This window comes from Rhizobium sp. 01N424, assembly GCF_056399485.1.
Map to the genome: position 1 here is coordinate 1 of NZ_JBFTRK010000008.1, position 225422 is coordinate 225422.

Consider the following 225422-nt stretch of genomic DNA (forward strand, 5'->3'; position numbering starts at 1 on the left):
CATAAATGGCCTCGACCACGATGCACGTCGCTTGTCTTGCTTCCCAATGCTGACGTTCAGCTAGCATCCCAAGAAGCGACGACTGTCGCATCTCTAACTAGCCTATATGTCGCATCTCTAAAATGCCGCTACACACGAAGATCGCATAAGATGGATTATGGAACTAAAATGGATGCCGTGATTACCGAAAACCCTTGAAATACAAGGCTCTGTCTATCCTCGGGCCGTTTCCAGATCGTCAATCTCGACGTCGAATGTCATCTGGTCGTAAGCCGGTTCGACATGATCCGGCGTCTCGCCCATCACCGTGTCGTAATCCAGCGGCGTATGCATATGCGTCAGGATCGCACGCTTCGGCTTCAGCCTTGAAATCCAGTCCAGCGACTGCTCCAGCGACAGATGGCTCGGATGATAGCGATACTGGAGCGCGTCGATAACGAGCACGTCGAGATTTTCAAGCTTCGCTGCAGTTTCCGGCGGAAAGTCGCTGATATCGCTGCAGTAAGCGACATCGCCGATGCGGAAGCCGAGCGAGATGATATCGCCGTGCTGCTGCTCGTGCGGCCGAAACGAAATCGTGCCGCCGGCGCCTGAGATGCGCACCGGTTCCTCGAGCGTCTCGATCAGCCTCGGCTCGACGATCGGCGGGTAATTGCTGCCTGGAGGCGTTTCGATGCAATAGCCGAAGCCCTGGCGGATGCGGTCCATGGTGAAGGCGTTTGCATGGATCGGCACGCGCTGATGACCATTGTGAAAATAGCCGCGCAGGTCGTCGATGCCGTGGATGTGGTCGGCATGCGGATGCGTGTAGAGCACGGCGTCGATATGCTCGACCCTGGCGGCGATCATCTGCTCGCGAAAATCCGATCCGGTGTCGATGACGACGGTCGTCACGCCGCCATTATCGTCGAACTGCTGCACCATGAAGGACGCGCGTGTCCGGCGGTTCTTGGGATTATAGGGATTGCAGGCGCCCCAATCTCCGGTGATGCGCGGCACGCCTGGCGACGATGCGCAGCCCAGAATGGTGAAACGCTGCCGGTAACCCACGAGGCTAGATCCTCGGCATCTTTGTGAACAGCCGGAAGGCATTCTCGGTCGTGATCGCCGCCATGTCGGCATAGCTGAGCCCGAGCGTCTCGGCCAGCACTTCGGCGGTGTTCACGACGTAAGCAGGCTCGTTGCGCTTTCCGCGCCAGCGCTTCGGCGCCAGATATGGCGCGTCGGTTTCGACCAGCAGCCGGTCATGCGGGATCGTCTTGGCGATCGCGCGCAGCTCTTCCGACTTGGGAAAGGTCAGGATGCCCGAAAACGAGATGTAGCCGCCGAGTTCGACGCCGGTCTTGGCAAGTTCCGGCCCAGCCGAGAAGCAGTGCAGGATGAAAGGGAAGGCCCCCTTCCCTGTTTCCTCGGTCAGGATCGCCGCCATGTCCTCGTCGGCGCTGCGGCTGTGAATGACCAGCGGCAGCTGCGTTTCGCGCGCCGCGGCAATGTGGCGGCGAAAGCCGGTCTGCTGATCTTCAGGCGTCTGCGTGTCGTAGAAATAGTCGAGACCGGCTTCACCGATGGCGACGATCTTTTCATGCGCATTGGCCAGCCGCACGAGATCCTCGGTCTGGATATCCAGCTCTTCATTGGCGCTGTTCGGATGCGTGCCGACAGAACAGAAGACCGACGGATAGCGTTCGGTAATGGCAAGCAGGCCATCGAGCTTGCGCACCCGCGTCGAGATCGTCACCATCTGCTTGACGCCCGAGAGATGCGCGCGCGCGACGATTTCGTCACGCTCGGCATCGAAATCGGCAAAGTCCAGATGGCAATGCGTATCGATCAGCATCTGCAGTCCTTACGCCTCAGGCGCCACATAGCGCGGGAAGACAGGCGTCGGCGCTTCCAGCTCGGTGCCGGGGACCAGGCGGCCCGCTTCGCCGAGCGCTGCGAAATCGCGCTTGTCCGCAGGCGCGGCAACGAGATCGAGCAGCTTTTCGGCCGATTGCGGCACGATCGGCTGCAGCAGGATAGCGAGCTGACGCACGACCTCTGCCGTCACGTAGAGGACGGTTGCCATCCGGTCCGGATCGGTCTTCTTCAGCGCCCACGGCGCCTGGCCGGCGAAATAGCGGTCGGTTTCCGAGACGACGGCGATGATCGAGGCAACGGCCTTGTGGATCAGCTGCTTGCCCATATCCTCGCGGGTGGAGGCCAGAAGCGCATCGGCAGCCGCCAGCATCGCCTTGTCTTCATCCGTCAGCGGGCCGGGTTCCGGGATCTTGCCATCGCAGTTCTTGACGATCATCGACAGAGAACGGCTGGCGAGATTGCCGATACCATTGGCGAGGTCAGCGTTGATGCGCTGGCCGATCGCTTCCTCGCTGTAGCTGCCGTCCTGGCCGAAGGAGACTTCGCGCAGGAAGAAGTAACGCACCTGGTCGAGACCAAAGTGATTGACGAGGTTGACAGGGTCGACGACGTTGCCGAGCGACTTCGACATCTTCTCGCCCTTGTTGAGCAGGAAGCCGTGAGCAAAGACGCGCTTCGGCAGCGGCAGACCAGCCGACATCAGGAATGCCGGCCAGTAGACGGCGTGGAAGCGGATGATGTCCTTGCCGATGATATGAACGTCGGCAGGCCAGTATTTCGCGCGCGGGCCGTTCCGGTCCTCGATATAGCCTGTGGCCGTGATGTAGTTGGTCAGCGCGTCGACCCAGACATACATGACGTGCTCGGGGTCGTTGGGAACCTTGATCCCCCAGTCGAAAGTCGTGCGCGAAACCGAGAGATCCTTGAGGCCTGATTTCACGAAGGAGATGACCTCGTTGCGGCGCTCCGATGGGCCGATGAAATCGGGGTTCTCTTCGTAATGCTTTAGCAGCTTGTCCTGGTATTCGGACAGCTTGAAGAAATAGCTGGCTTCCTCGACCCATTCGACAGGCGTGCCCTGCGGGCCGTAGCGGACGCCGTCGGCGCGCACTTCGGTCTCGTCTTCCTGATAATAGGCCTCATCGCGCACCGAGTACCAGCCGGCGTAGGAATCCTTGTAGATGTCGCCGTTGTCGGCCATCAGGTTCCAGATGTTGCGCGAGGTCTCGTGGTGGCGCTCTTGCGTCGTGCGGATGAAGTCGTCGTTCGACGCGTTCAGCAGCTTCGCCATCGCCTGGAATTCGCCGGAATTGCGGTCGGCCAGTTCCTGCGCCGTGATGCCTTCGGCACGCGCCGTCTGCTGCATCTTCTGGCCGTGCTCGTCGGTGCCGGTCAGGAAGAAGACATCACGGCCGTCGAGGCGCTGGAAGCGCGCCATGGCGTCCGTTGCGATCAGCTCGTAGGCATGGCCGATATGCGGCTTGCCGTTCGGATAGGAAATCGCAGTGGTGATGTAGAAGGGCTTCTTGTCGGTCATGGCGGACATCCGGCTTACTCTATAAAAATTGTCAGCCGCTCTTAGCGCATGTGATGGCGAAGAGAAACACTAAGTTTCGAAAGCGGCAGCGTTTTGACCGCCTCGGGGGCCCGCTGCGCTTGACGGGATTTCACAGGCATTCTACGCCTTGGCGACAATTCCGGGCGAGGCATAATGACCGTCAAATATGAGCTGATCAGCGCAGGCGCCTCAAGGTCTGCCCCGTGAGTCTGCCACAAGCGTTCCAGCCTCTCTATTCGCTTTCCGGCTTTCTCGTCGGCATGCTGGTTGGTATCACCGGCGTCGGCGGCGGCTCGTTGATGACGCCGATCCTCGTGCTGTTGTTCGGCGTTCATCCGGCGACAGCCGTAGGCACTGATCTGCTCTATGCGGCGATTACCAAGTCGGCAGGCACCGCCGTTCACGGCATGCATGGCAGGGTGAACTGGCGCATCGTCGGCTCGCTCGCCGCCGGAAGCGTGCCGGCCGCCCTCCTCATGCTTTGGCTCATGGCCGGCGTTGATCGCAAGAGCGTCGAAGTCGCGCATACGATCACCATCGCGCTCGGCTGGCTGCTTGTCATCACTGCCTTCATGCTGATCTTCCGCACCCAGGTTTTGTCCTTTGCGCGCGGCGCCATCGGCGAGCGGACGCCACCAAAGCCGGCAACGATCGCCATTTTCACCGTCATCCTCGGTCTGGCGCTCGGTGTCCTGGTCACGCTGACGTCGGTCGGCGCGGGCGCACTCGGCGTCACCATCCTGCTGATCCTTTACCCGAATCTTGACGTTCGCGAGATCGTAGGATCCGACATTGTTCACGCCGTGCCGCTGACGCTGATCGGCGGCATGGGCTACTGGTTCATCGGCGAAATCGACTGGCTGATGCTTCTGACACTGCTTGTGGGATCGATACCCGGCATCGTCGCCGGAAGCCTGCTGGCACCGAAACTGCACGAGCGGACGATCCGCATCGTCCTGGCGCTGACACTTGCCGTCGTCGCCTGGAAACTGCTCGCAGGCTGATTAAGGGCCGGGCTGCTTGATGTCGGACAGGATACCGAGGATCGTCTGCTTGCGGTCGAGGTTGTAGGCACCCGAGACGGTGAGACGCTCGTTGACATCGGATTGCAGCCTAGCGAGCCGTTCGGCAGCACCGAGATCGCCTGCCCTCGCCGCCTGGCGCGCCCGGTTCATCAGGTCGTCGCCGATATGGCTCGCGAAGAATTCGAAGATCGTGTCGCTTTCCTTGCCTGACAGCGCATCGGCCAGCCGGTGCATGGCGCGCCGCGCCGCCGGTCCCTGAGCCGATAGCACATCCTGATAGGCGGAGATGATCTCGCCACCACCGTAGTTCATCAGCTTCAGCGCCTCTCCGACGCTGCCCTTCGCCGCCGTCAGCAATGCCCGGTCGTCGACCGCGGTGCCGAGATTGGCAAGTGCCAGAGCCAGCGCATCGTCGCCAAGCGGCGCGAGCCTCAGCGGCAGGCAGCGCGAACGGATGGTCGGCAACAGCTTGCCCGGCGCATGCGACAGAACGAGGAAAAGTGCCCGCTTCGGCGGCTCCTCGAGGATCTTCAGGATGGCGTTTGCCGCATTGCGGTTCATGTCATCGGCCGGATCGATGATGACGATGCGCCAGTTGCCGGTGCCCGATGTCTGCGAGAAGAATTTCCCGGCGCGGCGCACTTCATCGACAGTGATCGCCGATTTCACCTTGCCGGTCTTTTCATCCACCGGCCGTGCAAGATGCAGAAGATTGTGCGAAGCGCCTGACGAAATCTGGCGGCTGACCGGCGACGCAGGATCGGGATCGGGAATGATCTCCGGCGCCAGCGCCGGATCGGGATTGGAAAGCACATAATTGGCGAAGCGGAAGGCGAGCGTCGCCTTGCCGATGCCTTCAGGGCCTTCGATCAGGATGGCGTGATGGCCTTTGCCGGACCTATAGGACTGAGAGAGAAACGCTTCCGCGTCCTCATGTCCGAAGAGCTTGGGATTTTCCGCCGGCCAGATCGCTCCATCCAGCAGGCCGGGCCGCTCCTCACTCATGAACGGCTACCGGCGTCTTTTCGGCCGCAATGCCACTCATCAGTTTGGTGATGATCGCAAGGATCTCGGCGGCGATGTCGGCCTCGTCCTGCATGGCATTGACGACGCGGCAACGTTGCGGCTCGCGGGCTGCGATATCGAGATAGGCCTCGCGGCGCTTCTCGTGCGTCTCCAGTTCTTCCTTCTCGAAACGGTCAGGCCCATCGGCATTGCGCGACTTGACGCGCGCAAGCCCTGCGGTCGCCGGAATATCGAGGATGACCGTGCAGTCAGGCACCACGCCATTGACGGCGATGCGCTGCAGCGTCTCGATGAAATCGGGTTCGAGATTGCCGGTGACGCCTTGATAGACGCGCGACGAATCCATGAAGCGGTCGCAAAGCACGATCTTGCCGTCGAGCAGCGCCGGGCGGATCACCTCCTCGACGTGATCGTTGCGCGCCGCGGCAAAAAGGATCGCCTCCATCCGCGTTCCGAAGGCTTCGGCGGCACCCGACAGCAGCACGTAACGCACCGCCTCGGCACCCGGAGAACCGCCCGGCTCACGCGTCAGCAGCACTTCATGGCCGCGTCTGCGCAACGCTTCCGCAAGGCGGCGGATCTGCGTCGACTTGCCGGCACCCTCACCGCCTTCGAATGTAACGAACAATCCCGTACCGGACGACAACAGCACTTTCCCGTATTCCCGACATGCCGCCGACAAAACGTCGGCAGCGCCTCAATCTATCTATCCGAAGATGCGCCCGGGCGAAACCTCGCTGTTTCCCGCCAGCTCCGCCTTCCCCGGTAATTTCACGGCAGAATGCGGCCTTCAGGTGGGCTCGGCTTTGTCCCAGAGCCAGGAGAAGAACATCGATTCGCCGAGTTCGACCAGGGCATCGACAGCCCGGCTGGTCAGCGATCCCACGGCGATATTCTGCACCGTATAGAGCGGCACTTCGCGCAACACCCGGCCGCCGGCGGAAATCACTAGCGTGCCCGCTTCCGCGTCGGCCGCGACGGGCGCCGTCAGCGGCCAGCGATAGATGATCCTCGCCGCCAGCCGGTCCGGGTTGCTGACCGGAATATAGACGCTGACGGGGGTCCTGGCCACAAGATCGACATGGCCCGATTGCCCGCCATAGACGCTCGCCGAACCGACGACTTCTTTCTCGGCGAAGATCTGCCGCGTTTCGAAGCTGGTCAGACCCCATTCGAGAATACGCTTGGCCTCGTCGGTCCGCTCCTTGTCGGAGGCGATGCCGCCGAGCGCCAGGAACAGCCGTTTGCCGTCACGCTCGACTGAGGCGACGATCGAGAAGCCTTCGCCCTCGGCAAAGCCGGTCGCCAGACCGTCGGCACCGAGCCCGAGGCCGAGCAGCGGGTTGCGATTGCGCTGGAAGATCTTGTTCCATTCAAAATCGGCCTGGGCGAAATAGGGATAATAGGCCGGATAGGTCTGCTGCAGATCGACAGCCAGCGTCACCATGTCCCGCGCCGTCGTCTTGCTCTTGCCATCCGGCAGACCGGTCGAGTTTCCGAAGATGCTCTTCGTCATCCCGAGCGTCTGCGCCCGGCGCGTCATCGCCGAGGCGAAATTCTCCTCGGTGCCGCTCATACCCTCGGCCAGAATGATGCAGCCGTCATTCGCGCCCTGGATCGCGACGCCCTTGACCAGGTCCTCGACGCGCACGCGGCTCTTAAGGGCGGCAAACATCGTCGCCGAACGGGACGGCGCACCGCCGGTGCGCCAGGCATATTCGGAGACCGGATAGTCGGTATCGAGGGTGATCTCGCCGCCCTTCAGCGACGCAAAGACGATATCCATCGTCATCAGCTTGGCGAGCGACGCCGGCGAAAACGCCTGATCTTCGTTCTTGGCAAGCAGCACCGTGCCCGTCGACGCCTCGATCATATAGGCCTGCGCCGCCTTGGTAACGAATCCCGCGGGTGCAGGCTCGGCGGCAGCAGCAGATGAAGCGGCCGACAGCATGACCGCGCAAAAACCGATGAAACGCTTCAGCATTGCAAACCCCTGGCGCGAAATCGATTCTGGAGGTTAGTGATAGCGGCGGCCTGCCGCAATCGGCGTCTTAGCGCGCCGGCTGCTTTGCCTGCTGGCGCTTGAAGGACGTAAGAATCGATTCCTCGGTCAGGCCGTCGTTGCGAACCATCACCGCATCGAACGCGATCGGCACCGTCACGGTCCGAACGCCGTCTTCCTGGTAGCCCATCGCCAGAGACCCCTGCCCCCAGCCATAGGGACGCTCGTAGGGAACCGGGCCGATTTCCGGCAGCACGATCATTTCGCCCATACCCTGCGGCGCGCTGAGCGTCCCGAAAGCCGATGGCGCCGGAGCCGCATTGTAGCGCGCGCTCGGCGTCGCGCCGCCATAGGCCGTGGCGGACATCGGCACAGGCACGCGTGACGTCTGCGGCGCCGTCAGCGTTCCCAGGCTCTGCAGCTGATCGCTGGTAATGCGGCGGTCATTGGAGGCGACCATCACGCCACTGGCGATCTGCCCGCCCGGATCGACGGCCGGAATACGGCTGCCCTTTGGCACGTAGGACGCCATCAGATACGGCATGTCGTGGCCGTCCATGCGCGCCTTGCCAACATACTGAACGCGAACGCGACCGGTGCCGCTATGCTTCATGTCGAGGAGATCGGCCGTCTTGTTTGAAAGGTCGATGATCCGGCCCTCGTGATACGGTCCGCGGTCGTTGACGCGCACGACGATCGACGAGCCGTTCTCGATATTGGTGACGCGTGCATAGCTCGGCAGCGGAAAGGTCGGATGCGCGGCGGAAATCGACAGCTGGTCGTAGACCTCGCCGTTGGCGGTCAGGCGGCCGTGAAAGGCCGAGCCGTACCAGGAGGCCACGCCCGTCTTGCTATAGGAAAAGTCTTCCTTGGGATAATACCACTTGCCTTTGACCTGGTAGGGATTGCCGACGAGATAGCGCCCGCCCCCCTTCGGGATCGGACCGCCCTCGACGACGCGCGGGCTGGCTTTGACGCCATATTCCTTCTCGGAGAAATATTCCTTGCCGTGGGCGCGCTTCTTCGGCGCCTGAGACGTTGTTCCGCATGCCGTCACCGCGGCGCACATCGCTGCCAGCGCCAGCCACCGCGCACCCGTTGCGAAAGACGCCGCCCCGTATTCCAACTTCATATGTCCCACGCCGCCAAAGATCGTTATGGTTAAGCAAGTGCCCTAAATCGGACCAACCCTGCCTACGCCCCTGCACCTAACGAGACTTTAATTGTGTGGCCAATGTGCCGAATTTGCGAACAATATCGCGGCAGTAGCGGTAATTTTAATCGTTATGGTTTACGGATGGTTAAATCAGGGGTGTTTCGCGTGGCGAGACATATGGCGGAAGAGGTGGGATTCGAACCCACGGTACGGTTTCCCGCACGCCGGTTTTCAAGACCGGTTCCTTAAACCACTCGGACACTCTTCCTTCGAGCGCCTTATGACGCAAAGCCGCGTTGCAATGCAAGGGCCGGACATAAAAATCTGTGCTGCGGGAAGCGCGCTCGCCTGTCCCATCAGGCGTGCGGAACATCTTGGGCCGTCAGCTGTTGGGAGAGCATCTGACGATGCATAGGGAAGAAGTCCATGCTGAAGAAAGTTACAGCCACGGTCGTTCTCTCGCTGGGTCTTGCGACGGTTGCCCTCGCCCAGTCCGGCAACGTGTCTGCGGACGGCGCGAGCGCCTCCGGTTCGTCGATCGGGACGATCTCAGGTTCACGCGCGAGCGGCACTAATGATCGTAGCCGCGTCGGAGACACTGACAAAGCGCAGCCCGGAACGATCGATCCCAGCGCGACGAACAGCACCATCAATAGCGGGGATTCGAACGGCACCGACGTGAACGACTGCCGTAGCGAACGGAGATCTGCGCGGAAGGCTGCGCACGATGCCGATGGAAACGTAATCAGTCCTGGCAAATCTGCCGCCTGCGGTCAGTAATCGCGCTGCGCTATCGGATAATGCGGTCCCGAAAGGTTGGATAACGCTTGACTTTCGCCGCCCTGGAGAACCCGCAAAAGTTGCCAGATCGAAAGAGATTTTGGTCCTTTCGATCCGGGAGGCCTCGTCAAAATGCTAGCGGAAGGCTTTTCTTGCCCGGCAATCTTGGTTCCGTCGTCATATTACCGCACACTTTCGTCTATGGCCGCAACCGTCTCAAGCGGCAATCGCCTGCTTGTCGCGCGGCATCTTGTCCTGCTTGCGCGCCGCCTCTTTCGCGATTTTTATCAAGTAGGCGACGAACATTTCATTGTCTGCTTCCGCAATCTTTCGAGCGGCTTCGAGATGTTCCATGAGATGTGAATGACGCATCTGAGTCTCCTCCAGGTTGCTATAGATCGATGATTACTAATATGCATTAACGGCACGTTAATTTTGCAACCTGGAATATTTTACGTGGCGAAGTAAAAAACGGTTTCATCGTCGCCGATTCATTCAAATTTTATGCTTAACTATCCGTTAATATTTAACTTGCCGCCCTTTGCCGATGATCTATTCTCGATCGGCAAAGGGAGTGAGTAAAAATGTCGAGTAAGAGTTTGATCATGCCGCTGGGCTTTGCGATCCTGGCGCTGTCTGGCCTTCTGTTCCAGCTGCTCACGCATGCGCTGCATATGCCGGTGACGCTGCTGCAGCCCTGACCGGGACGGAACCTTTCTGCAGTTTCCGCGTTCATTTCGTTGTTTTCTTAGGAGGGAAATCATTATGGAAGATCAGAGTGTCGGCTGGATTGCGGCAATCATTATTGGCGGCCTTGCCGGATGGCTCGCCGAGAAATTCATGAACAGCAACATGGGCGTGTTCATGAACATCATTCTGGGCATCATCGGCGCCATCGTTGCCAATTTCATCCTCGGCCTTTTGCATATCCAGCCGCTGGCTGGCTGGCTCGGATATCTCATCACCGGTTTCGTTGGTGCCTGCCTGCTGATCGCGATCGGCCGGATGGTCCGGCGCTAAGCGCACGGAATTTGAACGCAAAAAAGCCGGGAGTTTTGCTCCCGGCTTTTTTGTTGTCTCGCAATCGTTAGCGGCGGCTCATCAGCCCGAACACGTAGGCGATACCGGCCGTGACGGCGAGAGCGAAAATCGGTTCCTCGCGCACCTTGTCGCGCACCTTTTCCGTCATCACCGACGCCTCGTCGGTCACGGCGCTCTTGGCGCCCTGCCCCAAGGCGACGACACTTTCCGAAAGACGGGCCAGATCCTCGCGCAAGGCTGCGACCTGCGCAGAAAGATCATCGGCGGCGATATCCGCCTTGACGCGCGCGGCTGTCGATTGGGCGGAGGCGGTTTTCAGTTCGGCCATTGTCTGCTCCTATTTTTCCGGATGCCGCAACAACGAACTGAGGGCCGGAAAGGTTCCGGTGCAGGTGTGCTTTTGTTGCCTGTCGCAAGCACCGTAAATCCATTCCGGATGCTGTCATGTTTTCGTCGGATAGCGCTTCATTTCCGCCTTACTTTGCTCTAAGGAACGTCGAAAGCTTTGCCCGTGAATGGGCGGAATCTAATGCGAGGTTTGCGTTTCGATGTTCCATATCCTGAGAAGAGCTGCCCAGACCTGGGTCGCCAAGCTCCTCATGCTTCTCCTGGTCGCGTCTTTCGGCATCTGGGGTATTTCCCGTGAGCTGATCGGCGGCGGTTCGAGCACGACAGTCGTGACGGTCGGCGATCAGAAAGTGGACGTCAACGAGTTCCGCCTCGCCTATCAGCGCCAGGTCGCCAGCCTCAGCCAGCAGTTCGGCATGCGCCTGACCCCGGAGCAGGCCAAGGCCTTTGGCGTCGAGCAGCAGACGATTGCGCAGCTGGTTGCCGGCGCTTCGCTTGATCAGCTGGCCGCAGACATGAATCTCGGCCTCTCCGAAGACCGCCTTGCCCAGCTGATCGGCGACGATCCAGCTTTCAAGGATGTCAGCGGCAAGTTCGACCGTAGCCTCTTCACATCGCGCCTGCGCAATGCCGGCATCCCTGAGGCCGACTATATCAACGAGCGCAGCAAGGTCGCCGTCCGCAGCCAGATCGTAGATGCCGTCTCCAACGGCTTCAAGGCGCCGGCCGCCCTGGTCGACGCGCTCAAGCTTTACCGCCAGGAAAGCCGCGACATCGACTACCTGCTGCTCACCAACGCCAATATCGAACCGATCAAGGCGCCTGCTGACGATGTGCTGTCCAAGTGGTTCGATGGCGTGAAGGCCCGCTACCGCGCGCCTGAATACCGCAAGGTCGCCTACCTGAAGCTCGAATCGTCTGATATCGCCGACGTCGCGACGGTGACCGACGATCAGATCCGCGAAGATTTCGACAAGCGCAAGGAAACCTTCCGCACGCCGGAGACGCGTACCGTCGAGCAGCTGACCTTCGCCAACAAGGACCTCGCCGCCGCCGCACAGACGGCGCTGAAGAGCGGCACAACCTTCGATCAGCTGGTCACAGATCAGGGCAAGACCGCGACCGACGTGCTTCTCGGCGATTTCACCAAGGACAAGGTTCCCGATCAGTCGGTTGCCGAGGCCGCTTTCGCCGTCACCAAGAATGGCGGCACGACGCCGGTCGTCGATGGTGCCTTTGGTCCGGTCATCCTGCGCATCACCAATATCAAGCCTGAAACCGTCAAGACGCTCGACGAGGTCAAGGAAGACATCCGCAAGCAGCTGGCGCTGGTCAACGCTTCGCAGGAAGTCATCAACGTCCACGATCATATAGAAGACATGCGCAGCGCCGGTCAGTCACTCGAAGACATCGCCAAGGAGCTGAAGCTCAAGGCCGTCGTCGTCGATGCGATCGACGCCACCGGTGCAGACAAGGACGGCAACGAGGTCAAGGACATCCCGTCGAAGCAGCAGCTGCTCGGCGAAGCGTTCAAGACCGAGCCAGGCACCCAGCCGGTCGCACTTGCGCTCGGCAATGACGGTTACGTCTGGTTCGATGTCCGCGAAGTCACGCCGGAGCGCGAGCGCCCGCTTGCCGAAATTCGCGACAAGGCGGTTGCCGACTGGACGGCAGAACAGCAGAAGCTGGAACTTGCCAAGAAGGCCGACGAGCTGAAGCAGGAAGCGCAGAAGGGCAAGTCGCTTGCCGATATCGCAGCCCCGCTCGGCATCGCCGTCGAAAGCAAGAGCGGCGTGAGCCGCACCACCGACGATGCCGTTCTCGGCCGAGGCGGCGTCAGCGCTGCCTTCAGCGGCCCTGCCGACACAGTTGCCAATGCCGTCGGCGCCGACGCGACCACGCAGATCCTGCTGAAGGTCACCAACGTCAACACCGATCCGACGACCGATGCGCTGAACAACCAGGATGCGCAGATCGCAGCAGTCGCCAATGCGGCCGGCGATGACATCCTCGATCAGATGGTGACCCTGCTGCAGACGCAGTACAGCGCCTCGATCAACCAGACGCTCGCCGATCAGGCAACCGTTCGCTAGGAGGAGCTTTAGCGCATGACCGATCTGAAGCCGCTTCTGGCCAAGGCCGCAAGCCGCGAGCCCCTGACACGCGACGAGGCTCGCCAGGCCTTCGACATCCTGATGTCGGGCCAGGCGACGCCCTCGCAGATCGGCGGCTTCCTGATGGCGTTGCGCGTGCGCGGCGAGACGGTCGATGAGATCGTCGGCGCCGCCACGACGATGCGTTCGAAGATGCTGCGCGTCGAAGCGCCCGCCGATGCCATCGATATCGTCGGCACCGGTGGCGACGGCAGCGGCACCTACAACATCTCGACACTGGCAGCGTTGATCGTCGCCGGTGCCGGCGTCCCGGTTGCCAAGCATGGCAATCGTGCTCTGAGTTCCAAGTCTGGCGCGTCGGACAGTCTGGCCGCTCTCGGCGTCAAGCTGGAGATTTCGCCGGACGTGATTTCCCGCTGCATCGCTGAAGCCGGCGTCGGCTTCATGTTCGCGCAGCAACATCACTCTGCCATGCGTCACGTTGGACCCTCGCGCGTCGAACTCGGCACGCGCACGATCTTCAATCTGCTCGGGCCGCTGACCAACCCCGCGGGCGTCCGCCGCCAGCTGCTCGGCGTCTTCGCCGAGCAGTGGGTGCTGCCGCTGGCCGAAGTCATGCGCGATCTCGGCTCCGAAAGCGTCTGGGTCGTCCATGGTGATGGTCTCGATGAAATCACCACGACCGGCAAGACCAGCGTCGCAGCGCTTGAGAATGGCAAGATCCGCAGCTTCGAGCTGTCGCCTGCCGATTTCGGTGTCTCGCCCTGCACGCTCTCGGCCCTGAAGGGTGGCGACGGCGTCGTCAATGCTGCGGCACTCCGCGACGTCCTCGGCGGTGCCAGGAATGCCTACCGCGATATCGCGCTCGCCAATGCCGCCGCCTCGCTCGTCGTCGCCGGCAAGGCCGAGACGATCGCCAAGGGCATGACGCTTGCAAAGGAATCGCTCGATAGCGGCGCAACCGCGGCCGCGCTCGACAAACTCATCGCCGTTTCCAACGACATCGACTAGGATCGACCGATGACCGATATCCTGAAGAAGATCGAAACCTACAAGCGCGAGGAAATCGCCGCCGCCAAGGCCAAGGTCTCGCTCGCCGATCTCAAGGCAATGCAGGCCGGCCAATCGGCGCCGCGCGGCTTTCACAAGGCGCTGGTCGCCAAGCGCGATGCAGGGCTCTACGGACTGATCGCCGAGATCAAGAAGGCAAGCCCGTCCAAGGGCCTCATCCGCCCGGATTTCGATCCGCCGGCCCTGGCAAAGGCCTATGAGGACGGTGGGGCTGCCTGCCTGTCCGTGCTGACGGATACGCCAAGCTTTCAGGGCGCACCGGAATTCCTGACGGCGGCGCGTGCTGCCTGCGCGCTACCGGCGCTGCGCAAGGATTTTATGTTCGAGACCTATCAGGTTCACGAAGCCCGCGCCTGGGGCGCCGACTGCATCTTGCTGATCATGGCCTCGCTGACGGACGGCGATGCGGAGCGCCTGCAGGACGAAGCCTTTGCGCTCGGTATGGATGTCCTGGTCGAGGTCCACGACGAAGAGGAAACGGAGCGGGCGCTGAAGCTCTCGTCGCCGCTCCTCGGGATCAACAACCGCAATCTGCGCACATTCGAAGTCAGCCTGACCGTCAGCGAGAAGCTTTCGGCGATGGTTCCTTCAGACAAGCTGCTGGTCGGCGAGAGCGGTATCTTCACCAATGCTGATTGCAGGCGCCTTCAGGCCTTCAACATCAATACCTTCCTCGTCGGCGAAAGCCTGATGCGCAAGGATGACGTCACGGCGGCCACCCGCGCGCTTCTCTTCGGCGAAGCGGCAATCGCGGCTGAATGACATGAGCGGCGCCAAGCCTGGCCTCACCCACATCGATGCAGCTGGTGAGGCGCATATGGTCGATGTCAGCGGCAAGGCCGAAACCGTACGCATTGCCACTGCCGAAGGCTATATCCGCATGTCCCAGGAAACGCTGGCGCTGATCCGCGACGGCAATGCCAAGAAGGGCGACGTCATCGGTACGGCTCGGCTGGCAGGCATCATGGCGGCCAAGCAGACGGCAAACCTCATTCCGCTCTGCCATCCGCTGATGCTGACCAAGGTCAGTGTCGATATCACCGAAGATGCAGCGCTTCCGGGCCTCAGGGTCACGGCGACGGCGAAGCTGACCGGCAAAACGGGCGTCGAGATGGAGGCGCTGACCGCCGTGTCTGTCGCGTGCCTGACGATCTACGACATGGCGAAAGCCGCTGACAAGGCGATGGAAATCGGCGGTGTCAGGCTGTTGGAAAAGTCGGGCGGCAAGTCCGGCGATTTCCGTCACCCGGAGGCGCAATCATGAGCCTGCTGCCGGTCGAGGAGGCGCAGGCGCGTCTGCTGGGCAGCGCCTCGCCGATCGCCGATGCGCAGACCGTGCCGCTCGCCGCCGCCGATGGGCGCGTGCTGGCGGGCGATCTTGCTGCACGGTTGACGCAGCCCCCCTTCAACTCTTCCGCCATGGATGGCTATGCACTGCGCCGCGCGGATGCGCCGGAGCTCGGCGCCGAACTTCGCGTCATCGGCACCGCGTCGGCCGGGCATGCATTCGACGGCGCGATTGGTGATGGCGAAGCCGTCCGCATCTTCACCGGTGCCCCTGTGCCTGACAGTGCCGACAGCGTTTTGCTTCAGGAGGACGCCGAAAAGATCGATGGCGGCATCCGCACCAAGTTTCCGGTTCGCGAAAACCAGCATATCCGCCCGCGGGGGCAGGATTTCCGTCTCGGCGAAACGGTGCTCACATCAGGCACTGTCATGGATTTCGCGCGGCTGACGGTCGCGGCAGGTATGAACCACGCCGAAGTCCCGGTGCTGTGCAAGCCGCTGGTGGCGATCCTTGCGACGGGCGATGAACTGCTGGCACCCGGCGGCATGCCCGGCCCTTCGCAGATCGTTGCGTCAAGCGGCTTCGGCATTGCCGCGCTCGTGCGCAATGCCGGTGGCGAGGTGCTCGATCTCGGCATCGTGCCGGATGATAGCACAGCCATCACCGAAGCGGTGCGCAGGGCCGAAGTCGCCGGCGCCGATGTTATCGTCACGCTCGGCGGCGCATCGGTCGGCGATCACGACCTCGTGCAGGCAACGCTGATAGCGGCAGGCATGCAGCTCGATTTCTGGCGTATCGCCATGCGTCCCGGCAAGCCGCTGATGGTCGGAAGCCTCGGCAGGATCCATGTTCTCGGTCTGCCCGGAAATCCTGTCTCAAGCCTGGTCTGCGCCCTGCTCTTCCTCGAACCTTTGCTACGCAAGCTCGCCTCGCTGCCGCCGGTGAAACGCGAGGCGATCGTCGAGGCCGCGGTCGATCTCGCGGCCAACGATCACCGGCAGGATTATGTTCGGGCCAGCTTTGAGGTGTCGCCGGGTGGTGCGCGCCGTGCGCGGCCGTTCGGCAAGCAGGATTCGTCGATGATGAAGATCTTCGCGCAGGCCGATTGCCTGATCATTCGTCCGCCGAATGCGCCCGCCCTTGAGGCCGGCGCGCCCTGCCCCGTCATGCTGCTGCGGCCGGCGCTTCTGCCCTGATCCGGCTGGCTTTCACGCCTATCCACAAGCAGCTCTGCGCCAGCAGGCTGGCGCCGAGAATGACACTCGCTGCGGCAAAGCCCGGATCGCCGCCGATCCCCGCCAGCGCCGTGCAGACGGCTCCAACGGCCATCTGTGTGGCTCCATAGAGTCCCGAGGCTGAGCCGGTGACCTTCGGATTGACGCTGACGGCAAGCGTCAGGGCATTCGGCGACGCCACCCCAGCCCCGATCGTATAAACCATGATCACCGCCATCATCGGCAGCAACCCGAGTTCGCCGGTTGCCGCCAGCCCGAAGAAGGCGATTGCAGCCACTATGCTGACGAGATTGGAAACGAGCATCAGCGGCTTCATGGCAATCCTGCCGATCAGCCGCGTGGCGATCATGCTGCCGATCCAGTAGCCGAAGATCAGCAGGGCAAGGCAGATGCCGACCTCGGTCGCCGGCCGGTGCAATTCGTTGATGACGATGAATGGTGCGGCAGCGGTGAAGGCATACATCGATGTCGTGGCGCAGCCGCCGCCAATGGCGTAGCCGACGAAGGCGGGCGAGCGAAGCAGACCGAGATAATCGCGGCTCAGCGATTTCATCGATGCTTCCGCATTACGCCTGCCGGTTTCCGGCACCATCTTCCAGGTCATCAGCATGTTGAGAACGCCGAGCGCGCATAAAGCGACGAAGATCGACCGCCAGCCGAGTGTCGCGGCCAGCGCCCCGCCGGCGATCGGCGCCAGGCCAGGACCGACGGTGACCATCAGGTTCATCACCGCCAGCCTTTTTGCCGTGTCGTCAGCCGTCGAGGTGTCCCGGACGATGGCCCTGGCGATCACCAGTCCGGCACATCCGCCAAGCGCCTGAAACAACCGCGCAACGATCAACGCGTGGACCCCGGGCGCAAACAGTGCGGCGAACCCCGCCAGCGTGTAAAGCACCAGCCCGCTCATCAGCACGGGCCGCCGTCCATAGCGGTCGGAAAGCGGTCCGTAGATCAATTGGCCGACGGCAAGTCCGAAAATATAGAGGCTGACCGTCATCTGCATCTCGCCGATGCTCGCCCCAAGATCTGTAGCGGCTGAAGGCAAGGCAGGCACGAAAATATGCATGGCAAGCGTGCCGCTGAAGGTAACCAGCGCCAAAAGCCAGACGGGAACGGTCTTGCGGGCAGTCAGCAGTTCGGCGCCGGCCATGCGGCCAGGATGGGAATTCACGGTGTCGGCTCCTCGCCGTTGTTGGAAAAGACGCTCGAAATATGCTCGAGCACGCGGAAGGCCACCTCGATGTCGGCCCTGGAGAGATCGGCGAGCGCTTCTTCGCGGACGCCCTGGGCGATGCGCTCGACATCGATCACTGTATGCCGCCCAGCCTCGGTCAGAACGATCGCCTTCGAACGCCGGTCCTCGCCCTCCTGGCGTTCGACGAGGCCAGCCGATTCCAGATTGTCGATGAGCCGGACGACCGAGGAATTATCGAGCGAAAGTGATGCCGCGAGCGCTCTTTGATGCATCGGCACCTCCGAGCGAGAGATCCGCAGCAGCGGCAGCCATGTGGCTTCCGTCAGACCGAAGGGCTGCAGCCGCTGGTCGGCAGCCCGGCGCCACAATCGCGCCGTCTGCGCCACCAATGCACCGAAGGTGGCGGCAATCTTTTCGTGTTCTGAAGGCATGAAGTGATATCCGATGACATCACAACAAATGACATATCATCTATTTTTCCGCAAGGCGCATCGATGGCGATTTCCGCGCTGTCGATCGTCCCAACGGGCTAAGGACATCGACCAGTAAGGCGGGTTTTCAAAAGGCGCCTGATGTCATGTAGAAGGCTGCTGCCCATGCAATGATTGCCAATAGTCCCAATCCGATAATCAATACCCGCATGAATATGTCTCTCGTTCTCGGCGGGGATTACGTAGAGTGACCCGTTTCAGATCAGTAGGATGCAGGTAAAAGCGATGCTTTCGCGCAAAAGTCGTGTCACGGCCGCGTCACGCGACACGCATGCCGTCTTATGGTTACTTGATGATGAGGCGTCCGATCCGCCTCCGAACCTTCAATTCTATACCCGCCGTCTTGGCGGGTGCCTGATGCAAGTCGGCGGACCTGCGAGGGCAAGGGCTCGCCTCCTGTTTCGCGTGGCGAGCCCGTTTCTTTCTGCAGCCGTGTTTCGAGGATTTCAGAGTAGAGCCATGCGTTCGATTAAAGATTCCGATCCCGATCTCGCCGTGTTCCTGCGGCTCCGCATGCAGGAGATCTTCCTGCGTCTGAAAAGCCAGGGCTGGACCGATGCCGATATCGGCGTTGCACTGGATGAGCTGGTTGTCCGCTTCGAACGGAACGGCGAACCTGAGGATATGCGCTTCCGGCTCGCAATGTAGCCGTTGCAGCGCTCGCCTTTGCAGAACCGGAGTGATATCACGGCTGCCGTCATATAACGGCGCGCCGGCCAGTCCGGTGCGCTTCTGCAATGGAGGCATGCATGTCGGTTGATAAGGTAGCACTGGTGACGGCGGGCGGTAGCGGCATGGGTGCTGCGGCTGCAAAACGCCTGGCTAAGGACGGCTACAAGGTAGCGATCCTGTCTTCGTCGGGAAAAGGCGAAGAGCTTGCCCGGGAACTCGGCGGTTTCGGCGTCACCGGTTCGAACCAGTCGAACGACGATCTCCGAAAGCTGGTCGATCGTGCGGTCTCCGAATGGGGCCGTATCGATGTTCTCGTCAACAGCGCCGGCCACGGACCTCGCGCGCCGATCCTCGAGATTACCGATGAAGATTGGCATCGCGGCATGGACGTCTATCTGATGAACGTCATCCGCCCAGCGCGCCTCGTCACGCCGCACATGCAGAAGCAGAAGTCGGGCGCCATCATCAACATCTCGACGGCTTGGGCCTTCGAGCCGAGCGCGATGTTCCCGACCTCGGCAGTCTTCCGCGCCGGTCTCGCCTCCTTCACGAAGATCTTCGCCGAGACCTATGCCGGCGACAACATCCGCATGAACAACGTGCTGCCGGGCTGGATCGACAGCCTGCCTGCGACCGAAGAGCGCCGCGACAGCGTACCGATGAAACGTTACGGCACCAGTGAAGAAATCGCCGCCACCATCGCCTTCCTGGCGTCCGACGGCGCTGCCTACATCACTGGCCAGAACCTTCGCGTCGACGGCGGCCTGACGCGCGCCGTGTGAGTTTATCGAGCGGCGCCTGCATGCCGGCGCCGTTCACTTCACGAGCATGTAGATACCGCCGCTCGTCTCGCCTTCCCCGAAATCCGCAACCCTGTATTCAGCGACCGCAGTCAGCCTGCTGCGCGGCAGCGTCTTGCGTCCGGGATCACCGATCAGCACCGAAATGCCCGCTGCCCTGCAGCGCTGCAGGAAGGGCAGCGTCCTGCGTGCAAGTTTGCGATTGTAGAACAGATCGCCGGCGAGGATGAGATCGGCCGGAGGTGGCGGATCGTCGAGAATATCAGCCTGGAGGATATCGATCACGACGCCGTTTGCCTGCGCGTTGAGCGCCGTGGCAGCAACCGCATAGCGGTCGGTATCAATGGCGGTCACAAGAGACGCGCCCCCTTTCGCCGCCGCTATCGCAACGATGCCGGAGCCGCAGCCGAGATCGATCACCGTGCGGCCGCCGACGATATCGGGATTGTCGAGAATATGGCGGGCCAGTGCGCTGCCGCCGGCCCAATGATAGGCCCAGTACGGCGGCTCGCCGCCGCCGCCCGGCAGGCGGCCGAGACGGCTTGCCGGATGGGCGGCATAGAGAGAAATTTCCGGGACCGATGGCGCCGGGCGAAGCTCAAGATGGCGGCGTATGAACGCTTCCACATCGTGAACCATCGCGCCGGCCATCATCGTCATCGCTGCTGCCCGCTATCGAGCGGCCGGGATGGCGTTGTCGCCAGCCTCAGCCCTGCTTCTTCTTGCTGAACTTGCCCTTCGGAGCGAAGCCGCCCTTGCCCTCGAATTTCTGGCCTTCGAACTTCGGCTTGCCCTCAAACTTGGGCTTGCCTTCGAACTTCTGGCCTTCCGTCCTTGGCTTGCCTTCGAATTTCGGCTTGCCGGGCTTCTTGCTCCAGGGCTTGTCGCTGCGCTCGCCACCAGCCGGCGCCTGCTCCGGGGAGAAGTCCTTCTTGAACTTCGCCTTCGGGTGGTCGTCGCGCACGGCGTCATCGCGGCGTGCCTCGTAGGCCTTTTTGCCCGCAGGCCGGTCGTTTGCCGGGCGGCTGAAATCGGGTGTGCCGTTCAGGCGATTGACGCGAATGCCGCGTTCCATCGTCTTGTTCGGGCCGAGTGCCGCGAGAAACGCCTCGGCATTGCCGGCGGCGATCTCCACAAAGGTTTCTTCCGGCTGCATCTTGATGGCGCCGATCTCGCGCTTTGTCAGGTTGCCGTTGCGGCAGATCATCGGGATCAGCCAGCGCGGTTCGGCATTCTGCTTGCGGCCGACCGAAAGCGAGAACCAGACACTGGCGCCGAAATCGTCGCGCGGTCCCTTCTGGCTAGGCTCACGCGGACCATCGGCGTTGTCGCGGCGCTTGCGTGCACCGCCGTCGAGCGACACCTCGGTGATATCTTCAGGCGCAGACTGATTGGAGCGGTAGAGCCGTACGAAAGCGGCAGCCAGCTTCTCGGCGCCATAGTTGGCGATCAGCTGATTGACGAGCGTCTGGTCGTCATCGGACTGCGCTTCGCTGAGGATCGGATCGGCAAGCAGCCGCTCGTCGTCGCGCTGCATCACCTCTTCGGCAGACGGTGGGCGGGCCCAGGTCGGCGAAACGCCGGCGCCGTCCAGAATGCGCTCGGCCTTGCGGCGGGCATTCAGCGGCACGATGATGGCGCTGACGCCCTTGCGCCCGGCGCGGCCCGTCCGGCCGCTGCGGTGAAGCAGCGTTTCGGAGTTGGTCGGCAGATCGGCATGGATGACGAGATCGAGGCCCGGCAGGTCGATGCCGCGGGCGGCAACGTCGGTCGCGATACAGACGCGGGCGCGTCCGTCGCGCATCGCCTGCAACGCGTGCGTCCGTTCGTTCTGCGTCAGTTCGCCGGAGAGTGCGACGACCGAGAAATTGCGATTGTTGAACCGCGCCGTCAGGTGATTGACGGCCGCACGCGTCGAGCAGAAAACGATGGCATTCTTGGCATCGTAATAGCGCAGCACGTTGACGATGGCGTTCTCGCGATCGGAGGGAGCAACGGCCAGTGCACGATATTCGATATCGACATGCTGCTTTTCTTCCGACTGCGTCGAGATGCGAACCGCATCACGCTGGAAGCTCTTGGCGAGCTTGGCAATAGCCGCCGGCACCGTTGCCGAAAACATCAGTGTGCGACGGTCGTCAGGCGACGATTCGAGGATGAATTCCAGGTCTTCGCGGAAGCCGAGATCGAGCATCTCGTCCGCCTCGTCGAGCACGACGGCCTTCAGCGACGAAATGTCGAGTGCGCGGCGGCGGATATGGTCGCAGAGACGGCCAGGCGTGCCGACGACGATATGAGCGCCGCGCTCCAGCGCCCGGCGCTCGCTGCGGATATCCATGCCGCCGACGCAGCTGACGATCAGCGCACCGGTCATTTCGTAGAGCCATTCAAGCTCGCGCTTGACCTGCAGGGCGAGTTCGCGAGTCGGCGCGATGACCAGGGCCAGCGGTTCCGCTGCCGGCTCGAAGCGGTCGTCGTCCTGAAGCAGCGTCGGTGCCAGCGCCAGGCCAAATGCCACGGTCTTGCCGGAGCCGGTCTGGGCCGATACGAGGGCGTCCTTCGAGGCAAGCGCCGGGTCCAGCATTGCCTGCTGAACCGGGGTCAACGCCGTATAGCCGCGCTTCGACAACGCCTTGGCGATCGCCGGAACGACGCCGTTAATCTCTGTCATGTGATCTGTCTTTCGGAATTTTCAGGCGCAAGCGCGCCTTGGCCGGGATCTGCCCGGCCGAACGGTTGGCGCGTTCCTATCCCTTTGCAGGCAAAAAGTCAAAGCGCCAGTTTCAGGCAGCCTGCTGCCGCCGCAACCAGACTTCGATGCCACCGGCCCGCCCGCGAATGCGCGTCTCGAACGGTCCCTCGAGAATTCCGCCCGCAGGCGGTGTACCGCCCTGAGAGGCCGCATGTACCAGCGCTGCGCTGAAAGCGATCTCAGAGCCGCGCCCGGCCGCCACTTCCATCAGCCGGCTGGCGACGTTGACGGTGTCGCCCGTCGCGGTGATCTGCTGGCGGTTACCTGTGCCGAGACGCGATGCGACGACGGGACCGCAATGCGCGCCGATCTTGAAGCCGACCTTGTGGCCTGTGGGTAGAGTCGGGTTGGCAGCCAGCCAGGCGCGGGTGCGCTCCGCCAGAGACAGTGAGCAGGCCGCAGCACGCGCCGCGTCGTCCGGCTGTGGTTCCGGCAGGCCGAAGAGGATCATCGCACCATCACCCATGAAGCTGGTTATCGCGCCCTGATGGGCGCGCGCCTCCTCATCGACGAGCTCGAAGAAACCGCTGAGAATCTCGCGGACGGCGACAGCGCCGACCGCTTCGCTCATGCCGGTAAAGCCCGAGAGATCGATGAACACGACGGCTGCGTTCTGGCGCACGGGATGGGAGAGGAAGGAAGGATCCCGGGCCAGCCACTCTCCGAGGCCCGGCGCTTCGATCCGCTGCAGCAATTCGCTCTGCGCGGCGAAAAGACGGGCGCGGCGGCGGTCGGTAAACAGCTGCGCGGCGCCGAAGATCAGAGCCGGTGGCAACGCGGCGGCAATCGGCAATGCTGCACTTAACCAGTATCCCTGCCGGAATGCCGCGATATTGACGCCGGCCCAGGCGACGAACAGCAGCGCGATCATCACGAAACCGATGACGCTGCGCCGCCAGGCAAGCAGACCGACGACAGCAAGCGGCAGCAGCACCGCGAGCGTTGCATCGAACCTTCGGACATTGTGGTCGCGGATGACGCTGTCCCCGGCGACCAGATGCGTGATCGCTGTCGACATCACTTCGACGCCAGGCAGAACCGGATCGAAGGGCGTCGGAAAGACATCGCCGCCGCCGGTGACCGTGGAGCCGATGACGACGACCTTGTCGGCCACCTCCTGTGCGGTGAGCTTGCCATCGAGCGCATCGGCGATGCTGACAGTCGGAATGGTGCCGCGTGGGCCGTAGAAGGTCAGCGGCAGGCGTTGTCCGGTGTCAGTCGGGATACGCGTGTCGGTAAAGGCGATCGCGCCGGGCTGGAATGCAGGATCGTGGCCGATCGCCAGCGACGCCGCCTTCAGCGGAAAGGACGGGTCGATACGCCCCTCGCCGCGCGACAGCAGAGGGATGAAGCGTGGTACGCCGGTCTGGTCGGTCGAGACGTTGACGATGCCGGTTGCCGCGACACCGGCAAGCCGTTCCTGAGGCAGCAGCAGGCTTTCTGCGACGGGAATAGCCGCCAGCGGATCGTTTGCTTCGTTGCCGACGAACTGGACGCTTTGCGGGAAGACTGCAGCACCTGCTATCACCGAAGGAGCAAGCTGAAGCGCCGACGCCAGGGCGCTATCGGCCGCATCGTTACCGGGATCAACGAAGAGCAGATCGAGCGCTATGACTTTGGGCTTCAAGGCGGCAATAGCCGTCACGGCCTTGGCCAGCGTCGCGCGGTCGAGCGGATAGCCATGAGCCGCAGCCGTCCGGTCGTCGATCGCCGCGATGGTAACGACGGGTGGCGGCGTTCTCCTGCCGATCAGCGTGCTCTTGAGATCGGTCAGCGAGGCTTCGGGACGATCGAGAACTGTTGCGCCGCCGCTAAGATGCGCCGAGCCGAGGAACGCGCCCCAGATCGCGGACAGAAGCAGCGCGGCGGTCACAAGAACATTCTGACGGGGCATGGGATCCTACTGGCCGAGGCGGGCAAGCAGTGCCGCGGCGCGCGCCGATGGCCAGCGGCGAACTTCGAGCGCGCTGCTGCCTGCGCGAACATCGACGCCCTCGCCCGGACGAAGAACGACGGAATCGCCCTGCGGGCGCCGCACGGCAACCGCGCCGCGCACGACCAGCACGGAGGTCTGTCCGCCACCGACATCGACGGCCCATTGCGTGCCGCGGACAGCCGCAATCGCCTGTGGTGTCACCACTTGAAAGCCACCCGTATGACGGCTGCTGTCGACATCGACGAGGATCGCCTTGCGCCGCAGCGATGCGCTGTCGGGACTGCCGTCGCCATTCCGGTCGTTAAGATTGAATCCGGCACCAGCTTCAGCTGTGACTGTCACGCCGCCTGGGCAGCGCAGAATCCGGCGTCCGCCATCGGCGTTCTGCAGCGCGCAGCCGCTTGTCTGCGCCGCTGAGGCGACCGGCAGCGCGAGCAATATGCATGCAGCAGCCGATCCGCGAAGGATTGTCGAAACCAAGCCCATGATACGTCCCCACATGACTTTCGGCCAATCCTAAGATGCGCAGTCGCTGCGCAGCGATCGGCCTGTTTCCCGGCTCGCCATCATAAAACAAAAGCTTGATCCCGTATGCAGAAAAGCGCAGCCGCTGGCAAGCGTTAGCCGCCGGCCACCAAGGCCGGGCCACAATAGCGCGCCCGCGGGCGGATCAGATGGCCGTCTTCGACCTGCTCCATCGCATGGGCAAGCCAGCCGCACGTGCGCGCCAGAGCGAAGATCACCATCGCCGCCTCGCCGGGCAGCGCAAAGCTCTCCGCCATCGCTGTCAGGGCGAAATCGACATTCGCCCTCTCACCTGTCGCCGCTTCGCCTGCCTTCCTGATCTCCTCGAACAGGCGCGGCATTTCGAAATGTTGAAGAAGCGCCGATGCCCTTATGTCACCGTCCGGATACAGGGGATGACCGAAAGCCGGAAGCGGATTGCCCTGAGAGAGAACGCGGCGCACAGCCTCTTCGGCGCCAGCGTGTCTTGCCATGTCGGCCAGCGCGGAAACGCCTTGCCACGCGCCGCCGTGCAACGGGCCGGTCAGTGCCGAGAGGCCCGAAAGCACCGCGGCCGAAAGAGACGCCCCCGAAGACGCCGTGACCCGGGCGGCAAATGTCGATGCATTGAGCTCATGGTCCGCAAGAAGCACAAGTGCCCGGCRCAGGCAGTCGGCAGCCTCTGGCCTGCTCCAGGCATTGGCGAGACACATATGGACGAAATCGCCGCGGCCGGGCGCGAGCGCGGCGCTGACACAGCTGAAAACCGAGATCGCTTCGCTGCGCAGCACCGAACGTGAACGCCCGAGGCTTGGAAGATCCCGCGTCACTCTGCCGGCAAGCGCCAGGAATGCGTTACGGATGACAGGCGGGCCGCCTTCGATCGCCTCACCCGCAAGCTCGACGGCAGGCGCATCCCAAAGAACGGCCGCGGCCGCTTCCAGCGTTGCCGAGGCCGACAGCGAAACCGCATCGCGGCCGCGGTAGTAAAGCTTGCCGTCGGCGATCGTCGAAACGGCGGATGGCAAGACCGGATCGCCCCACTGGATCGCCTCGGCCGCGACCGTCTCGCTTTTGCGGCGCCCGGCATGGCGTTCGGCCAGCCGCGTGACGTCGACGGTGTGATAGAGGCTGCGCCGCGGATCGGCGGGATCGGCCTTGGCGCGAATGCGGCCACGGCTGACATTGGCATAGAGCGTCTGCGGTTTGGTGCCGAGTTGCGCCAGCGCCTCCTCTGCCGTCAGCCAGGACATGCGAGCCTCACATTGATCAATTACATCAAGATTGACGTCAACTAATCTAAGCCCGATCCTTTATCGGGTAAAGGAGAAACACCGATGAAGAATGGTCTTGAAGATGTCGTCGCAGCAGAAACGCAGCTCTCGGATGTCGATGGCGAAGCCGGCCGGCTGATCATCCGCGGCGTCTCGCTGGATGATCTCGTCGCCGACAGCAGCTACGAGCGCACCGCGACTTTGCTGCTCGATGGCCTGATGCCCGAAGCGCTCGATGAAGCTTCCCTGACGCGGCGTCTCGGCGAAGCACGCGCCGATATATTCCGCCATGTCGAAACGGCCGACGCCACGATCCTGGCGCTGCCGCCGGTCGATGCCATGCGCGCCCTGCTTGCGCGCCTGCCCGATGGCGAAGGCAGCGCTGTCGCCATCCGCCTGATGGCGGCATCCGCCGTATTCCTCCCTGCAGTTCTGCGGCTGCAGCAAGGCCGGACCCCGATCGCGCCGGATCAAAAGCTTTCCCAGTCTGCCGACATTATGCGGATGCTCAACGGCACGCCTCCGAGCGGTGAACAGACATCGGCCCTCGACGCCTATCTGGTCACCATCTCCGACCACGGCCTGAATGCCTCGACCTTCGCCTCGCGCGTCATCGCCTCGACCCAGGCCGGTCTCACTTCCTCAGTGCTCGCGGCAATCAGTGCCCTCAAGGGCCCGCTGCACGGCGGCGCGCCGGGGCCGGTGCTGGATATGCTCGACGCCATCGGCCAGGCCGGAAACGCCGAGGCATGGCTTGGCAATGCGCTCGACAAGGGCGAGCGGTTGATGGGGTTCGGCCATCGCATCTACCGCGTCCGCGACCCCCGCGCCGACGCCCTGAAAAACGCGCTGAAACCACTGACAGCGGCCGGACAGGTTGATAGCGCCCGCGTGGCGCTGGCCGAGGCCGTCGAAGGCGCGGCACTTTCGATCCTCAAGCGGCGCAAGCCGGATCGTCCGCTTGACGTCAATGTCGAGTTCTATACGGCGCTGCTCCTGGAAACATTGGGCTTCCCGCGCGAAGCCTTCACCGGCGTCTTCGCCATTGGGCGCACGGTCGGCTGGATTGCTCATGCGCGCGAGCAGGCGCTGCAGGGGCGGCTTATCAGGCCGCGCTCGGTCTACGTCGGTCCCTTGCCGAAAGCGGCGTAAGACAGGTGGCCCGGCGCTATGACGCCGGGCCGCTTTTCTCAAGTGCCTGAATCGAGCCCCAGGAAGCCGCCGGACTGACGCGACCAGAGGCGCGCATAGATGCCGTCCTGTCTCAGCAGCTCCTCGTGGCGGCCTTCCTCGACGATCCGGCCCTGATCCAGCACAACGATCCGGTCCATCCGGGCGATGGTCGAGAGCCGGTGGGCGATGGCGATCACTGTCTTGCCCTCCATGAAGCCGTAGAGCGTATCCTGGATGGCCGCTTCCACTTCCGAATCGAGCGCCGATGTCGCTTCATCAAGGATCAGGATCGGCGCGTTCTTCAGGATCGCCCGCGCCAGCGCGATGCGCTGACGCTGCCCGCCGGAGAGCTTGACGCCGCGTTCGCCGACATGCGCGTCATAGCCGGCACGGCCTTGCTGATCGCGCAGGCCAGGGATGAAGCTGTCGGCATGCGCCTTGGCTGCCGCCGCCTCGATCATCGCCTGCGGCAGGTCCTCGCGGCCGTAGGCGATGTTGTCGCGCACCGAGCGATGCAGCAGCGCGGCATTCTGCGCCACCATGCTGAAACGGCTGCGCAGGCTTTCCTGCGTAACGGTGCGGATATCTTGGCCATCGACGCAAATCAGCCCGCTCTCGGCTTCGAAAAAGCGCAGCGCCAGATTGACCAGCGTCGATTTCCCCGCGCCTGACCGGCCGACCAGCCCGACCTTCTCTCCCGCCTCGACCTTGAGCGTGACACGCTCCAGGCCACCCTGCCCCTTGCCGTAATGATGACTGACATTGTCGAAGCTGAGCGTCCCGCCGTTCGGCCGCAGTTCGCCCGCATCCGGCGCATCCGGGATATCGACCGTTTGTGCGATGATCCGCAGCTGATCGCGTGCGGCACCCATATGGTTGAACAGCGAGGCAACGGCATCCAGCAGCCATTCGGCCATGGCGGTGATCCGGAAGCCGAGGGCCAGTGCGGCAGCGACCATGCCGAGCGGCGCATTGCCGTTTTGCCAAAGCAGGATCGAATAGCCGATCAGGCTGACCATCAGCAGGCTGCTCAGAAACACCATGCTGCTGTTGACCGTCACCTCGAGCTTTTGCGAGGCGATGAAGGCCCGGCGGGCGGCATCCAGATTTTGCCTGCTGTCGCGGTCCTCGTCCCGCTGGCGAGAGAAGAGCTTGATCGTGTCGATGTTGGAGAACGTATCGACCAGCAGGCCGGACAACGCTGAGTCCGCCTCCTGGAAACGCTCCGAGGCCAGCCTGACACGCGGAATGACATAGGCCATCAGCGCGAAATAGAGCCCCACCCACACCAGCATCGGAATGATCAGCCTGATATCGACGAATGCCATCAACCAGATCGACCCGGCGATATAGATCGCCACGTAGAAGATGGTGTGGAGGAAGCAATAGGCTGCACCGGTGGCGCTGTTGCCGATCTCCTGGACGCGTGCAGCGATGCGCCCTGAGAAATCGTTCTGGAACCAGCCGACCGATTGGCGCTGGACATGACGAAGCGCCCGCCAGCGGATCATTGTGACGGCATTCGGCTTGAAGACGATGTCGTCGAGCCCTTCGCAAAACAGCGCGGCAACCGGGCGGATGACCAGCAAAAGAAAGGCGGCAAACAGCAACTCGCCGCCGTGCCGCGCCCAGAGCTCGTCGGGACGGATTGCCGCCAGTATATCGACCAGCCGGGCAGAATAGCCGATCAGCCAGACTTCAAGGATCGCGCCGACGGCGGTCAGAGCCAGACTGGCGGCGGCGACGTGGCGGAGCGGTTTCAGTGTGTTGAAGATGAATGGCCAAACCCTATCGGGCGGCGTCTCTTCGGCATAGGTTTGGAAAGGATYGGTCAGCTTTTCGAAGCGACGAAACATGAAGGCCCTCCATGGGGCAGGAAATGTCGTTTGATGGTGGACCGAACATGCCAGCCCGAACGGCACGGCTTGTTCAGCTGTGGTTTTTGGTGCCGTTGGTTTTCATCAAACAATCTCCCCATGAGACGCTTCGCGCCGGTCAAACCGGCGGATAGCGGATTCTCTACCATCTTTGGCTGCGTCTGTGAAGACAGGAACCCTCTCAGCGCGAATTCTGGACTGGGCTTCGAACATAGCTAGCAAGTTGCTGCTGCGACTACCGGTATGCGGACGAAGCACCCTTGGGCGATTTCAGCCAAACAGGGAAGCTCAAGCTATGCCGAGAAACAGCGCTAGTGAGCGCGTGATCGAGATCATCGTCTCCTCGCTCAGCCGCCCGAAGCTTTGGCCGATACGGTTGCGGCGGACGGTCATGGTCTTGTCGATCATGACTTGCGATGATTTCCGCAGCCCGTTCGTCTCGTCCGGATGGACAGTCACGCGCAGCAAGGAAGCATCGACAAGGGTTCCGGAAATCAGCAGCAGCGTCACGCTGTCCGTTGTGTCGAAGTTGTCGGCCTGGATAATCACCGCGGGGCGAGGCTTTCCGAAGTCTCCGGCGAGCGCGACGGTCACGAGATCGCCGCGGTTCATTCTTCGGTCAGGTCCATGTCGGCGAGCGCAGCATCCATGAAGCCGTGGAGATCGGGATCACCAACATCCGCTTGCGCGACGACTGCCGACTGACGGCGGCATTCTTCGGCAAAGCCTGGCAAGCGTGCGTCAGGAACCCATATCTGAACCGGGCGCAGACCCGCGGCCCTGAGGCTATCGCGGCGCTTTTTCACGCGTGCACTGACGTTCGAAGGCATTGCCGTCTCCCTGTTACATGTAACATGGAGACGGCAGCCGGTGCTGTCAAGTTTTGACGTTTTGTCTGCCTAGACCAGACGGCTCTGCTCGGTCGCCGCTTCAATGAAACTGGCAAAGAGCGGATGCGGGTCGAGCGGGCGCGACTTCAGTTCCGGGTGGTACTGAACGCCGATGAACCACGGATGGCCAGGATATTCGACCGTTTCCGGCAGCACGCCGTCGGGCGACATGCCGGAGAAGACCAAGCCGCAATTTTCCAGGCGGTCCTTGTAATCGACATTGACTTCGTAGCGGTGGCGGTGGCGCTCGGAAATATCCGTCGAGCCATAGATATCGGCGATCTTGGTGCCCTTCTTCAGGGCCGCCTTGTAGGCGCCGAGACGCATCGTGCCGCCGAGATCGCCGGCCGCCGTGCGCTTCTGCAGCTCGTTGCCCTTGACCCATTCGGTCATCAGGCCGACGACAGGTTCTTCGGTCTTGCCGAATTCGGTCGACGAGGCCTTCTCGATGCCTGCCAGGTGACGAGCGGCTTCCACGACTGCCATCTGCATGCCGAAGCAGATACCGAAATAGGGAACGTTGCGTTCGCGAGCGAACTGTGCCGCCTTGATCTTGCCTTCCGACCCCCGCTCGCCGAAGCCGCCTGGCACCAGGATGCCGTGAACCTTTTCGAGATAGGGTGCCGGATCTTCCTTTTCGAAGATCTCCGACTCGATCCATTCAAGGTTGACCTTGACGCGGTTGGCGATACCGCCGTGATGCAGCGCCTCGATCAGCGACTTGTAGGCATCCTTGAGGCCGGTGTACTTGCCGACGATCGCGATCGTCACTTCGCCTTCAGGCGTCCGGATACGGTTGCAGACCTCATCCCAGGCGTCGAGGCGCGGCTTCGGTGCCGGTTCGATGCCGAAAGCGGCCAGCACTTCGTTGTCGAGGCCTTCCTTATGGTAGGCGATCGGCACGTCGTAGATGTTAGCAACGTCGAGTGCCTGGATGACGGCAGACGGGCGAACGTTGCAGAACAGCGAGAGCTTGCGGCGCTCGGCTTCCGGAATTTCGCGGTCGGCGCGTACCAGCAGGATATCGGGATGAATGCCGAGGGCCTGCAGTTCCTTGACGGAATGCTGCGTCGGCTTGGTCTTCAGCTCGCCGGCTGCCGGGATATAGGGCATCAGCGTCAGGTGAACGTAGATCGCGGTGCCGCGCGGCAGGTCGTTTCCGAGCTGGCGGATCGCTTCCATGAACGGCATCGCCTCGATATCGCCGACCGTGCCGCCGATTTCGCAGATGACGAAATCGTAGTCGTCATTGCCCTCGATGACGAAATCCTTGATCTCGTTCGTCACGTGCGGAATGACCTGGACGGTGGCGCCGAGGTAATCGCCGCGGCGTTCCTTGTCGATGATGTTCTTGTAGATGCGGCCGGTGGTGATGTTGTCGGTCTTGGTTGCCGAACGCCCCGTGAAGCGCTCGTAGTGGCCGAGATCGAGATCAGTTTCCGCGCCGTCGTCGGTGACGAAGACTTCGCCGTGCTGGGTCGGGCTCATGGTGCCCGGGTCCACGTTCAGATAGGGGTCGAGTTTGCGAAGCCGCACCCGATATCCACGGGCCTGCAGCAACGCTCCGAGAGCCGCGGCCGCAATTCCTTTACCGAGAGAGGAAACCACGCCGCCAGTGATGAATACGTATCGCGCCATGGGAGTCACCGGATACCTTTTCAAAAACGATTCCACCAGCCCAAAAATTCTTTTCCAGAACTTTTGGTGCCAGCGTGAAATCTGAACAAAAGAAAACCGGCAGACCCTTTGGCCTGCCGGCGGTTTATTCGCTGACCGGTTTATTGTCCGGTCGGTACGCCGCCCGGCTGGGCCGGGGTGGCGGGAGTAGCAGGTGCTGCGGCCGGTGCGCTGGCGGCGGGAGCCGTCGCGGCAGGTGCCGGAGCCGTTGCAGCAGGCGCGGATGCAGCCGGGGCCGGAGCCGCGGGTGCTGCAGGAGCCGGAGCGGCAGCGCCGCCATTCGGAACGCCGTTGCTGGCAGGCTGATTGGCCGGAGGCTTGGCCGCGCCGCCACCCAGCGAATCGAGAATGCCGTTGCCGGCGCCGCTCGTAGCCGGAATGCGGTTCAGGATATCCGTCGGATTGCCCTGGTAACGCGTCAGGATGCCGAGGCCGAGCGACGTGATGAAGAACAGCGTCGCCAGGATCGCGGTCGTGCGGGTCAGCGCATTGGCCGTGCCGCGCGCCGACATGAAGCCGGAACCGCCGCCGATGCCGAGGCCGCCGCCTTCCGAACGCTGGATAAGCACGACGCCGACAAGCGCCAGCACGATCATGAGGTGGATGACAATCAATACGGTCTGCATGGGTCCAGTCCTGCCCGCAAGGCGGGCATCCAATAAAATCTGGCGCTCTTTACATGAGGCAATCGCCTATTCCAAGCCCTTAGCTCAGATTTAGGCAGTGAGTTCCGTGTATGCGCCGTAGATGGCGAGGAAATCCGCCGCTTTCAAGCTCGCGCCGCCAATCAGTGCACCATCGACATTGGCGACACCCATCAACTCTTTGGCGTTGGACGGCTTGACCGATCCGCCATAGAGGATGCGAACCTTCGTGCCCTCGGCACCGAAACGCGCCGTCAGCTCGCTGCGCATGAAGGCATGCGCCTTCTCGACGTCATCGACGGTCGGCGTCAAACCCGTGCCTATTGCCCAGACGGGCTCATAGGCGATCACGGTGTTTTCGGCCGTCGCAGTGTCAGGCACCGAGGCGGAAAGCTGGCGCTTGATGATATCGAGCGTCTGGCCGGCCTTGCGCTCGTCGGCGGTCTCGCCGATGCAGATGATGGCGGTCAGGTCGGCAGCGAATGCAGCCTCGGCCTTGGCGCGCACCAGATGATCGGTCTCGGCATGGTCGGTCCGACGCTCGGAGTGACCGACGATTACATAGGTGCCGAAGCAATCGGCAATCATTTCCGCCGAGATGTCACCGGTATGGGCGCCGGACGGCTTCTGATGGCAATCCTGCGCGCCGATCGCCAGCGGGCTGTCGGTGCAGAGCGCCGTCGCCACGTAGAGCAGCGTTGCCGGCGGGCAGATTAGTGCTTCGACCTTCGAGGAGAGCGGGCCTTTGACACCTTCCGAGATCGCCTTGATCTGGTCGAGAGAGTCGCGGGTACCGTTCATTTTCCAGTTCCCCGCCACGAGCGGACGCACGTCAGGTGTCATGCCAAGCCTTCCACATTTTTCCGGTATTCTGCGGCCTTAGCAAAAGCAGCAGCGAATGAAAAGCTTTCCGCCCCTTACGTAAGGGAAAAAGACGGTTTAGCGCTCAAAATGCTTAAAATCCGCTCGCTGGACTGCCTAGGAAGCAAGAATCCAGTTCAGCACCTTGCGCCAGTCGATCATCCGGATCGGCGTCCCGTGATTGCCGGTGTCGAAGAGCGTGAAGCGGGTCGGGTACTTGGACTTGTAGAGCGTTTCGAACAGCCCCTGCTGGTCGGTGGCGGCATAGACAGGATCGCGGCTGCCATGGGCGAAATACATCGGCAGCTTGGCCTTGTAGAAGGCGCTCTTGGTGAAATCCGGATCGGTGACCCCGCTCATGATCAGCATGCCCTTCAGCCGCTTGACGCTCGCCGCATCCCGCGTCACGCCCCAGCAGATCTGGCTGCCCATAGAGGCGCAGGTGAGAATGACAGGCTTGCCGCCCGACTTCTCGCTGGCGTAGCGGATCAGCTCGACGATGTTGGCAACGCCGTCGCTGTCGAAGGTCTTGACGGTCGGCGAGTAGTAGACGCCGCCATTGCCCGCAACGAGGTTCTTCACCCGGTTGAAATTGCCGCCGAAGGTGAAATCGTTGGCGCCAAGCCGACGCGTGCCATCGCGGCCATGGATGAAGATCACCGTGAAGGCCGCATTCTCAGCCGGTCCCACCCTGGTGACATCGATCCGGTGTCCGTCGAGAGAGAGCGTTTCCTCCTGCTGCAGCTTGCGGATGCCGAGCGAGACATATTTCTGCTGGACGCGCTGTTCCGGGATCTGGTCGCGCCCGTTGATGTCGCGCATCTCGTCATAGCTGATCGTCTCGAAGGCGCCGTTGTCGGAGGTCTGGAGCACTGTTTGTGCCGAAAACAGCTCGTCCTTGTACGGCGGCAGGACGTCGGCTGCGGAGGCATTCAGCCCACCGGACAGCAAAAAGGCCGTAATTGCGGTGACAATCATGCAATGACTTGTGGACATTTTCATGCGAGCGCTTTCCTCAGAGATAAGTCCGCTTGCCATTCCGCGCCCGGCAACGCAAACCAATTCTAGAGAATTCCGCCAAATCGGGTGGCGTCGCGTAACGAGGCGATTTCTGGCAAAATCTGCCTGATTCGCAAACGTGACATCAAATGCGGTGATTTTGGGTCCAGCCCATGCGGACGGGCTGCCCAAACAGGATTGAAGATCTGAACGATTCCATGGATGACAGCAACGACCTCTTCGCCGGAATGCCCCTCGCGCCTAAGCAGGAGGAGCCAGCAAAGCCGGCTGCGCCTGCGGAAAAGCCCGTCGTGGCAGCACCCGCCGCTTCCGCCCGCCCCGGCCCCGCCTCATCCACATCGGATGATTACGGCGCCTCGTCGATCCGCGTTCTCGAAGGCCTCGAGCCGGTGCGCATGCGTCCCGGCATGTATATCGGCGGCACCGACGAGAAGGCGTTGCACCACCTGTTTGCCGAAGTCATCGACAACTCGATGGACGAAGCTGTTGCCGGTCACGCCAATTTCATCGAGGTCCATCTCGATATCCAGGGCTATCTGACGGTCAGCGACAACGGCCGCGGTATCCCGGTCGAGAACCATCCGCAGGTTCCCGGCAAATCGACGCTCGAAGTGATCATGACCAAGCTGCATGCCGGCGGTAAGTTCGACGGCAAGGCCTATGAAACGTCGGGCGGTCTGCACGGCGTCGGCGTCTCGGTCGTCAACGCACTGTCCGACGATCTGGAAGTCGAGGTCGCCCGCAATCGCAAGCTCTACCGCCAGCGTTTTTCGCGCGGGCTGCCGCAGGGTGGGCTCGAGGAGCTTGGCGACGTTCATAACCGGCGCGGCACCCGCGTCCGCTTCCATCCCGATCCGCAGATCTTCGGCGATCATGCCAAGTTCGACGCGGGCCGCGTGTTCCGCATGGCGCGGTCGAAAGCCTATCTCTTCGGCGGCGTCGAAATCCGCTGGAGCTGCGATGACGGCATTCTGCCTGAGGGGTCCGATGTCCCGAACAAGGCGGTCTTCCATTTCCCCGGCGGCCTGAAGGACTATCTTCAGGCAACGATGGGCAAGGACTTCACCGTCACCCGCGAGATCTTTGCCGGCAAGACGGAGAAGGCCAGCGGCCACGGCTCGATGGAGTGGGCGATCACCTGGTATGGCGGCGATCCCCAGCTTCATTCCTATTGCAACACCATTCCGACGCCAGAAGGCGGTACGCATGAGGCCGGGCTGCGCATTGCTCTGACCAAGGGTCTGAAGGCCTATGGCGAGTTGACGCAGAACAAGCGTGCTGCGCAGATCACCACCGACGATGTGATGATCTCCGCGGTCGGCATGCTGTCGATCTTCATCCGTGAGCCTGAGTTCGTCGGCCAGACGAAGGACAAGCTCGCTACCGTCGAGGCCCAGCGCATCGTCGAAAACGCTCTGCGCGACCCCTTCGACCATTACCTTGCCGACAATCCCAACGAGACAGCCAAGCTGCTCGACTGGGTGATCGAACGCGCTGAAGAGCGCCTTCGCCGCCGCAAGGAAAAGGAAGTCAACCGCAAGACCGCCGTGCGCAAGCTGCGCCTGCCCGGCAAGCTCGCCGATTGCTCGCAGAACACCGCCCAGGGCGCCGAACTCTTCATCGTCGAAGGTGATTCGGCAGGTGGCTCCGCCAAGCAGGCACGCAACCGCGCCAATCAGGCGATCCTGCCGCTGCGCGGCAAGATCCTCAACGTCGCCAGCGCCGGGCGCGAAAAGCTCGGTGCCAACCAGCAGCTTTCTGACCTTGTCCAGGCGCTCGGCTGCGGCACCCGCTCGAAATACCGCGAGGAAGACCTCCGCTACGAACGCATCATCGTCATGACCGATGCCGATGTCGACGGCGCGCATATTGCTTCGCTGCTCATCACCTTCTTCTATCAGGAAATGCCGGAGCTCGTGCGTGGCGGTCACCTCTTCCTTGCCGTGCCGCCACTCTACAAGCTGACGCAAGGTGCTAAATCGGCCTATGCGCGCGACGACAGACACCGCGCCGAGCTGATGGAGAAGGAATTCAAGGGCAAGTCGAAGGTCGAGATCAGCCGGTTCAAAGGTCTCGGCGAAATGCTGCCCGCCCAGCTCAAGGAAACGACCATGGATCCGAGCAAGCGCACATTGCTGCGCGTGCTGATCGATGAGATCGATTTCGAGGGCACCCGGACGGCGGTCGATGATCTCATGGGCACCAAGCCGGAAGCCCGCTTCCGCTTTATCCAGGATCGTGCGGCTTTCGCAGAAAACCTCGATATCTAAGAGGCAGTCGCCAAGAGAGTTTTGAAACAGCGCGACGGATTTGCTCCGCCGCGCTGTTTTCGTTTGGCGTTCTGCCATCCTTTGCGATTTCTCGTTGAGCGGCGCGCATCATCTTTTCGCTGACGGTCAACACTCTGGCAGGAAATTGCCGTCACACTGGCTTCAGCACAAAGCGCTATGCCAACCGCGGCATGGTCCTTGGCGCTGCCGGAGCAACTGGCATTTCCTGGCCGAAATGCTTGCGTCCGGTGGCACGATGGCCCATATCCGTGGTTGAGAAGAAAAGCAGGGAACGACGTGAGCCTCTCGAATAAAAACAAACTGCCAGGCGAGCCGCGGTGGCTTGGTCCCTCCGCACATGCCCGCACGCCCCTTATTCCATCGATATCAGCCGCACGCTGGCTCCTGATCCTGATCGTCGCCGCCGGCGTCTATTTCTTCTACGGATTCGTTGTCCCGGTCCTGGCAGCCCTCGTCATCGGCTTTGCCAGCTGGCCGCTCTATCGCAAGCTGCTCTCCCGCGTCGGCGGCAACACCACCATCGCCGCGACCATCGCCATCATCCTGATCATCACCTTCCTGGTCATTCCGATCGTCTTTGCCATCACCTATACGACGGGCGAAGTCCGTGAATGGGTCGCCTGGGCGATCCGCGCCAACCGGATGGGCGCCCCCACCCCGCAGTGGATCCTCGCCCTGCCCTTTGCCGGTCCCTATATCGATGAACTCTGGACGAAATATATCGGCACGCCGGGTTCGATGGGCGAAGTCATCCAGGCCGTCAGCGGTGCCAATATCGGCAATATCTACCGTGCGGTGCTGGCAGCTGGCGGCGCATCGTTCCATCTGCTGTTGACGCTGCTTTTCATGCTGATCGCGCTGTTCTTCGTCTATCGCGACGGCTCGTCCTTCTCCAAGCAGATCGACATGCTCGGCGAGCGCATCCTGCCGAATCGCTGGGAGCGGATCTCCCGCGTCGTTCCGGCAACCATCAGCTCGACCGTGATGGGCATGACGCTGATCGCCATCGGTGAAGGCATCGTTCTCGGCATCGCCTATTGGATCGCCGGCGTGCCCTCGCCTGTGACGCTTGGCGTATTGACCGGCATCATGGCACTGATCCCGGGTGGCGCGCCGCTCTCCTTCACGCTGGTATCGATCTATCTGGTCGCCAGCGGCTCGCATGTCGCCGGCGCCGGGCTCTTCATCTGGGGCAGCGTCGAACTCTTCATCGTCGACAAGACACTGAGGCCGAAACTGGTCGGCGGCCCGATCAAGCTTCCCTTCCTGCCGACTTTCTTCGGTCTGGTCGGCGGCGTGAAGACCATGGGCTTCCTCGGCCTCTTCATCGGTCCGGTGCTGATGGCCCTGCTGGTCGCCATCTGGCGCGAATGGATGCATGAGGTCCGCACGGCCGATCAGGGCGGCACCGGACCCGAAATCATCATCGACGAGCAGGCGCCGCCATCGCAGCGCGCGGCAGCCGAGGGCTGATCAGCCGAGCCGCTTTTCCATGAACAGACTGAGCGGATCCGGCTGGTATGAGCCGAAAGGCTCGATCTCGACATAGCCGTACTTGCGGTAAAGGCCGATCGCCTCGGGCTGGCAGATGCCGGTTTCAAGCCTGATCGCCTTTAGTCCGCTCTTCGTTGCCTGCTCCTCGAGCTTTCCATCAGCCGGCTCGCTGCCCTAAGGCCGCGCGCCTCGGGATCGACGAACATACGCTTGATCTCCGCCGTCCCATCGCCCGCTTCGACAAGAGCTGCGCAGCCGACGGCCACACCGTCGTTACGCGCGACGAAGAAGCTCACCGAAGGCTGCTCCAGCGTCGAGAGATCGACGAGATGGTTGCTCTCGGACGGATAGAGCGAACCCGCATAGGCATCCGACATGTCGAGCAGGCGTATGATTTCAGGCTGGCGCGGCGTTTCGAGGGTGATGGTCACGAACATGGCTTCTGCTTTCCCGGTCGGCCTGCATGAAGAGATGGTAATGTAACCGCCTTTATTCCGTTGGAATTGCGACGTCTAAGATCATCAGTTTCAATAGCCAGGGATCCCGGATATGCAAGCCGTCCTCATCGCCATGACCATCTTCGGGTGCAACGATTCCGTCACCCAGTGCAATTACGTGGCGACGGTCGACAAGCATTGGCAGACGGTGGCAATGTGCGATGCCGAGTCGGAAAAGCAGCTGAAGGGTTTTACCAACGCCAAGTATCCGACGGTGATCGCCGTCTGCGAGGAACCTAAGCCCGTAGCCGCTCCCGAGACAGCAAAGCTTGAAGCGCAGGCAACAGCAACAGCTCCAGCCGTCGAACAACCGCAGCCAACCGGCATTCGCGCCTATGCTGTGCGGGTTGCCGAGCGCGTCCGCGCCGGGCTGCCAACCGGTGACGACATCAAGCAGACGCTCGTCAAGCCGGTGCATTTCGTTTCAAACGGATATTCCTGGGTCGCCCAGCGCTTTAGCCACTAGGCTGCGACAAGCGCCGCCTGCGAGGCATAGGCGCGCGCCGACTGGCGCTGCTCGGCAATATGCAGCTTCTCGACCATGTCGAGCAGTTCCTTGACGGCGTCATGGGCGCCGTGATGGCGGAAGCGTTCAAGCAGCCGGCCGCAGATCGTCGAAAGCATCGTTGCCGAAGCCTTTCGCGAAGCCTCGCGCCACAACAACGTCGCCTCGACGAAGATCGTGCTGATTTCACGCGTCAAACCGGCTGTCTCGTACAGCGCGCGAACCGCATGCATGCGGCCCGTCGCCAGGATCGAGCGGACCCGTTTTTCGCTGCAGCCCGTCAGGTTGACGACGGCGCCTGCGAAGAAATCGACCTTTCCCGAGCACAGCGCATGCATCAGGAAGGATGGCGTCAGATGGCCGTGGACGCGCAGATGCTCGACCAGGTCGTCGATCTCGCGCGGCTGAATTTCGCCGGCGATCGACACGACGGCAGACTGCGTCGCTTCGCGGCTGATCCGCTGCAAACGGTTGAAGCCGATGGCGGCCTGGACGAGCGGCAGCGCTACCAGCGCATCGCTGACATGCTGCGTCAGAAGCTGGCGGGCATCGGCCGGCAAACTGTCGCGATCGAGCAGCAGATTGCGGATATCGCAGCAGCCACCGAGCCTTTCGGCGATACGCTTCAGCGAATGCGGTGCAATCGAGGCGCCCTCGTTTTCAAGCAGGCAGAGCACGTCCTCCTCGCCACCGATCTCGGCAAGCGCCGCAGAGACGGCGCGCGACAAGCTGCTGCGCGCTGCGATCAGCATCCGCGTCACCTCGCTGCCCCGTCCTGCGAGATCCACGAGATCGGCATCGGTCAGCAGCGGCGAGCAGGTAACGGCATGGCAGGCAATTTCGGGCTGATCTTCGGCCAGCGCCAGGATCAGCGAGCGCGGCGCTTCATCCGACCAGGCGATGGCTTCCGCGAGAGCGAGGCGGACTTTCGGCGACGGATCGTCGAGCAGGAAGGTCATCGCCATCTCGGCGGCCTTGCGCTCTTCCGGCTGCATCTCGGATTGCAGATAGGCCCGGCCAAGGGCGCTGGCCGCTCGTGCCCGGTCTCCGGACTTGGCGGTTTCGACCCAGCGAAGGAATGCCTCTACAATCACCATCACGCCCCAACCTGCGGAACGTGATTCCTTCACGCTCCTCTTGTTCTGAGAACGCTACCGGCAAATGGTTTATGATTGGTTCACCATATTCATTAACCCCTGTGCGCAGGGCACAAGCGCATCACGGCGTCTTCGGCCGCATCATTTCGAAGACATCGCTGCCTTCCGCATAGTCCATGTATCCCATGCGGGCCACCGGCCGGGCGATCGACATGTCGAGGCGGCCTTCGCGGATGATCGTCTCGTCGATATGGATGCCGACCACCTCGCCGAGCACCATGACATTCTCGGACGGCTCGCCGGACAGCCCCTTCGGCTGGATGATTTCGGTCACCTTGCATTCCAGAACCGCAAAGGCTTCCGCGACATAGGGTGCGTCGACGATCTCTCCCTGCAGCGCCGTCAGCCCCGCTAGCTCGAACTCGCTGGTTCCGTAGGGCACGGCCGCCGATGATACATTCATATGCTCGACCAGATGGCGGCTGACGAAATTGCAGGTGAAGACGCCGGTATCGGCGGCATTCTTGTAGCTGTGCTTGCGCCCGCTGGAGGAGAACATCACCAGCTTCGGACGGTCGGAAATGGCGTTGAAGAAGGAATAGGGGCCGAGATTCAGCGAACCATCCGTCCCCTTCGTCCCGATCCAGCCGATCGGCCGCGGCGACACGATCGCCTTGAAAGGATCACGCGCCAGGCCATGCTTGTTGGCGTCCGTCCGGTAGAACATCAGTTCTCTCCACCGACCCAGGTGACGGTTTCCGTCAGTTCCGGGCGCGGCCGCTCGACCGGCGGAAATTCAGACGACCCCATATGAATGAAGCCGGCAACCTTCTCGCCCGGCTGCACGCCGAGCAGCGGATAGGCGCGTTCGTCGAAGGCGAACCACTCGGTCAGCCAGTTCGCCACCCAGCCATGCGCATTGGCGGAGAAGATGACGTTGAGGCACAGTGCACCCGCCGACATCACCTGCTCCCATTCCGGGATCTTGAAATGCGGCCCGGCCTTGCTGACGATCGCGACGACGACAGGCGCACGGGTGAAGCGGGTGCGCTCGACCTGGATCATCTCGTCCGATAGTTCAGGCTTGGCCTCGAGGGCGAGCTTCAGCAATTCCTCGCCGATCCGCACGCGCTCCTCGCCGCGATAGACGATGAAGCGCCATGGCGCCAGCTTGCCGTGATCAGGAACGCGCGACGACAGGCGAAGGATTTCCTCGATTTCGGCCTTGTCGGGACCTGGCTCGCACATCTGGAATGCAGGAATGGAACGGCGCACGTTGAGGTAATCGATCAGCTTGATATCGGATTTCATGCGGGAGAAACTTTCAATTTCAGGACTGTAACGGGGATGGGTCTTGAATTTGCCATCGGGTTGGTCTTGAAGTGGCCCCTGTGATTTCTAAAGTCAATCGGTCCAGGAAACTCATGACCGGCATTTTGCCCCTTGCGCGGATAGCCCTTGCGCTTGCACTGGTGATCTCCTCGCCGTTTTCGGCAGGCGCGCAGGATGCATTCAAGGACTTCAAGCAGCTCGACACCACGGCCAAGATGCCGAAGCTGAACGCTTTCATCGCCCCCGGCACGACGCCGCCGGGCGCGCTTCTGCATGAAGTGCCGATGGAGGCAAAGCTGACGGCCGACGGGCAGCCGGTCGAAGACGGCCTTTCCTGGTACGTCTTCAGCCCGATCGCCGGTGCCGACGGCAAGCTGCCGCTGATCGCCAGCGCCAAGGGTGGTTCCGCCGCGTTCCAGCTGGCGCCCGGTGATTACTTCGTCAATGTCTCCTTCGGGCGCGCCGGCGTCACCAAGAAGGTCAACGTGCCCGAGAGCGGCGCGGTCGATAAGCAGGTCATGGTGCTCGATGCCGGTGGTCTGCTGTTGAATGCGGTATCCGGTTCCGACGTCCGCATCCGCCCGGATCAGCTGAGCTTCTCGATCTATTCCTCCGAGGTCCGTGACGACGGCGAGCGTGGCCTCGTCATGGCCGATGTATCGCCCAATACCGTCGTCCGCCTGAATGCCGGGACCTATCACGTCGTCTCCGAATATGGCGACGTCAATGCCGTCATCCGCGCGGACATCCAGATCGAGGCTGGCAAACTGACGGAAGCAACGATCCAGCACCGCGCGGCGCAGATCACCTTCAAGCTCGTCTCCGATGCCGGTGGCGAGGCAATCGCTGACACCGCATGGTCGATCCTGACGGCCGCCGGCGACAGCGTCGGCGAAAGCGTCAGCGCCTTCCCGACCATGGTGCTTGCCGAAGGCGAATATTCCGCGGTCGCCCGCAACAAGGACAAGATCTATCAGCGCGACTTCAAGGTCGAAGCCGGCAAGAACACCGACGTCGAAGTGCTGATGAAGGACGTCCAGCCACAGGAGCCGGACAGCGCCGCAACAACCGTCCAGCCTGAGTCGCAGCCCTCTGCGGCAGGTGAGCCGCCGCATAAATCGGCGCAGGCGCCTCTGCCGTCCTACGACCAGCTGGTTCCGAACAGCGGATCGGACGGCGCAGACGCGGACTGATTGGCCGCTCCCCTCCTCTGAACGGAGCATTCCCCTCGCCCATCCCGATGACCGGCGCATAGCCCGCGCGCAGAACACCTGCATCCGATTAGGCGAATGGAAGCCCGAAGGTGGACATGCGATTGTTGCGCGTGCGGAGGGGTTCCGTATCGAGAAGTCATGCCGAACGAAGGAGGTGTCCCATGCGGACCATCTGCGCGGCATTGACGATGTGTATCGCGCTCGCGCTCTGTGCGCCGAGTGTCAAGTACGTCAGTTTGCCCGGATATGCCTTCAAGACCGACCCGAAATGCATGCGGACGGTATCGAAGGCCAAGTTTGACCGCAAATGCGACTACCCGAAACTGGGGATCAAGGATTTCACGCCGCCAAGCGTAACCGTTCTCGGAATATGAATGTCAAAAGGGGCGGCCCTCTCGCGAGAGCCGCCCCTTGATCTGTTTTGTTTCAGCGGGAAACGATCAGGCAGCCTTGGCCTTTTTCGCTTCGATCTTGCGGCGAACATCCGGCGGCGTCGCTTCCCAGGTCAGGCTCTCGATCGCCTCATCGAGCGTCATCGAGGTCTGCTCCTGGCTGCCGAGGCGGCGGATGTTGACCGTCCGCTCTTCGGATTCCTTCTTGCCGCAGACGATGATCACCGGAACTTTCGTAACGGAATGTTCGCGGACCTTGTAGTTGATCTTCTCGTTACGGAAGTCGGTCGAAACGTTCAGACCGGCCTCGCGCAGCGCTTCGGCAACTTCCGCGCCGTAGCCATCGGCTTCCGACGTGATCGTCGCGACGACGATCTGCTGCGGCGCGATCCACAGCGGCATGTGGCCGGCGAAATTCTCGATCAGGATACCGAGGAAGCGTTCCATCGAGCCGCAGATGGCGCGATGGATCATCACCGGCTGCGTCTTCTCCGAATTGCTGTCGATGTAGAAGGCGCCGAAACGCTCCGGCAGGTTGAAGTCGACCTGCGTCGTGCCGCACTGCCATTCACGGCCGATGGCGTCCTTCAGCGTATATTCGAACTTCGGCCCGTAGAAAGCACCCTCGCCCGGCAGAATGCCGGTCTTGATGCGTCCCTCGGACTGCGCCTCGATCGTCTTCAGCACGTCCATCATCACGCTTTCGGCGCGATCCCAGAGGGCATCGGTGCCAACGCGCTTTTCGGGGCGGGTCGAGAGCTTGACGACGATCTCCTTGAAGCCGAAGTCCTCGTAAACCGAGAGGATCAGGTCGTTGATCCTGAGGCATTCCGAAGCCATCTGCTCGTCGGTGCAGAACACATGCGCATCGTCCTGCGTGAAGCCGCGGACGCGCATCAGCCCGTGCAGCGCACCAGACGCCTCGTAGCGATGCACGTTGCCGAATTCGGCAAGACGGATCGGTAGCTCGCGATAGGATTTCAGGCCATGCTTGAAGATCTGCACGTGACCGGGGCAGTTCATCGGCTTCAGCGCGAAGATCCGGTTGTCGGCTTCCTTGTCTTCAGGATGCGTGAAGGCATAGGCCGACTTCACCGCGAACATGTTCTCCTGATACCAGCCCCAGTGACCAGAGGTTTCCCAGAGCGAGGCGTCGAGAACCTGCGGCGCGTTGACCTCCTCATAAGTGCCGGCCAGACGGCGGCGCATGTAGGCGGTCAGGGTCTGGAACATGCGCCAGCCCTTGCCATGCCAGAAGACGACGCCCGGGCCTTCTTCCTGGAAATGGAACAGGTCCATCTCGCGGCCGAGCTTGCGGTGATCGCGCTTCTCGGCTTCGGCGAGGATATGCAGGTAGTTGTCGAGCTCTGACTGCTCGGCGAAAGCCGTGCCGTAGATGCGAGAGAGCATGGCGTTGTTGCTGTCACCGCGCCAATAGGCGCCGGCAACCTTCATCAGCTTGAAGGCGTTGCCGATCTGGCCGGTGGAGGCCATATGCGGACCGCGGCAAAGGTCGAACCATTCGCCCTGATTGTAGATCTTCAGATCCTGTCCTTCAGGGATCGCATCGACAAGCTCGACCTTGTACTGCTCGCCCTTGGCGGCGAAGACTTCTTTCGCCTTCTCGCGCGACCACACCTGCTTGGTGAAGGGCGCATTTCTGGCGATGATTTCCTTCATCTTCTTTTCGATCTTCGGCAGATCGTCGGGCGTGAAGGGCTCGTTCTTCGCGAAGTCGTAATAGAAGCCGTTCTCGATCACCGGACCGATGGTGACCTGCGTGCCGGGCCAGAGCTCCTGCACGGCCTCGGCCATGACGTGTGCTGCGTCGTGGCGGATGAGTTCCAGCGCGCGCTCGTCATTGCGGGTGATGATCTCGATCTTGCCCGTAACAACGGGATCGGAAAGGTCGCGCACAACGCCGTCGATCGCAATGGCGACGGACTTCTTGGCAAGCGACTTGGAAATGGATTCGGCAACCTCGCGCCCGGTCGTACCGGCAGCGAAATCGCGCACATTGCCATCAGGGAAAGTCAGGGAAACGGATTGGGACATATCGATATTCTCCTTGTCCAGTCCCGCCAACGAATGCGGGTGGTTGCAATGAAGCGCTGCGTCCGTACGCAAAGCGCTGCCGCCTGATAATCGGATTTGGCCTGTTAGTAAAGAAAAAGCAGGGCCCGTCAGAGCATCTCGGCCAGACCGCGGACGGTGTTCCAGTTGCGCAGCGTGCCCGGCCCCATGCGCTTGGTGGTCAGCGCCGAAAGCAGTTTCCATTCGCTGGGCTTGCCGGCGAAATCGATCCACGGATCGCCATCGATGAGCGCCAGACGCTGGCTGGAGTCGGCATAGGCCTTCAGCTTCTCGAGTGCCGATATGTCGAGCGGCCTGCGCATGACGCGAACGATCACCTGGCTGCCCTCGCCATCGGGAAACGGATTGGACCGTGCCAGCCGCTGCCAGCTCTTGCCGGTGCGCACGATGATGTCGACCGGCTTGCCGAACTGCGCGACGAACGCCGCCTCCAGTTTTTTCTCAATGTCACCGCTTGGCGACTCCGATGCCTCGAAGACGATATTGCCCGTCGAGACAAGTGTGCGTGGATTGCGGTAGCCGAGCGCCGAGGCCATGTCGCGCAGGTCGGACATCACTACCCGGCGGCCGGGCGCCAGGACGATACTGTGCAGCAGTCCGACGTACGTGGTCACGCGGCTTTCCGGCCGAACGCGAGATAGCGCCAGGGCGTCCACCAATGGAATCGCGGTTCCAGCTGTTCCGGTACGGGGTCGAGCCCGCTCGTGCCACCCGGCCCGCAGCGCCCGACGCGAAACAGTGTCATCCACCCGCCAGCCCACAGCCCATGACGGGCGACGGCCTCATAGCCATATTCGGAGCAGGTCGGGATATGGCGGCAGGAATTGCCGATGAAGCCGGAGAGCGTCAGCTGGTAAAACCGGATCAAGCCCATGCCGGCAAGCCTGCCGGGCGTTTTCGGAAAGTTGCCTGCATAATTGCGCGAGAAGCGTTTGGCCTTCTGCGGAGCAGGGGCCGCGCCGCCCTCGTCTTCGTCGTCATGCTGCAGGGAGCAGAACTCGCACATCGCCTCAGGCTTCCACCATCTCGGCGCGCTTCGCCTCGATCTGGCCGATGGCATCGACGACGGCGTCGAAGGTCAGCATCGTCGAGGCGTGCCGCGCCTTGTAATCCCTGACCGGGCGCAGATAGCGCATTTCCTCGAAGCGGCCCTCGGGTCCGTCGCCATCGGCCTTCAGCATGTCGAGCATATCCTGGCGCGCCTTGCGCAGTTCGCCTGCGGTGGCGCCGACGACATGGCGCGCCATGACCGACGAGGACGCCTGCCCGAGCGCGCAGGCTTTGACGTCATGGGCGAAATCGCTGACGGTATCGCCATCCATTTTCAGCCAGATCTTCACCTTCGAACCGCATAGCTTCGAATGCGCTTGGGCGCTGGCATCGGCGTCCTCGAGGCTGCCGATCCGCGCAATATTGCCGGCAAATTCCAGGATTTTGCTGTTGTAGATCTCGTCCATGGTCAATTCCGCCCCAGATCGCTGTGGACCGGCTCATTCGGTGGTCATTGTATCTTAAACAAAAAACGCACCGTCTCGTGTTAGCATACTTACATGAAGACGCTGTCTTCCTATATGTATGTCGTTCGAGGGCCATGAAAAAGCAATGGCCTCCGGTAAGATTGATTGGGAAACCGTGCCGGATGGGCGACGCCCTGAAAGCCCCGGAGCCTGCCAAAGGTGCAACATTCCTGACAGGGGATACCAGTTGGCGAGTCCGAAAGACGATCCGCATTCGAGCGGATCAGGAGACTTGAACAGTATGGACGCCATCGTAAAGAATTTTCCGCAGAACAGCCGCGATTCCAACCGCCCGAGCCAGAAAGAAGCCGAAGACGCCGTCCGCACGCTGCTGCGTTGGGCCGGTGACGATCCGGCGCGTGAAGGCCTGCTCGACACCCCCTCGCGCGTGGCCAAGGCCTATCGCGAACTCTTTGCCGGCTATGATATGGATGCCGAGGACGTGCTCGGCCGCACCTTTGAAGAGGTTGCCGGCTACGATGACATGGTCCTCGTCAAGGACATTCCATTCTTCTCGCATTGCGAACACCACATGGTGCCGATCATCGGCAAGGCGCATGTCGCCTATATGCCTGACGGCAAGGTCCTAGGCCTGTCGAAGATCGCCCGTGTCGTCGAAATCTTCGGCCGGCGCCTGCAGACGCAGGAAACCATGACGGCGCAGATCGCCAAGTCGATCGATGAGACGTTGCGTCCGCGCGGCGTCGCGGTCATGATCGAAGCCGAACATATGTGCATGGCCATGCGCGGTGTGCAGAAGCAGGGTTCGACCACATTGACGACAACCTTTACTGGGACCTTCAAGTCCGAACCTGCCGACCAGGCGCGATTCATGTCCATGGTACGGGGCCGCTGATACCGGCTTCACAAAGAGAGCCGATCGATGACGCCATTCGCCTTCAACGCGCCTTCAGACGACAAATCCGAGCTCGAGGACGCGGGGGATTTCACCCCGCGCTTCGATGATCGCGGATTGATTACTGCGATCGTGACCGACGTTCAGGACGGAGAGCTCCTGATGGTCGCACATATGAACGCGCAGGCGCTGGCGCTCACCATCCAGACAGGCAAGGCGCACTACTTCAGCCGTTCGCGCGGCAAATTGTGGATGAAGGGTGAAACGTCGGGCAATATCCAAACGGTCAGGGAGATCCGTACCGATTGCGATCAGGATGTCATCTGGCTGAAAGTAGAGGTCGCCGGTCACGATGCGACATGCCATACTGGCCGCCGTTCATGCTTTTACCGGACCGTATCGTTGCAGGATGGAAAGCCGATGCTCGACATCGTCGATGACGAGCGCCATTTCGATCCCGCTGACGTCTATAAGAAATAGCGCAAAACGGCGGCATTTGCCTCTTATAGGGACAGATCAGCCCTCTATATACGATTTGGAAAGGGAAGAGGAACACACTTCGAAAACACAGAGTGTTCTGCCGGGAGGAGGCAAGCCATGCTGAACTGGAGTTTGCACCGTCAGGGCTCTGAAGCTGGCCAATCCGATTCCGGTTCGTCTTCCACATTGCCCGATATGACAGTTCCTACGATCTCCCCACCACCACCACAGAAGAAAGCCAAGATCGCTCTCGCGCTCGGCGGCGGCGCCGCGCGTGGCTGGGCCCATATCGGCGTGTTGCGAGCGTTGGATGAAGCCGGCATCGAGATCGGCATGATCGCCGGCACCTCGATCGGCGCCCTTGTCGGCGGTTGCTATCTTGCCGGAAAGCTCGACGAACTCGAAGAATTCGCCCGTTCGCTCACCATGCGCCGTATCGCCAGCCTGCTTGATCTGACGATCGGCGGCAGCGGCCTGTTCGGCGGCATGCGGCTGACGAAGCGCATGGCCGAGCATCTGGAAGGCCTGAATATCGAGGATCTCGACCGTCCGTTCGTCGCCGTCGCGGCGGAGGTCAATACCGGTCACGAGGTCTGGATCTCCAATGGTTCGCTGATCACGGCGCTGCGCGCTTCCTACGCCCTGCCCGGCATCTTCGAGCCGATCCGCAGCAACAACCGGACACTGGTCGATGGTGCCCTCGTCAATCCAGTGCCGGTCTCCGTCTGCCGCAGCTACGAACAGCCGCTCGTCTGCGCGGTCAATCTCAACTACGACCTCTTCGGCCGCTCCGCCGTCGTCAAGCACAATGCCGGGCTGACGGTGCAGGAAATGCAGAAGCGCGAGGAAACACCATATACGCGCCTCGGCATGACCGGCGTCATGGTGCAGGCCTTCAACATCATTCAGGATAGAATTTCACGCGCCCGCCTGGCGGGCGACCCGCCGGATATTTCGCTGCACCCGCGGCTGAGCGATATCGGGCTTTCGGAGTTCCATCGCGCCGGCGAGGCAATCGAGCGCGGTTACCAGGAAGCCTCGTTGAGGCTTCCCGAACTGAAGCGAATGCAGGAAGCTTTTGCCGGCCACGCGTAATGGCCGGCCCCGCGCCTACCCTGCGATATAGGCCTTGATCTCCTCGGCCTCGCGCTCGACAGCTGCAATACGCGTTTTCACCACGTCACCGATCGAAATGATGCCGCTGAGCTTGCCGTTGCTCTCCACAGGCACATGCCGGAAGCGCTTGCTGGTCATCAGCTCCATCAGTTCGTTGACGGTCGAATCCTCGTGGCAGCGGAACACTTTCGAGGTCATCATCGAGGCGACCGGCTGATCGAGACAGTCCTTGCCGGATTTGGCGATCGCATGAACGACGTCGCGTTCGGTAAATATCCCGGAAATCTTGCCCTGCACGCCGACGATGACGATCGCGCCGATCTTTTTCTGGCTGAGCACCTTGGCGGCTTCGGCAACGGTGGTGTTCGGACCAGCCGTCACGACGTCGCGGCCCTTCAGGTCGAGTATGGCTTTTACTGTGTTGGACATCAGCAACCTCCTATGTCGTAAGTGGATACACTTTACTGGATCACAGGCATCCGCGACGGTCTCTCCTCCCAACGCGGATCAGTTGGAATGGTGCACTTCAACGATCAGGATTGCAATACGGACGGCTCGTCCTGACCTTCGTCCGAAGGCGGTAGTGCACGGTCGAACAACGGAAACAGGAAGAAGCCGAAGACGAAGCCGCCGATATGGGCGTCCCAGGCGATCGCCTGGCTACCGTCGCCGATCAGCGGCACGCCGACGGCGATCAGCGCGTTGCCGAACAGCCAGAACAATGTGAAGGCGATCACCGTGCGGCTGCGGAACGTCTGCGCGATCGAAAGCCGCGGATTGAGATGCGCCGGCCGACCCGGACGCGCATCGGCAGGAAAGGCAAACCGGCAGGCTGCGCCCATCAGGCCAGAAATCACGCCGGACGCGCCGATCAGCAGCGTCGGATCGCCCCAGTTCAATGCGGCATGCAACGCTGCCGAAGCGATCGACGAGAGGAACCAGAAGGTCAGATAGCGGCCGATACCGATCCGCCGGATCACCGGCGCGCCGAAGGCCATCAGCCACAGGCCGTTGAACAGGATATGCTCGATGCTTCCGTGCAGCAGCGAATAGGTTACCGGGCTCCACAGCCACTGCAGCCCCTGTTCCGACAGCGGAATCACGTAGCGCGCGGGGATGAAGCCGAAGGTGAGGAGCAGCCACTCGACCGCCTGATCCGGCAGGACCAGCGTCTGCACGGCGTAAATAGCGGCAAGAAGGGCGAGTGTTGCAACGAGAATGCCTGGCAGATTGAAGACCGGTTCGCGCTTGGCCTGCACCCGTTCCTCACCGTTCGTCTGCCGCTCCGGCGATTGCTCGTCCATCTGTACCCTCATATTTCGAGGCCACAGCCTTACAGGAGCGTCGGGCAAAAAAAAAGCCGTCCGGCAGAACCGGACGGCGGCCGAGCGTCCCCCGGGATAACCCCGTGCCCGATAAGTCTTTCGTGCTGAACTTCGTTTCCGAAGCGATGACAAGACATCTCCCACGGACAGGCGGGACGGGCAATCGAAACTCTTCTTTAACCTTAACAGGCCCGACTTGGCATGAAACCAGCAGGATAACACCTAAGCAGGCCATGACGGCCTGATTCTGGACTGTAATGAAACAGATTGGGTGCACCGTGCGTCATCACACCATCATCGATGTTTACGACTACTGGAACCGTTTGCGCGGCACCCGGGACGCGCCGCTGAAATCCGAACTGGAACCGTCCACTTTGGGTCACATGCTGCCCAGCCTCTTCATACTGGAGATCAGCGCCGAAGGCCCGGTCACCTTCAGGCTGGCCGGCGCCAAGATTTCCGATCTTTTCGGTCAGGATCTGCGCGACGAAAGCTTCTCGGCATTGTTCGGCGAAGGATATGGCAACACCATCGAAGCCACGCTGGCCGGCGCCATGCGCCATGCGATGCCGGCACTGCTCAACGTAACGGGTTACAGCACCGCCGGCCACCGCGCAGCCTTCGAGATCGCGCTGATGCCGCTGCGATCCGACGACGGCCACTGCGAACGCCTGTTCGGCGTCATCGCCGCCACCACTGTCGCCAGCTGGCTAGAAGTCGTGCCGCTCGATTTCCTGGTGCTCGACCGCTGCCGCGCGCTGCGGAATTTCCAGGGCGACGCCAGTGCCGAAGCAGGCTGGCAGGTGAGCACCAAACCCGCAAGATCGCATGGTCTGGGCGCGATTCTGGGGCGCGTCGTTTCCTCGTTCCGCAGTGGTTCACCTGCCCGCTGAAGCGTCTCGAAACGATACAGATCGGATGCTTGCCAGAAGCTGCAATGTGAGGTCGTCAGACAACCTTCTGTTAAGGTGTTGCGGGTAAAGATCGCACTATATCATTTTATAAAGAAGCGCTTTCATGCACTCGTTCCAGCAAGCTCAGACGCAGAGAGCGCCGCGCCCTGAACAGGGTGTTTTTCAGCGCGTGCCGATCAATATGCAGGGCCGGCTGATGCTTGCGAACTACGAAGAGTTCGAATGCATGGTCATCGACATGTCGCCAGGCGACATGTACGTTACCTGCCCCGGCCGCCCGCGCGCCAACGAACGTGTCGTCGCCTATATCGACCATCTCGGCCGTGTCGAAGGCCATGTGCAGACCGTCGATGCCCGCGGCTTCACCATGTCGATCAACGCAACGGAACGGAAGCGCGAGAAGCTTGCGGCACAGCTGACCTGGCTCGCCAACAAGCATGAGCTAGGCCTGCCGGAAGACCGCCGCCACGACCGTCTGACACCGCGCGAAACCAAGAGCGAACTGACGCTCGAAGACGGCACGCGCTATGTCTGCCGTATCATGGACCTTTCGCTGTCGGGCGCTGCCGTCGACGTCGAGGCCCGGCCACCGCTCGGCACAGCGATCCGCCTCGGCAACATGCGCGGCCGCGTGGTGCGCCATTTCTCGGAAGGCGTGGCGCTCGAGTTCCTGTCGCTGCAATCTCGCGATACGCTACGCGAATTCCTCTAGGCGTCATCCTTCTGTCATCGCCATCGACGATCAAGGCCGCCTCGCAAGAAGGCGGCTTTCTTGATGTCTCAGCTTTTTCCTGAAATCGAACCGTACGATCACGGCATGCTGGATACCGGCGACGGTAACCAGCTCTACTTTGAATGCTGCGGAGATCCGGATGGACTGCCCGTTGTCTTTTTGCATGGCGGCCCGGGCTCGGGGTGCTCGGCTGCGTCCAGACGCTATTTCGATCCATCGGCATACCGGATCATCCTTTTCGATCAGCGTAATTGCGGCCGCAGCCTGCCGAATGCGGCCGATCCGGATTGCGATCTTGCCGCCAACACCACCTGGCATTTGATCGCCGATATCGAACGCCTCCGCGAATATCTCGGTGTCGGGCGCTGGGTCCTATTTGGCAACTCCTGGGGTACCACGCTCGCGCTTGCTTACGGACAGCGTCACCCGCAACACGTCGCAGGCATGATTCTCGCCGGCGTCACCACGACACGCCGCTCCGAGATCGACTGGCTGTGTAGCGGCATGGCCCGCTTCTTCCCCGCTGACTATGCACATTTCATCGAGGCCATTCCACACAGCCTCCGTGATCGCGGACCACTCGCGGCCTATTTCGCGATGCTGAACGGCCCGGATCTCGATCTGCGCCAGGCCGCCGCCGTGGCCTGGCACCGGTGGGAGGCCGCGTCTGTCCTGCTTGCCGATCCGAACGGCATGCCGCGTCGGTGGGCCGATCCGCGCTATCTGCTGATGCGTGCGCGGATCGTGACGCACTACTTCCATCACGGCGCCTGGCTGAAGGACCGGCAGCTGCTCGCCGATGCCTGCAAGCTTCAGGGCATACCCGCAACGCTGATCCAGGGCCGGTTTGACCTTGAGGCGCCGTTGACCACCGCATGGGAACTGGCCCAATCCTGGCCCGAAGCCGAGCTCGTCATCGTCGAAAATGCCGCTCATTCCCTCGACAACAGCGCCATCGCCGCTGCTATCGTCGATGCGGCGGCAAAATTTCTGCATTTTCTCGAAAAATAATTTTCGCCGGAATCGGACGAAAACCTGCCAATTCGGCGCTTTTTGCGCCCTTATGTCAACGATCTTGCATCTGGTCCGGCAAGGTCAGCCGGCAAGGCAGCGTTAACAACGCGATAACAAGCCACAATCCGGAACACCCCGCCGTTAACTTTTACCCCGGAATAGCGCCATTCCGGCACAGAACCCGTATCGGGAATAGCTGCAATTTTAATCGAATTTGCCGCAAATTTTCTGCGGTTTTTATGCGTATTCGATTCAAATATCGTTCAAGTTTTCTCCGCTTTTGAATCAACTAAGCACTTAATTTGACTACGTAATTTTGCGCCGGATAAAAACGTCGATGTCATTGTCACCTCAACAAACGGGGAGACGGCAGAGACAATGTTCAACGCAATCAAGAGCGGCATTTTCGCCAGTATCATGATGATCACGATGACGGGCACAGGACAGGCGGCGCCCGGCAGCATGACGCTTGCAGGCAACGCTAGCCCACCGATCGGCGCCTATCAGTTCTGCAAGGAAAATCCGGCCGATTGCAGCAATCCCGCCGGGGACGCCGGCCCGCTGCTTCTCACCGAAGCACGCTGGAAGGATATCCTGAAGATCAACTATCAGGTCAACTCGTCGATCCAGCCGATGACCGACATGGAGATCTACGGTGTGGAAGAGCGCTGGGCCTACCCGCGTACCGTCGGCGACTGTGAGGACTATGCGCTCTTGAAGCGCAAGCTGCTGATCGATGCCGGCGTCTCGCCGTCCGACCTCCTGATGACCGTGGTGCTGCAGCCGAATGGCGAAGGCCACGCCGTCCTAACCGTCCGCACCGACCACGGCGACTTCATTCTCGATAACATGCGCAACAAGGTCATGCTCTGGGCCGATACCGAATACACCTACCTCAAGCGCCAGTCTTCGGATGATCCGAATCGCTGGATGAAGCTTCAGGATGGCCGTGCGGTTGCCGTCGGCAGCGTGAAGTAAGAGACCTGCCGGGATTTTCCGGCACCATAGCCAGGCACCGGTCAGTCCCCCGCATCCCCGTCCCCGACCGGCGCCCCAGAGCCGCTCCCGCTGTCCCGGGAGCGGCTCGCCCTTTATCGGGCCTTCCGCATCTCCTTGGTTAATGCGATATTAACCACCCTCGCCTGATGATGGCGTCAGATTCATCCAGGCACCGGCGGCTCACGTTTTTCTTGCGGCGGTCAACGACTGAAGAGCCGCCATGAGCCATCTCGCCCCCAATGCCGCCGCAGTCGACGAAAGCCCGATCCTCTCCAGTGGCTTCCTGATCCGCGTGACCGCCGCCGTCGCCGTTCTTGCTGTCCTCACCATTGCGATCAGCCTCGGCGGCCGCTGGTTTGGCCGGCACATCACGCTGGCAGGCAATAGCGACAGCACCCAGGCCGTCAGCATCACGATCGGCCGCGACACGCTCAACCTTTCGGAAAATACGATTCGCTTCCCGAGCCAGCGCCGTGCCGGCGTCGCCGAGCGCGCCGACTTGTATCTGACCTGGCCGGAAATGCAGGGCTACACGAAGAACGACCGCGAACGCTTCGACGACGTCGCCCAGTCGGCCGGCCTCATCTTCCTGCAGATCACCCAAAGCACGATGTCGCGCGACATGTCCGGGCGAATCGAACCGATCTACGCCCATCTGATGGACGGTATTGCCAAGCCCTATGCCGATGGCCTGACGCTCCATCACCTGCGCGCCGACGCAGGTTACACCGGAGAAGTTCTGCTGACCGCAGAGCGCCCGAATACGGCCGACTATGCCGTTCGCTGCATCCTGCCCGAATCGCCCGAGCTCGCCACCAGCGGCGACTGCCAGCGCGACATCAAGGTCGGCAAGGATCTGAGCGTGCTTTACCGATTCTCCAGCCGTCATTTGAACGATTGGGACCATATTGATGCCGCTATTCGCTCTTTTGTGGAGGCGCGCCTCGCGACCCGTTCTGCGACAAGCCGCTAAAACGCGGCTGACTGGCGAAAGAAACGATTAATCATAAACGGATTGGTAACTCAGCCCCGGTAACGTCCGTAGTCAACGATCGCCGCGGAGGGGCGTGCGGTCCGGTTCAAAAACATCAGAAATGCAAGCGAAGAGTGAAATAGTGTCAAGGTCAGTCTCCTCCGTACATCCGTCGCGGTCCGGCAATTTCCTGGTGAAGATGCTTGCGGCACTTGCGATCGCCACGACGGCGTTTCTTGCCGAATCGGTTACCGCGGAAGCGGAAGCAGCCAATCCGAAATATGCCGGCATCGTCGTGGATGCGAAGACCGGTAACGTTCTCTACAGCGAGAACGCCGACCGTCTTCAGTATCCGGCATCGCTGACCAAGATGATGACCCTCTACATGACCTTCGAGGCGCTGGAGCAGGGCCGCATTTCGCTCGATACCCGCGTTCCCTTCTCCCCGCACGCTTCCGCACAGGCACCGACCAAGCTCGGCGTCCGCGCCGGCGGTTCGATCACAGTCGAACAGGGCATTCTCGGCCTCGTGACGCTGTCCGCCAACGATGCGGCAACCGCGCTTGGCGAGATGATCGGTGGTGGCAGCGAAGACCGCTTCGCACAGATGATGACGGCCAAAGCCCATGCGCTCGGCATGACCCGCACCACCTATCGCAACGCCAACGGCCTGCCGAACACTGCGCAAATGACGACGGCCCGTGACCAGGCCCGCCTCGGCATCGCGCTTCGCCAGCATTTCCCGCAATATTACGGCTATTTCGCCACGCAGAGCTTCAAGTTCGGTACCCGCACGATCCGCAGCCACAACCGCCTCGTCGGTTCCGTGCGCGGCGTCGACGGCATCAAGACCGGCTATACCCGCGCTGCAGGCTTCAATCTCGTCAGCTCCGTGCAGGACGACGGCCGCTCGATCGTCGGCGTGGTCATGGGTGGTGCCTCTACCCCTGCCCGCGACAACCAGATGCGCAAGCTGATCGCTACCTATCTGCCGAAGGCTTCGACACGCGGCGGTACCAAGCTGATCGCCGAACCGGCTCCGACGCGGGCACCTGCCCCGGCAGCTGAAGTTCCGGTCGCTGCTGCCTCCGAGATCGAATTGCCGCACACAGCTCCGGCTCCGGCTGCACGCTACGAAGTTGCCGCTGCGGCGACCGCTTACACCGACACACCTGCGGTAAAGACGGAAAACCCGCTGGTCGCCGCTCAGCAGCCAGCCGAAATGCCGTCGCCGACAAAGGTCAAGACCGTTGCGATCAAGGGTTCGGTTGCCGTCCCCACGCCGGCGCCTGCCTATATGCCGGAACAGCCTGACGACAATTCCGTCGATCAGCTGACCACGGCTTCCGTCCCTGCGGCAAAGGCTGCTGCGACGCCTGCACCTGTCACCGAAAAGGGTCCGTCCGGCTGGGTTGTCCAGATCGGCGTCTCGTCCAGCAAGGATGCAGCGATGGATCTGCTGCAGAACGCCAAGACCAAAGGCGGCAAGGCGCTGAGCTCGGCCAAACCTTTCGCTGTCGCCTATGCCAATGACGGCGAACAGATTTACCGTGCCCGCTTCGGTGGTTTCGACGACCAGCGCGACGCGGTCAATGCCTGCAAGGCGCTGAAGCGCGCAGGCGTCAAGTGCTGGGCCGCTGCCCAGTGAGACACTCGGTGCCGCCAGTCCTGTTTCTGACGGCACCGCAGACGGCCGAACCGGTGTTCGCGGTTCTGGTCGAAGTTCGTGACCTCGATTGTTAGTGCGTACGGGGAATATTATGGCGATCAATGGAAATGTACCGGGCTTTCCGCCCGAAGGACGCGCAACCGGCAAGCCGGCCCGCATCGGCCTGCACCCGCTTCATGAGGCTGCATTGCGCCTCGCCGAGATCGGGCGGCCGCGCGCGACCAAATCAGCCAAGACCAAGGATCTGATCAATCTTCTGCTGACCCATGGCGCCCGCGCCTGGCGCTACCAGCAGCCTGAGGCCCGCATCCACCTGCACGTCACCTGCCCGGAAGGCACGTCGCCGGTTACTCTGCGGCTTCGCTGATTATCTAGAGCAATCCGAGTTCCGAAAGCTCGCGGCGCAAGTCCGCGGGCATTTCAGCAATACCGGCGCCGAGGCTCATCAGGTCGCGCGGCGTGTCCTCTTCCGGATAATAACGCCAGCCCTGGAACGCCCGCTTCGGCTGAACAGATGTCTCGATGACCTCCGGTCCGAGAATGAGATGGCAGCGGCCGATGCCCTCGCCATCCGTGAAGGTCTCGATACCCAGCAGCTTCTGGCGCGCCTGCACCTGCCCCTTGATCACCCAATAGAGCGAGCCGCCGTCGAGAAGTTCATCGACGCGCTTCGGCACCATGCGGGTGGTGTGGATGGAGTGGGGCTCGATACCGGCGGCAATCGCCCGCAGAGAACGTTCAGCGACCCATTCGCGCAGATCCTCGATGGAGTCGGCGCCAACGCACAATTTGATGAGATGCAATGCCATGCTGGCTGTTGAAATCCTTTTGACCGGCAGCGTCAAGCGCTACCGGCCCGAAGTCCACAAACTCAGCATTCCACGACGTTGACGGCCAAACCTCCGGTGGAGGTTTCCTTGTATTTCTCGCTCATGTCGTATCCCGTCTGGCGCATCGTCTCGATACAGGCGTCCAGCGGAACGAAATGCTGACCGTCTCCCTTGACCGCCAGCGAGGCCGCCGTCACTGCCTTAACGGCACCCAAGGCGTTGCGCTCGATACAGGGAACCTGGACGAGGCCTGCAACCGGATCGCAGGTCATGCCAAGGTGATGCTCGAGCGCGATCTCGGCGGCATTTTCGATCTGGGCCGGTGTCGCGCCCATGACCGCGGCAAGCCCCGCAGCCGCCATCGCAGCCGCCGAACCCACCTCGCCCTGACAGCCGACTTCAGCGCCGGAGATCGAGGCATTGTGCTTGATGATGCCGCCAACGGCTGCTGCCGTCAGCAGGTAGTCGCGGATACCGTTCTGGTCCCAGTCGTCGTGGAAATGCTCGTAGTAGCGGATGGTCGCCGGAATGACGCCGGCAGCGCCGTTGGTCGGCGCCGTGACAACGCGGCCGCCCGCGGCATTCTCCTCGTTGACCGCCATGGCATAGACGCTCAGCCAATCGTTGGCGAGCAGCGGGTTGATGCGGTTGCTGCGCCATTCTTCCTGCAGCTTGTCGTGGATCTGCCGCGCCCGGCGGCGAACCTTGAGGCCACCAGGCATGATGCCATCGACCTTAAGCCCTCGCTCGATACAGGAGCGCATCGCATCCCAGATCCGGTCGAGACCGGCATCGAGCTCCTCACGGCTGCGTTGGCTCTCCTCATTAGCGCGCTTCATCTGCGCAATGGTGAGCCCGGAGCGATCGGCCATCTCCAGCATCTGGGCAGCAGTGGCGAAGGGATAGGGCACCTTGGTCGCACCGGGCGCTGCCTTCTTCTTGGCGCGCATCTGCTCGAGTTCGGTATCGGTGACCACGAAACCGCCTCCGACCGAGTAGTAGATGCGGCGCAGCAGTAGCCGGTCGTCCTTGTCGAAGGCGGAAAAGATCATGCCGTTCGCATGGCCGGGAAGCGTCTGCTTCTTGTCGAAGACCAGGTCGTTCTTCGGCAGGAAGAAATAGGCGGGATGGCCGGGCGGCGTGATGCGGCCGGAGCGCTCCACCTGGTCGATGATGCCGTCCATCTTGTCGGGATCGACGCTATCTGGCGCCTCGCCCATCAGGCCAAGGATCACCGCCCTGCCCGTTCCGTGACCGATCCCGGTATAGGCGAGCGAGCCATGCAGGCTGGCCTTGATCGACGCGACCTGCGCGCCTGATGTCGGGCGCGGCCACTCGTTCGACAGAATGAGGTCGAGGAAGCGGTTGGCAGCCGACATCGGCCCCATCGTATGCGAGCTCGAAGGCCCGACACCGATCTTGAAAACATCGAATACCGAAAGGAACATGCCTGCTTCCCAATAATGAACTGCACCGAGACTATCCCCGGGAGCAACTTGCCGCGCGCGGCGAACCGACATCGCGTTTGACCGGCGCGACACTGCTGCAGAAGGATTTAATGCCTGTCGGTGCTTTGCGAAAGGCCGCGCCACTGGAAATCGCTTCAGGCCGCCGTCCCCGGTCATTGCAGCATCGCATGGCATATGTAGAGTGGCGCCGGAGACCAAGGGGTTGAATCATCGATGCTTACGCTTGCGGACTATACTGCGCTTGCCTTCTTTGCCGTGTCCTGGCTCGGCTATTCCTGGCTTCTCCGCGGCCGGACCTTCTTCGGGCGCACCAGTCTGACGCATGCGATGGGCGAGCGCCGCCGCGAGTGGATCTACAATTCGCTGCGCCGCGACCTGAAGATGATCGACACCCAGATCATGGCCGGTCTGCAGAACGGCACGGCCTTCTTCGCCTCGACCTCGATCTTCGCGATCGGTAGCTGCTTTGCCCTGCTCGGCGCTACCGACAAGGTCAGCGCCATCTTCGCCGACCTGCCTTATGTCTTCGGCGGCAGCCACGTAAGCTTCGAACTCAAGGTCGGCGGCCTGGCGGGACTGTTCGCCTATGCCTTCTTCAAGTTCGGCTGGTCCTACCGGCTCTTCAACTACTGCACCATCCTGTTCGGCGCGATCCCGATGATGCGCGACACGGAGACCGACGTCTATGCCGCGGAGCGCGCCGCCGAGCGTGTCATCCGCATGAACATCATCGCCGGCGGCCATTTCAACGAAGGCCTGCGGGCGATCTTCCTGTCGATCGGCTATCTCGGCTGGTTCGTCAACGCTTACGTTTTCATGGTAACGACGGCGACCGTCGTCTTCGTGCTGACGCGCAGGCAGTTCTTTTCGGAGGCGCGGCTGGCGATCATGGATGTGTCGCCGCCATCAAATCTCCACCTTTCTCCTATTCCCCGCGACCCAGCGCAAAACGGCGACGGTGATTTGTCCGGGAGACAGTGAATGACGATGATGGCTGACAGCAACGGCAGCCCGGCGCAGCCGCCCCGGATCGGCCTCCTCGATACATTGCGCGGCGCCGCCCTGATCGCCATGGCAACCTACCATTTCAGCTGGGACCTGGAGTTCATGGGCTATCTGGCGCCCGGAACCGCAGAGACCGGCTGGCTGAAGCTCTATGCCCGTGCCATCGCCACCACATTTCTGTTCATCGCCGGGCTCAGCATGGCGCTGTCGAGCCAGGCAGGCATCCGCTGGCCATCGTTCTGGAAGCGCTTCGCGATGATTGCAGGCGCTGCACTGCTGATCTCCGTCGCAACGCGCATCGCCATGCCCGGCGAGTGGATATTCTTCGGCATCCTCCACTGCATGGCGGCGATGACGCTGGTGGGCGTGGTCTTCGCGCGCCTGCCACTCTTCGTCACCGCCCTCGTGACGATCGCCCTGGTCGCCGCCTGGATCGCCGATACCTTTGTTGCGCCCGGCATGCTCCGCTCGGCATCGTTCAACCAGCCGCTGCTCTGGTGGATCGGTCTTACCGACATGCCGCCGCGCTCGAACGATTATGTGCCGATCTTTCCCTGGGCCGCCGCCTATATGTCAGGCTTGACGCTGGCGCTGATCGCCCTGCGTACCAGCCTGCCGCAGAAGCTTGCCGCACTTGGGACCGGCGGCTCGCTGCTGGCACGCGGCGGGCGCCACAGCCTGGCATTTTATCTGATCCACCAGCCGGTGCTGATCGCCATCGCTTACGCAATGACCTTCGTCATGCCACCGGCAAAGCCCGATCTCGCCGAAATCCACATGCGCCAATGCAATCCTGGCTGGTGCCAGGGCATGGATGCCAAGTCATGTCAGGTCTATTGCGAATGCACGCTGACCGAAATGCAGGGGCAAAAGCTGCTGGAGCCCTTCCACACGGGGATCGTCAAGGCTGACGACGACCGGGTGCAGACGATCGCCAATCAATGCAGCATCAAGGCGCTTCCGTCCGAACCGCAATAGCGGCTCAGGTGCCGACGCCGATTTCGGCCAGCCGGCCGAGGCAGGATTCCTCGATATTGTCGAGTTCCGCCAGCGTGTCGTCGATATCCTTACGCTTCTGGCGCAGATCCTCGCGCTTTTCATCGACGCGTTTCATCAAGAGCTTCAGCTGACCGAGTTCCCCCGGCGGCTCCTTGTAGACGGTGATGATCTCGCGGATCTCGGCGATGGTGAAACCGATGCGCCGGCCGCGCAGGATTTCCTGGATGAGCCTGCGGTCAGCCTGGCGGAAAAGCCGGGTACGGCCGCGGCGCTCCGGATGGATCAGACCTTCATCTTCATAGAAGCGAAGCGTGCGCGTCGACACACCGAATTCGCGCGTCAGCTCCGTTATGCTATAATACTTGTTCACAGGCATCAGATTCCCACTCTCTCCCGCCAATAATATTGACTTTTACGTAATAGTCAATTTCGGCAGGGCAGCGTGGTTAAATGGCAAACCACCAGGTCGCAATCCCCAGGAACGCGAAGAAGCCCGTACAGTCGGTGACCGTCGTCACGAAAACCGACGAGGCGATGGCAGGATCGGCGCCGACCTTGTCCAGAAGCAGCGGCAAAAGGATGCCCGCCAATGCCGCGGCAATCAGGTTGATGATCATCGCCGCGCCGATCACCATGCCGAGCTGATAATCGTGGAACCAGGTGCCGGCAATCGCCCCCATAATCGTTGCGAAAATCACCCCGTTCATGACGCCGACGGTCGCTTCCCTGCGGATGATGCGGCCGGCGTTGTAAATGTCGAGATCGCGGGTCGCGAGCGCCCGCACTGTCACCGTCATCGTCTGCGTGCCGGCATTGCCGCCCATCGAGGCGACGATCGGCATCAGCACCGCCAGCGCGATCATCTTCTCGATCGAGCCGTCGAACAGCCCGATGACGCTGGCAGACAGCATCGCCGTGCCGAGATTGATCAGCAGCCAGAGAAAGCGCGAACGAACCGTCGAGATGACATTATCCGACAGCTCTTCGTCGCCGACACCGCCGAGGCGCTTGATGTCCTCGTCGGCTTCTTCGTGAATAACGTCGACCACGTCGTCGATGGTCAGCACGCCCACCAGACGTTCGTTCTCGTCGACGACGGCGGCTGAGAGAAGGTCATACTGCTCGAAGAGCTGTGCCGCCTCTTCCTGGTCCATCTCGGCCGGGATCGGGTGGTTCGTCTCCCGCATGATCACTTCGATCTTGTTCTGCCGCTTGGTGCGCAGGATCTGGTCGAGATCGACGGCGCCGAGCAGCTTGAAGGTCGGATCGATGACGAAAATCTGTGTGAAGGAGTAAGGCAGGTCCTCCTCCTCGCGCATATAGTCGATCGTCTGCCCGACAGTCCAGAACGGCGGCACCGCGACGAACTCAGTCTGCATGCGCCGGCCGGCCGAGCTCTCGGGGTAGTCGAGCGCTCTGCGAAGCCGCACCCGCTCGGTGAACGGCAACTGGGCGAGAATCTCGTCCCGGTCTTCCTGATCGAGATCCTCGAGAATGTAGACGGCATCGTCCGAATCGAGATCGCCGATCGCCGCGGCGATCTGCTCGTTCGGCATCTGATCGACAATCTCACGGCGGATCGCTTCATCCACCTCGGTCAACGCCGTCATGTCGAAGTCGTCGCCGAGCAGGCGCACCAGCGCCAGGCGCTGATCCGGCTGGATCGCTTCGAGCAGGTCGCCGATTTCCGATTCGTGCAGGCGCGCCACATTCTGGCGCAGGAAAATCGTGTCGCGATCAGCGATTGCCGCACCGAGCAGCGCTAGAAAATCGCTGCGAACGTTGCCGTCCTCGTCATAGATGTCGGCGTCTTCGTCCTCCGGACGCTTGCGGATGCGTTCGTCTTCTTCGCTTGCCGTCATTTGCGCCTCGCATCCAGGATCATAACAGTTACGGCTTTCCTGCCGCGTTCGAGAATGGCGGCGGAAAAGGCATTGTCAACAAGCGGATAAACGAACCCCGCCAGCCGTTCCGGCAGCATAAGTCCCCGTCCCTGCTAACCGAATTGGCTCCTTGCGTCTAGCGTCCAAAACCATGTCTGCGGATGACAATGCGCCGTTGCGACGATAGTTTCCGCAACCCGAATATCAGGAGCTTATGAAAACATGACGATCCGCCCGATCCTGCGCTATCCGCATCCCGGATTGAAAACAGTCTGCGCACCTGTCAGCGCCTTCGACGGCGATCTGCAGAGCCTTGCGGGCGATCTCCTGGACACCATGCGGGCCGCACCCGGCGTCGGCATCACGGCGGCCCATATCGGCATCTTCCAAAGGGTGGTGGTGATCGAACTCAGCAAGGCCGACGGCGTGCGCACCTATGTCAATCCGGAAATCCTCTCGTCTTCGGCGGAAACCTTGCGCCAGATGGAAGGCAGCGTCTCCATGCCCGGCGCGACAGAGGAGGTTATCCGGCCCGGCGCAATCCGTTTCCGCTATCAGACGGTGACCGGCGAGACGAAGGAGGAAAACGCAGATGGTTTTCTCGCCATCTGCATCCAGCATGAGATCGACCAGCTCGATGGTATCTTCTGGCTGCAGCGCCTCTCCAAGCTCAAGCGCGACCGGCTGATCCGCAAATGGGAAAAGGCCGCCCGCTAATTTCATAAAACTTCCACGAACCAATCCAGCCGATGAGCGTTCTTTGAGCATGACCTTGAAGGAGGACGATCATGCCGAAGACCGACGACAAGAGCACCATTTCACGCGAAGAAGATTATCGCGACTACGAGGAGCGCAATCTTGATGACGGCTGGCCCTATGCCGACAGCCCCGGCGCATCCTCGGCAAAGCCCGCCAACGGCGCCTATGGCGAGACATCAGCCAATTTCGACCGTGACCGCAACGGCGGCTTCCGCATCGACGGAACCGACGAGGACGGCAATGAGAACCGTCTGAGGGATTCGCTGACGGCAGATATGATCGATCGCAGCGAGAGCGACGATCTGGAAGCCCGCGTCTCCGAAAACCTCGAAAACATTCCTGATCTCGACGCAGACAGCATCGACGTCCATGCCGACGGCCATACGATCACGCTGGAAGGTTCAGTCGAGACGATCGGAATTGCCCGCAAGGCCGAACTCGGCGCGCTTTCCGTCGATGGCGTCCACCACGTTCGTAACCGTCTTGAGACGACAGGCATCGATTCGCATATCCCGAACGAGGATTAGCTTCAATAATTGTAGAAACGAATAATGTATTCATGGGTTGTATGTTTCGATAAACCCGGCCGCACACGCGGCCGGGCTTTGTTGTTTTGATAGGTTGCTAACCTATGTCACAAAACGGTGAAATATCGCCACAGAATCGTGAATTACATGGACAATTCGTAATCCGCACTGGCCATACGCTCCCACAATTTCGCCTCAATTCAGGAGCGAACTCGTACCTGCCGAGGGTTATCGTTTCGTTGTTGATTACAACAACTGATTGAGGAGATATCACATGAGAATCAAACTTGCAGCCACCGCGGCCCTGTTTGCCATTGGCGTCGCATCGTCCGCTTTCGCCGCTCCCATGTACGACGACAGCTACGTCCGCCCGATCCGCATCAGCCCGCCGAAGCCTGTTCACTACACTGAACATGCCCCTCCTGCCTATTCCGACGACTACACCAATGACAGCGATGGCTGGTACCAGACCAAGATGGCCGCGCCCAAGAAGATCAACTATTCCAAGCTCGAAGCCCAGCGCCTTCCGCCGTGCAAGAACCCGGCCGAACGGACGGGCGTGCAGACCAGAGCCGGTGATGGCGGAGCTTCCGATACCGATGCCTGCCGCTACGTTGGCACGCACTGACCGCGACGAAAACGCAACAAGAGCCGCATATGCGGCTCTTGTTTTATTCGCACGGCGATCAGCCTCGAACCTGAAGCAATGTGGCCGGACCGCCTGGAAGACTATCGTCGAAAACCGCGCAGGAGAGTTTCCCCCCGAAGACGCAGCCGCTGTCGAGATTGGTGCGATTTCCCGTCGTTCGCGGATTGGCCGGTGACGGCGTATGCCCGTGCACCAGATGCTTTCCCCAGAACTCACCTGATACATCGTCTTCGAAGCGCAGCCACAGCAGGTCATGCGGCGCCTGATCTTCGAGATAGAGCCCTTCCCTGACGCCGGCATGCACGAAGATGCGATGGGGATCCGTGTGCAGAAGCGGCAACGCCGCCATCCAGTTTAAGTGCGGCGATGGAACCGGTCCGCCGTAAGACGCCAGCGTCTCGATCCCGCCATTGTCCAGCCACCACGATTCGTCGTGCCGCCCGTCGTGAGCACCCGTTGCCATGTCCTCGTGATTGCCTTTTAGCGCGATCCACTGCCAGTCCGGCGAGCGCGGCCCTGCTATTAAAGTCTCCACGACGGCACGGCTGTCGGGACCACGGTCGATATAGTCGCCGAGGAACACGATCTTTCCTGATGGCGCATAGTCTTCCACCCGTTCGATCATCCGCAACAGCGGGCCGATGCAGCCGTGGATATCTCCAATGGCGAAGGTCAGGCTCAATGCGCGGCACTCCCGTCGATGTGACAAGGGAATAAACTAGCGCGAGGCAGCCAATGGTCGATAGCGCCGAAACCGCTGTCAGCGGCTCAGGTTTCACGTCAGCAAAATGAGATAAGAAACTGTAGAAAAAGAAAAACCCGCCGAAGCGGGTTTACTTTGGTGCGGTCGAGAAGACTCGAACTTCCACGGGTTGCCCCACAGCGACCTCAACGCTGCGCGTCTACCAATTCCGCCACGACCGCATCGTGGTAGAGCCGATTTGCGTCGGCGAGGCAGCATGTAGCAAAAGCATTTTGGGCGCACAAGAGCGATATGACAGATTTTTTCAAAACAAATCACAGCATTTGAATTGGTTATCAAACGAGGCCATATAGCAGCATGCCGCTGAGCCTTTGCGGCAAGGGAAAAGTCCATGCTGCGTACCGATCTTCAACTCTCCATGTTTCCACAGGCCGGCAACAAACCCGTGCGCTGGCGCATCGCCGATGAGCTGGTGCCCTATGAGCTTGCTGTGGAAACCATGGAGCGCGAAGTGGCCTTGATCGCCGATGGCGGCGATGAGCTCGTCTGGCTGGTCGAACACCCGCCGCTCTACACGGCAGGCACAAGCGCCGATGCCAAGGATCTCGTGCAGCCCGACCGATTCCCGGTCTTCGCCACCGGCCGCGGCGGCGAATACACTTATCACGGTCCCGGTCAGCGCGTTGCGTATGTGATGCTCGATCTCAAGCGACGCCGCCAGGACGTCCGCGCCTTTGTCGCAGCCCTCGAGGACGTCGTCATCCGCACGCTCGATTCGATGAATGTCCGCGGTGAACGGCGCGAGGACCGCGTTGGCGTCTGGGTGCGGCGGCCGGAAAAGCCGTTGCTGCCGGATGGCACGATGAGCGAGGACAAGATCGCCGCCCTCGGCATCCGCCTGCGCCGCTGGGTGACCTTTCACGGGCTGTCGCTTAACGTCGAGCCTGATCTCGATCATTTTACCGGCATCGTCCCCTGCGGGATCTCCGCCTATGGCGTCACAAGCCTTGTCGATCTCGGCCTGCCGGTGATGATGTCAGATGTCGACATCCGTCTGCGTCAGTCGTTCGAATCGGTTTTCGGAGAAACCGTCTCCGACGCCTAGGTCATATTGATCCGGCGCGGTTCCTGTGGTTGATGGCTGTGTTTCCGAAAGCGCAGCATGTCTCAGCCACAATCATACCAGAACCCGCTCCAAGGCATGGCCATCATGGCCAGCGCCATGATCGTCCTGCCGGCCATGGATGCGATCGCCAAATATATGGCGACGTTCGAATCGATGTCGCCGGGCCAGGTCACGTTCTACCGCTTCTTCTTCCAGCTGGTCTGCACGCTGCCGCTGCTGCTCTATATCTTCCGCTGGAAGGCGTTGTCAGCCAAGCGCCCGTGGATGAACCTGTTGCGCGGCGCGCTACACGGCGCAGCCAGCCTGCTGTTCTTCGTCGCCGTCAAATACATGCCGCTCGCCGATGTCTTCGCGATCTATTTCGTCGAACCGTTCATGCTGACGGCGATGTCGGCGATGTTCCTGGGTGACAAGGTCGGCTGGCGGCGCTGGACGGCCATCGTCGTCGGCTTCGGCGGCGCGATGATCGTGATCCAGCCGAGCTACGAGATCTTCGGCCTGAAGGCGCTGCTGCCAGTTTTTTGCGCCTTTCTCTATTCGCTGTACCTGTTCCTGAACCGGGCGATCGGCGATGCCGATTCGCCGCTGACGATGCAGACCATGGCCGGCATCGGCGGCACGCTGTTCATGTCGGTGGCACTTGCGGGCGGTGCAGCCGCAGGCATTCCGGATTTCGAGATCTCGCTGCCCTCGTCCGTCCTCGGTCTGGTCCTGCTTCTACTTCTCGGAACGATCTCCGGTTACGCCCATATGCTGATCGTGCGCGCCTTCCGCCTGGCGCCGCTCTCGCTGCTTGCTCCATTTCAGTACTTCGAGATCATCTCGGCAACGGTTCTCGGCTACGCGCTGTTCAATGATTTTCCCACACTTTCCAAGTGGATCGGCATCGCTATCATTGTGGCCTCGGGGCTTTTCATCATCTGGCGCGAGCGGGCGCAGTCGAAGTCTGTCAATTCCGTCTGAACGGCGCGGCATTTCGTTAACTGTCGTTGTTCAGGGATCTTCAATTCGCCCGCGCTAGAACCGTCTCCGGCCTCATGATGAGGTTCTGGAGACAAAAAATGAGCGAATTTCGACTCGCTTTCCCGGCATGTGTCATCGCCGGAAAGCATCGGCTTGCCGCCGACGATATCGGCCTTTTGCGCAAGCACAGCTTTCCGGACGGCGTCCGGACATCCGACGACGTCGTCGTCATGCTTGCCCTCAACAATTCCTGCCCCGAAAAATGCCAGGAATGGAACGCGTTCTTCGTCGAGAACCTGGCAGGCTTCATCGTCAATTACACCTATCCGCAGGGCTCGCTCGACGCGATCAACGTTGCCTGGATCATGCGCATGTTTGCGACTGACGGCGTCGTCAATTCCGCGCTCGAGCTGGAGCTGGTGCTGCACATCATGGAGATTTCCTCCCATGTGCCGGACGAGCTGCGCGCCTTCGCCCTCGACCAGCTGCGCCTTGCGATCACCGATAATGTCGGCGGTTACAAGCTTTCGCGCGCCGTTGATCGCAAGGGCATCACCCGCCAGGATATCGATTTCGTCATGCGCGTGCTGCGCAATGTCAGCGAAGGCGGCGTCATTCCGGTTTCGCCGGTGACCCATGGCGTTCTCAGGCGTATCGAGACGGAAACCCTTCCCGCCTCGAACCATCCCCGCTGGGTGGAAATCATGCGGGCGCTCGAACTTCGCGACTACCACCAGCCGCGCACCAGCCGCTGGCTACGGATTGTCGATGACGAGCAGGCGGTCGCCTGACCCCATGCCATAAAGCTGAATATCTGCAAGGCTTTCGCACGATTGTGCGTTCTGAAGTTTCTGCGTAGAACTTCAGGACGCATTTTTCGGGTGGAGTCTGCATGTTCAAGAAAATCCTGATCGCGAATCGCGGCGAGATCGCTTGCCGCGTGATCAAGACTGCGCGGCGCATGGGTATCCTGACGGTCGCAGTCTATTCCGACGCGGATCGGGACGCGCTTCATGTCGAGATGGCGGACGAAGCCATCCATATCGGCCCCGCCCCGGCCTCGGAAAGCTATCTGGTGGCCGAGAAGATCATCGCTGCCTGCAAGGAAACGGGCGCCGAAGCCGTACACCCCGGCTACGGCTTCCTCTCCGAACGCGCCTCATTCTGCGAAGCGCTGGAGAAGGAAGGCATCGTCTTCATCGGACCGAAGCCCAAAGCGATCCTCGCCATGGGCGACAAGATCGAATCAAAGAAATTCGCCAACGCCGCGAAGGTCTCCACGGTCCCCGGCTATCTCGGCGTCATCGAAGATGCCGTCCATGCCGAAAAGATTGCCGGCGAGATCGGCTACCCGGTCATGATCAAGGCCTCGGCCGGCGGCGGCGGCAAGGGCATGCGTATCGCCTGGAGCGAGAGCGAAGTCCGCGACGGTTTCGACCGGGCACGCTCTGAAGCAAAGAGTTCGTTCGGCGATGACCGCGTCTTCATCGAGAAGTACGTCGTCGATCCCCGTCATATCGAGATCCAGGTACTCGCCGACGGGCACGGCAACACCGTCTATCTCGGCGAGCGCGAATGCTCGATCCAGCGCCGCAATCAGAAAGTCGCCGAAGAGGCGCCCTCGCCGTTCCTTGATGAAAAGACCCGCAAGGCGATGGGCGAGCAGTCTGTCGCGCTTGCCAAGGCGGTCGATTACCAGAGTGCAGGAACCGTCGAATTCATCGTCGATCGTGACCGCAACTTCTATTTCCTCGAAATGAACACCCGCCTGCAGGTCGAGCATCCGGTGACCGAACTCGTCACCGGCATCGATCTCGTCGAACAGATGATCCGGGTCGCCGCCGGTGAAAAGCTGCCCTTCGTGCAGAAGGACATCAAGCTCAACGGCTGGGCGATCGAAAGCCGTCTCTATGCCGAAGACCCCTATCGCAACTTCCTGCCCTCGATCGGCCGCCTGACGCGCTACCGTCCGCCTGAAGAAGGCAAGCAGGGAGACGTGATCGTCCGCAACGATACCGGCGTCTACGAGGGCGCCGAGATCTCCATGTATTACGACCCGATGATCGCCAAGCTCTGCACCTGGGCGCCGGACCGGCTGGCGGCTATCGATGCGATGGCCGAAGCACTCGACGCCTTCGTCGTTGACGGGATCGAACATAACGTCCCGTTTCTTTCGGCACTGATGAAACATCCGCGCTGGCGCGAGGGCCGCCTGTCGACCGCCTTCATTGCCGAGGAATATCCCGATGGTTTTGCCCCGTCCGAACCTGACGGCTGGCAGCAGACTGCTCTCGCAGCCATCGCGCTCTCGGCATCGCTGATCGAAACGAGCCGCCGCGAGCGCCATGCCGATCGGCTCCGTGTGGCCAGCAGCGATCTGCGCAGCGACTGGGTGGTCAGGATCGGCAAGGACTATGTCGGCCTGTCGTTGACTGACGGTCACGTCACCATCCCCTTCGACATGGGGATGAATGCAGATGGCAGCGAAATTCAGGTTGTCACCACTTGGAGACCGGGCGAACCCGTCTGGTCCGGAAAGATCGGCGGCGTCAAAGTCATCGCCCAGATCCGACCCATCCTGAATGGCTTGCGGATCGACTGGCAGGGGCTTTCTGTCCGGACGAAGACGTTTACGCCGCGCCACGCGGAACTCGACAGGCTGATGCCGGTGAAGCTGCCGCCCGATACGTCGAAGCTCCTCCTTTGCCCGATGCCCGGCCTCGTCGTGTCGATCTCGGTGTCCGAAGGACAGGAGGTCAAGGCCGGCGAAACGCTGGCGGTGGTCGAAGCCATGAAGATGGAAAACGTCCTGCGCGCCGAGCGCGACCTCGTCGTCGGCAAGGTCAAGGCGAAGCCGGGTGAAAGCTTGGCCGTCGATGCCGTCATCATGGAATTCGCCTGACCCATTCCGGGACAGCCGCAGCCTCTGACGGCCCGAAAGCCAAGGATTTTTGTTAAGACGCCCGCTCTATGATGAGCCGTTTTCGTCCTGTGGCTGGGGCCGGAGTTGCGAATGACGGCCCTTCAATCGGCAGGCTTGCTGCTATCGATCAATCTTGGCTTGCTGTGGCTGTTGATGCGCATGCCACTCGGGCAGCGCACGATCAGCGTCATCAGAACCTTCCGTTGTCCGCCGGAGACGCTCTGGAAGGCGATCAATCCCGCTGGCGAAGCCGCTGATTGGCATCACGCCGTCATCAGCAGCCGGCCGATCGCACATCGTCCTGGGTTCGTCGAGCAGGTTTACAGTCATCTCGACCGGAATGGAGAGCCGCTGCGCCGCGTCCTGGCGCTCGACCCACTCCCGGCTGGCGGCGTTCATGCCTTCCGCTCCCGGATTGCCGACGATAGCACGCTCGATCCGCAGTTCTGGACGCATTACACCGAGAGCCGCATCATCAGAGCAACGCCCCAAGGGTCCACACTAGAGATCAGTCAGACCGATCACTATCGCGGTCTCGCTTTCCTGCTCTTCCGCTATTTCGTTCTGCAGCGGGAGGTAAGGTCGCTGCAGGGCTGGCTGGAAACCGGCATTTCGAAGCCGCAGGGTTACTTCGAAGGTCCGTTGGTGCAGACAGGCCTGGCGATCCTCTCGACGCTGCTGCTCTGGCCATTTTTCGGGCTGAGCGTCAGCGGCCTGATGATCTCCACCTTTCTCACGCTGGTCATCGTGCTCCATGAGCTTGGCCATATGGCTGCCTATCGCGCCTTTGGACACAAGTCAGTGCGGATGATCTTCGTCCCCCTGCTCGGCGGTATCGCCATTGGCGGGCGGCCGTACAAGAATCTCTTCGAGGTCGCAGCCTGCGCGCTGATGGGCGCCGGCATGTCGGCTTTCCTCGTGCAGATCGTCATCACCGCATACCAGGGGATCGGTCATGGCCTTCTGCCTGCCAGTTTCGGACGGCCGCTGCTTGTCTTCCTGCTGATTCTCGGCGCCTTCAATCTGCTGAACCTCCTGCCCATGCATCGCTTCGACGGCGGACAGGTTCTGCGGCAGATCTTCCGCACCCGTCATTCGCTGATGGTGGCAAGTTTCGCGGTCACAGGCTGCATTCTGGCGATCGGCTGGGAGATCGGACTGTCGAACAATCTGCTGATCGCCGGCCTTGTTGTCTTCATCCTGCTGAGCATGATCGGCTCGGTATCCGTCAAGCCGCGCCAGAAGCTTGATGAGATGAATGACGGCGAGCGGATGCTTGTGGCATTCGGGCTCTATGCGGCAATCGCCATGCACGGCTATGCCATTATTTTCGCGAGCGAAAACCTCTTCTGACGTTTGCGGCAAACTCGCTGCCGCATCCCGGACAAAGTGTCTTTTGATCAAGCTTTTTGCTTGAGCCTCCCTCACCCGGCGTGCCAATGTCCGCCATCAAATCATATGAGGGAGATGAGACGATGGACGTTCGCGCCGCAGTCGCCGTTCAGGCCGGCAAGCCGCTTGAGGTCATGACAGTTCAGCTTGAGGGACCACGCGCCGGAGAGGTGCTGGTCGAGGTGAAGGCGACTGGCATCTGCCATACCGATGATTTCACCCTGTCGGGCGCCGATCCGGAAGGCCTCTTCCCCGCAATTCTCGGTCATGAGGGTGCGGGCATCGTCGTCGATGTCGGCCCCGGCGTCACCTCGGTGAAGAAGGGCGACCACGTCATTCCGCTCTACACTCCCGAATGCCGCGAGTGCTATTCCTGCCTATCGCGCAAGACCAACCTCTGCACGTCGATCCGCGCGACTCAGGGCCAGGGCCTGATGCCCGACGGCACCTCGCGCTTCTCGATCGGCAAGGACAAGATCCACCACTATATGGGCTGCTCGACCTTCTCGAACTTCACCGTTCTGCCGGAGATCGCGCTCGCCAAGGTCAATCCCGACGCACCCTTCGACAAGATCTGCTACATCGGCTGCGGCGTCACCACCGGCATCGGCGCTGTCATCAACACCGCCAAGGTTGAGATCGGCTCGACGGCGATCGTCTTCGGTCTCGGCGGCATTGGTCTGAACGTACTGCAGGGCCTGCGCCTCGCCGGCTCCGACATGATCATCGGCGTCGATATCAATCCGGACCGCAAGGAATGGGGTGAGAAGTTCGGCATGACGCATTTCGTCAATCCGAAGGAAGTCGGCGACGATATCGTGCCTTATCTCGTCAACCTGACGAAGCGCAACGGCGACCTAATCGGCGGCGCCGATTACACGTTCGATTGCACCGGCAATACCAAGGTCATGCGTCAGGCGCTCGAATCATCGCATCGCGGCTGGGGTAAGTCTGTTATCATCGGCGTTGCCGGCGCCGGCCAGGAAATCTCGACGCGTCCGTTCCAGCTGGTCACCGGCCGCAACTGGATGGGCACGGCCTTTGGCGGCGCGCGCGGCCGCACCGACGTGCCGAAGATCGTCGACTGGTACATGCAGGGCAAGATCCAGATCGACCCGATGATCACCCATACGATGCCGCTCGAAGACATCAACAAGGGCTTCGAGCTGATGCACAAGGGTGAAAGCATCCGGGGCGTCGTGGTCTACTGAGGAGAGTGATGCGGAATGCGGTTCGACGTTGAAATCGCCTGCGGCTTTGTCGCAAATCGATCCTGATTTGGGAGCCGTGGGCAGCTGAGGAGGAGAAGCTGAACATGGCAAACCAGGTATCGATACACCCGCTGCTCGATGGCGGGGTGAAGAAGGGTCAGGCGAATTTCAACGGCGGAACGCTTGTCTGCGCCTGTACGGACAAGCCCGTGAAGGTGGCGGTCAAGGGCACGGTACTGCACAACCACGCCTGTGGCTGCAGCAAGTGCTGGAAGCCCAAGGGCGCCGCATTCTCGATCGTGGCAGTGGCGGCGCATGAGAATGTCTCGGTTCTGGAGAATGGCGACAAGCTTCACGTCGTCGATCCCGAAGCGCTGATCCAGCGCCATGCCTGCAAGCAGTGCGGCGTTCACATGTACGGACCGGTGGAGCGCGATCACGCGTTCAAGGGGCTGGATTTCGTTCATCCCGAACGCTTCCAGGAAAGCGGCTGGCCTGAACCGGGCTTTGCGGCCTTCGTCTCCTCGATCATTGAAACCGGCACGCCGCCTTCAGCGATGGCGGGCGTGCGGGGCAAGTTCAGGGAGATCGGCCTGGAGACCTACGACTGCCTCAATCCGACGCTGATGGACGTCATTGCCACCTGGGTGGCAAAGAAGGCCGGCACACTGAAAGAAGCCTGACATCTTGAACCGATGGCAGCCGCCGGACTATGAGAGCCGAAAGAAAGAACGCTACGCGGTAACGCGTGGCGTTCCAGCAAAAACAGATTGAACTTCATGATCTATGTCGATGCAGACGCCTGCCCGGTCAAACCGGAAATCCTGAAGGTTGCCGAGCGCCTCGGCATCGAGGTCACCTTCGTCGCCAACTCGGGCCTGCGCCCGTCGCGCGATCCGATGGTGAAGAACGTCATCGTTTCCAATGCCTTCGACGCGGCCGACAACTGGATCGCCGAGCATGCAGGTCAAGGTGACGTCGTCGTCACCGCCGACGTGCCGCTTGCCGTGCGCTGTGTCGCAACCGGCGCGCTCGTCAGCGGCCCGACCGGACGCGTCTTCGACGACACCAATATCGGTATGGCGAGTGCCATGCGCGACCTCGGCGCCCATCTTCGCGAGACCGGCGAGAGCAAGGGTTACAACGCCGCCTTCAGCCCCAAGGACCGCTCACGGTTCCTGGAAACATTCGATCGCCTCTGCCGGCGCGCCAAGGCCGCCAGCCCCAATACGGACAATCAGCCATGAACATCATTTCCCAGGCAACCGCTTTCGGCGGCATGCAGGGCGTCTTCAGCCACGCTTCGGAAGCCTGCAACTGCGACATGACCTTTGCGGTCTTCGTGCCGCCGCAGGCGATCAAGGAGCCCTGCCCTGTGCTCTGGTATCTCTCCGGCCTCACCTGCACCCATGCAAACGTCATGGAGAAGGGCGAATACCGGCGCATGGCCGCTGAACTTGGCCTGATCATCGTTTGCCCCGACACCAGCCCGCGCGGCAACGATGTCGCCGACGAGCTGACAAATTGGCAGATGGGCAAAGGCGCCGGCTTCTATCTCGACGCAACGGAATCGCCTTGGGCCGAGCACTACCAGATGTACACGTACATCACCGAAGAGCTCCCTGCCCTGATCGCCGAACAATTCCGGGCCGACATGAGCCGTCAGGGCATCTTCGGCCATTCGATGGGCGGTCACGGTGCGATGACGATCGCGCTGAAGAACCCGGAGCGTTTCAAGAGCTGCTCGGCCTTCGCGCCGATCGTCGAACCTTCGACAGCCGACTGGTCGGCACCTGCGCTCGGAAAATATCTCGGCACGGATGAGACCAAGTGGCGCCAGTATGACGCGTGCGCGCTGGTAAGCGATGGCGCACGGTTCCCGGAGTTCCTGATCGATCAGGGCAAGGCCGACGGATTCCTGGAAAAGGGCCTGCGCCCCTGGCTGTTCGAAGAGGCGATCAAAGGCACGGACATCGGTCTGACGCTCCGCATGCACGAGCGCTACGACCACTCCTACTACTTCATCTCGACCTTCATGGACGACCATTTGAAGTGGCATGCCGAGCGGCTTGGGTAAGGCGCAAGAAACGGGTGGCATGGCAGCTATGCCAATTCCTACCTTGAACTCGGCCGTTACTCCGCGCATATAGAAATCAACGCAGACGACTGCGGCGTCCGATCCCTCGGGCGCAAATGTCGCGGGGACGGCCTCGCTCTTGAAAAGGAGAGTAAGATGGCCTGGTTCCTGCTGTTTCTAGCCGGACTTTTTGAATGTGGTTGGGCGATCGGTCTGAAATACACCGATGGCTTCACCAAACCCATGCCGACGATTTTCACCGTTATCTCGATGGTGATCAGCGTCGTGCTTCTGGGGCTGGCGGTAAAGACACTGCCGATCGGCACGGCTTACGCGATCTGGACCGGAATCGGCACGGTCGGCACGGTCCTTCTTGGTATCTGGCTGCTTGGCGATCCCGCCACCGCATCGCGCCTTGCCTGCATCGCACTGATCGTCGCAGGCATCGCGGGGCTGAAGCTCACCGCATGAGATAAAAACGCCGCGGGCCAAAACCCGCGGCGTCTTCTTTAGGCGTTGCGCTTGTCCACCGATAGCGCGCCAGCTCCGGCGAAAACCAGGAACAGGAAGATGAAGCAGAACAGGATGGCTTCGCCGCCGCCGTTCACCGCCGGGTAGAAGCCGCGCGGGAAATGCGCCATGAAATAGGCGATCGCCATCTCACCGGACAGCAGGAAAGCAACCGGGCGCGTCAGGAAGCCGACGAGAACGAGCAGGCCACCGATAACCTCAAGCAATGCGGCAACGAGGAAAAGCGGCGGCAGCGAACCACCCTCGCCTTGCGGGATGGGAAAAGCGAAAAGCTTCATCGTGCCATGCTCGATAAAAAGCAAAGCGGTGAAAATTCTGAGCGCAGCCAGCGCGAAGGGTTGGTAGGCGTTCAGGCGATCAAAAATACCAGACATAAGGACTCTCCTTTTAGGGGCGCAAGAGCGTTAGCGCGTCGCCATTCCCAAGAAAAATCACGGAATGCCAACGTCTATTCACTTCTTCGACAGTGCGTAAACAGCTGAAAGGACAGTTTTATTCGCTCATAACGGAATGTTGTCATGCTTCTTCCAGGGATTGGAGAGATCCTTGTTGCGCAACATCTTCAATCCGCGCGCCAGACGGCGGCGCGTTGAGTGCGGCATGATCACCTCGTCTATGTAACCGCGCTCGGCGGCAACGAAAGGCGACAGGAACCGGTCCTCGTACATTTTCGTATGCGCCGCGATCTTCTCGGGATCGGCAATATCCTTGCGGAAGATGATCTCGACCGCGCCTTTGGCTCCCATGACGGCGATCTGTGCCGTCGGCCAGGCGTAATTGAGGTCGCCGCGCAGATGCTTCGACGCCATCACATCATAGGCGCCGCCGAAAGCCTTGCGGGTGATCACCGTCAGCTTCGGAACCGTCGCTTCGGCATACGCAAACAGCAGCTTTGCGCCATGCTTGATCAGGCCACCATATTCCTGCGCCGTCCCAGGCAGGAATCCCGGCACATCGACAAAGGTCACCAGCGGAATGTTGAAGCAATCGCAGAAGCGCACGAAACGCGCCGCCTTGCGCGATGCATCGCTATCGAGCACGCCGGCCAGCACCATCGGCTGGTTGGCCACGAAACCGACGGTAGAGCCCTCGATGCGCCCGAAGCCGCAAACGATATTCTTGGCAAAGCTCGCCTGGATCTCGAAGAAATCACCCTCATCGGCGACCTTCAGGATCAGTTCCTTGATGTCATAGGGCTTGTTGGCATTGGCGGGCACCAGCGTATCGAGCGACTCGTCCGCCTCTGTCACGGGCTGGAAACATTCGATTTCCGGGATCGGCGATGTGTTCGACAAGGGCAGGAAGTCGATCAGGCGGCGCACCTGCAGCAGCGTATCGACATCGTTGTCATAGGCGCCGTCGGCAATCGACGACCGCGTCGTATGCACGGAGGCGCCGCCGAGCTCTTCGGCCGTCACCGTCTCGTTGGTCACAGTCTTGACGACGTCGGGCCCGGTCACGAACATGTAGGACGTATCACGCACCATGAAGATGAAATCGGTCATAGCCGGCGAATAGACGTCGCCACCGGCACAAGGCCCCATGATCACTGATATCTGCGGGATGACGCCCGATGCCAGCACGTTGCGCTGGAACACTTCCGCATAGCCGCCGAGTGCCGCAACACCTTCTTGGATGCGCGCGCCGCCCGCGTCATAGATACCGATGACCGGCGCGCGGTTCTTCAGCGCCATATCCTGCACCTTCATGATCTTCTCGGCATGCGCTTCCGAAAGCGAGCCGCCGAAGACCGTGAAATCCTTGGCGAAGACGAAGACGGTACGACCGTTGACCGTGCCCCAGCCGGTGACGACACCGTCGCCGGCAAAGCGGGTCTTCTCCATGCCGAAATCGGTGGAACGGTGCTCGACGAACATGTCGAATTCTTCGAAGGAATCTTCATCGAGGATCAGGTCGATTCGCTCGCGGGCCGTCAGCTTGCCACGCTTGTGCTGCGCATCGATGCGCGCCTGCCCGCCGCCAAGCCGCGCTTCGTCGCGCCGGCGCTCAAGCTCCTCGAGAATTTCCTTCATGAAAACTCCTCCTGCCGCCAGCGCGGCATTGATCAGCCGCGCCCGGCCGTCAGCTTGAATGCCGAGCGTAGCCGCGCGGCAATATCTTCTGCGAGAATCTGATCGGCCATCGCAGGATCGTTGGCGAAGCTCGACACATCGAAGGCCGAGACGCCGATCACCGACCCGTCGTCGACAGAGGCCGCATCGGCGGTAATCTTCGCGACGTTGCGGTTGTTGTCGAACCCCTGCCCCTTGGTGACGGAAACGATGCGGATCGTCAGCACGACGCGCGGATAGACGTCGGTGCGGACCGTGGCATTGATGGCGGCATTGACGCGGTCGCTGATGCCTGACAGCAGAGGCGCGGCGATCCCGGGGCCACCGAGAACCACGGCACTTCTGACGTCATATACAGGGGCTGGCGGCTCGCTCGAACCCATGCCGGCGCAGCCAGTCAAGGCAGCGCAGATCATCGCTATCTGGCAAAAACACAACCGCAGCAACTTCATTGAAAAAACCTGCACCCATCCCCACTCAGGAGTCGCAGAGTTCGTCATTATGGCGGTCAAAGCAATATGTTTCAGGCCCTTAGCGCCAAAAAAACATCTGCCGACGCCTTGAAGTCCTGGAACCGCTTGGCGCGGCGCTCTTCGGCTTCCTCGTCGCTGCCCCAATGCTCGATCGTCCAGTCCTCGTCGAGATGCGCAAGCGACCAGGCCTCGTCCATCGTCAGGTGCCGTTCGGCAAAAGCCAGCGCCAGAATTGCCGATCCCGTCAGCGTCGTCATCGTATGCAATGCGGCAAGCGCAAGCGCGCTGTCGTGGCGGCGAAGGGTCACGCCGAAGGCCGCGATGGCGTCTCGCGGCTGTTCGTGATGGATCACGCCCTCGATCAGCAGGAAGCGCGCACCGAGATCGCCGGCTGCCCAGTCGAGCACCGGATCCCAGCGCTCGGCCTGCCGCTGCACCAGCAGCTCCGGCTGGTCGGCGCGGTAGCAGAGAAGATCGCTGGAGGAAAAGCGCACGATATCGTCGAACACCGCCTGTGTGTCGGTCGCCACGCCGTCGAGCGCCGTGTTCACCAGCCGCGTGACAGGCATGGTCGCCGGATCGATCACCTCGGCCTGCGCCTGCCATTCGGCAGAGAGCAGATCGGCAAGCGGCTTGGTCGGCACGGCAAGGATCTGCTTGGCAGGCGTGCGGACAGGCCGGCCGTCGAGCAGGATCGCAAATCCGGCGTCCTGGTCGGCAACGGAAACGTCCTTGTAGAAGCGCTTCGGCAGCGGCTTCTTCATCTGGATCTGCGCGCGGCGGATCGGATCGGGATGGCTGAGTCCTTCGGAAAGGTCGTTCAACAGGTCGCGCATGGCGTCACCTCATAAATAGTCGAGCACGTCGTTCGGATGATGGGCGATGGCATCGGCACCTGCAGCAATCAACTCATCGACACTGGCATATCCCCAGGATACGCCGATCGCCTTGGCACCGGCGGCCTTCGCCATCTGCATATCGTAAATCGCATCGCCGATGACAACGGTATCGGCAGGGTTCATGCCGGTTTCGTCACAGCATTCCGTCACCATCGCCGGATGCGGCTTCGACGGGCAATCGTCGGCAGTCCGCGAAACGATGAAGTGTGGCGCAAAGCCATGGATTTCAAGAACGCTGACGAGGCCGCGCCGGGACTTGCCGGTCACTGCACCGATCAGGATGTCGTCGCGCGCCGCAAGCGCTGCAATGACAGTCTTGATACCGTCGAACAGCGGCACGTTCATGCCGGGTTCGCCGCGCACGTCCATGTAGATCTTCTTGTAGTGCGCGGTCATCGCCACCGCCTCGTCATCGACATGCGGTTTGCCCTGCATCCGGGCAATGGCGATATCGAGCGTCAGACCGATGATCGACTTGGTGCTTTCGATCGCAGGCCGTGGATGGCCGAAGGCCACAAAAGTCCGGGCCATGACTTCATGGATCAGCGCAGCACTATCGACAAGCGTGCCGTCGCAATCGAACAGGGCGAGCTTCATTCGTAGTCTTCCCGATCCGCCTCTGCGAGGTCGAGGCCGAGCAGGTTCCAGGTCTGCACCATATGCGGGGGCAGCGGCGCGGTGACCCGCAGACGGCCGCCGTTCGGATGAGGAACGTCGATCTTGCGCGCATGCAGATGCAGCTTCTTCTGCACGCCGCCGGGGAAATCCCAGTTATGGTCGTCGTCGAAATATTTGGGGTCGCCGATGATCGGGTGGCCGATGTGCAGCGCGTGCACACGCAACTGGTGCGTACGCCCGGTATAGGGCTCCATCTCCAGCCAGGCGAGGTTCTGCGCTGCCGTTTCGCGTACCTTGTAGTAGGAGATCGCGTGGTCCGCCCCCTCCTCGCCGTGCTTGCAGACCCGCATGCGGTCACCGTCCGGCGTCTGCTCCTTGACGAGCCAGGTCGAGATCTTGTCCTCGTGCTTGCGCGGTACACCCTTCACCAGCGACCAGTAAGTCTTCTTGGTGTCGCGCTCGCGAAACGCCGCCGTCAGCTTCTGCGCCGCGCCGCGGGTGCGGGCAATCACCAGCACCCCCGAAGTGTCGCGGTCGAGCCGATGCACCAGCCGCGGCTTCTCGCCCTTCGGGCTGGTCCACGCCTCGAGCATCTTGTCGATATTGCGCGTAACGCCCGATCCGCCCTGCACAGCAAGGCCGGCCGGCTTGTTGAGCACGATCACCTTGTCGTCCTCGTGCAGCACCATGCGCTGCAGCAATTCGTAATCGCCACCATGCTTCAGATCATGGCCGGCAATGGGGGTGTTTTTCTTGGCATCGACATCGATCGGCGGAACGCGCACCACCTGGCCGGGCTGCACCCGCGCATCGGTCTTCACGCGGCCGCCATCGACACGCACCTGGCCGGAGCGCAGGAGCTTCTGGAGAGGGCCGAAGCCCAGGCCCGGAAAATGGATCTTGAACCATCGATCGAGCCGCATGCCCGCCTCGTCCGGTTCGACGGTGATATGTTCAATGCCAGCCATGAAAGTACTTTCGGAAAGAGTCGCCAGCGCCAGGCGCGGCCTTTGCCGGTGGCTTTAGAGCATTTTTGTCGAAAACGGAAACCCGAATCTCAGATCAGCGCCCGCATCAGCGCAAGACCGGCGACAACGGCGGCCATCGAGAGACCGACGCTGGCAGCGATATAGACGCCGCCAAGCACGGCTTCGCCGCGTTCGAAAAGCGAAATTGCGTCTAGTGAAAAGGCTGAGAACGTCGTGAACCCGCCGAGGAAGCCGGTGATCAGCAAGAGCCGCAATTCTACCGACGCATTGAAACGGCGGGCGATCATCTCGGCAAAGACGCCGATGACGAAACATCCGGCAACGTTGACGATCAGCGTGCCCCACGGAAAGTTGGGACCCCACAGCCTGAGCGACCACTGGCCGAGGAAATAACGCAGGAGAGAGCCGAGAGCGCCACCGGCGGCAACGAGAAAAGCCTGGAACATGGCTCTGTTTAGCGCAGCAGAAGAGCATTTCCAATCGCTTCCCGGTAATTCCGGCAGATCGGTAAAATGCGAGTATTTTCCTTAGCCGGGAGCCAACGCCACACCGGTATCGTCGAAAGCATGACACAGGTCGTGACCATATCGGCAAGCACTGCGGCTGCCGCCTTCGACTCGTTGCGGATCGCTCCGCGCGTTCCGGCAAGCATGGCCGCGAAGGATGCCCGCAGGATTGCCGAGCGCCAGCTGCGCGGCGTCGAAGCGGCCGACGAACATGAAGAAATGCCGAACATCATCCAGTCGACGGAAGTGGCGCTGGACCTGATGACCAAGGGCAACAAGCAGCCGCAGGCAGGCCTGCAGCACGCGCTCAAATCCTACGAAGACTTCTAACTTCTGTCCCCGGAAGGCAGAAAGGCCCGCGGTCTGTGACGCGGGCCTTTTTGTTGATTGCCTTGACGGGCGTGTTACTTGCCTTGCGCCGAGAGCACCTTCAGCGTCACATCGACCTTGCCCGCCTTTTCGAATGTCAGCGTCACCGGAACTGTGTCACCCTGCTTGAAGGGCGCCGTGACTTTCTGGAACATCAGATGCAGGGCGCCGGGCTCAAGCTTGACGGTTCCGCCCGCAGGAATGGCGATGCCACCCTTCAGCTCGCGCATCTTCATGACATTGTTCTCGGTCTTCATCTCGTGCATCTGCACCTCGCCGGCATTTGGCGACGTGATGGCGACAAGCGTATCATCGCTCTTGCCGTTGTTCTTGACCGTAAAGAAGCCACCGCCGACAGGTTGGCCCGGAAGCATCGCCTTGGCAAAGGCGCCGGATATTTCGAGATCGCCGATCTTTGCCTCGTCGCCCGCGGGCGCCGCCATCGCCATTCCGGCCATACCGCTCATGTCCATGCCCGCCATGTCGTCGTGGCCATGGCCGTGACCGCTGCCCTCGACCACCTTCAGCACCGGCGCCGGGCTCTTCAGCTTGTGCGGATCGCTGCCATCGGCGGCGATCTGATCCCAGGCCTCGACGGTATCGCCGCAGAGCTGCGTGACCGGGAAAGCCAGCGAGGTGCCGGCATCGACGCCGGAGACCTTACCCTGGATCACGAAGGTGTCGTAGAAATCATCGGAGAGATTGCCGCCCTTCCAGCGGATCTCGATCGCGCCCGACTTCACCGGCGTACCGTGATTGTCGTAGCTCTTCTTGTAGTCGCCCTTGATGACCTCGAGCTCCCAGCCGGCCTTCGGCTGCGGCTTGGCGAAGACAAAGCCTTCCGGCATCTTCACCTGCACTTCATTCGTCGGCTTGCCGTCGCAGCCATGCGGGACCTGCAGCGTTGCCAGGATGATGGCTTCCTGCGGCGCCTCGGCGTCGAGAAAGGTCACATGGGCGCTGGCGGCCGTCGCGGCAAAGGAAAGAGCAGCGGCAAGGCCAAGGGTTCGAACGGTTTTCATCTGATGTCTCCTCGCCGGCATCCGCATCGTCTTGGCGGGCTCCGGCATCATATTGCATTTCGGTTCGGGTTGGAGATTAGGCCAGAACCGGCGGCCCCCGTGATTTCGGCCGCGCCACGGCGCGAAGCGGCAGGGCCGCGATATCGCTCGTCAGGCCGTTCTCGAACGAAGCAAAATCGAGCTTCAGCCATGCGGCAGCATCCGGCGCGGGCAGGATCACCGAAGCAGTGAGGCGGCAGACGTCGCAATTCGGCCCCATCGGGATCCGCTTGCCTTCGTCATCCTTGACGGTGACGCAGAGCGAGGCGAAGGAACCGTCAGGCAGGGTATATTCGGCAGCGTTGTAAAGCGGGTCGGCGCCGAGCTGCGGCAGCTGGTGCCCAAGGCCGAGCAAAAGCAGGCTCAGCGCGCAGATCATGCGCGTCAGCATCCCGGCTTTCCGGCTCCGTGCAGTCATCCAATCCCCTCACCGCTGCTGTCGCGATTAATCACTTTATCGGCGAAAAGCAAAAGCCGATTTGCCGCAGAATGCAATTCGCGCCGGGGCGGCGCGACAAAAATTTGCTCGGTGGCGACATTCCCCTCTTGCCAAGCACCCGTTCCGCCCGATAATTGCCGCAACCTTGTTGGGAGAAGCTGGTTTGCAAGAACCAGTGCCGAAGGAGCAACCGCCCCGGAAACTCTCAGGCAAAAGGACCACAAGGGGCAGACGGAACTCTGGAGAGAGGCGTTCTCGAAACGCTCGCCGAAGGGATAACAATCTCAGGCGCAAGGACAGAGGGGGCTCGATAACGAGGCGTAACTGCGCCTTCATTTGAGCCCGCGCATGGACTTCCACGCGCAACGACCGGAGGCGTCATTGGACGATACTGCTGCCCTCAAGAAAACCCCGCTTCATGCGCTGCATCTGTCGCTCGGCGCCCGCATGGTTCCTTTCGCAGGCTACGACATGCCGGTGCAATATCCGGCCGGCGTGATGAAGGAGCATCTGCAGACTCGCCAGGCTGCCGGCGTCTTCGACGTTTCGCATATGGGCCAGGTCATCGTGAAGGCGAAGACAGGCAAGTATGAGGATGCAGCCCTTGCGCTCGAAAGCCTCGTGCCCGTCGATATTCTCGGTCTCGCCGAGGGACGCCAGCGCTACGGCTTCTTCACCGACGACAATGGCGGCATCCTCGACGATCTGATGATCACCCATCTCGACGACCACCTGTTCGTCGTCGTCAACGCCGCCTGCAAGGACGAAGACGTCGCGCATATGCGCAAACATATCGGCGACCGCTGCGACATCACCGTGCTCGACCGCGCGCTCGTTGCGCTGCAGGGACCGCGCGCCGTCGATGTGCTTGCCGAACTCTGGGCCGATGTCGCGGCCATGAAATTCATGGACGTGCGCCACTGCCGCCTGCACGACGTTTCCTGTCTCGTCTCCCGTTCGGGCTATTCCGGCGAGGACGGCTTCGAAATCTCCATTCCCGCCGACAAGGCCGAGGATGTCACCAAGCGGTTGCTTGAGCATCCCGATGTCGAGGCGATCGGCCTCGGCGCCCGCGACTCGCTCCGCCTCGAGGCCGGTCTCTGCCTCTATGGCAACGACATCGACACGACGACGACGCCTGTTGAAGCGGCCCTCGAATGGGGCATGCAGAAGGCCCGCAAGACCGGCGGCGCCCGCGCCGGTGGTTTCCCCGGTGCTGCCCGTATTCTATCCGAACTCGACAATGGCGCCACGCGCCGCCGCGTCGGCCTGAAGCCCGAAGGCAAGGCGCCGGTGCGCGGCCATGCCAAGCTCTACGCCGATGCCGAAGGCAAGACCGAGATCGGTGAAGTCACGTCCGGTGGCTTCGGCCCGAGCGTCGAGGGACCCGTTGCCATGGGCTACGTGCCCGTCTCGCATGCGGCTGCCGGAACCGAAATCTATGCTGAAGTGCGCGGCAAATATCTGCCGATCACCGTCAGCGCCCTGCCCTTCATCACGCCGACCTACAAACGCTGAACCTTTTCCAGAGAGGACCTTTCCATGCTGAAATTTACCGAAGAACACGAATGGCTGAAGATCGAAGGCGGCGTTGCAACGGTTGGCATCACCAATTACGCGGTCGACCAGCTCGGCGATCTGGTTTTCGTCGAATTGCCTGAGGTCGGCGCGACTTTCGGCAAGAACGACAATGCTGCGACGGTCGAATCCGTGAAGGCTGCTTCCGACGTTTATTGTCCGCTTGATGGCGAGATCACCGAAGTGAACCCGGCCATCGTTGCCGACCCGTCGCTGGTCAATTCCGATCCGCAGGGTGCCGGCTGGTTCTTCAAGCTGAAGCTTGCCAATGCCGCTGATGCCGATGGCCTGCTCGACGAGGCGGCCTACAAGGAGCTCACCGCGTAATGACGACGCCGACGGAATTCCAGTTTACCGATTACCAGCCCTATGACTTCGCAAACCGCCGTCATATCGGACCGTCCCCGGCCGAAATGACCGATATGCTCAAGGTCATCGGCTATAACAGCCTCGACGGGCTGATCGATGCGACCGTGCCGCCCTCCATCCGCCAGAAGGCGCCGCTCGTCTGGGGCGCGCCGATGACGGAACGCGAGGCGCTCGACAAGCTGCGCGAGACCGCCAACAAGAACAAGGTTCTGACCTCGCTGATCGGCCAGGGCTATTACGGCACGATCACGCCGCCGGTCATCCAGCGCAACATCCTGGAAAACCCGGCCTGGTACACCGCCTATACGCCCTACCAGCCTGAAATTTCGCAGGGTCGCCTCGAGGCGCTCCTGAACTACCAGACGATGATCTGCGACCTGACCGGTCTCGACGTCGCCAACGCCTCCCTGCTCGACGAAGCGACGGCCGCTGCCGAAGGCATGGCGATGGCCGAGCGCGTTTCGAAGTCGAAGGCCAAGGCCTTCTTCGTCGATGCAGCCTGCCATCCGCAGACGATCGAGCTGATCAAGACGCGCGCCGAGCCGCTCGGCTGGAGCGTTATCGTCGGCAACCCGTTCACCGATCTCGATCCCGTCGATGTCTTCGGCGCGATCTTCCAGTATCCGGGCACGCATGGCCACGTCCATGATTTCACCGGCCTGATTTCCCGCCTGCACCAGACCGGCGCCATCGCCATCGTCGCCGCCGATATCCTCGCGCTGACGCTGCTCAAGTCTCCGGGCGAAATGGGCGCCGATATTGCCATCGGCAATTCGCAGCGCTTCGGCGTTCCGGTCGGTTACGGCGGTCCGCATGCGGCCTATATGTCGGTCAAGGACGCCCATAAGCGTTCGATGCCGGGCCGTCTCGTCGGCGTCTCCGTCGACGCCCGCGGCAACCGTGCCTACCGCCTGTCGCTGCAGACCCGCGAACAGCATATCCGCCGCGAAAAGGCGACGTCGAACATCTGCACCGCGCAGGTTCTGCTCGCCGTCATGGCCTCGATGTACGCCGTCTTCCATGGTCCGAAGGGTATCAAGGCGATCGCCCAGCAGGTCCACCAGAAGGCCGTTCTGATGGCCAAGGGTCTCGAAAAACTCGGCTACACGATCGAGCCCGAGACCTTCTTCGACACGATCACCGTCGATGTCGGCCACATGCAGGGTGTCATCCTGCGCTCGGCTGTTGCCGAGGGCGTGAACCTGCGCAAGGTCGGCGCCACCAAGATCGGCATGAGCCTTGACGAGCGCACCCGCCCGGCAACGCTGGAAGCCGTCTGGCGCGCATTCGGCGGCAACTTCGCCGTTGCCGAATTCGAGCCGAGCTATCGCCTGCCGAAGGGGCTCGCCCGTACGAGCGAATACCTGACGCATCCGATCTTCCACATGAACCGCGCCGAAAGCGAGATGACCCGCTATATCCGCCGTCTCTCGGACCGCGATCTGGCGCTCGACCGCTCGATGATCCCGCTCGGCTCCTGCACGATGAAGCTGAACGCCACGGCGGAAATGCTGCCGATCACCTGGCCGGAATTCTCGGATATCCATCCGTATGTCCCGGCGGACCAGGCGCTTGGCTATCGCGAGATGATCGACGACCTGATCGAAAAGCTCTGCGCCGTCACCGGCTATGACGCCTTCTCGATGCAGCCGAATTCCGGCGCGCAGGGCGAATACGCGGGCCTGCTGACGATCCGCAACTACCATATCGCCAATGGCAATGGTCACCGCGACGTCTGCCTGATCCCGACCTCCGCTCACGGCACCAACCCGGCCTCGGCACAGATGGTCGGCATGAAGGTCGTCGTCGTCAAGGTTCGCGAAAACGGCGATATCGACCTCGACGATTTCCGCGCCAAGGCCGAGCAGTATTCGGAAAACCTCTCCTGCTGCATGATCACCTATCCCTCGACGCATGGCGTATTCGAGGAAACGGTGAAGGAAATCTGCGACCTCGTGCACAAGCACGGCGGCCAGGTCTATCTCGACGGCGCCAACATGAACGCCATGGTCGGCCTGTCCCGCCCAGGTGACATCGGCTCCGACGTGTCGCACCTCAACCTGCACAAGACTTTCTGCATTCCGCATGGCGGCGGCGGTCCCGGCATGGGTCCGATCGGCGTCAAGGCGCATCTGGCACCCTTCCTTCCCGGTCACCCGGAAAGCGACGGCCGCCCGGGCGCAGTCTCCGCGGCAGCTTTCGGCTCGGCATCGATCCTGCCGATCTCCTGGAGCTACTGCCTGATGATGGGCGGCGAAGGCCTGACGCAGGCAACCAAGGTGGCGATCCTCAACGCCAACTACATCGCAGCCCGGCTGAAGGGCGCCTATGACGTGCTCTACAAGTCCGAAGCCGGCCGCGTGGCGCATGAGTGCATCATCGACACCCGCCCGCTGGTCGACAGCTGCGGCGTGACGGTGGACGACGTCGCCAAGCGCCTGATCGACTGCGGCTTCCACGCCCCGACCATGAGCTGGCCGGTTGCCGGCACGCTGATGATCGAGCCGACGGAATCGGAAACCAAGGCCGAACTCGACCGTTTCTGCGAAGCCATGCTGGCGATCCGCCAGGAAGCTCGCGACATCGAGGAAGGCCGTTCCGACAAGGCCAACAACCCGCTGAAGAACGCCCCGCACACGGTCGAAGACCTGGTCGGCGAATGGGATCGCCCCTATTCGCGCGAACAGGCCTGCTTCCCGCCCGGCGCCTTCCGCGTCGACAAATACTGGTCGCCGGTTAACCGCGTCGATAACGTCTTCGGCGACCGCAACCTGATCTGCACCTGCCCGCCGCTCGAAGACTACGCCGAAGCGGCCGAATAAGGTCTGCACAACGAAACGCCCGGCTTGGTCCGGGCGTTTTCTTTTCTCGAAAGCTTGTGAGCAGCCCAAGTGAAAGCTAAGGGTCTCCCACTTTCAGGCAATCACAGGTGACACCGCCATGGCAAAATCCGACGACGATCTCACGCAGGTTCCCTGGGAAAAACCCGTGCTGCTCGCGCTGGAAGAACCCGGTGTCTACGTGACCATCAACACGACACAGGCAGCCTCCTGGGCAATGATCGAGGACTGGCCGACAGAAGACGGCCCGGCGCTCGACAAGGCCCTGCTGATCTGCGCCGACGTCGTCAAGGGAAAGCGCACAAACGAGGATGCGCGGCTGGCATTCATTGCCGCGGCTGTCGAAGCGGGCATCGATATCCAGAAGTGAACTGCAGTCAGGGAACCCTACCGCGGCAGGCCCAGGCGATATTGGCAAAGGAACGCGGGCCGTCGGGCCGCCCGGCTTCATAGGCATCGCGTACCGCCGCATCGGCCTGCGCCCTCTCCGCGCCGCCGAGCTTGCCCATGAAAGCGCCGAGCGGCCCTTCCCCCGCGGCAATCGGTTTCCAGTAGTCCTCGAAATTCTCGTAATCCATGCGGACGAGCAGCTGCGTCTCCTCGACATCGAGAAGGCCGCTATCGATGAAGGCCTGCTTCATCTCTCCCGGCTGCATCATCGGCTGAAAGCAATAGCGGGCGCGCAACTGCCGCCCGCCTTCACTGAGCGCCGCCACGGTATCGATCATCATCCGCATGCCCGTCATGCCACCGAGATGATCCCAGACCGCCGCAGCAACCACGCCACCCGGGCGTACGACCCGCCGCATTTCGGAAATGGCCTTGGGCGCGTCCGGAACGAAATGCAGCACAAGCAGCGCCAGCGCCCGGTCGAAACTTTTCGCCTCGAAAGGCAGCGCGCAGGCATCCGCCTGCCGCACGGTGATGCGCGGATCGTTGTTGTGACGGATCACCTCGTCGACGAAGATCTGCGAAAAGTCGATCGCCTCGATCGCGCCGACATTGACGGTTTCTAACAGCGAGAAGGTAAGGCTTCCCGTGCCGCAGCCGACATCGAGCACTCGCTCGCCATCCTCGACACCTGAAAACGCAACGAATGACGGCGCGAGCTTGCGGCTCCAGCGGCCCATCAGCTGTTCGTATCCATCCGCCTTGTGAACATTGAAGCTTGAAGACATCGCCGCCTCCACCATCAGGCCGCATCGTACTCCCCGGCCGCCATGACGCCAAGTGCGGACCGCTCAGCCAGCCTTCACGACCTGCACCAGTTCGAAACAGATCGTGCATCCAGCTGCGGCCACCGTTAACGAAGCGCGTTCAGCATTCACTAAGCTCCGGCTGCTATAGGACAGTGGCGGGACGTGTGGGGAAGACCGGCCGATGAACATTTCAAGCATCATGAATACCGCATCGTCGGGCATGCGGGCGCAGACCAACCGCTTTGCCGCAGTTGCCAACAATGTCGCGAACTTGAGCACGCCGGGCTACAGCCGTGTCGATCCCTCGACGCTCACCACGGACGAAGGCCAGCCGGCCGATCTCGCCACCGAGATGACCGACATGATGCAGGCCACGCAGGCCTACAAGGCAAACGCCGTGGTCTTCGAAACCGGAGCCGACCTCTGGCAGTGGCTCGCCACCATCAAACGCGACTGAATTATCCGAGAAAATTAATGGCGGCATAGCCAAGCACTGCAATGCCGAAGCCGATGATCAGCCAGCCGGAAATGCGGCGGATCAGCAGCGTCACGTCGCTGGAAATCCTGTCTCTGGCAAGATTGACCGCCGCACTCAGCGCCACCCACCACGCCATCGCCCCGAAGAAGACGCCGATGACGATCGCCGCCGTCTCCGTGACCGTATTGCCGTCAACAAGCCCAAGGCCCGCAAACAATCCGCCAAAGGAGAGCAGCGCCCCCGGATTGGAGATTGCCAGCAGAAAGGTCGAGGCGATCAGACGGAAGAGATTACCGGCGCCCACTTCCCGCGCTGTAGCCGGCGGCGTCACCAGGTCGCGGATGCCGAGGAAGAGAAGCAGCACGCCGCCGACGGCAGCGATCATCAGCGAATAGGTATCGACGACGTCGGAGACCATCGCGAGACCCGCAGCGGCAACCAGCGCGTAGATGGAATCTCCGAGTGCCGCCCCGATGCCGATCGCAGCCCCCGATGCAAAGCCGCGGTTCAGGCTGCGGTCGATGCAAAGCGTCGCGATCGCGCCCGGCGGTATCGTGATGACGAGGCCGAGCAGAGCGCCTTTGGCAAACAGCAGAAGCAGCGTTTCGATGATCATGCCTGAGAGATGTTACGCCGCCGCGACCGGACAACTGCAAAACAAAAAGCCGCCATCGCTGGCGGCCTGTCGGTGGCCATGAGACCGCGCATCAATGCGAAGCGGTCACGACCGGATTGCCCTGCGCGGCGAGTGCCGCGAGATCGGCGGGCTTCAGCTCGACGGATTCGCCGCAGCCGCAGGCCGATGTCTGGTTCGGGTTGATGAAGGTGAAACCGGAGCGCAGCGTCGTCTGTTCGAAGCCGAGCTGGGTCCCAAGCAGATAAAGCACCGCCGAGGGCTCGATCCAGACGCGCGCGCCATCGCGCTCGATCAGGTCGTCCTTCGGATTGGGCTCTGTCACCATGTCGATGGTATATTCCATCCCGGCGCAGCCGCCCTTCTTGATGCCGACGCGAATACCCTTGGCATCCGCTCCTGCACCGCCGACGATCGCCTTCACGCGATCGGCCGCTTCCTGCGTCATGCTCATCACTGCAAAGCCCATCGGCTCATTCTCCTTACGCACACGGATTGAAGGTCCGGTGTTTCATGAATCAAATGTAGTGCCAGTGGCTTAACCGATCAATACCAGCCACCAATTAGTACCAGCCGACAGCAACCTGCGCCTCTTCCGACATTCGGTCAGGCGTCCACGGCGGATCGAAGGTCATCTCGACCTCAACACCGGACACACCCTCGACGGAACCGACGGCGTTTTCCACCCAGCCCGGCATCTCGCCGGCCACGGGGCAACCAGGCGCCGTCAGCGTCATCATGATCTTCACCATGCGATCGTCTTCGATGTCGATCTTGTAGATCAGCCCGAGTTCGAAGATGTCGGCAGGAATTTCAGGATCATAGACCGTCTTCAGCGCCATGATGACATCATCGCTGAGGCGTGCCAGCTCTTCCGCCGGAATGCTGGAATGCACGATGCCCTCGCGCACGTCGATCTTCTGTTCGCTGTCGTCAAGGCTCATAACAGTATCCTCAAGCAAAGAACTTGCGCGCGTATTCAAGCGCATCGGCTAAGGCATCGACCTCGGCACGGGTATTGTACATGCCGAAGGATGCACGGCATGTGGAGGTCACGCCGAAGCGTTTCAAGAGCGGCATGGCGCAATGCGTCCCGGCGCGAACCGCGACACCGCGCCTGTCGATCACCGTCGAGACATCATGGGCATGCAGGCCCGCAAGCTCGAACGAGAAGATACCGCCCTTGCCGGGCGCCGTGCCGATGACGCGCAGCGAGTTGACGTCGCGCAGCCGCTCCGTGGCATAGGCTGTCAGATCGGCCTCATGGCGGGATATAGCCTCGCGGCCGACCTTTTCCATGTAGTCCAGCGCATAGCCGAGACCGATCGCCTGCACGATCGGCGGCGTACCGGCTTCGAAACGGTGCGGCGGCTCGTTATAGGTGACGTTGTCCTCGGTAACCTCGAAGATCATCTCGCCGCCGCCCTGGAACGGGCGCATGGCGCGAAGCCGATCCTTCTTGCCGTAGAGAACGCCGATGCCCGACGGACCGTAAAGCTTGTGGCCGGTCATCACGTACCAGTCGCAATCGAGATCCTGCACGTCGATAGGCATATGGACCGCACCCTGCGACCCATCGACCAGCACCGGAATGCCGCGCTCATGGGCGATGCGGCAGATTTCCTTGACCGGAACGACGGTGCCGAGCGCATTCGACATATGAGTGATAGCCACCAGCTTGGTGCGTTCCGTCAGGCTCTTTTCGAAGGCCTCGATGTGAAACGCGCCCTCATCATCCACATCGACCCAGACTAGCTTGGCGCCCTGACGCTCGCGGATGAAATGCCAGGGAACGATGTTGGAATGATGCTCCATGATCGACAGGACGATCTCGTCGCCCTCGCCGATCTCCGGCATGCCCCAGCCATAGGCGACCGTATTGATCGCCTCGGTCGAGGACTTGGTGAAGACGATCTCGTCAACTGACGGCGCGTTCAGGAAGCGGCGCACCTTTTCGCGCGCGGCCTCGTAAGCCTCGGTTGCCGCATTCGAGAGGAAATGCAGGCCGCGATGCACATTGGCATATTCGTTCGAATAGGCATGGCTGATCGCGTCGATCACCGCCTGCGGCTTCTGCGCCGAGGCGCCGTTGTCGAGATAGACCAGCGGCTTGCCATACACCTGCTTCGCGAGGATCGGGAAATCCTTGCGAATGGCTTCGACGTCATAGGCGGTTACTGGCGCGATCTTATCCATAATGCGATCCGATCAGGCGTGCTTTTCAAGCCAAGCCGAGATCACGCCCTCAAGCGCTTCGACCAAAGCTTCGTCTTCCAGTTCCTCGACGATTTCGGCGACAAAGGCATTGACGAGCATCGCCCGCGCCTTGTTCTCCGGGATACCGCGCGCCATCAGATAGTAGAGATGGTTGTGGTCGATATCGGCAACCGTGGCGCCATGGCCGCACTGCACGTCGTCGGCGAAGATTTCGAGCTCGGGCTTGACCGAGAATTCGGCATCATCCGACATCAGCAGCGTGTTGCAGGCCATCTTGGCGTCGGTCTTCTGCGCATCCGGGGCAACCCGGATCATGCCCTGGAAGACGCCCTTGGCGCGGTCGAATACGACGTTGCGGATGATCTCTGTCGAAGCGGTATTCGGCACGTTATGGCCGAGAACCATGGTGACGTCGGTATGGGTATCGCCGCCGAGCAAATTGATGCCGCGCAGCGTCAGGTCGGAACCCTCGCCGGTCGCCTTGATATGCAATTCCTGGCGTACCAGCTTGCCGCCGGCATTGATCACGAACAGCCTGAACTTGGCGTCGGCGCCGAGATCGACGCGGATCTGGGCGAGATGCGTGTCATCGGCGCCCTGCTGCTGCAAGATGATCCAGGTGAGTTCGGTGCCTTCGCCGATGGTTATGTCACTGACATGAGATACCAGCGCCGCATCCGACGTCACCGTCAGGTGACGCTCGATCACTGTCCCCTTGACATTGGCGCCGAACGTCACCGGCAGACGCGTATGGATCTGACCGCCGGCATGGACGATGTCGATTTCGAGAGGCTTGTCGAGTTCGGTGCCATCGGCAACGTCGATCACGTAGCCGTCGCGCACGAAACTGCCGTTGATACGGCCGACCGCGTCATCGGCGCCGAGTGCGCCAAGCGACGTCGCAGCCGAACCGTCGAGCAGATGCTGCGCGTAGCTGGAGACGTCGAGATCACGCACCGAAGCCTTGGCATCGACATGACCCTGGACGATCGAAAGCACCGAGGATCCCTCGACGAGCGGCTTCACGCTCTTCGAAGCGGCATCGCCGGCCACAGCCGGAATCGCGCGCAGCAGGTTCTTCAGGTCGGTATAGTGCCAGGCCTCGACGCGGCGCGTCGGCAGGCCGGACTTCTTCAGATCGTCAAGCAGGCGGTCGCGCGTCGCGGTGACCGCGCCGTCGCCCGGCAGTTCGCCGAACTGGTTGTTGAAAGCCTCGATCAGCGCTGCTTCCGCAGCAGTCAGGCGGCTCGTCGTCTGCATGTTCATGGACGTCGTCCTTTCCGCCTCGATCAGGCTGCCGCTCCGATGATGTCGGCATAGCCATTGGCTTCCAACTCATGCGCCAGCGTCTTGTCGCCTGATTTGATCACCTGGCCCTTGTAGAGAACGTGGACGGTGTCAGGCACGATGTAATCGAGCAGGCGCTGGTAGTGGGTGATGACGATGACGGCGCGATCCGGCGAGCGCAGCGCGTTGACGCCGTCGGCCACGATCTTGAGCGCGTCGATGTCGAGGCCGCTATCCGTCTCGTCGAGAATGCAAAGCTGCGGCTGCAGGAGCGCCATCTGCAGGATTTCGGCGCGCTTCTTTTCACCGCCGGAGAAACCGACGTTCAGCGGACGCTTCAGCATCTCGGTGTTGATCTGCAGCTTGGCGGCCGCATCCTTCACCAGGCGCATGAAATCAGGCGTCTTCAGCTCGTCTTCGCCGCGCGCCTTGCGCTGCTCGTTCATCGCCACCTTCAGGAACTGCATGGTGGCAACGCCCGGGATTTCGACCGGATACTGGAAGGCGAGGAAAATGCCCTTGGAGGCACGCTCGGCAGCGTCGAGTTCAAGAATGCTCTCGCCGTTATAGAGAATGTCGCCTTCGGTGACTTCATAGTCTTCGCGGCCCGACAGGATGTAGGAGAGCGTCGACTTGCCGGAGCCGTTCGGCCCCATGATCGCAGCAATCTCACCGGCCTTCACCGTCAGGTTCAAACCACGGATGATCTCGGTGCCGTCTTCGGCGATGCGGGCGTGCAGGTTTCTGATTTCAAGCATGTTCTTTTTCCATAAAAGCGTTCGGAAACGGGCGCTCTCAGTCGCGCCCCTGAATAGTAAATCGCGACGGCGTCAGCCGACGGACCCCTCGAGCGAGATGCTGATCAGCTTCTGCGCTTCGACGGCGAATTCCATCGGCAGCTCCTGCAGGACTTCCTTGACGAAGCCGTTGACGATCAGGGCGATCGCTGCTTCGGTGGGGATGCCGCGCTGCAGGCAGTAGAACAGCTGGTCTTCGGAGATCTTCGAGGTTGTCGCCTCGTGCTCGAACTGCGCGGTCGAATTCTTCGCCTCGATGTAGGGCACCGTATGGGCGCCGCACTTGTCGCCGATCAGCAGCGAGTCGCACTGCGTGAAGTTGCGGGCGTTCGAAGCCTTGCGGTGGGCCGAGACCTGGCCACGATAGGTGTTCTGCGAGACGCCGGCAGCGATGCCCTTGGAGACGATGCGGCTCGACGTGTTCTTGCCGAGATGGATCATCTTGGTGCCCGAGTCGATCTGCTGATGACCGTTGGAAACGGCGATCGAGTAAAACTCGCCTCTGGAATCGTCGCCGCGCAGGATGCAGGACGGATACTTCCAGGTGATCGCCGAGCCGGTTTCGACCTGCGTCCAGGAAATCTTCGAACGGTCGCCGCGGCAATCGCCGCGCTTGGTGACGAAGTTGTAGATGCCGCCCTTGCCCTGGGCGTCGCCTGGGTACCAGTTCTGGACCGTCGAATACTTGATCTCGGCATCATCGAGCGCAACGAGCTCGACGACAGCGGCATGCAGCTGGTTTTCGTCGCGCTGCGGCGCCGTGCAGCCTTCGAGGTAGGACACGTAAGCGCCTTCCTCGGCAATGATCAGCGTCCGCTCGAACTGGCCGGTGTTCTTCTCATTGATGCGGAAATAGGTCGACAGTTCCATCGGGCAGCGAACGCCCTTCGGAACGAAGACGAACGAACCATCGGTGAAGACGGCAGAATTCAGCGTCGCATAGTAGTTGTCGGTGGTCGGGACGACGGAACCCAAATACTTCTGAATCAGCTCGGGATACTCGCGGATCGCTTCGGAGATCGACATGAAGATCACGCCGGCCTTCTTCAGCTCCGCCTTGAAGGTCGTAACGACGGAGACGCTGTCGAAGACGGCATCGACGGCGATCCGGGGCTTTTCGACACCGGCCAGGATTTCCTGTTCCTTCAGGGGAATGCCGAGCTTCTCATAGACCTTGAGAATTTCGGGATCGACTTCGTCAAGCGACTTCGGGCCCGGCGTGCTCTTCGGCGCGGCGTAATAATAGAGGTCGTTGAAATCGATCTTCGGATAATCGACGCGTGCCCAGTTGGGCTCTTCCATCGTCAGCCAGCGCTTGTAGGCGTCAAGGCGCCATTCCAGCATCCATTCCGGCTCCTGCTTCTTGGCGGAGATGAAGCGGATGATCTCTTCGGACAGGCCCTTGGGCGCCTTGTCCATTTCGATGATGGTCTCGAAACCGTATTTGTACTGATCGACGTCGATCTCGCGGACGCGATCAACCGTTTCTTGTACGGCTGGCATGTCGTTCTCCAATCTCGCCGGGTAAAGGGCCGGCAGGCTGTCGTGCGGGCATTTTTTGATTGCCCCTTATGTAGTGGGCCAAAAGGGCCTTTTCAGCCCTGATGGCAAGCGGAAATTTCCGTTTCCGCAATTTTCTGAGGCGCTCAGGCCGCCTCTCCAGCCGGCCTTCGCCGCCCGGCAATTTTCGCAAAGGCGCCGAGCGCCCGGTCTATGTCTTCGTCACTGCTCGCAAAGCCGAGCGAGATGCGCAGCGCGCCCAGTTGCGGGTCATGGCCCATGGCGACCAGGACATGGCTTTCGCCCACCTTGCCCGAAGAACAGGCCGAACCCGCCGAAATCGCCACACCTTCGAGATCGAAGGCGATCTGCCCTGTCTCGGCTTTCAGCCCTGGCAGCGTGAAAAACGTGGTGTTGCAGATCCGAGGACCCTCAGCGCCATAGATGACGACGTCAGGTGCGGCATTCCGCATGCCGTCTTCCAGACGGCGCTGCAAGGCCGCAATACGTCCGTTCCGTTCGGCAAAGTCCGAAAGCGCCGCAGCGGCTGCTGCCCCGAAACCGACGGTAGCCAGCGAATTCTCTGTCCCCGAACGGTGACCCTTCTCCTGCCCGCCGCCATGGATCAACGGCTTCGGCATCAGGATCTCGCCGCGCGACACCAAGGCACCGGCACCCTTCGGGCCGCCAAGCTTGTGCGACGAGAGGATCAGGAAGTCGACACCCAGCGCGTTGATATCGATCTCGACACGGCCTGCTGCCTGAACCGCATCGACGACCAGCAGCCCGCCATGCGCCTTGACGATCTCGGCACCCTCGCGGATCGGCTGGATGATGCCGGTCTCGTTATTGGCCAGCATGATCGCCACCATCGGCAGGCCCGACGCTACGTCATGATTGGCCAGCAGCGCCTGAAGCGCCTCAAGGTCGACCACACCTTCCGATGTGACCGGAATTTCGCTGGTCTTGTCCTTCGAAAAGCGTCCGCCCTCGCGCACGGCCGGATGTTCGACGGCGCTATAATAGAGATGTTCGACCGCCAGCGGCGTGCGCCCCATGCGGAATTCCGGCGTCAGCACCATATTGGCAGCTTCCGTCGCGCCGCTGGTCAGCACCACATGCGAAGCCTCGGCGCCGACAAGCGCTGCGACCTGACGGCGCGCACCCTCGATCGCGGCCCTGACGGCACGGCCCTCCGCATGCACGGAATTCGGATTGCCAAACAGATCCATGGCGCGCAGCATGGCCTCGCGCACTGCAGGATGCAGCGGCGCCGTCGCGTTCCAATCAAGATAAAGGCGGGGCAACGCCATGATCTCAGGTCCTGCGTTTGGTTTCTGCTTTGGCCGCCCGGCTCATTTTTCTTGAAATTTCCGTCGGGCTTGCCGTATGACACGTTCCACACGACGTGGCTTGCCATGCAAAGTTTCGAATTGTTCTAAACTGCGTTTTAGAAAAGCTGACAACGTCCGTCAAGTCTGCGCAGTCCGAACGCGAAAATAAAACCCGGAGTACCGATGCCCGAAGTCATTTTCAACGGCCCAGCCGGCCGTCTTGAAGGCCGCTACCAGCCTTCCAAGGAAAAAAGCGCCCCGATTGCCCTCATCCTGCACCCGCACCCGCAGTTCGGCGGCACGATGAACAATCAGATTGTCTACCAACTCTTCTACATGTTCCAGAAGCGCGGCTTCACGACACTGCGCTTCAATTTCCGTGGCATCGGCCGCAGCCAGGGCGAATTCGACCACGGCGCCGGCGAACTTTCGGATGCCGCTTCGGCGCTGGACTGGGTGCAGAGCCTGCATCCCGATTCGAAGACCTGCTGGGTTGCCGGCTATTCCTTCGGCTCCTGGATCGGCATGCAGCTTCTGATGCGCCGCCCGGAGATCGAAGGCTTCATGTCGATCGCCCCGCAGCCGAATACCTACGACTTCTCGTTCCTGGCGCCCTGCCCGTCTTCGGGCCTGATCATCAACGGCGATTCGGACAAGGTCGCGCCTGAAAAGGACGTCAACGGCCTCGTCGAGAAGCTGAAGACCCAGAAAGGTATCCTGATCACCCACCGCACGGTGCCGGGTGCCAACCACTTCTTCAACGGCCAGGTCGAGCCGCTGATGGCCGAATGCGAGGATTACCTCGATCGCCGCCTGAACGGCGAACTGGTGCCGGAGCCGGCTGCAAAGCGCATCCGCTAGGAATTGCTATTCGTGGCGCCCACCTCAAAGGTCGGCGCCACGAAGCCATCAATATGGCGCGGCGCAATCTGCCGCATTCCGGCCTTTCGCAGCACATGCTGCGACGCATGATTGTCCGGATGGGTGAAGGCGATCAGCCGGCCCATGTTTCTTGCCGAAAACCAGTCGATCAGTGCCCGGGCCACTTCCGTCGCAAAGCCCTTGCCCCACTCATCTTCACGAAACGCGTAACCCATCTCGTATTCGCCGGTTTCCCGATCGTGCAGCGATATCCCCGCGCGCCCGATAAAGCGGCCACCGTCCCGGCTGAGAACCTTGTATTTCGTCGTCCCATCCTCGGCCTGTTCACGGAACCATTGAGCGATGCGCTCCTCGCACCTCGTCATATTCCACGGCTCGCCACCGGACATGAAGCGGCTCGTCGCCATTGTCGAATGCAGGTCATGCACCAGCCGCGCATCATCCGGCTGCCACATCACGAGGCGCGTCCGTTCAGTCTCGAGAATGGTCTCCACGTCTCACCTCCGCAAGCACTCCACCACTGACAGGCTCCCGCACACCCGTCGTTCCCGGATAGGTCAGCGGCAATCCTTCGAGCGAGCGGACTGCCAGATAGGCCCAGGCTTCCGCCTCCATCGCATCACCGTTGAAACCGGCATCCTCGGCGGAAATCACCGCTGCGTTCTGCCTAGCAGCGAGTTCCGTCAGGTCACGCATGATCACCCGGTTCAGCCGCCCGCCGCCGCAGATCACATAGAGCGCGGGCGTCACCGGAAGGTGACCGGCGGATTTGATGATCGAGGCAGCCGCCACGTAGGCAAGCGTGCGTGCGCCATCGGCGAGCTCCGCATCACCACCTGAAGGCGGCAAAAAATCGCTGCGGTCGAGCGAACGGCGTTTCGCGGCGGTAAAGAACGGGCTTGCGAGATAGCGCTCCGCCAGATGATCGGCGATACGCCCCTCCGAGGCAATCATCCCGCCCTGGTCGAAGGGAATGCCGGCATGCGCCTCGACCCACTGGTCGATCAGCGTATTGCCGGGACCGCTGTCATAGGCGATCACCGTCCCGTCAGCACCGACATAGGTCAGGTTCGAGATCCCGCCGATATTGACGAAACAGACCGGCAGTTTGGCGCCGTCTATGTTGGCAGCCAGTGCCGCGTGATAGGCGGGAACCAGCGGTGCACCCTGTCCGCCATGCACCATGTCGTTGGCGCGCATGTCGAAAACCGTGGCAATCCCGGTTTCATTCGCCAGCAACGCGCCGTCGCCGATCTGAACGGTCAGCGCCTCGTCTGGACGATGCAGAACGGTCTGGCCGTGAAAACCGAGCACATCCACCGCTTCGGCCGCGATCCCGTTCGTGTCGAGAAACTCCCTAACGGCAGCCACATGCCGTAGCGTCAGTTCGCGCTCGATGTCAGCGAGATCACCCGGCCGTTCGCTTCGCTTCCTGATCGTCTTTGCCTGTTCGAGCGCCAGTTTCAGCCGGTTGCGAAATGAAGCATCATAGCCGACGCCCAGAAACGGCCCGCGCTCGACGACGCCCGCGCCGTCCGTCCGGAGCAGAGCCACATCGATACCGTCCATCGACGTGCCGCTCATCAGGCCGATCGCGGTTCTCACTCCGGGCATGCTTCCTCCAAAAACTCTGCGGCCGAATAGTGCACTTTCGGCAAAACAGTGCTAAACGCGCCGCGGCGCTTCAACAAGTGCCGATCGCAATTCCCTCCGAAGCCTCAAGAGACGAAGTTCATGTCCGAGTTCAAATCCGATTTCCTGCGCACTCTGAAAGAGCGCGGCTTCATTCATCAGATCTCCGATGAATCCGGCCTCGACGATCTTCTCGCCAAGGAAACCGTGACGGCTTATATCGGCTACGACCCGACGGCCTCGAGCCTTCACGTCGGCCACCTGACGCAGATCATGATGCTGCACTGGTTCCAGGCGACTGGACATCGCCCGATCTCGCTGATGGGCGGCGGAACCGGCATGGTCGGCGACCCCTCCTTCAAGGAAGAAGCGCGCAAGCTGATGACGATCGAGATGATCGAAGAGAACATCGCCTCGATCAAGCGCTGCTTCTCGAACTACCTCGACTACGGCAAGCCTGCCAACGCGGCGCTGATGATCAACAATGCCGAATGGCTCCGCTCGCTGAACTACCTCGAATTCCTGCGCGATGTCGGCCGTCACTTCTCGGTCAACCGCATGCTGTCCTTCGACAGCGTCAAGACGCGTCTCGACCGCGAGCAGTCGCTGTCCTTCCTCGAATTCAACTACATGATCCTGCAGGCCTACGACTTCGTCGAGCTTGCCAAGCGCTACGACTGCCGCCTGCAGATGGGCGGTTCCGACCAGTGGGGCAACATTATCAACGGTATCGATCTCGGTCACCGCATGGGGACAGAGCAGCTCTACGCGCTGACCTCGCCGCTTTTGACCACCTCCTCGGGCGCCAAGATGGGCAAGTCGGCCTCGGGCGCCGTGTGGCTAAATGCCGAGCTGCTGCCGGTCTATGACTTCTGGCAGTACTGGCGCAACACCGAGGATGCCGATGTTCCGCGCTTCCTCAAGCTGTTCACCACCCTACCGATGGATGAAATCGCCCGCCTCTCGGCCATTGGCGGCGCAGAGCTGAACGAGGTCAAGAAGATCCTCGCGACCGAAGTGACGGCTATCCTGCATGGCCGTGCAGCGGCCGAGCAGGCAGCTGAAACCGCCCGCAAGACCTTCGAGGAAGGCGCGCTTTCCGACGATCTTCCGTCGGTCGAAATTCCATCCGCCGAACTGGATGCCGGTCTCGGCTTGCTGTCCCTGATCGTCCGTGCCGGCCTCGCCGCATCGAATGGCGAAGCGCGCCGTCACGTTCAGGGTGGTGCCGTGCGCATCAACGATCAGGCCGTCAGCGACGAGCGCAAGATGATCGGTAGCAGCGAGATCACCGCCAATGGCGTGATCAAGCTGTCGCTCGGCAAGAAGAAGCACATCCTGATCCGTCCCGCTGCCTGATAAGCGGGCAAGTTAGCCATCATCGAAAGCCGGCCTCGCGCCGGCTTTTTTATTGGAATTCGAAGATGTTACGAAAGACGCCGGGCGCGATGATCGACAGCGGGTTGATCTGCAGGTTCGGCTTGTCGAACTTGCCCGTCAGCTTGAAGGTGATGCCGATCAAGCCGCGATCGGAACCGTTGCCGAGAATGATGCCGATAACCGGCAATTCTGCGAACAGGCGGTTCAGCCCATAGGCCGGCATGAACGTGCCGGTCATGTCCATATTGCCCTTCGGGTCGCGGATGGTGCCCTGAAAGGTCGCGCCGATCTGCTCGCCGCGCACCACACCGTTCTCGATGCTGACGACGCCGCCCTGCGAAACGATTCGGGCAAAGCCCCGCTGGAAGCGCTGTGCCGATGTATCGATATCGCGCTTGACCGCCGAATTCAGGCTTCGCTGGTCCTGGCCGACAGGGGTTGAGACGATCGAATGCAGCCTGTCTTCGTTGACGATCGAAAACCGCCGGACATCGGCAGAACCATCCCAGCCGCCATTGCCGAAGCGCACCGTCATGTTGAGCAGCCCGCCGCGCATGTGCTTGTAAAAATCGGCAAAGCGCGACACGGAGCCAGCGTCACCGGTCGTGACGTTCAGGATCCGCCCGTCCTTCATCTGCGTTACCACCGCCTCGCCGCTGTCGGTCACGCCTGAAAGGTTGAGCACCTGCAGATCGCCGTCGCGCATCATGTAGAGCGCATCGAGGCTGCGCAGACGCTCGTCATTGAAGCCGACCACCTGTCCGAGTTTGGCGCGCACAGTGATGTCGCCGCCGCTGTCGGACTTCCCGTCGCCGTCGCCGCTACCGTTCTGGCCGTTCTTCAACCTGGCCAGGATCGGCCGCGCATCCGCGGTATCGCCCGAAACCGAGACTTCGAAGACACCCTTGGCGCGGCGGATGGAGATCGCGAAATCGTCGAGCGACGACAATTTCACGCTATCGAATGTCGCAGAGGTCAGTCCGCCCTTGCTGACCACAAGCGAGCCGCTGGCGCCAAAACCGTCGCCCTTCAACTTGAAATTCTTGACCTGCGTATTGTCTGCCGGACCGGATATCTCGAAGTCCGCCCCAGCCGGAATGCCCGCCCCCTTCGACCATCCGATCCACGGAAGCTGCAGCGTCGAGCGCGACAGGTCGATACTGACGGCCTGACGGTCGTTGTCGATCCGCGTCAGCTCTACCTTGATGCTGCCGTCGATGATGCCTGACAGACCGGGCAACAGTTTTTCACGCTGGTCGTTGGTCAACGTCGCGGTGATTTCGCGCTCCGGCGAGATTCCTGAATTCTTGTCGACCGGCTCCAGCAGCGAAATATCGGCAGGAACGCCGTCGATCTGCCCCTTGCCGTCAAGCGTCACCTGTTTCGGATCAGCGTTGAGCGTGCCATCGAGATTGGTGATCTTGCGGCCGGACACCGGCTTGGCGACGTCGACGCCCGAAAGCTGCATCGACGCCTTCCAGTCCGGTGGTGGCGGGTTCTGGGCGCTGACCAGTCCGAAACGGGCCTGTACCGTCGCGCTGATCTTGCCGCTGAGATCCTGCGGCACGAGGTTGGCGCGCTGCAGCACCTGCACGGGCTTATAGGTAAGCAGTTCGCCGACGGCATCGGCAGCCCCCGATATGGCAAGCTGCATCTCCGCCATCAGCGGCTTGTCGTAAGTCGCCGGCAGCACGAACGTGCCTTCGCCGAGATCCACCGTACGCCCGGACGGAAAGAACGACCGCCCGCTTTTGATCGACACCGTCGCCCGCGGTCCCTTGAGATCGAAATGCGCCGCAGTATCGCGGATCGGCGGAATATCGCCGGCAACGTTCATCCGCGCATTGGCGATATCGAAATCGATCTTGATCTGGTTCTCGTCGAGCTTCAGCCCCTTGCCGACAGCCTCGTCCAGCCGGCCGAAGGGGATGAAGACCGAAATCGAGGCATCGCTCACCGTTCCGCCGAACAGGTTCTTCAACACCCAGTCGCGCGCCTTCGGCGCCATCCAGAACGGCCAGAGCTGCTTGATCGCCGCCGTCTGCAATTGCTGCGACTGCCCGGCAAAACTTATCTCCGGCGAGACGTTGCCGAATTTCACATGCAGAGCGCCATAAAGCTGTCCAAGTGGACTGGAGGCCGTGATGCCCGGGAATTGCAATTCGCGGGTAGCGACCATGAAGCGGCCGCTAGCCTGGATATCGAAGGGTACCGGCTGCTCGCCGGAACCAACGGGCGAAGCGCTGCCGCCGCTAACCAGGAGATCGACCCCAAAACCCTTGCCGGCCGCTGGATCGAGCCGGTCGAGATCGATCAGCGCGCCGTTGAACGGCACCGATGTGGCGCCGAACTGCCCGTGCGACTTGGCGATCTCGATCGTCTGCTTCTTGAAGTCGTAATCGAGATTGATCTGCCCGCTGGTGAGTTCCTGCTGGTCGCCATCGACATAGATCAGACCCGGCGCAAGCGTAATGCCGGCGCTCAGCGCGGGATCGGTACCCTCGCCGTCTCTCGCTGCCGACACGGTAAAATCGGCAAATGCATTGACCCCCTGCCGGATCTCGCCAAGCACGTTCCGTTTGATGGCAAACGGCGTGACATCGGCGTGGCTGAGCTTGGCGGTAAAGCGCTGGGTCTTGCCGTCGCGGTTGTCGGCCTGGACATCCAGCATCGCCGGCTCGCCGTTGATCGAGATCTGACCGGCCAGATGCAGCGCCGTTGCCGACGGCCGGGAAAAAACGAGATCATCGACAACGATCGACAGCGGCCCGTTGGCGGTGTCGGCGATCTTGATGTCGATGCCTGAAATACGGATGCTGTCCGTACCGCCCCGCTGTGCGAAACTGTCGAACAGGTCGAGATGGGAGAAAGCCGATTCCAGCGCCTCGGGGATCTGATCGACCCGCAGATTTTCGAGCTTTACCGGATTGCCGGAAGGCAGAAGTGCCGTGTCGAGGGCGATATCCTCGGCCTCGACATCGGCAATCGCTATCCGCCCGCGAAACAGCGCCAGCGGATTGAGAGCCATGCGCATCGCGCCTGTCGTCGACAGATGCTGGCCGCTTTGCTGGTCGATCATGTTGACGTTACGCGCTTCGAGAGCCAGCCGAAGACCGGAGGTGAAACGGATCACGGTCGATCCGACCTCGGCCTTGTATCGGGGACCGATCGCCGAATTGAGCGCCATCTGCGCCTGCTTCGAGAGCGTCTGATCGACCATTCCGCTTTCGATGACGGCGGCAATGACAGCAAGAATGAGGACAAGCACGGCGAAACATCCGCCGGTCCATCCGGCGGTGCGCCGCAGCTTGGAGCGCGGCGGCGGGCAATGCACGATCATGGGATCTTCGGTTTGGGCCGAAGGGAGTTCATGCAAGGCGACGATGTCTTTCTTGCGAAACGTAACTTTTTCGCCGCGGATCGCCGACATACGTCTTGGGTAACTCCTTGAATTCCAATTTCCGGTCTAGCTCGCCCGGTACTCGCCCAATATATATCGGCTGGGTTAAGTGTCACCCATAAACCCGGCAAAAGAAAGGTTTCCACATGGCGGATATCGGCATCGGCGCCGAAGCCCCGGACTTCGACCTCCCGCGTGATGGCGGCGGCCGCGTATCGCTCGCAGAATTCAGGGGCAAACCTCTGGTTCTGTTCTTCTATCCGAAAGATGACACGGCGGGCTGCACCGCCGAATCGATCGGCTTCACCGAGCTTGCCGGCGAATTCGAAAAGGCCGGTGCCGGGCTCGTCGGCATGTCGCCCGACTCGGTCAAATGCCACGAGCGTTTCATCAAGAAATACAGCCTCGCCGTCGCGCTTGCTTCGGATGAGGAAAAGACCGTGCTGCAGACCTATGGCGTGTGGAAACAGAAGAGCATGTACGGCCGCACCTATATGGGCGTCGAGCGCACCACCTTCCTGATCCGCGCCGACGGCACCATTGCCACCATCTGGCAGAAGGTCAAAGTGCCCGGCCATGCAGAGGCAGTGTTGCAGGCCGTCAGGAACCTCGCCGCATGACCGCACTGACGATGACGTCGTTGCGAGGTGGCGCGATCGACGCCATCCGCTCCGCCGATCTCGACAGGAAGACGGAACTCGCCCAGGAAGCAGCGACGCGCTGGTTCGAGCGCCGGATTTCGCTGCGCTCGCCGCTCGATCCCCCATTGCCGGAGCGGCCGGGCCGCCCGGAGAAACCCAAGCTTGTTCCGCCGACCCAGGTTGAGAAGCGCTCGCTGCACACGGTTCACGGCCGTATCGCCCTGCTTCATTCGATCGCCCATATCGAACTCAACGCCGTCGATCTGGCCCTCGACATCGTCGCCCGCTTCGCCACCGAACCGGTGCCGAACTCCTTCTTCGACGGTTGGATGCAGGTTGCCTTCGAGGAAGCCAAGCATTTCCGCATGGTCCGCGACAGGCTGCGAGACCTCGGCGCCGACTACGGCGATGTTCCGGCCCATGACGGGCTCTGGCAGGCGGCGCACTCTACCCGCAACGACCTGACCGCCCGGCTCGCCGTCGTCCCACTCATTCTCGAAGCACGCGGCCTCGACGTCACGCCGTCGCTGCAGGCGAAGATGCGCGAAACCGGCGACCTTGAAAGCGCCGCCATCCTCGATGTCATCTATAACGATGAAAAGGGCCATGTCGCGATCGGCGCAAAATGGTTCCGGTTTCTCTGCGCCCGCGAACGCAGAGATCCGGCTCAGACCTTCCGAGAGCTCGTCCGGGCACACTTTCGCGGCCCGCTGAAACCGCCTTTCAACGACCTGGCACGTGCCGAAGCCGGACTGACGCCATCGTTCTACCGTTCATTGACATCGACAAGCAGTGGCTGAACCATTGCGTGCGCCGGCTCCATGAGCGAAGTAATTTGTTAACCTTAACAGTGTGTAATCAATCCAATTGAAGCACGGGCGCATCAATTGGGAGATTCTCCGTGACGCATGCACAGCACCAGCGCGTATTCGGCAAGCGTTCACAGGAACATATCCTCATTTTGGCAAGCGGCGACAAGGTCCGTCACATGACGGTCAAGCCCTGGATGGCCGCCCTTGCCTTCTGCTTTGTCGGCGTCTTCGCCATCGGCTATCTGCTCGCAACCTCCTATCTCGTACTCCGCGACGACCTGATAGGGGCCACTATGGCCCGCCAGGCCCGGATGCAGCACGATTACGAAGACCGGATCGCAGCCTTGCGCGCACAGGTCGACCGCGTCACCTCCCGTCAGTTGCTCGATCAGCAGGTCGTCGAGGACAAGGTCGACAAGCTGATGGAACAGCAGATGGCGCTGACCTCGCGCCATGGGAAGCTCGGATCGCTGCTCGACCGGGCCGAAAGCTCCGGCCTGACGGACAAGGACGTGCAGGCACCGGTCCAGTCCTTCGTCCCCGATACCAAGGACAAGCGCGCATCGCTTTCGGGCGGCGCCGCAGCGATCAACAAGATGCTTTCAGGCGGCAGCGAACCGGCGGACGCCACGCCTGACAATACCACCCTCGCCTATGTTCCCGCACCTGAAACCGTCGGCGACCGCGCCGACCGTCTGTTTTCCAAGGTCACGCTTTCGCTGAAAGGCGTCGAGGAAGACCAGCGTTCGCGGGTCGATCAACTGACAGCCGATGCAGGCGATGCCGCCGACGCCATTTCCAGCGTCCTGAACCGCTTCAGCATTTCAGTCCCGCAGCAGACGGCAAAAGCCGGCGATGACGACAGCGCCATCGGCGGCCCTTATGTCGAGCCGGAGAGCGAAGACGATTTCGACAATTCCCTGGTGCAGCTCGACACCGCGCTGACCCGGCTCGAGACCGTGCGTAATACCGCCGAATCCCTGCCCTTCCGCAATCCCGGCATCGGCAAGGACATCACGAGCCCCTTCGGCAACCGCCGCGATCCGTTCCTCGGCCGCCTGGCACTTCATTCCGGCATCGACTTCCGCTTTGCCCCAGGCGAAAAGGTTCGCCCGACGGCCGCTGGCAAGGTCACCACCGCCGGCTGGACGGGTGGCTATGGCAACATGGTGGAAGTCGATCACGGCAACGGCATTTCCACCCGCTATGGGCACATGTCGCAGATCCTGGTAAAGGTCGGCGACACCGTCGATCGTGGCGATGTTATCGGTCTCGCAGGTAGCACCGGCCGCTCCACCGGCACGCATCTGCACTATGAAGTACGCCAGAACGGCCGCGCCGTAGACCCGATGTATTTCATGAATGCAGGGTTTAAACTGGCGACCTATATAAAATAACCAAAGGCAGTAACCACAGCTTTACCTGTGCAAGGGCTGCAAGGCCCGTATTCCTTGACTTGCAAGCCGTTTGGGAATATGTCGCGCTGCATTGCGGCATGCAATCCCGCCGACTCAGCCAGAGTTCGGCCGAACCTGAACGGAAATAGTTTTCCCTTTGACGACATTTGCTGATCTTGGCTTGAGCCAAAAAGTGCTTTCCGCCGTTACCGACGCCGGCTACACGATCCCTACCCCTATTCAGGCGGGCGCCATCCCGTTCGCCCTGCAGCGCCGCGACATTTGCGGCATTGCGCAGACGGGTACGGGCAAGACGGCGTCCTTCGTTCTGCCGATGTTGTCGCTGCTGGAAAAGGGCCGTGCCCGCGCCCGCATGCCCCGCACGCTGATTCTCGAGCCGACCCGCGAACTCGCGGCCCAGGTCGCCGAGAATTTCGAGAAATACGGCAAGAACCACCGTTTGAACGTCGCCCTTCTGATCGGCGGCGTGTCCTTCGAAGAACAGGACCGCAAGCTTGAGCGCGGTGCCGACGTTCTGATCTGCACGCCCGGCCGACTGCTCGACCATTTCGAGCGCGGCAAGCTGCTGATGAGCGGCGTCGAGATCTTCGTCATCGACGAAGCCGACCGCATGCTCGACATGGGCTTCATTCCGGATATCGAACGCATCGCCAAGATGATCCCGTTCACCCGCCAGACGCTGTTCTTCTCGGCCACCATGCCGCCGGAGATCCAGAAGCTGGCCGACCGCTTCCTGCAGAACCCGGAGCGCATCGAAGTCGCCAAGCCGGCCTCCGCCTCGAAGACCATCACCCAGCGTTTCGTCGCCACCCATGGCAAGGATTATGAGAAGCGCGCTACCCTGCGCGATCTCGTGCGCGCCCAGGAAGAGCTGAAGAACGCCATCATCTTCTGCAATCGCAAGGTGGATGTAGCCGATCTGTTCCGCTCGCTGGAACGGCACGGTTTCTCGGTCGGTGCGCTGCATGGCGATATGGACCAGCGTTCGCGCACCACCATGCTGCAGAACTTCCGCGACGGCCAGCTCCAGCTTCTGGTGGCCTCTGACGTCGCAGCCCGCGGCCTCGACATCCCGGATGTCAGCCACGTTTTCAACTTCGATGTACCGATCCATTCGGAAGATTACGTTCACCGTATTGGCCGTACCGGCCGTGCAGGCCGCTCCGGCGCCGCCTTCACGCTGGTGACCAAGCGCGATATGAAATTCACCGATGCGATCGAAAAGCTGATCGGCGAGAAGGTCGAATGGCTGAACGGCGATCTCAGCGCCTTGCCTCCTGCAGAGGAAAGCAAGGAGACGGATCGTCCGGGACGCGGCGGCCGTGGCGACAAGAGCCGCGATCGCGGCCGCGGCAAGGGCCGTGGCGCTTCGGGTCATAAATCTGATACCGCCGTCGAACATACTACCGCCGAAATCATCGAAGTCGCAGCACCAGCCCCAGTAAAGGTCGAAAGCGTGAAGCAAGAGCGCAAGGCAGAGAACAAGCAGCACAACAACGCGCGCAACGCTCGGCCCTATCCGGCAAACGACGACTCTCGCGACCGCCGCCGCTACCGTGACCACGATGACGGCCCGACACCGGTTGGTTTCGGCGACGACATCCCTGCCTTCATGCTGATTGCAGCCAGCGCCAAGGTCTGATCCGTCGATGGGTCAGCCCGGCATCGATTTCCCAGGCCTCGGCGTAGGCCTGGTGATTTTGCGCGACGGCAAGATTCTCCTTTATAAGCGCGTCAAGGCGCCGGAACCGAGTCACTGGAGCATTCCAGGAGGCAAGGTGGATTTCATGGAATCCACCGCCGAGGCCGCACGCCGCGAGGCTGAGGAAGAAACCGGCCTCGAAATCCGCACTGTCAGACTGCTTGGTCCGGCGGAGGTGCTCAGCCAGGCCGACAGGCAGCATTGGATTTCGCTGCTTTACATCGCCGACGACTTTCGCGGCGATCCTGAGATCACTGAGCCGGATAAGCTTTCCGATTTCGGATGGTTCGGCCGCAACGAGCTGCCGCAGCCACTCTCCGAATTTGCCCGTGCGGCAATCGATTTCCTCGGCGACACCGACCTCCGCTGACTACTCGGCCCGCAGCGCTGCCTCGTAGGCAAGCCTGACCCATTTCGCCATCTCGTCCGGATCATCATAGGCATTCTCGGGGATAGACCAGTAGGGCATCTTCACCGGATTGCCCTTCTTGCCCTCGTAGGACCACTGGCTGGCGCCGGCATCAGCGAATTCCGGCGCGCTCTTCTCGTCGGCCTTCAGGAGCATTTCATCGCGCAGCTCGATCGCGATGATCCGGCCGAGGTGATAGATCCCCTTGCCGCCGAACATCCGCTTGATGGTGACAGGGCCGAGACCCTGAAACATTTCCTCGATCGCCGCCGTGTCCATTTTACCCCCTCAAAATGCCACCGGCCGCCACAACGGCTTCCGGCGTATCCACGTCCAGATGTGCCGCATCGCCGATGTCGACATCGATCACAGGCAATCCGGATGTCTCGATGATATGCCGCGCCCCGACATCGCCTTCAAGCCGCATCACGGCATCGCCTAGCGAGTGCGGAAGAATGACCGGGTTGCCACGCTTGCCGCGCGACACCGCTCGAACGATCGCTCGTCCAGAAGCCGCGCGGAAGGCGGAGATTAGGGCGTCGAGATCGGCAGCCGTCACTCCCGGCATATCCGCGAGCATGACGAGCACGCCATCCGCATCGTGTGCCGGCGCCGCCGAAAATCCTGAAATGAGCGAGCTTGCCATGCCGGACGCATAATCGGTGTTCTCGATGGCCACCACACCCAATCCGGCGAGTGCAGCCTCGATCTCGCTACCCCGGTGACCAGTCACGACGATGACGGATGCCGCATCGGCAGCGAGCGCGGTTTCGGCGGTACGGCGCACCAGCGGCTTGCCGTCGAACTCCGCCAGCAGCTTATGGGCACCACCCTCTCCCATCCGGCTGGCTTTGCCGGCCGCCAAGATCACCGCAGCAACTGTCACCGGCCGGTAAAGCTCCTCGGCACTGTCCCGCGGCCGCGGCCGTGTCTCGATCTCCATCAGCAATCCTCCGACACCCATGCCCGTCAGATCATGGGCATCGGGTTTCTCTCCAGCCAGGATGCGATCCAGCACCCAGTCGAAACCGTTCTCCTTCGGACTGCGGGCACAGCCCGGCGCACCGACGACATAGGTCTCCCCGATCCGCCCAAGTACCATCAGATTGCCGGGGTCCACGGGCATGCCGACGCTCAGAATCTCTCCGCCGGCCTGCCGGATCGCCGCCGGGATCACATCGTCCTCGTCAATCACGGCCGACGCCCCAAAGACGATCACGAGCTTCGGAAAGCGCTCGGCAGCCACCATTGCCTCACCGATGGCGATAGCGACGGCGTCGCGTCCGTGAGCCACACGCTGCTCGCGTGCCAACCGGTTGCCGGATGCAGCCAGCCGCCGCTCCAGAATGCGCGCCGTCTTATCCATGACCACGGGTTTCAGCGACGGCAGTTCGGTGGCGACAAGCGATACCGCATACTCGGCAAAAGGCTTGACTTGGAAGGCCACCGCAGCCCGCAGCACATCGCACGCAGCCTCGACCTTGCTTCCTGGCACCGCAAGCGGAATGATCTTGAAGGTCGCCACCATATCGCCCGCCCGCACGCGCGCATGATCTCCAAGACAGGCGAGCGTGATTGCCGGATCGATGCGATTGACGCGGTCGACGATGGCGCGGTCCGCGACAAACAGCCCATCTGCCGCCGCATAGACATTCACCCGCCCTGTGGCTGCCTCCGAAAAGCGCAGATGATCCGGCGCGATTGCCGCAGCGAGCTGCCGCGCCGCCTCGTCTTCGCTCAGATCCCCGTCCTCGATGCGCGCTGCGGTGATGCTGGCAATACCTGCCCGCTGGAGCGTTTCGATATCCTCCGGCAAAACGCGGTGGCCTTTGTGCAAGGTCCGGCCGAGCAGTTTCACCGCATGCGCCAGCATCAGTCCTTCGGCACCGGCGATCGGAAATTCGCCGAACTTCATCCCTTATCACCTCGCGGAGACAAGAGATTGCGCGAGCGCAGCGCCTCGATGATCTGCGCCAGGATGGCAACGGCGATCTCTGCCGGACTGGCTGCGCCGATATTGAGCCCGATCGGCCCGTTGATGCGCGCCAGCGCCTCATCCGGGAAACCCTCGGCCCTCAGCCGCTCGATACGTGACGCATGGGTCTTCCGGCTTCCGAGCGCGCCGACATAGAAACAGCCGCGGCGCAGCGCCTCGGCAATCGGAAAATCGTCTATCTTCGGATCGTGCGTCACCGCGACCAGCGCCGTATAGGCGTCGAGCGGCTTGTCCTTCAGGACATCGACCGGCCAGTCGGCCGTCAAGTCTATCCCCGCAAAACGCTCCGGCGTCGCGAAAGCCGTCCGTGGATCAATGATCCTGACGTCGAAGCCTGCCAGCGCTGCCATTTGCGCCAGCACCTGGCTGATATGGACCGCGCCGATGATGACGATATCAGGCGGGGGCAGATGCACGTTGAGGAAATAGCGCCTGCCACCGGCCTCCACAATGCTCGAGCGCCCTGAGCGAAAGGCAGCCGCTATGGCTTCCCCAAGCGCGCCGGAGAGATGGTCGCCTTCTGAAACGACGCTCGCCCGGCCACCACCGAGATCGGTGACGAGTGCGGCAGCGATCCGTGCCTGCCTCAAGGCATTCAGCCGCTCGAGCGCCGCCAGCTCCATCAGCCGAGCCTTTCGACATACACGCGGATCCGTCCGCCGCAGGAAAGCCCGACGCGCCAGGCCGTCTCGTCGGCAACGCCGAATTCCAGCATCTTCGCTTCGCCGCTGCCGATAACATCGAGCGCTTCGGTGATGACGGCGCCTTCGACGCAGCCGCCGGAAACGGAGCCTTCGAAATTGCCGTCGGCATCGATCACCAGATGGCTGCCCGCAGGCCGCGGCGCCGAGCCCCAAGTTTCGATGACCGTGGCGATTGCTACATCGCGGCCGCTTTTCCTCCAGGCTTCCGCCGTCATCAGCGGATCGAGGCCGCCAGACATCTCGCTCATGCAGAGCCTCTCATTCTCTCCAGATAGCGCCGCGGCTGATAAGCCTCGGCGCGGCCGGACCCGAGCGCCGCAGCAAGATCGCTCAAGGAGGATAGATTGTGAACCGGCCGGAATTCGTCAACATGCGGCAGCATGGCGCGAACGCCGCGCGCCCGCGGCTCGAAGCCATCGAAGCGCAGCAGCGGATTGAGCCAGAGCAGCCTCCGGCAGGAGCGATGCAGCCGGTCCATCTCGGCCGAAAGCTGCTCGACGCCCTCGCGCTCCAGCCCGTCCGTGATCAACAGTACCACGGCGCCCTGCCCCAGCACGCGCCGGCCCCAGAGGCGGTTGAACTCGTGCAGCGTCTCGCCGATCCGCGTTCCGCCCGACCAGTCATTGACGGCAGCCGCGCATTCGTCCAGCGCCTGATCCGGATCCTTGTTGCGCATCTGCCGCGTCACGTTGGTGAGCCGTGTGCCGAACAGGAAGGTGCTGACGCGTCGGCGCCGCTCCGTCAGCACATGCAGGAAGTGCAGGAAAATCCGAGTATATTGGCTCATCGAGCCGGAAATATCAGCCAACACCACCAAGGGCGGCTGGATCTCCTTACGCTCGCGGTAGCGCGGCAGGATCAGCGATCCGCCGGTGCGAAGGGCGGCGCGCATCGTTGCGCGGGGATCGACCGTCGCGTGGCGATGCGATGGCTTGAATCTCCGGGTGGTGACACGGTCCAGCGGCAGCTGCAGGCGTGCCAGCTCCTTCTTGGCGAGCGCCATCTCCGCCGCCGACATCTGCGCGAAATCCATGCGCCGGATGATCTCATTGCCCGACATCGTGAAGCGCGCATCGATCTCGATATCGGGCTCTTCGCGCGGCGGCTTGTCGGCGCCCCGGTCACCGAGCAGCGCATCGCTTGCCCGGGTCTCTCCCGGCCTCTGCTTTTCCTTCTCCCGCGTATCCGGCGCCCGTGGCGACATCATCGCGATCATCTTCTCGACGAGATTGCGCGATCGCCAGAAAAGCCGGAACGCCTCGTCGAAGACAGCTGCATCCTCATGCCGCTTGACGAAGACCGCCGAGAGCGCCGCATGGAACTCGTCGCGCGATCCCATGCCGATCGCTTCCACCGCCTCGATGGCGTCAGCGATCGCCGCTGGGCCAACTTTCAGTCCCGCCTTGCGCAGCGTCCGGCCGAAGAAAACGATATTGTCAGCAAACTGGCCGTCACCCAGCGGAAGCGGCGGAACGACGATACCATCCTCTGCCTTCTCGCCCTGCATCGCCTATCCCGCAACCCGCAATTCGTCCTGGACATCCTTCAGCACCCGTGCGCCCTCGCCGCCCTGAATGCGGGCGATATCGTCCTGATATTTCAGCAGCGTGCCGATCGTGTCCGAAATCGTTTCCGGGTCGAGCGCTAACCGGTCGAGCTCCGTCAGCGCCGTCGCCCAGTCGATCGTCTCGGCAACGCCTGGGTTCTTGAAGAGGTCGAGTGTCCTCAGCCGCTGCACATAGGCAACGATCTGGCGCGACAGCGTCTCGTTGCAGTGAGGCACTTTCCGGCGGATGATCTCAAGCTCCTGCTGCGCCTCGGGATAATCGAGCCAGTGGTAGAGGCAGCGCCGCTTCAGGGCATCGTGCACCTCACGCGTCCGGTTTGTGGTGATGATGACGATGGGTGGTTCGTCTGCCCTGATCGTCCCGAGCTCGGGAATAGTCACCTGAAAATCGGACAGGACCTCCAGCAGGAAAGCCTCGAAGGCCTCGTCGGTACGGTCGAGCTCGTCGATCAGGAAAACCGGCGCACGCCCGTCTGTGGAGGAAAGCGCCTGCAGCACCGGGCGGCGGATCAGATAGCGCTCGGAAAAGATATCGGATTCGATCCGCGCGCGGTCGGTCAGGCCAGAGGCTTCCGACAGCCGGATCTCCAGCATCTGTGCCGGGTAGTTCCACTCGTAGACGGCAGAGGCGACGTCCAGCCCCTCATAGCACTGCAGCCGGATTAGCGGACGCCCGAGCGCCTTGGACAGAACCTTGGCGATCTCTGTCTTGCCGACGCCCGCCTCGCCCTCGAGAAACAAGGGCCGCTTCATTTTCAACGCCAGGAAAAGCACGGTGCCGAGCGCCCGGCCCGCAAGATAATCCTGCCCGCCGAGCAGCGCGATCGTTTCATCGATCGACTGCGGCAGAAGCGGCGCGCTCTGATCAGCCATGTCTCCTCCCTTTTGGAGAAGTTATAGCGTGTGATAGTCGCGGTTCATATAGAGGAGAGCCGGTTTTGTTTCGTCGAAACGCACGCCGACCACCTCGCCGAAGATGACGTGATGCGTTGACATCTCCTTGATTTCCATGACCCGGCAATCGAAGGAGGCGAGTGAATCCGAAAGCACCGGCGCCCCGGTTACCAGCTTCTCGAACTTGCCCGTCGAGAACCTGTCCTCGTTGTCGAGCTTCATGCGTCCGGAAAAGGCGTCCGCCAGCCCCTGATGATGGGCGCCCAGCGTGTTCAGCGCAAAGATGCCGCTGCGGAAGAAGATCTCGTTCTTCGGGTTGCTGTTGTTGAGGCAGACGAGCACGCAGGCCGGACTGTCGGAGACGGAGCATGCGGCAGTGATCGTCACGCCGCGCTTCTGATCGCCGAGCGCCGTCGTCACCAGCTGGACATGCCCGCCAAAGCGGCTCATGGCATCGCGATACAGCGCTGGATCGATCGGTTGCCTGCTCAACACAGAAGGTCTCCTGCGGCCTCGCCGCTTGTTGTTATGTCACTAATATGGCCGCCATCGGTTACATTTTCTACAATGAACGCGACGAAATGCTGCCTATTACGCTGTTTTTCTTTGACGATTAGTATTCGCCGGATAAAAGGGCATGGACAAAGGTCAGGAGCCGGCGACTTTTATGAATATTCTGCGTGGCATAGCTGCTGTTTCGATGCTGCTGATGGCGGCGCCGGCAGGCCATGCAGCTGGCATCACCATCGGCGTCGTTGCCCCCCAGGGCGGCAATCTCCAGCAGCTCGGAACCCAGATCTTCGCCGGTGCGAATTTTCAGGTCACCAAGGATGGCAACACCTTCGTCGCGGTCAACGAACCCTGCGAGGACAACAGCGGCGGCACGATTGCCGACGCGCTGATCGCCGCCAAGGTCCAGGTCGCCATCGGCTTTCTCTGCAGCGAGACGCTGGAAGGCGCCCTGCCGAAGCTGAAGGATGCCAATATCCCCGCAATCACCGTGTCCGTCCGTTCCCGTATCCTGATGGAAGATTCACTGAAGAACGGCTGGCCGCTCTTCCGTCTTGGCCCGCCTGATGGGGCTGAAGCCGCTCGCATCATCGAGGTTATCCTGCGCGACTGGGCGGCCGCGCCGATCGCACTCATCGAGGACGGCACGATCCACGGCCGCGAACTGACCGAAGCCGTCAGGAACGCTCTTGAGCAGAACGGCCTGAAGGCGGCCTTCACCGACACCTACCGGCCGGGCCAGGAACAGCAGATCGCGCTTGTCCGCCGGCTGAAACGCGCCGGCGCCGCCAAAGTCTTCATCGGCGGCGACCGCTCGGACGTGGCGATCATCGCCCGCGATGCGGCAGCCGAAAAAATCCCGCTCGATATCCTCGGCGGCGACGCGATGCGGGCCGCCAATCAACCGCTGGCGCTGGCGGACGGCGTGCACGCTATCGCGATCCCCGAATATGCAAGCCAGCCGGATGGCAAGGCTGCCGCCCAGGCGACGCGCGAACAGGGCATCGAACCGGAAGGCTATGTGCTTCCCGCAGCCGCAGCCGCCGCGATTGCACAGCAGGCGGTCTCCGCGGCAAACGGCAAGCCGCTCCCCGATGTGCTGACCGGCACGCGCTTTGAGACGCCGATAGGTCCTGTCACATTCGGAGCCAATCACGAACTGACGGACAACCCTTACCGCCTGCAGGAATGGCGCAACGGCGCCTTCACGATCCTCGGCGCGGCCTCGGAGTGATGCTGCAGATCGGGCACCTCGATCAGTTGCCCGCCGCGTCCTACGCTGCTAAATCCGCGTCGAGCATCTTAACGAGAGAGAGTTCCCCATGACGCTGCCGATCCGCATCGCCCCCTCCGTCCTCGCCGCCGACTTCGCCAAGCTCGGACAGGAAATCCGAGACGTGACCGCAGCCGGCGCCGATTGGATCCATCTCGACGTCATGGACGGCCACTTCGTTCCGAACATTTCCTTCGGCCCCGATGTCATCAAGTCGGTGCGCTCCTATACCGACGCCACCTTCGACTGCCATCTGATGATCGCGCCGGTCGACGCTTATCTCGAAGCCTTTGCCAAGGCCGGTTGCGACCGCATCACTGTTCATGCCGAATCCGGCCCGCATCTGCACCGCTCGCTGCAGACCGTCCGCAATCTCGGCAAGAAGGTCGGCGTGACGCTCAATCCGGCAACACCGCTCTCCGTCATCGAAAACGTCATCGACGATATCGACTTGATCCTCATCATGTCCGTGAACCCCGGTTTCGGCGGCCAGAAATTCATTCCGGCGATGGCCGCAAAGATCGCCGCCGCCAAGTCCCTGATCGGTGACAGGCCGATCGAGCTGCAGGTCGATGGCGGCGTGACGCTGGAAACAGCACCCATTGTCGGCAAGGCTGGCGCCAATGTGCTCGTCGCCGGTTCGGCGATCTTCAAGGCGGGATCGCCCGAAGCCTATCGCAGCGAGATCGCCGCATTGCGGGCAGCAGCCGAAGCCGGCCGCGTATGACGGCACTCTCCGCGATCGCCCGCTGACCATGGAACGCCTGCGCGCCGCAAAGCCACCGCTGCTGGATGTCCTTGCGGGCGCCCTGCTCTGGGGCCTGATGATGACGGCCTCGGCGACCGCGGCGCTTTATCTGCGCAACCGCTTCGAAACCAGCCATCTTGCCGAACTCGCGCTGCTCTATTTCTTCGGCGGCCTGTTCGCCTGGCCCTTCATGCTGCCGCTCGCTCGCTTCTTCGCTTTCCGGCGCCCGATCGAGACACGCTTCGCCGCTTTCTTCGCCTGCCTGACGATTGGCACGATCCTGATGACGGCGTTTCTGTTTTCGATGGATTACCGCGTCTTCTATTCGCGATGGCATGCGCCCTTCGGCAGCGTCATCTGGATTTTCGAGTTCATCTTCACCGGCGCCAATGCCGTCTACCAGTTCTCGGTACTCGGCGTCCGGCTGTTCCTGCCCTTCGGCCTGATCTGCCTGCTCGCCACCAGTTTCGCGCTGGCGAAACGCATGCGTTGAGATTGCCGCCCGTCTTTGCTACAGGGGCGCCAGCAAGTTTTGTCTACCAACGAAAGCAGTGAGCCATGATCCCGCGTTACTCCCGCCCAGAGATGGTCGCCATCTGGTCGCCCGAAACCAAGTTCCGCATCTGGTTCGAGATCGAAGCCTTCGCCTGCGATGCGCTCGCCGAACTCGGCGTCATCCCCAAGGACGCGGCAAAGACCATCTGGGAAAAGGGCAACGCGGCCGTGTTCGACGTCGCGCGCATCGACGAGATTGAAGCCGTCACCAAGCACGACGTCATCGCCTTCCTGACCCATCTGGCCGAATTCGTCGGTCCCGACAGCCGTTTCGTGCATCAGGGCATGACCTCTTCGGATGTGCTGGACACCACTTTCAACGTCCAGCTCGTCCGCGCCGCCGACATCCTGCTTGCCGGTATCGATCGCGTGCTCGCTGCCCTGAAGACCCGCGCTTTCGAGCATAAGGACACCGTCCGCATCGGCCGCAGCCACGGCATCCATGCCGAGCCGACGACCATGGGCCTGACGCTTGCCCGCTTCTATGCCGAGATGGACCGCAACCGCTCCCGCCTCGTCGCCGCCCGTGCCGAAATCGCCACCGGCGCAATCTCGGGCGCCGTCGGCACCTTCGCCAATATCGACCCGCGCGTCGAAGAGCATGTCTGTGCCAAGCTCGGCCTGACGCCGGAGCCTGTCTCGACGCAGGTCATCCCGCGCGACCGCCACGCGATGTTCTTCGCCACGCTCGGCGTCATCGCCTCGTCGATCGAAAACATCGCCATCGAATTCCGCCACATGCAGCGCACCGAAGTTCTGGAAGCCGAAGAGTTCTTCTCGCCGGGCCAGAAGGGCTCGTCGGCCATGCCGCACAAGCGCAACCCGGTCCTGACCGAAAACCTGACAGGCCTCTCGCGCCTCGTGCGCATGTCGGTCGTCCCGGCGATGGAAAACGTGGCCCTTTGGCACGAACGCGATATCAGCCACTCGAGCGTCGAACGCGCCATCGGCCCGGATACGACGATCACCCTGGACTTTGCCCTCAACCGCCTTGCCGGCGTCGTCGAGAAACTGGTGATCTATCCTGAGAATATGGAAAAGAACCTCAACAAGTTCCGGGGACTTGTTCACTCGCAGCGCGTTCTGCTTGCCCTTACGCAAGCTGGCGTCTCCCGCGAGGACGCTTACCGCCTGGTACAGCGCAACGCCATGAAGGTCTGGGAACAGGGCAAGGACTTCCTCGAAGAGCTGCTCGCCGACCAGGAAGTACGCGCGGCGCTCTCCGAAGAGCAGATCCGCGAGAAGTTCGACCTTGGCTATCACACCAAGCATGTCGACACGATCTTCAAGCGCGTCTTCGGCTGATACCGTCCATCTGCATCGCAAACGGCGCCTCAGGGCGCCGTTTTTGTCTTCTGTTTGCGGCTTTTGGCGGCTGCCGGCTTGCGCTCCGCCGCCTTGGAAGACGCCGATACTTTGACGGCAACACCGGCCTTCTTGGCAACAGCAGCCGACTGCTGCCGTTTCGCGCTTTTACCACTTCTGTCTTCGTCGGGAAGTTTAACGTCCGCACCACCCTCCTGCGCGTTGCGCCTGCCCTTTGCCGCCTTGGCAACCAAGCGGTCGAGATGCTTCAGATCGTCCTCGTCTAGGTTCTCGATCCCGATGAAGCGGTTCTCGGCATGGCTGGTCAGGATGATCTCGTCGAGCTTCGCCTGGATCGCCCGCGTATCGCGCGTCTGGGCGTTCTGCAGCACGAAAACCATGAGGAAGGTAACGATGGTGGTGCCGGTGTTGATCACCAGCTGCCAGGTCTCCGAATAATCGAAAACCGGGCCAAGCCCGGCCCAGACGAGAACGGAGATCACGGCAAGAACGAAGGTGACGGGCGCGCCCGCCAACTCCGAAATCTTCGTCGCGAAATGCGCAAAGAGTTTTTTGGCACCTTCCATGCGCTGCCTCCCTCAAAGATGTCGCAAGACAACTCGGAGGAAGGCCGCAAAGTTCCGGTGGCGTCCTAACCGGCCAGATCAGGCCGGCGCGACGAGCTTTCTATAGAGATGCCAGCTCGCATGTCCGAGGATCGGCATCACGAGCGCCAGTCCGGCAAACAGCGGAATGCTGCCGATGACGAGCAGCACCGCAATGATGAGCCCCCAGAAGAACACCGGCACCGGATTGGCCGCCGTTGCCCGGATCGAGGCGCCCATGGCAGCCACCAGACCGACATCGCGGTCGAGTAGGATCGGGAACGTTACGACTGTCGTCGCCAGCACTATGATGGCAAAGACGAGGCCGAGCACGTTGCCCCAGAGCATCAGCTGCATGCCTTCGGGTGTTCCGAAGATCTGCGCCGAGAATGTCTCGACCGAGCGCGGGAAGACGTCGCCGAAAAGATTGCTGTAGAGCGTCTGTGCCGCGACCAGCCAGACGACGAAGAAGGCGAAGAGCAGCAGCCCGCCGGCAATGATCGAAGGCAGCGCCGGGGAATGGCGGACGTCGAGCGCATGGGTCCAGGACGTATCGAGCCCGGTTTCGCGTCGGCGGCTGATCTCATAAAGGCCGATCGCCGCGATCGGGCCGATCAGCGCGAAGCCCGAAATCAGGGGGAAGATCATCGGCAGCAGATTGGCGCTCGATGTCGCGACGGCCAGAAACACACCGGCGACCGGATACATCAGGCACAGGAAGACATAGTGAGACGGCTTTTCGCGAAAATCGTCCAGTCCGCGCTTCAGCGCGTCGAAGACGTCTGCAATGCTGATCTTGTTGATGGCGGGATGCGCATAGGCTTCGCCTGCTCCCGTCATGACATGGAATGCCGTCATGGCTTTCTCCTCCGTGAGCCGTACACCGGCGGCGGAAAAAGCATCGGCTTTGAAAGGGCCGACACGAAATCCGCAACCGGCAATGGCCAAACGATAACAAATTTTGCCGCCTTTGTCCCGTCTTCCCTTGACAGACGGGTCAAGCTTTCTCACATCGGCGGCATCATGAAGGTTTCAGACGCAGATATTCTCATCATTCCCGGTTACACCAATTCCGGCCCCGATCACTGGCAGAGCCGCTGGGAAGCCAAGCTCAGCACGGCGCGCCGTGTCGAACAGGCGGAATGGTCGAAGCCGGTTCGCGACGATTGGGCTGCCCGGATCGCCGAGGAGGTCAACGCCTCCACGCGCCCGGTGGTGCTCGTCGCCCACTCGCTCGGCATCCCCTCGGTGATCCATGCGATCCCGCAGTTCAAGAACAAGGTGGCTGGCGCGTTTCTGGTCGCTCCCCCGGATGTCGCCAATCCGGATATCCGCCCGAAGCACCTGATGACATTCGGCCCCTATCCGCGCGATCCGCTGCCGTTCCCGGCGCTCACCGTCGCCAGCCGCAACGATCCGTTCGGCACCTACGAGCATGCCGACGATATCGCCGCCAGCTGGGGTTCGCTGCTGATCGATGCCGGTGAATCCGGGCATATCAATGCCGAGTCCGGTCATGGGCCCTGGCCGGAGGGCACGATGGTCTTTGCGCAGTTTCTGTCGAAACTGAAGCCCTGACCACGCGGCACCCCTGAGTTTTAATAGATATTTCAGTGAACGCTACGATAATGCGCCGAGGCGAATGAATCGAGTGCGCGCATTTGAAGCGATCCAGACAAGACCATCCGGCAACCGTAGAGCTGAAGCCCGCCAAGCCGGCGGACAAGCGGCGGCTCGAAGTGCGCGATACGCCGGATCTGGCCGAACGCGAAAGCCGCTGGAACTACGCCCTGATCGGCTCGGGGCTCGGCGTCTGGGATCATAACCATCGCAACGGCACGAAGTACTATTCCGAAACCTGGAAAGAAATCCGTGGCATGGGCCCGGATGAGGAAGCCAACGGCGACTATGAGGAGTGGCTGGCCCTCCTCCACCCCGATGACCGCGACTTCGTGATCAAGGCGATCGAGCGGCAGATCGCCGGCGACCCGGAATACCAGGTGTTCGAGTATCGCGAGCGGCACAAGGACGGGCATTGGGTCTGGATCGAATGCCGCGGCGCCTGCGTCGAGTGGGATGAGGACGGCAATCCTGCCCGCATCGTCGGGACCGACACCGATATCACCGCCCGCAAGCGCGCCGAGGAGATGCTGGAGCATCTCTCCCGCCGCCTCGATCTGGCGCTCGATATCACCCGCATCGGCGTCTTCGAAGCTGATCTAGAGGCCGGCACAGTCGAATGGGACGACCGGCTTCTGACCATGTACGGCCTCGAAGGCACGGCCCGCATGCAACCCGGCGAAGCCTGGGAACAGATGCTGCATCCCGATGACCGAACCGCGGCGCTCGCCAAGCTGGACGAGAGCCTCGACAAGGACCAGGGCCTGCTGCACGAGTTCCGCATCATCAGAACCGACGGCCTAGAGCGCGTCATTCGCGCCCGCTCGGCCTTTTTTGTCGATGCTGACGGCAAGCGGAAGCTGATCGGCGCCAATTGGGACGTCACGGAAGAGGTCAAGCTTCGCAACGACCTGCAGAATGCCAAGAACCTTGCCGAAGCGCGCAACCAGGAACTTGAAGCCGCCAAGGAGAGCATCGAGCATCTCGCTCTCCACGACTATCTGACCGGCCTGCCGAACCGTCGCTATCTCGACCGTACGCTCGAAGAACGCGCCGAAGAATGCCGCAAGGGCGGGCTGACGCTTGCCGTGCTGCATATCGATCTCGACCGCTTCAAGCAGATCAACGACACGCTGGGCCATCGCGCCGGCGACGCGATGCTGAAACATGCCGCCAAGGTGCTGAAGGACTGCGTCCGCTCGACGGATTTCGTTGCCCGCATCGGCGGCGACGAGTTCGTCGTCCTCTGCGCCGTCGAAAGCGGCACCAAGAAGCTGTCGAACATGGCCGCCCGCATCATCCGCGAACTCTCCAAGCCGATCCGCTACGAAGGCCATGAATGCCGCTTCGGCGCCAGCATTGGCATAGCCGCTGACAGCGGCGGCGATCTGGACGCCAAGCAGCTTCTGCTAAACGCCGATATCGCCCTCTACCGCGCCAAGGGTGCCGGCCGGAACCGCCACGAATTCTTCTCCAAGGATGCCCGCCGAAGCATCATCGCCGCCAAACGGCTCGCGGACGAGATCCTGCAGGGCCTTGAGCGCCACGAATTCGTACCCGTTTACCAGCTGCAGTTCCATGCCCGCACGCTCGAAGTCGCAGGCGTCGAAACATTGGCGCGGTGGCAGCATCCCGAACACGGACTGATGGCGCCTGACCGCTTCCTGAAGATCGCTGAGGATCTCGACGTCGTCTCTACGATCGACGGGCTCATTCTCGAACATGCCCTCGCCGACCGCGCCGTTTGGGCAAAGGACGGATTCCTTGCGCCGAAAATCTCGGTCAACGTCTCGTCCAGCCGTCTCAACGATCCGGCGCTTGGCAAGAAGCTGCGCGCCCTCAAGGTTGCTCCGGGCACGCTTTCTTTCGAGCTACTGGAATCGATCTCGCTCGATGACTGCGACGACGCCGTGATCGCCAACCTCCGGCATTTCCGCAGGCTCGGCATCGATATCGAGATCGACGATTTCGGAACCGGTCACGCCTCGATCGTCAGCCTTCTGAAGCTCAGCCCGCGGACGCTGAAGATCGACCGCGAACTGATCCGCATGCTGCCGCAATCGGCTGAACAGCGCAAACTCGTGCGCTCGATCATCGATATCGGCCGTTCACTGAATATCCTGGTGACGGCCGAAGGCGTCGAGACCATGGATCACGTCCGCATTCTCGCCGATCTTGGCTGTGACGTGCTGCAGGGCTACGCACTTGCCCGGCCAATGCCCGCAACGCAAATTCCGGCCTATGTCCAGGCAGCAAGCTGGCGCCATCAGGAAGGCGGAGCGCGGGCGCTGCAAAGCGGCCTCAGCCGCGAGATCAAGCGCAACGCCACCAAATAAGCCTGCATAACCGGCCGGTCCCACGGCTTTGATTTCCAACAGTCATCAAAATTCTGTAGGCTGATATCCGCAATATCTTCGATTCTCTCAGACCGCATCCCTATATCTTGGGAATCCGGGGAAGGAGTTACTGGCGCATTGTGAAAGTGACTCTTTTCCTTTATGGGGACGCCACGAGATCGATCCACTGCGCTATCCCAAGAGCGCCAAGACAGAGAAAAGCTTAAAATGAACCGTCGCCGCCGTATCTACGAGGGCAAGGCCAAGATTCTATATGAGGGACCGGAACCGGGTACGTTGATCCAGTTCTTCAAGGATGACGCCACCGCCTTCAACAAGAAGAAACACGAAGTTATCGACGGCAAGGGCGTTCTCAACAACCGCATTTGCGAGTTCATCTTCAACCATCTGAACAAGATCGGCATCCCGACGCATTTCATTCGCCGCCTCAACATGCGCGAGCAGTTGATCCGCGAAGTCGAGATGATTCCGCTCGAGATCGTCGTGCGCAACGTTGCGGCCGGTTCGCTGGCCAAGCGCCTCGGCATCGAGGAAGGCGTCGTCCTTCCCCGCTCGATCATCGAGTTCTATTACAAGTCGGATGCGCTGGATGACCCGATGGTCTCCGAAGAGCACATCACGGCGTTCGGCTGGGCTAACCCCGCCGAACTCGACGACATCATGGCGCTCGCCATCCGCGTCAACGACTTCATGACCGGCCTCTTCCTTGGCGTCGGCATCCAGCTTGTCGATTTCAAGATCGAATGCGGCCGCCTCTTCGAAGGCGACATGATGCGCATCATTCTGGCCGACGAAATCTCGCCGGACAGCTGCCGTCTGTGGGACATTGAAACGCAGGAAAAGATGGACAAGGACCGCTTCCGCCGCGATATGGGCGGCTTGCTGGAAGCCTATTCCGAAGTCGCACGGCGCCTCGGCATCATCAATGAAAACGAGCCCGTGCGCGGCACCGGGCCTGTATTGGTCAAGTAAGTCAGGGAAGACAGGCAAGTGATCAAAGCTCGTGTAACCGTCACGCTCAAGAATGGCGTTCTCGACCCGCAGGGCAAGGCAATCGAAGGCGCTCTTGGCGGCCTCGGATTCTCCGGCATCGGCAATGTCCGCCAAGGCAAGGTCTTCGACCTGCAGCTCGAAGGCGCGGACAAGGCCAAGGCCGAATCCGACCTGAAGGCGATGTGCGAAAAACTCCTCGCCAACACCGTTATCGAGAATTATACTATTTCTCTCGACTGAAGGTTGCGGAGAATGCGCGATGGCTGAGCTGACGCAAGAATTGCTGTTTGAAGTCTTGAGAAAGATTCAAGCAGAGATCGCCACCTTCAAGGAAGGACAGCGCGATGTGCGTCAGGAAATCATCGGCCTCCGGAATTACATGCATGTGATGCAAGGCGACATCAACAATATGCGCGGGACGATGGGGCAGGTTCTCGATCGTCTTGATCGCATTGAAAATCGCCTAGAACTTCGAGAACTCGCAGAAGCACAAGCAAGGTTTGAACCGCACCCATGAAGTCCGCCGTCGTTCAGCTCCCTGGTCTCAATCGCGATCGTGACATGATCGCAGCTCTCACCAAGATCTCTGGTCACGCGCCGGTAACGGTGTGGCAGACGGAAACCCAGATTCCGGATGTCGATCTGATCGTCATCCCGGGCGGCTTCTCCTACGGCGATTACCTGCGCTGCGGCGCGATTGCTGCCCGCATGCCGGTCATGCAGGCGATCATCGAGAAGGCCAAGCAGGGCACCAAGGTTCTGGGCGTCTGCAACGGCTTCCAGATCCTCGTCGAAGCGGGCCTCCTGCCCGGCGCGCTGATGCGCAACGCCTCGCTGAAATTCGTCTGCCGCGAAGTCAAGCTTGAGGTCGTCAACGCCGATACCGACTTCAGCCGCGCCTATGCCAAGGGCCAGATCATCCGCTCGCCCGTTGCCCATCACGACGGCAACTATTTCGCCGACGCCGAGACGCTGGCGAAGATCGAAGGCAACGGCCAGGTGGTCTTCCGCTATGCCGAAGGCACGAACCCGAACGGCTCGATCAACGACATCGCCGGCGTGATGAACGAGAGCGGCAATGTTCTCGGCATGATGCCGCATCCGGAAAACCTGATCGAAGCAGCTCATGGCGGCTCCGACGGGCGCGGTCTCTTCGCTTCGGCGCTCGACGTAATCGCCGCTTAACCTTCGCCGGATATCAGGTGGGTCTAAACCACCACGGGAGACTACCGATGCGCATTGCGACCACCTTCACGGCTGCCGCCGCTCTTGCTGTCATCGGAATGCTGGCTGCGTCCTGCCAGTCCAAGGCGCCTCCCGTCAGCGCAAACCGCGACGCGCTCTCCACCATGGAACGCGTCGCTGTCGGTGCCAATAATTGCTGGTTCAAGTCGGGCGATGCATCCTTCGCCACCTATCGCCTGGCGCCGGAGCTTAATTCCTTCTCCGGCCGTCCGCGCATCCTGGTCGTGCACAAGAACAGCCCGGCTGGACTGCCGCATCTCGTGGTGCAGGCGGAGGGCAATCCCGCGAAGCTTCAGGCCTTCGGCCCGATGATGTCGCAGCCGGTCTCTGCCCGCATCGCCGCCGACGTCAATCGCTGGTCGTCAGGCAGCAAAGCCTGCAGCTGATCAGTCCCAGAAGGTCGATTTTCCGACTTCGCGCGCAGCATCGGATTGCGATAGCCCGATATCCTTGAGCTGATCGGCCGTGAGTTCGCGCAGGGCACGTCTTCCCTCGCGCTTCTCGTGCCAGACGAGAAATCCATTCCACATGCGCTGCAGCCAAGCTTGACCGGTCGTCTCGACCCGGGGAACGATCACGTGCGGACCATCGATCGACACAATCGGCACAATATCACCATTGATCTGCTGTACTATCGACATCGCCGCTCTCCTGTCATCTTGCTTGGCGGTAATGTCTCATAAGATTGACAGGACAACGGTGACAATCTATTCATTGTCACCATGACAAATTGGCTCCCTGATCTCTCGCGCGGCTCCGGTCCGGTCTATATGCGGCTGGCTGATAGCATTGAATCCGCCATTGCCAGCGGCGCCCTGCCCGCCGGCGGCAAGCTTCCGCCACAGCGCAATCTCGCCTACGATATCGGGGTGACAATCGGCACGATCGGCCGAGCCTACGCCTTGGTGCATGAACGCGGACTGGTTGCCGGAGAAGTGGGGCGCGGGACTTACGTTCTCGATCGCACGCAGGTGGCACCCAACGAACAGGCCGATCCGCTGACGCTGTCGCTTGGCGGCACGCGTGCCATCGATGCTCCGCCAAACAAGATCCGCTTCGACACGACAGCGGCGCCGGACCTCGGCCAGGGCAAGATCGTTGGCGGCATTCTCGGCGAGATCGGCGAACAGCACATGGCCGAAGTCTCCTCCTATTCGCGACATTTCCCAACCAACTGGTTCACCGCCGGACGCCTATGGCTTGCGCGCAACGGCTGGACGCCGGATGCCGAAAACATCGTGCCGACGCTTGGCGTCCATGCTGCCGCGATCGCCGTGATCTCCGCGATGTCTGCGCCCGGTGACAAGATCGTTTTCGAAAACCTGAGCTACACGCAGGTCAGCCGCAGCGCCCGTATTCTCGGCCGCCGCACCATCATCGTCGATTCCGACGAGCACGGCGTCATCCCCGACGATTTCGAGCGCGTCTGCCATCAGCAGCACCCGAAGGTCGCCTTCCTGATGCCGACTGCCCATAATCCGACGCTCGCAACCATGCCCGCCGCGCGCCGCGTGGCCATCGCCGACATTGCCCGCCGCCACGGTGTCTGGCTGATCGAGGACGATCTCTATGGCGGCATGACCGGAGACGATGCACCGTTGCTGGCCTCACTGGCGCCCGAGCGCACCTTCCTCGTCAATGGCCTGTCGAAGTCGGTCGCAGCCGGGGTTCGCGGCGGCTGGGTCGCCTGCCCGCCGCATTTCGCCCAGCGCATCAAGGTCACCCACAAGATGATAACCGGCGGCCTGCCCTTCATTCTGGCGGAGACCGCGGCCCGTCTTGTCGAGAGTGGCGAAGCGGAGCGTATTCGCGCCGCCTGCGTCAAGGAGCTGGCATCGCGCCAGGCCGTTGTCAGGGAACACCTCGGCGGTTTCGACTTCGTGTCGCATCCGCATGTGCCTTTCCTCTGGCTGAAGCTTCCGGAACCCTGGCTCTCGGGCACATTCAAGAATGCCGCCTATCAGGAAGGCGTCCTTGTTGATGACGAGGACGAGTTCAAGGCGGCCCGCTCGGAGCGCGTGTTCCATCGTGTCCGCGTCGCCTTCTCATCGCCGGGTGGCAGTGCCGAGCTCGCCAAGGGAATGATGATCCTCCGGCGCCTGCTGGAAAGCGGCGTCTCGTCCTACGACAGCGAAGTCTGACCTGTTGCATTTTCGCGCCATCGGAGTGCCGAACCCTGTCATATTTTAGGGACCTCTTTACCGGCGTCTCACGCTGAGTTCCAATCGAATAACAGCCGCGGCTGTGATTCGATGGGCGCGAGGAAAAGCCTATGGACGCTTGTATCCGTGAAGTGGCGTTGCGTTTCCTGTCAGCATCTGCAGCCGCCGTTCTCATTGCCGGATCAGCGAGCCTCCCCGCCCATGCGCAGGATCAGATATTCGACGAACTGCGCTTCGGCGCCTCGGCCTCCATCCAGGGCGGCAGCGAACATGAGGACGGCGTCTTCCCTGAATTGACGCTGTTCTTCGACCCGTTCGGCCATGATGAAGCCACCGGTCTGCAGAAACTTGCCAGGCCGCGCATCCATTTGGGAACGTCGATCGGCACATCCGGATCGGCAACGCAGGTCTTTACCGGCTTTTCCTGGACGGCAGACTTTTCCGACAAGTTGTTTGCGGAAGCGGGGTTCGGCGGCGTCATCCACACGGGTGAACTGGATGAGAACGACGACGGCCCGGCGCTTGGATGCCGTGTGCTGTTTCACGAATATATCGGCGCCGGCTACCGTTTCGACAATCACTGGAATGTCATGGCCCAGATCGCCCACTCCTCGCATGCCAATCTCTGCGATGGCCCAAACAACGGCATGACCCGCACCGGCCTTCAACTCGGCTACAAATTCTAGGCACTTGCCGCTTCGAAAGGCGCTCCGTCCCGTCTTTGTTGACGGCGGGCATTTTCCTGTCGCGCGCCGCGCCAACTTGGGTTAAAGACACCCCAAAACGCGCAACGGCAGGGACTTTCGAGAGCTCATGACCATATCCAATACCCGCCCGATCACCCCCGAACTCATCGCCAGCCACGGCCTGAAGCCGGATGAATATCAGCGGATTCTGGATCTGATCGGCCGCGAGCCGACCTTCACCGAGCTCGGCATCTTCTCGGCCATGTGGAACGAGCACTGCTCCTACAAGTCTTCGAAGAAGTGGCTGCGCACGCTGCCGACCAAGGGACCACGCGTCATCCAGGGTCCGGGCGAAAATGCCGGTGTCGTCGATATCGATGACGGCGACTGCGTCGTCTTCAAGATGGAAAGCCACAACCACCCGTCCTACATCGAGCCTTACCAGGGCGCGGCGACTGGCGTCGGCGGCATTCTGCGCGACGTCTTCACCATGGGCGCCCGCCCGATCGCGGCGATGAACGCGCTACGCTTCGGCGAACCCAGCCACCCGAAGACCCGTCACCTCGTCTCCGGCGTCGTCGCCGGTGTCGGCGGCTACGGCAATTCCTTCGGCGTCCCGACTGTGGGCGGTGAAGTCGAGTTCGATGCCCGTTACAACGGCAACATCCTCGTCAACGCTTTCGCCGCGGGCCTCGCCAAGTCGAACGCCATCTTCCTGTCAGAAGCCAAGGGCGTCGGCCTGCCGGTCGTCTATCTCGGCGCCAAGACCGGCCGCGATGGCGTTGGCGGTGCGACGATGGCATCGGCCGAATTCGACGAGTCGATCGAAGAAAAGCGCCCGACCGTTCAGGTCGGCGACCCCTTCACCGAAAAGTGCCTGCTGGAAGCCTGCCTTGAGCTGATGAAGACCGGCGCCGTCATCGCCATCCAGGACATGGGTGCCGCCGGCCTCACCTGCTCTGCCGTCGAAATGGGCGCCAAGGGCGATCTCGGCATCCTGCTCGATCTCGACACGGTTCCCGTCCGCGAAGAGCAGATGACCGCCTATGAAATGATGCTGTCTGAAAGCCAGGAGCGCATGCTCATGGTTCTCGAACCGTCGAAGGAAGAGGTCGCCAAGGCGATCTTCGTCAAGTGGGGCCTCGATTTCGCCATCGTCGGCAAGACCACCGACGACCTGCGCTTCCGCTGCGTCCACCAGGGCGAGGAAGTCGCGAACCTGCCGATCAAGGATCTCGGCGATCAGGCTCCGGAATACGACCGCCCGTGGCGCGAGTCCGGCAAGCGCGCGCCGCTGCCGGCCGAACTCGTGGCAGCACCCGCCGATTACAACAAGGCCCTGCTCGACCTCGTTGGCTCCGCTAACCAGTCGAGCCGCCGCTGGGTCTACGAGCAGTATGACACGCTGATCCAGGGCAACTCGCTGCAGCTGCCGGGCGGTGACGCCGGTGTCGTCCGCGTCGAGGGCCATCCGACCAAGGCGCTCGCCTTCTCCTCGGACGTCACGCCGCGCTATGTCGAGGCCGATCCGTTCGAAGGCGGCAAGCAGGCTGTTGCCGAATGCTGGCGCAACATCACGGCGACCGGCGCCGAGCCGCTGGCTGCGACCGACAACCTGAACTTCGGCAATCCGGAAAAGCCCGAAATCATGGGCCAGCTGGTCGAATCGATCAAGGGCATCGGCGAAGCCTGCCGCGCACTCGACTTCCCGATCGTCTCGGGCAACGTCTCGCTCTATAACGAAACCAACGGCGTCGCCATCCTGCCGACCCCGACCATCGCCGGCGTCGGTCTCCTGCCCGACTGGAAGTCGATGGCCCGCATCGGCAGCGCCTCAGAGGGCGACCAGCTGATCCTGATCGGCACCGACGGCAGCCATCTCGGCTCTTCGATCTACCTGCGCGACATCATCGGCAGCACCGATGGTCCGGCGCCGGAGGTCGATCTCTTTGCAGAGCGCCGCAATGGCGACTTCGTCCGCTCCGCGATCCGCAACGGCCAGGTTTCCGCCTGCCATGATATTTCGTCCGGCGGCCTAGCACTGGCGCTTGCCGAAATGGCAATGTCGTCGGGCAAGGGCCTCAATGTCACGCTGTCAGAGGGCAAGGGTGCCGCCCATGCCCTGCTCTTCGGCGAAGACCAGGCCCGATATGTGATCGCGGTCAAGGCCGATGTCGCAAACTTCGTTTGTGCCAATGCCGAAGGTGCCGGCATACCGTTCCGCCGCCTTGGTTCTGTTTCCGGTGAGAACCTTGTTGTCGACGATCTGATCTCGCTGCCCATTCAGCAATTGCGCAATGCCCATGAATCGTGGTTCCCTGAATTCATGGACGGCGGCAACGCGCTTGCCGCTGCCGAATGATGCGCAAGGAGTAAATCGATCATGCCCATGAAACCCGGCGACATCGAAGACATGATCAAGTCCGGGATCCCCGGTGCCAAGGTGACGATCCGCGACCTCGCGGGTGACGGCGATCACTACGCCGCCGAAGTCGTCGCCGAAGCCTTCCGCGGCAAGAGCCGCGTTCAGCAGCACCAGATGGTCTACGAGGCGCTGAAAGGCAACATGGGCGGCATCCTGCACGCCCTGGCGCTTCAGACATCGGCGCCGGAATAAGACAGATGGATGCCCGGCCAAGCCGGGCATTTTCTTTTTCGGCCCCTTCCGCGCCCTAGCGCAATTTTAATCGTCTGATGTTCATAATTCCCCCGCACACGAGAGCGGCGGATATTGGCATGACTTCTGGTTTCCCGGGCATTGCAGCTGAGGCAGAGAGCAGCGACCCTTCTTCTTTCTGGCTGAGAGTATTTGCGATCATCGCGCCGCTCAGCCTGATCATCGCCCTCCTGGATCTGGCCGACGGTCAGGCGTTTCTCGGCGACATCGACGACAAGATGCGGGAATTACAGATCCGTCATCTTTTCCTCGGTGGCGGACACTGGTTTGATCTCGGTCTGCCGGTTATCGCAACGCCAGAACCCTACACATCGCCCTGGTCGCGGCTGATCGACCTCCCCTTTGTGACAATTGCCTATCTGCTCTCGCCGGCATTTGGACCGGAGCACGCGCTCCAGATCGCATTCCATATCTGGCCGCCAGTGATGCTCGTCGGGTTCAGCGCTCTGACGGCCATGTTCTTCTCCCGGCAGATGCGCAGCGGCCTCGTCATCAGCTATCCGATCCTCGTCATCAGTATCGTTTTTATGACCTATGCGATCTGGGAATTCGTTCCCACGCGCATAGACCATCACAACATGCAGATCCTGGGCTTGCTGATGATCGGTGTCGGCCTGGAGCGCTGGAGCCGAGGCGGTGGAATCCTGATGGGCATCGGGACGATGATCTGCATCATCGTCGGCCTCGAAGGTCTGCCGCTGATCGCCGTCGCCTTTCTGGGCCTGGTGGGCTGCTTCATCTTTCAGATCGCCGGATCCCGCGATGTTCTTCTTGGCGCGGCAGCCACCATCCTAGTGTTGACGTTGCCCGCAGCCTTCGCATTTATCGGACCTGCAGGAATGCGATCGACACAATGCGATTCCTTCTCGGCTCCCTATATCGTTCTGGCGCTCGGCTGCTCATCGATCTTGCTGATCGGCGGTTTAGTGCTGCATCGGCAGACAGCACCGATCAAGATTGCTGCCCTTGCCGCAATGGGCGGCGCATTCTTGGGCGTGACCGCCTACATCTTCCCGAGATGTCTATCCGGCCCCTATTGGATGATCGATCCGCTGTCGCGTCACGACTGGCTTGACCGCGTTGCACAGGAATTCAGTTTTATCTACTACTTCCAGCATCCGCAGTTCACGATCCTGATGATGCTTGGTGTACTCGTGTGTATCGCCATTGCGGCAGTACCGGCCATTCTTCAAGCCGCCCGGCGGGGAAATGCCGGTCTTGCCATCGTCTTCGCGATTGCCGCCGCCAGTCTCGCGATAACACTGCTGCAGACCCGAAACATCAGGTTTACCTTCGCCTTCGTACCGCTTTTTCTGTCGTACGCACTGCAAATAGCGACCGTTCCCGAGAGCTTTGGGCCAAACGGCAAGCAGGTTCAGCGCTTCGTCGGCGCCGCTTTGGTATCGGTCATCGCGATCGCGTTGTTGCTCCGTCTGGTTTTCCCGCCCCAGGAACAGAGCTATGACGCGATTGACTACATGGCCTACAGTGAGTGTGAGGGCCAGGATTTCTCGGTTCTGTCATCTGTCGCGCCGGGCAAGATCGCCGTTCCGGCCGGGCTTTCGCTTCCGCTTGCGTTGGCCCTGCCTCCGGGATTTTCGGTCGCAGCGCTTCCATTTCACCGCGCCTCGCCTGGCATGAAGCGCATGTTCGAACTCTTCACGTCAGCAGATAGCGAAATCCGAAGAGAAGCAGCCGCTCCTTTTGACTATGTCGCCGTCTGTGCGTTTCCGCTACCGGTCGACGCCAGCCAAGCGCCGGTCTATGCTGCGCTTGCGCAAGGCGGCACGTGGCCGGGACTGATCCAGATCAACAATCCATCGGCATCGGATTTCAAGCTGTTTCGCATCGATCACCAACATTTCCGTTAGCTGATCTCTGCGAGCCCCGACTTCAACGCCCCATCAGCCATCACCGTTCCCGCCAACGGCCCAGCGGTCAGCAGCGTGAAATCGAAGGACGCCTGCAAATCAGGGCCAAGCACGTATTGCCGGTGCACCCGCAGGAAATCGAGCTTGATCTTCTTGTAATGCTCGGGCGTCAGCATCTGCTTGACGCGGATGAACAGCATCTTTGCCTGTGGCGCATCGGCGTGACCGGCAGCGGCGACAACCGGAACCTTGTAGAAATGGATCGCGTCCGTCAGACACTGGACGTCGAGCCAGAAGATCGCGGGATTTCGGGCAATGGCGCCGACGCGCGACCGCAACAGGGTGGCAGATTTCAGTAGCGCACATTGCAGCACGGCGGAGCCAAGCGAGGCAAAAACGACACGCTTGCCATCGAGCAGACCCGGTTCACGCTCGAGCAGGATTCCGAGAACATGCGCAGCCACGCTTGAGCCCATGCTGTGCGATGAGATGACGTATTCGTCCGCCTCTTCCGCAAGAGCCGCACGCGCGGCCAGAGCACAGCGCTCCAGAAAGTCCTGGAATTGCGGCCTATTCATGCGCCCCAGCCCGACGGCCATCTCCCAATCGGCAAACAGGTGCAGTGTATGGAACCGTTCCGTGAACGGCAGAAACACGAAGGCAAAGAAGATGCCGGCAAGCGGCAGGCTCCAGACCAGATGCCATGCGGCAAAACCACCCCCAACGGGCAGCAGCGCGATGGCCGCAGTCAGCAGCATGCCGAGCATCATCAGCAGAAAGGGAAAGATGAAGAACAGGCCGAAGCGCCATGCGTGGCGGAAATAGCCGGTCATTGCGCCATCGGCGATAATCCTCGCTGCCGCGGCAAATCCATCCGCCATCCGCCGCGCCAAAGGCTTATTGCGAAGCGACTGGACGAGTTCGTCGTGGTCGAAGATGTGGATCGTGTTTTCGGTCTGCCAAGCCGGCGCATTGGCATGAACGGTAAAGCGCAGAGGATAATCGGATGTTTCCGCGTCTCCCGTCCCGACCGCGTAATTCCAGGCCGCAGCACTCTGCTTGGCGGAGCGCTCGTAGCGCGCCCGCTGCGCGCGTCCATCCAGAGGCTCGAAGCCTGGGAAATGCAGGACCACCCGCTTCCTGATCAGTTCCATCACTATCTTTCCGGCAAGCCCCCATGGCGCCATCGGCCGCCGCCTTGCACGCCAAATAAGGCGGAAAAAGCACGGACGGACGCGAACTCCGCTTGCTAACCTAAAACATCCGGAATTCAATAGCCGGGGAACCGGTTTGTATCGCAGGGGGCATTGGATGGCAGATCTTATCAAGGAACTTGTCAACGGCGTGGTCGAAAGCGTTCTCAAGGAGATCCTGAAGAAGACCAGCGGAAGCAACACGACGAAGCGCACGAAACGTCAGACACGCTCCGCGACCACAGGCCGGTTCAAGAAGGCTGCCGCCCCGCGCAAGACCGCCAAAAAGCAGGTCAGCAAGCGCCGCACCGCAGCCGTCCGCACCAAGCAGCGCAGCCGCTGAAGACAGCGGCGTAACGAAAGCGCAACAGCATTACCTAGCATGCTTACGATTGGTCTTTTTTTGGCATTGACTGCTGGAATTTGATCGGGCGCATGCTATCTAAAGCAAACGATTGAAACGGTGGGCCTTTAACCCGCCTGTTGAAAGGATTAGGTCCCATGAGCGGCATCAACGAATTCATCGCCAACGAAATCAAGACCAACGACGTCGTCCTTTTCATGAAGGGCACGCCGCAGTTTCCCCAGTGTGGTTTCTCCGGCCAGGTCGTCCAGATTCTCGATTACATCGGCGTCGACTACAAGGGCATCAACGTGCTCGCCGATTCGGAAATCCGCCAGGGCATCAAGGATTACTCCAACTGGCCGACGATCCCTCAGCTTTACGTGAAGGGTGAGTTCATCGGCGGCTGTGACATCGTCCGGGAAATGTTCCAGGCGGGCGAATTGCAGCAGCATCTGCAGGAAAACGGCGTCGCGGTTCGCGCCGCCTCCTGACCGGGCACCGGGCGTCCGTCCGGTTTCCAAACCTGATTTGATTTGAGTCCGAGGCGCTGTGCTGAACAGCGCCTTGGCCTGTTTATGGGAATTTCTAAAGTGACGGACACCTCTCCCACCGTTGCCGCGGGTCGAACACCTATGGGCAAGCGAGAGTTCATCTTTCTGGCTGCCTTCATGATGGCGGTCAATTCTCTCGCCATCGACGTCATGCTTCCCGCCCTCCAGCAGATCGGCGCCAATCTCGGGGTCGAAAGCGAAAACCACCGGCAGTTCGTCGTCTCAGCCTATCTCTTCGGCTTTGGTCTGGCGCAGTTGTTCTTCGGCCCGATATCGGACCGTTTCGGCCGCCGCAAACCGCTCTTCGTGGGCCTCGTCATCTATATCTGTTCGGCCTTTGGCATCGCACTGATCCCGTCCTTTGGCGGCCTGCTGGTGCTTCGCTTCATCCAGGGCATCGGCGCTGCGGCCACCCGCGTCATCACCATATCGATCGTCCGCGACATCTATGGCGGCCGCCAGATGGCCGAAGTGATGTCGCTGATCTCGATGACCTTCATGATCGTGCCGGTGATCGCGCCGGGCACCGGCCAGCTCGTCATGCTGTTTTCCACCTGGCACATGATCTTCGTCTTCATCGGCACGATGGCGACGCTGATCCTGATCTGGGCCTATAACCGGCTACCGGAAACGCTGGCGCCCGCCAATGTGCGTCCGTTCACCGCAAAGTCTGTTATCGGCGGCTTCAAGCTGGTGCTGACCAATCGCAGCGCCCTTTGCTACACGCTGGCGACCACCGTCGTCTTCGGCGCGCTGTTCGGCTTCATCAACTCGGCGCAGCAGGTCTATGTCGGCATCTATGATCTCGGGGTCTATTTCCCCTTTGCCTTTGCCGGCGTCGCGATCTTCATGTCCTTCTCGTCATTCCTGAATTCGCGTCTCGTCGGCCGCTTCGGCATGCGGCGGCTGTCGCATGCCTCGCTCGTCGGCTTCATCATCGTCAACACCATCTGGCTGCTGGTGCAGCTTTATGGTCCGCAGCCAACGCCCTTCCCGGTCTTCATCTGTCTGTTCGGGCTGGCGATGTTCCAGTTCGGCTGGATCGGCTCGAACTTCAACTCGCTGGCAATGGAGCCGCTCGGCCATGTCGCCGGTACCGCATCATCGGTTCTCGGCTTCACCAGCACCATCGGCGGTGCAGCTATCGGTGCGGCCATCGGCCAGGCATTCAACGGCACGGCGCTGCCGATGGTTATCGGCTATTTCACCGTCGCCTTCATCGGTCTCGGCTTCGTGCTGATTGCCGAAAAGGGACGGCTTTTCCAGCCTCACAATCCGGCTGTCTAGGCAGCCGGACAGCATTTTCTTTGGGGGACTTCATTATGGCGGCGGATCATACGGCGCATATCGAAAACCAGGGCTCGGCCCGCATCGGCATGGGCTTTGCCGAATTCGTCATCACCATCGCGATCATGACCGCGAGCGTTGCGATGGCGATCGACAGCATGCTGCCGGCATTGCCGGCCATCGGCCATTCGCTCAACGTCACCAATACCAACGACGCCCAGCTGGTCCTCGCCGTGTTCTTCTTCGGGTTCGGTGTGTCGCAGATCCTGTTCGGCAGCCTCTGCGATGCCTTCGGCCGCCGCAACATCCTGCTTGGCGGTCTCGCCGTCTACGTGCTTGCGATGTTCGGCGCGGCCGCGACCTCGAGCTTCGAAATGCTGCTCGTCATGCGTTTCGTCCAGGGCATCGGCGGCGCGGCGGTGCGCATCACCAGCATGGCGATCGTCCGCGATTGCTTCGGCGGCCGCGAAATGGCCCGCGTCATGTCCTTCGTGATGATCGTATTCATGATCGTGCCGATCGTCGCCCCGTCGGTCGGCCAGCTGATCATCAGCTATGCCAACTGGCACTGGATCTTTATACTGCTCGGTCTCGTCGGCTCGATCCTTTTCATATGGGCAGCCGCCCGGCTGAAGGAATCGCTGCCGCGCGAGGAGCGCATACCGCTCTCGTTTGCCGCCGTCGGCAATGGCTTCAAGACCGTTTTGACCAACCGCATTACCTGCGGCTACATGATCGGTCTCACGATGTTCACCGGCGTCATCAGCGCCTATGTCATCTCCGTCCAGCAAGTCTTCGGCGAGGTCTATGGCCTCGGCGACTGGCTGCCGATCGCCTTTGCGGCGACCGCCGGTGGCATCGCCGTCGCCAACTTTGCCAACGGCTTTTTCGTCCGCACCTTCGGCATGCGCCGCATTTCCCATGCAGCGGTGCTTCTCTTTACCGTCATCTCTGCTTTCGGATTCGTCATGGCGCTCGGAGGCACGGTCAACTTCGCGCTCGACTACGCCCTCTTCACGGTGCTTCTGATGCTGTTCGCCGTCATCGCCACCAATTTCACCGCGATCAGCCTTGAGCCGATGGGCAATCTGGCCGGCACAGCAACCGCGATCACCGGCTTCGTATCGACGACTTTCGGCGCCCTTCTTGGCGGCGGCGTCGGCCAGCTATTCAATGGCACAGTCCAGCCGCTCTTCGCAGGCTTTGCCGTCTTCGGTGCGATCAGCGTTGCCGCAACGCTCTGGGCGGAAAAAGGCAAGCTCTTCACCCATCCCGGCGACAGCCCGCAGCTCGATCCCGGTGCTGCCCACTTCTAATTAAAAAAGCCCGCCGGATTGGCGGGCTTTTTTGATTGCGGCACTGATGGCGAAGCTTATCGCTTGCCCATCGGCTTGCGGCTCTTGTCGCCCTTTACCGACGATGTCTTTGCATCGTAGGCCTGACCGAAATTCGTGCCGCCGAGATGGCCGCCGCCGCTGGTGTTGGCAACCTGGCGTTCGGCTCTGCGAAGAAGCAAGTCTGCATTTGTCTTTTTCATCATGGCTCTCAATATTAGATCAATGAAAAAAGGCTGGGCGAAAACCCAGCCTCCCGATCGTCTGAAGACCAGTGCCAGTACATCCGTGGTCAAAGGTCGAAGACGGTAGTGTTATGCAGTCGCGAGGTTCTCGGCAGCATTCTTGCCGCTACGATTATCGCGCACGACGTCGAAAGTGATCTTCTGACCTTCAACGAGGTTGCTCATGCCCGACCGTTCAACGGCCGAGATATGAACGAAGATGTCAGGCGAGCCGTCGCTCGGCTGAATGAAGCCGAAGCCCTTGGCGGAATTGAAAAACTTGACGATTCCATTGTTCATGACGATTTCCTTTCAATCGCGTTGAGATTACCGCCCGGCGCACGCCGTCGGTGTGTGATCGATTTGAGAGGAAAGATTAGCTCGGGCGCTCGAAGCGCAAAAACGAAGCTCAACAGGCAAGTTCGATGCGCCGGTGTATAGTCCTCAATTGTGCTCGCATAAAGGCAGAGCGTGATTTGGCGAAAACTATTGCGTGTAGTCAATTGCTGACTAGCGCACGCATGCGGCCAGCATTGACAAATTGGGATACAATACGTACATAAATACGTACAGAAACCGGAATGGATACTTGAAATGGCGAGCGTGCGCTTCACCGATTTCCGCCAGAATTTCGCGACGCATTTCGACGCCGTGTTGGAATCGCGTGCGCCGTTGCTTGTCACGCGTCAGGGAAAAGAAGCCGTCGTCGTCATGGCGGAAGGTGAGTATGAGAGCATGCAGGAAACGCTGCATCTGCTTTCGACACCGGCCAATGCCGATCGTTTGCGCGAAAGCATCGAGCAGCTTCGCGATGGTCAGGTGATCGAGCGGGATCCAACGATCTAAATGAAGCTCATCTGGACCATCAATGCCTGGGACGATTACGAGTTCTGGCAGCAGACAGACCAAAAGATGGTCAGCAAGATAAACGAACTGATCAAGACGACCAAGCGGATGCCCTTTGCGGGACCGGGAAAGCCCGAACCTCTCAAGGGAGACCTCGCGGGCTACTGGTCGCGGCGCATCACGGGAGAGCATCGTTTCGTCTACCGAGTCACCGGATCGGGAAACGAACAGCAGCTTGAGATTATCCAGTGCCGCTTTCATTATCATCGGCGCTAGAGTAAAAACACTCTATGATTGCATTTCACGCACCGTGACGCGTTTTCTTCGATAGTGAACGGACGTTTCGTTCATCTGGCGTTCATATTCCTTGCTGCCATCGCTCTTTGGGGCTACTCTCCGTGGGCAACGTTGGAGCAAGAGATGATCAAGACCACCGTCGCGGCGTCCGTATTTGCCGCTTATGCCTTTGCGATGTTCGCAATCGCCTCCCTTCCGCAGAACCTGCCGGCAGTGCCGGTCGACCAAATCACCACGAGTTCGACGAACTGACAAAACGAAAAACCCCGCTCCATAAGCGGGGCCGTTTTGTGATCAAAATGCTTGGGAGGAAATATGCTTTCCCTCCTATATATCGAGCATGGATCGAGGCTTTCGGCCTCGCCACCTAAACGGTGAAAACTTCTCTCCGCAGCAACTCCCAGGACACCTTGTCCGGCGCGATCAGCAATCCGCCATCGACGTGATGCGGCAGATAAGGCGTGCCGTCGAAACGCGCTGCATGGGCTCCGGCTTCCTGAGAGATCAGCGTCCCTGCCAGATGATCCCACGGCATCAGCTTGTTGTACGAGAGATAGTGCACGTTCCCGGATGCAAAGGCGCGATATTCATGCGCGGCGCAGCGGTAGTTGGCCAGAAAGCGCACCTTAGCCAGATTCCCGAGAATTTCGGCGCGCTTTTCCTTGGCGAAAAAGCCGGTCGAGGCCATGCCGACCATCTGGTCAAGTTCGACAGGCTCAGCAACCTTCAGCCGCTCCGTGTCACCATCCGGCCGCTTCAACCAGGCGCCGCCACCCTTCTCCGCCAGAACCCAATCGTCACCCATCGGATCGTAGATGATCCCCGCAACGGTTTCGCCCTTCGACACCACCGATGCCATGACGCCGAAAGCCGGAATGCCGGACGCGAAATTGAACGTGCCGTCGACTGGATCGACGATGATCGCGAGATCCGCGCCTTTCAGGCGCTCGAGCAATACCGGATCGGCAGCCACCGATTCCTCGCCGATGAACAAGGCGTTCGGCCAGAGTTTGGCAGCCTCGGCCTTGATCATCCGCTCGGCCTGCTCATCGGCCTCCGTCACCAGATCGGTCGCCTCACTCTTGGCGCGCACGTCGCCGGCGCCAAGCCTGCGGAACCGCGGCAATATTTCGGCCTTCGCCGCCCGCCGAAGGAGATCGGAAAGCGTCGTGATATCAACTGTCGAGGTCATGATAAGTCCCTGTTTGAGCGTTCCGCCCAGTTACTCGCTCTTCGGTGACGGTTCCGTGACCATCAGGCTCGAAAAATCGAAGAGCTTCGGATCGAGAAGATGCGACGGGTTCACATGCGAGAGTGCGCGCAGCATCGTGTCCTTGCGGCCAGGCATCCGCCGTTCGATATCGGCAAGCATATCCTTCATCGCATTGCGCTGCAGACCGTCCTGCGAGCCGCAGAGATCGCAGGGAATGATCGGGAACTGCATCGCCGCCGCAAACTTCGCCATGTCATCCTCGGCGCAATAGGCAAGCGGCCGGAGAACCATCAGGTTACCTTCGTCGTTGAGCAGCTTCGCCGGCATCGATGCCAGCCGCCCGCCGTGGAAGAAGTTCATGAAGAAGGTCTCGAGAATATCCTCGCGGTGGTGGCCGAGAACCAGCGCATCGCAGCCCTCTTCCTTGGCAATACGGTAAAGATTGCCGCGGCGCAGGCGCGAACAGAGCGAACAGTAGGTGGCCCCTTCCGGCACCTTCTCCTTCACGATCGAATAGGTGTCGCGATATTCGATCCGGTGCTTGACGCCGATGCTCTTCAGATATTCCGGCAGAATGTGTTTCGGGAAGTTCGGCTGGCCCTGGTCGAGATTGCAGGCGATCAGTTCGACGGGCAGCAGTCCGCGCCATTGCAAGTCGAGCAGCAGCGCCAATAGGCCGTAGCTGTCCTTGCCGCCGGAAACGCCGATCAGCCAGCGCTTCTGGCCCTTCAGCATATCGAAATCGTCGAAGGCCTGGCGCATCTGGCGCAGCAGACGCTTGCGTAGCTTGTTGAACGAAACGGAACGCGGCGCATCGGCAAACAGCGCATGGCCGATCCCGCCTTCGTCGGCGGTTTCATCGAGTGCATCGGCAATGTTGGCTGCGATATTCATCGTTTCTTCCAGATGGTCAGGACTTTGCCTTTAGCAGAAAGCGGCCGGCAGACACAGCATCAATCGCCGAAAATGGACCAGCCGGTGCGCGCCGCCAGCATCTCCAGCGCCACGGCGCCGAGCTGCGAGTTGCCGACCTTGTTCAGCCCCGGAGACCAGACGGCGATCGAGGCGACACCCGGCGCCACCGCAAAGATCCCGCCGCCGACACCGCTCTTGCCAGGCAGGCCGACATGATAGGCGAAGTCGCCGGATCCATCATAGTGGCCGCACATCAGCATCATCGCGTTGATGCGCCGCGCCCGCTTCGGCGAAACCACCGAATGGCCGGTCACCGGATTGCTGCCGCGGGCCGCCAGGAACAGGCCGGCACGGGCGAGCTGCTCGCAGGTCATCGACAGCGCGCATTGATGGAAATAGACGCCGAGCACATGCTCGACCGGATGATCGATATTCTTGTAGGCGCGCATGAAATTGGCGAGCGCGAAATTGCGGTAGCCGGTCTGCGTTTCCGAGCGTGCCACTTTCTCGTCGATCGTCACCGATTCGTCGTCGGCGAGGTAGCGGACGAAGCGCAGCAGCTCGCCGATCGCCTCGCGCGGCGCATGTCCCGCCATGACGACATCGGTAACGGCGATGGCACCGGCATTGATGAAGGGATTGCGCGGGATGCCGCCCTCATGCTCCAGCTGGACGATGGAATTGAAGGCTGAACCTGATGGCTCACGGCCGACGCGCTTCCACAGGCTCTCGCCCACCTTGCCGAGCGCCAGCGTCAGCATGAAAACCTTGGAAATGCTCTGGATCGAGAAGGGCACAGTGGCATCGCCGACGCTGTAGACCTTGCCATCGACGGTCGAGATCGTCATGCCGAACTGGTTCGGATCGATCTTGGCCAGCTCCGGAATGTAATCCGCAACCTTGCCCTCGCCGATCCGCGGCGTCAGTTCTTTGTAGATGCTGTCGAGGACTGCCTGCAAATCCACCATGACTTCTCTCCAGAGAACAAAAAAGCCGCCCTGTGAGGCGGCTTTTCCGTATGCGAAAACGCCTCGCGTTGATTAACGCGAATAGAATTCGACCACCAGATGCGGCTCCATGACGACCGCGTACGGCACGTCGGAGAGCGTCGGGACGCGAGCGAAGGTCGCAACCATCTTGTTGTGATCAACTTCGATGTAGTCAGGAACGTCACGCTCAGCGAGAGAGACAGATTCCAGAACCGTTACGAGCTGCTTCGACTTCTGACGAACTTCGATGACGTCGCCGGCCTTGCAACGGTAAGAACCGATGTTGACGCGGACGCCGTTCACAGTCACGTGGCCGTGGTTGACGAACTGACGTGCAGCGAAGACGGTCGGAACGAACTTGGCGCGATAGACGATCGCGTCCAGGCGCGATTCCAGAAGACCGATGAGGTTTTCGGAAGTGTCGCCCTTGCGGCGGTCAGCTTCAGCGAAGATTGCGCGGAACTGCTTCTCACGCAGGTCACCGTAGTAACCCTTCAGCTTCTGCTTGGCGCGCAGCTGCACACCGAAGTCCGAAAGCTTGCCCTTGCGGCGCTGACCGTGCTGGCCCGGGCCGTATTCGCGGCGGTTCACCGGGGACTTAGGACGGCCCCAGATGTTTTCGCCCATACGGCGGTCAATTTTGTACTTAGACGATTCGCGCTTGCTCATCGTATTTCCTTTCAGAGTGTTAGAACGGTCTGCTGCCAGATCGCTCGAAGGAAACACGCCCTCCTTTGGCCCCTTTTGGGAGGCCCGACAGGATTTTCCGGTTACGCGAACTGGAAAGATCCACGGGACATGTCAAATGAAACACGGGACATTGCTGCCCCGTGCTGGCGCGGTCTTTAGGGATAAGTCACGGGATTGTCAAACGGAATTTGGCTCCGCCGCGTCTGCGCCAGCCGCCTCGATCGAACCGGCAAGCTTGCGCAGCAGACCGGCAAGTGCCCTCCGCTCACCCTCGTCGAGCACGTCCAGATGACGGAGCTCACGGGCCATGTCTTCGCGAAACGCCGCCTCGGCACGAGCGATACCCGTTTCCGTCAGCGCCACCTCGAAGCTGCGCTTGTCCTGCTCCGACCGCCGCCGCTCGATCAGCCCCGCCTTTTCCAGCCTGTCCAGCCTGTGCGTCAGCCCCCCGGACGAGATCATCAGCAGGCGATAGAGATCGGTAGGGATCATCCGGTAGGGCGGCCCTGCCCTGCGGATCGTCGAAATCACATCGAATTCGCCGCGATCGAGACCGAACTCCGCGAAGGTCGCCTCGATCGACGGCCGCACAAGATTGGAGAGCCGGTAGATGCGGCCGAGAATGCTCATCGGCACCGTATCGAGATCGGGCAGCTCCTCGGCCCAAAGCGCGCGCAGCCGGTCAACGTGGTCTTCCGTCGTCATCAACAGCTCCAATTTATCTTGACGAGAAGATAAATTGGATTATCTTCTCACTAAGATACTTAGATAGCGAAGTCCGGCGCACGATCCAAGGAGGAAATCATGTTCCACGTCATCTCGCGCGAAGATCAGAACCAGTTCCCCAATCGCACCATCCTCCTTGAAGGCGGAAATTTCGGCGCACCCGTCTCGGTCTTCCTGATCGACAGCGAACCCGGCCAGGGGCCGGCACTCCACACGCACCCCTACACGGAAATGTGGATCGTCCGCTCCGGCCAGGCGCGCTTCACGGTCGGCAACGAAACGCTCGACCCCAATCCCGGCGACATCGTCGTCGTCAACGCCGAGACGCCTCACCGCTTCAAGAATATCGGCACGACGCGGCTCGAGCTTACCTGCATACACGCAAGCCCTGAGGTCATTCAGACTTGGGTTTGAGCAAGACTATTCCGCGGCACTCTTCAGTGCATCATCGTCTGGCGCGTCCGCCGAGCCCGGGGCCGTCTCGGCCTGCAGATCGGGGAATGCAACGATGCGCTTGCCGGTGAAGTCGGTGTGGACGACGATCAGGCCCTGTTCCTCGAAATAACCGAGAAGACGGCGGGCACGGCGGGCGGAGTGGGTACCGTAGGCGCGGGCGATCCGGGCGTCCGACGGGCATTGCTCGCCGCCGATTGCGGCCTTCGCCATCATCAGGAACACGCCCTGCAGGTCGTCGGTGACGCCGTTTGAAAGCGAGAGCGCCGTCGCCCAGGCTTCGCCAGCCGCCATGTCCGCATCGACGCCGGAGCGCGACACCGCAACGCGGCGGCGGAATTCCGGCAGCGGCATCGGCGGGCCCGGCACGCGGCGCATGCGCAGACGCACCAGGAACTCCTGATAGAGCACCGAATCCGTGCGGAAACCCGAGGCCGGATCGTCGAGAATTTCGGCAAGAACGGCCGACAGACGCTCTTCGCGCTCGTCTGCCGAGAGCTCCGGCTGGCTGCTGCGCGGCTCGGCTGGTGCCGGCGTGGCTGCTGGTGCCGAGCGGGCCAGTTCGGCAAGGATATCGGTGGTCGGACGTGGTGCCGGCGGAGCGCGGCGAACGAGCGGCCGCTGAAACTCTTCGGGATCCGGTGTGAAGATCAGGTCTTCGACATCCTGCGGAGCATCCGGCAGCGGCATCAGCTTCGGGCTCGACGAGCGCGCCGACGTCTCGACATTGCCGATCTGGATCGGCAGCGGCCGGCGCGACAGTGCCGGGCCGAGCGCCACGAAGTTGCCGCGCTTGAGGTCGCGGAACATTTCCGCCTGGCGCCGGTCCATGCCGAGCAGGTCGGCGGCACGCGCCATGTCGATATCGAGGAATGTACGGCCCATCAGGAAGTTTGAGGCTTCGGCCGCAACGTTCTTGGCAAGCTTTGCCAGACGCTGCGTGGCGATGACACCGGCCAGGCCGCGCTTACGGCCACGGCACATCAGGTTGGTCATCGCGCCCAGCGACATCTTGCGCGCATCTTCCGAAACATCCCCACCGACTGACGGTGCAAACATCTGCGCCTCGTCGACGACAACGAGAACCGGATACCAATATTCGCGGTCGGCATCGAACATGCCGTTGAGGAAGGCAGCGGCAGCGCGCATCTGCTGCTCGATATCAAGCCCTTCCAGCGTCAGGACGCAGGAGACACGGTGCTGACGGATGCGGTTGGCGATACCGGCAAGCTCGGCCTCCGTCCGCTCGCCATCGACGACGATATGGCCGAAGCGGTCGCTCAGCGTCACGAAGTCGCCTTCGGGGTCAATGATGACCTGCTGAACCCATTGAGCAGATTGCTCCAGCAGCCGACGCAGCAGATGTGATTTTCCGGAGCCGGAATTGCCCTGCACCAGCAAACGGGTTGCCAGCAGCTCCTCGATATCGAGTGTCGCCGGGCTGCTGCCGGACGCCGTTCCCATATCGATGCCAACCTGCAAGTCGAATTCCTTTTAAGATCTGTCCGCCGTCTCTAGCAGATTCGCCGCTGTCTTTGTTACCCGTCTCTGATGGAAACCCACAGAAAGACTGCAGGCTTCAGACCGCCTCGCGTTCCACAAGACGGCTCTGCGCATCACCGCTACGCGGAGTCAGCATCCGGGTGAAGATCAAGCTGACGGAAAGCGGCACGATCAGCACCGCAAGCCCTGCCCTCAGTCCCCAATATTCGCCGATGAAGCCGATGATCGGCGGGCCGATCAGGAAGCCGAGCAGTGCGACGAAGGACAGGATAGCAAGGCTTGCGGCCGCCGGCCGGTCGGTCAGCGCTGCAGCCGCCGTGACCGCAAGCGGAAAGCCGACCGAGACGCCGACGCCAACAGCCGCAAATCCGATCAGCGCCAGGGGAGCTGCCGGTGCCAGCAGGATGATCGCCATCCCAGCAAGCGAAGCGGTGCCGCAGGCCCGTGCGATCGCCACCGCGCCGAAGCGGCCTTTCAGATAGTCGCCGCTGAACCGCCCGGCGGCCACCATGCACGCGAAGACCGAGTAGCCCAGCCCCATCTGCGCGCCCTCGGAACCGAAAACATCACGAAGATAGACCGCCGACCAATCGGCGATCGCTCCCTCGGTCATGGTCACGCCGAAGACGAAGGCACAGACGCCGAGCAGCGCCAGTCCCGGAAGCTTGAAGCCACTTTTCACCGCAGTCTCCGCATGGTGACTTTCCGGCAGTTTCGGCAATCGGGTGCTGACGATGAGTGCGATCGGCAGCACGATCACCGATATCGCCAGGATCGACCAATGCGGCGCAGCGCCGATGGCGATCGCGCCAACACCAAGCAGGCTGCCGAACATGATGCCGAGGCTCCAGAAGCCGTGCGACCGGCTCATGATGATCAGCCCGGTGACTTTCTCCGTCAGGTCGGCCTCGACATTCATGCCGAGCTCGACAGTCGACAACGCGACGCCGAGGATCATCAGCGAGAAGAACAGCAATGTGACGGTCGGCGCAAAGGCCGGCAGCGAGACAACGGCCAGGAAGAAGACGAAGCCATAGATAATCGCCGCCCGTCCGCCGATGCGCGACACGACGCGCCCGGCAAAGGAGAGCGTCAGCAGCGTTCCGACAGGCAGGCCAAGCAGGGCGATCGCCAGATCGGCGGTGCCGAGCTGCAGTTTCGCCTGAATGTCGGGAATACGCGGCAGCCAAGCGCCGAAGGCAATCGGCTGCAGGAAAAAGATAAGCATGACAAGTCGTTGAAGCGGCACGGTGCATTCCTTCATTCTCAGGCACGGAAGGCGCCGCACCTGATTCCCCGGCAGCGAGTCTGCGTCATCACCAGAGCGAAAGAAAGCGTTGAAACGCCTTAGCGGGTGCTGAGACCGAAGCCCTGCATCAGCCGTGTCGTTGCAAAATCCGGGTTGCCCGACGTGAAGACCGCAAAATCGAAATTGTCAGGATGAACCGCATCCGCAACCTCAGGCACGAGGCTGCGGGCACGGCGCGCAATCGCCTCAGCCGGATCCAGCCAGTCCACGGGCCACGGCGCCAACCGTCGGAAAAGATTGGCCATGAACGGATAATGCGTACAGGCGAGCACGACGATATCGGTCTTGCGCCCGTCCTTTTCGACGAAACACTGCTCGATCTCGCTCATCACCGCGGCGTCCGATACGGTCTCGCCGCGGATATAGGCCTCGGCCATCCGCGCCAGATTTTCCGATCCGACCAGACGGACATGGCATTGCTGCGCAAAGGACTGGATCAGGTCGCGCGTATAGGCGCGCTTGACGGTGCCAGGCGTTGCCAGCACCGAAACCAGCCCGGAACGCGTCCGTTCGGCCGCCGGTTTGATCGCAGGAACCGTTCCGACGAAGGTCATCTGCGGAAACGCAGCACGCAGATCGGCGCCGACAAGCGTGAAGGCCGTATTGCAGGCGATGATGCAGACTTCGGGATCATGCTCTTCGAGCAGCCTGGCAAACAGGCTGACGACACGCTCCTTCAGCGCCTGCTCCTCCCAGCCGCCATAGGGAAAGCCGGCGTCGTCAGCGATATAGATGAAGCCACGCTCCGGCATCAGCACGCGCGCTTCGCGCAGCACGGTCAGCCCGCCGATACCGGAATCGAAAACCAGGACCGGTTTCAGCTCATTCCCCGCTGCTGTCATTTTTCGGCCGTTCCTTGGTCTTTTCGGGAGCCCGGCTGCCGCGCGGATATTTCCGCGAGAACCGGTCGAGGGAGGAGATCACGCCGCGCAGCACGCTGATTTCCTGCTCGGTGAAGGCGCGGCGCGACAAAACTGCGCGCAGATTGTCCACCATTTTGGGCTTTTTCGCGGGCGGGTGGAAATAATTGCGCGCATCGAGCGCCTCTTCCAGCTGGTCGAAGAAGCCGAACAGCTGCTCCTTGGTCGATGGCGTCTGCTCCATGGCCTGGAAGCGCACCTCGCCCAGATCGTCCATCCCGGACTTCATCCACTCGTAGGACATCAAAAGCACCGCCTGGGCGATGTTGAGCGAGGCGAATGCCGGATTGACCGGAAAGGTGACGATCTCGTCCGCCAGCGCCACTTCCTCGTTGCTGAGGCCCCAGCGTTCGCGCCCGAAGAGAATGCCGACACCCTCCCCGGCGCGAAATCTCGTCCGCAGCGTCTCGGCAGCAACCACGGGAGAACGCACCGGCTTGAAACCGTCCCGCTCGCGCGCCGTCGTCGCATAGACGAAGTTGAGGTCGGCGATCGCCTCCTCCAGCGTGTCGTAGACCTTCGTGCCGGCGATGACGTGATCGGCCTTCGACGCCGTCGCCTGCGCCCTCTCGTTCGGCCAGCCGTCGCGCGGATTGACGAGCCGCAGCTCCGCAAGGCCGAAATTGGCCATGGCGCGTGCCACCATGCCGATATTCTCGCCCATCTGCGGTTCGACCAGAATGATCGCCGGTCCTTCGGTCAGAAGTTCCCGCTCGCTGTTTGTGCCTGCCATGAATGCCGTCCTTGCTTTCGAGCCGGAATAGCCTTGCGCGCGGCAAACGGCAAGACTTATGCGGCCGGATAGAGCCGGTCGAGGACGCCGCCGACCATCTCCACGCCGAGCCTTGCGCCGCTCATGGAGATCGGCAGATGCCGTGCGGCGGAAGCTGCCGACTGGCGCTCGACGAAGAAACACTCCGAACCGCGCGGCGCCACCGCCGAGAGCCGCGTCCGCGCAGCCGCCAGCGCCGCCCTCACCTTTTCACGGTCCGCATCGCTCAGACCCTCGCCATAAGAGCTGGCGACGATCCTGGCCCAATAGGTGCCCGACAGAAAGATCGCCAGCGTCTGCCGGATCCGGCCGGGACGTGTCACCACCGACCAGGCCGACCCGAGAGGCCGTGCGGCGACGGTGACATCGCGATAGGCACCATCGAGCGTCTGAGAAAGCGAGATGAGCTCGTAGCGCGGCTTGCCGTCGAGGATCGCCGAGAGCAGCGCGTCGAGCGCGTCGAACCATTTTTGAAGTGCGGCATCCAGTGCGCCGCGGGTGCGCGCCGGGAAAACCAGGAAGGCGACCGCCGTCCCGGCCAGCGTCCCGATTAACGTCTCTTCTATGCGCAGCGCCAGCAGATCGACAGTCAACGCACCGGTCATCCCGTAGACGAGACAGAGCACGATCGACACGAAGAAGGTCATCGTCGCATAGGAAATCTGCAGGAAGTAGAAAGCCAGGAAGATGCAGACCACCGCGACGGGGATGGCGATCGCGTCGTGGCCGGTCAGCAGCGTCGCAAGCCCGAGACCCACGACAATGCCAAACAACGTGCCGAGCGACCTCTGCAGCGCCTTCATCGCCGTGTCGCCGCGGGAATTGGTATTGGTGAAGACCAGAAACGAGGCCAGCACCGCCCAGAACCATCGTTCGCGCGACAGCATCAGCCCGACGCTCATGGCCAGCGCGGCGGCGAGCGTGATCTGCAAGGCGGATTTGATCAAAGGATTGGCGAAGGAAAAGTCGATCGCCGCAGCGGTCGGCTCGTCATCGGCGGGCTCCACACCGGCGAATGCGGTCATCTGCGCCTGCGCGATTGTCTCCACGAGGTGACGTCTGGCGTCACCGAGCCAGAAAAGCGCCCGCCTGGTCTCGGCAGCCGGGTCGGACGATGCGTCATCCTGTTGAGCAAGGCTTCCTTGCTTGCCTTCGATGACGGCGTGAACCAGCGCGAAATCCGGCAAACTCTGCTGGCTGAGCACGATGGCGCTTTCGGCGGCGAGATGCAGATCGAAGAGGTGGATCGCCAGTTCTGCGGCCGGATCCTCACCCTTGTCGAAGACGCCGCCGGCTGGCCGCGGGATGAAGCTCTCCGCCATCAGCACCACTTCCTTCAGCCGATCCTCCAGCTGGCGCAGTTCCTGGCGATCGTGCTCGTTGACCTGTCCGTCCGAAGCAAGCGCTGCCAGCTTGAAGAGGATCTGGTTGACCCTGCCCCGCACGCTTTCCAGCGATCGCAACAGATCGCGGCGCCAGATATCCGGCAGCAGCATCGCGCGGACGACATGGCCGGTCAGCGCCGAAACAATGGGACCGACCGCGATCAGCGGCAACTCGCCGATGTCTGGGTGGAAATAGGCCCCCATGAAATAGGAGGTAAAGGCAAACATGCCGATGGCAAACCCGCGCGGCCCAAAGACGCGCGCCGAGGCCGCAAGGCAGATCACCACCAGAAAGACCAGATCGGTCAGCACCCGATGATCTTCCAGCGCCGCGGCGATCGCCACGACGGCAAGACTGGCCAGGCATCCGAGTAACCGCGTGATCAGCTGCCGGAAATTGCCCTTGTCGCGCACGGCGACCCCACCCTCGATCGACAGCACGATGCCGAGGCCATAGGAGGCAGTCGGTAGCGGCACAGCAAAGAGATGGATCAAGAATAGGATCGCAAAGGAGATGACGATCGTCAGCGTCACCCGCGATGCCATGCGAAAGCGCGACAGCGCCGGGTCGTTGGCAAGCAGCCAGTCACGAAGATCGAAGCCCGAAAACAACCGATGAACCCTCATCCGGCGCAGTCACGAAACATGCCCTCTCCGGACATACCGCCAAATCGGGCAAAATCAAACGCCGGGCCGGCCCTCACTGGCCCTTGGCGATCTCGTCCATCGTCGCCTTCAGCGAACTGGTAGCCTTGGTCTCGGGATCCTCGAGCATGATGTCGTCGATGACGGCCTTGCCGCCTTCCGTGGCCATCTCGAAGCGCACGGTGGAAACCGCCTGTGCCTCTTCGCCCTCGCCGCATGCCATCTTCCGGAACGACGCCACGACCTCATCCTGACCATTGGCCGTCTTCTCCGGCGTCAGTTTCAGATCTTCCAACGGGCAGGCATCCTGCCCGTTGACGATGACGTCGTAATCGAAGGGTGAGATGCCGTCGTCCACGGCGGGATGCTTTGCCGCCTCCCGGTACTTGGCGGCGAAATCCTTGCTGTAGCGCGTGTCGAGTTTGCCGGGGTCGAAGATGTCGACCCATTCGATATCGTCGCCCGACCAGTTATTGACCGTGGCGTCCATGACCTCCTGAACCGGCGCCGGGATTTCGGCAGCTTTTGCAAGGGTCGGAAGACCGGCGAATACGGTAAGCAGCAAGGCAATCGTCTTCATGATGAAATGTCCGTTAACGAAGCAATTGCCGCGGACACTAATCAAATCCGCGGACTTGGCAATGGCCCCAAAATGCTCTTTCCGGGGTGCTTGCGGCTTTGCGTTCCAAGCACACAATGCTATAGCGCTCGGGATTTCAAAAATCACCCGCCACGGGACCCAGTCCCCACCAGCTTACGAGGCAGATACATGAAAAAGATCAAGGTCGCTAACCCCGTCGCCGATCTCGACGGCGATGAAATGACGCGTATCATCTGGCAGCTTATCAAGGACAAGCTGATCCATCCGTATCTCGACCTCGATATCGATTACTTTGACCTTTCTGTCGAAAACCGCGACGCCACCAACGACCAGGTGACCGTAGACGCCGCCAACGCCATCAAGAAGCACGGCGTGGGCATCAAGTGCGCGACGATCACGCCTGACGAAGACCGCGTCAAGGAATTCAATCTCAAGCAGATGTGGAAGAGCCCGAACGGCACGATCCGCAACATCCTCGGCGGCGTGATCTTCCGCGAGCCGATCATCTGCCAGAACGTTCCGCGTCTCGTCCCGGGCTGGACCAAGCCGATCGTCGTCGGCCGTCACGCTTTCGGCGACCAGTACAAGGCGACCGATTTCAAATTCCCGGGCAAGGGCAAGCTCTCGATCAAGTTCGTCGGTGAAGACGGCGCAGTCATCGAGAAGGACGTTTTCGACGCTCCCGGCGCCGGCGTTGCCATGGCGATGTACAACCTTGACGAGTCGATCCGCGAATTCGCCCGCGCCTCGATGAACTACGGCATCATGCGCGGCTGGCCGGTTTACCTGTCGACCAAGAACACTATCCTGAAGGCCTATGACGGCCGCTTCAAGGACATCTTTGAGGAAGTTTACCAGGCCGAATTCAAGGCCAAGTTCGTCGAGCTCGGCATCACCTACGAACACCGCCTGATCGACGACATGGTCGCCTCGGCGCTGAAGTGGTCCGGCGGCTACGTCTGGGCCTGCAAGAACTACGACGGCGACGTCCAGTCCGACACGGTCGCCCAGGGCTTCGGCTCGCTCGGCCTGATGACCTCGGTCCTGCTCTCGCCGGACGGCCGCACGGTCGAAGCGGAAGCCGCACATGGCACGGTGACCCGCCACTACCGCCAGCACCAGAAGGGCCAGGAAACCTCGACGAACTCGATCGCCTCGATCTTCGCCTGGACCCGCGGCCTCGCACACCGCGCCAAGCTCGACGACAATGCGGAACTCGCAAAGTTCGCGGCAACGCTCGAAAAGGTCTGCGTCGACACCGTCGAAGCTGGCTTCATGACCAAGGACTTGGCGCTGCTCATCGGCCCGGATCAGCCATGGCTGTCGACGACCGCCTTCCTCGACAAGATCGACGAGAACCTCAAGACGGCCATGGGCGCCTGAGGCGGCCAGAACCAGAGAACAGCAGAACGGCGGGATCTTCCCGCCGTTTTCATTTCAACAACAAGGGAACAGCACATGACGACGATCCGCCTGCTTGAGCCATCCGACCGCTCGCAATGGGAGCCCTTGTGGAAGGGCTATCAGACCTTTTACGACGTCGTCATTCCGCCTGAGACCACCGAACTGACCTGGGCGCGCTTCCACGCTGCAAACGAGCCGATGCATGCCTTCGGCGCTTTCGATGACGACGGCAAGCTGAAGGGCATCGTCCACGCCATCTTCCATCGCTCCACCTGGCTGCCGAAATGGACCTGCTACCTGCAGGATCTCTATGTCGAGGCAGACCAGCGCGGTCTTGGAACCGGTGCCGCACTGATCGAGCGCGTTGCCGATCTTGCCCGCGAACAGGGCGCCGGCCGGCTCTACTGGATGACGCACGAGACCAACGAGCGCGCCCGCCGCCTCTACGATCACATCGCCGAACGCTCCGGCTTCATCCAGTACAGAAAGCAGCTCTGACTGCTGACAGAAATTGGCAGCATCCTCCCCTAGACATTGCCGCGTCGCTGGCCTGCGCCAGATATCAGCAATCGATGAGGAGACAATGATGACCGAAGAACTGGTGTTCTACACAAATCCGATGTCGCGCGGCCGGATCGCCCGCTGGATGCTGGAGGAAACCGGTGTTCCCTACCGCACCGAGATCAAGACCTTCGACGGTACGATCAAGGGAATGGACTATCTCTCGGTCAATCCGATGGGCAAGGTCCCGGCGATCTCGCATCGCGGCACCATCGTCACCGAATGCGCTGCGATCTGCGCCTATCTGGCCGACACGTTTCCTGAGAAGGAGCTGGCGCCGCGCCCTAAAGAGCGCGGCTCCTATTACCGCTGGATGTTCTTCGCCGCCGGTCCGCTGAAATCGGTCGTCACCATCCGTATGCTCGGCTTCGTCACCCCTGCCGACAAGGCCCGCAGCGTCGAATATGGCAGCTTCGGCGATGTCATGGACACGCTGGAAAAAGCCGTGACCGACAACCCCTATATCGCCGGCGACCGCTTCACGGCCGCCGATGTCTATGTTGGCTCGCATATCGGCTGGGGCCTGAATTTCGGTTCGCTCGAGCAGCGGCCGGCCTTTGCCGACTATCTCGGCCGCGTCGCCAACCGGGATGCCTACCGCCGGGCCAACGCACTGGATGATGAAGCGATGCAGGACATGCAGCTCAAGGCCCACTCACACTAGCGGCATGTAGATATCCGTCAAAAGCTCGGTCGGCGCCGTGTCGCGCGGGTTGTTGAGATATTCCTCGAACATCAGCCCGTCGCGCAGCTGCCGGCCGGAAACCGGCAGCCATTCGGCATAGAGCCACTGATAGGCCTTGTGCATGTCCGCATAGGGACCCTTGTGGCGCAGCACCGCATACTCGCCGCCGCTGAGAGACTGCCGGACGAAAGGCGGCTCGGCGGCGATGGTCTCATCAGCGCTGACGCAGGCAACCGACCGCAGTTTTTCAGCAGCAACGATATCAGGATCGTCGAAATAGACACCGATCATCCGCATACCGGGTGACGCCAGCCCGCGGGCATAAAGCGTTCCGAACAGCGTCTCGAACGCCTTGCTGATCTGCATGTAGGAACCGGTATGCGGTACGCCGATCAGATCGATCGGCTCGATGGTTTTCAACGTCACGTCAAACATGGCTGTCGCCTTTCCTGAAATCGAGGGTTCGAAGACTTTATGGCTTCCCTCTTTCCGGTAGCGCGCCGGCGGCATGCCGTAGACCGATTTGAAGATGCGGTTGAAGGATTGGAGATTGGGATAGCCCGATCGCTTGGCAATCTCGCTGATATCAAGACCTGTACGGACGATATCGCCCGCCGCGCGATGCAGCCGCAGCCGCTTGACGGTGGCCGCCAGCGTCTCGCCGTAGATCGCCCGGTAGATCCTGTGCCAGTGATAGCTCGACATGCAGGCGATATCGGCCAGCCGCTCCATATCTAGCTCCTCGTCGAGGTGGTCGTGGATATAGGCCGAAACCCGCCTCAGGCGGTTTTCATAGAGAGACCAAGCCGTTTGCCCGTTCATGTCAGACCTCATGCAAATCGATCACCTGCAGACAACCATAGTCCGGTTTGACAAATCCTGCGGAGTTCAGGCTTAGAACAAAAAAGGCGGAGACCGAAGTCTCCGCCTTTCACTATCACCATCCGGTGAAGATCAACCAGCAAGCGCTGCCGCAACCGCTTCGATCGCCTCGTCAGCCTTCGATCCATCCGGACCGCCGGCCTGGGCCATATCGGGACGGCCGCCGCCGCCCTTGCCGCCGAGCGCTGCAGAAGCGATGCGCACCAGATCGACGGCGCTGAAGCGGCCGACGAGATCTTCGGTAACGGCAACCACGGCGCTGGCCTTCCCGTCGTCGGAAACGCCGATCAGCGTCACGACGCCGGAGCCGAGGCTGGCCTTGCCGTCGTCGGCAATGCCCTTCAGATCCTTCGGATCGACGCCGGTAATGGCTTTGCCGAGGAACTTGACGCCGGCGATCTCGCGGACCGCGTCATCGGCCGAACCGCTTTGGCCGCCGCCCATGGCGAGCTTGCGCTTGGCATCGGCCAGTTCGCGTTCCAGCTTGCGGCGCTCGTCCATCAGCGCTTCGACGCGCGAAACCACATCGCCTGCCTGCACCTTGAGGGCCGACGCCAGCGTCTTCACGCGGTCGTCCTGCTCGGCCAGATAGACACGGGCCGCTTCCCCGGTGACTGCCTCGAGACGGCGCACGCCGGAGCTGACGGCACTGTCGCCGAGAATGCGCACCAGCCCGATATCACCGGTCGCAGACACATGCGTGCCGCCACAGAGCTCGATCGAATAAGGCTTGCCGGTCTTGGCACCATGCAGACCCTGGCCCATGGCAACCACACGCACTTCATCACCGTATTTTTCGCCGAACAGCGCCATTGCGCCCTCGGCACGGGCATCATCGACGCTCATCAGACGCGTCGTGACAGGCGAATTCTGCAGAATGATTTCGTTGGCCATATCCTCGACCACCTTCAGCTCTTCTGAAGACATCGGCTTCGGATGCGACACGTCGAAGCGCAGGCGGTCCGGCGTCACCAGCGAGCCCTTCTGGGCAACATGGTGGCCAAGCACTTCGCGCAGCGCCTCATGCAGCAGATGCGTTGCCGAATGGTTGGCGCGGATCTGCGAGCGGCGGGCGTGATCGACGGTCATCGCAACCGCGTCGCCGGTCTTGATCGTGCCTTCGACGACTGTGCCGATATGCACGAACAGCCCCTCGCCACGCTTCTGCGTATCGGTGATCTCGATCCTGGCGTTGTCGGAAGAGATGATGCCGGCATCGCCCACCTGACCGCCGGATTCGCCGTAGAACGGCGTCTGGTTGACGACGATCTGCACCTTGTCGCCGCTGACGGCCTGCTGAGCAGAGGCGCCATCCTTGACGATCGCCTGGACGACGCCCTCGGCGCTTTCCGTGGCATAGCCGAGGAATTCGGTTGCGCCATGCGCCTCGCGCAGCTCGAACCAGATGGTTTCGGTCGCCTTGTCGCCGGAGCCGGCCCAATGCGAACGGGCCTCCGCCTTCTGGCGCTCCATGGCATCGGTGAAGCCGGCGAGATCGACGTTGATTTCGCGGGCGCGCAGGGCATCCTGCGTCAGGTCGAGCGGGAAGCCGTAGGTGTCGTAGAGCTTGAAGGCGGTCTCGCCGTCGAGCATGTCGCCCTTGCCGAGCGTGGTCGTGGCGTCCGACAGCAGCGACAGGCCGCGCTTCAGGGTCGTGCGGAACTTGGTTTCCTCAAGCTTCAGCGTTTCGGTGATCAGCGCCTCGGCGCGCACCAGTTCCGGATAGGCGCGGCCCATCTGCTGGATCAGCGCCGGCAGCAGCTTCCACATCAGCGGTTCGCGCGCGCCAAGCAACTCGGCATGGCGCATGGCGCGGCGCATGATGCGGCGAAGCACGTAGCCACGGCCTTCAGCGGACGGCAGAACGCCGTCGGCGATCAGGAAGGCGGACGAGCGCAGATGATCGGCGATGACCCGGTGGCTGGCGCGCTGGTCGCCTTCTGCCTTGACGCCGGTCGCCTCCTCGGAGGCCTCGATCAGCGCGCGGAACAGGTCGATATCGTAATTGTCATGCTTACCCTGCAACAGCGCCGCAACGCGCTCGAGGCCCATGCCGGTATCGATCGACGGGCGGGGCAGATCGACGCGCTCTTCCTTGGTGATCTGCTCGTACTGCATGAAGACGAGGTTCCAGATCTCGATGAAGCGGTCGCCGTCTTCCTCAGGCGAGCCCGGAGGGCCGCCCCAGATATGATCGCCGTGATCGTAGAAGATTTCGGAGCACGGACCGCAGGGACCGGTATCGCCCATCGCCCAGAAATTGTCGCTGGTCGGAATGCGGATGATCCGGTCCTCCGACAGACCGGCGATCTTCTTCCAGAGACCGAAGGCCTCGTCGTCGGTGTGATAGACGGTGACCAGCAGGCGCTTGGCGTCGATGCCGAATTCCTTGGTGATCAGGTTCCAGGCAAGCTCGATCGCCCGCTCCTTGAAATAATCGCCGAAGGAGAAGTTGCCGAGCATCTCGAAGAAGGTGTGGTGGCGCGCGGTGTAGCCGACATTGTCGAGGTCGTTATGCTTGCCGCCGGCGCGCACGCATTTCTGCGCCGTCGTCGCCGTCGAATAGGGGCGCTTTTCAAGACCCGTGAAGACGTTCTTGAACTGCACCATGCCGGCATTGGTGAACATCAGCGTCGGGTCGTTGCGCGGCACGAGAGGGCTCGACGGAACGACTTCGTGGCCGTTGGTCTTGAAATAGTCGAGGAAGGTCGACCGGATATCATTCACACCGCTCATGCTATGCCCTTCAATGCTGCCCACGGCAGGTCAAATCTTAAATGCAGTGGCTTTTATCGTCCGCATTAACCACTGTCCAGCAGGCAAACCCGCCTGCAAAACGAAACGGCCGCATTCCTGGTGGAATGCGGCCGTTTCGAACGCAAAAATGCTAGGGCGAGGATCAGGGCTCGCCGTCGCCATCGCCGTCATTGGCATCCGGTCCGCCGTTCTGCAGCTTCTCCGCAAGCAGGCCGGCATTCTGGCGGATCGAAGTCTCGATCTCGCGCATCGTATCCGGATTGTCTCGCAGGAAAATCTTGGCGTTCTCACGCCCCTGCCCGAGCCGCTGGCTGTTATAGGAGAACCAGGCACCTGACTTCTCGACGATGCCTGCCTTGACGCCGAGATCGACCAGCTCGCCGGTCTTCGAGACGCCTTCGCCATACATGATGTCGAATTCGACCTGCTTGAAGGGAGGCGCCATCTTGTTCTTGACGACCTTGACGCGCGTCTGGTTGCCAATCACCTCTTCACGCTCCTTGACCGCGCCGATACGGCGGATGTCGAGGCGAACCGAGGCGTAGAATTTCAACGCGTTGCCGCCCGTCGTGGTTTCCGGAGAACCGAACATCACGCCGATCTTCATGCGGATCTGGTTGATGAAGATGACCATGGTCTTCGACTTCGAGATCGATGCGGTCAGCTTGCGCAATGCCTGGCTCATCAGACGCGCCTGGAGGCCCGGCAGGCTGTCGCCCATCTCGCCTTCGATTTCGGCGCGCGGCGTCAGTGCAGCGACCGAGTCGACGACGAGAACATCGACGGCACCGGAACGAACCAGCGTATCGGTGATTTCTAGCGCCTGCTCCCCGGTATCCGGCTGCGAGATCAGGAGATTGTGCAGATCGACGCCGAGCTTGCGGGCATAGACCGGGTCGAGCGCATGTTCCGCATCGACGAAGGCACAGATGCCGCCCTTCTTCTGGGCTTCTGCAATGGTCTGCAGCGCCAATGTCGTCTTGCCGGAGCTTTCCGGTCCATAAATCTCGATGATGCGGCCCTTGGGAAGACCGCCAATGCCGAGTGCGATATCCAGTCCGAGAGAGCCCGTCGAAACAGTCTCGATCTCGACCACGCTCTCATTCGAGCCGAGCTTCATGATAGAGCCCTTGCCGAACGACCGCTCGATCTGAGAGAGTGCCGCTTCAAGTGCCTTGCTTTTGTCCACCGATTTGTCCTCTACAAGCCGCAATGTATTCTGTGACATTCGATCCACCTTTAGGTTATTGAAGCCGCTCTAGCAATGTCGCCGCCGATGCCGATTTTGTACGTGATTTGTTCTCATTCCGCAAGTGGCGTTCAAATGATTGAAACGAAAAGGTAAATCAGTACGTGTTCTACATTTGTTTTATTGATGCGGCGCAAGGGCTTAGCAGCGTGACACGGCCTGACGGCGAGCTGCAGCGGATGGCTCGATTCGGCGAAATCGCCCCCTCTGGAGCTCACGCATGAAGCGCAATATTCTCGTGCTCGGCGGCGCCCATATCGACCGGCGTGGACGCATATCCGGCGACACGGCGCCGGGCTCCAGCAATCCGGGATCCTGGTTCGAAGAAGCCGGCGGCGGCGGCTTCAATGCGGCGCGCAATCTAGCCCGCCTCGGCTTCGACGTGACGATGATTTCGCCGCGCGGCGGTGATCCGACCGGCGAGATGGTGACGGAGGCTGCCTATGCAGCCGGTGTCAACGACCGCCCTTTCGTCTTCCTCGACCGCAAGACGCCTAGCTACACCGCGATCATCGAGCGAGACGGCAATCTCGTCATCGCGCTCGCCGATATGGACCTCTACCGCTATTTCTCGCCCCGCCGCCTCGCCATCCGCGCGGTGCGCGAGGCCTTTGCCGACAATGATCTGATCCTCTTCGACGCCAACCTGCCGGAAGACACGATCGCGGCCATCGTCACCCGGGCAAACGGCCTTGGAAAACCGGTGGCGGCGATTGCCATCTCGCCAGCCAAGGTGATCAAGCTGAAGGCCTGTGCCGAAGGCATCGACTTCCTGTTCCTCAACGAGGCGGAAGCCACGGCACTCGCCGGAACACGCCCTGACGATGCGACAGACTGGGTGTCTCTGCTCGGTGACACCGGATTGAAGGGCGGCGTCGTCACCCGCGGACAGCGCGAACTGATCGCCTTTGCCGGCAAGCAGTCGATCGCGCTGCAGCCGCCCGCAGTCGATAGCGTGGCCGACGTCACGGGCGCCGGAGATTCGCTTGCCGCAGGCGTGCTGTCGGCATTCATGCACGGTTTGCCGCTGGAGGAAGCCGTGCGTCATGGCGCTGCGGCCGCAGCGGTCACCGTCCAATCGCCGCTTGCCGTCAGTGAAAAACTGACGCCCGAACTGCTCCGCGACACGCTGGCCCTTGTTCCGGCCGCCAGAATTCTGCATTGAAGCGCGCTTATCGATGAACTGGAAACGACAATGACGAAACCGATCTCCCCTCTGCTGCCGATCTCCTATTCGAAGGAAGTTGCCGCTGCCAAGCAGCGCGGTGCACCGCTGGTCGCGCTGGAATCGACCATCATCACTCATGGCATGCCCTATCCGGGCAATATCGAGATGGCCCGCAGCGTCGAGGCGATCATTCGCGAGCAGGGCGCCATTCCGGCGACCATCGCGGTCATGCACGGTGTCCTGCATATCGGCCTCGAGCCGGAAGAGCTTGAAAGGCTCGCCAAGGAAAAGGACGTCATGAAGGTGTCGCGCGCCGACCTCGCCTTCTCGATCGCCGAGCGCCGCACCGGCGCCACGACCGTGGCCGCGACAATGATTGCTGCGGCGCGTGCCGGCATCAAGGTCTTCGCCACCGGCGGCATCGGCGGCGTGCATCGCGGCGCCGAAGAGAGCTTCGACATTTCGGCCGACTTGCAAGAGCTTGCCCGCACCGGCGTCATCGTCGTCTGCGCCGGCGCCAAGGCGATCCTCGATATTCCGAAAACACTGGAAGTGCTGGAAACCTCCGGCGTTCCCGTCGTCACCTATGAGAACGAAGAATTCCCGGCCTTCTGGTCGCGCAAGTCAGGCCTGAAGAGCCCGCTGACCCTGAACAGCCCGGCGGCAATCGCCAATTTCCAGACGACCCGCGAGCAGCTCGGCATCGATGGCGGCATGCTGATCGCCAACCCGGTTCCGGAAGCCGACGAAATTCCGCGCGAGGAGATGGAGATTTATATCGAGCGTGCGCTCGATAGCGCCGAGCGCGACGAAATCACCGGCAAGGCGGTCACGCCTTACCTGCTCAGCACCATCTTCGACCTGACCGACGGCCAGAGCCTGAAGACCAACATCGCGCTGGTGGAAAACAACGCGCGGCTGGCGGCCGAAATCGCCGTGGCGCTGGACGCCTGAATGAATTGAAAACCCGGGAGGCGGAAACGCCTCCCGTCATTTGCTGTCGAGCGTTTCCTTGACGACGACGGCCAGCTGCTTCAGCGAGAACGGCTTCGGCAGGAAGCCGAATTTCGATCCCTCCGGCAAATTGCGCGCAAACGCATCTTCGGCATAACCGGAAACGAAGACAAACTTCATATCCGGATATGTCTTGCGCAGCTCGCGCAGCAGGCTCGGCCCATCCATCTCCGGCATGACGACGTCGGAAACGACGATGTCCACCTTGCCGTCGAGTTCTTCCAGAATGTCGAGCGCCTCGATGCCCGATCCCGCCTCGTGAACCGTATAGCCGCGGGTCTCAAGCATCCGCTTGCCGCCGCGGCGTACCGCCTCCTCATCCTCGACGAGCAGAATGACGGCGTTGCCGGTCAGGTCTTCCGGCTGCTCCGGCTGCACCGCGACAGGCATCTGCACGACGTTGCTGGCAACAGAGCCGTCTGCGCTCCCCTCGGCAGCTATGACCGGCTCAACGATATGGCGCGGCAGGAACACCCGGAAGGTGGTTCCCTTGCCGACTTCGGACTCCGGCTGGATATAGCCGCCGGATTGCTTGACGATGCCATAGACCATCGCCAGCCCGAGGCCGGTTCCCTTGCCCACTTCCTTTGTGGTGAAGAACGGCTCGAAAATCTTGTCCATGATCTCGGGCGCGATACCGGTGCCGGTATCCTTGACCTCGACAAGAACCATGTCCTCGTTCGGCATATAGGAATAGTTGAAGGCCGCGACTTCATCCGCCGTCACGTTGCGTGTCCGCACCGTCAACTTGCCGCCCTCGGGCATGGCGTCGCGGGCGTTGACGCAGAGGTTGATCAGCACCTGTTCGAACTGAGAGAGGTCGGTTTTGACGGGCCAGAGATCGCGGCCATATTCGACATCGAGCTTGACGTTGGTGCCCGACAGCAGCCGGTCGACGAGCATGCGCAGATCGCCGACGACATCCGTCAGGTTCAGCACCGACGGCCGCATCGTCTGCTTGCGCGAGAAGGCCAGTAGCTGGCGCACCAGCACCGCCGCGCGGTTGGCATTGCGCTTGATTTCCATCAGATCGGCGAAGCTCGCATCGGCCGGCCGCGCCTGCAGCAGCAGGTGGTCGGAGGATAGCAGGATCGCCGTCAGCACGTTGTTGAAGTCATGTGCGATGCCGCCCGCCAGGGTGCCGACTGCGTTCATCTTCTGCGTCTGCGCCATCTGCGCCTCAAGCGCCTTCTGCTCGGTCACCTCGACGGCATAGACGATCGCCGCCTCTTCCGGCGCTTCGTCGCTCTGGTCGATGACGGCATTGATGTAGAAGCGGAAATGGCGTGCATCGTCGTCAGGCGTGCGGGAATCGATCGGCGGAATGTCGCCCTGCCGGTCCTTGGCGGCGTCGAGCGCGCTCTGCAGCCGTTCACGATCGCTTTGCTGGACGATCGCTTCAAGCCGTGCGCCATTGTCGACGTCATCGCGCGATACCAGGCCGGAGAACAGCTTCAGGAACGGCGCATTGGTGCGCAGGATCCGGCCTTCGCCATCGACGGAGGCGATCGCCATCGGCGTATTGTTGAAGAAGCGGGTAAAGCGCATGACGGCGGCCGAGGCGGATTGCTCGTTCTCGGTGCCCGGTTCGCGCCGCAGCACGATCGTCCGGCTTTCGCCCGGCGCACCGTCGCGCATCGACGTGACGCTGTGGACGATCTGCACTGGCAGGCTCTGGCCGTTCGACTTCTTCAGATCGAGATCCAGCGTATCGGTCTTCTTCAGACCCGGCTCGGCCTGAACCGACTGGATCAATGCCAGCCCCTCGCCTGCCACCACGTCGCCGATGGTCATCGAGCCCGGTATGAATTTCGTCAGGTCGAGACCAAGCCATTCGGCCAGCGTCGCGTTGAGATAAAAAATCTCGCCCTTGCGCCCGGCGGAAAAGAAGCCGGCCGGTGCATGGTCGAGATAGTCGATGGCGTTCTGCAATTCCTTGAAGAAGCGCTCCTGATCGTCGCGCTCCGAAGTGATGTCGCTGATCTGCCAGATATGCAGCGGCTTGCTGCCGCTCTCCTCGGTCTTCAGCGTACGCGCCTTCAGACGGTACCAGTGCGCCCCAGAACCATTCGGCGATGGTCCGAGCGCCCGCAGCAGCCGGAACTCTTCCTGCCCTTCACGGCCCTCGCGCAGCCCGTTCGACAGACGGTAGAGCGCCTCATTGGACTCGCGGTGACGCGACAGCAGCGCTTCCAGCGTCTGCACCTCGGTTGCCTTGCGCGCGCCGGTCAGTTTTCCATAGGCGCCGTTGGCATAGATGATCCGGCCCTTGTCATCAGTAATCAGCGAACCATCCGGGTGACTGTTGAGAAACGAGCGGGCCAGGCTGTCGGACTGGCGCTGGGGCATCACTTCTATGAAGCCGATCACCGACGACACCAGAAAGAAGATACCGACCATGGCCAGCACGCCGAGAACGCCGAGCACCATCTCGTTGTCGAGCGAACTCTTGAACACCACGAAGGCGGCGGCAGCGGCGATCAGCACCAGCGCCAGGAGGAGGATGCGGATAGCCGTGCCGGAACGTCCTCCTCGATCCACGATCGGGGAATTGTAGTCGTCAGCCTGACGCGGTGTCGTCATCTAGTCCTCGCATGCGCCGATCCGGCATGGCGCTTTGTCACCGGAAGACAAAGCAGGAATCAGGCGTTCGTTCCTTCTTAGCAATTTGTAGGCCTTGCAAAAACAGTGCCGTACCGCCGGAACGCTTGAATTCACAAGGAACAGCGCCAGTTTCGCAAGCCATCGGGCTTCTGAGGCGATCTTCTCGCACGGGCGTGACTGGACAAGCACACAGCCTATTGCCTAAGGAACTGAAAAGCCTTCATGATGCGGCCTGCGTATAGGGGAGTTTAAGATCATGTTTGACAGCGTAGTGAGCGACTACGGCAGCCGTTTCCTCCTAGCAGCAGGCGGCGTCGGCCTTGGCCTGGTCGTCCTGATCGGCGTGCTCTGGCTGATGCGCAACCGCGCACCCTCGCCTTTCGTGCGCGGCGGCAAGAACCGCCAGCCCCGCCTGCAAGTTCTTGACGCCGCTGCCGTCGATACCCGCCGCCGCCTCGTGCTGGTGCGCCGCGACGACGTCGAGCACCTGATCATGATCGGCGGCCCCAGCGATATCGTCATCGAAAGCCGCATCCTCCCTGAGGGCGCCGAACAGGCGAAACCGTCGTCTGAGCTCCGCCCGGCGCCGGTGTCACAACCGGCAGCTCCCGCAATCGAACGGCGCCCGGCCGTGGCCGAACGCCCTGCACTCCGCGCCGTCCCCGAACAGCGGCCGGAGCCCCGGGTTGAACCGAAGCCGGAACCGGTGGCGATCTTCGAAGAGGAAGAGGCCGAGCCCTACATCCCTGCCCTTGCGCCCGCTCCGGCACCTTTCATCGAGCCGCGCCGCCCGCAACCCATCGCATCCGCCGCCGCAGCACCCGCCTTCGCTCCTGCTCCCCCTGCACCGGCTCCCACTCCGGCCATCACCGCTCCTCCGGTCATTGCCGCGGCAGAAAACCGTGTCCCGCCAACGATCACCGTCCGCCCGATGGAGCAGCCGCAGCCGGCACCGTCGCTCGAAACCACCAATGCCGCCGATGTCCTGGATGCCGCTCGCGCCCGCGTCCTGCCGCAACAGGCGCGTATCGAACCCGAAGTGCTGACACCGCCGGCACAAAGCCTGCCGACGGTTTCGGAGGGCCATCCGGTGGTGACCGCCGATGCGGGAGCGCCGCCACAGCAGCCGAAAGGCGATTTTCAGCGCATTCTCGAAGAAGAGATGAACACCACGCTGGCCGCCGAACGCGTCGTCCAGCCGGCGCGATCCATTCAGAGCGCGCCGATCCGCACCATCGCGCCGCAGCCGGTCAACCTGCAGCGCCGCGACCCGGAAGCACCGCCGGTCACCGGCGCCGATGCCGAACTGCAGAAGGAAGTGGCGCGCATCTTCGGCGAGATGAGCGTCAACCGAGACAAGTAACCGGTCAGTCAGACCGCCAAAACGAAAAAGGCACCGCAATGCGGTGCCTTTTATTTTATGCCTGCTCCCAGGACGCTTATTCGTCGCGATAAACCTTTTCGCGGCGCTCGTGGCGTTCCTGCGCCTCGATCGACAATGTGGCAATCGGGCGGGCGTCGAGGCGCTTGAGGCCGATCGGTTCGCCGGTTTCCTCGCAGTAGCCGTAAGTGCCTTCCTCGATCCGCTGCAGGGCAGCATCGATCTTGGAAATCAGTTTTCTCTGACGGTCACGCGCTCGAAGTTCGATGGCGCGGTCTGTTTCGGAAGATGCCCGATCCGCGAGGTCGGGATGGTTGGCGCTTTCTTCAGCGAGATGATCCAGTGTCTCGCGCGCTTCTCTAAGGATGTCATTTCGCCATGCGACCAGCTTCGTGCGGAAGTATGCTCGCTGGTTTACGTTCATGAACTCCTCGTCTTCCGAGGGAACGTAGCTGCTAAGATCGATCTTCTCACTCAACGCGATTCTCCTGAAGAACATCTCATGTGGCGGGCTGTATATCTCATGCGCCAATATCGATTCAAGCCAAATACGACATGTAAACAGATTTTTAAATCTGTCATATTTTTAGGCTAACAGTCTATTTTCTCACCACTATTCCAGATTCGCTTTCTCACCCCGCCTTCAACAAGCCGTGTAGGCCCAGCGCTTTTGCACCACCACGGCACGTCACCGGTTGACGCCGGCAATACCCGGCGGCTACTGAAAAGGCTCCTTCGCACGTGGATTTTTCTATGGCCGCAACCTTGCATACGCCTTCGCGAATCTACCTGTTGCGGCATGCCGAAGCCGCGTGGGCGCAGTCCGGACAACGCGATTTCGACCGCGCCCTGAGCGAAAAGGGATACGGCGATGCCGAGATCCTCGCCGACCGCGCAGCGGACAAGGGCTACCGTCCGGACATTATCCTGAGCTCGACGGCGAAGCGCTGCCGCCAGACGGCCGATGCCGTCCATCGCGCCATGGGCCTGTCTCTGGAGCTGCGTTATATCGACGAACTCTATAACGCGGCCCCCAATGTCTATCTCGAGCTCCTCGATACGCAGGAAAGCAATGCGGTGATGCTGGTCGGCCATAATCCGACGATCGAGCAGACGCTGGAGGCGCTGATCGGCCACGAACAGCTGCTGCGCGCCCTGCCCGGCGGCTTTCCCGCCGGCGGCCTTGCGGTTCTGGATTTCGACGCAGCGGCCGCCGCCTGGAAGCTGCGTGAATTTCTGAGCGGCTGACGCGGTTGCATGCCGGTTCTTTTTCCGGCGGCCTCGCCATCCTATATGCTTGAGCAATGACAACCGGGACACCGCCTTGCCGCCAAGCTTGACCTCCTTCGCTGACGATGCCCGCATCGCACTCGATAACCTCACCGACCGCGCCACGGGTCTGGTCAATCCGACCGTCCGTCTCGGCGTCACCGGTCTATCCCGTTCCGGCAAGACGGTCTTCATCTCCTCCCTGGTCCATAACCTCCTGCATGGCGGCCGCCTGCCGCTGTTCGAACCGGTGCAATCGGGCCGCGTTTCGGCGATACGCCTCGAAGAGCAGCCTGATGACGGCGTTCCGCGCTTTCAGTACGAAGATCACATCCGCGCGCTGGTGAAGGATCGCGTCTGGCCGGATTCCACCCGCGCCATCTCAGAACTGCGGGTCACCATCGACTATCAGAGCGCCAGCGGCTGGAACCGCATGTTTTCGCCAGGGCGCCTGTCGATCGATATCGTCGACTATCCGGGCGAATGGCTGCTCGACCTGCCGCTGCTCGCCAAGGATTTCCGGACTTTCAGCGAGGATACCCTGGCGCTCGCCCGCACCGGCATCCGCGCCGAACTCTCGAAGACCTGGCTCGAGCTAACACAGGCAGCCGATCTTCACGCGGCGGCCGATGAGATGCAGGCCCGAGACCTCGCAACGTCCTTTGCCGCCTATCTGAAGGCCTGCAAGGCCGACGAACGTTCGCTCTCGACGTTGCCACCCGGCCGTTTCCTCCTGCCGGGCGATCTCGACGGCTCACCGGCACTGACCTTCGCGCCGCTGCTCCTGCCGCCCGAAGGCCGGGCCGAAAAGGGCTCGCTCTGGGCGATGATGGAGCGGCGCTACGAGGCCTACAAATCGGTCGTCGTCAAACCGTTCTTCCGCGAGCACTTTGCCCGTCTCGACCGCCAGATCGTGCTTGTCGATGCGCTGCAGGCAATCAACCGCGGCCCCGAAGCCGTGCAGGATCTCGAACGGGCGTTGACAGACGTGCTGGCCTGCTTCCGCCCGGGAACCAACTCGCTCCTCTCCTCGCTTCTCGGCCGCCGTATTGACCGGGTGCTGGTCGCCGCCACCAAGGCCGACCACCTGCATCACGAAAGCCACGACCGGCTCGACGCCCTGACGCGGCGCCTCGTCGAACGCGCCGTCCACCGCATCGGCATGGCCGGCGCGGGCATCGACGTCATGGCGCTTGCCTCGGTGCGCGCCACCCGCGAGGCGACCGTCAGGCGCGACGGACACGACCTGCCTGTGATCGTCGGCACGCCGATCGATGGCGAGACGATCGGCGGCGTGCGTTTCGACGGCATCCGCAAGACCGCTATCTTCCCCGGAGACCTGCCCGAGAACCCCGAAAGCCTGTTCGCAGCCATTGAATCCAATGCGGGAGATATCCACCTCCCGGATGTCAACGTCGTCCGCTTCAGGCCACCGCAGCTCGAGGAAACCGGTGGCGGCATCAAGCTCTCGGTGCCGCATATCCGCCTCGACCGCGCCATGCAGTTCCTGTTTGGAGACCGCCTCGCATGAGCAAGTCCAATCCAGAAAATGCCGCTGGCAATACGCGCAAACCTGCAGCCTTTGTTTACGAAGACGAGCCTCGCGCGCTGGAAACCGCCGTGCCGGTGCAGCGCCGCAAGCCGTCCAGCTTCGAGGCCGACGTCGTCCTGACACCGGATGAGGATGATCCCTTCATCAACCGCGACAAGGATGCTGCGCCGCTTCCGGTCGCAATGCCGCGCAGACGCCGCACATCCTTCGCGAAAATCGCCGGAGCGGCGTTCGGCGTGCTTTTGTCGCTCGCCTTCGGTCTCTGGACCGACAGCCTGATCCGCGACCTCTTTTCCCGCGCCGACTGGCTGGGCTACGCCGCCCTTACCGCGCTTGCGATCGGCATCCTTGCCGTGATCGGTATCGTCATCCGCGAGACCGCGGGCATGATGCGGCTCGCCGCCGTCCAGACGATCAAGGCCGAGGCCGAGGCGGCCATTCTGGAAACCAGGCCGGCCAAGGCGCGCAGTCTCGTCAACCGGCTGGCGGCAATGCTTTCGGCAAAGCCCGAGACAGCCAAGGGCCGCGCCACGCTGAAGGCCTCCGAAAACGACATCATCGACGCCCCGCATCTGGTGGCGCTTGCCGAACGCGAGCTGCTCGGACCGCTCGACCGTCAGGCGCGTGCATTGATCGTCAATTCCTCGAAGCGCGTCTCGATCGTCACCGCTGTCAGCCCGCGCGCCATCGTTGACCTCCTCTACGTGCTCTATGAGGCGTCGCGGTTGATCCGCGCCATGGCGGAGCTCTATGGCGGGCGGCCGGGCACGCTTGGCATGGTCAGGCTGATGCGCGACGTCCTTGCCCATCTCGCGGTCACCGGCTCGATCGCCGTCGGCGACAGTCTGGTGCAGCAGGTTCTCGGCCATGGACTGGCGTCGAAGCTGTCAGCGCGCCTTGGCGAAGGTGTCATCAACGGCCTGATGACGGCCCGCATCGGAATCGCCGCCATGGATCTCTGCCGCCCGCTGGCATTTCACGCCCTGAAGCGCCCGGGAATCAGCGATTTCATCGGCGATCTCACGCCTTCGATATCCGGCCGCGACCAGCAGAAGTGATCCCCACGGTTTTTTTCTCAGCTTCGTCGCCTGACGCAACGGAAGCAATCAGGAAACCTATAATTTTCATGGGCGTAGCTACGCAGGTTGAAGGCTGCCCAGACGCCGAAAATGCTGGTTTTCCAGAGCCCTTTGTCATCCCGGAAACCAACCGTTAACCATTATTCGGCAAAACTCCAAGGCAGTAGCGGGTAGGTGTGCCAAGGAAAATCCATGTATTTGCGCAAGCTTCTTTTCGTCTGCGGCCTGGCCGCCGTGGCGCTGTCGCCAATGGCTGACGTCACTCCTGCAGCAACCGCTGCGACACGCGATAAGGCCTTCTTCGAATCGGTGGCCGGATCCTGGCGTGGACCGGGCGAAATCGTCGCCGGGAAATACAAGGGCACGAAGTTCACCTGCAACCTCGTCGGCTCCTCGGTTACCGATGGCACGGGCATAAAGCTTGACGGCTCCTGCCGCGTCGGCGTCTTCAAACAGCCGATGACCGCGACGATCACCCAGTCGGGCAGCAGCTACAAGGGACAGTTCTTGGATGGCGCCGCCGGCAAGGGTCTGGACGTTGTATCCGGCACCGTCACCCCAGATACCGTCGTCGTTGGTCTCAACCGCTCGAAGCTGAATGGCGCGATGATTGCCCGCATCCGCGATGACAAGACGATGAACGTCACCGTCTCGGTCAAGGTCGAAGACCGCATGATCCCGGTGATCGGCCTCACCCTCACCCGTCAGCTGGACGAGATTACGGTCGGCTCGGTCCAGTAAGACAGATCATCCTCAGGACACACCCAGGCGGCGGATTTTCCGCCGCTTTTCGTTTCAAGGCTTCCGCCACCACTCGAAGCTGGCATCAGCGATTTCGATGCCCTGCACATCGGCAGTAGCGAGCCAATCCCGAACCGTCCGCCCCTTCACCAGAAGATCTCCGGCGAAATCAGCAAGCGGCATCAGCACGAAGCCGCGATCCGTCATGCGTGGATGCGGTAGCTCCAGCCGGGGCGCTTCCTGCTCGACACCTTCGTAGGTCAGGACGTCGATATCGAGCGTGCGCGGACCCCAGCGCTCGATCCGTTCACGCTTCATCTCCCGCTCGATCTCAAGACAGACATCGAGCAGTGCCTCCGGCGCCAGAGACGTCTCGACCCCGGCACAGGCATTGAAGAAGAAGGATTGATCGGTCTTTCCCCATGGCGGCGTCCGGTAAAGCCTGGACACCGCAGTCAGCCGGCAATCGTCCCGCGCATCGAGGTGCTGCAGTGCCGAGGCCATCGCGTTGACGGGATCGCCGATATTGCCGCCGAGACCGAGCGTGGCCGCCTTGAAACGATCAGTGTGCAAAGTGTTCGACGCTCACCTGAACGAAATCGAGCACGCCCGGAACCGGCGCGCTCGGCTTGCGCACCGTGATCTTCGCCCGCGTGATCTGGTGGAAGCGCTCACATAGCCCCTTGGCGATATCGAGCGCCAGCGCCTCGATCAGATAGCGCCGTTTGCCGACGACGATCTCCTCGATGACCGTGAAGGCGATACCGTAATTGACGGTATCCTCGATCGAGTCGCTTTCCAGCGCCTTTCCGGCAGTCACATCGAGTTCGGCATCGACAAAGAACCGCTGCCCGAGGAACTCTTCCTCGTCATGCACGCCGTGGCGCGCGAAGAACGCACAGTTCTGCATCAGGATCGTGTATTTCATAGTCATTGGCCCCGGCGTCCTTCGTAATTTCGGCGTGCCGTCAGCATAGCATCGGCAACAGCCAGCGCATCCCTGTTGATTGCGACATTGTGGACCCGGAAAACCGCAGCCCCCGCCAATCTGAGCAGCGCGCTGCTGGCCGCCGTCGCCGCATCGCGATCGGCGGCATCCCGGCCGGTCACAGCGCCGATGAAGCGCTTGCGCGAGGTCCCGGCGAGCAACGGAAAGCCGAAGCGCGACAGCTCCGCAAAACGCGCCATCAACTCGAAATTCTCATCCGCCGTTTCCTTGGCGAAACCGAAGCCTGGATCGAGAACGATCTGCTCATTGGCAACCCCCGCCTCGCTTGCCAGCGCCAGCGACCGCTCCAGGAACACGGCCTGATCGGCGACCATGTCGGGCAGCTTATCGCGCTCGCGGCCCGTATGCATGATGCACACGCCGGCATTCGCCCGCGCGACAACGCCAGGCATCGCCACATCCTTCTGCAGCCCAAACACGTCGTTGACGATATGCGCGCCCACTTCGATCGCGAGCCTTGCGGTCTCCGCGCGGTAGGTATCGACAGAAATCAGCGCCTCGGTCTTGCCGCGCAGCGCCTCGATGACGGGTAGCACGCGCCGCTGCTCCTCGGCCGCATCGACCTTGGCGGCACCCGGCCGCGTCGACTCGCCGCCGATATCGATGATCTCAGCACCTTCGGCCACCGCCGCCAGCGCGTGCGCGACGGCCGCATCGGCGTGATCGTACTTCCCGCCATCGGAAAACGAGTCCGGCGTCACGTTGACGATCGCCATGATCACGCTCGTTGCGCCGAGCGTCAATTCGCGGTCATGGGCGACCCGCCATCGGCTGACATGAAGCTCACTCACCGGCGTTTATCCTATTGATAATAAAAAATCCTGCGCCTATTGCGCTCGCGGTGGCTATGCCCCAAGCTCCGCCAAACTTCAACATGGGTCACCGTCTAGAATGCCTTCCGCATCGCCGAATATGCGTCTTCTCCTTGCTTTTTCCATGACGATTGCCCTTTGCACCTCAGCGTCGGCCGAAGTGGTCGCCACGAAGAGCTATTCCTATTTCGACATCCGCGGCAAAACCGCCGACGAACTCGACCAGCAGCTCAGCACCCGCGGCCCGACCGCAAACGGTTCATCGGCCCGCCACCCCGGCGCCACCAAGATCCGCTTCGGCGGAGAGGCCACCTATATCCAGCACGACGGACGCTGCAAGGTCGGCAGCGCCAAGGTCACAGTCCACACGCAGATCATCCTGCCGCGCTGGCGTAACCGCAAGGGCGCGACGAAGGACCTGTCGATGATCTGGGATGCGCTATCGAGCGATATCAAGCGGCACGAAGAGCGCCACGCCGAAATCGCCAGAACACAGGCACGCGCCATGGAGCGCGGCATCCTCTCGCTCCCCGCGCAGCGCAACTGCGAGGCAATGCAGGAGTTGGTATCGGAAGAATCCACTCGCGGAATAGACGAGCACGACCGCCTTCAGGCGCGCTTCGACAAGGTCGAAGCGGTCAATTTCCAGAATCGGATGATGCGGCTGCTCAACAACCGACTCAAATCATCCGGCGGCAAAAACTAGCGCATTTGCGGGCAAAATACGACGCAAGATCGTTAGCTGCACAACGAAACCTGTGCGAAACTTGCGTCCTCCCCAGCCTCTCAATGGTGAAAATTAGCGATAGGCGACTCAACTGAGGCGCGCTAATATGAACACATTCGAAAGTTCAGGACTGAACTACCTGATCTTTCCGTCGCTGGGTTCTCCTGGCGCGTTCCAAGCCGCGGACGGTCCTCCCTCGTCCGATGGTTATGCGCCCGCCTCGCCTCGCTCGTCATCCGGCGCGCGAGGCTTTTTTTGGCTCTTCCCTGTTCAGAAAGCCTTCGGCAAACCGGCTTGCTTCAGTGTCTCATTTGCGGTGTGGCGCGATTTTACGCCATGATCGAAGTGAAGTGCCGCTTGGAAATCGGGCTGTACCAGATCTCGTGGTCGCCTTTAGCCGGCCGGACATATTGGCAGCCTGCCTTCTGCAACAATTCCTTGAGCTCGCGAAGATAGCCGCCCATGAGGGTCAGAAATGAGGATTGGGAACGCGAGCAAGCTGCTCGGCCATGATGTGGACGGGAATTTCGGCAAGGTCGGACGAAATGCCGTTCAATTCCAGCAGATCGGCAATCGCCGAAAGGACCTTGCTATTCAGGACTTCGAGTGTCTCTGCCTCGACAGCGAGACCCTCCACATCCGCGCTGCTGGCAACCCAAACCGCCGCTTGAGCATCCCAATCGGCGCGAACCAAAATCGACACGTGTTTCATAGGCTGGCCTCACTTCGGCCGTTTCCAGCCATAACCGCTCGAACACTGCTATTCAGGCTAATATAAACGCGCCGAAGTGAATTTTCAGTATGTCAGGCTTGACGTTCCGGCACGTGAACCGTCAGCCCATCCAGCACAGCCTTCATGCGGATCTGACAGGAGAGGCGCGAAGTCGGGCGGACATCGAAGGCAAAGTCCAGCATGTCTTCTTCCATCGCTTCGGGCGGGCCGACGCGTTCGACCCATTCTTCGTCGATGTAGACGTGACAGGTAGCGCAGGCGCAGGCGCCGCCGCATTCGGCTTCGATGCCCGGGACGGAATTGCGCACGGCATTTTCCATGACGGTGGAACCCTGATCGACGTCAAGGTCAAAGCGCGTGCCGTCGAAGGCGACAATGGTCAGTTTGGGCATTGTGATTTCCGGTAACCGTATTGAGGGAGGATCAGAATTTTTCTTCCAACAAATCTGCGAGGCAGTCAACATCGACAGCCCCGGCAGTGTCATCCCATACTTAAAAGCGACAGGCTTGCTTGATTGCGGCATGCCGCTGGTCACAAAAAGACCCGCTGCTCATCGGAAACAGATAGGCCTGTTCCGGAATGATGCAGCGGGTCCAGCTTTGCGACTGATGCCTGGCTCTTAGCGGCTCAGCTTCAGGATGAAATTCTCGGCCTCGACGACCGCAGCACCAACGGCTGCCATCGATGCAGCGTCACCGGCATTGAACTCAAGCGTTTCGGCCGTCTCCGATACCCGGAAGGCGCCGACGGCGCTTGCCGCGCCCTTCAGCCGGTGCGCGGCTGCGACGATCTTCTGCGCCTCTCCGGAGGCGATCTCTCCGAGACACGCGCGCGCCTGGCGCGCGAACATCTGGAGGACTTCGATTTCGAGGGCCTTGTCGCCCATCGTCTGCTTTGCAAGATGCACTAGGTCGATCGGACGGACCTTGGAGGGGCACGGCCCCTTCGAATTATCCGGCGCTTCGAACGCTATACTGACTGCTGCCATGTGCCAAACTCCCGTCTTTATCCCCGCGGTTGAACTCTACAGTGCGGTTGGAGAGTGGCGATCGCGTTAAATTCCGGCACATTGAGGGCGGGATTCTGGCGCTATGGTTAATATCCGTTAAACATCGCTAAATTATTGGTTTTTCAACAGGCTCTGCCGTTAAATCATGTTAACAACCCATTAACGACAGGTGATTAGCAAGCCTTCGTTAATTGTCTCCGAAGCCCGGATGTGTCACTACGATACTGGTACAGTGGGTTTGTGCTACGCGCCTTTGCGGGCCAAGTGGATAATGGTAATGTTTTGATACCGTCCGTTTGAAAAAGCGGCTATCCACTCTGAAATGACATGCTTATCCGTCCGTCGTCTTGGATGGGAAGGTCAGAGGCAAAAGGTTGACGTCCGGACGCGGCGATGTCCGGACCAGCGGCTGAACCGGCTGAGATGTAACGAGGCGTAACGGAATGGCGAACAACAAGTACAACGAGTCGATCGAGGACAAGGCGTTCAAGGCATTGGACGAAGCGCTCCAGATCGATTTCAGCCAGCAGAAAGCGCCGTCTCGCAGCGGCAAAACGCCCGACGCCCCGGAGGCCAATGTGTCTGAGAACCCATCTGCGCGTAATCAGCAGGACCAGGACGACAGCCAGCGCCGCCGCGGCCGCTCAAAGGCTGCAGAGCAGCAGGCACCCCGCGCTCCCGCCTTTGCCCCGGCGAACGATGCCAACCGCAACACGCCCGCTTCGCTTCTGAAGTCGCTCGACGGCAGCTCGACGCGCGTCGCCGTGCGCAACGCCACCCTGTTTTCGCTGATCTGGATTGTCGGCGGCATCGGGCTGATGTCCCTGCTCTATTCGCCGCAGATCTGGCAGATCCGTTCGGTCGCCGATCTGGTCGGCCTGCCTGGCGTGATTGCCGGCATCGTCGGCATCATCGTTCCCGTGCTGCTGTTCTACGCCTTCGCGATCATGATTTCGCGTGCGCAGGACATGCGCAACGCCGCTCGCTCCATGGCAGAAGTCGCCTTGCGCCTCTCCGAACCTGAGACGATCGCCTCCGAGCGCATCATGACCGTCGGCCAGGCCGTGCGCCGCGAAGTCTCCGCCATGAACGAAGGCATCGAGCGCACCATTGCGCGCGCCTCTGAGCTGGAAACCCTCGTCCATTCTGAAGTGAACGCGCTTGAGCGCAGCTACGCCGATAACGAACTGCGCGTGCGCGGTCTCGTCCACGAACTCGGCTCCGAACGCGAAGCGATCGTCAATCACGCCGAGCGTATCCGCAGCTCGATCGTCGGCGTTCACGACCAGCTGAAGGAAGACCTGTCGCTGGCGACGGAAGAAATCGCCGTCCGCCTCTCGACCTCGGGCGAAGCCTTCGCCTCGATGATCGACACCCGCGCCGCGACGCTGACCGAAAAGTCGGAAGCCGCGATCCAGTCGCTCGGCTCGCTGCTTGCCGCCAAGACCGATTCCCTGCTGCAGACCCTGACCTCGTCGGGCTTTGCGCTAGCCCATGAATTCGACACCCGCCTGGACACGCTGACGTCGAGCCTCAGCGAACGCGGCGAGCACCTGCTCAGCCAGTTCGAAACGCGCGCGTCCACCATGGACAGCAGCGCCGAGAAGCTGAACGCCGCGCTCAACGACCGCGCCCGCCAGCTGAACGAAATCCTGATTGCCCGCACCCGCGAGATCAACGAGACGCTGACCGGCAGCGAACGCGAGATCACCGGCTCGCTGGATGGCGTGCTTGCCAAGCTCAACAGCGCTCTCGACGAGCGTGGCCAGAGCTTCCGCCAGAGCCTGCAGTCCAGCGCCGACGACGCGATCATGGACCTCGACCTGCGTTCGGGCTTCTTCGAAGAGCGCCTGCAGAGCACGGTCGCGCAGATGTCCACCGCTTTCGACGAACGCGTCGCCGAATTCGCGACCGCTTTCGACAAGCGCGCGGGTTCTCTCGACACCAAGCTGATGGAAAGCCTTGCCCGCATCAACGAGACGCTGGCTGGCGGTTCGGAATCGCTGGATGGCATCCTGACCTCGAGCATCGAGCGTCTCGGCGCATCGCTGACCGACCAGTCCTTCGCGCTGGCAACGGCATTCGGCACCGGCCAGGAAGTTCTCGAAAGCTCGCTCGGCAGCAAGGTCGATGAGATTTCCGAAGCGCTGGCCGCCCGCACCAAGGAAATCAACCAGACGCTGAAGAGCGCCTCTGGTGAAGTCAACGAAGCGCTGGCAGCAGGCATGGCCGATTTCCACGGCAGCCTCGCAGGCCGCACCAGTGAATTCTCCGCAGCGCTGCAGGGCGCTACCGGCGAGATCACCAACGCGCTGGCCACCGGCACGTCCGAACTGCATGCCGGCCTTGCCGACCGCACCGCAGCCCTGTCGTCTGCCCTCCACAACGCCACCGGCGAAATCTCGCTGGCGCTGGCAGCAGGCACTTCGGAACTGCACAACAACCTTCAGGCCCGCTCGACCGAATTCCGTGACACGCTGCTGTCGACGACAGCGGAACTGACGGCAGCGGTCTCCTCGGGCACCGAGCAGATTACCTCGGCCTTCGGCCGCGCCGACGACCTGAACACTGTCATCTCCGAGCGCGCAGCAGCGATCACCACGGCCCTGGATTCTGCCCATGAGCGCATCGACAGCGCCATGGCCGAACGCGCCAACGCTCTGGAAAGCACGCTGTCCGGTCACCACGACCGTGTCGCCGACGCTCTCGACGAGCGCACAATGGCACTTGCCATCTCGCTCGACTCCGCTCAGGAGCGCTTTGAGAACACCATGTCCGAACGCAGCAATGCGCTTGTCGATGCCATGGCAGGTCATCATGACCGTCTGTCGGACTCGCTCGACGAGAAGACGATGGCAATGGCGATTTCGCTGGATGACAGCCAGAGCCGCTTCGACAGCGCGCTCGAAGCCCGCGCCAATGCGATGCTGGATACAGTTGCCGGCGCCGAAGCCCGCGTTGCCGGCGCCTTCGCCGACAAGTCGGAAGCCATCCGCAGCGCCTATATCGACAGCCAGGAGCGCCTCGAACGCTCGCTGAGCGACCACGCGGCCGCCCTGCACTCTTCGCTGTCGAGCAACAGCGACCGTATCGAGACCGTCACCGGCGATGCAGCCACGCGCCTGCAGACGCTGACCGGCGAAGCCGCCGATCGTATCGAGGCCGTTACCGGTGATGCCGCTGCCCGCATGCAGTCGCTGACGGGAGAAGCTGCCGATCGCATCGAAGCCGTCACCGGCGATGCTGCTCAGCGCCTGCGGACATTGACCGGCGAGGCCGCCGACCGCATCGAGGGTGGCCTGGCATCGGCGCATGACCGCATCCGCTCGACGCTCGAAGACCGCACCAACGCCATCAGCCTGGCGCTCGGCGAAGCCCATGCGCAGATCAGCGATACGCTGTCGGAGCAGGCAACGACGATCAGCGCCTCTGTCGCCGCCAGCGCCAGCATGCTGGAAATGTCGCTCGAAGATCACGAAGCCTCGCTGCGTCAGACGATCGACAACAGCTCCCGCGCACTCGACGAGCGTCTGCGCGAAGGCGCCGGCCAGATCGCCGAGCGCTTCCAGGGTGCTGCGGCCGAGATTTCCCGTACGGCCGAAACCTTCTCGACCCATCTCGATCATTCCGTCGGCGGCATGACCGAACGCTTTGCCGAAACCGGCTCGCGTGTCGAGGCCGGCCTGACGGCGCTCGAAAACCGCATCCGCGACGGCGTCGGCGGCGTTGCCGAACAGGTGGATTCAGCTGGTGCGCGTCTCTCCGAAACGCTCTCCGACAGCATCAATCAGCTGCGCGAACTCGGCGATGATGCGGCCTTCCGCGTCACCACGGTTCTCGAAAGCACCACCGACACGCTGACCGGCGCGATCGACGATCGCACCGCCAACCTCGCTTCGACGCTTGAAGAGCGCGCTCGCAGCCTTTCGTCCTCGATCGAGGCACAGGCCTCCAGCCTCGCTGCGAGCCTCGATGGCCGCGCATCGCAGATGAACGCCTCGCTTGCGGCGAGCTCCGCAAGCCTGACGACAGCACTCGATGAGCGCACCACGCATCTCTCCTCCGCGCTCGATGAGCGCACCGCCCGCCTCGCCTCGTCCCTCGATGATCGCACGGCGAGCCTGACCTCTTCGCTCGATGAGCGCACGGCGACGCTTTCGTCGTCGATCGACGAGCGCACCGCCAATCTCGGCGACACCATGGACCGCGGCGGCGAACGTCTCGGCGAACGCCTGTCCACCATGGACCGGGCGCTGACCATGGGCCTCGACGCCGTCAACCAGACGATCGAAGGCAAGGCTGCCGGCCTCGCCTCGACGCTGCGCAACGCCGTTGCCGATGCAGCCCAGGGCATGGATGCCGAAGCACAGCGCACCGCAGACCTGATGGGCCGCACCGGCCAGCAGTTCACGGAAACGCTGGACAATAAGACCGGCGAATTCGCCCGCTCGATGGACGAGCGCTCCGAGCAGATCGTCGGCCGCGTTTCCGAGGCGCAGAACCGCCTCGCAGGCCAGGCCGCCGCCGTCGCCCAGACCTTCTCCGAAGCCGGCAACGCCATCGTCAACAAGGTTGCCGAAGCCGAGACCCTGGTCAGTGGCCAGGTCAGCGCCATCTCGCAGGCTCTCTCCGAAGCCCAGTCGTCGCTCGAGTCACGCGGCGACGCCATCCGCACGACGATCACCAGCGCCAGCGAAGGCATCGCCAGCACCATGTCGAATGTCGACCGTGCGCTCGAAGCCCGCAGCACGGCGATCCGCACCGGCCTCGAAGATCGTGCCCGCGAAATCGACGCATCGCTGACCGATGTCGAGAAGGCTCTCGAAGCCCGCGGAACCTCGATCCGTGCAACGCTCGACGAGCGCACCCGCGAACTGAACTCGATGCTGGCCGGCCGCTCCTCTGAGCTCTCGCGCCTCATCGACGAGACCGCCCGCCCGATGATCGAGCGCTATGCCGAAACCGGCCACGAAGCCGCTGCCCGCATCGCCGCTGCTGCCGAGCAGAGCGCCGATCGCCTGCGTGCCGAAAATGCCGCTCTCGCCAACGCGATTGCGGCCCGCACGGAAAGCGCCTCGACGGCCGTCAACGCCATCGAGACCAGCCTGCTTGCCAACGTCAATTCGCTGATAGAGCGCCTCTCTGACAACAGCGCCTCGATGGCCCTGATGATGAACCGCGCCGCCCAGGATCTGACCGATGTCGACGGCCGCCTCGGCGACACGACCTCGCGCTTCACGGACTCGGCTGCCAAGGCTGCCGAAATGGTCTCCGCCTCCACCCGCCTTCTCGAAGGCAAGGTGGATCGCCTGTCGGATATCTCCGGCCAGACGCTCGCCCAGGTCGGCTCGATCATCGGCCGATTCGACGAACACTCCAAGGTTCTGACGCAGGCCTCCGGTCTGCTGGGTGCCGCTCAGTCGAACCTCGTTTCGACCCTCGAAGAGCGCGAAGGCGCTCTCCAGAGCCTGTCGATCGGCCTTGTGCAGCGTTCGGAAGAAATCGAAAAGACGATGCGTGCGCTTGGCACCATGGTCGAAGGCGCCTTCGAGCGCGCCGAACAGCGTTCCAATCAGGTCAGCGGCAATCTGCGCCAGAGCGTGCAGTCCTCCTTCGCCGATATCGGCCGCGTGCTCTCCGACACCGAGAAGCGTGCCGAAGAAGCCGCCGAGGCCATGCGCAGTTCGATCGTCAAGGCCGGCGAAGAAGCCAATGCCACGATCGACGGCACCTTCGGCAATGCCGAACGCCGCTCCGCCGAACTGTCGAACCGCCTGCGCGGTGGCCTCACGGCCTCCCTCTCGGATGTCGAGCGCATGCTCGGCGAAGCAGGCCGCGCCTCGGATGGCGCTGCCCAGCAGCTGCGTGAATCGCTGCGCGAAGCCGTCGATGAGGCGGTTGCCCGCTTCTCGGGTGCGACGGAAGAAATCCGCCGCTCGGCTGGCGATATCCGCAAGGAACTCGACATGACCCGCAGCGAACTGAAGCGCGGTGCCTTCGATCTTCCAGAGGAAGCCAAGGAAAGCGCTGCCGCCATGCGCCGCGCCGTCGCCGAACAGATCAAGGCGCTGCAGGATATCTCGCATATCGTCGGCCGTTCGGTGCAGCAGTTCGAAGTCTCCGAACCGGCTCCGCGCGCCGCACAGCCGGCACCGGCGCCCGCGCCTCGTCAGGCTCCGCCCGCACCTGCTCCGGCTCCTGTTGCAGCACCGGTCGTTGCTGCACAGCCGGCCCCGCAGCCTGTACCAGTTCCGGCACCCCGTCCGCAGATCGAGGATGGCTTTGCACTTCGCGGCACCATCGCTCCGGCACCTGCAGCGGCGCCGCAACGCACCGCGCCGGTTGCGCCCGCACCCGCAGCGGCTACGCCTGCCCGCCAGGAATCCGGCGGCTGGATCAGCGATCTACTGCGCGGCGCCTCGCGTGACGAAGATGCCGAGGAAGCACCTGCCCGTTCGGCAGCACCGCGCGCCGAGGCATCCGCTCCGGCTCAGCAGCGCGCCGCCGACAGCCGCAATCCGCGCCACGTCGTCGAGTCGCTCAATTCGCTCTCGGTCGATATCGCCCGCGCCATCGATCACGACGCCTCGGTCGATCTCTGGCGCCGTTACCAGCGTGGCGAGCGCGACGTCTTCACGCGCCGCCTCTACACGCTGAAGGGCCAGCAGACCTTCGACGAGATCAAGCGCAAGTACGACCGCGAGCCGGAATTCCGCACCGCCGTCGATCGCTACATTGCCGACTTCGAAAAGCTGCTTGCTGATGTCGCCCGCAGCGACCGCGACCGGACGATCACCCAATCCTATCTGACGTCGGATACCGGCAAGGTCTACACCATGCTGGCCCACGCCGCGGGCCGCCTGACCTAACGGAAGAAAACCCGGACTTCGCTACACAAAGGGCCGCTTCATCAGCGGCCCTTTTTCATTTGGCATCAAGCGCCTCACGGCAAAGTGAGACAAACGGCCGCCGCAAATCCGGGCTTATAAGCAAGACACGCTTGTCATAATGCCGTAGATTTGCTCAATCCGGTGGCCAGACAACGTCACTCCGTGACGACCCTATTCAGGTTGCCAGCGCGCTGCCCCCGTTTTGAAGAGACCACATTCGATGCCAAAGACCATGCCGCTGCTTCTCTCCGCAGCGTTCTCCGCTTCCCTGTTCCTCGGCCTCTCCTCGACATCTTCGGCCGGACAGGCGAGCTTCCTGATGGACGCGCAGACGGGCCAGGTGCTGGCAAGCGCCAATCAGGACGAGCTGAACTACCCGGCGTCGCTAACCAAGATGATGACGCTCTACCTGGCATTCGAAGCCATGCATGCCGGCCGCCTCGTTTGGGATCAGAAGCTCACGATGTCCGAGAATGCCGAGAGCAAGGAGCCCTTCAAGCTCGCCGTCGGCGCCGGCCGCAAGGTCACCGTGCGCGAAGCCGTCGAGGGTATCATCGTTCTCTCGGCGAATGACGCGGCCGTGGCGATCGCCGAACAGCTCGGCGGCTCGGAAGACGCGTTCGGAAAGCTGATGACCGCCAAGGCCCACCAGCTCGGCATGACCAACACCACCTTCAAGAACCCGTCCGGCCTGCCCGATCCGGAACAGATGACGACGGCGCGCGACATGGCGACGCTCGGCGCCGCGCTGATCCGCGACTATCCGGAAGAGTTCAAGATGTTCTCGATGCGCGGCTTCCAGTTCCGCGGCATGAAGCTGCGCGGCCACAACAATGTCATGTATCGCTATCAGGGCGCCGATGGCATCAAGACCGGCTATACGGATGCATCCGGCTATAACGTCGTGACCTCGGTCAACAAGGACGGCCGCCACGTCGTCGGCGTTGTCATGGGCGAAAAGACTGCAGCGATCCGCGACGACAAGATGGCCGCCATGCTGGACGCTGCATTGATCGGCGCTCCCGCCGCGGCGACGGCGTCGGCCGATCCGGCGGCAGCCAGTGCCGCCGTTCCCGCGAACTGATCGCTACGCCGGCTGCTTCACATCGGCAGCCGCGAAATGTGCGAGTTGGTCCGCATGGGCCTTCGCAAAAGCCGGCCGCGCCGTCGCGCGCTTGACATAGGCGCGGCAGGCCGGAAAGGCCGACAGCCCGTCGAAACGATCGACGAGGCGCAGCACATCCGCCATCAGGATATCGGCGACGGAAAACCGCCCGGCCAGCCATTCGCGCGCGGCAAGCACCGCCTCCATATGCTTCAGTCTGGCCTTCAGGAAGGAATCCAGGCTTTTCCAGGCCGGCGTATCGCCATCCTGCCCGGAGAAGATCATGATCGTCCAGGGCAGGCTTGCCGCCTCGACGGAGTTGAGCGCTGCAAACAGCCACTCCAGCGCCTCACTGCGGCCCTTCGCGTCACCTGGCATTAGCGCTTCGCTCTTGCTACCGAGATGCAGCAGGATCGCGCCACTTTCGAAGATCGAGAGATCGCCATCGGTCAGCCACGGCACCTGGCCGAACGGCTGATGCGCGAAATGCTGCGCATCGCGCTTTGCAAAGGGTATGCCCGCGACGCGGTAATACAATCCCGCCTCCTCCAGCGCCCAGCGCACGCGGATATCGCGCACATAGCCGCGCGGCAGATCGGGAACCCAGTCGAAGGTGGTGAGGACGAGGCCGGTCATTCTATGTCTCCTTGCTATCTCCTTAGCAAAGGACGTCCCGGCACGTCATGTTCCGACACCGGCAGCCGATTTTTCTCGCCGTATCAGATCGACTGGAGCGTCCAGTCGACGATCTCGGTCGTCACTGCCGAGAAGGACCGGTCGAGCGACTTAATCATGCCCTCGGCTGCACCTCCAGCCGGAGCAGCAGCCCGGAACACCTTCTGGGCGCGCACCGTGCCGTTGCGGTCGTTGAGGATCTTCGCAGAGATCTCGACCACCGCCTGGCTGCCCTTGCTGCTGTCGATCTCGAAGGCGCGAATATCGGTCACGACCTGATAGTCGATCGCCAGTCCCTGGCCGGGCTTGCCGACGCCGCCGAACTTGCCGGAATTCTCATAGGCCTCGACCAGCTTCGACTGCACCATGCGGGGCAGCTTGTCGCTCCATTGCGAGCGAGCCAGATACTGGATCTCCGAGGGTGAGACGCGAACGACGATCTGCTCGCTGTTCAGTGCCGCGAGCGCCGTTGGCTCCGGCACAAGGATCTGGCTGCGCTTGGCGGCCGGACCGGCACCGCTGCCGACGGCCGCCGACAGATCGTAGGTGTCGTTCTTGGCGCCCGTGCCGCAACCGGCAAGGGTCAGCGCCACCAGCGGCAGCGTCAAGGCTGCTCTCGCCAGCAATGAACGGCGCGCCAACAGATGCGATACGGCCATATTATGCTTCCCCTGCTTTTCTCATATCGAAATCAACGGCGCGAGCGGCCGTCGGTCTGCTTCACCGTATCGCCACCGAAGATCAGGCGCTGCGGGTTTCTGTCGAAATTGCTGATCGCGTCGTTGAGGTTCTGCACCGTGTTGCGCGTATCGTTGACCAGCGACTGCACGTCGCGCAGCCCGCCGCTCGAGAACTTCTGCAGATTGTCGGCGATCGGCCCGATACGGGCGTTCAGATTGTCGGCAACCTTCTTGAAGGATTCCAGCGTGTCACGCGCTTCGGCAAACAGCGACTGCGAATTGTCGGTGCCGAGCAGCGCATCGAGCTTGATCAGGATGCCGTCGACGCGCGTCGAAGCCGAGTTCAGCTTGTTCGCCATCTGCGAGACGTCTTGGATCGTCTGGTTGATGTCCTTCTGGTGCGACGAGACGGTATTGGCCACATCGCGGATCGACGCGACGGCAACGCGTGCATCCTTGGTCGCCTGCGAGATATCGTCGACCGAGCCCTTCAGCTTCTGCGGATCGATCTGCGCCACCAGCGTATCGACGCGATCAAGTGCGGACTGCGCCTTCTTGCCAACATCGTTGAAGGTCGTTGCCGTCTGGTCGAACTTGTCGATCGCGCCCTTCAGACCGCCAGATGCGTCGGCGATGTCCTTGCTGACTTTCTCGGCATTGGCGAGGATCGTATCGATCTTCTTGGCATCGACGGCCTTCACCAGTGCCTCGACGGCAGCCAGTGTCGAATCCACCTTGCCGGAAACGTTGCGAACCGTCTCGGAAAGCTGGCCCACACTCTGCAGGAAGCTGTCGATATTGCCGGAATTCTTGGCAAGCGCATCGGAGAAGGTCTCGGCATTCTGCAGAGTCTTGGTCAGCGGCCCGCGCGCGTCCTGTACGAAGCCCTGAACCTGGCCGACGGCGTCATTGGCGCGGTCGAGGATCTTGTCGGCCGTGGCGAGCAGGTTGGTCACGCTCGACTGGTCGGCGACGATCACCGCACGCTTGCCTGAATCGATCGACTTCTGGAGAATGTTCTCTTCTCCCACCTTGCCGCCCGACATTTCGATATAGGCAGCACCGGTCAGACCCTGGATTTCAAGGATCGCTTTGGTCGAAGGGTAGATCGGCGCATCGACGCGCACTTCGGTGAAGGCCAGCGAATATTGCGGATCGTCGGCATCGATCGACAGCGACTTCACCGAGCCGACCTGAATGCCGTTGAAGCGCACCGGCGAACCGACGCTGAGGCCGTTGGCCGATCCGGGAATACGCACGACAAGCTCGGCCATCGGGCCGCTGCGGCCATATTCCGCCATCCAGTAGACGAAGCCGAACGCCGCTGCGATCACCAGAACGGTGAAGATGCCGACAATCGTATAGTTCGCTTTGGTTTCCATCGTCTCCGGTCACTTCCCGCGGCTGTCGTGACTGCCCGCGCGCGAGGCGCCGACAGTCTCTTCCTGCGGCACGATCGAGCGTGCGCGCTTGCCCTTGAAATAGGACTGAACCCACGGATCATCGTAGGCCAGCATGTCGTCGATCGTCCCTTCCACCATTACCCGCTTCTTTCCAAGCACGGCAATACGGTCGCAGACGGAAAACAGGCTGTCGAGGTCGTGGGTCACCATGTAGACGGTGAGCCCCAGCGTATCGCGCAGCCTGGCAATGAGATCGTCAAATTCGGCAGCACCGATAGGATCGAGACCCGATGTCGGCTCATCGAGGAAGACGAGGTCCGGATCGAGCGCCAAGGCGCGAGCAAGCGCCGCGCGCTTGATCATGCCGCCAGACAGTTCGGACGGATACTTGTCGGCAGCGTCCGCAGCCAGTCCCACCAGCTTGATCTTCAGATGCGCCAGCTCGTCCATCAATGACTTCGGCAGATCCAGATATTCGCGCATCGGAACCTGGATGTTCTCCTTGACGGTCAGCGACGAGAACAGCGCGCCCTGCTGGAAGAGAACGCCGAGGCGCATGTCGAGCGAGTTGCGCTCGCTCTCGTTCAGTTCGTCGAAATTCTGACCGAGGATCTCGATCGATCCCGAACGGCGCGGCAAAAGACGCAGGATCGTGCGCATCAGCACCGACTTGCCGGTACCGGAAGCGCCGACGAAGCCGAGGATCTCGCCGCGGTAGATATCGAGGTTCAGCTTATCGAGGACGATCTTCGAGCCGAATCCGACCGTGACATCGCGTGCCGAAAGCACGATGTCCCGCTCTTTTTCTCCGCCCGTTTCCGTCTGTTGCTCGTTCACGCTCAAACCCTAGAAATTGATGGCCGCATAGAAGATGGCGAAAAGCCCGTCCATGAGGATGACAACGAAAATCGCCTTAACGACCGCAGCCGTCACATGCTGGCCGAGCGATTCGGCACTACCGCCGACCTTAAGCCCTTCGACGGCGGCGACAATGCCGATAACCAGCGCCATGAAGGGCGCTTTGATCATCCCGGCAAGCACGGTGGACAGCGTCACCGCCTCGTGGAGGCGCGACGTGAAGGTGGCGAAGGTGATGCCGGAATAGGCCCAGGCAACGGTCGCAGCCCCAAGCAGCGATGCGAAATTGGCGAGCACGGTCAGCAGTGGCAGCGCAACGGTCAGCGCCACCAGACGCGGAAAGATCAGCACGCCGACCGGGTTGAGGCCCATGACCTTCAGCGCATCGACCTCTTCGCGCATCTTCATCGAGCCGATTTCGGCGGTGATCGCGCTGCCCGAGCGGCCTGCGATCATGATCGCCGTCAAGAGCACGCCGATTTCGCGAAGCTGCAGAATGCCGACGAGATCGACGACGAAGACCTCGGCGCCGAAATAGCGAAGCTGGAAGGCTCCCTGCTGCGCGATGATCGCGCCGATCAGGAACGACATCAGCAGGATGATCGGCACGGCGCGAACGCCCATATGATCTATCTGGTTGACGATCGAGGCCGGCGAAACGCCGCTGCCGCGGCCGAACTTCATCTGCGCACCGCGCACTGCGGAACCGAGAATATACATCGCTGCCGCAAAATTATCCCACAGATCGTAGGCCATCTTGCCGATAGGCGCAAAAATCCTCTCGGGGAGCGATCGCTTCTTCGCGGGTTCGGCTTCCTGCTTTTCCGGCCGCTGCGAGAATTCCTCGATCATCTCGTCGATATGCTGATTGGTGCCCTCGAAATGCACCTGACGGCCGGCGGCCTCCTCTTCGAGCTTCAGCCGCACCAGCAACCAGACGCCCGCAGTATCGATATCGGTGACATCGGAAAGATCGAGCGTCAGGTCGCCGTTACCGCGAGACAGCGCTTCGAAATCCTTGAGAACGGTGTGGATGTTGCCGCTGCGCCAATTGCCTTCGAGACGCACCAATCGCCCGGAGCCGTCGGCTTGGTCGTCCACGTGGAGTGAGGCGGCTTTGCTGGGCTCGGGCTTCAAAATGCTTGTGTCTTTCAGGGCTTGCGGCGACATTGCCGACTCGCGAAGCATTGCTCACGCCCGGCGGGTTAATATACCCAAGACCCGCAGAATTTCCATGCTTTCAGGATTGCAAATATGCCACGGTCCCTCGAAATCCAAATGAATTCATTCCCGATCGCGGGCACTTTCACGATATCGCGCGGCGCAAAGACCTCCGCGGAGGTGATCAGCGTCACGCTGAGGGAAAATGGCAGAATCGGTTGGGGCGAATGCGTGCCCTATCGCCGCTACGGCGAGACGATGGAAAGTGTCGAGGCACAGATCGAAGCGGCACGGCCGTTGATCGAGGCCGGTATTTCAAGAGATGACCTGCAGTCGGCGATGGCGCCTGGTGCTGCCCGCAATGCCGTCGATTGCGCCCTTTGGGATCTGGAGGCCAAGCTGACCGGTGCCAACGTCGCCGCCGCCATCGGCCTTGCGGCGGCGAAGCCGTTGACGACTGCCTACACCATTTCGCTCGGCGAACCCGAGGTGATGGCGGCACAGGCGCGGGAACATGCCGGACGCGCGCTGCTGAAAGTCAAGGTCGGCACCGGCGATGACGAAAGCCGCATCCGCGCCGTTCGTACCGCCGCCCCGAACAGCATGATCGTCCTCGACGCGAATGAAGGCTGGCCCGAAGCGGCGCTGGAGCACCATCTGCGGATCTCCGCCGAAATGAACATCGCACTCGTCGAGCAGCCGCTACCGGCCGGCAAGGACGAGATGCTCGCGGTGATCAAGCGGCCCGTCATCGTCTGCGCCGACGAGAGCGTCCATCACACCGGCGATCTCGCCAGCCTCCGCGACCGTTACGATGCGATCAACATCAAGCTCGACAAGACAGGCGGTCTCACGGAGGCACTGGCGATGAAGCGCGAGGCGCAGCGGCTGGGCTTCCAGATCATGCTCGGCTGCATGGTCGGCACATCGCTCGCCATGGCGCCGGCCGTGCTGCTGGCGCAGGATGCCGAATTCGTCGATCTCGACGGACCCTTGCTGCTCGCCAGGGATCGTGAGCCCGGCCTGCGCTACGAAGCTTCCCTCGTCTTCCCGCCGGACAAAGAGCTTTGGGGCTGAAGGTAATAGGCGACGAACACCAGCGCCATGCCGATGGCCGCGACCAGCGCCATGACATAGTAGCTGGCGAGGCCGAGCCAGGCATACAGATAGCCTGAAGCGAGCGTCATCAGGCCCAGGAACATGCCGTTGTAGAAGAAATAGGCGCCCTGCGCCGAGGATTCCTGCGTCGCCTGCACCGAAGCCACGATCCGCCGCTGCACCCCCGTATGCACGAAGGCATAGGTGCAGGAATGGAAACATTGCAGGAAGAAGAAGCCGGCAAAGTCCCAATGCATCGGGAACAGGATCCAGCGGCAGATGCACATGGCGCAGCCGAAGCGGATCAGCGTCCAGGCATTGAAGCGGCGGCTGAGATGCTTCGAGACGAAGAACACCAGCACCTCGGAGGCGACGCCGGCACTCCAGAGAATACCGACCTGCGTGCCGGTGAAGCCGAGCTGATGCCAATAGATGGATGCGAAGGCATAGAGCAGCGCGTGGCTGGACTGCTGGATCGCCACGCCCCAGAGCAGCACCAGCAGATGCGGCTGACGCAGCGAGCTGCCTGTTGCCTGCTGCAGATCGACAGGCGTATTGCGGCGCCGCGTCGGGCCGATACGCGGACAGTAGATCGCCATCGCCATGGTCATCGCAAAGCCGAAGATCATGACCGGCAGCACCATATCGCCACCCCACACGCCGATCATTTCGCCACCGATCATCGTCGAGACGATGAAGGCGATCGATCCCCAGACGCGCATCGATCCGTAATCCAGCCCCCAGCGCCGGACGCCCGAAATGACGATCGATTCGACGATCGGCACATAGGGCGCAAAGGTGGCGCCCTGGACGCTGTAGACTATCAGCACCGGCCAGAAGCTCGTCGTCCAGTAAAGTGCGATCGCCGTCAGCAGCGACAGCCCGCCAGACCATAGGAGCACATCGGCGCGCTCCTTCATCCGGTCGGCATACATCGCTACGACAGGTGCCACGAGGACGCGCACGACCATAGGCACGGCAAGGATGACACCGATCTCATGATCGGTGAATTTGTGAACAGCAAGCCAGACAGGGAAGAATGGAAGCGCGACACCGTTGACGATCAGCGGGGCGCAGTAAGACAGGGCGCTGAGCAGCCGGAAACGCGGCGGAGCCCCCTCATCGGCAGAGGCATTCTGGGCGGGAATCATGGTGAACCTGCAGGAAACTGTGCGCTGCCTAACACATCAACCTAGGGGCGACTATGGCGAGAAATAGCCCATTTGAAACGTTCTAAAAAATAAATAGGGCCGTTGCCCGGAGGCAACGGCTAAATGTCTTGCAATATGGCGGGTTGAAAATCAGGCAGCCTGCGGCGCGCGCTCGGGCTGGTGCGTCAGCTTCAAAGTCACCGGCTCGCTGCTGGCGATCGCATTCCAGGTGATCAGTTCGAAAGTGCCGTCCTCATGCTCGGCAATCGCCGTGCAGCTCTCGACCCAGTCGCCGGTATTGATGTAGCGCACGCCGTCCATCTCCTCGATGACAGCATGGTGGATATGACCGCAGATGACGCCGTCGGCGCCGCACTTGCGGGCCTCGTCGGCGACGACGCGCTGGAACTCGCCGATGAAGTTGACGGCATGCTTGACCTGAAGCTTGGCCCAGGCCGAGAACGACCAATAAGGCATGCCCATGCGGCGCCGGATGGCGGCCAGAACGATATTGATGCGGATCGCCATGTCATAGGCCCAGTCGCCGAGATAGGCGAGCAGGCGGGCATTGCGGACGACGACGTCGAATTCGTCGCCATGCAGCACCAGATATTTCTTGCCGTCGGCGCCCTCGTGCATCATCCGCTCGGCCACTTCGATGCCGCCGAAATGCATGCCCGGGAAGTCGCGGAGAAATTCGTCGTGATTACCGGGAATGTAGACGACGCGCGTACCCTTGCGCGCCTGGCGCAGCAGCTTCTGGATGACGTCGTTGCAGACCTGCGGCCAGTACCAGCTGCGCTTCAGGCGCCAGCCATCGACGATATCGCCGACGAGGACGATCGTGTCTGCCTCGTGGTGTCGCAGAAAGTCGATCAGGAAGTCGGCCTTGGCAGCCTTGGAACCGAGATGCACATCGGAAATGAAGAGCGTACGGAAGTGTCGCGTATCCATGTAATCCATCACAGGCATCCTGCCCGTGCCCCATCGTTCATCTGGCCTTCCAAAATCAGACTCGTGTTTCAGGAAGATGACAGCGCGGTTGTTTGACGCATGCCCCGGGCATGAGAGTTTTCCGCTTTCAACCTCAAATTCCCGCTGTCCCGCCGCACCGATTGTTGTATGGAGAAGGCTTCAAACGACATGACTGCGGTATTGGAGAAGGCAATGGATAATCAGGACAAATCCAAGACGGAGAAGAACCTGACAGGTGGAACTCTTGACGAACAGGCGCTGTTCTTCCACCGCTATCCCCGCCCCGGCAAACTCGAAATTCAGGCGACCAAGCCGCTCGGCAACCAGCGCGATCTGGCGCTTGCCTATTCGCCTGGTGTCGCCGCGCCGTGTCTCGCGATCCGCGACGATCCGGAGACGGCCGCCGACTACACCTCGCGCGCCAATCTGGTCGCCGTCATTTCTAACGGCACCGCCGTTCTCGGCCTCGGCAATATCGGCCCTCTCGCCTCCAAGCCGGTGATGGAAGGCAAGGCCGTTCTCTTCAAGAAATTTGCCAATATCGACGTCTTCGATATCGAGGTCGATGCCTCGACCGTCGAGCAGATGGTCTCGACCGTCGCCTCGCTGGAGCCGACCTTCGGCGGCATCAACCTCGAAGACATCAAGGCGCCGGAATGCTTCGAGATCGAACAGCAGCTGCGCGCAAAGATGCGCATTCCCGTCTTCCATGACGACCAGCACGGCACCGCGATCATCGTCGCCGCCGCCATCCTCAACGGCCTGGAACTGGCCGGCAAGTCGATCAGCAACGTCAAGATCGTCACGTCTGGCGCTGGTGCTGCGGCGCTCGCCTGTCTCAATCTGCTCGTCGAACTCGGCGCCAAGCGCGAGAACATCTGGGTCCACGATATCGAAGGCCTCGTCTACGAGGACCGCAACGTGCTGATGGACCAATGGAAAGCCGTCTACGCGCAGAAGAGCGATACCCGCACGCTCGCCGAAAACATCGGCGGCGCCGATGTGTTCCTCGGCCTCTCTGCTGCCGGCGTTCTGAAGCCGGAACTGCTCGAGCAGATGGCCGAAAAGCCGCTGATCATGGCGCTCGCCAACCCGACGCCGGAGATCATGCCGGAACTCGCCCGTGCCGCCCGGCCGGACGCGATGATCTGCACCGGACGCTCGGACTTCCCGAACCAGGTCAACAACGTTCTCTGCTTCCCCTTTATCTTCCGCGGCGCGCTGGATTGCGGCGCCGAGGAGATCAACGAAGCGATGAAGATGGCAGCCGTCCGCGCCATCGCTGGCCTCGCCCGTGAAGAGCCGTCCGATGTCGCCGCCCGCGCCTATTCCGGCGAAACGCCGATCTTCGGACCGAACTACCTGATCCCTTCGCCCTTCGATCCGCGCCTGATCCTGCGCATCGCGCCTGCTGTCGCCAAGGCAGCGGCCGAGAGCGGCGTCGCACGCCGTCCGATCACCGATTTCGACGCCTATCTCGACCAGCTGAACCGCTTCGTCTTCCGCTCCGGCTTCATCATGAAGCCGATCTTCACGGCCGCCAAAGCCGCCGAAAAGAAGCGGGTGATCTTCTCCGAAGGTGAAGACGAACGCGTGCTCCGCGCCGCTCAGGTTCTCATCGAAGAAGGCATTGCCGAACCGATCCTGATCGGCCGTCCGCAGGTCATCGAAACCCGCCTGCAACGCTACGGCCTGCGCATCCGCCCGCTTTCCGACTTCGCCGTCATCAACCCGGAAGACGATCCGCGTTTCCGCGAATATGTCGATCTCTATCTGTCGCTCGTCGGCCGCCGGGGCGTCATCCCGGAAGCGGCCCGCACGATCGTGCGCACCAACACCACCGTCATCGGTGCGCTGGCGCTGCGCCGCGGCGAAGCAGACGCGCTGATCTGCGGCCTCGAAGGCCGTTACGAGAAGCACCTGCGCGACGTTCGCCAGATCATCGGCAAGCGCAAGGATGTCCGCGATTTCTCGGCACTCAGCCTGCTGATCTCGCAGCGCGGCGCCACCTTCTTCACCGACACCTACGTTACGTTCAATCCGAGCGCCGAGGAAGTGGCGGAATCCGCCGTTCTGGCTGCCGAGGAAATCAAGCGCTTCGGCATCACGCCGCGCGCCGCCCTCGTCTCGCATTCCAACTTCGGCTCGCGCGAAAGCGAAAGCGCAACGAAGATGCGCGGTGCCTTGCAGCTGATCCGTGATGCCGCCCCCGATCTCGAAGTCGATGGCGAAATGCATGGTGAGAGCGCAATCGCCGACGAAATCCGCAAGCGCGTCATGCCGTCCACCACGCTGCATGGCGAAGCCAACCTGCTGGTCTTCCCGAACCTCGATGCCGCCAACATCACGCTCGGCGTCGTCAAGTCGATGACCGACGGCCTGCATGTCGGCCCCATCCTGCTCGGCACGGCGCTCCCGGCACACATCCTGGCACCGTCTGTCACTTCGCGCGGTGTCGTCAACATGGCGGCTCTGGCCGTGGTCGAGGCCCAGCAGCCGGCGTGATTTGCCGTCGATCGGAAAAATGCGTTAGGATTCCTTCGTTAGCTTGTTAACGGAAGGCAGCTAGACAGAACGGATGCGGCAAATGCTCTGCCGCTTCCGGTTTACTATGCTGCGGGATGATACCGTGAAACGCCGAAGCCTGACCCTTGCTCTCTTTCTCGCTGCTGCCGCGCCCGCGGCGGCGCAGACCAGCGCGATCTGCGAAGATCTGCGCGGACGCCTTGCCGACCTGCCGCAGGTGATCGGCAACGGCCCGGAGATCCGCCAATATGCAAGCGCCATAGCCGAACAGAACCTCGAGCTCCGCAAGCTGCGCAACGACCTGCGCAGCAACGGCTGCAGCGTCGACAGCATGGTTGTCATCGGCGGCGAGAACGACCGCTACTGCAGCGACCTGCAGGAATCGGAATCGCGGATGATCGACAACATCCACTATCTCCAGGACCGCCGCAATCAACTGCGGGRGGCCGGCGGCACCGGTGTCAACGAACGCCGCGAACTGATGGCCGCCCTCGACGATAACGGCTGCAACGACGATCCGGGCTATCAGCCGGACGAGCGCGCCTATGTCCCGGCGCCAAGCACCGAAGAACAGGCGATGCGCGGCGATACCTTCATTCCGCTCGGCAACGGCGAGGAAGGCAACACGCAATATGGTGTGCCGCGCGGCGAGATGATGTCGCATGTCAGCACCATGTGCGTGCGCAGCTGCGACGGCGGCTTCTTCCCGATCAGCACCAATGCGACCTCGATCGATTTCAGCCGCGACGCCTCGACCTGCTCGAAAATGTGCCCCGGCATCGAGACCGAGCTGTTCTATCAGGACGTCTCCAACACCGACGCGGCCAACATGATCTCAGCCGCGACTGGCGCGCGCTACAGCGCCATGCCAAACGCCTTCGCCTACAAGAACCGGGCGCCCGGCGAGAAATCCTCCTGCAGCTGCAATCTGACCGCCTATTACGAACAGATGCGCAAGAACCAGACGGTCAGCGCGCCGCCGCCAAAGGGCTCGATCACGACAATCACCACCAAGCCGCCGGCAACGGCAGCCCCCGCACCGGCTGCGCCGCAGGCACAGGTACCGGACCGTCCCTACGACCCCGGCAACAGCAAGGTGCGCCAGATCGGCCCACAATTTCTCGCGGGCGACCAGGGCAGTATCGATCTGAAGAACCCGGCCACCTCAGGCCCGCAGCCGCAGCAGCAACAGCGGAATTAGCGGCGGCCCCAGCCATCGCGGAAGATCAACTCGTCGAGCGAAAGCCGCTGCCGCCAGCCTTTGACGGCCAGCTCGGGCTCGCTATGGAGCGTATCGACATAGCCGATGCAGAGCCAGGCGACGATCTCGACATGCTCGGGCACGCCGAGAATGTCCTTGAGTTCGCTCTCATGGAAAATGCTGACCCAACCGACGCCGATGCCTTCGGCCCGTGCTGCGAGCCAGAGGTTCTGCACCGCACAGACGGTTGAATAGCTATCCATCCGCGGATTATGCGTCCGCCCCAGCACGACGTCACCGCTGCGTGACGGATCGCAGGTGATGCAGATGCCGAGCGGCGCCTTGAGGATGCCCTCGAGCTTCAGGGAACGGTATGTCGCCTGCCGCTTACCGTCGAACATCCCGGCAGCCTCGCGGTTAGCCCGGTCGAAGGCATTCCACACGCGCTGGCGCACACCGGCACCTTCGACGACGATGAAATTCCAGGGCTGCATGAAGCCGACCGAGGGCGCGTGGTGTGCGGCCTCAAGCAGCCGCATCAGCACATCGGATGGGATGGGATCAGGCAGAAACTGGTCGCGCACATCGCGCCGGGTCATGATCGCCCGGTAGACGGCGTCGCGCTCGTCAGCGGAAAAGGCAGACGCGCCTTCAAGCGCATCCTTGTTCATGGGCCGCATCGTCAAATCCCCAACAACGCAACCGCCCCGCCGTCCGCGCGGGATCAGTCTATGATGCCAGGCCGGTCTTCTGACTTGGCGTCATCCGCCCGCCGCAGCCTTCCCGGTGTCAACCAGTGGCATGATGCGGCAGGCGTCGGCCTTACAGCGTTGGGCACGTTCCGGGCTCGCACCGGATTCCCGATTCTCCCGCGGCAAGCGGGCACCTGACAAAAGCCTCATGCCCGCTTTTACGAGACGCTTCAAGTAGCCGGGAAATACCGGACATAGGCAAACTCGTCACCTTCTGGTGACCAGCAGGGAACATTGATCGTGCCCTGCCCGCCGAACAGCTCGAACAGCGTCGTCAGATTGCCGCCGTCCATATCCATCAACCGCAGCCGCACATGCAGGTCGCGCGGATGATCGAAGACGTCAGCGCCGTAGGAAAGCAGCAGCACCTTGTCGTTGGTGGGCGCCGGATGGGCAAACCAGTTGCCGTAATTGTCATGCGTGACCTGCTCCAAACCGGTCCCATCGGGATGAATGCGCCAGATCTGCATCAGCCCCGTGCGGCTGGAATTGAAATAGATCCACTGCCCGTCAAAGGAATAATCCGGCCCATCATTGCGCCCCTCGCCATGCGTCAGACGCCGCTCGGCGCCGCCATCGACGGAAATCGTATAGATGTCGAAGAGATCGCCGCGGATGCCGCAATAGGCGAGTTCCTTCCCGTCGGGCGACCAGCCATGCCAGTAGGACGGCAGGTTTTCGGTGATCTGTTTCGGCGCGCCGCCTTCCGACGGTAGCGTATAGATGCAGGATTTGCCGTGCTCGGTCTTGTCGGAAATCACATACTGCCTTCCGTTGGGCGAAATGCCGTGATCGTTGTTGCAGGCAGTGGCAAAGCCGGTATCGACCTGCTGCAGACCGCCCTCACCATCCGGTGACAAACGGTAGAGAAGGCCATCACCGTTCAGCAGCAGGTAGCGGCCATCGGGTGAGAAATTCGGCGCCTCGATCAGCTGCTCCGTCTGGAACACCACCCGGCCCCGACCAGTGCGGATATTGTAGATCTCGACCGAACTGCGCATGCATACCTCCCGCATTGTGCAGCGGCCCGGCCCTCAGCCGTTCCGCTTCATTCTGATTTGCATGCGGTTTGTGCCATGCATTCGCATTTCGATAAAGTCACATTGCTTCAGAAGCGAGCTGAGGTTCGTGGCATCAAAACGCTGCGCCTTGAACTCCGGATCGACCTGCCGCAACAGCGTCCCGAGTTTCGCGATATCGAGCCAGCCTTCGCCCTGCAGCTTGGCCGCCTGCAGCGCCTGGGTGATATAGGGCCGGATATTTGGAGAGGGCTGCAGCGCAATCACCTTCGGCAGCGCAAAGGTGGAATTCGCCTCACCAACATTGAGCTCGAAGAAATCGTCGAAGGACTGCCGCAACAGCGCCGATGCGTTGGGCGCGCCCAGTCCGATCGCCTGCTTGCCGCGCATGCGGATACGCATCGCCAGATGGCCGACATCGCGGTCGCTGCTGGCGATGCAGAAAAGATCGATCGCCGAACCGGCCAGATATTCCATTGCATCGATGGCAAGCAGGATATCCGCACCGTTCTTGCCGGAATGCGAGCTCACAGCCGTCTGCAGGCTGAGCGCCTGACGTCCGGCCTCCGCGATCCACGGCTGCGCCGCCTCGTTCGTGAAGTCGCCATAGGCCCGGCGCTCGATGAGACGTCCGTATCCGCCGGCGATGCTGATGATCTCTCCCGCACAGCGCGCCGGCAGGTTTTCCGTATCGATGAAGACGGCGACCTTGGTTTCCCGCATGCTCAAACCTCCCGCGTTTCCAAAACATAGAAACGCGAGAAGAGACTGCCGTCAGCAGCTTTCGGTTGATCGGGTTAACGATCGCTAACCACGATCCCTAAAACGGTTGGTGATCGGATAGCGGCGGTCGCGGCCGAAATTCTTCTTGGTGATCTTCACGCCGGGCGCCGACTGGCGGCGCTTGTATTCGGCAAGATAGAGCAGATGCTCGATCCGGTGCACGGTCGCGACATCGTGGCCGCGCGCGACGATCTCATCGACGCCCATTTCCTTCTCGACGAGGCATTCGAGAATGTCGTCGAGAACCGGATAAGGCGGCAGCGAATCCTGGTCGGTCTGATCAGGCCGCAGTTCGGCAGAGGGCGCCTTGTCGATGATGTTTTGTGGGATCACCACGCCTGATGGGCCAAGCGCATCCGGCGGCACATGCGCATTGCGCCAGCGCGAGATCGCATAGACCTGCATCTTGTAGAGGTCCTTGATCGGATTGAAGCCGCCGTTCATATCACCGTAGAGCGTCGCATAGCCGACCGACATTTCCGACTTGTTGCCCGTGGTGACGACCATCGAGCCGAACTTGTTGGAGATCGCCATCAGGATCGTGCCGCGGGCGCGGCTCTGCAGGTTTTCTTCGGTGATGCCACTATCGGTGCCTTCGAAGAGGTCGGAGAGCGCCGAGGTAAAGCCGGTCACCGGCGCCTCGATCGGCACGATGTCGTAACGGCAGCCGAGCGCCTTGGCGCATTCAGCGGCATCCTTCAACGAGTCCTCGGAGGTGTAGCGGTAGGGCAGCATGACGGTGCGCACCCGCTCCTCGCCCAGCGCATCGACGGCAATCGCCGCGCAGATCGCCGAGTCGATGCCGCCGGAGAGGCCAAGCACGACATTCTTGAAGCCGTTCTTGTTGACGTAGTCGCGGAAGCCAAGCAGGCAGGCGCGGTAGTCGGCCTCCTCCTTCTCCGGAATATGCGACATCGGTCCTTCACTGCAACGCCATCCATTGTCGCCGCGCTTCCAGGTGGTGACGGCAAGCGCCGGTTCGAACTGGCTCATCTGGAAGGCCAGCGACTTGTCGCCGTTGAAGGCAAAGCTCGCGCCGTCGAAGACCAGTTCGTCCTGGCCGCCGAGCTGGTTGGCGAAAATCAGCGGCAGGCCCGTTTCGATCACCTGACGCAGTGCCACCTGATGGCGCACATCCACCTTGCCGCGATAATAGGGCGAGCCGTTCGGCACCAGCAGGATTTCGGCGCCGCTTTCGGCCAGCGTCTCGCAGACGCCGAGATCGTTCCAGATCTCCTCGCAGATCGGCACGCCGATCCTGACGCCACGGAAATTCACCGGTCCCGGCATCGAGCCTTCGGCAAAGACGCGCTTCTCGTCGAATTCGCCGTAATTCGGCAGATCGATCTTGTCCCGGAACACCAGGATCTTGCCGCCATCGAGCACAGCGACCGAATTGTGCCGCCCGGTCTCGCCCTGCCGCGGGAAGCCGACAATCAGACCCGGTCCGCCATCCGCGGTATCGGCTGCGAGGTCCTCGATGGCCTTGAGGCAGGCCTTCAGGAATGCCGGTTTCAGCACCAGATCCTCGGGCGGATAGCCGGAAATGAACAGCTCGGTCAAAAGCAGCAGATCCGCGCCCTGACGGGCCGCATCGGCGCGTGCCTCGCGGGCTTTGGCAAGATTTCCAGCAACATCGCCGACCGTTGGGTTGAGCTGGCCGACGGCAATCCGGAGCGTGTTCAAGGGAGCGTTTTCCTGTGTCATGTCATCTATTTAGCGCGCGCGCGTTCGCCCCGCAACGTGTCCTGCCATGAAAAGCCGCCGGGTCTGCTCAGACGAAAATTCAAATCTTCGGGAAAAGCAAGGAAACATTAACGGTTCATCTAGCGTTCATGGCGGGCATGTGACAGTTCGGTGAAGGTTTTATGACGCCGGGATGACGGCGGGAATGACATTGGAGTCCGCCCTTGATCGCGTTGGTCATGAAGTCCGCGCAGGCCAGACGAATGGCGCTGCTTTCCGCTGGTCTCGGCGCGAATGTCCGCTCTCCCGCCGCCCGAGCCGCCCTCAGCATCGCATTCACCTTTTCGATGGCACTGCTCAGCGTCATCGCCGTCGAATGGATCGCCCGCAGCACGCTTGCCGATGTCGGCGATTTCCTGACCTCGACGGCCCGCCCCGGCATGACTACCGTCGTCATGCTGACGATCCTGATGCTGACGCTCGATGCCGCATTCGGCCGCCGCTATCTCTCGGCGCTGGTGCTCGTGCCCCTCGTATTGATCCCGGCCTTCGTCTCCAATCAGAAGCAGCATTACCTGTCCGACCCCTTCTATCCCTCGGACATCCTCTTCGGCCGGCAGATCATGGAATTGCTGCCGGTGATGGTGCGCGACCGGCCGGTCACGGCGGTCGCGATCGTCGTCGGCCTCGTACTGCTCGCCGCCGGCATGGTGTTCGGCTGGCGCTATGCTTGGCACACCTTCCCGAAGCTGTCGAACCAGGCACGCCTGCGCCGCCTCTGCCTCGGCTTGCCCGTGATCGCCGCCTTCGGTTCGCTGATGGACTATTCGCAATATTCCTATATCCGCGATCGCCTGCAGGTCGTGCCGATGATGTGGGACCAGAAGGAAAACTACCGCAGCAACGGCTTCATCCTGGCCTTCATCTTCAATGTGCCGATGGCCGATGTGGCAGCCCCTGCCGGTCTCAACGCCGAAGCGCTCGATGCGATCCCGGCCCGCAACTACGGCTATCTCGCCGGTCCGCGTGAAAAGCCTGATGTCATCATGCTGATGAGCGAATCCTTCTGGGATCCGACGCGACTGAAGAAGCTGAATTTCAGCGCCGACCCGATGCCTGTTATCCGCGCCTCGCAGTCCGGCTATGTGTTCTCGCCCGAATTCGGCGGCATGACCGCCAATGTCGAATTCGAGGCGCTGACAGGCTTCTCCAATGCCTTCCTGCCCTATGGCAGCATTCCCTATCAGCAATATATCCGCCGCGACGTCCCCTCGCTTGCGACCTTCTTCCGCGGCGAAGGCTATACGGCACGCGCACTCCATCCCTTCAGCGGCTGGTTCTGGAACCGCAACGAGGTCTACAAGGATTTCGGCTTCGAGGAGTTCCGCACAGAGGAAACCCTGCCGCCGATGGAAAAGCGCGGCATCTTTGCCTCCGACGACTCGCTGATGAAGGAAATCATGCGCGAGGGCGACGGACTGGATAAGCCCTTCTTCTTCTTCGCTGTCACGCTGCAGGGACACGGCCCCTACGAGGCCAACCGCTACGCCCATAACTCGATCGATATCCAGGGCGACATTCCGGAAGCCGACCGCGCAACGCTCGCGACCTATACGCAGGGCGTCAAGGAAGCCGACGACAGCCTGAAGATGCTGATGGACTGGGCCTCGCACCGCGACCGCGAGACGATCATCGTGCTCTGGGGCGACCACCTGCCGCCGCTCGGTAACGTCTACATGAGCGCCGGCTACATGCCGGACCAGGTCGCCACCCGCAAGGCGCCGCTCGATGTGATGAAGCAGCAGCACGAGACGCCGCTGGTGATCTGGTCGAACAAGAAGGGCGTCAAGCAGGATGTCGGCACCATCAGCCCATCGCTGATCTCCTACAATCTCCTGAAATTCGCCGGCTTCGAGCATCCCTATTACACCGGCTTCCTCGGCCGGGTGCAGAAGAAATATGACATCATCGACCGCTACCAGCTGGCAACGCGCAAGAACGAGGTGACGCCGGACTGGGTGCTCGATCCGAAGAAGCTCGATCCCTTGGTGCGCGATTACCGCTACCTGCAGCACGACGTCATGTTCGGCAAGGCGCAGACGCTCGACCGCTTCTTCCCGCAGCATGTGATGGTCAACGAAGCCAGCTACTGAGCAGCTAAGACACTAATTCGCATTGCATTCAGGCCATCAGCGGGAATACTGGCTCCGACGCGATACAGCATCGGAGCCTCGAATGTATAACCTCCCCAATTTCATCCACACGCATTTCGGCAAGAGTGCCGACGAACTCGGCGACATTGAGAAGCGCGTGCTGCAGAAGGCGCATGAACGGAAGATCATCTCCACCAACGTCAACGCCGTCCTTTCGGCCGAGTCGTCCTTCGGTCAGCGCATTGCCGATGGCATCGCCCGCGTCGGCGGCTCCTGGTCCTTCATCCTGACCTTTCTGGCCTTCCTGGTGATCTGGACTGTCATCAACACCATCATCCTGGCGACGGGCGCCTTCGACCCCTACCCCTTCGTCTTCCTCAATCTCATCCTCTCGATGCTCGCCGCCATCCAGGCACCGATCATCATGATGTCGCAGAACCGTCAGGCCGAGCGCGACCGGCTGGAGGCAGCCAAGGATTATGAGGTGAACCTGAAGGCCGAACTGGAAGTGCTGGCGCTGCACCAGAAGATCGACATGCGCGTGCTGACCGAGCTGACCTCTTTGCGCGAGGACGTCGCCAGGCTCAGTGCCGCGCTCGATGCTAAGCGCATCTAGGCGCTTTCGGGATATTGCGGCAGGCCGTCGTTAATCTCGTAGAAATCGGCCTTGTCGGCGCAGTAGATATGGTAGCTGATGGACAGCCCGCTCGGCTGATCGAAGGCACCGGCAAGAATCGAGACCGTGTCAGCGCCGGTGCGCTGCCAGAACAAGCCCGATCCGCAATTGCGGCAGAACCCGCGCTCTGCCGCATCGCTCGACTGATACCAGTGCAAAGCCTCCCGGCCGTCAATGACAAGCCCCTCAAGCGGGACGTCGGTTGAGGTAAAATACAACCCCGTCTGCCGCCGGCACTGCGAGCAATGGCAGGCAATGACAGGCCCCGGCTTGCCAGTGCCCCGAAACCGCACGGCGCCACAGGCGCATCCTCCAGCATAGTCTCCGCTCATTGCCGCCGTCTCCATTTGCACTCCTGCGGAAACTGACGGCAGACGGCGAAGGGGTCAAATCCAATCTGTTGATGGAAAAGCTCAGTGTTTTTGATGGTTTGAAAGATCGCCCCGCACTGGTCGAGTCAGGCCCTCTCCGGCCGAAAGCCATCGGGAGTTGCATGGAAAAACAGGAAGGCCTTCCCGAAATAGGTCATCTTGCCGCAGCAAAACACACGCATTACTTTTATTAGCTAATCCAAAATTAATAGTTTCAGGCCTATACAGAACACAGCTTACAAAGCTCGCATGAGGCGCAGTATGACAGTGTTTCGCCGTTTCCGTTCGAACGACAAGGGAGCCGCCGCGATTGAATTTGCGATCATCGCTCCGCTGTTCCTGCTCGTGATGTTGACGCTGATCGCCTACGCGATCTACCTGACCGCCGCCCATTCCGTCCAGCAGATCACCGCCGACGCCGCCCGCACGGCTGTCGCCGGCATTTCCGCCAAGGAGCGCGAAACGCTGGTCGACAATTTCATCACCGCTTCGACGATCAATCATCCTTTGCTGCAGAAGGACAAGATCCACGTTACCGTGACCACAGATCCCGGCAACGTCAACCAGTTCACGGTGACGACGGAATATGATTCCGCCAATCTACCTATATGGAATTTATACACTTTTCCGCTTCCGGACCATACCATAAAGCGCTTCGCGACGATCCGGATGGGAGGCATCTGAATGACATTGAATGCCTTCAGGCTTTGCCGTGACAAGCGCGGCAACATTGCCATCAGTGCCGCTCTCTGCGCGCCCCTCATCATCTACTCCCTTGGCCTCGGGGTCGACTACGGCATGCTGACGCTGCAGCAGCGCCGGCTTCAGCAGATGAGCGACATAGGCGCCATTGCCGCTGCGTCGGACATCAACCGTGCCGCCGACCAAATTCTTGCCAATTTCACAGAGAACGGGATCAACGTGGCGGTGCTTACCGAGAACGGCTACCTGACCGGCAAGGGATCGCTCCCGAAGGGCGCGGATACGTCACAATTCCAGGCTGTCGTCAGCTATTCGCTGGGCGCTTATCTCGCCGACGAGACCGTCGCCCCCGGCCAGCGCTTCGTTTCTGGAAAGCAGCCCTACGATGCCGTAAAAGTTGCAGTATCGCAAAAGGGTGAATTGGCCTTCGCCAATATCTTCGCCAGTGCCCCGACGCTGAGTGCCACCGGTACCGCCTCGGCAGCAAAAGTCGCAGCCTTTTCCGTCGGCTCGCGTCTGGCAAGCGTCAACGACGGCGTGCTGAATGCCCTGCTCAGCGCCCTCCTCGGCACCACTGTCTCGCTGAAAGCGGTCGATTACGAAGGCCTTGCTTCGACCGACATCAACCTGCTCTCCTATCTCGATCTCCTGGCGACCAATCTCAACGTCAACGCCGCCACCTATGACGAGTTGCTGGCGACCGATGTCTCCTATCCGCGCCTGCTGAACACGCTCGGCAAGACGCCCGGTCTCCCTGCTGCGGTCAACAAGACGATCACCGCGCTGGAGAAGGGTCTCGGCTCCACCCAGCTCAAGGTGAAGCTTGAAGACATCCTCAATCTCGGCTCCACCGGCGAACGCGCCATCGGCAGCGGTTCGCACCTGCAGGTCGATGCCACCGCGATGGAGCTGATCTCGGCGACCGCGCTGGCCGCCAACCAGAAGAAGCAGGTGGCAGCCAACGTCAACAGCACCGTTCCCGGTCTGCTGAACGTCAAGCTCAGCGTCGCCGTCGGCGAGCGGCCGGTCGGCTATGCCGCGACAGCTGTGGGCTCTGCAGGTTCCGCCGTGCGCACCCCGCAAATCCGTCTGGCGATCGAAACCAGCGTGCCGGGTCTCGGCTTGCTCGGCGGCCTGAAACTCCGCGTACCGCTCTATGTCGAGGTGGCCTATGCGGAAGCGAGGCTTTCGAACATCACCTGCCTTGGCGGCGGCGCCAAGAATACTAGCGTCGGCGTCGAAGCCGTGCCTGGTGTTGCCGAGATCGCGCTCGGCGATGTCGATACGACGGCATTCGCGAATTTCGGCAGCAAGCCACGTGTCAATCGCGCCACGCTTCTCGATGTCTTCGGACTTCTGAAAGCAAGCGCCATGGCCGACGTCAATGTCACCAACCTCGACAAGAGCAAGCTGACCTTCCAGCCAGCCGACATCGCGGCAAAGACGGTCAAGAACATTTCGACGAAGGATAGCCTGACCTCAACGGTTCAGAGCCTGCTCGGCAACACCGATATCGAGGTGCAGCTGCTGACCCTGACGCTCGGCACACCCAAAGCGGTGACCGCGGCCGTGGCACAGACCCTGACGGGGCTGACAAAGCCGCTCGACGAGCTGCTTTACAACACGCTGATGATGCTCGGCATCAAGATCGGCGAAGCCGATATCCGCGTCACCGATGCGCGCTGCCAGCAATCGGTTCTCGTCCAATAAAAAAGCCCCGCATCGCGGGGGCTTTTCCAATTCAGATCATTTGCACTCAGGCGCTGACGGCCAGCCGCTTCTCGTCGCGGCCGCCCTTCATGCGCTCGGCAAGCAGGAAGGCAAGCTCGAGGGCCTGGTCGGCATTGAGACGCGGGTCGCAATGCGTGTGGTAGCGGTCGGACAGCGAGTCCGCCGTCACGGCGCGGGCGCCACCGGTGCATTCCGTGACGTCCTTGCCGGTCATCTCGATATGGATGCCGCCCGGATGCGTGCCTTCGGCGCGATGGATCTGGAAGAAGCTCTCGACCTCCGACAGGATCCGTTCGAACGGACGCGTCTTGTAGTGGTTGAGCGTGATCGTGTTGCCATGCATGGGATCGCAGGACCAAACGACCTTCTTGCCTTCCTTCTCGACGGCGCGGATCAGCTTCGGCAGGCTGTCGGCAACCTTGTCGTGGCCGAAGCGGCAGATCAGCGTCAGGCGGCCGGCTTCGTTGGCCGGGTTCAGCGCATCGATCAGCTCGATCAGGTTGTCGGGCGTCAGCGACGGGCCGCACTTCAGACCGATCGGGTTCTTGATGCCGCGGAAATATTCAACATGCGCATGGTCGAGCTGACGTGTGCGGTCGCCGATCCAGAGCATATGGCCCGACGTCGCATACCAGTCGCCCGAGGTCGAATCGACGCGGGTCAGGGCTTCCTCGTAGCCGAGAAGCAGCGCTTCATGGCTGGTGAAGAAATCCGTCTCACGCAGGCTCGGCTGGTTCTCGGCAGTGATACCGATCGCCTTCATGAAGTCCATGGTTTCGGAGATACGGTCGGCCAGCTTGCGGTAGCGGTCCGCCTGCGGGCTGTCTTTGATGAAGCCGAGCATCCACTTGTGAACATTTTCGAGGTTGGCATAGCCACCCATCGCGAAGGCGCGCAAAAGGTTCAGCGTTGCCGCCGACTGACGGTACGCATCGAGCTGGCGCTCGGGGTTCGGAATGCGAGCTTCTTCCGTGAATTCGATACCGTTGATGACATCACCGCGGTAGCTCGGCAGCGACACGCCGTTCATCGTTTCGATATTCGACGAACGCGGCTTGGCGAACTGACCGGCGATGCGGCCAACCTTGACGACAGGAAGCTGCGCGCCATAGGTTAGAACCACGGCCATCTGCAGGAAGGCGCGGAAGAAGTCGCGGATATTGTCAGCGCCATGTTCGGCGAAGCTTTCGGCGCAGTCGCCACCCTGAAGCAGGAATGCGTCGCCATTGGCAACGCTGGCGAGCTGCTTCTTGAGGCGGCGTGCTTCACCGGCAAAAACCAGCGGCGGATAAGTGGCAAGCGTGGCTTCCGTTGCCGCCAGAGCGGCCTGGTCCGGATATTCCGGAACCTGCTGGATCGGTTTTTGCCGCCAACTGTTCGGGGTCCAAGTCTGTGCCATCTTACTCACCTTTGCTACACCGGATAACGCCGGGCATCGTCCTTGAAGAATAACGGCGGCTTATAAACCTTTAGGCCCGGCTTGCCTAGCGGCGTTTCGGACACTTTCAAGGGCAAAAGACGACGTTTTTCCTGCATATAAAGGAACGCCGCGTCTGCACTTCAATCCCCGTCATTAAGACAAACTATACCACGTCGTTTTGCTGACGATTTAGCTTTCGCTGTTACAACACCCTTCAATATTAATGGGCCGCACTGGTGCCTTTCCTGAAAATGCAGGCAAGCGGCCGAGACAGGGATTTCGACGCCGATGACCATGCGCCGTTTGCTCGCCGACCGTTCCGGAAACTTCGGTTTGCTAACTGCCCTGCTCGCCGTGCCGCTGATCGGCTCGGCCGGCATGGCCATCGATTTCGGCCATGCGATGAGTCTGCGGACACAGCTTTATGCTGCGGCAGACGCCGCAGCTGTCGGCTCCATCTCGCAGCAGTCCAGCGCGGTCACACAGGCGATGACGAGTGGCGATGGCCCGCTTTCGACCGGCCTGGCGGATGCGCGCAGCATCTTCCTTGCCCAGATGCAGGGAGAACTGAAGGCAAGCGACGTCAGCCTCGATGTTCAGGTCAACAAGGTCGCAAATCAGCTGAATTCCCAGGTATCGTTCAGCGCCAGCATTCCGACGACCTTCATGCAGATCTTCGGCCGGAACAGCATCCAGATCGACGGCACGGCAAATGCCGTCTTCCAGACCGCCGCCTTCATGAATTTCTACATCCTGCTCGATAACACGCCGTCGATGGGCGTCGGCGCGACGCCGACCGATGTCGCGACAATGGAAAAGAAGACGTCGGATACCTGTGCCTTCGCCTGCCACGTCGTTTCTGACGCCGGCGTCGAGGACCCGAACAGCTATTACAATCTCGCCAAGAAGAACAACGTCACCCTGCGCATCGACGTGGTGCGCCAGGCAACGCAGCAGCTGACACAGACAGCGAAAGTCCAACGCGTCACCGATAACCAGTTCGCCATGGGCGTCTACACTTTCGGCAAGCGCGCGCAGGATGCCAACCTGACGACGATTTCCGACCCGATCACCGATCTCGACAAGGTGGCGAATTACACGAATGCCGTCGATCTGATGTCGATCCCCTTTCAGGGATATAACAACGACCAGCAGACCAGCTTCGACAACGCCCTGACACAGATGAAGACGATCATCGGCAACCAGGGTGACGGCAACAGCCAGACCCAGCCGCAGAAGATCCTGTTCTTCGTCTCGGATGGGGTGGGCGACAGCAACAAGCCGTCAACCTGCACCAAGGCGACGACAGGCGGACGCTGCCAGGAACCGATCGACACCTCCTTCTGCAAGCCGCTAAAGGACAAGGGCATCAAGATTGCCGTACTCTATACGACCTACCTGCCGCTTCCCAACAACAGCTGGTACAATAGCTGGATCAAGCCCTTCCAGAGCCAGATCCCGACCAAGATGGCAGAATGCGCCTCGCCCGGGCTCTATTTCGAAGTGACGCCGACCGACGGTATCGCTCAGGCGATGAATGCCCTGTTCCTCAAGGTCATCCGCATGCCGCGCATCACCAGCTGACGATCAGACCTTCTGGCCGTCGACGATGCGATAGCTCGGCGCATACATGGTGACGAGTTCTTCGGCGGCGGTCGGATGAACAGCCATGGTGCGATCGAAATCGTCCTTGGTGCAACCCGCCTTCAACGTAATGCCGAGGATCTGCGCCATCTCCCCGGCATCATGGCCGAGAATATGCGCACCAATCACCTTGCGGCTGGCGGTATCGACGATCAGCTTCATCAGCATCTTCTCGCCACGGCCTGACAGCGTTGCCTTCAGCGGCCGGAACTGGGCGCGATAGACCTCGATCTCGCGGTATTTCTTCGCAGCCGCTTCTTCCGTCAAACCGACAGTGCCGATCTCCGGCTGCGAGAACACCGCCGTGGCGATCAGATCGTGATCCGGTTTGGTCGGGTTGTTCTTGTACTCGGTCTCGATGAAGCACATCGCTTCGTGGATGGCGACCGGCGTCAGCTGTACCTTGTCGGTGACATCGCCGAGCGCGTAGATGTTATCGACGCTGGTGCGCGAATAATCGTCGACGACGATCGCACCCCGCTCGTTGGTCTTCACGCCCGCTGCCTGAAGCCCGAGGCCATCGGTATTCGGATCGCGGCCAAGCGCCAGCATGACGACACCGGCGTTCAGCGTGCCGTTGTTCTTGGTCTCGACAACGAGGCCTTCACTGCCCTTGGAGACCTTCTCGATCAGATCGTGGCAAAGAATGCGAATGCCCTTGGCCGTCATCGCTTCGTGCAGGCCGCGGCGCAGATCGTGGTCGAAGCGCGAGAGGATCTCGGCGCCGCGATAGATCAGCGTCGTCTCGACACCGAGGCCATGGAAGACATTGGCGAACTCGACGGCAATATAGCCGCCGCCGGCAATGACGATCGATCTCGGCAGCTCTTCAAGATCGAAGGCTTCGTTGGACGAGATGCAGAGCTCGTGGCCGGGAAGCGCTGCATGCGCATTCGGCTTCCCGCCCGTAGCGATCACGATCGTCTTGGCCGTCACCGTCTTGCCGGTGTTGACGAGCCTGATGGTGTGATTGTCGACAAGCTCGGCGCGGGTTTCCAGAATTTCCGCGTTGGCAGTGGAAAGTCCCTTCTTGTAGAGCCCTTCCAGCCGTGAGATCTCGGCATCCTTGGCCGCGATCAGCTTCTTCCAGTCGAAGCTGGTTTCACCAACGGTCCAGCCGAAGCCGGCCGCATCCTCGAAATGCTCATGATACTGCGAAGCATAAACAAACAGCTTCTTCGGCACACAGCCGCGGATGACACAGGTGCCGCCGTAACGATATTCCTCTGCGATCGCCACCTTCTTGCCAAGCGAAGCCGCCACGCGCGCGCTTCTTACGCCTCCCGAACCGCCACCAATGACGAAGAGGTCGTAATCATATGCAGACATGAGGAAATGCTCCGGTTGGGAATCGGGAGGGAAGGCTGACAAAGCATATAGTATCGGTGGCCACGAAAACAAAAGCCCGGCGCGAGCCGGGCTTTCGTCATCGTAATCGTGAAACCGCTTATTGCGGGGTCTGCAGGTTGAGGGCCGGAGCAGCCGGAGCCTTGGCAGGTGCCTTTGCCGGAGCCTTGGCGGGCGCCTGCGCCGGAGCGGCAGAAGCATCGGCCGGTGCTGCCGGCGTGTCGAGCTGAACCGGCTCGACCTTGATGATCTTGCCAAGTTCGTCGCTGGCGTTCTTCTGCAGGTCGCGGGCGATACCCTGAGCCCAGATATCGGCCGCACGGTTGGTCTCGCGCGAAGCGATCGGGCCGTCCTTGAGCAGCTTCTTGCCGACGTCGGAGCCGTAGAAATCGGCGATCGCCTTCAGCTCTTCAACGGTGAAAGCCTTGGCATAGTTGGTCGCAGCTTCCTTTTCGAGGTCAGCGCGGCGCGGCGCCAGGGCGAGAGCGGTCGCATCGACCGTCTGCGAAATCTGGTCTTCATAGTTCGGCGAGTCCTGGATCAGGCCGGCCTTGAGGCGCTCTGCCAGACCCGGCAGGATGTTGTCGAACTGAGCGGTGGCGCCGATCGCAGCGATTGCCGCACGTGCTGCCTTCAGCTGCTCTTCCGTGACTTCCTGAGCCTTGACGGCAGTACCGAAAGCGAAGCTGGAGAGAATTACGGTCGCAGCGGCGATGCGGCCAAGACCTGCAAATGTCTTCATGAGTTCAATGCTCCTGTTATCTGTTCGCTTGCAGCGTGCGGGCACCGGATGGACCAGCAATGATCGCAAGTGCCGCCATATTGAGAAAAAGCCCGTGTTCAACGACACCGGGTATTGAATTCAGCTCGCTCGAAAGCGCCTCTGCATCAGGAATGCGGCCAAATGATGCATCGATAATGTGGTGGCCGCCATCCGTGGTAAAATCTCCGTCACCCGATCGGCGGATCGCGAGACTGCCACTGAGGCCGAGCTTTGCGGCGACCTTCTCGATCGTGATCCGGGTCGAAACCAGACCGAACGGATTGACTTCGATCGGCAGCGGAAACTGGCCGAGCGTCTCCACCAGCTTGCTTTCGTCGGCAATGACGATCATCCGTCCGGATGCGGCGGCGACGATCTTTTCACGCAGCAGCGCACCGCCGCCACCCTTGATCAGACGCAGGGCGCCATCCACCTCGTCGGCGCCATCGATGGTCAGATCGAGTTCCGGCAATTCATCGAGCGATTTCAGGGGTACGCCGAGTTCGACGCAAAGCCGCGCCGTGCGTTCGGATGTCGGAACGCCCTCGATCTTGAAGCCGCCTGCGACCTTCTCCGCCAGCAGCCGCACGAACTCTTCAGCCGTGCTCCCTGTGCCGATACCGAGGCGCATACCGCTCTCCACATGGGTCAGCGCAACCGCGGCAGCCTTGATCTTCATCTCGCGGGCATCCATGCGCCGCTTACTCCGATTGTTTCGTTGGATGTGCTGTTAACACGGCTCGCATGCCAAACGAAAGCCAAAATAACCGAAGCAAACTGAAAAGCAAAAGCATCGCGGCGAGCCCGAAAGAGCCTAGTCTTGGCGTTGCTTTTTGACCGCCCTTCGCCTACTCCGGACCGACCCATTTCCATGAAGAGGCAACAGACCTTGACCCCTGCCCTTGTCGTATTCGATCTCGATGGTACGCTTCTCGATACCCATGCCGATCTCATTGAGAGCCTCAATCACTCGATCGGCTCGATCGGCCTCGAGCCGGTCAGCTATGACAACCTGACCCATCTCGTCGGTCACGGCGCCAAGGTGATGATCGAGCGCGCCTGCAAGCTGCGCGGTCACCCGCTGACCGAACGCGAGGCCCCATTGCTGCTCGAGCGCTTCATCGCGCATTACACGGAAACGATGCCCGGCCACACGAAGCCCTATCCCGGCCTTGTCGCAGCCATGGACAATCTGAAGGCCAACGGCTTCAAGCTGGCTGTCTGCACCAACAAGCTGGAATCGCTGGCGCGCACGCTGCTCGAAAAGCTTGAGCTGACCCACTATTTCGAGGTGATCACCGGCGGCGATACCTTTCCGGTCCGAAAGCCCGATGCCCGCCATCTCCTCAGTACGATCGAAAAGGCCGGCGGCACGCCTGAGCGGAGCATCATGGTCGGCGATAGTTTTAACGATATCGCCGTTGCCAAGAACGCCTCGGTCGCCTCTATCGGCGTCCCGTTCGGCTATTCCGACGTGCCGATTGAGAGCCTGGAACCCACCCGCATCATCCAGCACTTCGATGAACTGACGCCCGATTTCGCCAACGCTCTGATCCGCGATTATGCGGCAGGCAACAAGGCCGTACAGACCGCCTGAGCCCGCCAGCATGGCAAACAAAAAAGGCGGCCACCAGCCGCCTTTTTCATGACTATTAAAACGCTCAAATCTGAGCGCCGCGCGCCTTGCTGGTGATGTCGAAGGCCTTCATCGTGTAGGTATCGCGATCATAGACGTCGTTGAAATATTCAACATTGCCGTCCTTGTTCGGCCAGGCCGTGAAGTAGGCGATATAGATCGGGATCCGCTGCGGCACTGAAACAGCCTTGTTCTGGCCACTGGCGATCTGCTTGGCGACATCGTCGACCGTCGTGTTCAGCACGGCAGCCGCCATCGCCCGCGGATCGGCAAGGCGCACACAGCCATGGCTCAGCGCGCGCATATCACGCTTGAAGAAGCTGCGCTGCGGCGTGTCGTGCATGTAGATCGCATGCGAGTTCGGGAACAGGATTTTCAGTTCGCCAAGCGCATTGTCACCGCTCGGTGGCTGACGCACCGAAACGTTGGCGGTCGAACCGTACCAGTCGACGCTCGAAGACGGAACAGCACGGCCGTTGACGGCCACCTCATAGCCCATGCGGTCGAGATAGTTCGGATCGGCGCGCAGCTTCGGCAGCATCTCGTTGATGATGATCGACTGCGGCACGCCCCAGAACGGATTGAACTCGACGGTTTGGATCTCATCTTCGAAGAAATTGGTCTGATGCGTCGGCTGGCCGACGACCACGCGCATCGACAACTGTTCCTTGTTGTCGTTGTGGTAGTAGACCATGAAGGCAGGCTGGTTGATCATCACGTAACGCGAGCCGAGATCTTCCGGCAGCCAGCGGGCCTGCTCCATCGCGACGACGAGCTTGTTGATCTTCGCCGTGTTGCTGTCGCCGCCGGTCATGACGCGGACGGTCGCCTGACCGATGACGCCATCAGGCTTCAGGCCATGCTCCTTCTGGAAGTCCTCGACCAGTGACACCACCTCGGGCGAATAGTCAGAACCGCCGGTATAGGCAGCGAGCATCGCAGCATGCTGGGTCTTCAGTGCTTCCGAACCATGTTTGCCGACAGCCTTGACGATATTGGCGATCTCCGGCGAGCTGTCGCCCGGACGCAACAGGCCGTTGAGCGAGATGGTGATCTGCTCCTGGTCGCCGCCTTCGGCCTTCAGCTTGGCAAGCTCCTTCTTCAGGATATCGAATTCACGCCCATCCGGGCTGCGGCTGGCGAGATAAGAGCCGACATCCGGGCTCATGCGGGCAAGCTTCAGCACCGGATCGAGATTGACGACCTTGCGCTTGAAATCGTGGTAACCCGACAGCTTGTTCGGATCGATACGGCCGCGCACCGTGTCCTGAACATAGGCCAGAACCTTCGACGACAGCTCAAGTTCGAACTGCGTCAGCGCGTGATCGCGAACGGTCGAGTCAGGATTGGCGGCATCGGCAGCCGGAAGATCGACGGCGTAGTCTGCCGGATCGAGACCGACGGAACCGGCGCTTGCCAGGAAGCTCATGGCGGCCTTGGCGCGATCGTTCACTTCCGTGCCGCTGACCCAGACGAGCGGGTTCTTGGTGTCGCCGTAATAGGTTTCGAGCGACTTCGCGACATTGCCGTCGGCGCGAACCTTGGCATCGGCGAGATAGCGGCGCTGAACGCCGGACTGGTCGCCCGACGTTGCCGACGCATCGACGACGGCACCGGTTACGACCGGGTCTGCAAACTTCGCCGTGTTCACCAGACGCATCGGGTCCGGCTTGTACGTATAATAGGTCGGCGACGTCACCTTCGGCAGCGGCGCGTCGACGGGGGCCTGCATGGCCGGCATCTGCGCGGGATTGGAAGGATCGATGATGGTGCTCTGGGTGCGCGGCCGGTCACCGCGGATCATGTCCATCAGCGTATAGGCATGCGCGGGCGCAGCAAGTGCCGCAAAGCCGCAGGAAAGTGCCAGTGCGGAAACCGCACCCTTGAAAAACGATGTCATGCTTTTTCCAGTCCCAGTGTCATGCTGTCTTGGCGTGGGCCCGAGCCCATTCGAGATTTCTACCGCCTGGCTCACTGCTCCATTGGCAGAATCCAGCCTGCGCCGCCAGCGCCGGACGACTCAACTTTGCGTGAGGTGATCCTTCGCGGCGGCGCTCCACAGTTCACACAAAATTATGAAATTATTGGTTAATTTTTTACCCAATTTCGCGCCGCCGCCAAAGCCCGTTTTTCAGCTGTTCCGCATAAAATTCCGGCCGTGTCCCAAATACCACGCCAACCGGGCCTAAAACATGAAAATCACTCTCATATTTTAAGCCGCGAGACGGTTTTCTTGGCGGCGCTGCGGGCCTATAAGACGCCATCCTGACGACAGCAGAGGAAGGCACTGCGATGAGCACGACCCGTACCGAAACAGATACCTTTGGCCCGATAGAAGTTGCGAGCGACCGCTATTGGGGCGCACAGGCCCAGCGCTCGCTCGGCAACTTCAAAATCGGCTGGGAAAAGCAGCCGCTGTCGATCGTCCGCGCACTCGGTATCGTCAAGCAGGCGGCCGCGCGCGTCAATGTCGAACTCGGCCAGCTCGACTCTGAGATCGGCAAGGCGATTTCAGTGGCGGCGCAGGAGGTCATCGACGGCAAGCTCAACGACCACTTCCCGCTCGTTGTCTGGCAGACGGGCTCCGGCACGCAGTCGAACATGAATGCCAACGAAGTGATCTCCAACCGCGCCATCGAAATGCTGGGCGGCGTTATGGGCTCGAAGAAGCCTGTTCATCCGAACGATCACGTCAATATGAGTCAGTCGTCGAACGACACCTATCCGACAGCGATGCATATCGCCTGCGCCGAACAGCTCGCTCATCACCTGCTGCCCGCCCTCAAGCACCTGCACGCCGCGCTCGACATGAAGGTGGTCGAGTTCAATCACATCATCAAGATCGGCCGTACGCATACGCAGGACGCCACGCCGCTGACGCTGGGACAGGAGTTTTCGGGCTATGCTGCACAGGTGGGTTCGGCGATCAAGCGGATCGAGATGACGCTTCCCGGCCTCTGCGAACTCGCACAAGGCGGCACGGCCGTCGGCACCGGCCTGAATGCGCCGGTCGGCTTTGCCGAAGCGGTTGCCGATGAGATCGCCAAGATCACCGATATGCCATTCGTAACGGCGCCCAACAAGTTCGAGGCGCTGGCATCGCATGACAGCATGGTCTTCAGCCATGGCGCCATCAATGCCGCAGCTGCAGCCCTCTTCAAGATTGCCAACGACATCCGCCTCCTCGGCTCCGGCCCGCGCGCCGGTCTCGGCGAACTGGCGCTGCCGGAAAACGAACCCGGCTCGTCGATCATGCCCGGCAAGGTCAATCCGACCCAGTGCGAAGCGCTGACCCAGGTCTGCGCCCAGGTGTTCGGCAACAATGCCGCCCTCACCTTCGCCGGCAGCCAGGGCCATTTCGAACTCAACGTCTACAATCCGATGATGGCCTATAACTTCCTGCAATCGGTTCAGCTGCTCGGCGATGCCGCGATCTCCTTTACCGACAATTGCGTCGTCGGCATCGAAGCCCGCGAAGACAACATCAAGGCAGGCCTCGAGCGCTCCCTGATGCTGGTCACCGCCCTTGCCCCGACGATCGGCTACGACAACGCCGCCAAGATCGCCAAGACGGCCCACAAGAACGGCACGACCTTGAAGGAAGAAGCGCTCGCCAGCGGAATGGTGACGTCGGAACAGTATGATTCGGTCGTCCGGCCGGAGCAGATGATCGGACCGAAGTAAGGCCGAGCAAGCAAAGCCCGTTGAACAAGAAAGGCTCGCGGAGGTCACTTCGCGAGCCTTTCGCCGTTTTTCCCGGCATAAACGGGCCTTGGGTTTGCCCGGGGCGAACCTCTAGCGCCGCTCCATGACGGACGTATAAAAACGCCGCGACTTCGGAAAATAAGATTAAGATTCGAATATAGAAATGTAATTACAATATATTATAAAATATAAACTCAACATCAGGATTCATTATAATTATGTAATATATTACCTATAGTTCAGTATATTACTGTACGTTGGCGTTTATATATACATACGCGTGACAAATACGCAACATCGATACTTTACCACCCGTTGTGACAAACTTGTAATTTTGACGTTTCGTTCGCCCTGTACCCACCGCCTCGAAGTTGGGGGCATGCCACCTTCTTCTCAAAAACAAGGGCCGGGAAAGGGAATGCCGTTGGCAAAAAATCCCAGCCCAATCGAAACTTTGAATTGGAGGTTATCCATGAACATCAAGAGCCTTCTCCTTGGCTCCGCTGCAGCTCTCGCAGCAGTTTCCGGCGCTCACGCCGCAGACGCCATCGTCGCTGCAGAACCGGAAGCCGTCGAATACGTTCGCGTCTGCGACGCCTACGGCACCGGCTACTTCTACATCCCGGGCACTGAAACCTGCCTGAAGATCAACGGCTACATCCGTTTCGACGTCAACTTCGCGTTTGGCGACGGCACCGACAATCCGGCCACCGGCAAGGGCGGCGAAGACTGGAACGTCCGTACCCGCGGTCAGGTTCAGTTCACTGCCAAGAGCGATACCGAATACGGCCCGCTCACCGGCGTTATCGTTTACCAGGCCAACTATCGTGGCCCGTCAATCAAGGACGGCGCTCTGAGCCCAAGCGGCGCTCAGAACGCAACCGTTCTCGACACCGCCTACATTGACATCGCTGGCCTGCGAGTCGGTAAGTTCGTCAACTGGTGGGATAACGACTTCTCGGGCGAATTCGACATCACCAACTCCGGCACCACGAGCTTCAACACGGCCCGTTATCAGTACGAAGCCAACGGCTTCTACGCTGGCGTCGCGCTCGAAGAACTCGGCGGTAACGGCTTCGCTTGGGAAACTGGCGGCAACGACCTCGGTATCGACGCTGCAATCGGCGGCAAGGCCGGCAGCTTCACATACGAAGTTCTCGCTGGCTACGACGTCGATGCTGACAACTTCGCTGTTCGCGGCAAGATCGGCGCCGACATCGGCCCCGGCACGCTCGGCATCGCAGCGATCTGGGCTGACGGTCCTAGCGCCTACTTCACCAAGGGCGAATGGACTGTTGCAGCCCAGTACGCCATCAAGGCGACCGACAAGTTCACGATCACCCCTGGCTTCCAGTACACCGGCAATGTCGATGTCACCGGCCTGGCTGGCGAGCAGGAATTTGACGGTGGTAGCGAGTGGCGCGCAGGCGTAACGCTCGACTATCAGGTCGTTCAGAATCTGGCAGCGAAGCTCGCAGTCACCTACGTCGATCACGACTCTGACACCTCTACGGTTGGCGCAAGCTACACCGGCGTTACGGGCTTCTTCCGCCTGCAGCGTGCATTCTAATCTGATCTGACTCCTTCGGATCGAGGCCCGTCCGGCTCTGCCGGGCGGGCTTTTTGCCGCGGCGGAACCAAGACCCTTCTCCAGCGCATTGCATTTCGCCGCGCCCGGATTTAGATCGCTTCCAAACTAGCCCATTCGAAAGGTTTCCAATGGCTGACGATCTCTTCCCGCTCGGCAAAGACACGACGCAATACCGCAAGATCAGCAGCGACTACGTCTCGGTCGACAGCTTCAAGGGTCAGGAGATCCTGGCGGTCGAGCCAGAGGGCATCCGGCTGCTGGCCGAGACCGCCTTTGCCGACATCAACCACCTGCTCCGCCCCGGCCATCTGAAGCAGCTCGCCTCGATCCTCGATGATCCCGAGGCCACCGACAACGACCGTTTCGTTGCCTATGATCTGCTGAAGAATGCCAATATCGCCGCCGGCGGCGTGTTGCCGATGTGCCAGGATACCGGCACCGCCATCATCATGGGCAAGAAGGGGCGCCGCGTCTGGACTGAAGGCGGCGATACCGCGGCTCTGTCCAGGGGCGTGCTTGACGCCTATGAAAAGAAGAACCTGCGCTATTCGCAGCTGGCGCCCATCAAGATGTTCGAGGAAAAGAACACCAAGAACAACCTGCCGGCCCAGATCGATATTTATGAAGAAGGCACCGACAGCTACGACTTCCTGTTCGTCGCCAAGGGCGGCGGCTCCGCCAACAAGACCTTCCTCTACCAGGGCACGCCGTCCCTGCTGACGCATGACCGCATGATCGACTTCCTCAAGGAGAAGATCCTGACGCTGGGCACGGCAGCCTGTCCCCCCTACCATCTGGCGATCGTCATCGGCGGCACTTCCGCCGAGATGAACCTGAAGACGGTCAAGCTCGCATCGACGCGCTATCTCGACGACCTGCCGACCGAGGGCTCGGAAAGCGGCCACGCCTTCCGCGACATCGAGATGGAAAAGGAAATCCACAAGCTGACGCAGCAGATGGGGGTCGGCGCCCAGTTCGGCGGCAAGTATTTCTGTCATGACGTGCGCGTCATCCGCCTGCCCCRCCACGGCGCTTCGCTGCCGATCGGCCTCGGCGTCTCCTGTTCCGCCGACCGTCAGGCCAAGGGCAAGATCACCCGTGAGGGCATCTTCGTCGAACAGCTCGAGACCGACCCCTCGAAATACATGCCGGAGATCGATGAGACGAAGCTGTCGGAATCGATGGTCCGCATCGACCTCAACCAGCCGATGGCCGGCATTCTCGCCGAGCTTTCCAAGCATCCGGTCAAGACCCGCCTGTCGCTGACTGGCACCATCATTGTTGCCCGCGACCTTGCGCATGCGAAAATCCGCGAACGCCTGGAAAATGGCGAAGGCATGCCTGACTATATGAAGAACCACCCCGTCTATTACGCCGGTCCGGCCAAGACCCCGGCAGGCTATGCCTCCGGCTCCTTCGGTCCGACGACTGCGGGCCGCATGGACAGCTATGTCGACCAGTTCCAGTCCTTCGGCGGTTCGATGGTGATGCTCGCCAAGGGCAACCGCTCGCGTGCCGTGCGCGAAGCCTGCAAGAGGCATCAGGGCTTCTATCTCGGCTCCATCGGCGGCCCGGCAGCACGTCTCGCACAGGACTGCATCAAGAAGGTTGAGGTTCTCGAATATCCGGAACTCGGCATGGAAGCCGTCTGGAAGATCGAGGTCGAGGACTTCCCTGCTTTCATCGTTATCGACGATAAGGGTAACGACTTCTTCCAGGAACTCAATCTCGGCTGATGCCGGGACTACACGCATTAGCTTCCGGAGCGTTTAAAATAGCTTCGGAAGCAATGATCTTGATATCTCTCTGACGGCAAGGCAAAGCCACGTTCACAAAACGGAGACGCCTTTGCCGGCACCGTCAATGAAATAAGAACACGCTTATGCAAATTTTTTCAGAGATTTTCCGGGAAACTTTCAACCGGCCACAGCCGGAAGACAGCCTCAGGTGTGAGCATCCCTCAGATTCCTGATTTTTTTCAATGCTATAGTATTTCTGGAATATACAACCAGAATAATCACATGTAATCGTTGGTATATATCGTCTTAATTGTTTCCCAACGAATTTAAGCTAACCAATAGAAGATTGCTTTTCTAATTCCTTGAGGAGTATGCCGGATGAATACGGCTGCAGCGCAGAAAGCGCAGATCCCGGATGTCGCAGGCCAGATCACTTTTGCCATGCGTTCTATGGGCGTCGCGCCAATCCCGCGCAATTACGAACTCTTCTACGAAGCCTATATCGGTTCCAATCCGGCCCTGACGCGCGATCTCGCGGCACTCGGCGGACAGGCGACGCAGGAAGAACTCGACGAGCTCGGCTCGCAATACTTCACCCACTCTCCCGCCCGCGTCTTCGACGATGTCCATTCCCGCATCGCCGCCGAACTTGAGGGACTGCTCAGAGTGCTGCGCCAGGAGCAGACCTCTCTCGAGAGCTACAACAAGCTGCTCGGCGAAACCTACCGCCGTATCAACACCAAGAACACCACCAGTGTCGATCTCCTCGAAAACGCCATCACCCTGCTGACCCAGGCAACCGGCGACACTATGGCCCACGGCGAACGTACCGTCGAGAATGTCGCTCAGCGCTCGCAGGAAATGGATGAGGTCCGCAAGGAACTCGACGAGTATAAGCGCATCGCCAACACCGACTCGCTGACCCGTCTGTCCAACCGCCGCGCCTTCGACGACCGGCTCGCCGCCGTCTTCGACAACGTCGCCCTGAAGCCGGTGACCGCTCTTGTGCTGGCCGATATCGACAACTTCAAGAAGATCAACGACACCTACGGCCACCCGGTCGGCGACAAGATCCTTGCCACAGTTGCCTCGGTTATCCGCGCCAATGTCCGCCGCGATATCTTCGTGGCACGCACAGGCGGCGAAGAATTTGCCCTGATCATCGACGGCAATACGCAGGAAGAGGTCATGGGCATGGCCGAGCGGATCCGCCGGACCCTCGAAGCGACGCCGTTCAAGAACTCCCGCACCCGCATCAACTATGGCCCGGTCACGGTTTCCATGGGTGTCTGCATGGCATCGCATGCCGATGATGCGGGAGAGCTCTATTACAAGACCGATATCGCCCTCTACGGCGCCAAGCACGCCGGCCGCAACTGCAGCGTCCTCTATGAGGATGGTATGCAGAAGGACTTCACCAAAAGCTGGCTGATCTACAAGGCCTGACCATCACCATCCGGTGACGCGCTACCACATTGTCTTCGCGGCGCGTCCCGCCCATTCGCGGTCATAGGTTTCGTAGTCGAAATCGCCTGCCGCCGCCTTCAACATCATGCCCGGTGTCGGCAGGTTTGCCGGATCGGCGAAGGTTTCCGGGTTCCAGATCTGCGAGCGCATCAGCGCCCTGGCGCACTGGAAGTAGACTTCATCGACTGTAATCACCACGACAGTGCGCGGATGCCTGCAGTCCATCTCGAAGCTTTTGAGCAGGCTCTCGTCATCAGAGACCACGCCGCGGCCATTGATCCGCATCGTCGTGTTCGATCCGGGCACCAGAAACATCAGCGCCAATCGCGGATCGCGAACGATATTTGAAAGCGAATCGACGCGATTGTTGCCGCGCCAGTCCGGAAGATGGAGGGTTTTCTCATCGATGATCCTGACGACGCCGCCGATGTCGCCGCGCGGCGAGCAGTCGAGACCCTCAGGTCCAACCGTCGCCAGCGCCACGAATGGCGCGGCCTCGATCATCTGCCGGTAGAGCGGCGTCAGCACCTTGGTGACCTTGGCAACCGAAGCCTGCGTCAGCCCGCCTGCATAGATCTCGCCGAGTTCTTCCACGGTCCTGATGATTTTCATGATCGCCTGCATCCCGGTTTACGGCCTTCATTAGCCGCCTAAGATGACGCTACAATGACGCGCGCCGCACCGGAAGCTCGAAAAGAGAAACGATCTCGGCATCGCTCTTGCCGGGAGCGGCATCAAGAAACGACTTGATCTCCTGCAGCACCGGTTCGGCGCCGATGATCCGCCGGTGGCCGAAGCTGTTGGCCCAGAACAGCCTGACATTCTCTCCGGACGCCGCATAGCGCCGCGCATGATGGGCGCTTACTTCCTTGTCGTCTTCGGCATGGACGACAAGAACCGGCACCGCGAGACGGCCAGCCGAAGTGCCGACATCGAAATCGGCGAGCTTGCGCCCGGTTACGCGCTGAACCTTGCGCTCCAAGGCCGCCTGCGCCTGCCTGCCAAGGCCGATCATCCGGCCGAAATCATGAAACAGCCAAGCCATCTCGCTTGGCGAGCCGATAGTGACGATCTTCTCCGCTTCCAGTTTGTGGATCTGCGGCAGGATGCCGGTCGCCGATACCATCAAAGCTGCACCGCCGAAGGAATGGCCAATCGCGGCATCGAATCGGCCGAGACGATCCTGGGCTGCCGCGATCGCCTCCACCGCCATCCCCATATGCAGCGAGCGTCCGCCGGAGATCCCATGTCCCGGGAAATCGAGCGCGATGATCTCGGCACCGTCCTTGGCCAGCATTGCGATCAGATCGGTCATATAGGCCATGCCCGAGCCCCAGCCGTGGGTTACGAGATAGCGCTTGCGCTGCCCGCGCGCGCCGCCATTGATCCTGTAGGCTCTCGCGCAGCGGCCGTTCGCAAGCCGGATCGCGATGCGCTCCGCATTTTTCAGCCACAAGGATCCAGCGGCGTGTGCGGCCTTGGCCTTTGCTCCCTTGGGGCGAAGCGAGGGCGTACGGCAGAACAGGCGGAAGGCCGCCTCGCCCGCCAGATCGGGCGAAAGAGCCTGCAGCGCGCGAAATCCGAAGCGGGTGACCGCAAGCGCAAAGTTTGCCATAGTGGGAATCCAACAATGTTCAACACTGAACAATAAAGTACAACGATGAACAAAAATCAATCCCTTCCCTGGGATCATCCGCGTTTTCGCAGCTGGATCGCCGTTGCCCGCGCGTGCCAGCTGATGCAGCAATCGCTCGGCCGCTCGCTGGCCGAGTTCGATATCAAGACACCGCATCTCGATATCCTGATCAATCTCTACCGCTTCGAGGGCCTGACGCAGCAGGATCTAGCCCGCAAACTGCTGGTCGGCCGCTCCAACATGAGCATGCTGCTGCCGCAGATGGAAAAGCGCGGCTTGATCGAGCGGCGCGGCGACGAGCGCGACAAGCGGGTGCTGCGGCTCTATTTGACGGAAGACGGCCGCGCGCTGACGGAAAAGGCCATGGTGATCCAGACCGACCTGATTGACCGCATGCTATCAGACGAGCCGCTGGAGCAATGCATGGCCATGGCGGGCTCCATGGAACGCATCATCGCATTGCTGCAGCAGGACCTGAAGGACGACGACTGAGCGCTAGTGCAGCGTCGGCGCGGGCGCCGCCGAACCCAGCGACCGGTACTCCCAGACCGCGACGATGACGAGCACCAGTGCTGCCAGTATCCCCATCACGTAGATCTCGACGGCTGGCGACAGAAACGCGAGCAGGATCAGAAGGATGATGCCTGCCAGATGCGAGAGCGGCGCCCGCCCGCTGACGGCACCCTTGAACCAGAGGTTTCCCGCCAGGAACAGCCCGGCGCCGCCGAGCACGGCAGCGGCAATGCCGATATCGCCAACCTCGTGCGGATGCGAGAACATGAATTCCACAGCCACGGCATCGACGATGATGCCTGCCAGAATCGGGATATGCGCATAGGTGAACGCCTGGCGTGCCAGACTTCCTGGCGTCTCCTCGTGTTCGATCCGATGCGCCGCCCGCTCATGGCCGAAGCGGAAATAGAGCCACCACATGGCAACGGTTGATGCAAAGCTGGTGACCAGAACGAGGCCGGTCATCGGCGAGAACGGCATTTCGGAGAAGGTGCGGCCCGAGACGAGAACGGCCTCGCCGAGGCAGATGATGATGAAAAGAGCGCAGCGCTCAGCCATATGCGCACCGGAAACATCCCAGTCGGCGGTGGTCGATTTGCCAAGACCCGGCACGAAGAAACCAGACGCAGGACCGGCATATTCGATGGCGAGCGCAATCACCCAGGCGATCAGTCTTGCCTCATGCTCGAGCAGGCCTCCGGCGATCCAGAACACACCCGATACCGCCAGCCAGATGCTGATACGCGTGAAATTCAGATAGTTGGAATGGCTGGAATGCCGCACCGCATAGACGGTGAAAAGCGAGCGCCCCACCTGCATCAGCACATAGGCGCCGGCAAACAACAGCCCCTTGTCGCCGAAGGCTTCGGGGATCGACGAGGAGAGAACGAGGCCAAGCAGCATCAGGACGATCAGCATCGCCCGCACCGGCATTTTATCGGGGTCTAGCCAGTTGGTCACCCAAGCCGTGAAGATCCAGACCCACCAGACCGCAAATGTCATCAGCGCCGCTTCGGCGGCGCCGAGTGGCGTGTAGTGGGCGGCAAGCGCATGTGAGAGCTGGGAAATCGAGAAGACGAAGACAAGGTCGAAGAACAATTCCAGAAAGGTGACCTTGCTGCCGCCCGGGCTACCCTTGGCCCGAAGCCAGTTTCTCATCGCAGTTCCCGCCATCCATGCCCCCTATGGCTATTGTCAATCAACGCGGCTGTTCCGCCACGTCCCGGCTCATGCCTTTTTCGGCCAGTTCCTTCTCGTAATCTGCAAACAGTTCGACACCCCGTTCGCCGAGTTCCCGCAGATAGGTCCAGGTGAAGATGCCGGTGTCGTGCATGTCGTCGAAGCCGATGCGCACGGCGTAGTTCCCGGTCGGCGTCATGGCGATGATCGCCACGTTGCGCTTGCCGGGAACCGTGAGCTTTTGCCCCGGACCATGCCCCTGCACCTCCGCCGAAGGCGATAGAACACGCAGCATTTCGGCCGAGAGATCGAAGCTCTGCCCGTCGTTGAACGTCACGGCAAGACGCTGCCGGTCTTTCGAAACCCTGAGTTCGGTGGGCCAGATGTCGCTCATTGCTGCACTCCGTTCGCATTCGTTGAGTAGGCATTGAGGCGTTTTCTGGCAAGCTCAATCTACCGTGTGCCTGTACCGTTTACCTTGACGGCACAGTCACATATGACCACATTAACATGATTGCGGAGGTATCGGTGAACAGCAATGTCGGCACGATAGGAAGCGCTGCACCGCTTGTTGCGGATGCAAGCCCGATGATCGACCCGTTCGGACGGGCCGTCAGCTATCTGCGTGTGTCCGTCACCGACCGCTGCGACTTCCGCTGCACCTATTGCATGGCCGAGAACATGACCTTCCTTCCGAAGAAGGATCTGCTTTCGCTCGAAGAGCTCAACCGGCTCTGTTCCGCCTTCATCGCCAAGGGCGTCCGCAAGATCCGCCTGACGGGCGGCGAGCCGCTGGTGCGCAAGAACATCATGTTTTTGATCCGCGCGCTCGGAAAGCAGGTCGGCACCGGCCTTGAGGAGCTGACGCTGACCACCAACGGCTCCCAGCTCGCCCGTCATGCCGAGGAGCTCTATGATTGCGGCGTACGGCGCATCAATGTCTCGCTCGATACGCTCGACCCGGACAAGTTCCACAGGATCACCCGCTGGGGCGACCTGGAAAAGGTCATGCAGGGCATCGATGCGGCGCAGAAGGCCGGTCTGAAGATCAAACTCAACGCCGTCGCGCTGAAGGATTTCAACGAGCATGAAATCCCCGGCATGCTGCGCTTCGCCCATGGCCGCGGCATGGACCTGACGGTGATCGAGACGATGCCGATGGGCGAAATCGATGAGGATCGTACCGACCAGTATTTGCCGCTTTCGGAGCTGCGCGCTTCGCTGGAAAAGCAGTTTACGCTGACCGATATCGGCTACCAGACGGGCGGCCCGGCGCGCTATGTGAGCGTCGGCGAAACCGGCGGCCGCCTCGGATTCATCACGCCGATGACCCATAATTTCTGCGAGAGCTGCAACCGCGTCCGGCTGACCTGCACCGGCACGCTCTTCATGTGCCTCGGGCAAAACGATGCCGCCGACCTGCGCTCCGCGTTACGCGCCACCGAAGATGACGGCCTGCTCTACGCGGCGATCGACGAAGCCATCACCCGCAAGCCCAAAGGCCACGATTTCATCATCGATCGCACCCATAAAAAACCCGCCGTCGCACGCCACATGAGCGTCACCGGCGGGTGACTTCCTGGAATTTGCGTTAGCGCCTGCGCTACGCCGCCCCTGCGGGATCGCCGATCGGCAGCAATGCCGGATTGGGCGGCGTCGGGTCGTTGGGGTTCTTGTTGTCGGCCGGATCCTGAGCCGGCGTCAGCGGCGGCTTCTCCTGAACACGATCCGGTATCCCGGGTGTCGGCGTCGGGCCGCGGGGCGTTTCGGCCGGGTTTGGAATTTCGGTCGGCATGATGATCTCCCTGGATTTTCGAAAGCCGCGGACATGCCGCTTTCACTCATAAGGGAAACGCTACCGCTCCGCTTTTGTTCAAGCGGCCGTCGTGGCGACGGACTGCTGCCCTATTGTGCACTGCGCCATCGATTTATGCAGACTGTGACTTGCAATCGATTTCATTCCCGCTTCTTCCCCTCTAAAAGGGCCTCAGCATTATCGGGAATCTCTTAGCATGCCGCGGTCTCGCAATACCCAGGGCGCCATTTTCATGAGCATGGCCATGGCCGGTTTTTCGGCCAGTGACGCCCTCTCGAAATCGGTGATCGGTGACATGAATGCAGGGCAGATCATGTTCATCCGCGGCCTGTTCACCAGCGTCCTGGTCTATCTGATCGCCCGCAAGATGGGCGCCCTGCGCTCCTGGACGATCATTCTGAAGCCGATCATCATCCTGCGCGTCATCTGCGAGATGCTGGCTGCCGTCACCTACATCACGGCGCTCGGAATGATGCCGATCGCCAATGCCTCGGCGATCCTGCAATCGCTGCCGCTGGTGGTCACTTTCGGCGCCGCGCTGTTCTTCAACGAGCCGGTCGGCTGGCGCCGCTGGTCAGCGATCCTCGTCGGTCTGATCGGGGTGATGATCATCATCCGCCCCGGCCCGGAAGGTTTTACGCCGGCAGCCCTGCTCTGCGTTGCCAGCGTTTTGACGACAGCCGGACGCGATCTTGCGACACGCTCGATCGATCCGGAAATTCCGTCGCTGATGGTGACTGTCGTCACCGCCATTTCGGTCGCCTTCTTCGGCGCTCTCTTGATGCCGCCGCTTGGCGGTTGGCACCCGACGACATGGACCGCGCTGTCCCATCTGCTACTCGCTTCTGTTCTCGTGCTGATCGGCTACCAGTCGGTGATCACGGCCATGCGGACCGGCGAAGTCTCCTTTGTGGCGCCCTTCCGCTACACGAGCCTGATTTTTTCCGGCCTCCTCGGCTTCCTGTTCTTCTCCGAACTGCCGGATGCCTGGACACTGACGGG

The 225422-nt window shown here is 61.5% G+C and carries 220 protein-coding genes, 2 tRNA genes, 4 pseudogenes and 2 riboswitches (1 of these 228 running past the window's edge); of the genes and pseudogenes, 107 read left to right on the plus strand and 119 right to left on the minus strand.

Annotated features, from left to right (window positions below; genetic code table 11):
* Positions 1-213 precede the first annotated feature (213 nt).
* The 3 genes and pseudogenes from AC1DNK_RS19410 to metG form a co-directional block, all read right to left on the minus strand.
* Positions 214-1050, minus strand: a complete 837-nt coding sequence (locus AC1DNK_RS19410; protein WP_477942889.1) for an MBL fold metallo-hydrolase — start codon at positions 1048-1050, stop codon at positions 214-216.
* A gap of 4 nt (positions 1051-1054) precedes the next feature.
* Positions 1055-1837 (minus strand): TatD family hydrolase, encoded by a 783-nt coding sequence (locus tag AC1DNK_RS19415; RefSeq protein ID WP_477942891.1) that lies wholly within the window; start codon positions 1835-1837, stop codon positions 1055-1057.
* A 9-nt stretch (positions 1838-1846) separates the two neighbouring features.
* A pseudogene (metG, locus tag AC1DNK_RS19420) lies at positions 1847-3445 on the minus strand (methionine--tRNA ligase); the annotation flags it as partial.
* 182 nt (positions 3446-3627) lie between these two features.
* Here metG and AC1DNK_RS19425 point away from each other — a divergent pair.
* Positions 3628-4422 carry a sulfite exporter TauE/SafE family protein gene (locus tag AC1DNK_RS19425; RefSeq protein WP_477943138.1) on the plus strand — a complete coding sequence of 265 codons (795 nt, stop codon included), beginning with the start codon at positions 3628-3630 and terminating at the stop codon, positions 4420-4422.
* Here AC1DNK_RS19425 and AC1DNK_RS19430 read toward each other — a convergent pair whose 3' ends face one another.
* The 5 genes from AC1DNK_RS19430 to AC1DNK_RS19450 form a co-directional block, all read right to left on the minus strand.
* A complete protein-coding gene (locus tag AC1DNK_RS19430; RefSeq protein WP_477942893.1) occupies positions 4423-5448 on the minus strand; it encodes a DNA polymerase III subunit delta' in 1026 nt (341 codons plus the stop codon). It lies immediately after the preceding gene.
* The gene (tmk, locus tag AC1DNK_RS19435; RefSeq protein ID WP_477942895.1) at positions 5441-6115 is read right to left on the minus strand and encodes a dTMP kinase; all 675 of its coding nucleotides are present in this window, start codon (positions 6113-6115) and stop codon (positions 5441-5443) included. The genes AC1DNK_RS19430 and tmk overlap by 8 nt, the downstream gene beginning before the upstream one ends.
* 144 nt (positions 6116-6259) lie before the next feature.
* Entirely contained in the window at positions 6260-7453 is a 1194-nt protein-coding gene (locus AC1DNK_RS19440) for a D-alanyl-D-alanine carboxypeptidase family protein (protein ID WP_477942897.1), read from the minus strand.
* Positions 7454-7520: 67 nt separating this feature from the next.
* Positions 7521-8603, minus strand: coding sequence for a septal ring lytic transglycosylase RlpA family protein (locus tag AC1DNK_RS19445; protein ID WP_477942899.1), 1083 nt, complete (start codon positions 8601-8603; stop codon positions 7521-7523).
* 202 nt (positions 8604-8805) lie between these two features.
* Positions 8806-8895, minus strand: a tRNA-Ser gene (locus AC1DNK_RS19450).
* Positions 8896-9053: 158 nt separating this feature from the next.
* Here AC1DNK_RS19450 and AC1DNK_RS19455 point away from each other — a divergent pair.
* A complete protein-coding gene (locus AC1DNK_RS19455) occupies positions 9054-9407 on the plus strand; it encodes a hypothetical protein (RefSeq protein WP_477942901.1) in 354 nt (117 codons plus the stop codon).
* A gap of 216 nt (positions 9408-9623) precedes the next feature.
* Here the strand turns inward: AC1DNK_RS19455 and AC1DNK_RS19460 are convergent, their stop codons facing one another.
* Positions 9624-9779 carry a hypothetical protein gene (locus AC1DNK_RS19460; RefSeq protein ID WP_477942903.1) on the minus strand — a complete coding sequence of 52 codons (156 nt, stop codon included), beginning with the start codon at positions 9777-9779 and terminating at the stop codon, positions 9624-9626.
* Between the two features lie 393 nt (positions 9780-10172).
* Here AC1DNK_RS19460 and AC1DNK_RS19465 point away from each other — a divergent pair, with 393 nt between their 5' ends.
* A complete protein-coding gene (locus AC1DNK_RS19465; RefSeq protein WP_112387376.1) occupies positions 10173-10427 on the plus strand; it encodes a GlsB/YeaQ/YmgE family stress response membrane protein in 255 nt (84 codons plus the stop codon).
* Between the two features lie 67 nt (positions 10428-10494).
* On the opposite strand, the gene AC1DNK_RS19470 is transcribed toward AC1DNK_RS19465, so the two are convergent.
* The gene (locus tag AC1DNK_RS19470; protein ID WP_112443920.1) at positions 10495-10776 is read right to left on the minus strand and encodes a hypothetical protein; all 282 of its coding nucleotides are present in this window, start codon (positions 10774-10776) and stop codon (positions 10495-10497) included.
* A 220-nt stretch (positions 10777-10996) separates the two neighbouring features.
* Between AC1DNK_RS19470 and AC1DNK_RS19475 the strand changes: the two genes are divergently transcribed.
* Genes AC1DNK_RS19475 through AC1DNK_RS19495 form a run of 5 tightly spaced genes read left to right on the plus strand, consistent with a single transcriptional unit; the run spans position 10997 to position 16465 of the window.
* Entirely contained in the window at positions 10997-12889 is a 1893-nt protein-coding gene (locus AC1DNK_RS19475; RefSeq protein ID WP_477942905.1) for a peptidylprolyl isomerase, read from the plus strand.
* 15 nt (positions 12890-12904) lie between these two features.
* A complete protein-coding gene (trpD, locus tag AC1DNK_RS19480) occupies positions 12905-13921 on the plus strand; it encodes an anthranilate phosphoribosyltransferase (RefSeq protein ID WP_477942907.1) in 1017 nt (338 codons plus the stop codon).
* Between the two features lie 9 nt (positions 13922-13930).
* A complete protein-coding gene (gene trpC, locus AC1DNK_RS19485; protein ID WP_477942909.1) occupies positions 13931-14743 on the plus strand; it encodes an indole-3-glycerol phosphate synthase TrpC in 813 nt (270 codons plus the stop codon).
* A 1-nt stretch (position 14744) separates the two neighbouring features.
* Positions 14745-15245 carry a cyclic pyranopterin monophosphate synthase MoaC gene (gene moaC, locus AC1DNK_RS19490; RefSeq protein ID WP_477942911.1) on the plus strand — a complete coding sequence of 167 codons (501 nt, stop codon included), beginning with the start codon at positions 14745-14747 and terminating at the stop codon, positions 15243-15245.
* The gene (locus AC1DNK_RS19495; RefSeq protein WP_477942913.1) at positions 15242-16465 is read left to right on the plus strand and encodes a molybdopterin molybdotransferase MoeA; all 1224 of its coding nucleotides are present in this window, start codon (positions 15242-15244) and stop codon (positions 16463-16465) included. The genes moaC and AC1DNK_RS19495 overlap by 4 nt, the downstream gene beginning before the upstream one ends.
* Here the strand turns inward: AC1DNK_RS19495 and AC1DNK_RS19500 are convergent.
* Both AC1DNK_RS19500 and AC1DNK_RS19505 read right to left on the minus strand, forming a co-directional pair.
* Positions 16434-17675: a multidrug effflux MFS transporter gene (locus tag AC1DNK_RS19500; protein WP_477942915.1), complete on the minus strand. Its 1242-nt coding sequence runs from the start codon at positions 17673-17675 to the stop codon at positions 16434-16436. The two genes, AC1DNK_RS19495 and AC1DNK_RS19500, sit on opposite strands and share 32 nt — an antisense overlap.
* A complete protein-coding gene (locus AC1DNK_RS19505) occupies positions 17672-18130 on the minus strand; it encodes a MarR family winged helix-turn-helix transcriptional regulator (RefSeq protein WP_477942917.1) in 459 nt (152 codons plus the stop codon). Before AC1DNK_RS19505 ends, AC1DNK_RS19500 begins: the two co-directional genes overlap by 4 nt.
* A 519-nt stretch (positions 18131-18649) precedes the next feature.
* Between AC1DNK_RS19505 and AC1DNK_RS19510 the strand changes: the two genes are divergently transcribed.
* Entirely contained in the window at positions 18650-18838 is a 189-nt protein-coding gene (locus AC1DNK_RS19510) for a hypothetical protein (protein ID WP_112387367.1), read from the plus strand.
* A 101-nt stretch (positions 18839-18939) separates the two neighbouring features.
* Entirely contained in the window at positions 18940-19644 is a 705-nt protein-coding gene (locus tag AC1DNK_RS19515; RefSeq protein ID WP_477942919.1) for an SDR family oxidoreductase, read from the plus strand.
* Between the two features lie 33 nt (positions 19645-19677).
* On the opposite strand, the gene AC1DNK_RS19520 is transcribed toward AC1DNK_RS19515, so the two are convergent.
* From AC1DNK_RS19520 to AC1DNK_RS19540, 5 genes are all read right to left on the minus strand, one after another.
* Entirely contained in the window at positions 19678-20322 is a 645-nt protein-coding gene (locus AC1DNK_RS19520) for a class I SAM-dependent methyltransferase (protein ID WP_477942921.1), read from the minus strand.
* Between the two features lie 46 nt (positions 20323-20368).
* The gene (locus AC1DNK_RS19525; protein ID WP_477942923.1) at positions 20369-22333 is read right to left on the minus strand and encodes a DEAD/DEAH box helicase; all 1965 of its coding nucleotides are present in this window, start codon (positions 22331-22333) and stop codon (positions 20369-20371) included.
* Between the two features lie 112 nt (positions 22334-22445).
* Positions 22446-24308 carry a CHASE2 domain-containing protein gene (locus tag AC1DNK_RS19530; protein ID WP_477942925.1) on the minus strand — a complete coding sequence of 621 codons (1863 nt, stop codon included), beginning with the start codon at positions 24306-24308 and terminating at the stop codon, positions 22446-22448.
* 6 nt (positions 24309-24314) lie between these two features.
* Complete coding sequence (locus tag AC1DNK_RS19535) at positions 24315-24851, minus strand: FecR domain-containing protein (RefSeq protein WP_477942927.1); 537 nt, start codon at positions 24849-24851, stop codon at positions 24315-24317.
* Between the two features lie 119 nt (positions 24852-24970).
* The gene (locus AC1DNK_RS19540; protein WP_477942929.1) at positions 24971-26107 is read right to left on the minus strand and encodes a citrate synthase; all 1137 of its coding nucleotides are present in this window, start codon (positions 26105-26107) and stop codon (positions 24971-24973) included.
* Between the two features lie 84 nt (positions 26108-26191).
* On the opposite strand from AC1DNK_RS19540, the gene AC1DNK_RS19545 reads away from it, so the two are divergent.
* Positions 26192-27280: a citrate synthase/methylcitrate synthase gene (locus AC1DNK_RS19545; protein WP_477942931.1), complete on the plus strand. Its 1089-nt coding sequence runs from the start codon at positions 26192-26194 to the stop codon at positions 27278-27280.
* Between the two features lie 38 nt (positions 27281-27318).
* Here AC1DNK_RS19545 and AC1DNK_RS19550 read toward each other — a convergent pair whose 3' ends face one another.
* The 7 genes from AC1DNK_RS19550 to AC1DNK_RS19580 form a co-directional block, all read right to left on the minus strand.
* Entirely contained in the window at positions 27319-29157 is a 1839-nt protein-coding gene (locus AC1DNK_RS19550) for an ABC transporter ATP-binding protein (protein ID WP_477942933.1), read from the minus strand.
* A 309-nt stretch (positions 29158-29466) separates the two neighbouring features.
* A complete protein-coding gene (locus AC1DNK_RS19555; protein WP_477942935.1) occupies positions 29467-29790 on the minus strand; it encodes a type II toxin-antitoxin system PemK/MazF family toxin in 324 nt (107 codons plus the stop codon).
* Positions 29787-30008 carry an antitoxin MazE family protein gene (locus AC1DNK_RS19560; protein WP_477942937.1) on the minus strand — a complete coding sequence of 74 codons (222 nt, stop codon included), beginning with the start codon at positions 30006-30008 and terminating at the stop codon, positions 29787-29789. Before AC1DNK_RS19560 ends, AC1DNK_RS19555 begins: the two co-directional genes overlap by 4 nt.
* A gap of 69 nt (positions 30009-30077) precedes the next feature.
* Complete coding sequence (locus tag AC1DNK_RS19565) at positions 30078-31706, minus strand: CTP synthase (protein WP_477942939.1); 1629 nt, start codon at positions 31704-31706, stop codon at positions 30078-30080.
* Between the two features lie 140 nt (positions 31707-31846).
* Positions 31847-32371, minus strand: coding sequence for a preprotein translocase subunit SecG (secG, locus tag AC1DNK_RS19570; RefSeq protein WP_477942941.1), 525 nt, complete (start codon positions 32369-32371; stop codon positions 31847-31849).
* Positions 32372-32461: 90 nt separating this feature from the next.
* The gene (gene tpiA, locus AC1DNK_RS19575; protein ID WP_477942943.1) at positions 32462-33232 is read right to left on the minus strand and encodes a triose-phosphate isomerase; all 771 of its coding nucleotides are present in this window, start codon (positions 33230-33232) and stop codon (positions 32462-32464) included.
* Positions 33233-33367: 135 nt separating this feature from the next.
* Positions 33368-34252, minus strand: a complete 885-nt coding sequence (locus tag AC1DNK_RS19580; RefSeq protein ID WP_477942945.1) for an alpha/beta hydrolase — start codon at positions 34250-34252, stop codon at positions 33368-33370.
* Positions 34253-34467: 215 nt separating this feature from the next.
* On the opposite strand from AC1DNK_RS19580, the gene parE reads away from it, so the two are divergent.
* Positions 34468-36540: a DNA topoisomerase IV subunit B gene (gene parE, locus AC1DNK_RS19585; protein WP_477942947.1), complete on the plus strand. Its 2073-nt coding sequence runs from the start codon at positions 34468-34470 to the stop codon at positions 36538-36540.
* Positions 36541-36837: 297 nt separating this feature from the next.
* Complete coding sequence (locus AC1DNK_RS19590) at positions 36838-38034, plus strand: AI-2E family transporter (protein WP_477831491.1); 1197 nt, start codon at positions 36838-36840, stop codon at positions 38032-38034.
* Here AC1DNK_RS19590 and AC1DNK_RS19595 read toward each other — a convergent pair.
* Positions 38035-38492: pseudogene (locus AC1DNK_RS19595) on the minus strand (GNAT family N-acetyltransferase).
* 112 nt (positions 38493-38604) lie between these two features.
* On the opposite strand from AC1DNK_RS19595, the gene AC1DNK_RS19600 reads away from it, so the two are divergent.
* Entirely contained in the window at positions 38605-39018 is a 414-nt protein-coding gene (locus AC1DNK_RS19600) for a hypothetical protein (RefSeq protein WP_477942949.1), read from the plus strand.
* On the opposite strand, the gene AC1DNK_RS19605 is transcribed toward AC1DNK_RS19600, so the two are convergent.
* The 3 genes from AC1DNK_RS19605 to AC1DNK_RS19615 all read right to left on the minus strand — a co-directional run bounded on the left by AC1DNK_RS19605 (position 39015) and on the right by AC1DNK_RS19615 (position 41465).
* Positions 39015-40154, minus strand: coding sequence for a DUF2336 domain-containing protein (locus AC1DNK_RS19605; RefSeq protein WP_477943139.1), 1140 nt, complete (start codon positions 40152-40154; stop codon positions 39015-39017). The two genes, AC1DNK_RS19600 and AC1DNK_RS19605, sit on opposite strands and share 4 nt — an antisense overlap.
* Before the next feature lie 121 nt (positions 40155-40275).
* A complete protein-coding gene (locus tag AC1DNK_RS19610) occupies positions 40276-40881 on the minus strand; it encodes a flavin reductase family protein (protein WP_477942951.1) in 606 nt (201 codons plus the stop codon).
* The gene (locus AC1DNK_RS19615; protein ID WP_477942953.1) at positions 40881-41465 is read right to left on the minus strand and encodes a nitroreductase family protein; all 585 of its coding nucleotides are present in this window, start codon (positions 41463-41465) and stop codon (positions 40881-40883) included. Before AC1DNK_RS19615 ends, AC1DNK_RS19610 begins: the two co-directional genes overlap by 1 nt.
* Before the next feature lie 113 nt (positions 41466-41578).
* Between AC1DNK_RS19615 and AC1DNK_RS19620 the strand changes: the two genes are divergently transcribed.
* Together AC1DNK_RS19620 and AC1DNK_RS19625 are read left to right on the plus strand one after the other, a co-directional pair.
* Positions 41579-42679, plus strand: a complete 1101-nt coding sequence (locus AC1DNK_RS19620) for a hypothetical protein (protein ID WP_477942955.1) — start codon at positions 41579-41581, stop codon at positions 42677-42679.
* Between the two features lie 182 nt (positions 42680-42861).
* Entirely contained in the window at positions 42862-43074 is a 213-nt protein-coding gene (locus AC1DNK_RS19625) for a hypothetical protein (protein WP_112387345.1), read from the plus strand.
* Between the two features lie 66 nt (positions 43075-43140).
* Here the strand turns inward: AC1DNK_RS19625 and thrS are convergent, their stop codons facing one another.
* The 4 genes from thrS to AC1DNK_RS19645 form a co-directional block, all read right to left on the minus strand.
* On the minus strand, positions 43141-45147 hold the full coding sequence (gene thrS, locus AC1DNK_RS19630; protein WP_477942957.1) for a threonine--tRNA ligase: 2007 nt from the start codon (positions 45145-45147) through the stop codon (positions 43141-43143).
* A gap of 128 nt (positions 45148-45275) precedes the next feature.
* Positions 45276-45800: a DUF1697 domain-containing protein gene (locus tag AC1DNK_RS19635; RefSeq protein WP_477942959.1), complete on the minus strand. Its 525-nt coding sequence runs from the start codon at positions 45798-45800 to the stop codon at positions 45276-45278.
* Complete coding sequence (yidD, locus tag AC1DNK_RS19640) at positions 45797-46192, minus strand: membrane protein insertion efficiency factor YidD (protein ID WP_477942961.1); 396 nt, start codon at positions 46190-46192, stop codon at positions 45797-45799. The genes AC1DNK_RS19635 and yidD overlap by 4 nt, the downstream gene beginning before the upstream one ends.
* A gap of 4 nt (positions 46193-46196) precedes the next feature.
* A complete protein-coding gene (locus AC1DNK_RS19645; RefSeq protein WP_477942963.1) occupies positions 46197-46643 on the minus strand; it encodes an iron-sulfur cluster assembly scaffold protein in 447 nt (148 codons plus the stop codon).
* 301 nt (positions 46644-46944) lie between these two features.
* Between AC1DNK_RS19645 and folE the strand changes: the two genes are divergently transcribed.
* The 3 genes from folE to AC1DNK_RS19660 all read left to right on the plus strand — a co-directional run bounded on the left by folE (position 46945) and on the right by AC1DNK_RS19660 (position 49134).
* The gene (gene folE, locus AC1DNK_RS19650; RefSeq protein WP_310299836.1) at positions 46945-47559 is read left to right on the plus strand and encodes a GTP cyclohydrolase I FolE; all 615 of its coding nucleotides are present in this window, start codon (positions 46945-46947) and stop codon (positions 47557-47559) included.
* 27 nt (positions 47560-47586) lie between these two features.
* Positions 47587-48039, plus strand: a complete 453-nt coding sequence (gene hisI, locus AC1DNK_RS19655; protein WP_477942965.1) for a phosphoribosyl-AMP cyclohydrolase — start codon at positions 47587-47589, stop codon at positions 48037-48039.
* 117 nt (positions 48040-48156) lie between these two features.
* Positions 48157-49134 (plus strand): patatin-like phospholipase family protein, encoded by a 978-nt coding sequence (locus tag AC1DNK_RS19660; RefSeq protein WP_477942967.1) that lies wholly within the window; start codon positions 48157-48159, stop codon positions 49132-49134.
* 15 nt (positions 49135-49149) lie between these two features.
* On the opposite strand, the gene AC1DNK_RS19665 is transcribed toward AC1DNK_RS19660, so the two are convergent.
* A complete protein-coding gene (locus tag AC1DNK_RS19665) occupies positions 49150-49584 on the minus strand; it encodes a CBS domain-containing protein (RefSeq protein ID WP_112387337.1) in 435 nt (144 codons plus the stop codon).
* 104 nt (positions 49585-49688) lie between these two features.
* Entirely contained in the window at positions 49689-50459 is a 771-nt protein-coding gene (locus AC1DNK_RS19670) for a rhomboid family intramembrane serine protease (protein ID WP_112518313.1), read from the minus strand.
* A gap of 278 nt (positions 50460-50737) precedes the next feature.
* Here AC1DNK_RS19670 and AC1DNK_RS19675 point away from each other — a divergent pair, with 278 nt between their 5' ends.
* The 7 genes and pseudogenes from AC1DNK_RS19675 (at position 50738) to AC1DNK_RS19705 (ending at position 57149) form a co-directional block, all read left to right on the plus strand.
* Complete coding sequence (locus AC1DNK_RS19675) at positions 50738-51373, plus strand: PAS domain-containing protein (RefSeq protein WP_477942970.1); 636 nt, start codon at positions 50738-50740, stop codon at positions 51371-51373.
* Positions 51374-51497: 124 nt separating this feature from the next.
* Positions 51498-52106 (plus strand): PilZ domain-containing protein, encoded by a 609-nt coding sequence (locus AC1DNK_RS19680; RefSeq protein ID WP_112387334.1) that lies wholly within the window; start codon positions 51498-51500, stop codon positions 52104-52106.
* Between the two features lie 63 nt (positions 52107-52169).
* Entirely contained in the window at positions 52170-53138 is a 969-nt protein-coding gene (gene pip / locus AC1DNK_RS19685; RefSeq protein ID WP_477942972.1) for a prolyl aminopeptidase, read from the plus strand.
* Between the two features lie 381 nt (positions 53139-53519).
* A complete protein-coding gene (locus AC1DNK_RS19690; RefSeq protein WP_112387332.1) occupies positions 53520-54119 on the plus strand; it encodes a transglutaminase-like cysteine peptidase in 600 nt (199 codons plus the stop codon).
* 170 nt (positions 54120-54289) lie between these two features.
* A pseudogene (locus tag AC1DNK_RS19695) lies at positions 54290-55113 on the plus strand (hypothetical protein).
* A 121-nt stretch (positions 55114-55234) separates the two neighbouring features.
* Positions 55235-56761, plus strand: coding sequence for an SPOR domain-containing protein (locus AC1DNK_RS19700; RefSeq protein WP_112516296.1), 1527 nt, complete (start codon positions 55235-55237; stop codon positions 56759-56761).
* A gap of 112 nt (positions 56762-56873) precedes the next feature.
* Positions 56874-57149 carry a hypothetical protein gene (locus tag AC1DNK_RS19705; protein ID WP_112387329.1) on the plus strand — a complete coding sequence of 92 codons (276 nt, stop codon included), beginning with the start codon at positions 56874-56876 and terminating at the stop codon, positions 57147-57149.
* 4 nt (positions 57150-57153) lie between these two features.
* Here the strand turns inward: AC1DNK_RS19705 and AC1DNK_RS19710 are convergent, their stop codons facing one another.
* The gene (locus AC1DNK_RS19710) at positions 57154-57591 is read right to left on the minus strand and encodes a DUF1489 family protein (protein WP_112516295.1); all 438 of its coding nucleotides are present in this window, start codon (positions 57589-57591) and stop codon (positions 57154-57156) included.
* Between the two features lie 62 nt (positions 57592-57653).
* Positions 57654-59060: an L-serine ammonia-lyase gene (locus AC1DNK_RS19715; RefSeq protein ID WP_112516294.1), complete on the minus strand. Its 1407-nt coding sequence runs from the start codon at positions 59058-59060 to the stop codon at positions 57654-57656.
* A 234-nt stretch (positions 59061-59294) separates the two neighbouring features.
* Between AC1DNK_RS19715 and AC1DNK_RS19720 the strand changes: the two genes are divergently transcribed.
* Positions 59295-60062 carry a DUF599 family protein gene (locus tag AC1DNK_RS19720; RefSeq protein ID WP_112516293.1) on the plus strand — a complete coding sequence of 256 codons (768 nt, stop codon included), beginning with the start codon at positions 59295-59297 and terminating at the stop codon, positions 60060-60062.
* The gene (locus AC1DNK_RS19725) at positions 60063-61064 is read left to right on the plus strand and encodes a heparan-alpha-glucosaminide N-acetyltransferase (protein WP_112516292.1); all 1002 of its coding nucleotides are present in this window, start codon (positions 60063-60065) and stop codon (positions 61062-61064) included.
* Between the two features lie 4 nt (positions 61065-61068).
* On the opposite strand, the gene AC1DNK_RS19730 is transcribed toward AC1DNK_RS19725, so the two are convergent.
* The gene (locus tag AC1DNK_RS19730; RefSeq protein ID WP_112387324.1) at positions 61069-61461 is read right to left on the minus strand and encodes a MerR family transcriptional regulator; all 393 of its coding nucleotides are present in this window, start codon (positions 61459-61461) and stop codon (positions 61069-61071) included.
* Between the two features lie 70 nt (positions 61462-61531).
* On the minus strand, positions 61532-62947 hold the full coding sequence (mgtE, locus tag AC1DNK_RS19735; RefSeq protein WP_112516291.1) for a magnesium transporter: 1416 nt from the start codon (positions 62945-62947) through the stop codon (positions 61532-61534).
* Positions 62948-63190: 243 nt separating this feature from the next.
* On the opposite strand from mgtE, the gene AC1DNK_RS19740 reads away from it, so the two are divergent.
* From AC1DNK_RS19740 to AC1DNK_RS19750, 3 genes are all read left to right on the plus strand, one after another.
* Complete coding sequence (locus tag AC1DNK_RS19740; RefSeq protein WP_310299880.1) at positions 63191-63685, plus strand: peptide deformylase; 495 nt, start codon at positions 63191-63193, stop codon at positions 63683-63685.
* Positions 63686-63756: 71 nt separating this feature from the next.
* Positions 63757-64254 carry a BON domain-containing protein gene (locus AC1DNK_RS19745; protein ID WP_477942977.1) on the plus strand — a complete coding sequence of 166 codons (498 nt, stop codon included), beginning with the start codon at positions 63757-63759 and terminating at the stop codon, positions 64252-64254.
* A gap of 274 nt (positions 64255-64528) precedes the next feature.
* Positions 64529-64882, plus strand: a complete 354-nt coding sequence (locus tag AC1DNK_RS19750) for a hypothetical protein (protein ID WP_477942979.1) — start codon at positions 64529-64531, stop codon at positions 64880-64882.
* Positions 64883-64940: 58 nt separating this feature from the next.
* Here the strand turns inward: AC1DNK_RS19750 and AC1DNK_RS19755 are convergent, their stop codons facing one another.
* Positions 64941-65585 carry a metallophosphoesterase family protein gene (locus tag AC1DNK_RS19755; RefSeq protein ID WP_477942981.1) on the minus strand — a complete coding sequence of 215 codons (645 nt, stop codon included), beginning with the start codon at positions 65583-65585 and terminating at the stop codon, positions 64941-64943.
* A 157-nt stretch (positions 65586-65742) separates the two neighbouring features.
* Positions 65743-65827 (minus strand) — tRNA-Leu (locus tag AC1DNK_RS19760).
* A 170-nt stretch (positions 65828-65997) separates the two neighbouring features.
* On the opposite strand from AC1DNK_RS19760, the gene lipB reads away from it, so the two are divergent.
* From lipB to sugE, 10 genes are all read left to right on the plus strand, one after another.
* Positions 65998-66711: a lipoyl(octanoyl) transferase LipB gene (gene lipB, locus AC1DNK_RS19765; protein ID WP_112387318.1), complete on the plus strand. Its 714-nt coding sequence runs from the start codon at positions 65998-66000 to the stop codon at positions 66709-66711.
* Positions 66712-66768: 57 nt separating this feature from the next.
* Positions 66769-67695, plus strand: coding sequence for a DMT family transporter (locus AC1DNK_RS19770; RefSeq protein ID WP_112387317.1), 927 nt, complete (start codon positions 66769-66771; stop codon positions 67693-67695).
* A 98-nt stretch (positions 67696-67793) separates the two neighbouring features.
* Positions 67794-68486 (plus strand): hypothetical protein, encoded by a 693-nt coding sequence (locus AC1DNK_RS19775; protein ID WP_112387316.1) that lies wholly within the window; start codon positions 67794-67796, stop codon positions 68484-68486.
* 101 nt (positions 68487-68587) lie between these two features.
* Positions 68588-70597 carry an acetyl-CoA carboxylase biotin carboxylase subunit gene (locus AC1DNK_RS19780; RefSeq protein WP_477942983.1) on the plus strand — a complete coding sequence of 670 codons (2010 nt, stop codon included), beginning with the start codon at positions 68588-68590 and terminating at the stop codon, positions 70595-70597.
* A 111-nt stretch (positions 70598-70708) separates the two neighbouring features.
* Positions 70709-71971, plus strand: coding sequence for a zinc metalloprotease (locus AC1DNK_RS19785; RefSeq protein WP_477942985.1), 1263 nt, complete (start codon positions 70709-70711; stop codon positions 71969-71971).
* A gap of 122 nt (positions 71972-72093) precedes the next feature.
* Positions 72094-73221, plus strand: coding sequence for an S-(hydroxymethyl)glutathione dehydrogenase/class III alcohol dehydrogenase (locus tag AC1DNK_RS19790; RefSeq protein ID WP_477942987.1), 1128 nt, complete (start codon positions 72094-72096; stop codon positions 73219-73221).
* 104 nt (positions 73222-73325) lie between these two features.
* The gene (gene gfa, locus AC1DNK_RS19795) at positions 73326-73904 is read left to right on the plus strand and encodes an S-(hydroxymethyl)glutathione synthase (protein ID WP_112387312.1); all 579 of its coding nucleotides are present in this window, start codon (positions 73326-73328) and stop codon (positions 73902-73904) included.
* 96 nt (positions 73905-74000) lie between these two features.
* Positions 74001-74468 (plus strand): YaiI/YqxD family protein, encoded by a 468-nt coding sequence (locus AC1DNK_RS19800; RefSeq protein WP_112516200.1) that lies wholly within the window; start codon positions 74001-74003, stop codon positions 74466-74468.
* Complete coding sequence (gene fghA, locus AC1DNK_RS19805; protein ID WP_477942989.1) at positions 74465-75298, plus strand: S-formylglutathione hydrolase; 834 nt, start codon at positions 74465-74467, stop codon at positions 75296-75298. The genes AC1DNK_RS19800 and fghA overlap by 4 nt, the downstream gene beginning before the upstream one ends.
* Positions 75299-75454: 156 nt before the next feature.
* Positions 75455-75769 (plus strand): quaternary ammonium compound efflux SMR transporter SugE, encoded by a 315-nt coding sequence (gene sugE / locus AC1DNK_RS19810; protein ID WP_112387309.1) that lies wholly within the window; start codon positions 75455-75457, stop codon positions 75767-75769.
* 38 nt (positions 75770-75807) lie between these two features.
* Here the strand turns inward: sugE and AC1DNK_RS19815 are convergent, their stop codons facing one another.
* From AC1DNK_RS19815 to crcB, 7 genes are all read right to left on the minus strand, one after another.
* Complete coding sequence (locus AC1DNK_RS19815; protein WP_112387308.1) at positions 75808-76203, minus strand: DoxX family protein; 396 nt, start codon at positions 76201-76203, stop codon at positions 75808-75810.
* A gap of 126 nt (positions 76204-76329) precedes the next feature.
* Complete coding sequence (locus AC1DNK_RS19820; protein ID WP_477942991.1) at positions 76330-77862, minus strand: acyl-CoA carboxylase subunit beta; 1533 nt, start codon at positions 77860-77862, stop codon at positions 76330-76332.
* A 32-nt stretch (positions 77863-77894) separates the two neighbouring features.
* Positions 77895-78353, minus strand: coding sequence for a hypothetical protein (locus tag AC1DNK_RS19825; protein ID WP_477942993.1), 459 nt, complete (start codon positions 78351-78353; stop codon positions 77895-77897).
* 71 nt (positions 78354-78424) lie between these two features.
* Positions 78425-79210, minus strand: coding sequence for an ATP12 family chaperone protein (locus AC1DNK_RS19830; RefSeq protein ID WP_477942994.1), 786 nt, complete (start codon positions 79208-79210; stop codon positions 78425-78427).
* 9 nt (positions 79211-79219) lie between these two features.
* Positions 79220-79870, minus strand: coding sequence for an HAD-IA family hydrolase (locus tag AC1DNK_RS19835; protein ID WP_477942996.1), 651 nt, complete (start codon positions 79868-79870; stop codon positions 79220-79222).
* A complete protein-coding gene (locus AC1DNK_RS19840) occupies positions 79867-80859 on the minus strand; it encodes an RluA family pseudouridine synthase (RefSeq protein WP_112539202.1) in 993 nt (330 codons plus the stop codon). Before AC1DNK_RS19840 ends, AC1DNK_RS19835 begins: the two co-directional genes overlap by 4 nt.
* Before the next feature lie 89 nt (positions 80860-80948).
* Positions 80949-81326, minus strand: coding sequence for a fluoride efflux transporter CrcB (gene crcB / locus AC1DNK_RS19845; protein WP_477942999.1), 378 nt, complete (start codon positions 81324-81326; stop codon positions 80949-80951).
* Between the two features lie 120 nt (positions 81327-81446).
* On the opposite strand from crcB, the gene AC1DNK_RS19850 reads away from it, so the two are divergent.
* A complete protein-coding gene (locus AC1DNK_RS19850; protein WP_112387301.1) occupies positions 81447-81716 on the plus strand; it encodes a hypothetical protein in 270 nt (89 codons plus the stop codon).
* Positions 81717-81790: 74 nt separating this feature from the next.
* On the opposite strand, the gene AC1DNK_RS19855 is transcribed toward AC1DNK_RS19850, so the two are convergent.
* Both AC1DNK_RS19855 and AC1DNK_RS19860 read right to left on the minus strand, forming a co-directional pair.
* Positions 81791-82777, minus strand: a complete 987-nt coding sequence (locus tag AC1DNK_RS19855; protein WP_477943001.1) for a copper chaperone PCu(A)C domain-containing protein — start codon at positions 82775-82777, stop codon at positions 81791-81793.
* Between the two features lie 76 nt (positions 82778-82853).
* Entirely contained in the window at positions 82854-83234 is a 381-nt protein-coding gene (locus AC1DNK_RS19860; protein ID WP_477943002.1) for a hypothetical protein, read from the minus strand.
* 159 nt (positions 83235-83393) lie between these two features.
* Positions 83394-83486: riboswitch (glycine riboswitch) on the plus strand.
* Between the two features lie 150 nt (positions 83487-83636).
* Between AC1DNK_RS19860 and gcvT the strand changes: the two genes are divergently transcribed.
* The 4 genes from gcvT to AC1DNK_RS19880 all read left to right on the plus strand — a co-directional run bounded on the left by gcvT (position 83637) and on the right by AC1DNK_RS19880 (position 88412).
* Positions 83637-84773 carry a glycine cleavage system aminomethyltransferase GcvT gene (gene gcvT / locus AC1DNK_RS19865; protein WP_477943004.1) on the plus strand — a complete coding sequence of 379 codons (1137 nt, stop codon included), beginning with the start codon at positions 83637-83639 and terminating at the stop codon, positions 84771-84773.
* 24 nt (positions 84774-84797) lie between these two features.
* Complete coding sequence (gene gcvH, locus AC1DNK_RS19870) at positions 84798-85160, plus strand: glycine cleavage system protein GcvH (protein ID WP_065693824.1); 363 nt, start codon at positions 84798-84800, stop codon at positions 85158-85160.
* Positions 85160-88024, plus strand: a complete 2865-nt coding sequence (gene gcvP / locus AC1DNK_RS19875; RefSeq protein ID WP_112516190.1) for an aminomethyl-transferring glycine dehydrogenase — start codon at positions 85160-85162, stop codon at positions 88022-88024. Before gcvH ends, gcvP begins: the two co-directional genes overlap by 1 nt.
* A 118-nt stretch (positions 88025-88142) precedes the next feature.
* The gene (locus tag AC1DNK_RS19880) at positions 88143-88412 is read left to right on the plus strand and encodes a DUF982 domain-containing protein (RefSeq protein WP_477943007.1); all 270 of its coding nucleotides are present in this window, start codon (positions 88143-88145) and stop codon (positions 88410-88412) included.
* Between the two features lie 7 nt (positions 88413-88419).
* On the opposite strand, the gene AC1DNK_RS19885 is transcribed toward AC1DNK_RS19880, so the two are convergent.
* Positions 88420-89220, minus strand: coding sequence for a class I SAM-dependent methyltransferase (locus AC1DNK_RS19885; RefSeq protein ID WP_477943009.1), 801 nt, complete (start codon positions 89218-89220; stop codon positions 88420-88422).
* A gap of 202 nt (positions 89221-89422) precedes the next feature.
* On the opposite strand from AC1DNK_RS19885, the gene AC1DNK_RS19890 reads away from it, so the two are divergent.
* Positions 89423-89698: a flagellar basal body protein gene (locus AC1DNK_RS19890; protein ID WP_477943011.1), complete on the plus strand. Its 276-nt coding sequence runs from the start codon at positions 89423-89425 to the stop codon at positions 89696-89698.
* Position 89699: 1 nt separating this feature from the next.
* Here the strand turns inward: AC1DNK_RS19890 and AC1DNK_RS19895 are convergent, their stop codons facing one another.
* From AC1DNK_RS19895 to AC1DNK_RS19930, 8 genes are all read right to left on the minus strand, one after another.
* Positions 89700-90335 carry a LysE family translocator gene (locus tag AC1DNK_RS19895; RefSeq protein WP_477943013.1) on the minus strand — a complete coding sequence of 212 codons (636 nt, stop codon included), beginning with the start codon at positions 90333-90335 and terminating at the stop codon, positions 89700-89702.
* Between the two features lie 91 nt (positions 90336-90426).
* A complete protein-coding gene (gene sufA, locus AC1DNK_RS19900) occupies positions 90427-90822 on the minus strand; it encodes a Fe-S cluster assembly scaffold SufA (protein WP_477943015.1) in 396 nt (131 codons plus the stop codon).
* A 94-nt stretch (positions 90823-90916) separates the two neighbouring features.
* Positions 90917-91297: an SUF system Fe-S cluster assembly protein gene (locus AC1DNK_RS19905; RefSeq protein WP_112387293.1), complete on the minus strand. Its 381-nt coding sequence runs from the start codon at positions 91295-91297 to the stop codon at positions 90917-90919.
* A 10-nt stretch (positions 91298-91307) separates the two neighbouring features.
* Entirely contained in the window at positions 91308-92549 is a 1242-nt protein-coding gene (locus AC1DNK_RS19910; protein ID WP_477943017.1) for a cysteine desulfurase, read from the minus strand.
* A gap of 12 nt (positions 92550-92561) precedes the next feature.
* Positions 92562-93836, minus strand: a complete 1275-nt coding sequence (sufD, locus tag AC1DNK_RS19915; protein WP_477943018.1) for a Fe-S cluster assembly protein SufD — start codon at positions 93834-93836, stop codon at positions 92562-92564.
* A gap of 23 nt (positions 93837-93859) precedes the next feature.
* Positions 93860-94615 (minus strand): Fe-S cluster assembly ATPase SufC, encoded by a 756-nt coding sequence (sufC, locus tag AC1DNK_RS19920; RefSeq protein WP_112387290.1) that lies wholly within the window; start codon positions 94613-94615, stop codon positions 93860-93862.
* 72 nt (positions 94616-94687) lie between these two features.
* Positions 94688-96157: a Fe-S cluster assembly protein SufB gene (gene sufB, locus AC1DNK_RS19925; RefSeq protein ID WP_477943019.1), complete on the minus strand. Its 1470-nt coding sequence runs from the start codon at positions 96155-96157 to the stop codon at positions 94688-94690.
* Between the two features lie 143 nt (positions 96158-96300).
* Positions 96301-97467, minus strand: coding sequence for a cysteine desulfurase family protein (locus AC1DNK_RS19930; RefSeq protein WP_477943020.1), 1167 nt, complete (start codon positions 97465-97467; stop codon positions 96301-96303).
* 204 nt (positions 97468-97671) lie between these two features.
* On the opposite strand from AC1DNK_RS19930, the gene AC1DNK_RS19935 reads away from it, so the two are divergent.
* Positions 97672-98349, plus strand: coding sequence for an alpha/beta hydrolase (locus tag AC1DNK_RS19935; protein WP_112516181.1), 678 nt, complete (start codon positions 97672-97674; stop codon positions 98347-98349).
* Here the strand turns inward: AC1DNK_RS19935 and AC1DNK_RS19940 are convergent.
* Both AC1DNK_RS19940 and AC1DNK_RS19945 read right to left on the minus strand, forming a co-directional pair.
* On the minus strand, positions 98346-98825 hold the full coding sequence (locus AC1DNK_RS19940; protein ID WP_477943140.1) for a GNAT family N-acetyltransferase: 480 nt from the start codon (positions 98823-98825) through the stop codon (positions 98346-98348). The genes AC1DNK_RS19935 and AC1DNK_RS19940 overlap by 4 nt on opposite strands.
* 16 nt (positions 98826-98841) lie before the next feature.
* Positions 98842-99984, minus strand: coding sequence for an anhydro-N-acetylmuramic acid kinase (locus tag AC1DNK_RS19945; protein WP_477943021.1), 1143 nt, complete (start codon positions 99982-99984; stop codon positions 98842-98844).
* Positions 99985-100104: 120 nt separating this feature from the next.
* On the opposite strand from AC1DNK_RS19945, the gene tyrS reads away from it, so the two are divergent.
* Positions 100105-101361 (plus strand): tyrosine--tRNA ligase, encoded by a 1257-nt coding sequence (gene tyrS, locus AC1DNK_RS19950; RefSeq protein ID WP_477943022.1) that lies wholly within the window; start codon positions 100105-100107, stop codon positions 101359-101361.
* Between the two features lie 49 nt (positions 101362-101410).
* Here the strand turns inward: tyrS and AC1DNK_RS19955 are convergent, their stop codons facing one another.
* Positions 101411-104812 carry a YhdP family protein gene (locus AC1DNK_RS19955; protein WP_477943023.1) on the minus strand — a complete coding sequence of 1134 codons (3402 nt, stop codon included), beginning with the start codon at positions 104810-104812 and terminating at the stop codon, positions 101411-101413.
* Positions 104813-104928: 116 nt separating this feature from the next.
* On the opposite strand from AC1DNK_RS19955, the gene AC1DNK_RS19960 reads away from it, so the two are divergent.
* The 5 genes from AC1DNK_RS19960 (at position 104929) to AC1DNK_RS19980 (ending at position 109725) form a co-directional block, all read left to right on the plus strand.
* Entirely contained in the window at positions 104929-105402 is a 474-nt protein-coding gene (locus AC1DNK_RS19960; protein ID WP_477943024.1) for a peroxiredoxin, read from the plus strand.
* On the plus strand, positions 105399-106223 hold the full coding sequence (locus AC1DNK_RS19965; protein WP_477943025.1) for a ferritin-like domain-containing protein: 825 nt from the start codon (positions 105399-105401) through the stop codon (positions 106221-106223). Before AC1DNK_RS19960 ends, AC1DNK_RS19965 begins: the two co-directional genes overlap by 4 nt.
* Positions 106224-106324: 101 nt before the next feature.
* Positions 106325-107632 (plus strand): peptidoglycan DD-metalloendopeptidase family protein, encoded by a 1308-nt coding sequence (locus tag AC1DNK_RS19970; RefSeq protein ID WP_477943026.1) that lies wholly within the window; start codon positions 106325-106327, stop codon positions 107630-107632.
* A gap of 157 nt (positions 107633-107789) precedes the next feature.
* A complete protein-coding gene (locus tag AC1DNK_RS19975; protein ID WP_477943027.1) occupies positions 107790-109295 on the plus strand; it encodes a DEAD/DEAH box helicase in 1506 nt (501 codons plus the stop codon).
* Between the two features lie 7 nt (positions 109296-109302).
* Positions 109303-109725, plus strand: a complete 423-nt coding sequence (locus AC1DNK_RS19980) for an NUDIX domain-containing protein (protein ID WP_477943028.1) — start codon at positions 109303-109305, stop codon at positions 109723-109725.
* Here the strand turns inward: AC1DNK_RS19980 and AC1DNK_RS19985 are convergent, their stop codons facing one another.
* Genes AC1DNK_RS19985 through AC1DNK_RS20015 form a run of 7 tightly spaced genes read right to left on the minus strand, consistent with a single transcriptional unit; the run spans position 109726 to position 115420 of the window.
* Complete coding sequence (locus AC1DNK_RS19985; RefSeq protein ID WP_112539220.1) at positions 109726-110043, minus strand: TfoX/Sxy family protein; 318 nt, start codon at positions 110041-110043, stop codon at positions 109726-109728. It lies immediately after the preceding gene.
* A 1-nt stretch (position 110044) separates the two neighbouring features.
* On the minus strand, positions 110045-111679 hold the full coding sequence (locus AC1DNK_RS19990; RefSeq protein WP_477943029.1) for an NTP transferase domain-containing protein: 1635 nt from the start codon (positions 111677-111679) through the stop codon (positions 110045-110047).
* Positions 111676-112383: an XdhC family protein gene (locus AC1DNK_RS19995; protein ID WP_477943030.1), complete on the minus strand. Its 708-nt coding sequence runs from the start codon at positions 112381-112383 to the stop codon at positions 111676-111678. Before AC1DNK_RS19995 ends, AC1DNK_RS19990 begins: the two co-directional genes overlap by 4 nt.
* Positions 112383-112712: an XdhC family protein gene (locus tag AC1DNK_RS20000; protein ID WP_477943031.1), complete on the minus strand. Its 330-nt coding sequence runs from the start codon at positions 112710-112712 to the stop codon at positions 112383-112385. The genes AC1DNK_RS19995 and AC1DNK_RS20000 overlap by 1 nt, the downstream gene beginning before the upstream one ends.
* A complete protein-coding gene (locus tag AC1DNK_RS20005) occupies positions 112709-113971 on the minus strand; it encodes a vWA domain-containing protein (protein ID WP_477943032.1) in 1263 nt (420 codons plus the stop codon). Before AC1DNK_RS20005 ends, AC1DNK_RS20000 begins: the two co-directional genes overlap by 4 nt.
* A gap of 3 nt (positions 113972-113974) precedes the next feature.
* Entirely contained in the window at positions 113975-114904 is a 930-nt protein-coding gene (locus tag AC1DNK_RS20010) for an AAA family ATPase (RefSeq protein ID WP_477943033.1), read from the minus strand.
* A gap of 21 nt (positions 114905-114925) precedes the next feature.
* On the minus strand, positions 114926-115420 hold the full coding sequence (locus AC1DNK_RS20015; RefSeq protein WP_112516167.1) for a flavin reductase: 495 nt from the start codon (positions 115418-115420) through the stop codon (positions 114926-114928).
* A gap of 172 nt (positions 115421-115592) precedes the next feature.
* Here AC1DNK_RS20015 and AC1DNK_RS20020 point away from each other — a divergent pair, with 172 nt between their 5' ends.
* From AC1DNK_RS20020 to purB, 4 genes are all read left to right on the plus strand, one after another.
* Positions 115593-116669, plus strand: coding sequence for an ABC transporter substrate-binding protein (locus AC1DNK_RS20020; protein ID WP_477943034.1), 1077 nt, complete (start codon positions 115593-115595; stop codon positions 116667-116669).
* Positions 116670-116757: 88 nt separating this feature from the next.
* Positions 116758-117435 (plus strand): ribulose-phosphate 3-epimerase, encoded by a 678-nt coding sequence (rpe, locus tag AC1DNK_RS20025; RefSeq protein ID WP_112387271.1) that lies wholly within the window; start codon positions 116758-116760, stop codon positions 117433-117435.
* A 28-nt stretch (positions 117436-117463) separates the two neighbouring features.
* A complete protein-coding gene (locus AC1DNK_RS20030) occupies positions 117464-117949 on the plus strand; it encodes a hypothetical protein (protein WP_477943035.1) in 486 nt (161 codons plus the stop codon).
* A gap of 65 nt (positions 117950-118014) precedes the next feature.
* Positions 118015-119316, plus strand: coding sequence for an adenylosuccinate lyase (gene purB, locus AC1DNK_RS20035; RefSeq protein WP_477943036.1), 1302 nt, complete (start codon positions 118015-118017; stop codon positions 119314-119316).
* A 29-nt stretch (positions 119317-119345) separates the two neighbouring features.
* Here the strand turns inward: purB and AC1DNK_RS20040 are convergent, their stop codons facing one another.
* Positions 119346-119903 (minus strand): low affinity iron permease family protein, encoded by a 558-nt coding sequence (locus AC1DNK_RS20040; RefSeq protein WP_477943037.1) that lies wholly within the window; start codon positions 119901-119903, stop codon positions 119346-119348.
* Positions 119904-119981: 78 nt separating this feature from the next.
* Positions 119982-120779, minus strand: a complete 798-nt coding sequence (locus AC1DNK_RS20045; RefSeq protein ID WP_477943038.1) for a DUF2189 domain-containing protein — start codon at positions 120777-120779, stop codon at positions 119982-119984.
* A gap of 165 nt (positions 120780-120944) precedes the next feature.
* On the opposite strand from AC1DNK_RS20045, the gene AC1DNK_RS20050 reads away from it, so the two are divergent.
* The 7 genes from AC1DNK_RS20050 (at position 120945) to AC1DNK_RS20080 (ending at position 126522) form a co-directional block, all read left to right on the plus strand.
* On the plus strand, positions 120945-121499 hold the full coding sequence (locus AC1DNK_RS20050; RefSeq protein WP_477943039.1) for an RBBP9/YdeN family alpha/beta hydrolase: 555 nt from the start codon (positions 120945-120947) through the stop codon (positions 121497-121499).
* 122 nt (positions 121500-121621) lie between these two features.
* Complete coding sequence (locus tag AC1DNK_RS20055; protein ID WP_477943141.1) at positions 121622-123877, plus strand: sensor domain-containing protein; 2256 nt, start codon at positions 121622-121624, stop codon at positions 123875-123877.
* Between the two features lie 228 nt (positions 123878-124105).
* Complete coding sequence (purC, locus tag AC1DNK_RS20060; protein WP_112387266.1) at positions 124106-124870, plus strand: phosphoribosylaminoimidazolesuccinocarboxamide synthase; 765 nt, start codon at positions 124106-124108, stop codon at positions 124868-124870.
* 18 nt (positions 124871-124888) lie between these two features.
* On the plus strand, positions 124889-125131 hold the full coding sequence (purS, locus tag AC1DNK_RS20065) for a phosphoribosylformylglycinamidine synthase subunit PurS (protein WP_477943040.1): 243 nt from the start codon (positions 124889-124891) through the stop codon (positions 125129-125131).
* A 19-nt stretch (positions 125132-125150) separates the two neighbouring features.
* Positions 125151-125408: a hypothetical protein gene (locus tag AC1DNK_RS20070; RefSeq protein WP_112516161.1), complete on the plus strand. Its 258-nt coding sequence runs from the start codon at positions 125151-125153 to the stop codon at positions 125406-125408.
* Positions 125405-126076 (plus strand): phosphoribosylformylglycinamidine synthase subunit PurQ, encoded by a 672-nt coding sequence (gene purQ / locus AC1DNK_RS20075; protein ID WP_112516160.1) that lies wholly within the window; start codon positions 125405-125407, stop codon positions 126074-126076. The genes AC1DNK_RS20070 and purQ overlap by 4 nt, the downstream gene beginning before the upstream one ends.
* A gap of 47 nt (positions 126077-126123) precedes the next feature.
* The gene (locus tag AC1DNK_RS20080) at positions 126124-126522 is read left to right on the plus strand and encodes a hypothetical protein (protein WP_477943041.1); all 399 of its coding nucleotides are present in this window, start codon (positions 126124-126126) and stop codon (positions 126520-126522) included.
* Here the strand turns inward: AC1DNK_RS20080 and AC1DNK_RS20085 are convergent, their stop codons facing one another.
* On the minus strand, positions 126523-126777 hold the full coding sequence (locus tag AC1DNK_RS20085; RefSeq protein ID WP_477943042.1) for a DUF1127 domain-containing protein: 255 nt from the start codon (positions 126775-126777) through the stop codon (positions 126523-126525).
* An 81-nt stretch (positions 126778-126858) separates the two neighbouring features.
* Between AC1DNK_RS20085 and AC1DNK_RS20090 the strand changes: the two genes are divergently transcribed.
* The 5 genes from AC1DNK_RS20090 to AC1DNK_RS20110 all read left to right on the plus strand — a co-directional run bounded on the left by AC1DNK_RS20090 (position 126859) and on the right by AC1DNK_RS20110 (position 133532).
* Positions 126859-128277: an aminotransferase-like domain-containing protein gene (locus AC1DNK_RS20090; protein ID WP_477943043.1), complete on the plus strand. Its 1419-nt coding sequence runs from the start codon at positions 126859-126861 to the stop codon at positions 128275-128277.
* 131 nt (positions 128278-128408) lie between these two features.
* Positions 128409-128984, plus strand: coding sequence for an acyloxyacyl hydrolase (locus AC1DNK_RS20095; RefSeq protein ID WP_477943044.1), 576 nt, complete (start codon positions 128409-128411; stop codon positions 128982-128984).
* A 127-nt stretch (positions 128985-129111) separates the two neighbouring features.
* Positions 129112-131346 (plus strand): phosphoribosylformylglycinamidine synthase subunit PurL, encoded by a 2235-nt coding sequence (gene purL, locus AC1DNK_RS20100; protein WP_477943045.1) that lies wholly within the window; start codon positions 129112-129114, stop codon positions 131344-131346.
* Between the two features lie 21 nt (positions 131347-131367).
* A complete protein-coding gene (locus AC1DNK_RS20105) occupies positions 131368-131601 on the plus strand; it encodes a BolA/IbaG family iron-sulfur metabolism protein (RefSeq protein ID WP_112387257.1) in 234 nt (77 codons plus the stop codon).
* A 119-nt stretch (positions 131602-131720) separates the two neighbouring features.
* Positions 131721-133532: a hypothetical protein gene (locus AC1DNK_RS20110; protein ID WP_477943046.1), complete on the plus strand. Its 1812-nt coding sequence runs from the start codon at positions 131721-131723 to the stop codon at positions 133530-133532.
* Here AC1DNK_RS20110 and AC1DNK_RS20115 read toward each other — a convergent pair.
* A complete protein-coding gene (locus AC1DNK_RS20115; RefSeq protein ID WP_477943047.1) occupies positions 133529-134686 on the minus strand; it encodes a hypothetical protein in 1158 nt (385 codons plus the stop codon). The genes AC1DNK_RS20110 and AC1DNK_RS20115 overlap by 4 nt on opposite strands.
* Positions 134687-134843: 157 nt before the next feature.
* On the opposite strand from AC1DNK_RS20115, the gene AC1DNK_RS20120 reads away from it, so the two are divergent.
* The 4 genes from AC1DNK_RS20120 to AC1DNK_RS20135 all read left to right on the plus strand — a co-directional run bounded on the left by AC1DNK_RS20120 (position 134844) and on the right by AC1DNK_RS20135 (position 138225).
* Positions 134844-135068 (plus strand): hypothetical protein, encoded by a 225-nt coding sequence (locus AC1DNK_RS20120; protein WP_112539238.1) that lies wholly within the window; start codon positions 134844-134846, stop codon positions 135066-135068.
* Positions 135069-135226: 158 nt separating this feature from the next.
* Entirely contained in the window at positions 135227-135562 is a 336-nt protein-coding gene (gene grxD, locus AC1DNK_RS20125) for a Grx4 family monothiol glutaredoxin (RefSeq protein WP_112387253.1), read from the plus strand.
* A gap of 141 nt (positions 135563-135703) precedes the next feature.
* Complete coding sequence (locus AC1DNK_RS20130; RefSeq protein ID WP_112443942.1) at positions 135704-136909, plus strand: multidrug effflux MFS transporter; 1206 nt, start codon at positions 135704-135706, stop codon at positions 136907-136909.
* 35 nt (positions 136910-136944) lie between these two features.
* A complete protein-coding gene (locus AC1DNK_RS20135; RefSeq protein WP_477943048.1) occupies positions 136945-138225 on the plus strand; it encodes a multidrug effflux MFS transporter in 1281 nt (426 codons plus the stop codon).
* A gap of 56 nt (positions 138226-138281) precedes the next feature.
* Here AC1DNK_RS20135 and AC1DNK_RS20140 read toward each other — a convergent pair whose 3' ends face one another.
* The gene (locus tag AC1DNK_RS20140; RefSeq protein ID WP_162702600.1) at positions 138282-138449 is read right to left on the minus strand and encodes a hypothetical protein; all 168 of its coding nucleotides are present in this window, start codon (positions 138447-138449) and stop codon (positions 138282-138284) included.
* A 108-nt stretch (positions 138450-138557) separates the two neighbouring features.
* Positions 138558-138767, minus strand: coding sequence for a cold-shock protein (locus AC1DNK_RS20145; protein WP_112387250.1), 210 nt, complete (start codon positions 138765-138767; stop codon positions 138558-138560).
* A gap of 294 nt (positions 138768-139061) precedes the next feature.
* Here AC1DNK_RS20145 and AC1DNK_RS20150 point away from each other — a divergent pair, with 294 nt between their 5' ends.
* The 3 genes from AC1DNK_RS20150 (at position 139062) to AC1DNK_RS20160 (ending at position 139862) form a co-directional block, all read left to right on the plus strand.
* Positions 139062-139313 (plus strand): type II toxin-antitoxin system Phd/YefM family antitoxin, encoded by a 252-nt coding sequence (locus AC1DNK_RS20150; protein WP_477943049.1) that lies wholly within the window; start codon positions 139062-139064, stop codon positions 139311-139313.
* Positions 139314-139589, plus strand: a complete 276-nt coding sequence (locus tag AC1DNK_RS20155; protein WP_477943050.1) for a Txe/YoeB family addiction module toxin — start codon at positions 139314-139316, stop codon at positions 139587-139589.
* 144 nt (positions 139590-139733) lie between these two features.
* Positions 139734-139862, plus strand: a complete 129-nt coding sequence (locus tag AC1DNK_RS20160; protein ID WP_310300038.1) for a hypothetical protein — start codon at positions 139734-139736, stop codon at positions 139860-139862.
* A 115-nt stretch (positions 139863-139977) separates the two neighbouring features.
* On the opposite strand, the gene AC1DNK_RS20165 is transcribed toward AC1DNK_RS20160, so the two are convergent.
* The 5 genes from AC1DNK_RS20165 to AC1DNK_RS20185 form a co-directional block, all read right to left on the minus strand.
* On the minus strand, positions 139978-140802 hold the full coding sequence (locus AC1DNK_RS20165) for an inositol monophosphatase family protein (protein ID WP_477943051.1): 825 nt from the start codon (positions 140800-140802) through the stop codon (positions 139978-139980).
* A gap of 30 nt (positions 140803-140832) precedes the next feature.
* Positions 140833-141717: a tRNA 2-thiocytidine(32) synthetase TtcA gene (ttcA, locus tag AC1DNK_RS20170; RefSeq protein ID WP_112387247.1), complete on the minus strand. Its 885-nt coding sequence runs from the start codon at positions 141715-141717 to the stop codon at positions 140833-140835.
* Between the two features lie 59 nt (positions 141718-141776).
* Positions 141777-142706 (minus strand): glutaminase, encoded by a 930-nt coding sequence (locus AC1DNK_RS20175; RefSeq protein WP_477943052.1) that lies wholly within the window; start codon positions 142704-142706, stop codon positions 141777-141779.
* A gap of 72 nt (positions 142707-142778) precedes the next feature.
* Positions 142779-143396 (minus strand): 30S ribosomal protein S4, encoded by a 618-nt coding sequence (gene rpsD / locus AC1DNK_RS20180; RefSeq protein ID WP_112387245.1) that lies wholly within the window; start codon positions 143394-143396, stop codon positions 142779-142781.
* A 198-nt stretch (positions 143397-143594) separates the two neighbouring features.
* Positions 143595-144122 carry a MarR family winged helix-turn-helix transcriptional regulator gene (locus AC1DNK_RS20185; protein WP_112516300.1) on the minus strand — a complete coding sequence of 176 codons (528 nt, stop codon included), beginning with the start codon at positions 144120-144122 and terminating at the stop codon, positions 143595-143597.
* Between the two features lie 99 nt (positions 144123-144221).
* Here AC1DNK_RS20185 and AC1DNK_RS20190 point away from each other — a divergent pair, with 99 nt between their 5' ends.
* Positions 144222-144557 (plus strand): cupin domain-containing protein, encoded by a 336-nt coding sequence (locus AC1DNK_RS20190; protein ID WP_477943053.1) that lies wholly within the window; start codon positions 144222-144224, stop codon positions 144555-144557.
* A gap of 6 nt (positions 144558-144563) precedes the next feature.
* Here the strand turns inward: AC1DNK_RS20190 and AC1DNK_RS20195 are convergent, their stop codons facing one another.
* From AC1DNK_RS20195 to AC1DNK_RS20220, 6 genes are all read right to left on the minus strand, one after another.
* Positions 144564-146078, minus strand: coding sequence for an ATP-binding protein (locus AC1DNK_RS20195; RefSeq protein ID WP_112516146.1), 1515 nt, complete (start codon positions 146076-146078; stop codon positions 144564-144566).
* Between the two features lie 97 nt (positions 146079-146175).
* Positions 146176-147327, minus strand: coding sequence for an MFS transporter (locus tag AC1DNK_RS20200; RefSeq protein WP_477943054.1), 1152 nt, complete (start codon positions 147325-147327; stop codon positions 146176-146178).
* A 119-nt stretch (positions 147328-147446) separates the two neighbouring features.
* Positions 147447-148250 carry a glutamate racemase gene (gene murI, locus AC1DNK_RS20205; RefSeq protein WP_112387242.1) on the minus strand — a complete coding sequence of 268 codons (804 nt, stop codon included), beginning with the start codon at positions 148248-148250 and terminating at the stop codon, positions 147447-147449.
* The gene (locus tag AC1DNK_RS20210; RefSeq protein ID WP_477943055.1) at positions 148231-149061 is read right to left on the minus strand and encodes an RNA methyltransferase; all 831 of its coding nucleotides are present in this window, start codon (positions 149059-149061) and stop codon (positions 148231-148233) included. Before AC1DNK_RS20210 ends, murI begins: the two co-directional genes overlap by 20 nt.
* Positions 149062-149117: 56 nt before the next feature.
* Positions 149118-151112, minus strand: a complete 1995-nt coding sequence (locus AC1DNK_RS20215) for an FUSC family protein (protein ID WP_477943056.1) — start codon at positions 151110-151112, stop codon at positions 149118-149120.
* A gap of 73 nt (positions 151113-151185) precedes the next feature.
* Complete coding sequence (locus tag AC1DNK_RS20220; RefSeq protein WP_477943057.1) at positions 151186-151710, minus strand: hypothetical protein; 525 nt, start codon at positions 151708-151710, stop codon at positions 151186-151188.
* 189 nt (positions 151711-151899) lie between these two features.
* Between AC1DNK_RS20220 and AC1DNK_RS20225 the strand changes: the two genes are divergently transcribed.
* The 3 genes from AC1DNK_RS20225 to AC1DNK_RS20235 all read left to right on the plus strand — a co-directional run bounded on the left by AC1DNK_RS20225 (position 151900) and on the right by AC1DNK_RS20235 (position 154360).
* Positions 151900-153114, plus strand: a complete 1215-nt coding sequence (locus AC1DNK_RS20225) for an NADP-dependent isocitrate dehydrogenase (RefSeq protein ID WP_477943058.1) — start codon at positions 151900-151902, stop codon at positions 153112-153114.
* 75 nt (positions 153115-153189) lie between these two features.
* Positions 153190-153633: an N-acetyltransferase family protein gene (locus AC1DNK_RS20230; RefSeq protein WP_477943059.1), complete on the plus strand. Its 444-nt coding sequence runs from the start codon at positions 153190-153192 to the stop codon at positions 153631-153633.
* A gap of 88 nt (positions 153634-153721) precedes the next feature.
* On the plus strand, positions 153722-154360 hold the full coding sequence (locus AC1DNK_RS20235; protein ID WP_477943142.1) for a glutathione S-transferase family protein: 639 nt from the start codon (positions 153722-153724) through the stop codon (positions 154358-154360).
* On the opposite strand, the gene AC1DNK_RS20240 is transcribed toward AC1DNK_RS20235, so the two are convergent.
* The 3 genes from AC1DNK_RS20240 to recA all read right to left on the minus strand — a co-directional run bounded on the left by AC1DNK_RS20240 (position 154352) and on the right by recA (position 159248).
* Positions 154352-155203, minus strand: a complete 852-nt coding sequence (locus AC1DNK_RS20240) for an AraC family transcriptional regulator (RefSeq protein ID WP_477943060.1) — start codon at positions 155201-155203, stop codon at positions 154352-154354. The genes AC1DNK_RS20235 and AC1DNK_RS20240 overlap by 9 nt on opposite strands.
* A 132-nt stretch (positions 155204-155335) precedes the next feature.
* Positions 155336-157999, minus strand: coding sequence for an alanine--tRNA ligase (gene alaS / locus AC1DNK_RS20245; RefSeq protein WP_477943061.1), 2664 nt, complete (start codon positions 157997-157999; stop codon positions 155336-155338).
* Positions 158000-158162: 163 nt separating this feature from the next.
* Complete coding sequence (gene recA, locus AC1DNK_RS20250) at positions 158163-159248, minus strand: recombinase RecA (protein ID WP_112387234.1); 1086 nt, start codon at positions 159246-159248, stop codon at positions 158163-158165.
* 241 nt (positions 159249-159489) lie between these two features.
* Here recA and AC1DNK_RS20255 point away from each other — a divergent pair, with 241 nt between their 5' ends.
* Positions 159490-160434: a carbohydrate kinase family protein gene (locus AC1DNK_RS20255; protein WP_477943062.1), complete on the plus strand. Its 945-nt coding sequence runs from the start codon at positions 159490-159492 to the stop codon at positions 160432-160434.
* 30 nt (positions 160435-160464) lie between these two features.
* A complete protein-coding gene (locus AC1DNK_RS20260; protein ID WP_112387232.1) occupies positions 160465-161391 on the plus strand; it encodes a pseudouridine-5'-phosphate glycosidase in 927 nt (308 codons plus the stop codon).
* Positions 161392-161427: 36 nt separating this feature from the next.
* Here AC1DNK_RS20260 and cckA read toward each other — a convergent pair whose 3' ends face one another.
* Positions 161428-164034, minus strand: a complete 2607-nt coding sequence (gene cckA / locus AC1DNK_RS20265) for a cell cycle histidine kinase CckA (RefSeq protein WP_477943063.1) — start codon at positions 164032-164034, stop codon at positions 161428-161430.
* A gap of 277 nt (positions 164035-164311) precedes the next feature.
* Here cckA and AC1DNK_RS20270 point away from each other — a divergent pair, with 277 nt between their 5' ends.
* Positions 164312-165418 (plus strand): flagellar biosynthetic protein FliO, encoded by a 1107-nt coding sequence (locus AC1DNK_RS20270; protein WP_477943064.1) that lies wholly within the window; start codon positions 164312-164314, stop codon positions 165416-165418.
* A gap of 76 nt (positions 165419-165494) precedes the next feature.
* Here the strand turns inward: AC1DNK_RS20270 and dksA are convergent, their stop codons facing one another.
* Positions 165495-165914, minus strand: a complete 420-nt coding sequence (gene dksA / locus AC1DNK_RS20275; RefSeq protein WP_112387229.1) for an RNA polymerase-binding protein DksA — start codon at positions 165912-165914, stop codon at positions 165495-165497.
* Between the two features lie 275 nt (positions 165915-166189).
* On the opposite strand from dksA, the gene AC1DNK_RS20280 reads away from it, so the two are divergent.
* The 4 genes from AC1DNK_RS20280 to AC1DNK_RS20295 all read left to right on the plus strand — a co-directional run bounded on the left by AC1DNK_RS20280 (position 166190) and on the right by AC1DNK_RS20295 (position 170077).
* A complete protein-coding gene (locus tag AC1DNK_RS20280) occupies positions 166190-166684 on the plus strand; it encodes a SixA phosphatase family protein (RefSeq protein WP_477943065.1) in 495 nt (164 codons plus the stop codon).
* Positions 166685-166760: 76 nt separating this feature from the next.
* Positions 166761-168236, plus strand: coding sequence for a YcjX family GTP-binding protein (locus AC1DNK_RS20285; RefSeq protein ID WP_477943066.1), 1476 nt, complete (start codon positions 166761-166763; stop codon positions 168234-168236).
* Positions 168233-169315 (plus strand): YcjF family protein, encoded by a 1083-nt coding sequence (locus AC1DNK_RS20290; RefSeq protein WP_477943067.1) that lies wholly within the window; start codon positions 168233-168235, stop codon positions 169313-169315. The genes AC1DNK_RS20285 and AC1DNK_RS20290 overlap by 4 nt, the downstream gene beginning before the upstream one ends.
* A gap of 213 nt (positions 169316-169528) precedes the next feature.
* Positions 169529-170077 (plus strand): hypothetical protein, encoded by a 549-nt coding sequence (locus AC1DNK_RS20295; RefSeq protein ID WP_477943068.1) that lies wholly within the window; start codon positions 169529-169531, stop codon positions 170075-170077.
* Between the two features lie 54 nt (positions 170078-170131).
* On the opposite strand, the gene folK is transcribed toward AC1DNK_RS20295, so the two are convergent.
* Genes folK through folP form a run of 3 tightly spaced genes read right to left on the minus strand, consistent with a single transcriptional unit; the run spans position 170132 to position 171877 of the window.
* Positions 170132-170650, minus strand: coding sequence for a 2-amino-4-hydroxy-6-hydroxymethyldihydropteridine diphosphokinase (gene folK / locus AC1DNK_RS20300; RefSeq protein WP_477943069.1), 519 nt, complete (start codon positions 170648-170650; stop codon positions 170132-170134).
* Positions 170640-171011, minus strand: a complete 372-nt coding sequence (folB, locus tag AC1DNK_RS20305; RefSeq protein ID WP_112387225.1) for a dihydroneopterin aldolase — start codon at positions 171009-171011, stop codon at positions 170640-170642. The genes folK and folB overlap by 11 nt, the downstream gene beginning before the upstream one ends.
* Positions 171008-171877 carry a dihydropteroate synthase gene (gene folP, locus AC1DNK_RS20310; RefSeq protein WP_477943070.1) on the minus strand — a complete coding sequence of 290 codons (870 nt, stop codon included), beginning with the start codon at positions 171875-171877 and terminating at the stop codon, positions 171008-171010. Before folP ends, folB begins: the two co-directional genes overlap by 4 nt.
* Positions 171878-171977: 100 nt before the next feature.
* Between folP and AC1DNK_RS20315 the strand changes: the two genes are divergently transcribed.
* Complete coding sequence (locus tag AC1DNK_RS20315) at positions 171978-172604, plus strand: DUF922 domain-containing Zn-dependent protease (RefSeq protein WP_477943071.1); 627 nt, start codon at positions 171978-171980, stop codon at positions 172602-172604.
* Between the two features lie 291 nt (positions 172605-172895).
* Here AC1DNK_RS20315 and AC1DNK_RS20320 read toward each other — a convergent pair.
* From AC1DNK_RS20320 to AC1DNK_RS20335, 4 genes and pseudogenes are all read right to left on the minus strand, one after another.
* Positions 172896-173089 (minus strand): annotated as a pseudogene (locus AC1DNK_RS20320) (type II toxin-antitoxin system HicA family toxin).
* 5 nt (positions 173090-173094) lie between these two features.
* Positions 173095-173337, minus strand: coding sequence for a DUF1902 domain-containing protein (locus tag AC1DNK_RS20325; RefSeq protein WP_477943072.1), 243 nt, complete (start codon positions 173335-173337; stop codon positions 173095-173097).
* A 92-nt stretch (positions 173338-173429) separates the two neighbouring features.
* Entirely contained in the window at positions 173430-173750 is a 321-nt protein-coding gene (locus tag AC1DNK_RS20330; RefSeq protein WP_112387222.1) for a 2Fe-2S iron-sulfur cluster-binding protein, read from the minus strand.
* A 228-nt stretch (positions 173751-173978) separates the two neighbouring features.
* A complete protein-coding gene (locus tag AC1DNK_RS20335) occupies positions 173979-174347 on the minus strand; it encodes an Hpt domain-containing protein (protein WP_112387221.1) in 369 nt (122 codons plus the stop codon).
* Between the two features lie 464 nt (positions 174348-174811).
* Between AC1DNK_RS20335 and AC1DNK_RS20340 the strand changes: the two genes are divergently transcribed.
* Positions 174812-181237 carry an apolipoprotein A-IV repeat region-like domain-containing protein gene (locus AC1DNK_RS20340; RefSeq protein ID WP_477943073.1) on the plus strand — a complete coding sequence of 2142 codons (6426 nt, stop codon included), beginning with the start codon at positions 174812-174814 and terminating at the stop codon, positions 181235-181237.
* A 241-nt stretch (positions 181238-181478) separates the two neighbouring features.
* A complete protein-coding gene (locus AC1DNK_RS20345) occupies positions 181479-182342 on the plus strand; it encodes a D-alanyl-D-alanine carboxypeptidase family protein (protein ID WP_477943074.1) in 864 nt (287 codons plus the stop codon).
* Positions 182343-182345: 3 nt separating this feature from the next.
* Here the strand turns inward: AC1DNK_RS20345 and AC1DNK_RS20350 are convergent, their stop codons facing one another.
* The 5 genes from AC1DNK_RS20350 to AC1DNK_RS20370 form a co-directional block, all read right to left on the minus strand.
* On the minus strand, positions 182346-182999 hold the full coding sequence (locus AC1DNK_RS20350; protein WP_477943075.1) for a glutathione S-transferase family protein: 654 nt from the start codon (positions 182997-182999) through the stop codon (positions 182346-182348).
* An 83-nt stretch (positions 183000-183082) separates the two neighbouring features.
* The gene (locus tag AC1DNK_RS20355; RefSeq protein WP_112516076.1) at positions 183083-183697 is read right to left on the minus strand and encodes an ABC-type transport auxiliary lipoprotein family protein; all 615 of its coding nucleotides are present in this window, start codon (positions 183695-183697) and stop codon (positions 183083-183085) included.
* Between the two features lie 32 nt (positions 183698-183729).
* On the minus strand, positions 183730-185100 hold the full coding sequence (locus AC1DNK_RS20360; protein WP_112387216.1) for an MlaD family protein: 1371 nt from the start codon (positions 185098-185100) through the stop codon (positions 183730-183732).
* Between the two features lie 9 nt (positions 185101-185109).
* On the minus strand, positions 185110-185958 hold the full coding sequence (locus AC1DNK_RS20365) for an ABC transporter ATP-binding protein (RefSeq protein ID WP_477943076.1): 849 nt from the start codon (positions 185956-185958) through the stop codon (positions 185110-185112).
* A gap of 9 nt (positions 185959-185967) precedes the next feature.
* The gene (locus AC1DNK_RS20370) at positions 185968-187149 is read right to left on the minus strand and encodes an MlaE family lipid ABC transporter permease subunit (protein ID WP_477943077.1); all 1182 of its coding nucleotides are present in this window, start codon (positions 187147-187149) and stop codon (positions 185968-185970) included.
* Between the two features lie 84 nt (positions 187150-187233).
* On the opposite strand from AC1DNK_RS20370, the gene dgcA reads away from it, so the two are divergent.
* Positions 187234-188217, plus strand: coding sequence for an N-acetyl-D-Glu racemase DgcA (gene dgcA, locus AC1DNK_RS20375; protein ID WP_477943078.1), 984 nt, complete (start codon positions 187234-187236; stop codon positions 188215-188217).
* Here the strand turns inward: dgcA and AC1DNK_RS20380 are convergent.
* Together AC1DNK_RS20380 and AC1DNK_RS20385 are read right to left on the minus strand one after the other, a co-directional pair.
* The gene (locus tag AC1DNK_RS20380) at positions 188169-189389 is read right to left on the minus strand and encodes an MFS transporter (protein WP_477943079.1); all 1221 of its coding nucleotides are present in this window, start codon (positions 189387-189389) and stop codon (positions 188169-188171) included. The two genes, dgcA and AC1DNK_RS20380, sit on opposite strands and share 49 nt — an antisense overlap.
* Positions 189390-189539: 150 nt before the next feature.
* Positions 189540-190343 (minus strand): UDP-2,3-diacylglucosamine diphosphatase, encoded by an 804-nt coding sequence (locus AC1DNK_RS20385; RefSeq protein ID WP_112387475.1) that lies wholly within the window; start codon positions 190341-190343, stop codon positions 189540-189542.
* Positions 190344-190556: 213 nt separating this feature from the next.
* On the opposite strand from AC1DNK_RS20385, the gene AC1DNK_RS20390 reads away from it, so the two are divergent.
* Together AC1DNK_RS20390 and AC1DNK_RS20395 are read left to right on the plus strand one after the other, a co-directional pair.
* On the plus strand, positions 190557-192869 hold the full coding sequence (locus AC1DNK_RS20390; RefSeq protein WP_112539269.1) for an NADP-dependent malic enzyme: 2313 nt from the start codon (positions 190557-190559) through the stop codon (positions 192867-192869).
* Between the two features lie 124 nt (positions 192870-192993).
* Positions 192994-194091 carry a DUF2865 domain-containing protein gene (locus AC1DNK_RS20395; RefSeq protein ID WP_477943080.1) on the plus strand — a complete coding sequence of 366 codons (1098 nt, stop codon included), beginning with the start codon at positions 192994-192996 and terminating at the stop codon, positions 194089-194091.
* Here the strand turns inward: AC1DNK_RS20395 and bluB are convergent.
* From bluB to AC1DNK_RS20415, 4 genes are all read right to left on the minus strand, one after another.
* Entirely contained in the window at positions 194088-194771 is a 684-nt protein-coding gene (gene bluB, locus AC1DNK_RS20400) for a 5,6-dimethylbenzimidazole synthase (RefSeq protein ID WP_477943081.1), read from the minus strand. The two genes, AC1DNK_RS20395 and bluB, sit on opposite strands and share 4 nt — an antisense overlap.
* A 43-nt stretch (positions 194772-194814) precedes the next feature.
* Positions 194815-194996: riboswitch (cobalamin riboswitch) on the minus strand.
* A gap of 17 nt (positions 194997-195013) precedes the next feature.
* Positions 195014-195844 (minus strand): TolB family protein, encoded by an 831-nt coding sequence (locus AC1DNK_RS20405; RefSeq protein WP_477943082.1) that lies wholly within the window; start codon positions 195842-195844, stop codon positions 195014-195016.
* 33 nt (positions 195845-195877) lie between these two features.
* Complete coding sequence (locus AC1DNK_RS20410; protein WP_477943083.1) at positions 195878-196585, minus strand: NYN domain-containing protein; 708 nt, start codon at positions 196583-196585, stop codon at positions 195878-195880.
* A gap of 84 nt (positions 196586-196669) precedes the next feature.
* A complete protein-coding gene (locus AC1DNK_RS20415; RefSeq protein WP_112387209.1) occupies positions 196670-198352 on the minus strand; it encodes an NAD+ synthase in 1683 nt (560 codons plus the stop codon).
* A gap of 242 nt (positions 198353-198594) precedes the next feature.
* Here AC1DNK_RS20415 and AC1DNK_RS20420 point away from each other — a divergent pair, with 242 nt between their 5' ends.
* A complete protein-coding gene (locus AC1DNK_RS20420) occupies positions 198595-200484 on the plus strand; it encodes an LTA synthase family protein (protein ID WP_477943084.1) in 1890 nt (629 codons plus the stop codon).
* Between the two features lie 82 nt (positions 200485-200566).
* A complete protein-coding gene (locus AC1DNK_RS20425; RefSeq protein WP_112387207.1) occupies positions 200567-201100 on the plus strand; it encodes a DUF1003 domain-containing protein in 534 nt (177 codons plus the stop codon).
* On the opposite strand, the gene AC1DNK_RS20430 is transcribed toward AC1DNK_RS20425, so the two are convergent.
* Positions 201097-201492 (minus strand): GFA family protein, encoded by a 396-nt coding sequence (locus tag AC1DNK_RS20430; RefSeq protein WP_477943143.1) that lies wholly within the window; start codon positions 201490-201492, stop codon positions 201097-201099. The genes AC1DNK_RS20425 and AC1DNK_RS20430 overlap by 4 nt on opposite strands.
* A gap of 300 nt (positions 201493-201792) precedes the next feature.
* Between AC1DNK_RS20430 and AC1DNK_RS20435 the strand changes: the two genes are divergently transcribed.
* Together AC1DNK_RS20435 and AC1DNK_RS20440 are read left to right on the plus strand one after the other, a co-directional pair.
* Complete coding sequence (locus AC1DNK_RS20435) at positions 201793-202215, plus strand: TadE/TadG family type IV pilus assembly protein (protein ID WP_112387206.1); 423 nt, start codon at positions 201793-201795, stop codon at positions 202213-202215.
* Positions 202216-203943 (plus strand): pilus assembly protein TadG-related protein, encoded by a 1728-nt coding sequence (locus tag AC1DNK_RS20440; RefSeq protein WP_477943085.1) that lies wholly within the window; start codon positions 202216-202218, stop codon positions 203941-203943.
* A 46-nt stretch (positions 203944-203989) separates the two neighbouring features.
* Here AC1DNK_RS20440 and AC1DNK_RS20445 read toward each other — a convergent pair whose 3' ends face one another.
* A complete protein-coding gene (locus AC1DNK_RS20445; RefSeq protein WP_112387204.1) occupies positions 203990-205363 on the minus strand; it encodes a class II 3-deoxy-7-phosphoheptulonate synthase in 1374 nt (457 codons plus the stop codon).
* A 315-nt stretch (positions 205364-205678) separates the two neighbouring features.
* Between AC1DNK_RS20445 and AC1DNK_RS20450 the strand changes: the two genes are divergently transcribed.
* Positions 205679-206968: a TadE/TadG family type IV pilus assembly protein gene (locus tag AC1DNK_RS20450; RefSeq protein WP_477943144.1), complete on the plus strand. Its 1290-nt coding sequence runs from the start codon at positions 205679-205681 to the stop codon at positions 206966-206968.
* Between the two features lie 3 nt (positions 206969-206971).
* On the opposite strand, the gene gor is transcribed toward AC1DNK_RS20450, so the two are convergent.
* The 3 genes from gor to rpiA form a co-directional block, all read right to left on the minus strand.
* Positions 206972-208357 carry a glutathione-disulfide reductase gene (gene gor, locus AC1DNK_RS20455; protein WP_477943086.1) on the minus strand — a complete coding sequence of 462 codons (1386 nt, stop codon included), beginning with the start codon at positions 208355-208357 and terminating at the stop codon, positions 206972-206974.
* Positions 208358-208475: 118 nt separating this feature from the next.
* Positions 208476-209117: a DUF2059 domain-containing protein gene (locus tag AC1DNK_RS20460; RefSeq protein WP_112387202.1), complete on the minus strand. Its 642-nt coding sequence runs from the start codon at positions 209115-209117 to the stop codon at positions 208476-208478.
* Positions 209118-209133: 16 nt separating this feature from the next.
* Positions 209134-209832 (minus strand): ribose-5-phosphate isomerase RpiA, encoded by a 699-nt coding sequence (gene rpiA / locus AC1DNK_RS20465; protein WP_112387201.1) that lies wholly within the window; start codon positions 209830-209832, stop codon positions 209134-209136.
* A 177-nt stretch (positions 209833-210009) separates the two neighbouring features.
* Here rpiA and AC1DNK_RS20470 point away from each other — a divergent pair, with 177 nt between their 5' ends.
* The gene (locus AC1DNK_RS20470) at positions 210010-210735 is read left to right on the plus strand and encodes an HAD family hydrolase (protein WP_477943087.1); all 726 of its coding nucleotides are present in this window, start codon (positions 210010-210012) and stop codon (positions 210733-210735) included.
* A gap of 64 nt (positions 210736-210799) precedes the next feature.
* On the opposite strand, the gene AC1DNK_RS20475 is transcribed toward AC1DNK_RS20470, so the two are convergent.
* Complete coding sequence (locus AC1DNK_RS20475; RefSeq protein WP_477943088.1) at positions 210800-212674, minus strand: L,D-transpeptidase family protein; 1875 nt, start codon at positions 212672-212674, stop codon at positions 210800-210802.
* A 392-nt stretch (positions 212675-213066) separates the two neighbouring features.
* Here AC1DNK_RS20475 and fumC point away from each other — a divergent pair, with 392 nt between their 5' ends.
* The 4 genes from fumC (at position 213067) to AC1DNK_RS20495 (ending at position 219255) form a co-directional block, all read left to right on the plus strand.
* Positions 213067-214458: a class II fumarate hydratase gene (fumC, locus tag AC1DNK_RS20480; RefSeq protein WP_477943089.1), complete on the plus strand. Its 1392-nt coding sequence runs from the start codon at positions 213067-213069 to the stop codon at positions 214456-214458.
* A gap of 493 nt (positions 214459-214951) precedes the next feature.
* Positions 214952-216049, plus strand: coding sequence for a porin (locus AC1DNK_RS20485; RefSeq protein WP_112539281.1), 1098 nt, complete (start codon positions 214952-214954; stop codon positions 216047-216049).
* A 149-nt stretch (positions 216050-216198) separates the two neighbouring features.
* On the plus strand, positions 216199-217806 hold the full coding sequence (locus tag AC1DNK_RS20490; RefSeq protein ID WP_477943090.1) for a fumarate hydratase: 1608 nt from the start codon (positions 216199-216201) through the stop codon (positions 217804-217806).
* A gap of 381 nt (positions 217807-218187) precedes the next feature.
* A complete protein-coding gene (locus tag AC1DNK_RS20495; RefSeq protein ID WP_112387195.1) occupies positions 218188-219255 on the plus strand; it encodes a GGDEF domain-containing protein in 1068 nt (355 codons plus the stop codon).
* Positions 219256-219276: 21 nt separating this feature from the next.
* On the opposite strand, the gene AC1DNK_RS20500 is transcribed toward AC1DNK_RS20495, so the two are convergent.
* Complete coding sequence (locus AC1DNK_RS20500; protein ID WP_477943091.1) at positions 219277-219888, minus strand: pyridoxamine 5'-phosphate oxidase family protein; 612 nt, start codon at positions 219886-219888, stop codon at positions 219277-219279.
* Positions 219889-219937: 49 nt separating this feature from the next.
* Positions 219938-220891, minus strand: a complete 954-nt coding sequence (locus AC1DNK_RS20505) for an alpha/beta hydrolase (RefSeq protein WP_477943092.1) — start codon at positions 220889-220891, stop codon at positions 219938-219940.
* Between the two features lie 45 nt (positions 220892-220936).
* On the opposite strand from AC1DNK_RS20505, the gene AC1DNK_RS20510 reads away from it, so the two are divergent.
* Positions 220937-221404, plus strand: a complete 468-nt coding sequence (locus tag AC1DNK_RS20510; RefSeq protein ID WP_477943093.1) for a MarR family winged helix-turn-helix transcriptional regulator — start codon at positions 220937-220939, stop codon at positions 221402-221404.
* 3 nt (positions 221405-221407) lie between these two features.
* Here the strand turns inward: AC1DNK_RS20510 and AC1DNK_RS20515 are convergent, their stop codons facing one another.
* Positions 221408-222598 carry a low temperature requirement protein A gene (locus AC1DNK_RS20515; protein ID WP_112539285.1) on the minus strand — a complete coding sequence of 397 codons (1191 nt, stop codon included), beginning with the start codon at positions 222596-222598 and terminating at the stop codon, positions 221408-221410.
* A 25-nt stretch (positions 222599-222623) separates the two neighbouring features.
* The gene (locus AC1DNK_RS20520) at positions 222624-222998 is read right to left on the minus strand and encodes a gamma-butyrobetaine hydroxylase family protein (protein ID WP_112516058.1); all 375 of its coding nucleotides are present in this window, start codon (positions 222996-222998) and stop codon (positions 222624-222626) included.
* A 134-nt stretch (positions 222999-223132) separates the two neighbouring features.
* Here AC1DNK_RS20520 and moaA point away from each other — a divergent pair, with 134 nt between their 5' ends.
* Complete coding sequence (gene moaA / locus AC1DNK_RS20525; protein WP_477943094.1) at positions 223133-224179, plus strand: GTP 3',8-cyclase MoaA; 1047 nt, start codon at positions 223133-223135, stop codon at positions 224177-224179.
* A gap of 28 nt (positions 224180-224207) precedes the next feature.
* Here moaA and AC1DNK_RS20530 read toward each other — a convergent pair whose 3' ends face one another.
* On the minus strand, positions 224208-224399 hold the full coding sequence (locus AC1DNK_RS20530; protein ID WP_112387188.1) for a hypothetical protein: 192 nt from the start codon (positions 224397-224399) through the stop codon (positions 224208-224210).
* 217 nt (positions 224400-224616) lie between these two features.
* On the opposite strand from AC1DNK_RS20530, the gene AC1DNK_RS20535 reads away from it, so the two are divergent.
* On the plus strand, positions 224617-225422 hold the 5' portion of the coding sequence (locus tag AC1DNK_RS20535) for a DMT family transporter (RefSeq protein WP_112539287.1). 103 nt of this gene lie beyond the right edge of the window; the window shows 806 of its 909 coding nt (coding positions 1-806); its start codon is at positions 224617-224619; its stop codon lies beyond the right edge, outside the window.

Bases quoted from the DNA above. Each gene is read 5' to 3' on its own strand.
- AC1DNK_RS19415 (WP_477942891.1), bottom strand. From the start codon at position 1,837: ATGCTGATCGATACGCATTGCCATCTGGACTTTGCCGATTTCGATGCC.
- AC1DNK_RS19430 (WP_477942893.1), bottom strand. From the start codon at position 5,448: ATGAGTGAGGAGCGGCCCGGCCTGCTGGATGGAGCGATCTGGCCGGCG.
- AC1DNK_RS19440 (WP_477942897.1), bottom strand. From the start codon at position 7,453: ATGCTGAAGCGTTTCATCGGTTTTTGCGCGGTCATGCTGTCGGCCGCT.
- AC1DNK_RS19445 (WP_477942899.1), bottom strand. From the start codon at position 8,603: ATGAAGTTGGAATACGGGGCGGCGTCTTTCGCAACGGGTGCGCGGTGG.
- AC1DNK_RS19455 (WP_477942901.1), top strand. From the start codon at position 9,054: ATGCTGAAGAAAGTTACAGCCACGGTCGTTCTCTCGCTGGGTCTTGCG.
- AC1DNK_RS19460 (WP_477942903.1), bottom strand. From the start codon at position 9,779: ATGCGTCATTCACATCTCATGGAACATCTCGAAGCCGCTCGAAAGATT.
- AC1DNK_RS19465 (WP_112387376.1), top strand. From the start codon at position 10,173: ATGGAAGATCAGAGTGTCGGCTGGATTGCGGCAATCATTATTGGCGGC.
- AC1DNK_RS19470 (WP_112443920.1), bottom strand. From the start codon at position 10,776: ATGGCCGAACTGAAAACCGCCTCCGCCCAATCGACAGCCGCGCGCGTC.
- AC1DNK_RS19475 (WP_477942905.1), top strand. From the start codon at position 10,997: ATGTTCCATATCCTGAGAAGAGCTGCCCAGACCTGGGTCGCCAAGCTC.
- trpD (WP_477942907.1), top strand. From the start codon at position 12,905: ATGACCGATCTGAAGCCGCTTCTGGCCAAGGCCGCAAGCCGCGAGCCC.
- trpC (WP_477942909.1), top strand. From the start codon at position 13,931: ATGACCGATATCCTGAAGAAGATCGAAACCTACAAGCGCGAGGAAATC.
- moaC (WP_477942911.1), top strand. From the start codon at position 14,745: ATGAGCGGCGCCAAGCCTGGCCTCACCCACATCGATGCAGCTGGTGAG.
- AC1DNK_RS19495 (WP_477942913.1), top strand. From the start codon at position 15,242: ATGAGCCTGCTGCCGGTCGAGGAGGCGCAGGCGCGTCTGCTGGGCAGC.
- AC1DNK_RS19505 (WP_477942917.1), bottom strand. From the start codon at position 18,130: ATGCCTTCAGAACACGAAAAGATTGCCGCCACCTTCGGTGCATTGGTG.
- AC1DNK_RS19510 (WP_112387367.1), top strand. From the start codon at position 18,650: ATGCGTTCGATTAAAGATTCCGATCCCGATCTCGCCGTGTTCCTGCGG.
- AC1DNK_RS19515 (WP_477942919.1), top strand. From the start codon at position 18,940: ATGTCGGTTGATAAGGTAGCACTGGTGACGGCGGGCGGTAGCGGCATG.
- AC1DNK_RS19520 (WP_477942921.1), bottom strand. From the start codon at position 20,322: ATGACGATGATGGCCGGCGCGATGGTTCACGATGTGGAAGCGTTCATA.
- AC1DNK_RS19525 (WP_477942923.1), bottom strand. From the start codon at position 22,333: ATGACAGAGATTAACGGCGTCGTTCCGGCGATCGCCAAGGCGTTGTCG.
- AC1DNK_RS19530 (WP_477942925.1), bottom strand. From the start codon at position 24,308: ATGCCCCGTCAGAATGTTCTTGTGACCGCCGCGCTGCTTCTGTCCGCG.
- AC1DNK_RS19535 (WP_477942927.1), bottom strand. From the start codon at position 24,851: ATGTGGGGACGTATCATGGGCTTGGTTTCGACAATCCTTCGCGGATCG.
- AC1DNK_RS19545 (WP_477942931.1), top strand. From the start codon at position 26,192: ATGAAGAATGGTCTTGAAGATGTCGTCGCAGCAGAAACGCAGCTCTCG.
- AC1DNK_RS19555 (WP_477942935.1), bottom strand. From the start codon at position 29,790: ATGAACCGCGGCGATCTCGTGACCGTCGCGCTCGCCGGAGACTTCGGA.
- AC1DNK_RS19560 (WP_477942937.1), bottom strand. From the start codon at position 30,008: ATGCCTTCGAACGTCAGTGCACGCGTGAAAAAGCGCCGCGATAGCCTC.
- AC1DNK_RS19565 (WP_477942939.1), bottom strand. From the start codon at position 31,706: ATGGCGCGATACGTATTCATCACTGGCGGCGTGGTTTCCTCTCTCGGT.
- secG (WP_477942941.1), bottom strand. From the start codon at position 32,371: ATGCAGACCGTATTGATTGTCATCCACCTCATGATCGTGCTGGCGCTT.
- tpiA (WP_477942943.1), bottom strand. From the start codon at position 33,232: ATGACACCTGACGTGCGTCCGCTCGTGGCGGGGAACTGGAAAATGAAC.
- AC1DNK_RS19580 (WP_477942945.1), bottom strand. From the start codon at position 34,252: ATGAAAATGTCCACAAGTCATTGCATGATTGTCACCGCAATTACGGCC.
- parE (WP_477942947.1), top strand. From the start codon at position 34,468: ATGGATGACAGCAACGACCTCTTCGCCGGAATGCCCCTCGCGCCTAAG.
- AC1DNK_RS19600 (WP_477942949.1), top strand. From the start codon at position 38,605: ATGCAAGCCGTCCTCATCGCCATGACCATCTTCGGGTGCAACGATTCC.
- AC1DNK_RS19605 (WP_477943139.1), bottom strand. From the start codon at position 40,154: ATGGTGATTGTAGAGGCATTCCTTCGCTGGGTCGAAACCGCCAAGTCC.
- AC1DNK_RS19610 (WP_477942951.1), bottom strand. From the start codon at position 40,881: ATGTTCTACCGGACGGACGCCAACAAGCATGGCCTGGCGCGTGATCCT.
- AC1DNK_RS19615 (WP_477942953.1), bottom strand. From the start codon at position 41,465: ATGAAATCCGATATCAAGCTGATCGATTACCTCAACGTGCGCCGTTCC.
- AC1DNK_RS19620 (WP_477942955.1), top strand. From the start codon at position 41,579: ATGACCGGCATTTTGCCCCTTGCGCGGATAGCCCTTGCGCTTGCACTG.
- AC1DNK_RS19625 (WP_112387345.1), top strand. From the start codon at position 42,862: ATGCGGACCATCTGCGCGGCATTGACGATGTGTATCGCGCTCGCGCTC.
- thrS (WP_477942957.1), bottom strand. From the start codon at position 45,147: ATGTCCCAATCCGTTTCCCTGACTTTCCCTGATGGCAATGTGCGCGAT.
- yidD (WP_477942961.1), bottom strand. From the start codon at position 46,192: ATGTGCGAGTTCTGCTCCCTGCAGCATGACGACGAAGACGAGGGCGGC.
- AC1DNK_RS19645 (WP_477942963.1), bottom strand. From the start codon at position 46,643: ATGGACGAGATCTACAACAGCAAAATCCTGGAATTTGCCGGCAATATT.
- folE (WP_310299836.1), top strand. From the start codon at position 46,945: ATGGACGCCATCGTAAAGAATTTTCCGCAGAACAGCCGCGATTCCAAC.
- hisI (WP_477942965.1), top strand. From the start codon at position 47,587: ATGACGCCATTCGCCTTCAACGCGCCTTCAGACGACAAATCCGAGCTC.
- AC1DNK_RS19660 (WP_477942967.1), top strand. From the start codon at position 48,157: ATGCTGAACTGGAGTTTGCACCGTCAGGGCTCTGAAGCTGGCCAATCC.
- AC1DNK_RS19665 (WP_112387337.1), bottom strand. From the start codon at position 49,584: ATGTCCAACACAGTAAAAGCCATACTCGACCTGAAGGGCCGCGACGTC.
- AC1DNK_RS19670 (WP_112518313.1), bottom strand. From the start codon at position 50,459: ATGGACGAGCAATCGCCGGAGCGGCAGACGAACGGTGAGGAACGGGTG.
- AC1DNK_RS19675 (WP_477942970.1), top strand. From the start codon at position 50,738: ATGAAACAGATTGGGTGCACCGTGCGTCATCACACCATCATCGATGTT.
- AC1DNK_RS19680 (WP_112387334.1), top strand. From the start codon at position 51,498: ATGCACTCGTTCCAGCAAGCTCAGACGCAGAGAGCGCCGCGCCCTGAA.
- pip (WP_477942972.1), top strand. From the start codon at position 52,170: ATGTCTCAGCTTTTTCCTGAAATCGAACCGTACGATCACGGCATGCTG.
- AC1DNK_RS19690 (WP_112387332.1), top strand. From the start codon at position 53,520: ATGTTCAACGCAATCAAGAGCGGCATTTTCGCCAGTATCATGATGATC.
- AC1DNK_RS19700 (WP_112516296.1), top strand. From the start codon at position 55,235: ATGCAAGCGAAGAGTGAAATAGTGTCAAGGTCAGTCTCCTCCGTACAT.
- AC1DNK_RS19705 (WP_112387329.1), top strand. From the start codon at position 56,874: ATGGCGATCAATGGAAATGTACCGGGCTTTCCGCCCGAAGGACGCGCA.
- AC1DNK_RS19710 (WP_112516295.1), bottom strand. From the start codon at position 57,591: ATGGCATTGCATCTCATCAAATTGTGCGTTGGCGCCGACTCCATCGAG.
- AC1DNK_RS19715 (WP_112516294.1), bottom strand. From the start codon at position 59,060: ATGTTCCTTTCGGTATTCGATGTTTTCAAGATCGGTGTCGGGCCTTCG.
- AC1DNK_RS19720 (WP_112516293.1), top strand. From the start codon at position 59,295: ATGCTTACGCTTGCGGACTATACTGCGCTTGCCTTCTTTGCCGTGTCC.
- AC1DNK_RS19725 (WP_112516292.1), top strand. From the start codon at position 60,063: ATGACGATGATGGCTGACAGCAACGGCAGCCCGGCGCAGCCGCCCCGG.
- AC1DNK_RS19730 (WP_112387324.1), bottom strand. From the start codon at position 61,461: ATGCCTGTGAACAAGTATTATAGCATAACGGAGCTGACGCGCGAATTC.
- mgtE (WP_112516291.1), bottom strand. From the start codon at position 62,947: ATGACGGCAAGCGAAGAAGACGAACGCATCCGCAAGCGTCCGGAGGAC.
- AC1DNK_RS19740 (WP_310299880.1), top strand. From the start codon at position 63,191: ATGACGATCCGCCCGATCCTGCGCTATCCGCATCCCGGATTGAAAACA.
- AC1DNK_RS19745 (WP_477942977.1), top strand. From the start codon at position 63,757: ATGCCGAAGACCGACGACAAGAGCACCATTTCACGCGAAGAAGATTAT.
- AC1DNK_RS19750 (WP_477942979.1), top strand. From the start codon at position 64,529: ATGAGAATCAAACTTGCAGCCACCGCGGCCCTGTTTGCCATTGGCGTC.
- lipB (WP_112387318.1), top strand. From the start codon at position 65,998: ATGCTGCGTACCGATCTTCAACTCTCCATGTTTCCACAGGCCGGCAAC.
- AC1DNK_RS19770 (WP_112387317.1), top strand. From the start codon at position 66,769: ATGTCTCAGCCACAATCATACCAGAACCCGCTCCAAGGCATGGCCATC.
- AC1DNK_RS19775 (WP_112387316.1), top strand. From the start codon at position 67,794: ATGAGCGAATTTCGACTCGCTTTCCCGGCATGTGTCATCGCCGGAAAG.
- AC1DNK_RS19780 (WP_477942983.1), top strand. From the start codon at position 68,588: ATGTTCAAGAAAATCCTGATCGCGAATCGCGGCGAGATCGCTTGCCGC.
- AC1DNK_RS19785 (WP_477942985.1), top strand. From the start codon at position 70,709: ATGACGGCCCTTCAATCGGCAGGCTTGCTGCTATCGATCAATCTTGGC.
- AC1DNK_RS19790 (WP_477942987.1), top strand. From the start codon at position 72,094: ATGGACGTTCGCGCCGCAGTCGCCGTTCAGGCCGGCAAGCCGCTTGAG.
- gfa (WP_112387312.1), top strand. From the start codon at position 73,326: ATGGCAAACCAGGTATCGATACACCCGCTGCTCGATGGCGGGGTGAAG.
- AC1DNK_RS19800 (WP_112516200.1), top strand. From the start codon at position 74,001: ATGATCTATGTCGATGCAGACGCCTGCCCGGTCAAACCGGAAATCCTG.
- fghA (WP_477942989.1), top strand. From the start codon at position 74,465: ATGAACATCATTTCCCAGGCAACCGCTTTCGGCGGCATGCAGGGCGTC.
- sugE (WP_112387309.1), top strand. From the start codon at position 75,455: ATGGCCTGGTTCCTGCTGTTTCTAGCCGGACTTTTTGAATGTGGTTGG.
- AC1DNK_RS19815 (WP_112387308.1), bottom strand. From the start codon at position 76,203: ATGTCTGGTATTTTTGATCGCCTGAACGCCTACCAACCCTTCGCGCTG.
- AC1DNK_RS19820 (WP_477942991.1), bottom strand. From the start codon at position 77,862: ATGAAGGAAATTCTCGAGGAGCTTGAGCGCCGGCGCGACGAAGCGCGG.
- AC1DNK_RS19825 (WP_477942993.1), bottom strand. From the start codon at position 78,353: ATGAAGTTGCTGCGGTTGTGTTTTTGCCAGATAGCGATGATCTGCGCT.
- AC1DNK_RS19830 (WP_477942994.1), bottom strand. From the start codon at position 79,210: ATGCGCGACCTGTTGAACGACCTTTCCGAAGGACTCAGCCATCCCGAT.
- AC1DNK_RS19835 (WP_477942996.1), bottom strand. From the start codon at position 79,870: ATGAAGCTCGCCCTGTTCGATTGCGACGGCACGCTTGTCGATAGTGCT.
- AC1DNK_RS19840 (WP_112539202.1), bottom strand. From the start codon at position 80,859: ATGGCTGGCATTGAACATATCACCGTCGAACCGGACGAGGCGGGCATG.
- crcB (WP_477942999.1), bottom strand. From the start codon at position 81,326: ATGTTCCAGGCTTTTCTCGTTGCCGCCGGTGGCGCTCTCGGCTCTCTC.
- AC1DNK_RS19850 (WP_112387301.1), top strand. From the start codon at position 81,447: ATGACACAGGTCGTGACCATATCGGCAAGCACTGCGGCTGCCGCCTTC.
- AC1DNK_RS19855 (WP_477943001.1), bottom strand. From the start codon at position 82,777: ATGAAAACCGTTCGAACCCTTGGCCTTGCCGCTGCTCTTTCCTTTGCC.
- AC1DNK_RS19860 (WP_477943002.1), bottom strand. From the start codon at position 83,234: ATGACTGCACGGAGCCGGAAAGCCGGGATGCTGACGCGCATGATCTGC.
- gcvH (WP_065693824.1), top strand. From the start codon at position 84,798: ATGCTGAAATTTACCGAAGAACACGAATGGCTGAAGATCGAAGGCGGC.
- gcvP (WP_112516190.1), top strand. From the start codon at position 85,160: ATGACGACGCCGACGGAATTCCAGTTTACCGATTACCAGCCCTATGAC.
- AC1DNK_RS19880 (WP_477943007.1), top strand. From the start codon at position 88,143: ATGGCAAAATCCGACGACGATCTCACGCAGGTTCCCTGGGAAAAACCC.
- AC1DNK_RS19885 (WP_477943009.1), bottom strand. From the start codon at position 89,220: ATGTCTTCAAGCTTCAATGTTCACAAGGCGGATGGATACGAACAGCTG.
- AC1DNK_RS19890 (WP_477943011.1), top strand. From the start codon at position 89,423: ATGAACATTTCAAGCATCATGAATACCGCATCGTCGGGCATGCGGGCG.
- AC1DNK_RS19895 (WP_477943013.1), bottom strand. From the start codon at position 90,335: ATGATCATCGAAACGCTGCTTCTGCTGTTTGCCAAAGGCGCTCTGCTC.
- sufA (WP_477943015.1), bottom strand. From the start codon at position 90,822: ATGGGCTTTGCAGTGATGAGCATGACGCAGGAAGCGGCCGATCGCGTG.
- AC1DNK_RS19905 (WP_112387293.1), bottom strand. From the start codon at position 91,297: ATGAGCCTTGACGACAGCGAACAGAAGATCGACGTGCGCGAGGGCATC.
- AC1DNK_RS19910 (WP_477943017.1), bottom strand. From the start codon at position 92,549: ATGGATAAGATCGCGCCAGTAACCGCCTATGACGTCGAAGCCATTCGC.
- sufD (WP_477943018.1), bottom strand. From the start codon at position 93,836: ATGAACATGCAGACGACGAGCCGCCTGACTGCTGCGGAAGCAGCGCTG.
- sufC (WP_112387290.1), bottom strand. From the start codon at position 94,615: ATGCTTGAAATCAGAAACCTGCACGCCCGCATCGCCGAAGACGGCACC.
- sufB (WP_477943019.1), bottom strand. From the start codon at position 96,157: ATGCCAGCCGTACAAGAAACGGTTGATCGCGTCCGCGAGATCGACGTC.
- AC1DNK_RS19930 (WP_477943020.1), bottom strand. From the start codon at position 97,467: ATGGCGTTGCCCCGCCTTTATCTTGATTGGAACGCGACGGCGCCGCTG.
- AC1DNK_RS19935 (WP_112516181.1), top strand. From the start codon at position 97,672: ATGCCCGAAGTCATTTTCAACGGCCCAGCCGGCCGTCTTGAAGGCCGC.
- AC1DNK_RS19940 (WP_477943140.1), bottom strand. From the start codon at position 98,825: ATGTGGCAGCCGGATGATGCGCGGCTGGTGCATGACCTGCATTCGACA.
- AC1DNK_RS19945 (WP_477943021.1), bottom strand. From the start codon at position 99,984: ATGCCCGGAGTGAGAACCGCGATCGGCCTGATGAGCGGCACGTCGATG.
- tyrS (WP_477943022.1), top strand. From the start codon at position 100,105: ATGTCCGAGTTCAAATCCGATTTCCTGCGCACTCTGAAAGAGCGCGGC.
- AC1DNK_RS19955 (WP_477943023.1), bottom strand. From the start codon at position 104,812: ATGTCGGCGATCCGCGGCGAAAAAGTTACGTTTCGCAAGAAAGACATC.
- AC1DNK_RS19960 (WP_477943024.1), top strand. From the start codon at position 104,929: ATGGCGGATATCGGCATCGGCGCCGAAGCCCCGGACTTCGACCTCCCG.
- AC1DNK_RS19965 (WP_477943025.1), top strand. From the start codon at position 105,399: ATGACCGCACTGACGATGACGTCGTTGCGAGGTGGCGCGATCGACGCC.
- AC1DNK_RS19980 (WP_477943028.1), top strand. From the start codon at position 109,303: ATGGGTCAGCCCGGCATCGATTTCCCAGGCCTCGGCGTAGGCCTGGTG.
- AC1DNK_RS19985 (WP_112539220.1), bottom strand. From the start codon at position 110,043: ATGGACACGGCGGCGATCGAGGAAATGTTTCAGGGTCTCGGCCCTGTC.
- AC1DNK_RS19990 (WP_477943029.1), bottom strand. From the start codon at position 111,679: ATGAAGTTCGGCGAATTTCCGATCGCCGGTGCCGAAGGACTGATGCTG.
- AC1DNK_RS19995 (WP_477943030.1), bottom strand. From the start codon at position 112,383: ATGGAGCTGGCGGCGCTCGAGCGGCTGAATGCCTTGAGGCAGGCACGG.
- AC1DNK_RS20000 (WP_477943031.1), bottom strand. From the start codon at position 112,712: ATGAGCGAGATGTCTGGCGGCCTCGATCCGCTGATGACGGCGGAAGCC.
- AC1DNK_RS20005 (WP_477943032.1), bottom strand. From the start codon at position 113,971: ATGCAGGGCGAGAAGGCAGAGGATGGTATCGTCGTTCCGCCGCTTCCG.
- AC1DNK_RS20010 (WP_477943033.1), bottom strand. From the start codon at position 114,904: ATGGCTGATCAGAGCGCGCCGCTTCTGCCGCAGTCGATCGATGAAACG.
- AC1DNK_RS20020 (WP_477943034.1), top strand. From the start codon at position 115,593: ATGAATATTCTGCGTGGCATAGCTGCTGTTTCGATGCTGCTGATGGCG.
- rpe (WP_112387271.1), top strand. From the start codon at position 116,758: ATGACGCTGCCGATCCGCATCGCCCCCTCCGTCCTCGCCGCCGACTTC.
- AC1DNK_RS20030 (WP_477943035.1), top strand. From the start codon at position 117,464: ATGGAACGCCTGCGCGCCGCAAAGCCACCGCTGCTGGATGTCCTTGCG.
- purB (WP_477943036.1), top strand. From the start codon at position 118,015: ATGATCCCGCGTTACTCCCGCCCAGAGATGGTCGCCATCTGGTCGCCC.
- AC1DNK_RS20040 (WP_477943037.1), bottom strand. From the start codon at position 119,903: ATGGAAGGTGCCAAAAAACTCTTTGCGCATTTCGCGACGAAGATTTCG.
- AC1DNK_RS20045 (WP_477943038.1), bottom strand. From the start codon at position 120,779: ATGACGGCATTCCATGTCATGACGGGAGCAGGCGAAGCCTATGCGCAT.
- AC1DNK_RS20050 (WP_477943039.1), top strand. From the start codon at position 120,945: ATGAAGGTTTCAGACGCAGATATTCTCATCATTCCCGGTTACACCAAT.
- purC (WP_112387266.1), top strand. From the start codon at position 124,106: ATGAACCGTCGCCGCCGTATCTACGAGGGCAAGGCCAAGATTCTATAT.
- AC1DNK_RS20070 (WP_112516161.1), top strand. From the start codon at position 125,151: ATGGCTGAGCTGACGCAAGAATTGCTGTTTGAAGTCTTGAGAAAGATT.
- purQ (WP_112516160.1), top strand. From the start codon at position 125,405: ATGAAGTCCGCCGTCGTTCAGCTCCCTGGTCTCAATCGCGATCGTGAC.
- AC1DNK_RS20080 (WP_477943041.1), top strand. From the start codon at position 126,124: ATGCGCATTGCGACCACCTTCACGGCTGCCGCCGCTCTTGCTGTCATC.
- AC1DNK_RS20085 (WP_477943042.1), bottom strand. From the start codon at position 126,777: ATGTCGATAGTACAGCAGATCAATGGTGATATTGTGCCGATTGTGTCG.
- AC1DNK_RS20090 (WP_477943043.1), top strand. From the start codon at position 126,859: ATGACAAATTGGCTCCCTGATCTCTCGCGCGGCTCCGGTCCGGTCTAT.
- AC1DNK_RS20095 (WP_477943044.1), top strand. From the start codon at position 128,409: ATGGACGCTTGTATCCGTGAAGTGGCGTTGCGTTTCCTGTCAGCATCT.
- purL (WP_477943045.1), top strand. From the start codon at position 129,112: ATGACCATATCCAATACCCGCCCGATCACCCCCGAACTCATCGCCAGC.
- AC1DNK_RS20105 (WP_112387257.1), top strand. From the start codon at position 131,368: ATGCCCATGAAACCCGGCGACATCGAAGACATGATCAAGTCCGGGATC.
- AC1DNK_RS20110 (WP_477943046.1), top strand. From the start codon at position 131,721: ATGACTTCTGGTTTCCCGGGCATTGCAGCTGAGGCAGAGAGCAGCGAC.
- AC1DNK_RS20115 (WP_477943047.1), bottom strand. From the start codon at position 134,686: ATGGAACTGATCAGGAAGCGGGTGGTCCTGCATTTCCCAGGCTTCGAG.
- AC1DNK_RS20120 (WP_112539238.1), top strand. From the start codon at position 134,844: ATGGCAGATCTTATCAAGGAACTTGTCAACGGCGTGGTCGAAAGCGTT.
- grxD (WP_112387253.1), top strand. From the start codon at position 135,227: ATGAGCGGCATCAACGAATTCATCGCCAACGAAATCAAGACCAACGAC.
- AC1DNK_RS20130 (WP_112443942.1), top strand. From the start codon at position 135,704: ATGGGCAAGCGAGAGTTCATCTTTCTGGCTGCCTTCATGATGGCGGTC.
- AC1DNK_RS20135 (WP_477943048.1), top strand. From the start codon at position 136,945: ATGGCGGCGGATCATACGGCGCATATCGAAAACCAGGGCTCGGCCCGC.
- AC1DNK_RS20140 (WP_162702600.1), bottom strand. From the start codon at position 138,449: ATGATGAAAAAGACAAATGCAGACTTGCTTCTTCGCAGAGCCGAACGC.
- AC1DNK_RS20145 (WP_112387250.1), bottom strand. From the start codon at position 138,767: ATGAACAATGGAATCGTCAAGTTTTTCAATTCCGCCAAGGGCTTCGGC.
- AC1DNK_RS20150 (WP_477943049.1), top strand. From the start codon at position 139,062: ATGGCGAGCGTGCGCTTCACCGATTTCCGCCAGAATTTCGCGACGCAT.
- AC1DNK_RS20155 (WP_477943050.1), top strand. From the start codon at position 139,314: ATGAAGCTCATCTGGACCATCAATGCCTGGGACGATTACGAGTTCTGG.
- AC1DNK_RS20160 (WP_310300038.1), top strand. From the start codon at position 139,734: ATGATCAAGACCACCGTCGCGGCGTCCGTATTTGCCGCTTATGCCTTT.
- AC1DNK_RS20165 (WP_477943051.1), bottom strand. From the start codon at position 140,802: ATGACCTCGACAGTTGATATCACGACGCTTTCCGATCTCCTTCGGCGG.
- ttcA (WP_112387247.1), bottom strand. From the start codon at position 141,717: ATGAATATCGCAGCCAACATTGCCGATGCACTCGATGAAACCGCCGAC.
- AC1DNK_RS20175 (WP_477943052.1), bottom strand. From the start codon at position 142,706: ATGGTGGATTTGCAGGCAGTCCTCGACAGCATCTACAAAGAACTGACG.
- rpsD (WP_112387245.1), bottom strand. From the start codon at position 143,396: ATGAGCAAGCGCGAATCGTCTAAGTACAAAATTGACCGCCGTATGGGC.
- AC1DNK_RS20185 (WP_112516300.1), bottom strand. From the start codon at position 144,122: ATGACGACGGAAGACCACGTTGACCGGCTGCGCGCGCTTTGGGCCGAG.
- AC1DNK_RS20190 (WP_477943053.1), top strand. From the start codon at position 144,222: ATGTTCCACGTCATCTCGCGCGAAGATCAGAACCAGTTCCCCAATCGC.
- AC1DNK_RS20200 (WP_477943054.1), bottom strand. From the start codon at position 147,327: ATGCTTATCTTTTTCCTGCAGCCGATTGCCTTCGGCGCTTGGCTGCCG.
- murI (WP_112387242.1), bottom strand. From the start codon at position 148,250: ATGACAGCAGCGGGGAATGAGCTGAAACCGGTCCTGGTTTTCGATTCC.
- AC1DNK_RS20210 (WP_477943055.1), bottom strand. From the start codon at position 149,061: ATGGCAGGCACAAACAGCGAGCGGGAACTTCTGACCGAAGGACCGGCG.
- AC1DNK_RS20215 (WP_477943056.1), bottom strand. From the start codon at position 151,112: ATGAGGGTTCATCGGTTGTTTTCGGGCTTCGATCTTCGTGACTGGCTG.
- AC1DNK_RS20220 (WP_477943057.1), bottom strand. From the start codon at position 151,710: ATGAAGACGATTGCCTTGCTGCTTACCGTATTCGCCGGTCTTCCGACC.
- AC1DNK_RS20225 (WP_477943058.1), top strand. From the start codon at position 151,900: ATGAAAAAGATCAAGGTCGCTAACCCCGTCGCCGATCTCGACGGCGAT.
- AC1DNK_RS20230 (WP_477943059.1), top strand. From the start codon at position 153,190: ATGACGACGATCCGCCTGCTTGAGCCATCCGACCGCTCGCAATGGGAG.
- AC1DNK_RS20235 (WP_477943142.1), top strand. From the start codon at position 153,722: ATGACCGAAGAACTGGTGTTCTACACAAATCCGATGTCGCGCGGCCGG.
- AC1DNK_RS20240 (WP_477943060.1), bottom strand. From the start codon at position 155,203: ATGAACGGGCAAACGGCTTGGTCTCTCTATGAAAACCGCCTGAGGCGG.
- alaS (WP_477943061.1), bottom strand. From the start codon at position 157,999: ATGAGCGGTGTGAATGATATCCGGTCGACCTTCCTCGACTATTTCAAG.
- recA (WP_112387234.1), bottom strand. From the start codon at position 159,248: ATGTCACAGAATACATTGCGGCTTGTAGAGGACAAATCGGTGGACAAA.
- AC1DNK_RS20255 (WP_477943062.1), top strand. From the start codon at position 159,490: ATGAAGCGCAATATTCTCGTGCTCGGCGGCGCCCATATCGACCGGCGT.
- AC1DNK_RS20260 (WP_112387232.1), top strand. From the start codon at position 160,465: ATGACGAAACCGATCTCCCCTCTGCTGCCGATCTCCTATTCGAAGGAA.
- cckA (WP_477943063.1), bottom strand. From the start codon at position 164,034: ATGACGACACCGCGTCAGGCTGACGACTACAATTCCCCGATCGTGGAT.
- AC1DNK_RS20270 (WP_477943064.1), top strand. From the start codon at position 164,312: ATGTTTGACAGCGTAGTGAGCGACTACGGCAGCCGTTTCCTCCTAGCA.
- AC1DNK_RS20280 (WP_477943065.1), top strand. From the start codon at position 166,190: ATGGCCGCAACCTTGCATACGCCTTCGCGAATCTACCTGTTGCGGCAT.
- AC1DNK_RS20290 (WP_477943067.1), top strand. From the start codon at position 168,233: ATGAGCAAGTCCAATCCAGAAAATGCCGCTGGCAATACGCGCAAACCT.
- AC1DNK_RS20295 (WP_477943068.1), top strand. From the start codon at position 169,529: ATGTATTTGCGCAAGCTTCTTTTCGTCTGCGGCCTGGCCGCCGTGGCG.
- folB (WP_112387225.1), bottom strand. From the start codon at position 171,011: ATGACTATGAAATACACGATCCTGATGCAGAACTGTGCGTTCTTCGCG.
- AC1DNK_RS20315 (WP_477943071.1), top strand. From the start codon at position 171,978: ATGCCTTCCGCATCGCCGAATATGCGTCTTCTCCTTGCTTTTTCCATG.
- AC1DNK_RS20325 (WP_477943072.1), bottom strand. From the start codon at position 173,337: ATGAAACACGTGTCGATTTTGGTTCGCGCCGATTGGGATGCTCAAGCG.
- AC1DNK_RS20330 (WP_112387222.1), bottom strand. From the start codon at position 173,750: ATGCCCAAACTGACCATTGTCGCCTTCGACGGCACGCGCTTTGACCTT.
- AC1DNK_RS20335 (WP_112387221.1), bottom strand. From the start codon at position 174,347: ATGGCAGCAGTCAGTATAGCGTTCGAAGCGCCGGATAATTCGAAGGGG.
- AC1DNK_RS20340 (WP_477943073.1), top strand. From the start codon at position 174,812: ATGGCGAACAACAAGTACAACGAGTCGATCGAGGACAAGGCGTTCAAG.
- AC1DNK_RS20345 (WP_477943074.1), top strand. From the start codon at position 181,479: ATGCCAAAGACCATGCCGCTGCTTCTCTCCGCAGCGTTCTCCGCTTCC.
- AC1DNK_RS20350 (WP_477943075.1), bottom strand. From the start codon at position 182,999: ATGACCGGCCTCGTCCTCACCACCTTCGACTGGGTTCCCGATCTGCCG.
- AC1DNK_RS20355 (WP_112516076.1), bottom strand. From the start codon at position 183,697: ATGGCCGTATCGCATCTGTTGGCGCGCCGTTCATTGCTGGCGAGAGCA.
- AC1DNK_RS20360 (WP_112387216.1), bottom strand. From the start codon at position 185,100: ATGGAAACCAAAGCGAACTATACGATTGTCGGCATCTTCACCGTTCTG.
- AC1DNK_RS20370 (WP_477943077.1), bottom strand. From the start codon at position 187,149: ATGTCGCCGCAAGCCCTGAAAGACACAAGCATTTTGAAGCCCGAGCCC.
- dgcA (WP_477943078.1), top strand. From the start codon at position 187,234: ATGCCACGGTCCCTCGAAATCCAAATGAATTCATTCCCGATCGCGGGC.
- AC1DNK_RS20380 (WP_477943079.1), bottom strand. From the start codon at position 189,389: ATGATTCCCGCCCAGAATGCCTCTGCCGATGAGGGGGCTCCGCCGCGT.
- AC1DNK_RS20385 (WP_112387475.1), bottom strand. From the start codon at position 190,343: ATGGATACGCGACACTTCCGTACGCTCTTCATTTCCGATGTGCATCTC.
- AC1DNK_RS20390 (WP_112539269.1), top strand. From the start codon at position 190,557: ATGGATAATCAGGACAAATCCAAGACGGAGAAGAACCTGACAGGTGGA.
- bluB (WP_477943081.1), bottom strand. From the start codon at position 194,771: ATGCGGCCCATGAACAAGGATGCGCTTGAAGGCGCGTCTGCCTTTTCC.
- AC1DNK_RS20405 (WP_477943082.1), bottom strand. From the start codon at position 195,844: ATGCGCAGTTCGGTCGAGATCTACAATATCCGCACTGGTCGGGGCCGG.
- AC1DNK_RS20410 (WP_477943083.1), bottom strand. From the start codon at position 196,585: ATGCGGGAAACCAAGGTCGCCGTCTTCATCGATACGGAAAACCTGCCG.
- AC1DNK_RS20415 (WP_112387209.1), bottom strand. From the start codon at position 198,352: ATGACACAGGAAAACGCTCCCTTGAACACGCTCCGGATTGCCGTCGGC.
- AC1DNK_RS20420 (WP_477943084.1), top strand. From the start codon at position 198,595: ATGGCGCTGCTTTCCGCTGGTCTCGGCGCGAATGTCCGCTCTCCCGCC.
- AC1DNK_RS20425 (WP_112387207.1), top strand. From the start codon at position 200,567: ATGTATAACCTCCCCAATTTCATCCACACGCATTTCGGCAAGAGTGCC.
- AC1DNK_RS20430 (WP_477943143.1), bottom strand. From the start codon at position 201,492: ATGAGCGGAGACTATGCTGGAGGATGCGCCTGTGGCGCCGTGCGGTTT.
- AC1DNK_RS20435 (WP_112387206.1), top strand. From the start codon at position 201,793: ATGACAGTGTTTCGCCGTTTCCGTTCGAACGACAAGGGAGCCGCCGCG.
- AC1DNK_RS20440 (WP_477943085.1), top strand. From the start codon at position 202,216: ATGACATTGAATGCCTTCAGGCTTTGCCGTGACAAGCGCGGCAACATT.
- AC1DNK_RS20445 (WP_112387204.1), bottom strand. From the start codon at position 205,363: ATGGCACAGACTTGGACCCCGAACAGTTGGCGGCAAAAACCGATCCAG.
- AC1DNK_RS20450 (WP_477943144.1), top strand. From the start codon at position 205,679: ATGCGCCGTTTGCTCGCCGACCGTTCCGGAAACTTCGGTTTGCTAACT.
- gor (WP_477943086.1), bottom strand. From the start codon at position 208,357: ATGTCTGCATATGATTACGACCTCTTCGTCATTGGTGGCGGTTCGGGA.
- AC1DNK_RS20460 (WP_112387202.1), bottom strand. From the start codon at position 209,117: ATGAAGACATTTGCAGGTCTTGGCCGCATCGCCGCTGCGACCGTAATT.
- rpiA (WP_112387201.1), bottom strand. From the start codon at position 209,832: ATGGATGCCCGCGAGATGAAGATCAAGGCTGCCGCGGTTGCGCTGACC.
- AC1DNK_RS20470 (WP_477943087.1), top strand. From the start codon at position 210,010: ATGAAGAGGCAACAGACCTTGACCCCTGCCCTTGTCGTATTCGATCTC.
- AC1DNK_RS20475 (WP_477943088.1), bottom strand. From the start codon at position 212,674: ATGACATCGTTTTTCAAGGGTGCGGTTTCCGCACTGGCACTTTCCTGC.
- fumC (WP_477943089.1), top strand. From the start codon at position 213,067: ATGAGCACGACCCGTACCGAAACAGATACCTTTGGCCCGATAGAAGTT.
- AC1DNK_RS20485 (WP_112539281.1), top strand. From the start codon at position 214,952: ATGAACATCAAGAGCCTTCTCCTTGGCTCCGCTGCAGCTCTCGCAGCA.
- AC1DNK_RS20495 (WP_112387195.1), top strand. From the start codon at position 218,188: ATGAATACGGCTGCAGCGCAGAAAGCGCAGATCCCGGATGTCGCAGGC.
- AC1DNK_RS20500 (WP_477943091.1), bottom strand. From the start codon at position 219,888: ATGAAAATCATCAGGACCGTGGAAGAACTCGGCGAGATCTATGCAGGC.
- AC1DNK_RS20505 (WP_477943092.1), bottom strand. From the start codon at position 220,891: ATGGCAAACTTTGCGCTTGCGGTCACCCGCTTCGGATTTCGCGCGCTG.
- AC1DNK_RS20510 (WP_477943093.1), top strand. From the start codon at position 220,937: ATGAACAAAAATCAATCCCTTCCCTGGGATCATCCGCGTTTTCGCAGC.
- AC1DNK_RS20515 (WP_112539285.1), bottom strand. From the start codon at position 222,598: ATGGCGGGAACTGCGATGAGAAACTGGCTTCGGGCCAAGGGTAGCCCG.
- AC1DNK_RS20520 (WP_112516058.1), bottom strand. From the start codon at position 222,998: ATGAGCGACATCTGGCCCACCGAACTCAGGGTTTCGAAAGACCGGCAG.
- AC1DNK_RS20530 (WP_112387188.1), bottom strand. From the start codon at position 224,399: ATGCCGACCGAAATTCCAAACCCGGCCGAAACGCCCCGCGGCCCGACG.